Here is a 230,686-nt window from a genome sequence, read left to right as displayed (position 1 = left end):
TCTCGGCTGTCATCAGTTATGTGCAAGACGACCGGATGGTCGTAATATTACCCTCTCCTAACGCACTTACGGAAATACAAAAGGCTGGCGAAATCGGCGTCCAGCTTTATTTCGACGAGACCAGTTACAAGACGATGTTCAACGCCTTGTCTACCGTCATCCAAGCGAAAGGGAACCGGTTAGCTTATCTGCGGGACGTCCTGTTAGGCAAAACACCCGCCGGCCGGCGCACACTTTTCCCCATGCGTTTTCCCTGGCTGAACCTGTCGCAGGAAGAGGCGGTCAATCATGTATTGGCGGCAAAGGATGTGTCTATCGTGCACGGTCCTCCCGGAACCGGCAAAACGACCACCTTGGTTGAAGCGATCTATGAGACTTTACACCGGGAAAACCAGGTAATGGTCTGTGCCCAAAGCAATACAGCCGTCGACTGGATATCCGAAAAACTGGTCGATCGCGGCATCCATGTCCTGCGCATCGGTAACCCGACACGCGTAAACGACAAGATGCTTTCTTTTACTTATGAACGACGTTTCGAATCGCATCCCGACTATGCCGAACTATGGGGAATCCGCAAGGCAATCCGCGAGATACAATCCAATCTCCGTAGAAAGAGCCACAGTGAGAAGGAAACAGGACGCAACCGTCTCTCCCGCCTCCGTTTCCGGGCAACGGAACTGGAAGTAAAGATCGACACGGAACTGTTCGACGAGGCGCGTGTCGTAGCCTGCACGCTGGTCGGATCGGCGAACCGGGTGTTGACCAACCGTAACTTCACGACTCTCTTTATCGACGAGGCCGCCCAGGCACTTGAAGCCGCCTGCTGGATTGCGATCGGCAAAGCGGACCGGGTCATCTTAGCGGGCGACCATCACCAGCTCCCTCCTACCATCAAATGTATAGAAGCGGCACGCGGCGGCTTGGACCACACCTTGATGCAAAAAATAACCGACCGGAAGCCTGAAACTGTCTCACTTCTGAAAACGCAGTACCGGATGAACGAAAGCATCATGCGCTTTCCTTCTCGCTGGTTCTACCGGGATGAGCTGCAATCCGCACCGGAAGTCAAGCATCGCGGCATCTTGGAATTCGACACCCCTGTCGTCTGGCTCGACACAGCGGATTGCCATTTCGAAGAAGACCAACTCACCGACAGCATGAGCCGTATCAATAAAGACGAAGCGACCTTGCTTGTCTCGACCTTGCAGAAATATATCGAAAAGATCGGCAAGGAACGGGTATTAGACGAAAGCATTGACTTCGGCCTGATTTCGCCTTACAAATCGCAGGTTCAGTATATCCGCGGACTGGTCAAGCGCAATGTTTTCTTCAAACCTTTCCGCCGTCTGATAACCGTCCACACGGTAGATGGCTTCCAAGGGCAGGAGCGAGATGTGATCATGATCAGCCTCGTACGCGCCAACGACAAAGGCCGGATCGGTTTCCTCGGCGACCTGCGCCGCATGAACGTCGCCATCACCCGTGCCCGTATGAAATTGATGATTTTAGGAGACGCACCGACACTGACACGACATGCTTTCTACAAAGAATTATACGAATATATCCGGGAGAACGGACAGGTGGTCAGCACTTTCAATAGCCCGTGATGGTTATTTTCGCAACATCTTGGCCTTCTGTATGGGCATATCTATATAGTGTTTTTGGCTCTTCATCAATTTAGTGGCATCCCAATGTCGCCCTACCCTCTTATTGTCACATTCGTAAAAAAGCCATTAGTCCAAATCGAAACTACTACCGCATCTATTTCGATTTTATACCCCGTTTAATTCAAATTACACGCAAGGGTAATATTTTTTAACAAACTACTAATTTTATAAACTACAGAAAATGAATTGACTATGCAAAATCGCCTTTTTTAGGGGGATATTGTATTTTGTGTAAAGCGCATCTCGACAAAACCTCTCTTCGAGAGCAACCGCATCAAAATTCAGTAGGAAGGTTATTTTTAGCACAGTTGTCCTTTCTGTTAAGCGAGCGGAAGCAAAAATTCCGTATATTTGTATCATTAACAAAAAATACAGAGAGGCCATGAAGTATAAATTATTAGTTCTCGACGTAGACGGGACGCTGCTCAACAACCAGAAAGAGATCAGCCCCCGTACCCTGGCTGCCCTTCTGAAGGTACAGCAAATGGGGGTACATATTGTATTGGCATCAGGAAGACCGACTAATGGAGTCATGCCCATCGCTGAAAAGCTGGAACTGAATCATTATGGAGGTTACATCCTTTCTTACAACGGCGGTCAGATCATCAACGTGCAGACCGGCGAACTATTATTCGAGAAACGTATCGATCCGGAATGGATTCCCTATTTCGTACAAAAAGCGAAGAAAAACGACTTTGCCATCTTCACCTATCACAAAGATTTCATCCTGACGGATAAACCGGACAATAAGTATGTCATCCAAGAAGCCAACCTCAACAAGATGCAGGTAGTCGGTGTCGATAACTTCGCCGAAGCCGTCGATTTCTCACCCTGCAAATGTATGCTGGCAAGTGACGACGAAGAGGCGCTCGTCGGCCTGGAAAATCATTGGAAGAAACGCCTCGACGGTGTGCTGGATGCATTCCGGTCGGAACCTTATTTCTTAGAAGTCGTTCCCCAGTTCATTGACAAAGGAAACACATTGGGCGTGCTGATGACCAAACTGTCCGTTTTGCCGGAAGAGGTGATCGCAATCGGCGACGGTGTCTGCGACGTGACCATGTTGCAACTTGCCGGTGTAGGGATCGCAATGGGAAATGCAGAGGATTCGGTTAAGGCCTGTGTGGACAAAACGACACTCACCAACGAGGAAGAAGGTGTGGCCGTGGCTGTCGAACGGGCAATCCTGGCCGAAATACGTCCGACGGAAGTTCCGCTCGACCAACTGAATATGCGTGCCAGACACGCCCTGATGGGAAACCTCGGCATCCAGTATACCTATGCATCCGAAGATCGTGTAGAAGCAACCATGCCGGTAGACGAACGTACCCGCCAGCCATTCGGTATCCTGCATGGCGGAGCGACACTCGCACTGGCCGAAACTGTTGCCGGGTTAGGCTCGATGATCCTGGCCAAGCCGGACGAAATCGTGGTCGGCATGCAGGTCAGCGGCAACCACATGTCATCCGCCCATGAAGGAGATACCGTTCGCGCCGTCGGAACCATCATTCACAAAGGACGCTCTTCACACGTTTGGAATGTCGATGTATTCACATCCACTGATAAATTGGTATCTTCCATCCGTGTAGTCAACAGTATATTAAAAAAGAAATGACACCAGACGAATTAAGGATTTGTAACGTAGTCGACACATTGATCAAAAAGAACCGGAGTTTTGCACTCTGGCGAATACCGGGAGAATCACCCCGTTTCGCCATGCAGACCTCCGGTTCTGCACGTCTTCTCTATCATATCGAGGAACTGGACGAACAGAGTGGTTTCGTCATTGCTCCCTTCCATGTAAGTAAGCAGCATCCGATCGTACTGATCCGGCCGGACATCCAAGAACTTCCGTCCGACGAGGAAATAAAAGTTTCATGCCTATGGAACAAAAGTTCCATGCCTACGGAACAAGAGTTCCATCATAGTGAAACTCTCGTTTCCTACCCGGAAAACCCGAAGGAAGATTACAACCGCCGTTTCAATACCTTCATCGAACCGCTGCATCGAAAGCAGTTCGAGAAACTCGTGCTGTCACGCAGCCAGACAATTCCGGCAGGCAAAACAGACTTCTCCCCTGCCGCCGCTTTCCACAAGGCAATCGAGCGGTACAAATATTCGTATGTTTATCTCTACCATACACCCGAGACAGGCACATGGCTCGGGTGTACGCCCGAAATTATCCTCTCCGGCGAGAAAGGAGAATGGCATACAGTCGCCCTTGCCGGCACCCAACCGCTCCAAAACGGGGAACTCCCGACAGAATGGGACGACAAAAACAGGGAAGAGCAGGAATATGTGGCCTTCTACATCCGCAAGCAGTTGCAAGCATTAGGCATCAAGCCGACAGAAACCCCGCCGGCTCCGGTACGCGCCGGTGAACTGTCTCATCTGAAAAGCGACTTCAGCTTTCCCCTGCCCGATAATAAAAAACTCGGCGAACTGCTGAAACGGCTGCATCCTACGCCTGCCGTCTGCGGGCTGCCCAAAGAAGAGACGTACCGTTTTATCCGGGAAAACGAAGGCTACGACCGGAGTTATTATTCAGGTTTTATCGGCTGGCTGGCCCCCGAAGAGAAGAGCGACCTATATGTAAACTTACGCTGCATGAACATCTTGCCCGGATCATTTGTTTTATATGCAGGCGGAGGCATTCTTGCTTCTTCGGAAACAGAAAGTGAATGGCTTGAAACGGAAGCAAAAATGCAAACGATGAAACGACTTGTTTCAATTGACAATTGAGAATTGACAATTCATAAATTTATAAAGAATATAATCGATGATAGCAAAAAAACTAACTGACCTCATAGGCAATACCCCGTTGTTAGAGTTCTCAAACTTTAACGCAAGCAAAGGACTGAAAGCGAAAGTAATCGGAAAGCTGGAATATTTCAATCCGGCAGGTAGCGTAAAAGACCGCATTGCATTGGCAATGATTGAAGATGCGGAAGAAAAAGGCTTGCTGAAACCGGGGGCAACAATCATAGAACCGACCAGCGGTAACACCGGCGTAGGGTTGGCTTTCGTCTCGGCCGCCAAAGGTTATAAATTGGTACTGACAATGCCCGAAACGATGAGCCAGGAACGTCGTAACCTGCTGAAAGCATTAGGGGCCAATCTGGTCCTCACACCCGGAGCAGAAGGGATGAAAGGCGCCATCGCCAAAGCGGAAGCATTACGTGACGAAACACCCGGCTCCATCATCCTGCAACAGTTTGAAAACCCGGCAAACCCGGCCCGGCATGCTACAACCACCGCACAGGAAATCTGGCGCGACACAGACGGCAAAGTCGATATCTTCGTCGCAGGAGTCGGAACAGGCGGTACGGTAAGCGGCGTTGGCAAAGGACTGAAAGCGCACAATCCGGATGTCAAAATCGTAGCTGTGGAGCCTGCCGACTCGGCTGTGCTCTCCGGCGGCAAACCCGGACCGCATAAGATACAGGGGATCGGCGCAGGCTTTATCCCTAAAACCTACGACAGCTCGGTAGTGGATGAAATCATCCAGGTAGAAGGAGACGACGCCATCCGCACATCACGCGAACTGGCACAAAAGGAAGGCTTGTTGGTCGGCATTTCTTCCGGTGCAGCCGTATATGCCGCCCTGCAACTGGCCCGGCTCCCGGAGAACGAAGGAAAAACGATTGTGGCACTATTGCCGGATACGGGAGAGAGGTATTTGTCTACGGTGTTGTATGCGTTCGAGGAATATCCGTTATAAAAGAGAAGAGAAAGAGATAAAAATATCCCTGTAGGAGGTGTATCAAAACTATCCCGTTCCCGCGCTTGACGCGGGAACGCATTAAACCCGACCTTATAAAGATCTGATTGATAAGGTCTTTTTTTTGCGGCCCCGCATCAAGTGCGGGGACAAGGGGATTTTGACACACCCTCCAAATATCATCTTATTGGAGACCAATAGGCAGAGCAGAGCCCTGCCCCTACGAAACGACAATTGTTTTATTCCTTATAATCCTTCCGATAAGAGCAAGAAGTCTCCGTCGGGAAGTCTTTCGGAACTTTCTGAGTCACTTTTCCGGTTGCCGCCCATTCGGCTCCGCGAAGCAAAAGCACCTGGAAGCCCGTACACTGCATTGCTATATTATCTTCCGGAGTAGCACCGGCATGTCCGAGCATCGTATGGAAGATGCGGGCATTCCCGTAATCGACAGTAAAGATTAGCGGTTCTTCACGACCGGAACCGTTTGTTTCCTTATCCGAATAGGCCGTGTACAAAATATCCCGGATATTGCCCGGTCCCCGCATACGGTCGTAAAGTTCATCTTTGGCATGACGCCATTTCAAGGGCAGGCCTTTCACGATAGGATGCACTTTGTCACGTCCGTTCAATACATATTCGTGCTGGCGTCCATGCGAACCGCCGACACCCGCCGAACTGTCCTTGACCAGCTTGCCGTCCTGCCAGTACACATAAGGGCCGGAATTCTCGTTACGTCCTTCCCAACCTCCCAAGGCACAGATTTTATTAAACTCCGGCCATTTGGAGAAAGCATTGTCGGCCGCATGATAGATGACAACACCACCGCCGTTCTGCACATATTCCAGGAAACGGCGGTTCGTCTCTTCCGGCCACGAATCTCCGTTATAATCCAGCACTACCAACTGGTAAGGGCTGAAGTCGAGCACAAAGCCGGACATGTCCTTACCCTGTTCGGGAGAGACGGCAAAGTCCACATCAAAACGGCCGGAATTTTCCAGGATTTGTTTCAACACAACATGGCTCACCTGCCAGTTATGATTGTTTTGTCCTGTGATCAGTAATGTTTTAATCGGCTTACGCGCCGAAACCGTACAGGCTAACAAGAGAGAAAAGACAACAAAAAGCAGCTTTCCAAAATGTAAATGTCTCATGGTATTTTATGGTTTAAAGATTTGTTTAAGGCAAATGTACTAAATCAATATGAAATATGTACTTTTGTGGCCTTAAGAAAAAATACATCCATGATGAAATATTTATCCCGAATACTATTGATAACATTCGTATTTGTTTTTTCAGCCACTTATAGCCATGCCGATAGCTGGCGTGACAAGACTGAACTGCTCATCTATTCTCCACGCTATTTCGGTCCGAACGCTTTCCCGATCCCGGAAATGAGGGACGGACAGGTGAGCGAACGGTACGAGGTGGAAGTACGGGGCGAATACCATTATTATACGGGTGACAAGACCTGGGACATCGTGGGGCGTGCCCTCCTGCCGTTCTTCAGGGGGCGCGCGGGAATCGAAGTGAACTGGTGCTTCAAGGAAAAATATAAGATGACGCCGGAAACGCGTGACGAACGCTTTGCCGTGGAGACGGAAAGCCCAATCAAATATAACGGTGATATCGTTATCAGTTCTTTTTTCCAAGTCCTGAAAAGCGAAAAATGGGTAGATGCGACCATCAGCGCCAATATCAAAACAGCCAGTGGAGGCCGCCTGTGCGACGCCCGTTTTACAGATGCCGCATCCTACTGGTTCGACGTAAACGTGGGCCGGAACCTGTGGAAAAGCACCGACGGAAAAGCCTCGATCCGTATGCAGGTGCTCGCCGGATTCTATTGCTGGATGACGAACGACATGGTGCATCGCCAGAACGACGCCATCTCTTACGGAGTCGGGTTCACCGGTAAATACAGAGGCTTCACGCTCGCCACCAACCTGGCCGGGTTCTACGGATACGAGAACAATGGCGACCGCCCCATACACTGGCGCAACAACCTCAGATACGAGATCAAGAAAAACATCATCTCCTTCCGATATACACACGGAATGAAGGACAACCTGTACGAGACTTATTCGTTAGGATATATCCGGTGCTTTTGAGAATCGGGAATTAAAAATTGAGAATTGAAAGTTAAACCAACGGCCTTCGCTCCCTGTTTAAGGGGAGATGAAGATTAATCGGATAGTAAAGCTGAAACTGGTAGATGCCAGACTCTATTTCGTGAGTCTGATCGTTGGGCTGCTGACCGGATTGGTGGCGGTTCCTTACCACTATCTGCTGCAACTATTCTTCAATATGCGGAAGAACTTCTTCCAGTCCTCGCCTCCCTGGTATTATCATATTGTCTTATTCCTTGCCCTATGGGGAGTCCTCTGCTCCGTCGCCTGGATGGTCAGGCGGTGGCCTTACATCGGAGGTGGAGGCATTTCGCAGACACGGGGTGCGATCAACGGACGCATCGAGTATGCACATTCCTTTCGTCAACTACTGGCCAAATTCGCGGGCGGTGTCCTGACGCTCAGCAGCGGCCTCTCGATGGGACGCGAAGGACCTTCTGTGCAAATGGGTTCTTACATAGGCGACCTGGTCAGCAAATGGGGACATATCCTGAGCGGCGAACGTAAGCAGCTCCTTGCCGCAGGCGCAGGTGCTGGACTGGCAGCCGCCTTTGCCGCTCCCCTTGCTGCCGCTACTCTGGTGATCGAATCGATCGAACGCTTCGATGCTCCGAAAACGGCTATCACGACGATCCTGGCCGGTGTCGTCGCCGGAGCAATCGCCAGTACGATTTTCCCGATCAACCCGTATCACGACATACAGGCCATCGTACCCGACCTATCGATGGGACTGCACATCAAACTGTATATCCTATTTGCCGTCATCGTATCGGTTTTCGGCAAATTCTATTCCCTGCTGATGCTATATGCCAAACGGATGTTTCCTGCGATCCGGCAACCCGAATATATCAAGCTGTTAGGTCTTTTGGTCATGGCATACGTCATTTCACTGACGATCACCGACCTGACCGGCGGAGGCGAACAGTTCCTGATGCAGCAGGCGGAAGGCGGGAGCAACAATATCTATTGGATAGCAGGAATGATGTTCCTGCACATGGTGTTTACCGTTTTCTCCTTCTCCTCCGGATTGCCGGGAGGGAGCTTTATCCCGACCTTGGTGACAGGCGGACTGATCGGTAAACTCTATGCCCTCATTCTGGTGCAGCACGGGATCATCGGGATGGAAAACGTGAGTTATGTTATGCTGATCGGGATGGGCGCCTTCCTGATCGCTGTCGTGCGCACTCCTATCACAGCTATTATCCTGATTACGGAGATCACGGGGCATTTCGAGGTATTCTATCCTTCCATCGTCGTAGGTGGACTCACATATTATTTCACGGAACTATTGGAAATTAAGCCGTTCAACGTAATGTTCTATGAAGAGATGATCAACAAACCGATATTCCGGGAGCAGAAACGGCTGACTCTGGATGTGGAGGTGATGGCCGGAGCCTATTTCGACAGGAAAGAGGTCGATACGCTCGAACTTCCCAATCATTGTGTAATCATGAATATCCACCGCGATCGCAAAAACATCTCCCCCACCGGACAAACCATCCTGCCCGGTGACCAGCTCACTATCGAACTGGATGCTCAAGATATAGAAAAACTGTACGAGCCGCTGGTGAGCATGGCCAACATCTACTAAAATATCCCGGCCAGCAACTTTAAACATCCTTTCGGCCACCTCAATTTATTGGGTGTAAAAACCCTAACAATTTCTTAGGGGAATTATAATCCGGAATTATCAGGTTTTTATGCGAAAGGGACTTCATTTTTTCATACTTTTGTCAGGATAACAAACGCCATATTCTGCCATGAAAGTAATTATCTGTTGTATCTCCTTCCTGCTTCTATCCATATGCCCTTCGCTTCTGGCGATGGAAGGTACGGGAGTCGCACTGAAAGTCAGCCTGTCCGGAAAAATATACAAACGTTTCTCTTTCGTTCTGGAAGAAGATATCCGTCCACGCGACGACTTCAGGGAAGCCGGATGGTTCCTTACCACAGGAGAGATCAACTATCGCATTTTGCCGAACTTACGGGCGGGAGCCGGTTATATGTCGTTAGTCCGCTACAAGGCATCGGAGGAAGTGCGCAACCGGTATTACCTGTACGCCTCCGGTTCTCACCGGTTCGGGGCATTTAAAATTGCGATCCGGGAGCGCTTTCAGAGCACGTACAGGAAAAATTGCCTGCATCCGACCAACTACCTCCGCAGCATGCTCACCCTCTCCTACCGGATCGCTTCTTCAAGATTTGAACCTTTCATCTATGTAGAGCCTTTTAACAACGTAGGCTACAACGGGAAGATGCGTGCCGACAAAATCCGCTATTCCGCTGGCTGCGATTACCGGATGGATACCAAAAATTACATCCAACTCTACTACCGCTACCATACTTTCAACGTATACGACCCGATCAACTACCGCCACGGCATCGGTCTGACCTATTCACACCGGTTCTGATTCAGGAAGGTGTGACACGGGTATGATAGAGTGATAGAGAAACGGCGATTCTCTTTCTGCCGTTTTTTAAGGTTGCGCTTTGGCCTCCTCTGTCAAAAATATCACTATCTTTGCCCCCGGAATACCAAAAATGTTCCTTTACATTATTCACCGAGTGCTTGATAAACCTCGTTAAAAACAAGAAATATGCAGAAGACATCTACTGTAACCGTACCGTTCATGCTATTAGGCATCCTGTTCAATATCTGCTTGGTAGCTTCAAACCTGTTAGAAACCAAAGTCATCCAGGTATTCGGCATCACAGCGACTGCCGGACTGATCGTTTTCCCGATCTCTTATATCATCAATGACTGTATCGCCGAAGTATGGGGATTCAAGAAAGCACGCCTGATTATCTGGAGCGGGTTCGCTTCGAATTTCCTTGTAATCGGATTTGCGCAATTGGCGGTACTGTTGCCTGCCGCCCCATTCTGGGAAGGCGAAGAAGGCTTCAACTTCGTGTTCGGGATGGCGCCGCGCATCGCTATAGCGAGCCTGATGGCCTTTCTTGTCGGTTCGTTCCTGAATGCTTATGTGATGAGTAAGATGAAGATTGCTTCGGCCGGAAAGAATTTCTCTTTACGAGCCATCGTCTCCACATTAGTCGGCGAGAGTGCCGATTCGATGATCTTTTTCCCGATCGCTTTCGCCGGACTAATACCGGTAGGCGAACTCTTCATCATGATCGGGACACAAGCGGTTCTGAAATCTCTCTATGAAGTAATAATCCTTCCTGTCACCATCCGTGTGGTAAACTACATCAAGAAGGTGGACGGGAATGATGTGTATGATGTTGGGACATCATACAATATACTAAACGTGAGAGATTTATAAATCACAATAGATGTGAAATCATAATTCATGATTCATAAATCCAAACAAATGTGACCAGTCCTCACGGGGCTGAGGTGTATAGGTATGGAATCCAAGTGATTCCGCCGTACGGCAATTAGGGATAGCATCGTCTATGAAAAGAGTTTCTTCCGGACGGATATTGGCGTCTTGCAGGACGTATTCGAAAATTTCAGCATCGGGTTTCAACAGATGGAGGCGATAGGAAAGATAAATATGATTGAAAAAGTCGGAAGCATGGTGGCCTTTATAGGAGAAACAGGTCTTTTCCGACCAGTCCCAATGAATCTCGTTCGTATTGCTGAGCAGCATCGTATTATAACGTTTCCGGAGGTCGAGCAAAAGATCCAGTTTATAGTCCGGAACATCATCGAGCATGGCGATCCAGGCGGCATCAATCTGCTCGTCCGTCAAAGGCTGTTTGGTCAGATGACGGATACCGTCGCGGAACTCGGCTACCGTGATGGAACCCAACTCGATCTTCATGAACAGATCCTTATGCTGGTAATTATTGACAATCTGCTCGCGTATATTCGCGACCCCCAGACTCTCGAATGCCTCGATACATCGATTACGGGTGAGATTGATAATCACGCCGCCAAAATCTATAACCAAATTTTTTATGCCTTCCATGACATTCTTTTAATTAAAAATTGACAATTGATAATTGACAATTTTGATTCTAACTATTTACTACCAACGACGGCGGCGACGTCTGTGATGCCGTTGCCGCTGTTTATATTGACGTATCCTGCGATACACCAGCCAGACAAATAACACTCCGAACACGGCAAAGATCAGCAAGACGATTCCAGTATTCAAGTTATCCCCTTTCACACGGCTCCACATCTCCAGAACCAGTTCTGTCCGATCACCGAAATCGCGGATCATGGCGCAACGCTCTACCACCTTGCGGTCGGGATATTGTACCGGATTGATCCGGATACTATCCGCACCGGGACCGAAAAAATAACTCAGGTCGGAAACCTTTTCGATTGTCGAATCGATTTTAGCTTCCATGATTTCAGGAGTCGCAATGGCACTGACATAACCGATAGCGTCCATATTTCGCAAAGCGACGTCCGGACGACAAAGATAATCAATAAAATAACTGGCTGCCTTTACATTACGGGCATATTTAGGGATCGCCCAGCCGTCGTACCAGATATTGCTGCCTTCTCGGGGCACTTCATAATCCAGCTCCACACCGACAGCCTCCGCCTCATCCATCGCCCAGACCGCATCTCCGCTCCAGGTAAAGTTGAGCCAAGCCTTGCCTTTCGTCATCATCTCCTTGCCGAAGTCGGCTTCCCAACCGGCAATGTTGGGTTTCATCTTTTTCAGAAGTTCTTCGGCTATGGCGATCGCTTCGGGAGAATTGTCGTTCATCAGTTGCTCGACCGTCACAGTCCCATCTTCCAGTTCATTCGCATGGGCGTAAATAATGGCCGTACCGTAGGAGTCACGATAGCTGTCTTTCATCAATATCTTGTTTCTGAACTTCGGGTCCCAAAGACACTCCCAGCTTTCGACCTCTTTCTTCTCCACGAATTGCCTGTTATACAAAATTCCTGCCGTTCCCCACATATAAGGGACGACATAGTCGGTCGTCTTCCGTCCCGGCTGGCTTAGCTTGTTCAGTTGCCCGCGGATATAAGGAGAGACATTATCCAGATAATCCGGTGTCTTTCCGAAATTGCGATCTATCGGGACAAGAAGGTTTTTCTTCAACATCCGTTCGATGATATATTCGGACGGACAGATCAGGTCAAAATCTTCATGCCCGCGTTCGATCTTGGTAAGCATGATCTCATTGATATCGAACACCTGGTAGATGATCCGGATATCTTCGCCGGTCTGCTCCTTGTACCAGGCGGGAAATTCGGCCAAGACATCCTCGTCGATATAGTCTGCCCAATTGTAGACTTTCAGAATATGGCTGCGCTCCTCATCCGTACGATTGCATGAAGACATAAAAGTCAAAAGAGAGAGGCAACTTGCTATTATTGTAATCAGTTTATTCATTTCCTGCTTTTCTCCATTAGCTTTTGGACTTCTCCGCCCGTTTATTAATCACAATCAAAAGGACAAGTACCGTCACAAAGATGATAGTCGACAGCGGACGCAACTCCGGTGTCAGTCCCCCTTTGCGGGCATCCGCATAAATAAAGGTCGATAGGGTTTCCAGTCCCTCGTTGCCGATCGTAAAGATGGTAACGGCAAAGTCGTCGATCGAAAGCGTAAAAGCCAGTATAAAGCCGCTGATCATGCCCGGACGAATCTCCGGCAGAATCACCTTGCGCAACGCCTGGAAAGGAGTCGCCCCCAAATCGAGCGCCGCCTCATAGACATTCTGGTTCATCTTTTTCAGGCGTGGCATAACACTCAGCACCACATAAGGCGTACAAAACGTGATATGCGCCAACACAACCGTCGTGAATCCCTGAGAGACACCAAAACTCACGAACAGCAGGAAAAGAGAGACACCCGTAATAATATCTGCATTCATCATCGGGATCGCATTCGCAAAGTTCATCACCTGGCGGGTCCGCGACCGCAGGTTGAAAATACCGATAGCAGCAATACTGCCCAACAGCGTGGAGACGGTCGCCGCAATCATCGCAATGGCGAACGTATTCCATAACGCGCTCACCAACGAACGCTGCACACCTCCTGTAAACAGCGAACTATACAGTTTGGTTGAAAATCCCGTCCAGTTACCCAAGACCTTCGCTTCGGTAAACGAGAAAATCATAATAATCAGAATCGGGGAATACAGCAGCGCCAGCAGCAACCACAGATATCCTTTTGCCATCCATTTCGTCATCATATCACACCTCCCCCTTCGTTTGAAGCGTTGTCTTCATCGTTCGTAAAGAGGATGGTAACGCCGATCAGCAACAACATAATCAGAGAAAGCGCCGCACCATAATTCCACATGCCATTATAAATATTTTCCTGCACGGTCGTACCGAACAGTTTGATGTTATTCATCGTCAGCAACTCGGCAATGGCAAACGTGGAAACCGTCGGCATGAAAACCATGACGATCCCGCTCATTACGCCGGGCATCGAAAGAGGCAGGATCGTCTTCATAAAGACCTGAAACGGATTGGCTCCTAAATCTTGGGCTGCCTCGATCAGGCTACGGTCCATCTTTTGCAACGTATTATAAATCGGATAGATCATGAACGGAAGGAAGTTATACACCATACCGAAAACCAACGCCCCCTCTCCCAACGGCAGATTCAGAAAATCGAACAAGGCCACCGTAGCCAGCGTACGGATCAGGATATTCACCCACATCGGCAAGATGAATAGCACGACCATCGTCCGGGAGGTATTGAAACGCTCCTGACTCAAAATATAAGCAGCCGGATAGCCCAGGATGAGACAGGCAAGCGTCGTGATAATCGCAATCCCGATCGAATAGATAAACGTGTTCATCGCTTCGGGATGCACCATGAACTTACGGAAATTAGCAAAAGTGAAGGCTCCGTCGGCATCTGTAAACGCATATAATACGATCAGCAACAAAGGCATTACGACAAAAACAGCCAAAAACAGGGCATAAGGAATCATCCAGTTCTTACGCCGCATAAAAAAAGCTGAAATCTTACTTATCACTTCCTTCCTTTTTAGTTGATTGAACAATCCGTATATTTTCGGGAGCGATCGTGATTCCGACCCGGTCGCCGTCGTCCCAGACATCATTGGTGTCGACAAAGATATCTTCGTCCCAGTCGGTAAACACTGTCAAATGATAATGGTTGCCTTTGTAGAGGATAAATTTCACTTCACCGGTCAGGCGGCCGTCTTCCTCGTTGTCTTCCAGGATGACGCGGTCAAAGTCTACTTCGACCTGCACCGGTGTTTCCGGCTCAATGCCGGATACCTCTCGGCATTCGAACGTACAGCCTAAAAATTCCACATGCGTGGTATCGACCATCTTTCCTTCGAACGTATTGCAGATACGTTCCTTCTTCATCACATGGATATCGAAGGGCTTAACCAGCAGACCGACTTCCTGTCCGGCATCGAAGCAATGGTAGTCCTGCACCATAAATTCATAGCCTTCCGGCGTCTGCACCATCATTTCGTAGTGAACCCCCTTGAAAATGGAAGAGGTAACCGTCCCGGTCAGCATGGCGGCTTCAGACGGCTCAAAAATATAAATGTCTTCCGGACGGAGCACAACATCCACCGGGGTTTGTTCTCCGAAACCTTCGTCCACGCATTCGAACTCATGTCCGGCAAAGGATACTGATTTATCTTTGATCATCAACCCGTTCAGGATGTTGCTTTCGCCGATGAAGTCGGCGACAAACGAGTTGATCGGTTCGTTGTAGATGTCGATAGGCGTCCCGATCTGTTGAATTTTCCCTTCGCTCATCACGACGATCGTGTCGCTCAGGGTAAGTGCTTCCTCCTGATCATGGGTGACATAAATAAAGGTTATTCCGAGAGACTTATGCATCTCTTTCAACTCCATCTGCATATCCTTGCGCATCTTGAGGTCGAGGGCAGCCAGCGGTTCATCCAATAAAAGCACTTCCGGTTCGTTCACAATAGCCCTGGCAATCGCAACACGTTGCTGCTGTCCGCCTGAAAGGGAATCCACATCACGATATTCGTAATCGGTCATTCCTACCATCTTGAGAGCCTGCTTCACCTTTTTCTCGATTACGGCAGCCGGAAGTTTTTTCAGCTTCAAACCGAAAGCGATGTTATTGAAAACATTCAAATGAGGGAAAAGAGCGTATTTCTGAAATACGGTATTGACCGGACGTTTATGAGGGGGTGTTTGCGTAATTTCTTTTCCCGCAATGGTTATTATACCCTCAGAAGCAGTCTGGAATCCGGCAATCAGACGTAACAATGTCGTCTTTCCGCAACCGGACGGCCCCAGAATGGTTACAAACTCGCCCTTACGGACAGACAAATTCACATCATTCAATACGGCCTTGTCTCCAAAGAATTTAGACACATGCTCCACACCGATGATGCAGTCAGATTTTTGCATAGACAGATTCCCCTTTACCAATACTGATTAAACATATTTCTGCTTCTTCACGTAAAAAGCGGCACAAAGGTAATAATTAATTGATAATTGAGAGTTGAAAATTGAAAATTACGGTAGAGTCTTACTTCTCGGCAATACCAGATTCAGAACAACCCCCAACAGAGCCGAGAGCCCGATACCGGCCATCGTGAAGCCACCGAATTCGATAGCGGCGCCACCAATCCCGAAAGTCAGGATCAATGAAACGATGATCAGGTTGCGGGTATCGCCCAGATTGGTCCGGTTCTGGATCAGGCTGTTGATACCGACAGCAGCAATCGTTCCGAACAACAACAGCATGATACCTCCCAATACGGCAGCGGGAATCGATTTAAGCAACGCACTGACCTTTCCGAACACGGAAAACACAATACCGCTTACGGCAGCAATGCGGATAACGGCCGGGTCCGTAATCTTCGTCAGCGAAATAGCTCCTGTCACCTCCGAATAGGTCGTGACGGGAGGACCACCGATCAATCCGGCAACGATACATGCCAGACCGTCTCCCAACATAGTGCGGTGAAGCCCCGGATCCTTTACGAAGTCCTTGCCCGTCACCTCATTGATAGCATACACATCACCTATATGTTCGATTACCGGAGCAATCGTCACCGGAATCATAAAAATAACCGCTTCCCACGACAATGAAGGCTTCACAAATTGAGGGAATGCCAACCAGGGAGCTTCTATCACCGGCTTGAAGTCAATCAAGCCGAACAGGCTAGCAGTCAAATACCCGACAATAATTCCACAGAAGATAGGGATCAATCTCAACATTCCCCGTCCCAACATAGAGGCGAGGATAGCGGTAAGCAGAGCTACCAGTGCCAACGGCCAGTTTTCCTTTGCCATATTCACACCTGAACCTGCCAGCGAGAGACCGATCAGGATAATAACCGGTCCGATCACCACCGGCGGAAAAAGCCGTTTGATAAAACCGATCCCCCTCCACCGGACCAACAAACTCATTAATCCATAAACGGTGCCCACGGCCACCAAGCCGGACATCGTACCGGGCAACCCGTACAATTCCGTCGCCTTTATGATAGGCGCCACAAAAGCAAAACTGCTTCCCAGAAAAATAGGGACTTTCCCTCTCGTTACCAGATGAAAGATCAACGTGCCGATACCCGCCGTAAAAAGAGCGGTAGAAGGATCAAGGCCAACCAGCAGAGGAACGAGAACAGTCGCACCAAACGCTACAAACAGGAACTGAACGCCTACTACCGTTTTCTGGATAGGATTCAAGGGTTTCATATTATCCATTCGTTTCTTAATTTACTTTTTGCAAATATAGCACAATCTACACATCTGGCAATTCAATTGTAGAGCAACCATACCAAATTCATTTTTTAGTAATACGATCTTATGAGCTACATAATATAAGGAATAATATTTCCCCGCTATAAGAAAATTTATATACATAGGCATAAAAACATCGGAGTGCCTATTAATTCTATAATCAGTGCCAGTGATTATAAAATCAGTGCCAGCAATTATATAATCACAACCACTGATTATAAAATTACTGGCACCGATTACAGAATTAGTAGGCACTTAAGAAAGATTATTCGGGACGAAAATTTTTTTTCTCTCCATAGAAATAAGGAATTGCTGCTGGATTTAGTGTGATTATCCTAATTCAATTGTAGACAAGCACGATAAAAAAATGTCACTACCTACCCGTGAAAACAAAAAATGATAAATTTACTTTCATTAAAAACTATCCGTCAAAAATCTTCTCAAGAAGGATGGATATAAACTTGCCGAAGGGAAGGCCAAGAAGTCGATAAAACGAATTCAGGATTAAATGCCCAGTCCTATTGCAAACAGAAAACGCGCGCCGTCCTCGGAACCGAAACAGGAATATTGTGTCGTCACCTTATTGATGATCGTCAGCCAGAAGCCTCCGCCGTAAGAGGTATGCCACTTATGGGAATGTTCGCCGGGGAACCAGACACGTCCGTAGTCGAAACCGGTAAACAGCCCATATTTGAGTGGCGTGAACGGATTCTTGATTTTTCCCATGTCCAGACGAAAGTCGGTATGCTGATAAAAAGACTGTTTCCCGATAAAGCGGTTATCCCTGAATCCCCGCAACGTGATGCCAGCTGCCTGATAAAAGTCGTATTCATTGCTATACAACAGCTTCGCTTCCGCCCCTGTTTCGATTGAAAAGCGGTCCGAACAGCGGAATGTAGCGGAAATATCCAGCTTCGAGTACGGGAAATTGCGTCCCGCCTCCTTCAGGTTCATTTTCCAACCGGACGAAGCCTCGATTTCCAGCTCCGGGATAAAGGCGGACGGGGTCATCTTGACCTGCCAGTTAGCCTCTACCCCGGCGAACAGGTTCATCCCGAACACAGGGTGATTGCCCGGAAGTACCTGATTGATATATCGGCCTTCGGTATGTTTTGCCTTATACATTTCGAACGAAGCAGATAATGTCAATTGCTGGCTCTTTTTCATTTCCATACGGAAAGACGGAATCACCGAATACTGTCGAAGAGTGACACGATTATATGCTTTATCTTCGTCTTTAAAACCTTCCGAATTATTTCCATAGCCGAAGAAGTTGAAGAAATTACGGGGTGAAGCGATAAAGGCATCCAAATTGAAACTTTTCCGTTCATCATAAAAAGGGAATGTTCCCTGATACATAAACCCGCGCAGATAGTTATATCCGATACGATGCCGAAATGTAAAAGGGGATTGTTTGAAGCCGTACATCGTATAGGTAAAGAAAGCACCCAAACTAAAGCCGACATCCGAATCATAGAAACCCCATGGAGTGAAGTCCGACTCCTTATATTTTACTTTTTCGTAGTCATAATTATGAATGGCCGGATTATCTGAAATGATTTTGCGGACACCGGCAATGTCTTTCAGCCGCTTCCGGTCGGACTCGTATGCGTAAATACGAACCTTACGGGCCTTATCCACTTTGTAGGTGTTATTTCCCGGACCGGAAATCAGGTAGACGGGCAACTCTCGATGCGCCTTTCCTATGACTTCATATTCATCGTCCCCGCCCAGGCCATACAGCCAAATCTCCTCCGTGCTGTCGGCAGAATATTTCTTTCGGAAGGAAGGAACGGGACTTCCTTTCGGGTAGATACGAACCAGCAGACTGTCGTGGCCGGAACGTTCAAGTATGATCCGGTCGTCTCCTTCCGTTCCGGTCAGGACAGGTGTACGCTGCAATTTTTTATAATAACGGCGTGCCATATACGGGAGACTGTCTCGACGGATGAGCAGTTTCTTTTTTATGGCCTCCGTCTCGGCTCCCTGTATCTCCGGAGGAAGAGCCCCAAATGCCTCATTGATGACCGAATCGGACAGATTCTTTTGGAGAGCGAGGGCCTGTGTCCTCCATACCGACTCGTCCACGCCACTTACCAACGCCATATCGAGCGTATAGCCAAGCGTGTTTATCTCACCGATATCCTTCGGATGGTTGCTGTAGTTCGTAATAAAACCGAGTCCTAATACTTTCAGCATACGCTTGAAAAGAAAACCGTCGACTTTGGTAAAAGCATGGCTGCGATCGATAACGATCGGATTGAACAGAATGCTGTCGGCAGTATGGATCGCCTGCCAGTTCCAGTTTTCGGGGATTTTGTTCCAATCTCCGATCAACATATCATAGAGACGCTCGGCGATATACCCTTCCGAATTCACTTGATGGGATTTGTCCTGCCGGATCTGGTCGAGTAAAGCACCGGTAGAAAGTATATTTTTCCAAGTGGCGGTATCAGGTACATCCCGGAGGCTGACCAATCTATTGCGAATGCCGGTTCCGTCGGCAATCGTGTCTCCCTCCTCCCCACCTTGCATGAAATAGATACGAGAATTATTGAAGTTCAAGCCTGCCGATTTTGCCATCCGGTCGACCGCAAGAAAGGTATAAGGATTGATAATGGTATAAGCATCCCCGATAAATTCATCAAGATAGGTTCCTTTAAAATCATTTTTATTATACATCTCACGGAAGAACTTGGATTCGAGAAAACTGGTCGAACCTCCCAGCGGTTTGAGCATATACAAGCGATTCCGCCGGTTAGAGAGAACCAAAGCGTGAAAGTCCACCGCCTGCTCCATGATCTCCATACCACCCTGGAGCGCTTGTAACGTAACAGCATCGGCTGTGACCGGAGTCGAATAGAGTTCCCGGTAATGCACGCCCCACAGTTTATTATACAGACCACTTTTATTCTTCATATCCTGGGGATAGATCGAATGTCTCACAGTGTCCTGCCCCATCGCGTCCGCACCTGTACAGAAAAGGAATGGCAGGACAAACAGCAGACAAGCAAGCATATTCCTGTAATACCGACGTATTTGCTCGAATTTTCTCATTATGAAAATAACATTTAAGCAGAATCAGTTGTTTACTTTATAAAAACGAATAGAAATGGATTTATTAAAAGCTCTTCAATGGCGGTACGCCGTCAAAAAATTCGACCCGTCGAAAGAGGTGGATCAGCAATTAGTGGATAAAATCATAGAGGCCGCCTGGCTGGCCCCCACATCATCGGGTTTACAACCGTTCCAGATCATCGACATTACCAATCATGATTTAAAGAATAAAATCGTCCCTATCGCATTCGACCAACTTCAGGTGGCGGAATGTTCGCACTTGTTAGTATTTGCTGCATGGGATAATTACACAGCCAAACGAATCGATCATATCTATCATTACATCTCGTCCGAGAGGGGACAGAAACCGGATCGCTACAAACCCTACACCGACCGGCTGAAAGATGCTTACCTGAACCGTCCGGCAGAAGAAAATTTCGAACACGCGGCACGGCAGTCTTACATCGCCTTTTCTTTCGCCATGATGATGGCAGCCGAACTGGGAGTAGACAGCACTCCGATGGAAGGATTCGACAATGAAGCTCTGGATGACCTGTTGAACCTACGTGAATTGAAATTGCGTAGCGTTACGATGTTGCCTCTCGGTTATCGGGATGCCGAAAACGATTGGCTGGTAGACTTAAAGAAGGTTCGCCATCCGAAGAAGGAATTCCTGATCGAAATAAAATAATCGAAAAAGATAAACCGCCTGCAACAGCAGTGACAGAGGTAATGATCTGAAAAACAAAAAGGCGGTGTGCAAAACAGCCTTGTTCCTTCACTGGACACGGGAACAAGTACATTTCGACACACTGCCTTTTTGATTCGGTTCCAGAGAAAACGTCGACTTACCCTGGGACTTTTCACCTGTTTAATAGTACATTTCAGGAATCGAAATATTCAACTCTGCATGTAGCACGCCGCTTTTTTCAAACAGGCGAACTTTATTTTCCTTTACTAACCATCCTAAAGCCAAACAAACCAAAGACTCATGATAGTGAGTCATTTCCCCAATCCTCTTCACTGACAAAATTTTTCTTTCTGATAACAAAGACCAGATCTGACCAGCCTCTGAAACAACATCATTCTTAGTCATAGCATCTCACTTATTTGTTATAATATTATTCCTCACCACTTTTCCAGAAAGCCAAATTATTCTTTCGCTTTGAATTGTGAACACTTCCACCCTCCGAATAGTTTAGCAAAACAGCGTCAATCAACATTAAAATGAAAGAAAAAGGATTAACACCTCACAATTGGTCAACTTCTTTAAAACAAAGCCCTCATTAAATATGTTTTTAATCAAGCAGAACATCAACAAAATAAATACACGACGGTATAATATATGCAAAAGTACCCTGAATGGAAACGACTTGTAATGAAAAAAATTAATATTGGATAAAAAGCTAAGGATATGGACAAAATTCATGAATATTCAAATGGTGAACTCACCATTATCTGGCAACCAAATATCTGCCAACATGCAGGAATCTGCGTCAAGATATTGCCGAAGGTATACACCCCCAAAGAACGTCCCTGGATCAAAATAGAAAATGCGACCACTGCGGAATTGATCGACCAGATCGGTAAATGTCCTTCAGGGGCACTGACTTACAGGATGGAGAAAAAGAAAGAGGAGTAAAATTACTCCTCCAACATTCCTTCCAAATAACGGTCGGGAGCCAACCCTATACTCTGGAGAAAGCCCGCCAGAGCACTATATGTCAAACTGTTCTCCGCCAAGTCTGTCAAGGCAATCCGACGAAGACATTCGAACGGGATCACATAATCCACGTAGGGAACCAGATTCCTCCCCATAAAATCATATCCGGCTTTTATCGGATCACAAAATTGTACAAGCTGCCATTCCTGTTCGGAAGCCCAACGAGGTTCCCGCACTTCCAGACAGGCATTACAAAGCATCGAGAAGAAACGTGAATCCCGCTTGAATCCGGTATGCTCTTCATCGTAAAAAAATTTGTCATACTCCTGCCTCATATGCGAAACAAACACGCTCAAATTCTCATCCTCATCGTATTTGCAACGAAGCAAGTATTTTTCCTCCGACAAACTATACTCACCCAGCGCCCCGTAATCGAAAGTCAACCGCAAGCAGGAAGCCTTCTTTTCCTTCACCCCGGAAGGGATTTCCGGGTTCTGGTAAAGGGAAAGAGCGTACATCTCCATTTCCGGCCCGATAAGCATCCGCCGGTTCTCCCGGAAAAAGGGAATATGTTGTTTACTAAACTCTTGTTTGATTCCATTTTGCTCTTCATGCAACACAATCGAACGGCGAAGTAGGGATAAACCGTATCCGATTACTTCGTCCGACTTGGCATACAGCAAATTAGGGACACGCAAAACAAATGTTCCCGGCGTCTTCGACTCTTTGCATCCGTGAACAAAGGATTCTATTGAAACATAGGAATATAAATCCATTTTTTATGATTTTTTTGGACGTCAAATATACAATTTATATTAGAGATTATCTACCTTTGTTAAAACTTTTATAAACTACATAAAACCAATAGAACAAAATGAAACGTCGTGATTTCCTTAAGACCAGTGTTGTAGCAGGTGCAGCCTTATCTCTGAACTTTGAAGGATTACAGGCTGCTCTCTCTTCGAATACAGTAGCAGTAGAGCAGGCCCCCGATCTGGTAGCAGTAATGGGTGGTGAACCGGAAGTCATGCTCGACAAGGCGTTAGAAGCACTTGGCGGCATCGGCAAATATATCAAGAAAGGACAAAAAGTCGTTATCAAACCCAATATCGGATGGGATCGTACGCCGGAACTGGCCGGTAACACGAATCCGAAATTGGTAAAAGCCCTCGTAAAGAAATGTTTCGAAGCAGGGGCCGAAAAAGTGACAGTATTCGACCATACGTGCGACAACTGGCAGAAATGCTATGAGACAAGCGGTATAGCTGCCGCCGTAAAGGAAGCGGGCGGTATCATCATGCCGGGTAACGACGAGAAATATTTTAAAGAAGTAGCCATTCCCGGCGGTGTAACGCTGAAAAAGACCAAGATACACGAGTCGCTGATCGAAGCAGATGCCTGGATCAATGTTCCCATCCTGAAAAACCACGGGGGAGCCAAATTGTCATGTGCAATGAAAAATATGATGGGGATCGTTTGGGATCGTCGCTTCTTCCACCAGAACGACTTGCAACAATGCATTGCCGATATCTGTACCTGGCAGAAGAAACCGGTACTGAACATCGTAGACGCCTACCGTATGATGCATCAGAACGGTCCGCAGGGAAAAAGTGCAGCCGATGTGGCTACATTGAAATCGATGATCGTTTCTCCTAATATCGTCGCCGTCGATACGGCCGCCCTCGCTTTGTTCAACCAGGTAAAGAAGTTGGACATGGCTGCCGTCGGACATCTGAGCAAAGGTGAAGCACTCAAATTAGGCTCTACCGATCTGAAAAAAATAAACATCAAACGTATTAAGATCTGATGAAGAAACGGAATTACCTAAAAGGATTGAGAGTTTTCCTCGCAATCCTCTTTTTTGTACCCATACTTTTGTTCTTCGTAGACTTTTCGGGAGTTTTACCGGATAGTGTACACCGCTTGTTGCATCTGCAACTGATGCCGGCCTTGTTAGGCGGAATGATCGGCCTGATCGTGTTCCAGTTCCTGCTGGCACTGGTATTCGGACGTATTTATTGTTCCACGATATGTCCGGCAGGCGTATTCCAGGATATCATCAACCGCCTGTTTTGCATCGGCAAGAAAAAAAAGAAAGGAAGCCGCCGTTTTATGTATCACAAACCGATGAACTGGTTTCGCTACGTGCTGTTGGCAATTACGATGCTCATGGCTGTTTTCGGTTTTAGCGGGTTGTGCTTGCTTCTGGACCCATACAGCAATTTCGGACGCATTGCTGCAAGCCTGTTTCGTCCGGTCGTGATGTGGGGGAACAACCTACTCGCCGATCTATTGATGAAAGTAGACAACTACTCGTTGTTCCATGTGACAATCAGCACTGTGACGGTTTCCGGTCTGATCGCGGCAACCATTGCATTGCTTGTTTTCATTGTCATGACTATTTTCCGCGGACGACTGTTCTGTAATACGATCTGCCCTGTCGGAGCTTTACTGAGCCTTTTCTCACGCTACTCGTTTTTCCGCATAACCTTCGATAAGGAAGCCTGTACACATTGCGGGAATTGCGAACATACTTGTAAGGCGGAAGCGATTGACAGCAAAAATCTGACAGTCGATACATCTCGTTGCGTAGATTGTTTCAATTGTGTCTCTTCCTGTTCCAAAGGCGGCTTGCAGTATCGCTTGCAATTGCCGACCGCATCGCATTCCGGCCAATCGAAAGCTACGAACAGCCGCCGTACATTCCTGGCCACAAGCGCAACCGTTGCCGCCTCTCTGCCGATCGCCTCAGCGATAGCCGGAGGAGGAAAAGGGAAAATGAACAGAAAAGGCAGAAAAAAATGGCCTCCCCTCACGCCTCCGGGTTCTATCAGCCTGGAACGTTTCAAAGATAAATGTACGGGATGCCAGATATGTGTCGTCCGCTGTCCGAGTCAGGTTTTGCGCCCGACAGGATTGGAATATGGTTTGGATTATATGTTAAAGCCGCGTTTGGCCTATATCAGCAGTTATTGCAATTACGAATGTACGGTCTGCTCCGACGTATGTCCCACCGGCGCGATCAAACCTCTGACTGTCGAAGAGAAGACGACGACACAGGTCGGTATTGCCACTTTCTTCAAAGGCCGTTGTGTTGTTAATACAGAAGAGAAAGACTGTGGTGCCTGTGCAGAGCACTGCCCGACCCAGGCCGTACACATGGTTCCCTACAAAGGGACACTTACGATCCCGCAGATCAACCCCGACCTCTGTATCGGATGCGGCGGATGCGAATCGATCTGCCCGGTACGTCCGATGCGTGCCATCATCGTCAAATCGAACGTTGAACACAAATTCGTCGAGAAGCCAAAAGAAGAGGAAGTCAAAGAAGTCGAGGTAGACGATTTCGGTTTTTGATTAACGATATATAACCGACTATATTATGAGGCCTTATTTGTGAAAGTAAGGCCTTTTCTTTATCTTTGCAGCCATGAAATTCGAATTACAACATAACGATACAAAATCAAATGCAAGGGCGGGTCTGATTACCACTGATCATGGAGTAATTGAAACGCCTATTTTTATGCCCGTCGGCACGCAGGGTACGGTTAAAGGTGTCCACATGACCGAGTTGGAGGAAGATATCAACGCACAAATCATTTTAGGAAACACCTACCATTTGTATCTCCGTCCCGGACTGGAAATATTGGAACAGGCAGGCGGCTTGCACAAATTCAATACATGGAACCGGCCGATCCTGACGGATAGCGGTGGTTTCCAAGTTTTTTCCCTTTCCGAAAACCGTAAGTTGCATGAAGAAGGTGCCATGTTCCGCTCACATATCGACGGCTCCAAACATCTGTTTACCCCGGAAAAGGTCATGGATATCCAGCGGATCATCGGAGCAGATATCATTATGGCCTTCGATGAATGTTGTCCGGGCGATGCCGATTACGAATACGCGAAAAAATCCCTCGGTCTGACGGAACGTTGGCTGGACCGTTGTTTTGAACGTTTCAATTCTACAGAGCCAAAATACGGTTATCAGCAAAGCCTTTTCCCGATTGTACAAGGTTGTGTTTATCCGGAACTGCGCCGAAAGGCTGCCGAGAATGTAGCGAAAAAAGGTGCTGACGGCAATGCGATCGGTGGCCTGGCTGTTGGTGAACCGACCGAAAAAATGTATGAGATGATCGAAGTAGTCAACGAAATCCTGCCGAAAGACAAGCCTCGCTACCTGATGGGAGTCGGTACACCGATCAACATTTTAGAGGGAATCGAACGAGGGATCGATATGTTCGACTGCATTATGCCGACACGCAACGGGCGCAACGGACAGATATTTACCCGTTTCGGCACGATCAATATGCGCAATAAGAAATGGGAGAACGACTTCTCTCCTATTGATCCGGACGCTCATTCGGCTATCGATACGCGCTACAGCAAGGCGTATTTGCACCATCTGATCAAAGTGAACGAGATGTTAGGACTTCAACTGGCATCAATCCATAACCTTGCGTTCTACCTGTGGCTCGTAAAAGAGGCACGCAAACATATTATTGCCGGCGATTTCACGACCTGGAAAAGTGAAATGGTCCGTCAGTTATCAAACCGGTTATAAGCAAACTGTCACATGAAATTCAAACTGAAACGGATAGACTGGTATATCATCAAGCAATTCTTAGGTACTTATATCTTTGCGATTGCCCTGATTATCGCTATCTCGGTCGTCTTCGATATAAATGAGAAGATCGACAAGTTCCTGAGTCCGGACGTGCCGTTGAAAGCGATCGTCTTTGACTATTACATGAACTTCATCCCGTATTTCGCGAATCTGTTCAGTCCGTTGTTTACTTTCATTGCTGTTATCTTCTTTACCTCGAAGTTAGCAGACAACTCGGAAGTGATCGCAATGCTGGCAAGCGGGATGAGTTTCCGGCGACTGATGTTGCCCTATGCGATTTCGGCAGGGATCATTGCACTCAGTACATTTGCGCTGAACGCTTATATCATTCCGCCTGCCAACGCCACGCGTATCGATTTCCAAAACAAATATATCAAGAATAAGAAGGTAGACTATGTCCGTTCCGCCCAATTGGAGATCGAGCCGGGCGTAATTGCCTATTTCGACCGCTACGATGCGCGTTCCGGGATGGGATACCGCTTCTCTTTGGAACACTTCGAGGACAAGAAGATGATTTCACGTCTCACGGCCAACTCCATCAAATATGATTCGCTCTACAACTGGACCCTGATTGACTACATGATCCGCGACTTCGACGGGATGCGCGAGCATATCACTGAAGGGAGCCGCCTGGACACCACATTGACAATCGTCCCTTCGGACTTCCTGATCTCTGTCAACGACTGCGAGACGATGACTTCGCCAGAGTTGTCCACGTATATCGACCGCCAGAAGAAACGAGGGATCGGCAATATCCAAACGTTCCAGATCGAATATCACAAACGTTTTGCCGCCATCATGGCCGCTTTCATCCTGACCTCCATCGGAGCCTCGCTCTCTTCCCGCAAAATCAAAGGCGGTATGGGATTAAACATCGGTATCGGACTGGCCCTAAGCTTCTCCTACATCCTCTTCACCACCGTCACATCGACCTTCGCCATCAACGGCAACCTCAGCCCCGCTATGGCCGCCTGGATCCCTAATATTTTATATACGTTTATCGCGATTTACTTATACCGAAAGGCTCCGAGGTAAGAGAATTGGCAAGTTGTTAAAGTAGTTTTATTATGTATATTTGTACTATATAGAAAGGGCTATATCAATAATTACTTTTTCCCATTCTTTGATCAGGGACAAGAAAATTTTGATATAGCCCTTTTAATAAGTAGTCGTTTAGAAACTAATATTTTATCGATTTCTAATTACTGTTTTTCCAGATTTAGACCAGCATTAAATTCTGTTGTCGTTTTTATAAGTTCGGGAAGTTGTGCAAAAATTGCTTTTACCATATCCTGCTGGGCTGTTGGAACTTGTGTTATTATCAGTTCGGCTATGCCTTCAGAAGATAATATGTTTAACAATGGCAAAATCAAATCCTTATCAGCATATACAGCGGCAGCTCCATTTTTCACCTCACAATTTAAAGGAATTCCTTTCGAAAGCAAAGAGGCAAACTGCAAAAGAACCGAAGTATCTGATGCTTTAGTCTTATTCGCAGCAATAGTCGCAAGAATCATATCTATATTCAACTGCAAAAATAACTTACTGTCTTTGATATAGTACTGGGCCAGATTTGCAGGAGAAACAGTATTCTCACCTTCTTTACCTGTAGAAGAATAACTTGCAACAATATTTCCATCTTCTTGAAATGTAATCGTATGGAGATACTTCGCTAACATCGGAGGCAGAACTAAATTGCCCAATAAAGCAGCAGCATCTTTCGTAGGCCACGGTTCATCTATTACACCGGGAATTGTGATACCAGAAGATGTAGATATCCAAGAAAGAATAATAGGTGACTTACCTGTTGCCATATCCTGCTTTGCCAAGTTCCAAGTTCCCAACAAATCATTTTTAGGCATCGTAACGTTGACGGACAAGGTCATGAAGGTGGAATCGACTGTGCCGGCGTACTTCATTTCGCGACCGTTATTGGAGTTTGTACCTTCGAATGTGTATTTATTTCCCTCCTGAGTCAGATCGACATTAAACATAGTTGTTACTTCCCCCGGAACAACACCCGGAGCTAATGCCACCATTTGCTCAGTCTTTGAAGGCAGCAAGTCCTTGATGATACTCGGATCGAAGACACCTTCCATCTTAATCGTTCCGGTTTTGCCATCTTCGGTCGCAAATGTGATCGCTTTGCCTAAAAGCGGGCTGTCTCCATATTTGAGAGAAAGCTTTTCGGCACTGTAAATTTGTGTACCCTTCAACAGCACTGCTCCTTCCGGCTCATTTTTTCCGTTGTTATCATCACTACAGGCGATGAAGAAACTCAACGCACACAACATCGTAAACACAAATAATAGATTTTTCTTCATAATCTTCTATTTAAATTATACATAAAAACGAGGCGAAGGTACAGAATAGAGATGTGAGAAACAAAGTAAAAAAGTTAACGCCGGTTATTTCCGAAAAAACAACCGGCGTCACTTTATTCAAAAATATTTCTGATCAAAACCTTAATCAACGAGCGAACTTCACAGATTGGCTGACACCATTTTCTGTTACAACAATTACATAAATGCCTTTTGCCAAAGAAGAAGTAGAGATGTAAGCATTGTCACCCGAAACAGTTCCGTTAGCGATTGTTGCACCACTCATATTAACAATACGATAGGTAGCTTTTCCGCTATTGTCGATATAGATACCACCCTCTACCGGTGTTACTTTTACGGTATTAATCGTGATATCGTCATTGCTTGTCACGATACCTGCGATATTGGAAGTGAAATATGCACTACCCATAGTTACATCTCCTTGCATAATCTCAATCTTGATCACCTTACTACCAGCAAGGTCCGCCGTAGCTTTCAGATTCATTTCCGTATCTATAACAACATCTGTATCTTCTTGTTTATATGATTTGATATTGATGTCGGCGATAGCGTTTGTCCCGGAAATAGATGGAGTCACTTCGATATCCATTACTGGAACCTCTATATCGTTATTATCTCTTACACCATCACCATTCGAATCTATCGACTTAGTAATAGACATCGTATAAATAGAAGCTTCGCCAGTTGTCGCTAATTCTGATACAACACGTTCTATCACTGTTTGTGCAGCAGTTTTAACATCTGCTACTGTACTCTTTGAATCACTCATGCGAATGATGAAAGCACCATTATACTTCAATTGCTCCCAGTTTCCTTCGATAGCAGTATGGTCTTCGATAGCAACAGTCATACCAGAAGCTGCTTGTTCTTGAATGAAGGTGTATTTGCTCCATCTGTTCGCCTGTGCATTTTCATAAGAAGTAACGTTGATATAATTAACGGGGATAGTCTTATTTAAATCCAAAGCAACAACAGCGTCTCCCATAGGAAGTTCTTTTGCTTCACCTGATTCAGGAATGCCATAAAGGCTCATGGGAAGTTCGCCTGTAAAAATACCGGACAAATTCACTGTTATCTTGTAATCCAATTGTGGCAACTCTGGTAATTGGAGCATACCTTTAACTAATCCCCAAATACTATGCATTCCCTCTTGAATATCTACAGTCGCTTCTAATAATGATGTTGCCGGGTTTTGCACAAAAGAGAAATTTAATAAAGGTTCGGCTCCTTTTCCTAACAAAGAGATGGCCATGTCCATACCAAAAGGAACCAATTGTCCGTCTTCTCCCGTCACTTCAATCGTAATCTCAGCCACTTCACCCATTCTGGAAGAAATAACCTGAATTTTTCCAGGTACATCAATTGTCAAAGGACGTCCCAACAACATATCACCGACCATCGGAATTGTCCTTGTCGTATAATCTTCAAAATCGACCTTAATATCTCCAGTTAAGAGGCCTATTCCCGTATTAATCGCTTTCATATTTATTACAATGCTATCCGGTTTCACGCTATAAGGCGTCGGAGAATCAGCACGAAAACCACTCTGAGTATTCAACACAGGCAAGCTCTGTATAAAGTCTTTTGTCAACTGCGGCTGTGCCCATCCTAAGATATCGAGACCTGTTTGCTCTTTAATCTGCTCGAATACGACTGGCAATACTTCTTTTTGAATTTCTGTTTTCTGAGCTTCGCTCAACTGCACCGTCTGTGCAGAGGTAGTAAAGGAAGACGCTACAAGACATAACGCCATACTAATCGATGTAAAAACTTTTTTCATAAATCTATATTTTTAGAACATAAAACATTTTTGTTTTATAATGATCGCAAAACTAACTAATAGCCTCGACTTATGCAAGACAAATAAGTTAACACCGGTTATTCAAAATTGGATAACTGGTGTTATCTTAAAAACAGACAACTCTATCTAAAAAAACAGCTTACTATTCTACTCAATAATGTCGATTAGGGCCATCCTATCTTGATGATCTCTAACCAACTCGTTTTTGATGCCGAGGTTATATGCCACGACGATCGTCTTCGTTGAGATGAAAACGGTCAATTTCTCATTTATTATTTTGGGCCTTAGCAAAAAACAGAAAATATAGAGTGCCTTTTTGCTCCTATCCGTTCCTCCTATTCGCCAAACAAGCCGTCATGGAAATTGTTAAAACCGACAATATCCCCCTAAAAAACAGCTTATTTAAAGAGTACTGACAATCAACATTATAGTATGTATAAGATTATTAAAAAATATTACCCTTGCGGGAAAATTCATTTTCGTGCCTATGAAAACCGATTTTCATGGGTATGTGTTTCGAAATAGACCAATAGGGATTTTAGTCAATTATTACAATAACAATAAAATGCAGGGGCATATGTCGTCATACATTTGAAGAGGGAAAAAGCCTGTTTTCGATATAGTTCTTTTTGTTATCCCATAAACTATAGAAGATTTTATGTACTTTTGCCTCAGAATATAAAAAACTTAAATAATTCAATTAAATCAACATGAAACGCTTAATGGCTAATCGTAAACAGAAAAAAGCGATCCTGATCGCTCTTGCTGCGCCATTGATGTTTTCCCCTGCCCCTTTAATGGCTGCGACCGGAACCTCCGAGCCTGTAGTTGCTATCGCCCAGCAGGCGCAAACGATCGTCAGTGTGCAGCGGATCAACCCGACTACGGTCGACGTTGTATTTTCCAACAATCAGCGGATGACATTCGATTTCTACGGAGATAATATTTTCCGTATGTTCCAAGACACAAACGGCGGTATTCTTCGTGATCCGGAGGCTAAACCGGAGGCCCGGATTCTGGTGGACAATCCTCGCCGTCCAGTTTCCCAACTGGACATACAGGACGAAAACGGGCAAGTGACCATCACGACCGGAAAAGTCAAACTCCAGTTGGACAAATCAACAGCTTTATTGAAAGTTACTAATCTTGCCACAAACACAGTCGCTTTCGAGGAGACTCGACCTGTAGCTTACGAAAAAGGGAAAACAATCCTGACGTTGAAAGAAAATCCTGATGAATATTTTTATGGCGGCGGCGTACAGAACGGTCGCTTCTCCCATAAAGGGAAAGCCATAGCCATCGAAAACCAAAACAGTTGGACAGACGGTGGGGTAGCCTCACCGACACCCTATTATTGGTCCACAAACGGATATGGCTTTATGTGGTATACTTTCAAACAGGGGAAATATGATTTCGGCGCTGCAGAAAAGGGAACGGTAAAACTATCTCACGATACAGATTATCTGGATGCTTTCTACATGGTCAACGACGGCCCTGTCGCCCTGTTGAACGATTTCTACCAGCTGACCGGTAATCCGGTGCTGCTGCCCAAGTTCGGATTCTACCAGGGACATCTGAACGCTTACAACCGCGACTATTGGGTAGAAGACGAAAAGGGTATCCTTTTTGAAGATGGCAAACGCTACAAGGAAAGCCAGAAAGATAATGGCGGTATCAAAGAATCGCTAAACGGAGAAAAGAACAACTACCAGTTCTCCGCCCGCGCTGTGATCGACCGTTACAAGAACCATGATATGCCGTTAGGCTGGTTGTTACCGAACGACGGCTACGGAGCCGGCTACGGGCAGGCCGAAACATTGGACGGCAACATCCAAAACTTAAAAAACCTCACTGAATACGCTCATAAAAACGGTGTCGAGATCGGCCTTTGGACACAATCCGACCTGCATCCGAAAGACAGTATCAGCGCCTTGTTGCAGCGTGACATCGTAAAGGAGGTGCGTGATGCCGGTGTACGGGTTCTGAAAACAGACGTGGCATGGGTCGGCTGGGGCTACTCGTTCGGCCTGAATGGTGTGGCTGACGTCGGACATATCATGCCGTATTACGGAAACGACGCACGTCCATTCATTATCTCTCTCGACGGCTGGGCTGGAACGCAACGTTATGCCGGTATCTGGTCGGGTGACCAAACGGGTGGACAATGGGAATATATCCGTTTCCATATCCCGACTTATATCGGTTCGGGACTTTCCGGACAACCGAACATCACATCCGACATGGACGGTATCTTCGGTGGCAAGAATTTGGCAATGAATACCCGCGATTTCCAGTGGAAGACCTGGACACCGATGGAGCTGAACATGGACGGCTGGGGATCAAATGAAAAATATCCGCATGCTTTGGGCGAACCGGCCACTTCCATCAACCGCTGGTATCTGAAGATGAAATCCTGTCTGATGCCGTATGCCTATAGCATCGCCCGTGAAGCGGTAGACGGAAAACCGATGATCCGTGCCATGTTTCTCGAAGATCCAAACCCGTACACGCATGGTAAGGCTACGCAATATCAGTTCATGTACGGTCCGTACTTCCTCGTCGCTCCGATCTATCAGGAGACGCAAATGGATGACAAGGGGAACGACATCCGCGACGGTATCTACCTGCCTGAAGGCGAATGGTTCGACTATTTCACCGGCGAGAAATACACGGGCGGCTGTGTGGTCAACAACTTCGCTTCTCCGCTTTGGAAACTTCCTGTATTCGTGAAAGCCGGTGCGATCATCCCGATGACGAACCCGAATAATAATGTAGCGGAAATCGATAAGAGTCTGCGTATATATGAACTTTACCCATCCGGATATAGTGAGTTCATCGAATATGACGATGACGGCAGAACGCAAGCGTATCTGAACGGAGCAGGCACATGGACAAAAATCGAGATGGAAAACGATCAGCCCTCCGTATACGTCCAGATTGGCAATAAAACAGTCGTCAACACAAACAGGAAAAACAAACCAGGAAAAATCTCAATCACCATCCATCCGACAACAGGCGATTTCGATGGCTTCGTGAAGGAGAAGGCAACCGAATTGCGCATCAATCTCTCGGAAATGCCGAAGAAGATCACCGCCAAAGTCGGTTCTTCCAAAGTGAAACTGGTAGCCGCCCGTTCGATGGACGAATACCTGAACGGCACAAACGTCTATTTCTACGATGCTACCCCGAACCTGAACAAATTCGCCACCAAAGGAAGCGAATTCGAAAAGGTAACGATCACCAAGAACCCGCAACTGTTGGTCAAACTGGCTCCGACAGATATCATCATGAACGAAACGGTCGTCACCATCGACGGATACCAATTCGATATGCCTGATACCCACCGCATTTCTACCGGATCGCTGACTGCTCCGGTTGCACAGGTGACAGACGGAAACACAGAAGCTTACACCTTAAAACCGACTTGGGATAAAGTTTCCGGCGCCGACTTCTACGAAATAGAATTTAACGGCATGCTCTATACACAGATCAAGAACACCGAACTGCTGTTCGACAACCTCTCAGCCGAAACAGACTATTCGTTCAAAATCCGTTCCGTCAACAAGGACGGTCATTCAGACTGGTCTACTTTCTCCGTCAAGACAAAATCCAACCCGCTCGAATTCGCCATCAAAGGTATCCGCGGAGAAGTGACAGCCGAAGAACAGGAAGGCTTTGAAATCTTCCGGCTGTTCGACTTTGCTGAATTGGGCGATATGTTCCATACGAAATACCGTAAGAACGCAATGCCGTTCGACATGATCATCGACTTACGCACCATCAACCAACTGGATAAGTTCCATTATCTGTCCCGCCAAGATGGAGGCAACGGTACGATCCTCGCCGGCAACGTGGCCTACAGCATGGATAAGGAAAACTGGACGGCAGTCGACTCGTTCCGCTGGGAACGCAATGGTGACGTGAAAATATTCACTTTCAAGAACCAGCCGAAAGCCCGCTACATCAAGTTGCATATTACGGAAGGTGTCGGAAACTACGCTTCCGGCCGCGAATTGTATGTATTCAAGGTTCCGGGAACGGAAAGCTATCTGCCGGGTGACATCAACAACGACAAGAAAATCGATGCAAACGACCTGACCTCGTACATGAACTATACGGGTCTGCGTCGCGGCGACAGCGATTTCGATTATGTCAGTGCAGGTGATATCAACCAGAACGGTCTGATCGATGCTTACGACATATCGGTTGTGACAACCCAATTGGAGGATGGCATCGAGAATCCGGGTACGGATCGTGTAGCCGGAACGCTCTCTCTATCCACACCGAAACAAACATACAACGCCGGAGAAACAGTCGAAATCACCGTTAAAGGTGATAGTATCAAAGCAGTCAACGCTTTGAGTTTCGCATTGCCTTACGATCAGCAGGACTATGATTTTGCAGGTATCGAACCGGCCAACCTCGGTGCGATGGAGAACCTGACATACGACCGCCTACACACCAGCGGCCAAAAGGCGCTCTATCCTACATTCGTCAATCTCGGAGACAAAAAGGCGCTCGAAGGCTCTGAAGATCTCTTCACCATCAAGCTGAAAGCGAAACGCAAAGTCAAATTCAATTTGAAAGCAGTCGACGGCATCCTGGTTGACAAGAACCTGAATATGCAGAAGTTCTGAACAAAGAATTTTTGAAATAAACAAAAGCAGAAAGGCTTCGCCCCGGAACTATCCGGTAGGCGAAGCCTTTTTCATTAAGATTATGAATGTTTTCTGCCTCACAGATGTTATCTTTGCAAAAAAAGCGATCAAACCATCGCATGACAAAGCAAACAAACACATTATGTACTCAGATAAGAAAAACATCCTGCAGCTCGTAGCCCTGCTCATCGAGCATAACGTCAAGAAAATCGTTTTGTGTCCCGGTAGCCGCAATTCCCCTATCGTACATACGATTGCCAACCACCCGTTCTTCTCCTGTTATCCGGTAACAGACGAACGGAGTGCGGCTTTCTTCGCGATCGGACTGGCATTACATGGCGGTAGCCCGGCTGCTGTCTGCTGCACATCGGGCAGTGCATTGCTTAATATTCATCCTGCCGTATCGGAAGCTTTCTATCAGCAAGTGCCATTGGTCGTCATCTCGGCAGACCGTCCCGGAGCCTGGATCGGGCAGATGGACGGACAGACGCTTCCACAACCCGGCGTATTCGGGCAGCTTGTCAAAAAATCCGTCAACCTGCCGGAGATACATACTGACGAAGACGAATGGCATTGCAACCGTCTTATCAACGAAGCTCTGCTCGAACTGAACCATCATGGGAAAGGACCGGTACATATCAATGTGCCGATCTCGGAACCGTTGTTCCGCTTCACCACAGAGGAATTGCCCAAGGTGCGCGTCATCACCCGCTACCAAGGATTAAATATCTACGACCGTGAATATACCGGACTGATCGAACGGCTGAACAACTACAACCGTCGCATGATCGTTGCCGGTCAGATGAGCCTGATCTATCTTTTTGAAAAGAAATATTCAAAACTGCTATACAAGCATTTCGCCTGGCTTACCGAACATACGGGAAACAAGACCGTTCCCGGCATCCCGGTAAAGAATTTCGATGCCGCCCTTTACGCCCTGCCGGAAGAAAAGTTAGAGAAAATGGTTCCTGACCTGCTGATCACTTACGGCGGACATATCGTGTCGAAACGTCTCAAACAATTTCTCCGCAAGCATCCGCCCCGCGAACACTGGCATGTTTCACTTGATGGAGAAATAACGGATCTTTACGGTTCCTTGACAACCGTTATCGAGATGGACCCGTTCGAATTCCTTGAAAAGATCGCTTATCTGCTGGAAAACCGGACAACGGAATTTCCACGCATTTGGGAGAATAACACCCGCGACTTGCCGCAACCGGAATTCGGCTATTCGGAAATGGCAGCCATCGGAGCTTTGGTCAAATCGCTCCCAACACCTGCGGCTTTGCATTTAGGTAACAGTTCGGCCGTACGTTACGCCCAGTTATACACACTCCCCGAAGATGTCGAAGTCTGCTGCAACCGGGGGACGAGCGGTATAGAAGGATCGCTTTCGACTGCCATCGGTTACTCCGTTTGTTCGGACAAACTGAATTTTGTGGTAATCGGCGACCTGAGTTTCTTTTATGACATGAACGCACTTTGGAACACCAATTTTGGTTGTAATCTGCGCATCCTTCTGCTCAATAACGGAGGCGGTGAAATATTTCAAGCACTCCCCGGACTGAAAATGGAAGATAAGACACAGCGTTTCGTGACAGCCACACACAAAACGTCCGCCAGAGGATGGGCCGAAGAACGGGGATTCTCCTACCTTCCCGTCCATAACGACGAAGAACTGACGGATGCGATGGCTGTTTTCACCCAATCCGCTCCTCATAACCAGCCAATGCTGATGGAAGTATTCACGAATGCGGCTGAAGATGTACGGCAACTCAAAGAGTATTACCACCGACTAAAAAACAACTCATAATTCATAACTTATAATTCATCTTATGGAAACAAAAAGAGAATGGACAACCATCAAAGAATATGAAGAAATCCTGTTCGATTTCTACAACGGGATTGCCCGCATCACCATCAACCGCGAACGCTATCGCAACGCTTTCACACCGACGACTACGACGGAAATGAGCGATGCTCTCTATATCTGCCGCGAACGTCCAGATATCAATGTCGTCGTGCTGACAGGAGCCGGAGACACGGCTTTCTGTGCCGGAGGAGACATGAACGTGAAAGGTCATGGCGGTTACATCGGCAAAGATGGTGTAGCGCGGTTAAATGTACTCGATGTACAAAAGCAAATCCGTTCTATTCCCAAGCCGGTGATTGCTGCCGTAAACGGTTTTGCGATCGGGGGCGGACATGTGTTGCATGTGGTCTGTGATCTGACGATTGCTTCTGAAAATGCGATATTCGGACAGACAGGTCCTCGAGTGGGAAGTTTCGACGCTGGGTTCGGTTCATCCTATTTAGCTCGTATCGTCGGCCAGAAGAAAGCGCGTGAGATTTGGTTCCTCTGCCGCAAGTACAATGCGCAGGAGGCACTCAACATGGGCCTCGTGAACAAGGTCGTACCTTTGGATCAACTTGAAGACGAATATGTCGGATGGGCCGAGGAAATGATGTTGCTCAGTCCGCTCGCCCTCCGCATGATCAAGGCCGGCCTAAACGCCGAACTGGACGGTCAGGCCGGCATCCAGGAACTGGCAGGCGACGCCACCATGCTCTACTATATGACCGACGAAGCTCAGGAAGGCGGTAAAGCTTTCCTCGAAAAACGCCGTCCCCGTTTCGAAGATTATCCAAAATTTCCTTAAAACGAGACACATGATCCACATAGACATTTGTTCCAAAGAGTTGTTATTCAAGAAGCCAGCCACAACTTCGCGCGGGACATACACAAAACGGAAAAGCTGGTTCATCACCCTTTCTTCGGATGACAGACCTGGTCATAAGGGGATAGGCGAATGCGCCCCGCTCCCCTATCTGAGTTGCGACGATTTGCCCATATCGCAATATGAAAAGGTACTGAACAAAGCTTGCCAAAACTTTGTCCGTACAGGCCAGATCGACACGGATAGCCTGTGCAACTATCCTTCCATCTTGTTTGGGCTGGAAACAGCCATTCTACACTTTGAAAAGAATCGTTTCTCCTTCTTCGACACTCCCTTTTCGCGTGGCGAAGCAGGCATCCCGATCAATGGACTGATCTGGATGGACACTTACGAGAATATGTTGAAGCAGGTGGAAGAGAAGATCGAAACCGGCTTCCGTTGCATCAAGCTAAAAATTGGGGCAATCGACTTCGAGAAGGAATTGGAGATCCTGCGCTTCATCCGTAAACATTTTTCTTCCAAAGAAATTGAACTACGTGTCGATGCCAATGGTGCCTTTTCGCCTAAGGAAGCCATGACGAAACTGGACCGTCTGGCCGAACTGGACCTACACTCGATCGAACAGCCGATCCGCGCCGGACAATGGGAAGAGATGGCCCGCCTGACCGCCTCCTCCCCGATTCCCATCGCCCTCGACGAGGAGCTGATCGGCCACAACACACCGGAAAAGAAAAACAAACTACTCTTCCTCCTCCGGCCGCAATACATTGTCTTGAAGCCATCCCTTCACGGAGGCATATACGGCTGTAGCGAATGGATCACGGAAGCGCAAAACTGGAAGACTGGCTGGTGGATCACGTCGGCTTTGGAATCGAACATTGGCCTGAATGCCATCGCCCAATGGTGCGCAACGCTGGACAATCCGCTCGCGCAAGGATTAGGAACCGGCGGCCTCTTCACCAATAACATAGATATGCCATTGTCAGTTGACAATGGACAATTAGTAATTGACGATGGACAATGGACAATTGATAATTAAGAGACATCCCGATAATTGCCAATTATCAACTATCAATTGTCAGTTATCGGAATTTATTTCCGACTGGAAGTCTCCCTCTCCTTATTTGGAGGTACAGACTTCCGGCTCGACCGGTGTGCCCAAACGAATCACAGTCCGCAAGGAGCAAATGGTAAACAGCGCCCGCCTCACCTGCGATTATTTAGGTTTACGACAAAGAGATAAAGCTCTCCTTTGTATGCCACTCCGGTACATTGCCGGAAAGATGATGGTCGTCCGCTCACTTGTGGCAGGGTTGGATCTGATCGTGCGTGAACCTTCCGGACATCCGATGGCAGATATCGACATGCCGCTCCGGTTCGCCGCCATGATCCCGTTACAAGTGTACAACACATTACAAGTACCGGAAGAACGGGAACGTCTTTGCCAAACCGAGATACTGATTATCGGCGGCGGCTCCATCGACCGTGAACTGGAAGCCCAGATACAAGAATTGCCTATCTGCGCCTACTCCACCTACGGAATGACGGAAACACTTTCGCATATTGCTCTTCGAAGGTTGAACGGACCGGAAGCCTCTTCTTATTACACACCTTTCCCGTCTGTCAAACTATCACTCTCGGCAGACGGCACACTGGTAATAGACGCTCCTCTCGTCGCCGATGAAACGCTCGTCACGAACGATGTCGCCGAACTGCTCCCGGACGGTCGTTTCCGCATCTTGGGAAGGAAAGACAACATCATCAACAGCGGAGGCATCAAGATACAGGCAGAGACCGTGGAGGAAGCCTTACGTCCCGTTATTTCTGCTAACTTTGCCATAACATCCGTTCCTGACCCGAAGTTCGGAGAAGCAATGGTTTTATTGATCACCGCAGGGAACGACCACTTCCTTGGCCAGGTAACAGCCTTTTCCCTTACTGGAAAACAGTCTATCTCCTTACCGGAGAACAGCCTCCTTTCCGAATGGGAAGAAAAGATATTTGAAATATTACCCAAATACCAGCGCCCGAAGCACATCCTTCCAATCGAAGCCATTCCCCTCACCGGTAGCGGGAAGATCGATCGGGCGGCATGCCGGAAACTGGCAAAGCAATTGACAATGGACAATTGATAATTGACAATTAAAATAAATGTTATATGAAGTATTTATCTATTCTCGCATCCGCCCTTCTCACCACGGCGTCCGCCTATGGACAAAGCGGGGAAAGTTGCCGGATGGCACCCGACCCGACTTTGCAGAAGCCGGAATTATATGCAGGTTACGACTGCGTGAACCTGCTTGACAGTACCGCTGTGACCGTGCAGCCTACCGGCTCCGGCTCATTCACTGTCTGCAAGATCGTCAAAGTCATGAACACACGCGGAGCAGTCGCCAATCGCATCCTTAAATACGATTACGACCCGCTGACAGCACATGCAGAATTCCATCGTGTGACCATCTACAAAGCCAACGGCGACGTGATCAACCTCGACATCACCAAGCAGCAGGATTATGCCGCTCCCGCCCGCGCCATCTATTGGGGAGCACGGCAGATCATGATGGAAGTAGGCCGTCTCGATCCGGGAGATATCATCGACTACCAAATCAACAAGAAGGGTTTCACCTACGCCCTGCTGGCTTCCGGTACAGGTGACGATGAATCCCGTTTCATCCCGCCTATGCGCGGACAATTCTATGACATCGTTCCTTTCTGGGCGACTGAACCGACCGTCCGCAAGGTATATAAGGTAAATATCCCGATGGAGAAAGAGATGCAGTTCCAGTTCTATCAGGGAGAATGTACCTCCTCCATGCGTTACGAGGATGGACAGAAAGCCTATACATTCGTCAGTACGGACATCATGCCGACTCAGCGCGAGCCGAACATGGTCGACCTGTTCGACGCCGCACCTAAACTGATGATGTCGTCCACACCACGCTGGCAGGACAAATCCCTTTGGTTCAATAAAGTGAACGAAGACTACGGCAGTTTCGACGCTATCCCGGAAGCCCAAAAGAAAGTGGATGAACTGATCAAAGGCAAAAAGACAGAAATGGAAAAGATAGCCGTTCTCACTCATTGGGTAGCCGACAATATCCGCTACTCCGGTATTTCAATGGGTAAAGGTGAAGGCTACACGCTGCATAACCTGAAAATGAATTACACGGACCGTTGCGGTGTTTGTAAAGATATTGCCGGTACCTTGGTCGCTTTCCTGCGTATGGCAGGCTTCGAAGCCTATCCGGCTATGACAATGGCCGGCAGCCGGGTGGAAAGCATCCCGGCCGACCACTTCAACCACTGTGTCGCCGTCGTGAAACTTTCCAACGGGACCTATATGCCGCTCGATCCGACCTGGGTTCCTTTCTGCCGCGAATTGTGGAGCAGTGCCGAACAGCAGCAAAACTACTTGCCGGGGGTTCCCGAAGGTTCCGACCTCTGCCTCACACCGGTTTCCGCACCGGAAAACCATTACGTCCGTATCAAAGCCGACAATAAGCTGGATGCCAAAGGCACGCTGACCGGACAGTTCACGATTACAGCCGAAGGGCAGTCAGACAGCAATATCCGTCGCATCTTCACCACCGGATGGCAGTCTCAATGGCAGTCCGCACTGGAAAGCCAACTCCTGGCCGTTTCGCCTAAGGCACGCCTTATCAGCGTGGATTATGGCAAAAACCCGAAGAATTACCAGGCAGCACCGATCAAAATGACATTCCGTTATGAAATACCCGGCTATGCCCTTCCAGGAGAAAGAGAAATGTTGTTCAAGCCATTGGTAATGAATAATCTCTACAACCAGGTAAAAAGCTATCTGCGCATCAACACCGACCTCGAAGAACGCCGGTATGGGTTCAAGGATGCCTGCTCGCGTCTGGTCGAACTGGACGAAACGATTCAACTCCCCGCAGGCTATAAGTTAGTGGGTGACGAAAAAGAAGACAATGTGCAAAGTTCTGCCGCCGACTTCGAAGGTTCCCTCCGCCAAGACGGTAACAAAGTGATGCTGCACCAAAAGTTAGCATTAAAGAAACGCGTGTACGAAGCAGGCGACTGGAATGGGTTCCGCAACGCCGTGAACGCACATAAGTCATTCGGGGATTATATCATCATCAAACAATAGCCTCTCATCATTCATAAATCATCAATCAAATGATACAGAACAAACATAAACTCGCCTTCCTCCTTTGCCTGCTGCTGATGGCTACGACAGCCTTCGGAGCATCGGAAGCCGAATATAAAAAACTGGCAAAGACCTGGACGCTCAATGCCGACGGCAGCCAGGAATTCCGTTATAACATGGAACTGACGCTTTTCACTCATACGGCCATGAACGGCACCTACGGAGAAAGCTTCATCGTTTACAATCCGCAATATCAGGAACTGAAGATCAACTCGTCTTACACCCGGCAGAAAGACGGCACGATCATCAAAACACCTGACAACGCTTTCGTGGAAGTTCTTCCCCGCAATGCGGCTGATGCTCCTGCCTACAACCACCTGAAAGAAATGGTTGTCGTCCATACGGGCCTGGAATTGGGAGCGACTATCTATCTCGACTATACTGTCACTTCCAAACCGGGTTATCTGCCGGAGGTTGACATTTTCGAAGAGCTACTCCAATCCTCTCCCGTCAAGGAATACACCCTGACGATTGTGACGCCCGAAACCAAAGAACTTGCCTACACATTGGCGAACAATCCGACAAAAGCGTCAGTCAAACAAGCTGATGGCACTTGTACGACAAGCTGGACATTGCGCAACCTGCCGGCTTCTTCCCGCGCTCCGTTCGTCTCTGTCCGGAATGGCGACGTTCCTTTTCTCGCCGCTACGACTTACGCATCCGAAGGGGAGGCATTGGCCACCCTGTTCAAACAGTTCAATCCGTCCGGTGATCCTCAACTCACAACTCTGGCAGAAAGCCTGACCGAAGGAAAAGACAAGGACGAGGACAAACTGAAAGCGATCCTCGAATACACAACCCTCCATATCGGGGGCAGTATGTTGACATTGGATCAGACCGGCTACCGCCTCCGCCCTGCCGATGCAGTCATAAACACTGCTTACGGAACTGAAGCTGAAAAAGCCAACTTGCTCGCGGGTCTGTTGGATGGAGCAGGCTTCAAAGCCGAACCGATGGTAACTTACCAGGCTCATGCAGACAAGGGGTTGGCACTGAAAGCAGTCGACCAGCTGTTCGTCTCCTGTATGGTGAACGGTGAATTGTACTTATTCTCCACTTATTCCACCCGTCGTCCGCAAACGGGAAACTTCGACCGGACTCCGCTTTTCAGCCTGCAAACGGGAAAACCTGTAGCCGTTGCCGTTCCACAGGATTACCGGATCAAGAGCGACATCACTGTCAGTTTCAAAGAAGGAAAGGTGACGACATTCACTAAAGAATCGGTCGGTAAAGCATTGATGCCTTATTTCAAGATAGGTAACGGCGAAAACAATCAAGTTGTTCCTTTGAAAGTGGAAAACGGGTATGCAACGATCTCACTTCCGGATGCAGAATACGGCTTCTCCCATCTGCCTTATGGCTACCTGAACAGCAAGCGGAAAGAAAACCTGCTGATTCCGCGTCCTGTCAGCGAAGTTTACACATACACGATCGAATGTCCTGAAAATATGGAACTGCGCACACCGAGAATGTACAAGGCGATCAGCAATACTGCCGGTAAACTATCTATCATTGTCAAAAAGGAAGGACGCACGGCAACCGTCACCCGCAGCCTGGAATTGAGTAAACAACTCTATACTCCTGCTGAATACAAGGATTTGCGCCAACTTTTGACTGAATGGAGTGACGTAAATGGAAAGACGCTGTTGTTTTCGGTACAGTAAAAAAATGGTTTATCCGGCATATAATAATGGTAACCCGTAGGGGCGGGGTTCTACTCCGCCCGATTGAGGGCGACATTACCCGATTGGGGGCGATGTTACCCGATTAAATGCACCAATGGGCAGAGCAGAGCCCTGCCCCTACGGAACGACATACCGATCAAATCATCATCCATATCGTTAATTAATCATCTAAATAACTCAAATATGAAACTACTAAATCTAACTGCTGCCCTCCTTGTAGGAGGTGCCCTGCAAGCACAAAATCCCCTGCCGGCCATCCATCCGCAGCCGCAGGAAGTCACATTGTCGACTAACTGGTTGAAAGCGCCTCATGGTTTTACCCTCTCCGGCATACAGCATCCGGATGAAGATGCCATGAGACTGATCAAAGAAACCTTATCCGTCACGAGTCATTCGGAAGCTCTGCCGCTTACGATCAAACAGATCGACAGCAAGGACTCTGAACTGAAACGTTCGGGTGCCTACCAGCTCACCATCGATCCCAAAGGAATCGAGATTGCCGTTTCCGACAGTCGCGGTCTCTTCTATGCAGCACAGACACTGCAACAATTGGCCCAAACCGACGGGCAAGGTAATACGACGCTGCCACTCGGTGTCATCAAAGACTATCCCGATGTCGCCTATCGTGGAACTGTTGAAGGTTTTTACGGCGATCCCTGGAGCCACGCCGACCGCATCGAGCAACTTCGTTTTTATGGCAAAATGAAGATGAACACCTATATCTACGGGCCGAAAGACGATCCCTACCACAGCTCCCCTAACTGGCGCAAGCCTTATCCGGAAAAGGAAGCGGCACAAATCAAAGATCTGGTAGAGGAAGCCGCTGCCAACAAGGTGGACTTCGTCTGGGCAATCCATCCGGGCCTGGACATCAAATGGACGGATGAAGACCGGATGAATGTGTTGAACAAGTTCGGTATGATGTACGATTTAGGGGTCCGCTCCTTTGCGGTCTTCTTCGACGATATATCCGGTGAAGGGGCTAAAGCGGACAAACAAGCCGACCTGCTCAACTTCCTGCAAAAGGAGTTTATTGAGAAAAAAGAAGGTGTCAGCCCCTTGATCATGTGTCCGACCGAATATAACCGGGCTTGGGCAGGAAGCGACTACTTAGATGTGCTGGGCAAAACACTCGACCCGGCAATCCATGTGATGTGGACCGGCAACAGCGTGATCCACGATATCACACTCGAAGGGCAGGAATGGGTAAACAAGCGCATCCAGCGCCCGTCGTATGTTTGGTGGAATTTCCCTGTAAGCGACTACTGTCGTGACCATCTGCTGATGGGGCCGTCTTACGGGCTCGATCCAAATGCTATACATGCCATGTCGGGATTCGTGGCCAACCCGATGGAACGGGCGGAAGCCTCCAAAGTAGCTCTCTACGGAGTCGCCGATTATGCCTGGAACATGAAAGCCTATCATCCCGAAAGCGACTTCGCCGAAGCCTGCCGTTACGTTCTACCGGAAGCACCTGAAGCCTTCCAGACATTCTGCGAGAACAACTGCGATCCGGGACCAAACGGCCACCGTTACCGCCGCGACGAATCCGTCCGTAACGCCGGTTATGCCGGAGCCTTCCTCTTAGACTTCCGCCAGCACCGCTATAATGCAGATGCAGCCGACCAGATGAACCGATTGTTCGCCGAAATCGCTGCCGCTCCGGCTGCCATCGAAACAAGCCGAAACAAGGCGCTGATAGACGAAATCAAACCGTGGCTGATGCAGTTCCACTTGTTAGGAAAAGCCGGACAAGCTGCTATCCGGACAGCTGAAGCCGGACAAGGACAGGATCGTGCCGCCACCTGGCAATCGTATCTGTCGCTCACCTCATTGCTCGACAGTATGCGCACGATCGACCGGACTTACAATCAAAATCCGTACCAGAAAGGGGTGAAAGTCGGTTCACGCGTCCTGACCCCGTTCGTACAGGAGATACATTCAGGGATCGGAAGCAACCTGCTGTTCTCAGACCAGTCAGATGCCACCACTACCCGGATGAGCAAGGCTTCTATCCTGACGGATATCGAACAATTGAAATATCAACCGTTGAAGGAAGGTAAAGACCAGATCGGATATAACCGCCTGAACGAGGTACTGCGTATCGAACCGGGACAATCCTTCGGCCTCACTTGGGAACTGCAAAAGGAGGCTACCTCTTTCAATTTCAGCCTGCCGAAGAGCGAAAACAGCGGACGGGTATTCGAATGGTCCGCCGACGGTAAACAATGGACGGCTATTGCTGACATCCCCGCCGACCAAGCCCACTTCAAACTGGAAAAGATCGCCCCTGAAGCACGTTATATCCGTATGCGGAACGCTACGGACAAGCAGATGCAAATCTACCTGTACGAATTTGCCATAACAACGAAAGAAAATACCTCTATCGATCCTGTCCGCCTGATGTATGACAAGAACCTGGAATCTGTCAATACATTGACCGCAGGTTCACGTATTACGGTTGATAAAGGAAAGGGCAATTCACTTGAACTATTTCTATCCGGCTCTCCTTGCAGCCAAGTTGTAGTGGAAGGTATACCATTAAAAGGAAAAGCAAAACAAGTGCTCTATTCCGGCCCGGCAAATTACATCAAGCTGAAAAAGGAAGTATTAGAAAACATAAAGACCCTGGAACTGTATAACGCAGGACAAACAGAAATCCGCATCCACGAGGTCAACTAACAACTAACAATGGACAATTGACAATTGACAATTAGCTCTCAAAACATTTAATTGTCAATTGTCAATTGTCCATTCTCATTTAGTCCATCGGATACCGCACGCCCCATTCTTCCCGGAGATCATCCAACATCTGCATGATATGCAAAGTTTCCGTATGTGGCATATAAGGCGTCTCAATCTTTCCCTCGCGGATCGCATCGATGGAAGCCTGCACCTGATACTCGAAGCCCGTTATCTGCGGCGGACAGGTATAGCGAGCCACTTCTTCATGATTAATCGAATAAACGATTGCCTGCTGTGGGTTGTTGATATTGTCAACGATGATGTATCCTTTATCTCCCGAAATAACTCCTTGCCTGTCGTTCGCACAAAAAGCAGTCATTTGTAAAACAGCCATCCGATGGTTCCGGTACACAAAAGTAATGCTGCTCTGCAAATCCACTCCCGTCTCCCCTTTCACGCAGGCTGAAGTAATACCTGTAATCTCCAAGCCGAAAAGCATCCTCGCAAAATTGATCGGATAAACTCCGATATCCAGCAAAGCACCGCCACAAAGCTCCGGCCGGGCGATGCGCTCCTTCTCGGCAATCGGATAGCCGATATTGGCAGTCAGCATCATCACGCGTCCGATCGTCCCTCCGTCAACCAATTCGCGGAGCGTCTCGGAGAAAGGCATATAACGTGTCCAAATCGCCTCGGTCAGGAAAACCTGTTTCTCTTTTGACAAACGTATCAACGCTTCCGCCTGCCCGGCATTGGCAGTGAATGCTTTTTCACATAAGACCGGCTTCCCCTTTTCGAGACACATCTGCGCCTGCTCAAAATGGTGGGAATGCGGGGTGGCGATATAAATCAGCTGCACTTCGGGATCACCCGCCAATTCCTCATAGGACCCGTAAGCCCGTGTAAAACCCCATTCACGGGCAAACCCTTCGGCATTTTCCAAGTTACGGGAGGCGACTGCATACGATTCGACTCCTTCCATATCGCGCAACGTATGCGCCATTTTACGGGCGATATGCCCGGCTCCTATAATTCCGACTTTAAAACGTTCCATTAGCTGTCATTTTTTATCGGGTAAATATACAATAAAATTCCATGCCCATGAAACTTTTACCTCACAAGCATGGAATTCAAAAGCGATCGGCAACCCTTTCCTACTCCATAATCACCACCACCGGATTATCCTCCTCACTGACTTTCTTCAAGGCGGCCACTTCGGCCGGAATACCGGTTTTACCGGCATGTTCTTCAAACCAGGCAACCACCTCATCCGCCGGAAGTATGTCCGCATACTCCCCTTCGGGTGAAACAAACAACGGTTGCAACGGCAGGAAGCCGTTCCGGTCATCTATGATTTTTTCTTTGAAAGGAGAGACCTTAACTATCCCGTCTGCTTTCCGGTAAAGTGCGTTATAGGTCAGGTGCTTTTCCTCGTCATATACATTCGTTATGAAACGGAATAAGATGATATCTTTACTTTCTAAAAAAGAAGCCGGATAAATCGCATCCTTCTTTTCTTCAAAACGCTCATCGAAGGGCCATTCATAAGCACCCAAATCCAACAAACGTACAGGTTGTAGCTCCATCTTGGGAGATACCCGATAAATCGTATCGTTATACGGCCGTTTGAAATACAATTCCTTGCCTCCATGCCAGAAATTGATGTTCCCGTAAGGCATAAGCGAGCATTTACCGTTCTTCCGTTTAAGGACCATGACATTGCAAGTACCTCCTTTCCGGACCGAAAGCAATGCGATTTCATCCGCCTCGACTTCCTTATTCCCCATACCCAAAGGCAAGACCTGTTCATAGATCGGTTCATCTCCCTTGAAAGCGATCAAACGGGCAGGCTGTTTGTCTGTCTCCGAATAATAGCTGACGTTGACTTCCGCATCCAAATAATCGTATGCCGCAAAAGTCGGAAACTCTCCCGGTCGGATCGAGGGCCGCCACGTATGGTTCAAGCGACCATCCGCCTGGTAGACATGCCAATCTTTTTTCCAACCGGGGAAATAGAAGAGTTTGTTGTGAGGATTCTGCCATCCTCCACGCAAAGACTGGCATTCGCCGGGACCTTGTCCCACACGCCCGACCGAACGGATAAAACGGCCCGTCTGCTTATCAAATAAATGACACAGGTTCATTTCGGAGATCACCACGATATAGTCACCTAAAATCTGAGCCAAGGCCCCTCGTCCTACCAAACAGTTGTTTGTAGTCTCCAACGGCACGTAGCGTACTTTCTTAAAACAATCGGAAACTTTCAAACCTTTCTGCTTCTCTAAAGCAGCTTCCAAAGGGATCACTTCCAGATCCCCCTTTTTTTTCACTCCGCTTCCGCAAAGAGTAAGAAGCAGGCATAACGAAGCCGCCCAAAGATAAATTTGTGTTTTCATCACCATTTTCAATATCATTCACATTATACTCCTACTCCATGATAGCCACTACCGGATTATCCTCCTCACCGACCTTCTTCAAGGCGACCACCTCAGACGGGATATCCATTTTACCGGCGTTATCTTCGAACCAGGATACGACTTCTTCCGAAGGGAGAATGGCGGCAAATTCGCCGGAGGAAGAGACAGATATGGGTTGTAAAGGAAGAAAGCCGTTCATATCATCGGTTATCCGTTCATCGAAAAGACAGACTTTGACAGTTCCGTCCGCCTTCCGGTAGAGGGCATTATACGTCTTCTGCTTGTCGTTATAAACATTTGTCATAAAGCGGAAAAAGATAACATCTTTGTTTTCCATGAACTTTGTCGGGTAGATAGCGTCTTTCTTATCCTCGAAACGCTCGTTGTAGGCCCAACCATAGGCACCTAAATCCAGTACACGCACAGGCTGTAGTCCCTCCACTGCTGATATCTGATAAATCGTATCATTGTAAGAATGGTGGAAATAAAGTTCCTTATCTATATTCCAAAAATAAGTATTTCCAAGCGAATAAATAGCCGATCGGCCATCTTTGCCTTTTATCAGAACAACACCCGATCCCCCATCTTTCAATACCGATATCATGGCAATATCATTAACACCTGCTACCCCGTTTTCCTCTGATTGCCCCATCAGCAACGAGTCCACACGGATGATCTCATTCCCCCGGAACAAAGCAACCCGCGCCGGTAAACTATCGGATGCCGAATAATAGCCAGCTATGACCTCCGCATCCAAATAAGTGAATGCCGATATATTCGGGAATGCTCCACTTACGATCGGCAGTGTCCAAATCCGATCAAATCTACCATCTGCACCATACATGACAAAACTACCCTTCCATCCGGCAAAGCTCAACTTGCCGGTATACGGATTCTGCCATCCCCCATGAACTGTCGAACACCCCTCAGGATCTTCACCCACATGCCCGACCGTACGGACGAAACGTCCTGTCTCTTTGTCGAACAACTGACAATTACGTCCCGATACCACCACAAGCCAATCATTTAAGATCGTCACCGAGGCACCTTTATCCACCAGGCAACTATCCGTCGTTTCCAATGCGACATAACGTATTTTCTTAAAACAATCGGAAGTCTTCAACTCCGTCTGATTGTCGAAAGCAGCTCCCAGAGGGATCACTTCAAGTTTTGCCACCTTCGTTCCACCTCCACTGCAAGCGGCAAGAAAAAGACATGCCGACATTGCAAACTGATACACACAATTCTTCATTTCCTTCTTTATTTTATTTGGACACTCGCTTTGTCGTGATCAGGATCACACCTCCAGCCGCCTTGCTTCCATATATATCTTCGGCTCTCTCGTCTTTCAGGATACTCATCGATTCGATTTTGTTGGCATCAATTTTATCCAGAGTCCCCGTATATTCGACACCGTCAAGTATAACAAGCGGGTCCGGTTTAGCATATTCAACACCTTTGGCAGGGCGCATGTTCGATTTAAGTTCCAAAGGACGCAAGAGAGGCTTATCTTTTTTTAGTATGTCAAAGACCTTTCCATCCTGCTGTTTCATCGATCCGTAGCCGATAACGACTGCCTCCTCGCGAGGCTCCCGGTTGACCGCCATCTCGATTTCGGGCTTATCTTTGCGCATCTGCTTTTTATCTTCGAGAACTTCGTTACGGGCTTCGACAGCGTCCCGACGGACTTGCTGGGTATCTTCTCTGGCTTCGACAGCATCCGCTTTCATATCAACGACACTTTGCTTCGCCTCTTCTTTCATTGCTTTTGTCTTTTGCTTCATCTCCTTGGAACCCTGTTTCATTTGTACAGATTCCTGTTCCGTCGGTTCGGCGTCCTGTTTCAGCTTTTCGACAGCTTTTTGTTTCTTTGCCTGCGATACTTTTTTGTTCTGTTGTGATGTGAAGACTTCAACAAGCTCCACATCGGAAACCTTTTCCAACCGCCGGGATATTTCAGGATGGGCGAATGCGGCAACGGTAACGGCTGCAAGCGGAAGCACATAAAGAAACTTCAAGCGAGCCCAAGGATTCGATTTTTGTTTTAACATCATAGTAATCCGTTTTTTAAGTTTACTGTGGTTGAAGCTGTTGGCCATAGAGGTAAAACGCTGTGCTCCGACCGCCTTCTTTATTAATAATAACTGATAATGCTTTGCATCCACACCATGTGCGATCACACTCTCGTCCGCCTCATATTCATGCACGTTCTGCAATTCCTGTTTCAGCAGCCAGGCAGCGGGATTGAACCAATGCAGGACGGCACAACATCCGGCAAGCCACATATCCAATGAATGGCAAGCTCTGATATGCGCCTGTTCATGCGCCAGGATTTCAGCTCCGCTCTCTTCCATATCGATACGGGAGATAACAATATATTTCATCCAGCTAAAAGGAGGAATCGTCCGGTCGGTGACGACAAGCCTCGTCCCGTCCTCCAATACGGCCCGCTCACCCGAACGGATCAGACGCACGATCTGGCAGAGGGAATAGAGGAACCGCCCTGCAAAAAAGAGACATCCGCCGGCATAGACGACAAACAAGGCCGCCAACCAAAACGGGAAGCTACCCTCTTCCTCCACAGGAGCTCCGGCCATTTGCAATAACCGTTCGAAATCCGACACCGTACCTTGTACAGTGGCCGGTTCATCGGTAACCAGTCGTATAAAAGGAATTGCGATCGAAAAGACGATCACGCTGAGAAGCGCCATCCGGTTGAAACGGTGGAATGTATCCCGGCTCAAAAGCAGGCGATAAAACAGATAGAACACCGCCAGACAGCAGGTAGATTTCATTATGAAGACTAAAAATGTTCCCACGTTGAATATAAAATTAAAAATGAAAGAATGAAAAAATGAAAAAATTCGCCCTTAATTGTCAATTGTCAATTTTCCACTGTCAATCGATTCAATCAGTTCTTTCAGTTCCTCCACCGAAATCTCCTCCTCCTTCACCAGTGAAGAGATAACACCGAGGTAGGAATTGTTGAAATACTTGGCAATGACGTTTTTCAACGTTCCCCGGCTATAGTCGGCTTCCGTCACCGCGGCATAATATTGGTAGGTATTGCCAAACGTATGATGTGCCAAAAAACCTTTATCCTCCAATCCGCGTACGATCGTAGAAAGGGTATTGAAATGTGGCCTCGGCTCGTCGTAAAATTCGAGCAGTTGCTTAACGAACAAAGGGCCTTTCGTCCAGAAATACCCCATGATTTCTTCTTCTCTTGCAGTCAGTCGTTTCATGATATTTTGTTTGTTCGGGACAAATGTAACTAAAAAAAATAGTTTTCCAACTATTCTAATTAGTTTATAAACTATTTTTTTTAGTGAGATGGGAGATGTAAAAAGTAAAAACCTCATCCGAACTTCGGACGGAACTTCAAGAACTCTAAAAACGCCGCCCGAACTCCGGATCACATTTCAAAAACTCCAAAAGTCCGATCCGGACTTCTGAAAAAGTTCCGAAAGTCTTTGAGACGTCGGGCAAGGCTACACTTTTCATCACGCAACTCAACCAGCTGATCGATGAAACACGCACCGCCTACAACCAGCGCAAAAGTATCGCCGCATCCAATAAGGACAAAGGACAGGGCGGCAATGACGAACGTCCGGGTGAACTTTAATCCCTCACCTCCCTTCCTCGTCAGATAATCCATACAAGCACGGATCGACACAGCTTACAACCATCCACCTATGTCGATCCGTGCTTATTTTCACCCTCTCTACAAGTCTCCGAAGAAACATTTCATGATAAGAATTATTAAAATATTTATTGATAACATTTTTTAATAGGCCCTGAACATTCCTCTTTTTCCAATCTGTCTACCCCCATTCCCATCTCATCACCCATCCTCGGAATAACATCAGAGAGCATTCCCATCTCATCCTATTACAAATCTAAAGGATCGAAAAATAAAATCGTAATTCTCTATAATAATCAAGCAAAACTTTTACAAAGAAAAACATCTTGCCTCCACCACGCTCCCTTTCCCTTCTGTCGCAATCGCCACCACACACCTCCCCTCATTCGTGGAGCTTTTTAAGTTAAGAAACGGACTGTTTCGCATTTCCTTCCGGCTCCCGGAGTCGTAAACAAACTAAAACGATTCTTGGTTATTGAATGCAAAATCGTATCTTTCAGTCACAAATCCCGAACATCTCGTTGAAAAAGTGGTCAGGTATGGAGGTAAAACCAATTCATCAGAGTAGGAATCTAGACATTATTATTGCTATAGGGAATTGGAAATTACAAATTCACGCCCTTATTAAATTCTCAAAACCTGTGAAGAAATAGGAGCTTTTTTAATGAAATGAATCGGGTTTTTCATAGATGTTTCCTATCTTTGTCGTGATAATTGAACCTTGAAGCGTCAAGGAAACATTATTTTATGATTTATATAAAAAGCGTTTTGGTTTATCCTTAAGTAGAAATCTAGACAATTTCAAGCCATAGAAGGGTTATAAACAAAAATGCTCATGTTTCGATTATATACCCAATGTATATAGCATAAGGGCGTGAGCAAACTGTTGTATAGTACTGCATGGCGGGTTGTCTAGAACCTCTACTTAAGTCCGAACAACAGTCCTCACGCTTTTTTATTTTATAATACGCCCGATTTCGGAGGACAACCGGACAATTTAACAAAAATGCCTATGAATTAATAAGACAATATTTTTTCCACAATAAGCGATTTTAGTATTATCCCTAAGTAGAAATCTAGACAATTTCAAGCCATCCGGGAGAAGTAGCTAAACAATCAGTTCCTTACGTTTTATCGTATCTGTAAAGCGTGGGCTATGTTTATACTCATCAGGATTAGCGATAGTATTAAAGACAACAGTCCCGCGCTTTTTCATCTTAGACAAATCCGCCCGGGGACAGGGTACGGAAAGAAAAACAATAACGATAAAACAAACTATTATATGACTACAAAAAGAGCTCTAATCAAGGAATTGGCACAACGGATGGAATGTACGGACGTTGCCGCGAAGAAATTTCTGAATTCATACATCGAACTAATAACCGAAAAACTTTCAGAAGGTGAAGGGGTGAGCATTCATTATTTTGGCAAACTGGTTCCCCATTACCAGACAGAGCGTCCGGGACGTAACCTCCGTACAGGCGAAGAATGTAAGATACGCGCCCGCACATCAGTAAAATTCAAGGCCAGTGAAATCCTGATTCAAAAGTTGAATACCGGGAAGTAAAATATATAAAGGGGCTGCTTCGACACAGCCCCTTTTCGTATCATCGTTTCGGGATATCCACCGATGTTTCCTGTTCACCCAGCAAGTTGCGGGAGAAATAGTCGACCATACGCCAATAGAAATATTCGTCCATGTCACCGAAGCCATGGCGTTGTTGCGGCAAAAGCAGCATATCGAAGCGTTTTCCGGCCCGGATCAGGGCGTCTGCTACACGCAACGTATTACCCGGATGGACATTGTTGTCGATGTCACCGTGTACGAGCATCAAGTGACCTTTCAGCCTTCCTGCGATCTCTTCGTTCGTCTTAATGTTGTAGACGAAAGTCGTATCCCCCTTTTCGCTGACCACTTCCTTCACACCATGATGCGTCTCGCTCCACCAACGGTTATAGATGCGGTTATCATGGTTTCCGGCACACGAGACGGCAGCCTTGAAGAAATCAGGATATTGCAGAATGGCAGCCGTAGACATGAAGCCGCCACCTGAATGACCATGAATACCGACACGGTTGATGTCGATGAACGGATAGCGGTTGGCCAATTGCTCGATAGCCGCCTTCTGGTCCGCCAAACCGTAATCGCGCAAGTTGCCATAGCCGAAGTTATGATACCATTTCGAACGGCTCGGATGTCCGCCCCGGTTCCCGACCGTGATCACGACAAAACCGGCCTGTGCCAGACGATCCGTGCGCACACTCATACGGCTGAACGGATAAACGGTAGCTTCGACCTGGGGCCCCGGATATACATAATCGATGATCGGATACAGAGCTGTTGAATCGAAATTGAACGGTTTATACATCACACCATAGAGATCGGTCACACCATCCGCTGCCTTCACCTTGAAAGGTTCGGGGAACTGGTAACCGGCAGCCAGCAACCCAGAGAAGTCACTCTCTTCGAGCGTCATCAGCTTCCGGCCGTTACTATCCATCAAATCCGTACGCGGGATAGTATTCACACGCGAATAATTATTAACTACAAAGGCTGCATTGTCATCCATGCTGACCGTGTGGAAATAGTCGCCCGGAGTGACCTGTTGCAAGCCGCTTCCATCGAGGCCCACACGATACAGGTGTTCGTAGTAGGGATTCTCATCCTTATCTTTCCCATTAGCCAGGAAGTAAACGACACGTTTGGCTTCGTCCACTTTCACGATCTGGTCTACATGCCAAGGGCCACGGGTGATGCGGTTCTTCAGGTTACCCTCGCCGTCATAGAGATATAGGTGCGCCCAACCGTCTCGTTCGCTCCACTGGATCAGTTCCTTACCATCACCTATGGTTGCCAATGGGCGGACTTCCTGGTACGTATTCATACGTTCTTCGATGATCGGACGAATCGAATCTTGTCCGATCGTATACGAACAGATGTCGATGCGATGCAGGTCACGACTCGAACGGGTGACAAAGAAACGGTTATTGTCGCCCAACCAGACACTTGCCACCTCTTTCCGGTCACGATCTTTCTGCCTCCACGGCTTACGTGCCAGGCGCAACGTCTGGTCTTTGAATGCGGACGTGCGGATTTCTTTATGGCTATTGTCGTTCATGTCGAACAGGAACAGGTGTTCGACGGGTGCTTCTTTCTCACCGGGCATCTGGTATTTATAGGTTTCCAGCGTCGGACGGGGCGAAGCCATAGAGTTGATAACCCAGAGATCTTTCACGGCACGCTCGTCCGTGGCCGTTACGGCAAAATAACGGGAATCGGGTGACCAGACGATCCCCCAGACAGCTTTCCGCTTGCCGTTGCAAAGCGTGTCAGTATTCAGCAAGCTATAGGGCTGACCGAAACCGAAGTCTTTCACACCGAAAGTAGTGAGTTGTATGTCCGTAACCGTACTATCCTTGTCGTCTTTTTTCAGCTTCTCATAATCCTCGCGGGACATCCGGTAGAGGTTCAGGTCTTTTGCATACACGACCGTTTTTCCGTCGGGCGAGAAAGAGGCCCAATCCGGATATTCCGTCTCTTTCTTTTTATCCTGAAGCCAGGTCAGTTTACGCGTGGGATAGTCGTAGGAGAAAAAGAATATCTCTTTCTTCGGACCTTTATCCTTATCGGTACTGTCTTTTTTAGCATCTTGCGAAGAGGTGATCTGGAAAGTAAAAGTGCGTCCGTCCTCTCCTGCTTCGAGCTTCTGGATGGGTAATTGCTGAGCGGTGAACGGGTCTTTGACGATCTCGGTTATCTGTGCGGCAATATCGTCGAGGTCGAAAAGCGAACGTTTCGTCTTCGCCACCGGATCGACGACATACCAGGCTTTACCGTTGCTGGTCTTATATTCGTACCAAAAATTATTGCCCTTCTGGAACCAATGCGGATCAACGGATGTAGAGAAAAGCATCGTGTTCAGTTTCTCCTTCGTGAAACGTTCGGCTTGGACGTATCCAGATAGCCGCTCCGTCTCCTGTCCCTGAGCCTCCGTACCGCAGAACATCCCGGCACAGAGCATCACCAAGAGTAGTTGTTTTTTCATTTGACGTTGTTTTTTTATATAAGTTAGTATTCGTAGTAGATAAATGCTTATTTATCGATGTGTAATAAAATAATGGTATCCCGTAGGGGCGGGGTTCTACTCCGCCCAATGAGAATAACGTCCTTTTTTGCCTGAATCCAATGGGCAGAGCAAAGCCCTGCCCCTACAAACGACAATTATTTTGTATAACCATACCATTCATGTTTCACACCGGTAAATCACAATTTAACATTGAAGATCAAACAAATAAAAAGGCTGCATATAAAGTATAGACATTATATACAGCCTCCTTCGTTTGTTTTTATTCGATTATACCGGAAGAGTTCCACCGATCAGGATAACAACCAGCAAAGCCAAGATTGCATACAATTCGGGGAATACGGCCATCACCATAGTAGCACCGAACACATTGTGACCGGCTCCAACACCTGCGATACCATTTGCACAAACTTCTGCCTGACGGATAGCGGAAAACAGACCGGCAAATCCTAATACCAAGCCGGCACCGAATACAGCCGTCGCATTCAACATCGTGATGCTATCCACTAAAAATTTCTGCATCATGAAGTAACCTACGAATCCATACAATCCCTGAGAAGAAGGCAACGCACTCAACGCGATGTAAGTACCCAATGCATCGGGATTTTTCTTCATCGCTCCAACAACAGCGTTACCGCAGATTGTTACACCATAACTACTGCCGATAAAGGTTAGACCTGTCATCAACGCAATACCCAGATAAGCTAATAAAATTGGTTCCATAATGAAAATTGTTTTTAATTTATTCTTTTGTTATTATTTAATTTTTCTTTGAAGGGAAACGCTTCCCCTTTTGTTTTTTATACTTTTTTGAACGGCTTGTATTCTTTTCCGCCGCCTTCGAACTCTGCATTCTTATAATATTCCACGAAAATAAGACGCAACGGATGAACCAGCGAACTGATCGTACAGAGACCGATATTGATTGCATGACCGACCAGTAGGATCAGCAACATACAAACCGCACGCAGGACGACATTCATCCCCTCCGTCATATCGACGGCCAACGAGTTGAACACCCCTCCCAAAATCGCCCCGGTCAGACCGATCGCGAACAGACGAATGTAAGAAAGCGTATCTCCCAACAAGCCCGAAGCCATATTATAAGTATTCCAAAGTCCTGTGCCGAAGTTCAGGAAGATGTTCTTTCCCGGAGAATTGTAGAGAAAAGCCACCAACAAACCGGCCGCAGCAACACCTAAGAATACGTTCTTCACTGTGTCAGACAATTGTACGTTCAACATCGGCAGGCCAAACGCGCAACACAGAGCGATAATGATAAAAACCCAAGCAAACGGGGCGATACCATACTTCGTTCCTTTCTGCGACATGATCTTTAAAGCGGCAACAGCCTTTCCGAATACGATCTGTACCAAACCGATGACGATAGAGAATGTCATCAGGTTATCACTATTCACAAAGTAATCCTTAACCGAGGCAAATGCCGGTACATCGACCAGAGCGATACCGAAAAACGATCCCGTACAAGTCCCGACAACCAACGCTGCCAGACCGAGATACTGGAACAAGCTCAGATAAGGTTTGAAATCAGCTCCAACCTTACGTTTCATAATCGCGCAAGCAATAATCACCAGTAAGCCATAGCCACCATCTCCGAAACAAAGCCCGAAGAAAAGCATAAAGAAGGGGGCGAAAAACGGCGTCGGATCAAACTCAGCATAGTTCGGCAAGGAGAACATCTTGGTGATCGGTTCGTACAACCGGCTGAACTTATTATTTTTCAGCTTGATCGGCACCCGGTCCCCATCCTGTATATCCAACTCCTGGAAATAGTAGCCGTCTTTTTCAAGAGCAGCCTCCATAGCCAGAGCCTCTTCCGTCGGAACGAAACCTTCCAGCAACATCAACTTATCACCGGCCTCTCGATCCGTCTGCATCAGCGTATTGGAGAGATTGAATTCGTTTTGGATATTCTTTTCCAACTCGACCAATGTATTGTATTGCCCAGCCGCATACTCCTTCAACTGATTGTTCAATGCCTTGATATTATCCAGTAATTGCTCCATCGCAAGATGAAGTTTCGCCAATCCCCGATCGGGCATTTTCGGACGTTCGGCATCGATATCGATTGGTGTTCCTACCTTAGTGACCGTCACAAAATAGGTAACCGACTGAAAATTATTGACCAAAAAAGCATTGTACTCTTCTCCCCATTTGGGTTCGTACTTGGAAGTCGGACAACTAAAGAAGGTCACGTCGAAACCCGCCTTTTTCAACCGCCGGATATTTGCATAGCTAAACTCTCCCCAGATATCCATATAAGCGATATCCTTCTCCAACGAGGCTTTCTCTGCCTGCAACAGGACCTGCTTTTCTTGCATCTCTTCGAGCTTGCCTACCAGTTTCAATCCTTCGGCTTTCGTCAGTTCACGTGCCGGAGCAAGGGTCACCCCTTTCGTCTGGGAATTCAAGCTCTTACAATAGCGAATCGCCGTACTTACCTGTTTCCGTTCGGTCAACAAAGCCTGTAGTTCCGCATTATCCAGAATCGAGTTCGTTTCCTTCACATGCACAACACCCAATTCGCGGAGAGTCGTGAGGAATGCATCATATTCTCTATGATATACCATAAAGGCATATTTGCTCATCTTTACTATCATACTTCAGCCTCCTCTTTTTCTTCTTTCGCTTTACGCTTTTCCTGATTAGCCCGCATGATCTTTTGTGATGACTTGGAGAGACTTTCCTCGTCTTCCATGAATCGTTTCACTTTGCGGATCGCATCTTTATAACCCGGAATCTGTACCTTCTCAAAAAGATTCACTTTCTGAGTGGTTTTCTTCCGCGCATGCTCCAACAACTCCAGCTTCATACCCGAAAACTCGGCTTCAATACCGGTACGTGCCAACTTCTTCAATAACTCGATACCGTCAGTAAACCAAGCAGGGGCATTGAACAGGCTGTAACGGCCGATCTCGAATTCGATCTCGTCCAACACAGGAACCACCACGCCGGCTATCTTTTTGGTGGAAAGAGAAACATCCCGTACCGCAATCAATTCGGGATTGAACTCATTCCACAAAGCCATCATGTTTTCATAACTCTGTATTTCCTGTTCAAGCTGAAGTTCCAATTTCGTCACTTCATCTTTGGTCCGCTTCACTTCGATACGCAGGGCGCTTTCTTTGCTTTTGATCGTCGGCAGAGAACGCTCACGCATCTTCAGCTGCTTTTCCAATTGCTGAAGAGAGGTTTTATTATATTGAAACTTAATCGCCATTTTCTATACATTTATGATTTATGATTTATAATTTATGAGTCGATGATAAATCATAAATTATAAATCATAAATCTTTTATTTCTTCCAATATTTATCCACCAACGCCTGCTTGATATTCACCTCGGCAGGTTCGAAATACTCGCCGAACAAGTTCCATGCCACATCGAGCATTTCGGTCGTATCGAGATTGACGTCGATAGCCAATAGCTTTTCGGAATAATCCTTTGCAAAAGCCAGCGTACGGTTGTCGTAGTCCGTCAAGTCGAAACCGTTCTCCATCTTTGTCTTCGCATTGGCGGCATCGGCATACAGACGGACGGCGGCATTCATCACCTGCGGATGGTCTTCGCGTGTCTTCTTTCCGGTCACCAGCTGTTTCAGACGGGACAGGCTTCGGAACGGGTCGACGATTACTTTACCGACATCGCTATCCTTACGCAAGTACAACTGCCCTTCGGTGATATACCCCGTATTGTCAGGCACGGCATGCGTGATGTCGCCACCGGACAAAGTCGTCACGGCAATAATCGTGATCGAACCTCCGGCAGGGAACTGGACGGCTTTCTCGTAAATCTTAGCCAAATCAGAATACAGGGAACCCGGCATAGAATCCTTCGACGGAATCTGATCCATACGGTTGGACACGATTGCCAAAGCATCCGCATAGTTAGTCATGTCGGTGAGCAACACCAATACTTTTTCATTCTTCTGCACAGCAAAATATTCGGCCGCACATAAGGCCATATCGGGGATCAGGATACGTTCGACAGAGGGGTCTTCCGTCGTATTGATAAAGCTGACAATACGATCCAGCGCACCGGCATTGCTAAACGTGTTCTTGAAGAACAGGTAGTCATCATTCGTCATCCCCATACCGCCCAGGATAATCTTGTCGGACTGAGCACGCAAGGCAACCATCGCCATTACCTGATTGAACGGCTGGTCGGGGTCGGCAAAAAAGGGAATCTTCTGTCCGGTTACCAACGTATTGTTCAAGTCAATACCGGCAATACCCGTAGCGATCAACTCGGAAGGTTGCTGACGACGAACCGGGTTCACAGACGGACCACCGATTTCGACATCTTTACCTTCGGGAACGGGACCGCCATCGATCGGATCACCATACGCATTGAAGAAACGGCCGGCCAATTGGTCGCCCACTTTCAGGGAAGGAGCCTTTCCCATGAATACGACTTCGGCATTCGTACGGATACCTTCCGTACCGGAAAAGACCTGCAAAGTCACTTCGTCGCCGATGATCTTTACCACCTGAGCCAGCTTGCCATCGACAGAGGCCAGCTCGTCATACCCTACTCCCGTTGCTTTCAGCGAACAGGTCGCCTTTGTGATCTGGGTAATCTTTGTATATATCTTTTGAAAAGCCTTCATAAAACTTCGTTTTAAATTAATAATTAATAATTAACAATTAAATATTTCTCCAATCATCAATTACTAATTGTCATTTGTCATATTGTCACACGTCACGGTCATTTGCCCGATTGTCCATCGATCAACGCATCAAGTTGCTCATTAAACTTCTTGAACTGTTCGCTCTCATATTCGGAATAGTTCATTTGCTTGAAGATGTTGATCATCTTCTTAAAATATTCCATTACTTCGAGGAAAGTGTCGAATTTGAACTCGGTATGGCAAATTTTTACCACCTTGTCCAACATGAACTCCTGACGTGCGAGAGGAGTTACCGCATCGATCGCATCGAACGCATCCTGTTGAAGGATCACGAAGTCGATCAATTCCGATTTCCAGAAAATCACGTGATATTCCACTGGTACACCGTCGTCACCGAGGATATTGATCTGTTCGGAAATTTCCTTACCGCGCAACATACGGGTCTTGATCTCGTTCACCTTGTCGATCCAAGTCGGAGAGATATGCCCCGCAATATATTCCTGAAATTCGGGATATTCCAGATATTTGGAGTAACTATCGATCGGGTTCACCGCCGGATAACGTTTACGGTCGGCACGCTCCTGCTCCAATGCGTAGAAACAACGGGCCACCTTCTTCGTATTTTCCGTCACAGGCTCTTTCAGGTTACCACCGGCAGGCGATACCGTACCGATGAAGGTAACAGAACCCGTTTCACCATTATTCAAATGTACATAGCCGGCACGTGCATAGAAATTAGCCACGATTGCGGACAAGTCCATCGGGAACGCATCCGGTCCGGGAAGTTCCTCCAGACGGTTGGACATTTCACGCAAGGCCTGTGCCCAACGGGAAGTAGAGTCGGCCATCAAAAGCACCTTCAACCCCATGCTCCTATAGTACTCGGCAATTGTCATGGCCGTATATACGGATGCTTCACGGGCAGCTACAGGCATGTTAGACGTATTGGCGATAATGATGGTACGCTCCATTAATTTACGGCCCGTATGCGGGTCGACCAACTCCGGAAACTCGGTAAAGATTTCCACCACCTCGTTTGCACGTTCACCACAGGCGGCAATGATCACGATATCGGCCTCCGCCTGCTTAGAGATAGCGTGCTGAAGCACGGTCTTTCCTGTTCCGAACGGTCCGGGAATAAATCCTGTACCCCCTTCTACGATCGGATTCACCGTATCAATTGTACGGACACCCGTTTCGAGCAACTTATAAGGGCGTGGTTTCTCTTTATAACAGGTGATGGCACGTTTTACCGGCCAGCGTTGTATCATCGTCACCTCCACTTCTTTACCGGCTTCGTCCGTCAAGACGGCTATCACCTCATTGATGGTATATTGTCCTGCTTCTTTCAGGCTCTTGATCGTATATTCTCCCTTGAAGGTAAAGGGGACCATGATTTTGTGAGGCTGGAAGTTTTCGTCCACTTCACCCAGCCAGTCACCGCCGGCCACCTTGTCACCCACTTTGGCAAGAGGCTTGAAATCCCACAATTTATCATTGTCCAACGGGAAAGTATATTCTCCACGTCTGAGGAAAACGCCTTCCATCTTGTCAAGGTCGTTCTGCAAACCATCGTAGTTGCGTGACAACATACCCGGTCCCAACGTTACCTCCAACATGTGTCCTTCAAACTCGGCTTCGTCACCCACCCGCATACCGCGAGTGCTCTCAAATACCTGTACAAAAGCATTCTTACCTATTACCTTAATAACTTCCGCCATCAGCTTCACGCCTCCTACGGAAATGTAACAGATTTCATTTTGGGAAACCGGTCCATCCACCTCTACGGTAACAAGGTTGGAAACGATCCCTTTTACAATTCCTTTCGTAGCCATAGCTTTTTTTTTATTCTTTAATTCTTTACTTTTTTAATTTCGCTTTGAATTCATTCAAAGTGATCCTGCTGCCTTTCTTCATCGCCCCGACGATCTCACGGAAAGTCTTTTCACCGGTCACCTTATCCAATGTCACCCAGCGTTCGATCATTTCCAGTTTTAGCAGATAAGCGAATATACTCTCTATGTCGAAAGGCTTAAAGAATGTATGCTCTTCGAGCCATTCCCACTTCAAAAGATCCACTTTCTTCTCACGAGCCATCAAATCCGTTTCTTCAGCAATACGCCCGAGATCGGGCAAATAATCCACCGTATCTCCCAACCCGAAATCACGGGCGTTGGATGTACGAAGCGCCTGAGCTACCTCATTATCCCCGACGATATACCCGGCTTTATCGAGACCATGTTTACGACAAGTGATAGCGGTCAGCATATTGTTGATATTTAAGTTCAGGGAGAACCAATCGCTAACGAATTTATTCGGATTTTTCATGGCATATGCATAATAGAGCGTGGCCAAGCGGTCTTCCCACGGAATTTCCTGTTTGTTCTCTTTACCTTCGTTTTCAAGATAAAGTTTGAAAAAATCCTTGAAATAAGGAGGTATCCGGTCATTCTTGGGTGGCTTTTCTTCTTCTTTCAACGCTTTGTACAGAGCATTGAATTCATCATACGTTATATATCCCCGGGGGTCCGGATCACGATCCGGTTGTTTGACATGAGCAATCAGGTTCTTATTGTCGAATTTGAGAAAGAACAGATCGATCAGCTTCTTATCGGCTTTCGTCAGTATGCCGTCCAATTCCTGTCTGAATTCACTGATGGAATAGGTCAGCTTGCTATCATCAAGCGCGATATTGGGGAGTCCTGCGATTAAGCAATAATACTTACCCATATCAGAACAGCATTTCTACCAACCCGGGACGAAGGAATTCTTTGAAGAAACTGACAAACTCGTCTTCTCCGAAACTTACTTTATACGAGCCGTCAGCCGGAGCAATCGTGAAAGAAGCATCATGGCCACTTACTTTTTCAATCTTCACACCTCCATCCAAAAGGCTTTTGGCATTGGCTTCAAAATATTTGGTGAGAGCATCGGCATCGGCTGTCCGGATTGTAATCGCTTCCTTCTTCGCCCATTCCTTTGCCATTTCTAAAATCACTTTCTGCATAAATGCTGTATCAGAAACGATCGCTTTCACATTGGAGGAAGTAATTTTTCCCGTGATGAGGTTTACCACTTCGCTCTTCAGCGCTTCTACAGATTGGGTAGCAAACAATTTCAACTCGGCTTCCGTATTCTTTTTCAACTCAGCGGCTTGCTTTTCAGCCTGTGCCACAATACGTTTTGCTTCCGCTTCTGCTTCAGTCAAGATAGCCTGTTTCTGAGCATTTGCATCGGCAATGATTCGCCCTGCTTCTTCGTTACCTTTCTCTACACCTTCTTTGTAGATCTTGTCGGTCAGTTCCTGAATCTTTGTATCCATTTCTATATATTTTTTAAGTTGTTCCCTGTTGAGGCGGTTCGCGAACCGTCCGTACTTAACGCCTACAAAGTTATTCTTTTCTTTGAATTAGCATCCAGTCTATCCTAAAAATTTACGATTATACGATTTTTTATCTAGTCATTCCCGACTATCAAAATGTCACTGCACCTCCATGTAAATTGGATTAATACCCCATATATTTGGAATTAGTATGGCGGGTAATATTTTTTAACATTTCAAATCTACTGAAAACAGTCTTTTTTTCTGCCGAAATGACAATTCGCATTCTATCTTTGCGTCACATTTTTTTTGTCATTCATAGTAAATCATACATATATGTTTTCCATCGAAAAAGCAACCCTCGCAGACTGTCCCCTGATCCGGACTTTGGCATCCCATATCTGGGAACCGACCTATGGTTCCATCCTCTCCCGCGAACAGCTCGACTATATGTTCGAGATGATGTACAGCCATGAGAGCCTTCAAAAACAGATGAACGAACTTCATCACCAGTTCTTCATCATCTATGCCGACGGTGTCCCCTCCGGCTATCTGTCCATCGAAACCGTAGAAAAGGATGTATATGAATTCCAAAAAATATATTCTTTGCCTTCCCTGCATGGTTCGGGAATCGGGCGTTTTATCATCGAACAGGGAATAGCTTACCTGAAAACGATCCACCCGGGCCCTTTCACGATAGAGTTGAACGTAAACCGCCACAACCCGGCCGTAGGTTTCTACAAGCATATGGGGTTCCATGAATATGCAACCCGTGATTTCCACATCGGGAGTGGCTATTACATGAACGATTACATCATGAGAATGGAGGTAAAGGAATGAACGTACGCCTAAAACCGATCATGTTTGTCGGCACTTGTTCGGATGCCGGCAAAAGCGTTATCAATGCGGCTTTCTGCCGTATATTCAAACAAGACGGATATCATCCGGCACCGTTCAAAGCGCAAAACATGTCGCTCAACTCCTACTCTACTCCCGAAGGTGGAGAAATGGGACGTGCACAGGTGGTACAGGCCGAAGCTTGCGGGATCGCTCCACACACGGATATGAACCCGGTGTTACTGAAACCGACAAATGATAAAAGTTCCCAAGTCGTCTTGAACGGCCGGCCGGTCGGAAACATGTCGGCACGGGATTATTTCGGTATGCAAAACCGGAAAGAGGAATTATTCGAAGAAGCGGTCGAAGCTTTCCACCGCTTGGAAAGCCGCTATAGCCCGATCGTCCTGGAAGGAGCCGGCAGCATTTCCGAACTGAACCTGCGCGACCGGGACATCACCAATATGCGGATGGCTGAGCGGGCCGGAGCGGCTACCTTTTTGGTTGCCGACATAGACCGGGGTGGTGTTTTCGGGTCTGTCTACGGAACAATTGCCCTTCTGAAACCGGAAGAACGAGCTTTGATGAAAGGGATCATTATCAATAAATTCAGGGGAGATGCTTCTCTTTTTGACGACGGCAGGAAGATTATCGAGGACTTGACCGGCGTACCGGTAGTAGGTGTGATCCCCTGGTTTCGCGATATCAAGATCGAAGAAGAAGATTCGGTAGCTCTTGATATGAAACGCAATACTTACCGGGACGGAAAGATCAACGTAGCGATTATCCTGTTAAAACGGATGTCTAATTTCACCGACTTCGACGTGTTGGACATGGACCCCCGTTTCAATGCTTATTATACGAACAACATCGACGAGATAGAAAAGGCGGATATCATCCTGCTCCCCGGCTCCAAAAATACCCTTTCAGATCTTCAAAGCCTGCGGGCGAGCGGTATAGCCGAAACGATTATCCGTGCCCACAAAAACGGGAAAAAGGTCATCGGCATCTGTGGAGGGTATCAGATGATGGGAGCACGCCTCGAAGATCCGGAAGCGATCGAGGGAAACCTGCGTGCCGTTCCCGGACTGGGTCTGCTACCGCAATGCACGATCATCGAACCGGAAAAAATAACTCGTCAAAGTACTTTCGCCTTTCGACCTGGGCTATGCAAGGACGGTTCCTGTAAGGGCTACGAGATACACATGGGGCGGACAGCTCTGCTTGGCGACGTTCCCGAAAGTCCGGTAGCCATCCTCGACGACGGACGGACAGACGGTTATTATCTGGATAACACATGCTGGGGTAGCTACATGCACGGAATACTGGATAACCCGGAAGTCCTGGAAAATCTGGCCGAAGGATTTGATAAAGAAACAGCAGATATCCCCTTCGACTATTCCGCATTCAAAGAAGAACAATACGATAAATTGGCAACTTTAGTCAGGGAACATATCGATATGGAATATGTCTATCGACAATTGACCCCTATTTCAGCCGGTCCACTCTGGCGACATCGTCCAGTTTAACACAGACAGTAGCCCCCAATTGTTCAAGGTAAAGAACCAGATGGTTCTTTTTGATTTTCTTCACTTTTCCGGAAACATGTTTCATAGCCCCGCAAAGGATTTCAACCTCTTCGCCGGGGCATAAAGCATGTTCGGATGCTTGGTCGAGAAATTCTTGGATGGCGTCGATCTCTTTTTGGCGAACAACAGCCGGTTTTCCATTATAATAGACGATACGGGCCACGCCATACACTCGGATCAGATTTCTTAACTCCGGATCGGTACACCGCACGAACAGATAAGAGTTAAATAATGGCAACTCCACGATCTTGACACGGTCAGACCAAACCCTGGGTGTACGATGAAGCGGAAGCCAGCACTCGATTCCAAGTGCATCAATCCGGTCCCTCACCTGTTTTTCCGCCCTGGGAGCGGTATATAATACATACCAACTTGTCTTATCGGCGTTTCTCTTAAGTTCTTTTTTCTCCATAACGTACACAAATATACGACTATTTTTCATACATGGAATGGTCGGTACCCAATAAACCTTTATCCATTCCTAAACAAGTCGGATTAATATTTTTATTTTTCTTGAATATCAATAATTATCTCTACATTTGCAAAATAGAATTTTGCACCTCATATAATTTCACCTATGGACAAATATGCACACTATTCAAGGGAAGACCTTATATCTGAAATTGAACGGCTAAAGAAGGAACAGGTTGAGAATGATTCCATCTCCAATTCAAACAAGATGATGGTCAATATGATTGTCTTACGCAGAACAATATCGGATGTCCTTTCCCTTTTACTTAGCACTAACGACGAAGTCGTCATAGACAAAGCGTTGTTGCATATCCTACATTTCTTCGATGTAGAACGTGTGTATATCGGCATCTTCGACGAGCAAAGTTCCATCGTCGATTTTACCCATGAAGTGACCTCCGAAGGTATTATCTCGATGCGGGAAGATCTGTTAAGACAGTTATCGAAAGACGATATCCCCTGGTGGATAGACCAGATCAAAGCAGGGAAAGACATTATCATCTATGATACGGCAAAAATGCCTCCGGTTGCGGCAGCCGAGCAACATCTGCTGGAACTTCAAGACGTCCTCTCACTCCTGGCCCTCCCAGTTTCGAGCGAAGGAAAAGTGTACGGGTTTATCGGTTTGGACTCCGTCAAGAAGTATTCAAACTGGAATGCCCTTGATATCGAAAATCTACGGGTATTGGCCGATATCGTATCCATAGCGATCGAACGGGAACATGCCCAGCACATCATGGAACATTCTGCAAATCTGATGCTTAAAAGCGAAGCTAAATTCCGCATTATTTTCGAAAAGCTTTCTTTGGGAGTCGAACTATATGATATTGACGGAACTTTACTCGATCTGAATGATGCCGATTTGGAAATATTCGGTACGACACGTGAAAGTGCAATCGGCGTCAATATGTTTCAAAATCCGAATATCCCGGAATGGGTTAATCATAAACTAAAAAACGGAGAAGACGTCACTTTCACATTAGACTATAGTTTCCATTCCATCAAAGACACCCAATATTATGCAACTGTCATCAATGATGGAGAAAAACACCTGCAAGTAACGGGTATTACATTAAAAGATTGGCAAAATAAAATATTCGGGTACCTGTATATTGTTTTAGACGATACGGAGAATTATCGGAAAGCTGAAGAGAAACGGGAAAGGGACAATGAACTGATCCGCGTAAAAGAAGCAGACAAACTAAAATCCGCTTTCTTGGCAAACATGAGCCATGAAATCCGTACACCTTTAAATGCAATCGTCGGCTTTTCTGATATAGTAGCCGAAACTCCGGACGAAGACGAGAAAAAGGAATACTTGGAAATCATCCATAAAAATAATGATTTATTACTCCATCTGATAGATGATATTCTGGACTTCTCAAAGATAGAATCCGGCACGCTTGATTATCACATTACCGAAACGAATATCAAAGAGATTTGCGGAGAAGTATTCCTGGCAAGCTCTCTCAAGATGAAACCGGGTGTAAAGTTAGTATTCGACAAGGAGTTACCTTCCATCCGACTGCAAACAGATCCTCAACGAGTCATGCAAGTCATATCGAACTTCGTAAATAATGCAATCAAATTCACGGAGAAAGGAAGTATTACGATCTCCTATAAACAAGAAAGGAATTACTTGCGCGTAAGCGTACAGGACACCGGAATCGGTATTTCTGAAGATGACCGTAAACGCATATTCGAACGCTTCATCAAAATAAACGAGTTTAAACAAGGGACCGGTCTGGGACTGACAATCAGCAGGACCATCATCGAGAGCTTGAACGGGACAATCGGAGTCGACTCTGTAAAAGGTTCCGGTTCTACTTTCTGGTTCACACTACCACTCGAATAAAAAGAGGGTGTGTCGATACTATCCTGTTCCCGCGCTTGACGCGGGATCGCATTAAAACCAGCCCTATAAAAGTCTGATTGATAAATTTTTCCTCTTATGTCCCCGCACTTGGTGCGGGGACAAGGAGATTTTGACACACCTTCTTTTTATTACTTCTGCATCGGGCCAACCGATGGTGGTGGATTTCCAATCCCCCATTCCTTATTTGCTTTCGGCCCCATTTTCAGAGATAGGACACCGCCTGCTGTGATCCGGCTATGATCGAACCAGGGTCCGCTCAACTCTTCGCCGTTCAACGTAACCGATTGCACGTATTTATTATCATGGGAAGCCCCATCTGCCACAATCTCGAACACGTTACCATTACCGAGATCGATCTTCACATCCGAAAAGACCGGACTACCGATATTATAAGTCGGAGATCCCGGTGTCACCGGATAAAATCCCATCATACTAAACACCACAAAAGCAGACATGCCACCACCGTCTTCATCACCCGGAACTCCCATCAAGTCGTTACGGAACCATTGGTCAAGCAGAACACGGATGCGTTTCTGCGTCTTCCAAGGTTGCCCGGCATAATTATACAGATACGGGATATGCAGGCTCGGTTCATTTGCCATCGAGAACATACCGACATTACCGGTGTGATCCGGCAGGAATGAATAGAATTGCCATTTGGACATTCCTAAAGGAGTGTCGAACATCGAATCGAGGGCAGCCGTAAAGACTTCATTTCCCCCGATAAGCGAAACCAGGTCGCCGATGTTGTGTTGTACATCCCAACGATAAATATAGCCGTTGTTTTCATCATAATAATCACGAGCACCCAAACCACCGGAATACCGGTAATCCACACCTTCTATAAATTTACCGTCCTTATCCTTCGGATGGAAGAAACGAGTTTCCGGATGAAAGAGGTTCCGGTAGTTATAAGATCGGGCAAGGAAATATTCCGCATCCTCTTTTTTACCCAGTTCGGCTGCGATCTGAGAAAGACACCATTCATCATAAGCCGTTCCTAAAGTAACGGCCACCGGCTGACGTTTTTCCCACGGGGAAACGTTGGCCACCGTTTCTTTTTCACCCGGTTTCAAAGCCGGGATATAACCATGCTCCTTATAAAATTCATCCAGCCATCCGGAAGGAGCCGCCGACCAGGGAATCAAAGTTTTCTCCTCTATACCTTTACGGGCTGCTTCATACGCTTTTTCAAGATCGAAACCGCGAACCCCTTTTCGCCATGCATCGATAACGGTGGCAACGGCATGGTTGGAATTCATACGGCGGGAATCACCAGTCACTTCAGGGAATGTAGGCATCCAGTTCGTTCCCATCTGCTGGGCCATCAAAAGATATGAATTGATAATATCTGTTTCACGTTCTTTATCGATTAGGATACGAAGCGGATGGGTGGCACGATAAGTATCCCAAATCCAGTCATCGGTATAGAACGAATGACCACCGTCTTCATGTATCTTGCCGTCGAAAGCACTATAGTATTTACCGTCTTCGCTCAGATTCACCGGACGTTCATAACAACGATACAGGGAAGTATAGAAAACGGTCTTGTCGTTTTCACTTCCTCCGCTTACCTGTATCTTGCCCAAAGCATTGTTCCATTCGTTTCGTCCGATCTCAGCAATTACATTTACATTATATGAGTCGATTTCACGCTCCAGATTTTTCCGAGCTTGCTCCGTACTGATAAAAGAGATACCATAACGAACTCCGATCTCTTTCTGACCGGAAAAAGCCAATGCCAGAGCGGCATCCTTCCCTTCTACGAACGATTCACCATACTTCACGGTTCCACCGGCCAAGACACCAGATTTCTCCGGTGCCTTGTCTGTTTCAGCATATAAATAGACCTTCGTTTTCTTATCTACATATTGAAAACCACTTACCGTATTTCCATCACATTTCAACTCTCCATTCCGGCTATTGAACACCAGATAAGCCGGTTCTTCTTTCTCGAATGTAAGGTTATAAACCGCACTTTGGTGAGAGGGAGCGTAATCGACCTCGATATTCGCATCGTCCAAATATACCTGATATCGGTACGGGACAATCTTTTCCCGATCGTAACTATACTGAATGACTGGTTTCAGGCCTGCTTCATCGCCCTGGTAAGGACTCAGGTTGAAAGCAGAACTACCCCGATGGCTTGTCACGATGAGAGGTAATCCTCCTAACCGGTCGCCCGTGAAATCTCCACGTTCAGGATAAACACGCAACATACTATTCGGCAGATGGACGGTCGGATAGGTCGGCACCAACAGATGGCTGATGTTCCCCATATAGGGATTAACATATTCTACCGGTTCTTTCGGTAAATTAGCAGCTATCAACTGCTTGCCTTTGACATAATACCTGTTGATCATCATCGCGATAGCAATTCCGATAACGACACCCAATAGAAATTTTCCTGTTTTCTTTAGTATCTCCATCATTTATTTCTTTTGTTTTTCATTGATTGAAAATGAATATGGGAAATCTTCCGGATTCACTCCTCTGTCCATGTTCGGCTTGTCTCCCATCTTGATATTCAGGACACCACCTTTCAAGAGTTCGAAATGTTCCAGATAGTTTTTCGTATAATCCTTTCCGTTAAAGGACATAGACTCGATATAGATATTCTTGTCACTGTTCTCCGGTGCATTAATAACCAGGCTCTTTCCATTCTCAAAATGCAGAGTGGCTTTCTTAAACAAAGGTGCGCCCAATACATATTGTGTTGTTCCCGGAGCAACCGGATAGAAGCCGAGAGCGGAAAAGACATACCAGGCAGAAGTCTGTCCGTTATCTTCATCACCACAATAACCATCCGGGGTCGGAGTGTACATACGGTCCATTACCTGGCGTAGCCAATATTGGGCTTTCCAAGGCTCACCGGCATAATTGTACAGATAAATCATATGCTGGATCGGCTGGTTGCCATGTGCATAGTTTCCCATATTCATAATCTGCATTTCACGGATCTCATGGATCACCTGTCCGTAATAGCTATCATCAAATACAGGAGGAACGGCAAATACGGAATCCAACATCGTGATGAATTCTTTACGTCCACCCATCAAATCGATCAATCCCTGCGGATCGTGGAATACCGACCATGTATAATGCCAGCTATTTCCTTCCGTGAAAGCATCTCCCCATTTCAACGGCGAGAAAGGAGCCATAAACTTGCCGTCCTTATTCTTTCCACGCATCAATTTGGTCTCTTTATCAAACAAATTTTTATAGTTCATTGCACGTTTGGCATACAGATCCAGTTCCTTTTTAGGACGTCCCAAGTCTTTTGCAATCTGGTAGATGCACCAGTCATTATAAGCATATTCCAACGTACGGGCGGCATTCTCGTTAATCTTTACATCATAAGGCACATATCCCAGTTTATTGTAATAGTCATGCCCAAGGCGGCCGGTAGAAGAAACCGTCGGATGTACGTTTTCTGTTCCGTGGATCAAACCTCTGTACAAAGTTTCGAGATCATCCACCTTTATACCCTTGATGTAAGCATCCACTAAAACCGAAGCGGAGTTGTTGCCCACCATACAACCACGGTGTCCGGGACTTGCCCATTCTGGGAAGAAGCCACTTTCCTTATAAGCATTAATCAAACCCTCCTGCATTTCTTTCGACATGGTTGGATACATCAGGTTCAAGAACGGGAACAGACTACGGAACGTATCCCAAAAACCGGTATCCGTAAACATATAACCTGGTAACACTTCTCCATTGTAAGGACTATAATGTACGATTTTCCCTGACGCGTCTATCTCATAAAACTTACGGGGGAACAGAAGCGAACGATACATACAGGAATAGAACGTCCGATACTGGTCCAGCGTACCACCTTCCACTTCGATCTTACTCAGCTCCTTATTCCAAATGTCTTTGCCTTTTTGTACCAGTGTGTCAAAATTATCAGCACCTAACTCTTTCAGATTGAGCGAAGCTTGTTCGAAGCTGATAAACGAAGAGGCTACCTTCGCATGTACAATCTCACCTTTCGCCGTCTTGAAACCGATAACGGCACCGACATGGTCGGATTGCTGCTCACGAATACCTTCCTTCAATGTTGCATCGGCAAAAGTTGCTTCATAAGTGAAGGGCTTGTCAAATTCGATGACGAAATAGTTTTTGAAATTGTCCGGTACACCGCCGCTGTTTTTGGTCGTATAACCGATAATTTTGTTTTCTTCAGGGATCACTTTGATATAGGAACCTTTGTCAAACGCATCCACTACGACATAAGAATGTTCATTTTCCGGGAAAGTAAAACGAAACATGGCGGCACGATCTGTCGGTGTCAACTCGGTCTTCACATCATGTTCCGCCAGATAGACTTCGTAGTAATACGGTTTTGCGATCTCACTTTTGTGAGAGAACCAGCTGGCACGTTTATCCTGGTCAAATTCAGGAGCGCCGACAACCGGCATGATCGCAAACTGCCCGTAATCATTGATCCAAGGGCTTGGCTGATGAGTTTGTTTAAAACCGCGTATTTTATTGGCGGTATAGGTATATCCCCATCCGTCCCCCATCTTACCGGTTTGCGGTGTCCAGAAATTCATACCCCAAGGACGTGCTATAGCCGGATAGGTGTTACCGGTCGATAGCTCAAACGACGATTGCGTCCCCATTAAAGGATTAACATACTCTACCGGATCAAAAGCACCGTCTGACGCAACGGCAGGCCTCCCCAAACAGGTTAGCATAGCAATAAGGGCAAAAGCCCATATACTTTTTTTCTTCATTTTTATTTATACAATTAATATTCTACTTACAAAGATAAGTCAAACAACCCCTTAAGTAAAAGCAAGTAATGTGGATTTTTCTCAAAAATCAATAAAAAAGGAGGTTGCCCGTGACGAACAACCTCCCTTCTGATCAAGACTGCTTTTTAATGGGTTCTGATCTTAACTCAATACCTCATTATACAATCGGTTCCATTCGGTTATCTATCGTAACCCGGATTTTGTTCCAATGCCGGATTTCTCTGAATCTCGTTGTGAGAGATCGGCCACAATAAATGCTTCTCTTCGAAGGTAGCTCCCCACGGATTAGTCGCCCCGATTACATTTCTATAAGTAACTTTACCTCTATTAGCTTCAGATGTTTGCGGATATTGGCGTGTACGCTGGATATCCGACCAAATCTTGTTCTCAAAGATGAACTCACGGAGGCGTTCCGTCCATACTTCATGGATAAAGTCTTCTTTGGACAAGCCAGCCAGACTAGCTACAATAGCAGCACGGTCCATCTTTGTATAAGCTCGTGCACGAACATCAGCCAAATAGCCAATTGCTTCAGATGTAACCCCTTCACTTTCTGCTATTGCCTCTGCTGCAATCAGCAAGATTTCAGGATAACGGTAGATAGGAAGGTCTTTTCCATTCTTGCCTGTGCTCAATAAGGCTTCTTCATTATACCAAACATAAGGGCTGGCATCAAACGTCTGTGTGATTTCCTTACCATCTTTTATATAAGTATAAGAAGTATGGAAATATTGTTTTTCCTGAACACGCAAGTCATTTTCCGGATCATAAATATTATACAGTTCTTTTGTCGGAGTATAAGTTCTCAACAAAATAGAATATTGAAAAATTCCCCAACCTTCAGCGCCCAACGGGAAACTAAATCCCGGTTGCGGATTATTACCGGAAATATTCGCATCATATTCTCTTGAGAAAATATACTCATTAGAATCATCAAGAGTACGAATCTGGTTATAAGCACTATTTGCTTCCGTATCCTGATTTTCAATCATTGCATGACGATGACTATTAATCACATTACGGGCAGCCTTTGCAGCATCTGCATAATGATTTTCCTGAATAGGATAACCACTCAAAGTCAAATAAACATCTGCCAACATTGTTTCGGCAACCCATTTTGTCACACGGAAGCCATTCTGAGTATAAGCAGCATCATTCAAAACGGCAGAAGCGTCTTGCAAATCCTGAATAATTTGTGCATATACTTCTCTTGAAGCCGTACGCGATACAAACATATCTTCCAAGCTTTCATACGGTTCAAGAATTAAAGGAACATCTCCAAAGAATTTCACCAAATGGAAATAGTTCATGGCACGAAACAACTTGGCCTGTCCCATCAGATTCTCTCTCTCTGCCTCTTCCAATCCGGGAGTTGTCGGAATATACTTGATAGCCGTATTTGCATTCGAAATCCCGACATAACAATCATCCCACAATTTTTCGATTGGACCGGACAAATTTTGCGAAGTATAGGAAAGAGACTGGCAATAACGTACCATTTCTTCCTGTGCCTTCTTCTCATTATCGAAGAAACCAGACATATACCCACCATACATCATCTTACTTCCGGCATAGGCATCAGCATCGTAGAACTGAGGAACACCAGAACGATATAGTTTATTAACAGCGGCACGTGCATGATCCGGTTGTGTAAAATACTGACTTGAGGAGATTTCCGATTTCGGATTTTCTTCAAGAAAATCACTACAAGCGGTTGTACCTCCGAGAATACTCATGCAAGTTAATGCAATATATATTTTTTTCATATCAACTGTTCTCCTTATTTATTAAAATGAAACATTCACACCTAATGTATACGTTCTGGGTTTCGGATACTGGAAGAACATAATATTCTGTCCCCATTGGTCAGTGTTCCATGACGTACCTTCCGGATCGTATCCCTTAAAGTCTTTTGAAGTAATACAGAATGCATTGTTTACACTGAAATAAGCACGAAGGCTACCCAGATGCAGCGCTTTCAGCACTGAAGGTTCGAATGTGTAACCTAACTGAATCAAGTTGGCACGCAGATAAGAACCATTTGCCACCCAATGAGAGTCCGGCTGTGAATTTTGGCTATAAAGAGCCGGAATCATCGTATTCGTGTTTGCCGGAGTCCATCCTTCAGAAAGGACAGAGGACAAAGCATTGGCAATTCCGAAACGGTCCTCAGTCGAATGCAAGAACTGCTGGTAAACATCGACTCCCAATACAAACTGCAAATCTACGGTCAGGTCGAAGTTCTTATAACGGAAATTATTAATAAAACTACCTGTTACATCAGGCAAACCCTTACCTAAAATCTCTCTGTCTTTAGAACGTTTAGGTTGTCCTACACCGGCACCGGCAGCTTTCGCTTCTTCAGCTTCATCTTCCCCCCAAATGCCTTCGCGCTTGTATCCCCAAAAAGAGCCTAAAGATTCGCCTTTACGAAGGATTACCAGATTTCCGGAAATAAACCAGGGACCGGTGAGAATATCTTCGTCATTCTCGCCTAATTTCTTGATCTCATTTTTATTATAGTTGAAATTCAAGGTAGAGCTCCATCCAAAGTCTTTAGTGTCGATATTAACTGTATTTACCATGAAGTCAAGCCCCTGGTTCGCGACCTTACCAATATTATCCATTACAGAGGTAAAACCGGTTGTATGAGGAACCGGACGCTCCAACAACAAATCAGTCGTCAATTTATAATAATAAGAAATATCAAAATTCAAACGATTACGGAACAGGTTCAGATTAAAACCAATATCGAACTGGTTTGTCTTTTCCCATTTCAGATCCGGATTGGCCAGACGAGCAGTATTACTTACGGGAACACGACCTCCATTCAACAGGTCATTCCCTGAAGAGATAGTTGCCAATGATTTATAAATACCAATCTCGGTATTACCTGTCACACCAAAGCTGGTATGAAGCTTCAACTGGTCAACAACAGTTGCATTCTTCATGAAATCTTCATTCGATATCAACCACCCCAAACCGACAGAAGGGAAAAACGCATATTTATTATTATCACCGAAACGAGAAGAACCATCGACACGCCCTGTTACAGTAGCCATATACTTGTCATTGTAAGAATATGAACCACGAAGGAAATAAGAATTCATCGCCCATGAAGAATATGCAGACGTAGGAGCAGACGGGATAGTACCGGCACCCATATTATCGGTTCCGAAGAAATCATCTGCAAATCCTTCTGTTTTAGACTCATTCCAACGTTCCGTACGTTGTTGCCATGACAAACCGGCCATTGCATTCAAACGATGCTTTTCCCATGTCTTATTGTAAGTCAAATACGTTTCTTCCTGCCAGTACAAAGTATTTATATTCTTGATACGTGCGCTACCATTCGGATAAGACAGATTAATAAGATCTTTTGGAGAATAATCGCTTTCCTTATTATTATGGGCATCCAAACCGATCTGTGTTTTCAAATCCAACCCCGGAAGAATATGGAATGTCAAGGCTGCATTACCAAACATCTGTGTTCTGTAACGCATACGTTTCTGAGTTTTCAACACATGTACAGGATTGGCCATACCTTCCAGACCCCAACCATCCGTTCCGGTTGTGGAATTTGACCATGAACCGTCAGGGAATTGAACGGGTAACCAAGGAACCATTTCAATCATTGAACGACGAGGCATCTGATGTCCACCTGTTTCTTCCGCTTCATTTCCCCATGTATGGTTTACCAACAAATTGACCGAAGTAGACAACCAACTCATAGGATCTGCATCATAAGCCATTTTCGCATTGATACGTTTCATATAAGAGTTAAGCATAATACCCTGCTGGTCTGTATAGTTCAGGAACGCACCCATTGAAGATTTCTTTCCACCTTGCTGAATATTCAACTGATGATTATGTGAAAAAGCCGTACGAGTAGCTTCTCTCTGCCAATCCGTATTATAGATAGGCGTTCCGTCTGCATTGAAAAGATCACGGTTGGATAAATTCATCGGCTTATTTTCGCCTGCATACTTCATCCAATTGTCCGATGCAATTTTATAAGCATCCATCCATTCGTTTGCATCCAACAGATCCATATATTTAGACATTGTACCGACACTAACAGATCCACTATAGCTGACCTGTACGCCTTCTTCCTTACTACCGCGTTTTGTTGTTACCATGATAACACCATTAGCACCACGCGCCCCATAAATAGCCGCGGAAGAAGCATCTTTCAACACTTCGATACGTTCGATATCATTCGGGTTGACAAACTTAAAGTCTTCCATAACAACACCATCCACCACATACAACGGATCTGTTGAAGAGTTAATAGTGCTCATACCACGAATAATCACACGGCTTGAACCACCCGGCTGACCTGAGTTTGAAAAGATATTTACACCGGCAGCTTTACCCTTCAATCCGTCCAAAGCACTGAAAGATTGCTGTTTCAACATCTCATCCGCTTTTGTTACAGAGATGGAGCCTGTTACATCGGATTTACGTTGCACACCATACCCAACGACTACAACTTCCTCCAATGCTTGCGAATCTTCTGTCAGCATAACGTTAAATGTTGTCTGATTTCCAACCGGAAGCTCTTTTGTCAGATAACCGATAAAGGACACCTGCAGGACTGCTCCTTCCGGAACGTTAGTAATTGTAAAGTTACCGTCCATATCTGTCATTGTACCGTTCGTAGTACCTTTAATAATGACATTGGCACCGGCAACCGGACCAAATTCATCGTTGACAACTCCAGAGATCGTTTTACCCTCCTGGGCTACTACCGGATTTGCATTCTTTGTCAAAACGATATAATCGTTTTCAAAAGCATACTTTACATTCGAATCACCGAATGCTTCACTTAAATACTGAGCGACTGTTTTATTTCCTGACTTAACGGAAATGGCATCGTTCGTATTCACTTCATTTTTACTATAGACAAACAGGTAATCCGTTTGTTTCTCTACCTGATCGATAAACTCACCGATCGTTAAATTCTTTCCACTGATATTGACTCTTGCATTTTGCGAACTTGTTTTGGCTGCAAATGAAGAGAATACGCAAAGGAAAAGAAGGAAGGCTGAAATTCTCATGACATTTAGAAATTTCGGTTCTTTTTTCATAACTTTGCTTCGTTTACTTGTTAATACTTAATTTGTTGGAATTTTGTGTTAGCTTTCGGACCGGTAGGTGCGGGAACACCTATCGGTCTTTTTATATTTTCTTCTCTCTAAATCATAGGCGACGGCATTAAATTAAAGATTAAACATGTTTTTCTTATTTCCATATCCGTTTAGCGAATAGTAATACAATTGTTTTCCTCATCCTTTACAAACGAGAAATAATACACTTTCTGCAAGGTTTGAAGTACGCTCTCCACCCCGTCACGCTGACGGAACTTACCACTGAATCTATATTGATCCAGTTTCTTGTTCTTTTGTATGATTGTTATATCATAATATAGCTCAAGTTTTTTAATGATATAGCTGAAAGGCACATCGTCAAAAGCATAAATACCTTCTTTCCACAACAGGAAATCAGAATTATCGAAATAACTTTTTACAAGTTTTCCATCTGACAGGAATACACATTCATGCGGTGTAATATCCAGAGCATCTGCATCGCTTTCACCCTGGTAAACTTTCACAGAACCTTCAACCAAAGATGTGTTGAATTCCTCATGTCCCTTATAAGCAAAGACATTGAACTTTGTACCCAACACCTTGATGTTTGCTTTTTCCGTTGAGATGACAAAAGGAACTTTTCCATTCTGTTTCACTTCAAAGAAAGCCTCTCCGTCCAATTCTACTTTCCGTTCATTTTTTCCGAAATGATTGGGGTAGCGTAAAGTCGAACGGGCATTCAACCAAACGGTTGTCCCATCGTGCAACTTCAAAAGCGCACGTTGTCCGGAAGGGGTGGAAAATTCTTCATATGCGATTGCTGGCTCTTCAACCGTAGGTTGCTCTGTCCGGTTGGTAATCATCCAGGTAGAAAAGACGGCGACACAAACGGTTGCCGCATATCCCAAGATATGCTTATATGGAATTACAAATGATTTCTCTTTACGGGCTTGCTTAAATTCAAGAAGCTTGCCCACGGCAACAGATTCGTCCTCTCCTGCCGGAATCCACGAGGTCAAAGCACGAAGATTCTGAACAGATAAGAACTCTTTTTTCAATTCTGCATCTGTTTCCATAGCGGTAAATAACAGCTTTTTCTCTTTAGCAGTTATTTCCCCATAAAAATATTTTGTTATCAGTTCATACATTTCTCATGCTTTTGTAAGGAAGAGCGATTATCTTTTCATTTACCACTAAAAGACAATCGTAAATAAATATTATTTAACACTAATAAGGAATAGCAACAGGGGCAAGTAGTCCTTGAGTTCAATACGAAGTTTTCTTAAGGCTATGGACATCTGGTTCTCCACCGTATTCATCGAGATATCTAATTCATCGGCAATTTCCCGATATTTCATTCCTTCTATACGGCTTTTTAAAAATATTTCACGACAACGTTCAGGCAGTTTATCGATAGCGTTGGCTATCACTTTCTCTATATCTTCTTCAGATGTAAAAGTATAGTTCAATTGTTCAAGGGCCAATAACTTAAAGGTCAGTTCCTGCTTGTATTCCTCCGCCACCACTTTATGACGAAGATAATCAAGGCTCCGGTTTTTCACAAGCGAAAAAAGATAGGAAACCAGGCTAATTTGTATATCCAGCACTTCCCGCTTCTCCCATAAAAGAAGAAACACATCCTGGACAACATTCTCAGCATCTTCCTCAAACAACACATATTCCCTGGCAAAACGGAGCATACGGGAATAGTATGTGACATAAATTCTGTCAAAATTATTCTGTATGCTACCTTCGATAGAAATAGGTTTGCTCATTCACTTATATATCTTTACACTCTCTTTAAATAACTAAGTTCTGTAAGAACTCCAGAATTTCATCGCACAACAAAGATATAAAAGATTTATTCATGATACGAAATTTTCAAACAAATAATCCATTTACCAACGTTTTGATCGTAATATATTACAAAACAAATTATTAATATGATTACGATTAATAACCCGTAACTGTGCTTTCTTTCACTATAATCATTATCAGCATCCATATACATAGTCAGGGAATTAGCTTATATCCTTTATTCGGGAAAGCGGAGATGCTACCTTTTTATTGAGAGATTTAAAAACCTTTTTATTTTCAACAGGTTCAACTAAATATACCGAGTTCTTACAGAACTATGGCACTGTATCAAAACAAAACGCAGGGAGGTACACAGCGTTGCATGCAGGAAGAAAAAATTTCATACTGATGGAGGAATAGTTTCATAGGCATGAAACAAAAGTTTCCCGCAAGTGAAACAAAAGTTTCATGGGCATGAAACAAGAGTTTCACTTACGGGAAACAACCGGGATAAGAGAGGGAATCGTCCGGTAGAATATAGTCCCTCCTCTTTTTTATAGTTTGAACTTATACAGTTGCGCCATCACCTTCTGGTATTCGTTCTGCAACTGCATGTGATTCTGCATACTCTGATAAAGCGTGGTGACATCCACAAAATATTCGATCATCGAGATTTGCCCTGCTTGGATCGCCTTGTTCAACAGCACCAGGTTGTTCTGGCTTTTCAGCACTTCGCTATACTCGTCGATGGAAGTCTTCAAGGCCACTGACTGGTTATAGAGTTGGAGCAATTCGTTCTCTACCGCCGTCGTCGTGCTTTCCAGCTGTAAATCGGTGTAAAGGCTCTGTGCTTTCGCCTGCTTCACGTTGTTGCGATTAGAGAAAAGAGGAATGCTGATACCGACCAAAAAGCCATTGAAACGTTCGCCACCTGAAGATGGATTCATACGGTAACCCAACTCGAACGAAGGCAATCCCATCGTCTTATTGACACTGATTTGTCTCGATGATACGGCCTTTGCACTTTGCAAAGACAACAGACGCCGATCATTTCCCAAGATTTCCTGACGCAAGTCGGCAAATGAGAGTGGAAGTTCCACAGCCTCATAAGCCGTATCGGTCAGTTGAACAGCAATCCCTCCATTCAGCATTTCCAATTCCCGCTGCTTATTCACACGGGCCGCTTCGTTCATGCGTGCCTCGTTACGGACGTTCAAGAGTTCGAGTTCAATCTTGTTCGTTTCCAAAATATTGGCATCACCCTGTTCCAGGCGTTGCTGATAGAGTACAGCAAGCTGTTCGGCGCTTTTCCGACGGATATCCAGCAGGTTCTTTTGCTGGTTCAGAAAGATCAAATCCAGACAGGCCTCTTTGGCTTGCAACAAAATCTGCTGGCGTACTTCTTCGCCCTGTCGATCGTAGTTTTCGCCCTTCTGCTTGGAAAGCTTGTTCCGTTGCATATAGAGAGACGGGAAGTCAAACGATTGCGAAGCGACTAATTCACCGGTGAATCCCATCCCCTCTTTGTTCCCATACAGATGAGAATAGGTAACGGTAGGATCAGGCAGGTTGTTGTCCAGTTTTGCTTCCAACTTTTGTGCCGTCACCATCTGACGGTTTGCCTGCAATTCCTTGTTATTGGTTTCTACGCTCCGGAGCACTTCCTCGATGGAAGTTTGCGCCCCGGCCACCAATGCGGAAGAAAGCAATGCTATTGTTAATATGAATCGTTTCATTCTTTATCTTCTTTATTCATTAATAAATAAACAATCGGGATGATGAAGCCGTTCAAGAAAGTGGATGTCAACAAACCACCCAGGATAACGGTAGCCATCGGGCTTTGTATCTCATTGCCGGGCAGATCGCCGTTCAGCGCAAGCGGGATCAATGCGAGAGCCGAACTGAGCGCCGTCATCAGGATAGGATTCAAACGATCCATAGAACCTTGCAAGACAGCTTGCTTCAGCGGCACATTCTCTACGGTCCGGAGATGTGTATAGTGGCTGATCAGTAACATACCGTTACGAGTGGCAATACCAAACAGGGAAATGAAACCGATAATAGCCGGAATACTCACCTCGCCAGAAGTCAGCTTCAAGATAAACACACCCCCGATCAGCGCCAACGGCAAGTTCAACAGTACAACACCACTCTCTTTTGCATCCTTAAACTCATTATAGAGCAACAGGAAGATCACCAACAGAGACATCAACGAAGTAAGCAGTAATGTACGGCTGGCGGCCTGTTCACTTTCAAACTGTCCTCCATATTCAATATGATAGCCTTCGGGCAACTGGATGGAAGCATCCACCTTCTGCTGTATCTCATTAACGATACTGCGGAGGTCACGCTCGGAGACATTACCACTGATCACAATCTTACGCTGCACATTCTCACGGTTGATGGTGTTCGGGCCTGTCACGGAACGGATTTCAGCAACATAGCTCAACGGGACTTTCTTGCCGCCTGCATCAATCATCAGATTACGGATATCCTCCATTGTAGTACGGCTTTCGTCTGAAGTCTTTACCGTCAAGTCAAATGTCTTGCCATCGTCATACACCTGGCTGACAGCTTCGCCACCCAACATGACATTGACATACTCCTCAAACTCCGGCAATGTGATGCCATATTGTGCCATCAACTCGCGCTTCGGCGTAATGGTTAGCTGCGGACGCTCGATCTGCTGCTCCACTTTCAAGTCCACCAGACCGGGGATTCCTTGGATGGCTTCCTTGATCTGGTTACCGACCGTAAACATCAGGTTCAGATCCGTACCAAATAGTTTGATTGCGATATTTGCCTCCGTACCGGAAAGCATGGCATCGATACGGTGAGAAATCGGTTGTCCTATTTCGATATTGGCGCCACTGATGGTAGATAGTTTCTTACGGACATCATTCATAACGGCATCTCGGCTACGGTCTTTCAAGACAAATGGAGCTTCGATTTCCGACACATTTACACCTAAAGCATGTTCGTCAAGTTCGGCACGTCCGGTCTTTCGGGCAACTGTCTGGATTTCGGGAACCTGCATCAGCAGTTCCTCTGCCCGTCGTCCCATCTCGTCCGATTCTTCAAGAGAGATACCCGGAAGAGAACTTACGTTGATCGTAAACGAACCTTCGTTGAACGGCGGCAGGAAGCTGCGCCCTAACGTAAAGAATGTTCCCAATGCGATAAGAAACAAACCAATCGTGCATCCTAACACTATCTTCTTATGTATTAATGCACCATTCAAGGCCCTGCCATATAATTCTTTTAGCTTGCGGGCCACCCAAGCCTCCTTCTCTACTTTCTTGTCCGTAGACTTCCGGTTCAGCAGATAGCTACACAACACCGGAGTCAGCGTCAACGCAACAACCGTAGAGGCAAACAGCGCAACAATAAAGGCGATCCCCAGTGGCACCAGCATACGTCCTTCCATCCCATGCAGGAAGAAAAGGGGCACAAAACTGACCACGATAATGAGTGTCGAATTCAAGATCGGCATACGCACTTCACGAGAAGCATCGAACACGACTTCCAGAATGGAACGCTGCTGATCAGGTGGCAACAAACGATTCTCTCGTATGCGTTTATACACATTCTCCACATCGACAATCGCATCATCAACCAACGAACCGATAGCAATCGCCATCCCTCCCAAACTCATGGTATTGATGGTCAATCCCATATAATGCAACGCCAGTATGGAAACTAACAAGGAAAGAGGTAAGGCAACCAGCGAAATCACCGTCGTACGGACATTCATCAGGAACAGGAACAGGACAATAACAACGAAAAAGCTGCCTTCGAACAAACTATTCTTTACATTATTAATAGAACTGTCGATAAAACGGCTCTGACGGAATATGTCGGTCGAAACATGCACATCGGCAGGCAGATTCTTCTGCAAGTCCGCCATAATCGCATCTAACTTTTCCGTCAAATCGATCGTGCTGGTATTGGGCTGTTTGGTAACCGTAATCAACACGGCAGGTTTCGCCCGTTCGGAAGCAGTTCCAAGCTTCGGACTCTTGCTACCGATCTTCACAGTTGCTATATTTTCCAACAAGACGGGGAAATCTCCGACAGTCTTAACGACTCCCTTTCCGATCTCCTCAGCATTCGCAGTAGAAAGGACACCCCGGATGATGTATTCGTTATCATATTCATAAAGGACACCTCCATTGGCATTCCGGTTCATGTTACGGGTAACGGTCAGTACTTCGCCCAGACTGACACCATAATGTTTCATGCGGGCAGGATCGAGCAATATCTGGTATTCCTTGATATCGCCACCGATCACAGCAACTTGCGCCACCCCTCCTGTCGATAGCAATCGGGGACGGATGGTCCAGTCAGCAATCGTACGCAAGTCCATTTGGGTAGTTGAGGTAGTTCGCGAATCGTCCCTACTCTCACTTGCCTCATCGACCGTCAGCCCGATAATCATCATTTCCCCTAAGATGGAAGACTGCGGTCCCAGCGTCGGTTTCCCGACATTCTCCGGCAGACTCTCACTGACTACAGCCAACTTTTCGGAAACGATCTGGCGAGCCCGGTAAATATCCGTTCCCCAATCGAATTCAACCCACACAACAGAAAAACCCGTCGTAGAAGACGAACGGACACGGCGCACATCCATCGCACCATTCACAGCCGTTTCTACCGGAAAAGTGACCAAACGCTCCACCTCTTCGGGAGCCATACCGTTCGCCTCTGTCATAATGACAACGGTCGGCGCATTCAAATCCGGAAACACATCCACATCCGTATGGAAAGCGGTATATGTCCCGGCAATCATCAGCAGCAGGGAACAGATCAGTACAACTAATCTGTTATGCAGCGAGTAATATATTATCTTATTCAGCATAATCTTTTTTTAATTGACAATTGATAATTGACAATTGACAATTAAAGGACACGACAACCAATTGTCAATAGTCCATTGTCAATTGTCAACTCATTAATGGTTATGTGTATGTGCAGGAATTGCATTAGAAGCAGAAGCCAGCTTAATCTGGTAAGCACCGACCGTCACCACTTCGTCGCCAGCTTTCAAGCCACTCAATATCTGAACTTCGGAGCCGTTGTCGGCACCTAATGTCACAGGAACCTTTTTATAGGCTTCTTCATGCACGCGGACAAAGACAGAATAAACACCCTGCTCCTCGATAAGGGCGGAAACAGGGACACTGATTACATTCTGCATCGGAGCAGTAAGCAGATAAATCTCGACAAATGAGCCGGGAATAATAGCCCCTTTGTTATCAAACTCGAATGTAACCGGGACATAAAAAGAGTTAGTATCGGAGGCCTTGCCATAAGAAAGCAGACGTCCATGCAGATCGGATAGTTTATAAGTCACGTTATCGTATGGTGTACGGAAATTAGCGGACTGTACGGAAGGCAAATAGTTGTAATATTTCTCTGAAACCTCCGCACGCAACACCAAGCGGTTATTCTGCGAGATCGTGGCCAAAGGCTGGCCTACCGTCACATAATCGCCCTCTTTCACTTGCAAGTTTTTCAGATAACCATTCATTGGAGAAACGACCGACACACCGTTAGCGGTCTGTTTTCCTGCCACCGCTTCCCAAGCCACCTTCGCATTCTCGTAATTCAGACGCGCCTGTTCAAAATCCTTGGCAGAGACGATCTTATCCCCTACCAGAGTTTCCATACGTTCATATACTTTCTTTGCATTCTCGTATGCATATTTAGCCTTAGCCGCCACATTACCGTCAGACAAACTGCTCGAAGCAAGACTCAAAATAGCCTGTCCCTTGCGAACCGCCGTTCCATCGACAAACGACAGGTTGCCGAATGTCACCACACCAGGAACCGTAGCTACCACAGTAGACTCCTCTCCCTGCGCAGCCATCACCCGCCCGCTTGTTTTGATCACATCGGTAAAAGCACCCGGCCCAACCTTAGACGTCTGCAGTCCGACCGCTTCCGCCAATGCTTTCTTAAACGAGATTTCACCGGCATGTCCTTCTCCGGCCTCTTCATGTTCATGATCATGTCCCTCATGTTCATGGTCATGCCCTTCGTGATCGTGGTCATGTCCTTCCTCGTGTTCATGGGCCTCATGTTCATGGGCCTCATGTTCATGCTCTCCATGTGTCGCAGTATTGCCATTGCAACCTGCCAGGATGTAGGCGAAAACCACCCACATTAAATATACCTTTTTCATTATGATTTATGAATTTTGATTTATGATTTGTGAATAAAAGAAAGTCAGTTTATGGTTTATAATTTATGGCTTATCATCAACACATAAATTATAAATCATAAATCAAATTCATACGGAGGCGCACGAAGCCCTGATGCAGAAACAATCCACGTATCATGCAAGGACTCGATGTAGTAAGCCCGGTCATTCTCGAACAAGAGCTTATAAAAGACCGGAGCAGGAGGATTTATATAATCAAACAGGACAAGCAAAGGGAAAAGAAACTGGTTCACGTTTCCATCCGTCACATGAGAGAAAATGGAAGTGTAGAGTGCGATATTATGCCCGCTGCATCCGCAATCATGTGACTCAGGACTCCCATGCCCACCATGAGCAGCCTCGGCTGACAGTGATTTATAGCATGGCAACCCATTACTATGATGATGGTGCGGTACAACTACCGACATAAGCATCACGATACTAACAAGCAGCATCACATATTGATATATTTTCTTTTTAACTCTCATACTTCCGACTACAAAAATAAGAAGTTTTTCATTATTACGCAATTATGCCTCCTAAATTAAATGTATTCACACTCAAAACAAACCTCCGGCCCATTTTTATTTCGTTTTTTGAAACAAAACTCCTTTTTATTGCGTTTATATAAAAGGTGCTATTTTATAATTAAAGAAGGGAGAAATAAGAAAATGATTACAGAAGTTCTCAATAATAATCTGATTGAGGCGATGAGAATCAGAATACCCGACGGTACAAACCTGGCAAACGTACTAATGGATATTTTATATATTGGAAAAGAGGCGGTCTACCGTAGATTAAGGGGGGAAGTTCCCTTCACATTGGCCGAAGTGGCAGCTATATCAAAAAGCCTGGGTGTTTCATTAGACCAGATTATCGGAATCAGCTCTGCAAACACAGCAATGTTCAATCTGAATTTTCTACACTATTCGGAGCCATTACAGACCTATTCATCCATGATCCGGCGCTATGCTGAGATTTTAGAAACGATGTCCGGCGATCCGAAATCAGTGCTCAGTACGGCCTCCAATATGTTGCCGCAGGCTTTTTACCTGAAATACGACTATCTGTCACGTTTCCGTCTGTTCAAATGGATGTATCAACATAAACAAGTCAACTGTGTCCAGAAATTCTCGGAACTGCAACTGACACAAGAACTGATAGACGCACAAAAGGCGTTCGTTAAAGCCAATCAGGATTTCCGTACGACTAATTATATATGGGATCAGATGATTATCATACATTTGGTGAACGACATCAAATATTTCCGGGATATCAATCTTGTCACGGAAGAGGAAGTGGAGAAACTGAAAGAAGAACTTATTCTTCTTCTGAACGAACTTGAAGAAGTCGCCACGATAGGAATGTTTCCGAAAACCCGCAACAGCGTCAATGTCTATATCTCGAATATCGATTTCGAAGCGACATACAGCTATGCGGGAACAGAGAACCTGGAGATCGGCATGATCCGAATTTATTCAATCAACTCGATCACTTCCCTGGATAAAGCATTTTGTAAAAGCCAGAAAGACTGGATCAAATCTCTCAAAAGATTTTCAACCAATATATCGGTTAGCGGTGAAATACAACGCATCCAGTTCTTCAACACCCAAAGGGAGCATATAAAGGAGCTTTAAGATCTTTTCCGGCAGGGAAGAAAGCTGTGTCAATATAAACTGACCTACGAACTGACATAAATTAGGCATGGATATAAACCAATACAATCCATGCCTAAAAAATCGTGATGAAGATATTCTGACATCTCCTTGTTATTAGGGAATAAACCTTTATTTGTCCAGTTTGGCACAAATAAGTTCAGCCGCTTTCTTACCGCTCATCAGCATACCGCCAAAGATCGGCCCCATGCGGAAACTACCACTCACCCCATTGGCAGCCATACCTGAAACGAACAGTCCCGGATAGATTTCCTTCGTATTTTCTACGGTTGTAGACTCACCCAGCTCGACATTCAACGAACGTTCGCCGATCACACCCCCAGTCGGAGTATTCAGCTTGATATCGTTCTTGCGAGCCACCACGCGCGCGATCTCACAGTCATGGCCGGTTCCTTCCAAGACAGCCTTAGACATAATCGTCAGCGGGTCTACATGCATCCCCTCGCGGATAACCGGAGCCCAGTTCACAACTACACCGGCTACGGCATCGTTATGGAACACCACGTCTTCTACGGAATAGCAGTTGAAAATAGTCGCACCGGCTTTCGTCGCACTATAGATCAAAGCCGAGGTTGTGTGCACGGAATCCATGATATAAGTACCATTTCCGGCATCCTTATAACTTACACCCAACTCACGTACGATCGGCATAGCCTCTTCCTGAACCACGATATCGTTGAACATCATGGCGCCGCCCCACATACCTCCACCAGGAGCCAGCTTACGGTCGAACAAAGCCACCTTTTTTCCGGCCTTAGCCAGATAATAAGCGGCAACGATACCAGAAGGACCGCCACCGACAATAGCGACATCAATAGACAAATTACTCTTTAACTTCGCAAAGTAAGAGTCGATAATTCCTGTTGAAACAATCTGTTCCATTACAAAATAATAATTAGAGTTCAAACATCGGGAAGCACATAGAGGTAACGCTTCCCTTTATTTAGTAATTCTACCTTTTCCCTTCACGGCGTTATCCGGCAGGTTCAATGGGTATAATCTCAGCCTGTATAGTAAGGCACCCCTATGATAAGTCGGTTGCAAAGATAATAAATTATCCGAAATGCGGCGGACGCTTGTTCATTTTCCGTTCCACAAAATTCTTCATGAAAGCAACCGTCTCGTCTACTCCCAACACGGAGACATCTATCGAAAAGTTGTAGGTGGATGCAACTCCCCATTCCTTATTCGTGTAATAGTTATAATAAGCAGCACGCGACTTGTCGGTCTTCAGCATCAATTCCTCCGCCTGCTCGACCGTCAGGTCCTGGCTTTCGATGATCCGTTGAATACGGTTTTCCTTGTTGTTATGAATAAAGAAACTCAAGCAGTCGGGATTATCACGAAGGATATAGTCGGCACACCGTCCGACAATCACGCAAGAACCTTTTTCCGCCAGATTACGGATCGTATCGCTCTGATACAGAAACAAACGGTCGTTAGACAACACATCGGCATACGGTGGAAACAACCCCATATACGAATAGCCCATTGTAAAGGCATACGCCAAACCGCTGGAAGCCCTCTCATCCGCTTTCTCGAAAAACTCCTCGCTCAGTCCGCTTTCTTTCGCGGCAAGCGCCATCAGCTCCTTGTCATAATAGCCAATGCCCAGTTCTTTTGCCAGCTTCTGTCCTACCTCACGACCACCGCTGCCGAACTGCCGGCCGATGGTCAATATGATTTTATTATCCATGTCTATCTATCTTTTTGGTATCAAGACAAAGGTAAATAAAATTTATTTAGAATGAAACTTCCTGAACTGGTTTATCAAGACGAGGGCCGTAACAATCGTAGCTGTCGTGTCGGCGATCGGGATGCTGATCCATACTCCAAGTGTTCCAAGCCATCGGGGAAGGATCAGCAAGCAGGGAACAAGAAACAGCATCTGCCGGGTGAGCGAGAGGAAGATGGCCTTCTTCGACATCCCGATAGAAAGGAAAAAGTTTGTCGCCACCATCTGGAAACCGACAATCGGAAAGACTGCAAAGACGATATGCAAACCATACACTGCCGCCTCGATCAGTTCCGGATCGGTCGTAAACATGCGGACAATCATAGACGGGAACAACTGACAGAGCAAGAACCCTGTTGTCGCCACCCCTATCGCCCACTTCATCGTCAGCTTCGTCACCTCCGTCACACGCGAATACTGGCGGGCACCGAAGTTATAGCCGGCAATCGGTTGCATTCCTTGGTTGAATCCCATGATGATCATGATAAAGAGGAATACCACCCGATTCACGATCCCGTATGCCCCAATCGCCATATCGCCCCCGTGTTCTTTCAGCCCCCGATTGATCAGGATCACGATCAGGCAAGCGCAGAGGTTCATCAGGAAAGGCGACATCCCGATATAAAGAATCCCCTTCACGATCTCTCTTTTCAGCCTGTAAATGCCTTTCTTGAAATGCAACAACTCCTTCGGGCGGGAAAAATGGATCAACTGTCCGGCCAACGAAATGACCTGAGAGATGACGGTAGCCCATGCCGATCCTTTGATTCCCCAACCGAAGCCGAAGATAAAGAGCGGATTCAGCACACAGTTGATCACCACTGACGCCAGCGTCGCATACATCGCTAATTTCGGAAAACCGGAAGAACGCAACACCGCATTCAGTCCGAGATACATATGAGTAATCACATTTCCCATCAGGATCACATTCATATAGTCGCGGGCATACGAAATCGTGTTCTCGCTCGCCCCGAAGAAATAGAGGATCGGGTCGAGCAACAACATAAACACCAACGTAAACGCAAGCCCCAAGACTACGTTCAGCACCAGTACGTTTCCGAGTACCTTGTTCGCCCCTTCATAATCTTTCTGTCCCAACTTCACGGACACCAACGTCGAAGCCCCCACCCCGACCAGCGAACCGAAAGCAGCCGCAAGGTTCATTAACGGGAAAGTCAAAGCCAGGCCCGAGATTGCCAATGGTCCTACCCCGTGTCCGATAAATATACTGTCCGCCATATTATAAAGAGAAGAGGCGGTCATGGCGATAATGGCCGGTATGGCGTACTGTGTCAACAACTTGCTGATATGCTCGGTTCCAAGCACTAAAGGAGAATTTTGTTTACTCATGTTGCAAAGGTACGGAGAATCCGAAAAAAAGGTTACTTTTGTTTTCTTATAAAGTATAAAAAATGGCGGAAAATTTAATCATCAACGGTGGGAACAAGCGGGAACTGTATGAGACGCTGCTCCCTCAATTACAATCGCTGACAGCGGGAGAAACAGACATCATCGCCAATATGGCGAATGTCGCCGCTGCCTTGAAACAAACATTCGATTTTTTCTGGGTAGGCTTTTATATCGTGAAAGAAGAGATGCTCGTGCTCGCCCCTTTCCAGGGTCCTCTTGCCTGTACGCGTATCCGGTACGGGAAAGGCGTATGCGGGACAGCCTGGAAAGAAGCACGGACAATCATCGTCCCGGATGTGGAGCAGTTTCCGGGGCATATCGCCTGTAGCTCCGCCTCGCGGTCGGAAATTGTCGTACCGGTGATCAGAGATGGAAAAGTGGTTGCCGTACTGGATATCGACAGCGACAAGCTGAGCGAGTTTGACAAGATGGATGCGGAATATCTGGAACAGCTCTGTGCCTTTTTGCCCATGTAACAGATCGAGGATATGATCACGAAACCTCACTTTTTGTTTCACAAGGTAATGACGCCCAAAATAAGGACCCTTTACCATAGGTAGATTCGAAACCGACTTTACCTCCCATTGCCTCGGCGATAGCTTTGCAGATCGACAATCCGAGGCCGGTCCCTTGGGCAAATTCGTCCAATTTCTCGAATCGATGAAAAACCCTGTTTTTCTTTTCATCAAGGATACCGATACCACTATCTTTGACATAAAAATAAATGCCACTTTTCGTTGCATCATATCCCATTTCAATCGTACCCTTAACAGTATATTTAATTGCATTGATCATATAGTTTGTCAGGATTTGCGCCACACGATTCTTGTCCAAGCAAACCAAACATTTGTCATACCGGTTCACGATAACCAAATTCACATCCGGATTCGTAATACGTTGTTTCATCGATACGGCAAGCTCGTCAAAATAACCCGACAAGTCAAAATCCTCATACTTCAATTTTACGCTTCCAGATTCGATTTTGGACAAATCGAGGATATCACTGATTAGCTTCAAAAGCAATTCATTGTTATTGTTGATAATCCGGGTATATTCTTCTTTTTCATCCGGATCATTTGTTTCGACAAGCAGATTCGAGAATCCTACGATAGCGTTTAAGGGCGTACGGATCTCATGGCTCATATTAGCAAGGAAAACCGATTTTAACCGATCCGACTCCTCTGCATGCTTGAGTTCTTTGATCATGCGTTCCTTGTCTGTTATATCATCTATGCGAATGACGAAGCCATCAATTTCACCGGTATTTCTAAACACAGGGGTGGCAAATAACTCAACCATCCTGTTTTCTTCGAGAAAAATCCTCATCTGCTCCACTCTATGCGATACGGCAGCCCGTTGTATCACGCAATTTTCGCAAGGAGACCGGCGATTATAAGTACTTTTATAGCAAAGCTCTCCCTGCCTATAAGCTCCATTTGGAAAAGCGGTCGAACACTTCACCATATTTTCCCATTGAACGACATAGTCGGGGGTAATATAAGCCAGTCCTGAGTTTATATTATTAAGTATCAGCTCCGCCTTTTGATTGCTTTCTTTCAGCTCTTCCTCGGCACGTGTCTTTTCAGTCACGTCCTCCATGACAAACGTATAGCTGCCAATCCGGCCATTCGGATCGATAATCGGCTTTCCGTTACATTCGACCCAAACATCATCATTATTTTTATTCGTACTGTAATATTTCGTTTGTGCTATTGTTTTGAAATTGTAAGGAAACCGGACACTGATCGGTTTTTTACTGTATACAGCATTTTTCACACAATCAGGAACATTCGGGTTATCATATATAGAAGGCTTTTTCCTGATAGCACCCTCAATATCGGATATCCCGAATATAGCAGCATCCGTATCATTCAAAAAAGAAATCGTACCGTCGTTATCATAAAGTTCTATTCCTACAGGCAGTGAATTCATAATTGTCAGCATCTGATTGTAAAGGTTCTCGTACTTAAACTGAATAGCCCCGTAATCCTGCGAAATAACCAGATAACCGATTATCTCTTTTTGCTTGTTACGAATGATGGAGATTGTTCCATCAATATGATCTATGCCTTTTTTGACCGTCTTGAAATAGTCAGTTGTTTTTACTTTATCGAAGTCATATTCCAGAGAGAAATGAACATCCTGACCGGCTTTGATATCATCTATTATTTTATCTGAGAAATTTGGATTTTCAAACAGGCTGATTCCAAGTGCCTCATTTAAATCGACAACCCCCATAATTTCCATTTCGGCCTTATTTGCATCGATTAGCAAACCATTCCTGTCATAGAGTTCAAGACCTATGGGCAAATATTCTTTAACGACATCAGAGAATAATATTAGTTTATCATCCAGTTTCAGCCTCGATTTAGGGAATGTTTGAATTCTTGCCATAATTGCATTTTTAAGATTGGATATTATCAATTGTATCTTGTCACCTGTTTGAGGGTGTGCCGAATAAGGTATTCATGGGACGCAGACAACGCAGACGAGCGCAGATTAACGCAGATATTATTAATTATCAGCAAAATAAATCTGCGTCCGTCTGTGTGTTCTGCGTCATCTGCGTCCAGTGATATCAAATTGACACACCCTTTTCAAACCACTTGTTTGTCTCTCCGTATAGCTACAAGGGCATTTATACTTGCCTGTTTGCTATCTCGTATGCCAACAAGGTTATTTCTGATAAAGCCATACTTGCAAAATCGCTATAGGGGATTATCAAAATGACGAATTAAAACGTTCGTTTTTTTTAGTCATTTTTTTTACTATTAAAATTTGGATTTCTCGTTATTTTTTACGCACACCAAAACATAGCTAAAATATTGATTTTCAAAATATTTTATTTTTAAAATCTCTTGATTATCAAAACATATATTCTACCTTTGCAAATGACTAAAAAAAACGAACGTTTTAATTCGTCATTTTACATTTCAGTATAGGCCTTGTATTTCAAATTCCACAAAAGCATATCCCTATATACACCATAACTTTTCTTAACATTATACTTTCCTCTCCTGATGCGGGTTTCAGAAATCCTTTTTTAGTTATTTTCATGATTTTGCTAAAAACAAGGCAAAAAAATAGCCGGACGGTACGCTGAAGCGTCAGCATTCCCCGTCCGGCCATCGATAAATAAGATCACTCGACCGTCACCATCTCCCCCTCCGTATTCGCCCGGACGAGATGGTCATACATCGCCTCGCAATAGACCGGAGGCAAGTAGAAACGACCAGGATAAACGGCGCAGAGGTTGATGCGGACCGTCACCTGTTTTCCGGCAGGCAGATAGTCGATATAGCTGTAAGCACGATCGTCGCGAATATCCTGGTAGTTGACACCTGCCGCCCGGTTATCTGCCGTACCGCCTGTAAGGAAGCGCGTGTTCAATATCTCCCATCCGGCCGGAAAAACCTCCGTCAGCACCAAATGGCTATAACCACGAGGAGACGGATTTGCGATAGTCACCACAGCCGTGAAGTTCGTACCCTGCTGCAAAGTGGAGGCATTCACCGGATGACCGTCATGATCCATATAGCTGACGGCAAGCGTCAGACCATTCGCATAGGCTTTCTCTTTGCCCTCGGCCGGGATACCTTCGGTCACAAGGCGGGCGAACAGAGTGGATTTGCCGGTGTTCTTCAACTCCAAGGAGACGGAAGAGGCTGCCTTGTCAAGCAAAGTCTCCGTCCAGATATTCCGGGTGGTGGAAACCTTCTCCGTCTTGCCACCCAAAGTATAAGAAAAATCCATAGAACCAGACACCTTGTATTTTTTCATATAATCAGAAAGGGCCACCAGGCTGAATGCCGTGGATTGCGTGCTCAGCCAATCGTCGGATGCGAGCGTCTTAGAGATTTCATTTGCCAAGAGAGCCGCTTCCTTACCGCCATCGAGCAGACAGAGCGTCATCAGGCGGATTGAGTTGTCGCGCAGGTCGCTACCGAACGTCCGGTCATATTCAGAATAAGCCGTTGTCAGAACTGTCGTCTTTGCAACCAGCTCCTTCGATACATCCGGGCGACCGACCAAAGCATAACCGGCTGCCAGCAGATAGCGGCTCATAGGTGCAAGTGCCTTACTCTCTTTCAATCGGTTCATGGCGCCTACCTCGGCAGTTTGGCCCAAAGCGAGGACGAACAAACGGTATGCCTGCGTCATTTCTTCGGATTCAGCCCAATAGGAGGTTTCCGGTTTCCAGTTACGGGCAATGCGGCTCAAGTCGTTCAACACATCTCGTTTCATACCTTCGGGCACAAGGTAACCTTTCTTCTCCGCTTCCAGCAAGAAATGAGTAGCGTAGACAGTGCCCCAGGCATTGCTGCTCGTTCCACCGGGCCAGTAAGAGAAAGAGCCGTCTACTGTCTGGTAGGAACGCAGGCGGCGGATTACTTCTTTCACAGCCCTTTCAGTCAATTGTTCTTGTTCGAGGGTCAACGAGGCGAACCCGCTCAAGTACAGTTGTGGGAATGCCTTCGAGGTGATCTGTTCGACACATCCGTGCGGGTAGCCTAACAGGTAGGACAACCGCGTGGAGAGATTGACAGGTTGGACATCCGACATTTCGAGCATAAGGGAGTTCGTACCCTCCACGCCGGGAAGGCCGACTGTCCCTTTCCAGCTCTTTCCGGCTTCGAGCGTCACAGGCGTCACCTTGACTTGCGGACGGCGCACGGAGCGGATTTCGATATCGGTTTCATATACGGACTTCTCACCACCGCTAATAGCCGTGATCCTTACATGTCCGGCTCCGGGGGTATCTTTCACGCGGATGCGGAACTGCGCCGATTTGTCACCGACCGCTTCGAAATGCAGCGTACGGCTTGCCTCGCCGACTATCTCCATGTTACCGGAGCAGGCGATCGTGACCTGCACGTCTCCAACTCCTTTTTCGGTAGCAAAGACGGTAGCGGGAACCACCATCTCCTCTCCTATGCCGATAACGCGCGGGAGTGTACCGAGCAGCATGACGGGCTTGCGCACGAGCACGCTCTTCTCCGTGTTACCGTAAGCCTCCCCGTTTCCGGCGACGACCATGACGCGGACACGTCCGTTATAGTTCGGCATCTTATAGGTATGCTGCCGTTTTTCTCCTTTTTTCAGCAGGAACGGGCCGGCAAATTGTACAACCGGCTTGAAGCGGTTCACGATCGCTTTCGGACCTTTATTCAAAGCGTCGTCGCCACCGATGCTGAACAGTTGCTCGATGCGGCCGCCATACGCGCCGACCACATAATTGTACAAATCCCAGGTATTGACACCCAATGCTTCGCGGGCGTTAAACGCCTGCCAGGGATCGGGCGTACGGAAGCGGGTCAGGTCAAGCAACCCTTCGTCGACAATCGCCAGCGTGTAGGCCATCTCACGACCGTTCTTCTCGGAAACCGTCACGTGGTAAGGTGCTTCCGGCTTGATCTCGTCCGCCATACGGACAACCGGAGCCAAATGGCTTTCGGGAGAAGTCACCGTGAAGGGGACGACACCGTACATACGGATTGGCAAGTCGTTCTTCGTGACACCATGCGGTTGCAAGAGTGTTATATAAAGGTACGCGTTTGGCTGCATATCCGGAGTGACGTCGAGCTTGACCGTAGTCTGCCTGTCGTTGCACATGTGCTCAGTGGTCGAAAGGACACGTGTTCCGTTCTCAATGCTGATGATCGCGCGGCTTCCCTTGACAGAGGGGAAGGTAACGACGATCTGTTCGCCTGGCGCGTACGTGTCCTTGTCGGTCTTGAAGGTTAGCATATTGGCGGAGGGAGAACCGTCAGCATCGCGTCTGCCTTCACTGTAAGGCCAGTCGAAATAGTTCATCACACCGGTAGAGTGTTTGCTCTCTTTGTCTTTCACCGAGATAAAATAGGTTCCCCAATCGGCATCGGCATATTTCAAGTTGAAGGAGGCCGTGCCATTCGTGCCAGTACGGATGGTGAAGGTTTTCACCGGCTTGTTATACGAATTGGAGACATAGTTAGCCAGATTGCCGTTGTCCGAGCTCCACCACCAGTACCAATGGACTTTATAGACTCTCACTTCGAGTTCAGTATTGGCTACCGCCTGCCCGAGATAGTCGACGGAAGCTACTTCATATTTATATTCGGTTCCGGTCTTCAGCGGTTCCCCATCTTGCTGGGGCGACTTGATGCCGGCATAGCGGCGGTAGGGTGAATAGGACGCCCGATTGGCGTCAATGCTGAAATCGCCGGATTCCTCATACACACGGGTGACAAAACTCGCCAACAACATGCCGGGAGCCGAAGCACCGATCTCGAAACGGGCTTTGATGATGGCGTTGCCCGCTGCATCGGTCGTACCGGAAATCACTTTGCTTTCTTCGCTGTTGAAAATTTTCGAAGGATCATCGAAATAGAATTTCTTATAGCCGGAAAAGGTGGTCGGGGTCGAGATAAAGGTTCCCTGGATGTCGTATTTCAGATTACGGGCAGTCGCTCCTTGTAGCCATTCCACGTGCATAGCAGCATCAAGCGGTTCGCCCCGGAGCAATTTTTTTGGGGGCATCGTAAGGGATATCTTCAAGCGGTTCGGTTTGATCGTTTCGATACGGAGACGCTTCGTAAAGGTGACGCCGCCTACATTCACGTTGACATTCCACGCGCCTGTCGGTGCGTCGGGTTCGGTCGGCATATCGAAAACATAAAGTCCTGCTTCACCTTTTGTCTGTGTCTTGCGCAGGTAGAGCTGGCCGAGCGGATTGTAAAGTTCCATGATGACCGGATGATTGGCTGGGAGCATCCGGCTGCGGTCGTTCAACATAAAGCCGAGATGCAGCGTGTCGCCTGGACGCCATACACCGCGGTCGCCGTAGATGAAGCCCTTGATGCCTTTCTGCACGACTTCTCCGGAGACATCGAAGGAACTCAGCGAAAGGGCGGAACCGTCGTCTACACGAAGATACGAGCGTTGCTGTCCGAGGGAAGCAGTCAGATAGAACGGCTTGCCGTTTTTCAGCGAGAAACGCACCTGTCCTTTGTCGTCCGTCATGCCGGAGGCTAATTCCTGACGCTGGTAGTTGTAGGCAACGACTTCGACGCCTTTCTCCGGATGGGTGCTCAGAATGTTATGTACAAGGACAGTCATATCGTTATCTTCGCCGGCCATCGCCAACAGACCGAGATTGGTGGCGAGGACATTCTTGCCGACGGTCGTGTTATAATAATAGCTGTTGGAACAGGGGTCGCCACGTTTGCTGTAATCGTAGTCGGACCAGTCGAAGTCGCCGTTATAGTAGTAATAACCGCCTCCATCGAAACGGCTGCTTTCTTCCTTGAACTTGATCTCATCATCGGCAAGTAGTTGTTCTTTACTTTTCTTGACGAGGTCTTCGCAGGGATAGACAGACAAATCCCGGTTGAACGACAGTTCCACCCGGTAGATGGCACCGGGTTCGGGGTCGATCAGTTCTTTCAAGTCGATCGCGTAGGTATTCCAGCGGCTGAGCTCCTGGGTGGCATCTTCATCGAGGAAGATCGTTTTACGCGCGATCAGGCGACCGACACGCATCAGGTCACTCGTTCCTTCGAGATCATTCACCTGAAGGAATTGTCCGATGTTCTGTTCGAATATCTTGATGACACGCACTACTACGCCGCGCAAGTAGACGGCTTGAAAAGGAACGGTCAGTTGTGTGGACTGCGGGATGATCACTCCGTTGCCGATAAAACGGACTTCCGGCTTCTCATCACTGACTACGATCTGGCGGACGATACTTTCTTTCAGGTTCAGCCCGTTTTTGCTTCTGATGTTCTGACTCAGATGAACATTAAGGGCACCTTTGCTACCTGCATCGGGATAAAGGCGGAGCTTATTGCCCTCGACATTGACGGTCTCCGATTTGTTACCGTCGATCCAGGCAAGTCCCTGCATGTTTTGTGCCGCATCGAGTAGTTTCGTAAAGGTGACTTCGACGTAACGTTCCGGCTCTGCGACATATTCGACTTCGTACACGGCAAAATCATTCAGTTCAGGAATGTCGACGGATAGCAGTTCCTCTTCCGGCACTTTCAGCTTGTTCGGAGCGACAGATAGTTTGAAGGCACGTGCCGCGTCCGTCCCGGCCTGTATGTTCGGGATGAAGACTTCGTGCCTCTTTCCATCGGGACTATGCTGCCAGGTGGCATCCGCCTTTTCAGAGAAACGGACAAGCGACTCTACGGTTTCGGGCATCTCCTTGTCCGGCGTGAACACCGAGCAGACGATGTCATAACCGTTTTCATTCTTCCGGTTGATATCGACGGATTGCAGGTTGGCCCGCAGCAACAGAGGTTGTGTCGAGAATCTGAATGTAAAATACTTGTCTTTCCGTTCCGTATCGAACCACTCTGAAAGGTCTGCCTTTACCTCGTAACGGGTGTCGCGCTCGAAACTTTTAGTCGGCTTGAATACAATCGTCCGATTGTTCTCGAATGCCCACTCGCCAGCCGTCTCGGGTTTGATCCGAACTAAGTCGTGGAGCTGTTCAGGCTTCATCCTGTCAGCTGCTATTTCCTGGTTGAAAATCAAATATACGGGTGTATATCTTGAAATCGTACCGGAGGTAAACGCCTCCACATAGGGACTGAAAGGGAGCTCTTCGGACTCACCTTTTCCTTCACATCCGCAGACTAAAAGCGAAAGACAGCAGACGCAGAGATAATATAAATATTTCACCATATTTCCAGCATTTAATATTACAACTTCAACAAACAGACTATCTGCAAATATAAACATTTCCATACACATATATGATTACGGCTCTTGCTTTTAAAACCATGTTTTGCCGAAAATATCATTTGGTTATCCTTTTTACCATACTCATATCTTTTTGCTATGTTAAAAAATATTACCCGCTATAGTAATTTCAAATAAATGCACTACTAATCCGATTTTGACGGGATGGCAGTGACATTTTGATAATGGGCAAACGCCCTTAAAAACGGATGAAGTGTATATCATTATTGCTATTTTTTACCAAATGGTAATTTCCAGCCGGACTTAAAGGACTACTTTTGCAAACCGAAATAAAAAGTAATTTGAGTTATGCAAAGAGATCGTATTGATTTTGGTAGTATGAACATTCCGGTTCTATTCCGCAAAATCTTTTTCCCGACGTTACTGGGAATGGTTTGTATGGCGTGTATCACGATTGCCGACGGTATATTCGTGGGGCGTGGCGTGGGAAGCGACGCGTTGGCCGCCGTCAATATCGTCGCCCCGATCTTTATGGTGACGACAGGGATCGGGCTGCTCTTCGGGGTGGGATCGTCGGTCGTGGCTTCCGTCCACCTGTCGCAAAGAAAAGTGAAGGCGGCCAACATTAATATTACACAAGCGTTGCTGGTGTCCCTCTTGTTGATGGCTGCAGGAATATCCTTGGTAATGTTGTTCAACAAACAGACGGCCTATATGCTGGGGAGTTCCGATCAGTTGCTACCACTTGTGCTGGAGTATATGAACTGGATCGTGCCATTCTCTATCTTTAGCATGCTGGCCAACATCGGGATGTTCATGATCCGGTTGGATGGCTCACCGAAATTCGCGATGCTGTGCAACGTTGTTCCGGCTCTGATAAACGTCGTGCTCGACTATGTTTTCGTTTTCCCGATGCAGATGGGACTGACCGGGGCAGCACTGGCAACTGCGTTAGCAGAGGTAGCAGGCGGCTTGATGGTGTTGGTCTACCTGTTCGGCTTTTCCAAGACGTTACATTTATACAAGTTGAAGATGAGTATGAAAAGCCTTCGCCTGACCTGTCGGAACACAGGGTATATGATCCAGTTGGGAGCCTCGGCGATGCTGGGCGAACTGGCGATCGCCTGCATGATGCTGGTCGGCAACTATGCTTTTATCCGGATGCTGAAAGAGGATGGCGTAGCAGCATACAGTGTAGCCTGCTATTGCCTGCCAATCGTGTTCATGATCGCGAACGCAATCGCCCAGTCGGCACAGCCGATCATCAGCTACAATTATGGCACGGGAGATGCTGCACGAGTACATGAGACGTTCCGGCTTTCGTTGAAAACGGCTTTTATCTCCGGGCTGACAGCTTTTGCCGTGATGTATGTGTTCTGTCCTTATATCGTAGCGATGTTCCTGGAACCCGGCTGTCCGGCTTACGGGATTGCAACAAAGGGAATCCCCTACTTCGCTTCCGGGTTTATCTGTTTTGCTTTGAATATTGCATGGATCGGGTACTACCAGAGTATCGAATTAGCACGGAAAGCGATGCTTTTCATGCTGCTGAGAGGAATCATCCTGATGAGCATATGTTTCCTCGCTCTTCCTCATTTGTTGGGAGAAAAGGGGCTATGGCTGGCTGTTCCGTGTGCCGAACTGATCATCTTTATCGCACTGACGATAGATTACCAATACCGGCACAAGATATGCAGAGTGGTGGAATAAGGCAGTTATCCTTTGGCATTCCGCATCACCCGCTCTATCGCATCGTCCATCTGAGCGATGGACTCCAGACCGAGTGTCATGCAATGCAGATTGCTTTCGGTGACGGCAAAACGGATGGAACGTTCACGTTCTGCATCAGAAACGTGTTTGCCTTCACCGAAAATTTTCATTCCGATAAGCCCTTTACCTTTTTTGCGGGCCTTACCTAAAAGTTCGTTTACAGCTTCAGTCGTGCCATCCATATGGCTTTGGAACGGATTCAGACGAGCAAGGATAACGTCGCACCACGGGTTGTCGACAGCCTCGACCATCGCATCCCAGTTATGACAGGAGACGCCGACAGCTTTCACAATACCGTCCTGCTTGGCCTTTGCCAGACCGTCCATATAAAACTTACGGGTTTCCGCCCAGTCGCCTTTCGTCATGCAGTGCAACAGAAGGATATCAAAATAGTCTGTACCAGCTTCCTGGCGGAAACGGTCAAGTGTTTTGCTGACCGGCTCACGTTTTTCCGACCCTTCTTCGTACGTCCACATCTTCGTCATCAGGGTGAGTTTCTCGCGGGGCAACTCTTTCAGGGCTTTTCCGACAAATGGCTGCGAACCGTACATATCGGCCATGTCGAAGAAACGAATACCGCGTTCATAACCGTGACGGGCCATCTTCACAAAGTTATCCAGTCCGAGCCGGGTCTGGTTGGACTGGTAATTCCAGCCTTTCGTCCCGGTTCCCATAGCTATACGGGAGACTTTCAATCCGGTCTTTCCCAGTTTCACCCTGTCAACCGATATATCCGAAGGAACGGCCATCCGTATATTGGCAAGTCCCGTGTGAGCTAAAGATAAACCGGCTACTCCGGCAACTCCTGTTTGAATAAATTTGCGTCTGTCCATCTCTATACTTTTTTAGGTAATACTTTTTTTAATATCAAGTAGCCGCACAAACCGGAAATAAACGAACCGGCAAATACGCCCAACTTTGCCTGATTCAACAGCTCTGCTCCAATATCGGGCATCCCGGCGAAAGACAAGTTCGCGATAAAGAGGGCTACCGTGAACCCGATACCGCCCAACATCGACACCCCGAAAAGGTTCCGTTTGCTCACCCCTTCCGGCATCGTTGCAAGACGCAAACGGACAAAAACATAAGTGAACAGGAATATGCCCAGCGACTTTCCGACAAACAGGCCGAGGAATACCGCCAACGGGATTCCCGGTAACGCACCGATCCCGATATCTCCGAAAGTAACACCTGCGTTAACAAAGGCGAAAAGGGGCAGGATCAGATAATTGACTAACGGATGGAGCTTGTCGGCTATACTTTGCAACGGACTGATCGTTTTGTCCGCTAACGAATGGATATTGTTGAGTACCTGAATCTGTGTCGGCGAAAGAACCGCCGCCTTCCGGGAATGACGCACTTCGGTGTAATCCAACATATTCAGATAGCCGGTCATTTCACAAGTGAAATCATCCAGCTTGACAACCGGACGGGCCGGAACGGTGAATGCAACCAGTACGCCCGCTATTGTCGGATGAATACCTGATTCAAGAAACAGCATCCACACGAAGAAACCTATTATATAATAGAAAGCAATGTTATTCACTCTCATCCTTCCCCCCACATATAGCAAGGCCAGCAGGACGAGTGAAACCAGAAGCGGCTCGAACGCAATCTCACCACTATAAAACAAAGCGATAATAATGATACCGCCGATATCGTCAACCACCGCCAATGCCGTCAGGAAGATACGCATACTGAGCGGAACCCGTTTCCCCAACAGCCCTAAAACAGCCAGTGCAAAGGCGATATCGGTCGCCATCGGAATAGCCACACCTCGCACTTCGGGTGCCGAATGACAAACCAGAAAATAAAACAATACCGGAACGATCATCCCGCCGCAGGCCGCAATAATCGGAAGCAGCGCTTTCCGTACCGAGCTCAACTCCCCGATCAGAATTTCCTGCTTAATCTCCAATCCGATCACAAAAAAGAAAACCGCCATCAAAGCATCATTCACAAAGGCCAACATTGGCATCGCTTCTCCATGATGCATAAACGGTGTGAAATTGCCTATCTTCAAATCAATCGGATGCGACAGGATATTGTGGTAAGACTCCGCCCAGGGCGAATTGGCGAATAACATGGCAAGAATCGTAGCCATGAACAATAAGATACTCGCGTTCGGTTTCTGCATAGCGAAACGACGCAACGGTTTAAGGATAACGTTGATGGTTCTATCCATATGGTATTTAAATATTTATGGGAAGCGGCGTGCAAACCGCTTCCCTCTGAGTTTTTCCTAACAACTGTCCGCCTATTTGCCAGCTTGCTCCAGCTCATAAGCGCTGCGGGTCAGTTTTTCAACCCACACGACAAATATACCAGTTAAAATTAAATTAAACACTATGGTGAGCACGGAAATCATAAGCGCAGGACCTCCTAAATTGTAGCCAAGCGCAATAAAGATAATCCCGGCCCCTACTTCACCGCGTGTAAACATGCCGATCGACAGTGCCAGGCGTTCGCGCTTCCGCCTTTCCCGGTAGAAAAACAGAGGGAACAGTTTCCCGATATTGGACAGGAACGAAACAATCACGACATGCAGGATGATCACCGGCCAGGACATCATCGGCTGTGCTCCGGTTATCGTTGTCGCCTCTGCAGACTGCGCGGCGAAGTCCACTCCGAAAAAGACCGGCATGCTGACTCCTACCAAGAACATAAAGAGGAATGAGACAGCCGTCGCCACATTGTGCTCAACCTTCGTATCAATATGCTTATGTCGCATCACCATACCTAATACAAACGCAGGTAACAGGACCTCGATATGAATGCTGGCATCTTCGCCATAGAAATACTTAGACACCAAATAAACAGCCTGCGTGATTCCACAGGTAAGGACAGCATAGAAAAGAATCGCCTTCCAGTCCTGCCTCATATCATAACTTCCCATCTTTCTCCATCCGATGATCAATAGGCCCATCACAATCAGAATGATAACGCCCAACTGCCAGCGCAAGCCTACCATCATAATCTGCAAAGGAATCATCAACAGAATCGTATCGAGGTCGTCGAAGATTGCCAATACCTGCACTTTCTTGTATACCCAGGAAGATTTCAACCCTGCCGCCGCCAACATTGTAAACAGTATACCGGCTGAAGTCGGGGCTGCAAACCGGCTCAACAAAAGGTTTTCTTTCCAAGCTTCTCCACTGTTCCAGTAAATATCGGGAAGCAACACGAACATATAATATAACGCCACGAAGATCCAGGGGAAAGCAGCCGTCGCCATTGCAATAAAATAATCTTCGGTATAGGACCGCCAACGGCTTTTATCCATTTCGAACTCCCGCCCCACATTTATCATGATAAAGGCCAGGCAGACATACAACAGGGTATTGGAGATCGTCTTCACCGACGAATACCCCTCACCTACCATCGCAGGCAGGAATTGAGATACAACCAATCCCAACATCAGAAAAAAAGAAAATAAAAGAATCTTCTTCATTATTTACAAATTGTTTTTGTTTAGAATTATAATAATATAACAACTTACTTAAAATTCGGTTCTGGGAATATAGGCACTTTCCACCTTTAATAACCGCGCTTTCAAACGTTCGGCCTCTCCTTTGCGGATACGAAGAGTCATTTCACAATCCATTTCAAACTTTTGGGAGACGATCACTGGATTCTCTTCCTTGACAATACGCATGATTCCGTTCAGATAAGGGTATTCGAACGCAATGGTGATATCTTCATCAACAGTGCGCTCTTCTATCTCGGCAGCAGCTATTGCTTCGGCGGCGGCTGTCCGGTAGGCAACAATCAAGCCGCTCGTCCCCAATTCGATTCCGCCGAAATAGCGGATCACGACGATCAGGATATCTGTCAACCCGTTCGAGTTGATCTGTCCCAGAATCGGTTTTCCGGCAGTAGAGGAAGGCTCGCCGTCATCGTTCGCACGAAAAGTTAGGCGTTCGGGACCTAACATATAGGCCCAGCAGACATGGCGGGCATCATAATACTGTTTACGATATTTGTCCAGTTGCTCTTTCACCTCTTCCACCGTACGCACCGGGATCGCATACGAGATAAAGCGGCTGCGCTTCTCCGTATAGTACCCTTCAGCTACCTGCTTAATGGTCTTGTAACTGTCGTCCGCCATCTTTTAATCCGGTATATGAGTTTCCTGTTCTTCCCGGAAAGCCCGGAAATCTTTCATTATCTCTTCTATCTCCTCAATAAAATAAGGATCTTTCACGTGCTTCTTCACCTCCTCATAATAGGTTTCGATGGCCTTCAACGCACACAAATCCTGTCCGCGCAGCAAGAAGTAAGGTTCTTCCTTCTCCACGCATTGTTTAATCATCTGAATAGGATTCTTCATTTCTTATCGCTTTTTAATTCGTCTTTCAAAAATGGAGCCGTATAGCTCTTCGTTTTCACTTTTACCATTTCTTCAGGAGTTCCAGTGAAAAGAACCTGCCCACCGTTACGTCCGCCTTCAGGCCCCATGTCGATCAGATAGTCGGCACATTTGATGACATCGAGGTTATGTTCGATAACGATGATCGTATTGCCCTTATCCACCAGTTTGTTCAGGACACCCAACAAGACCCGTATATCTTCGAAATGAAGACCGGTCGTCGGTTCGTCCAATACATAAAGCGTCTTGCCTGTATCTTTCTTTGCCAGTTCGGTCGCCAATTTGACACGCTGGCTCTCACCACCGGAAAGAGTCGTGGAAGGTTGCCCCAACTTGATATAGCCCAGGCCTACATCCTGCAATACCTTCACTTTCGACAGGATCGACGGGATATTCTCGAAAAACTCCACAGCCATATTGATTGTCATATCCAGAATGTCCGCAATGGATTTCCCGCGAAAACGGACTTCCAATGTTTCCCGATTGTACCGCTTGCCATGACATTCTTCACAGGGGACTAGCACATCCGGCAGGAAATTCATCTCAATCGTCTTGTATCCGTTCCCCTTGCACGTCTCGCAACGTCCACCGGAAACATTGAACGAGAAACGTCCGGGTTTGTAGCCACGCACTTTCGACTCAGGCAGATCCACAAATAGATTACGGATATCCGAAAAGACCCCGGTATAAGTAGCCGGATTACTTCTCGGCGAACGCCCGATCGGGGACTGGTCTACATTGACTATCTTATCGACATTGTCTATCCCCTCGATCGACTTGTAAGGCAACGGATCTTCCAAGGAGCGATAGAAATGCTGGCTGAGAATCGGTTGCAGGGTCCGGTTGATCAAAGAAGACTTTCCACTGCCGGATACCCCCGTGACACAGATCAACGTACCCAACGGGAACGTGACATCCACATTCCGCAGATTATTCCCGCTCGCCCCTCTTATCGTGATGAACTGTCCGTTTCCTTTCCGCCGCTCTTTCGGGACGGCAATCTCCGTCTTCCCATTCAGGTAGGCTGAAGTAAGTGTGTCAGCTTTCAACATCTCTCCGGGAGTTCCGGCAAAAACAACTTCTCCTCCTAAACGACCAGCCTTCGGCCCCATATCGACCACATAGTCCGCATTCAACATCATGTCTTTGTCGTGCTCGACCACGACAACAGAGTTACCCGTATCGCGCAACTCTTTCAACGAGTTGATCAAACGAACGTTATCCCGCTGGTGCAACCCTATACTCGGTTCATCCAAGATATAAAGTACATTGACCAGCTGGCTACCGATCTGGGTCGCCAAACGGATGCGTTGACTCTCGCCCCCCGATAACGTCGCCGAAGCACGGTTCAACGCGAGATAGTCCAATCCGACATCTAACAGGAATTTCAGACGTGAACGGATCTCCTTCAAGATTTCGACAGCAATCTGCCTCTGCTTAGGATTCAACTGCTCCTCGACACCCTCCAACCACTCATACAATTCAGAGATATCCATTGCCGAAAGTTCGGCAATATTCTTTCCGGCTATCTTATAATGCAGCGCTTCCTTGTTCAACCGCTGCCCGTTACACTCCGGGCAGGTAGTCATCCGTATAAACTGTCCCGCCCATTTCTGTGCGGAAGCAGAAGCCTCGCTCTCCTGCTGCATCAGGATATATTTGGCAACACCTTCATACGACAGGAAATAATTGGAAGTGCCCAACGAATCGTTTTTAATTTGCAAACGTTCGTCAGTCCCGTTCATGATCTCATCGACCGCTTCTTCCGGGATATCTTTGATAGGGGTCTTCAACGTTACGCCATATTTCTCGCAAATAGCTTCGATCTGCCAAAATATCAGGGAGTTTTTATATTTTCCCAACGCCACAATCCCACCGCTGTAAATGCTGAGCGAGGTATCGGGGACGATTTTGTTCATGTCCAACAAATTGACCTGTCCCAATCCTTTACATTTCGGGCAAGCACCCTGCGGAGAGTTGAACGAGAAATTATGGGGAGCCGGTTCGCTGTAAGACAAACCCGTCACCGGATCCATCAGCCGACGGCTGAAATGGCGCACTTCGTCCGTCTCGGCATCCAGCACGAGTACCAGGCCGTCACCCTGCTTCATAGCGACACGCAGGCTTTCTTTCAAACGACGTTCGTCCGATTCCGAAACGATCAGTTTATCGACCACAACCTCGATACTGTGCATCTTATACCGGTCGAGCTTCATGCCATGAAAGATCTCCTTCATCTCACCATCCACCCGGACATTCAGATAGCCTTTTTTCCGCATCTGTTCGAAAAGTTCTTTATAATGTCCCTTACGGTTACGGACAAGCGGAGCGAGCAAGTAGGTCTTCTTCCCCTTATACTGGTTCATAATCAGTTCCAGCGTCTGCTCCTCGGTGTATTTCACCATCTTCTCGCCACTCAAATACGAATAAGCCTCTCCCGCCCTTGCATAAAGCAGACGGAAAAAGTCATAAACCTCGGTAGTCGTCCCCACTGTAGATCTCGGATTCTTGTTTGTTGTTTTCTGCTCGATCGAGATAACAGGGCTCAGGCCAGTGATCTTATCCACATCCGGCCGTTCCATATTTCCCAAGAAGTTACGCGCATAAGCGGAGAACGTCTCCACATAACGGCGTTGCCCTTCCGCAAAAATCGTATCAAAAGCCAAAGACGATTTACCACTACCGCTCATACCGGTAATTACGGAGAGCTTGTTACGAGGTATGTCGACATCTATATTCTTCAAATTATGGACACGCGCGCCTAAAACGGAAATACGGCCGCCTTCCAATGCATTCTTATCCTTCATCGTTTTTCAGTTTTCTTATTTCACCACCCAGGCCGGATTATGCACATAGGTGTTAGGCGTTTTATAATACATATCAGATTCTTTCGGGATCCGGATCGTATATGTTTTTCCTGCCGTCAGCAATTTACGATCTCGCAACCAGGGATTGAAACGTTTCAGATCGGCATAAGTGATACCATTCTTTTTGGCGAAACCGGACAAATCCTGAATATCCGTCGAGACGGCAACACTCTCGCATGCGATCGGTTTATACAGATCCTGCGCTCTTAGCACGAACCCATATTTATAAGGAGCTTCAAATATCTGCTTGATAGCCATGATACGATAGACATAGCGGGTTGTTTCCTCCACCAGCCAGAGGTCGAACGAACTGTCTGCATCCTGCTTGACAAGCTCTCCCGAAATACGTCCCATACCGGCATTATAGGAAGACGCGACCATCGCCCAGTCTCCATATTTTTCATAAGCCGCTTTCAGATAACGACAGGCTGCTTCGGTCGCCTTTGTCACATCGCAACGTTCGTCAACCGTAGGTGTTATCGTCAACCCGTACTGCCGGGCCGTTCCTTCCAACAACTGCCAAGTTCCTACAGCCCGTGCAGGCGATGAGACACGCGGATCGAGATGGCTCTCGATCACCGCCAGATACTTGAAATCGTCCGGAATACCGTTAGCCTTCAGAATCGGTTCGATGATCGGGAAACAGCGGTTTGCGCGCTTAATCAGCAGCATGGTAGTAGAATGGAAATAGGTAAAGCTACTCAATTCCCGGTCAAAACCTTCATGCATATTATAACGCGTCAAATCGATATCTTTTCCGCAAAAAGAGACGGAAGAAGGAATATCAGGCGACATGGTCACCGATGAAACGACCGGACGTTGTTCTTTCACTTTTTCCGAATCACTCGAACCAATGGAGAGGCAGGCGGTCAGGCACACAGCACTTCCCACCACAAAACCGGCTATACTATTACTGTTCAATAATTTCATCATCAATCTTCTTGGGTCTAAGAATATTTATAGAACCTTTTTTATTATATTTAATACCATCCGATCCCACTGCATCTATCACATAAAAATAGACACCGGGAGCAACATATTTTCCTCCTTTTTTGCCATCCCACCCTTCAGCCGGGTTAGTAGAATGGTACATCTGTACCCCCCACCGGTTGAATATCCAGCACTTATAGGTCACAAGCGATTTGTAGGCGACACGAAACTCATCATTGATACCGGGTGTCGTACCGGGCGAAAAAGCGTTCGGGATCTGAAGTTCCGATTCAGCAATCTTGATTTCAATAGAATTGGAGACCGCCTCGCATTCTCCCGTCGCGTTGCTGACAGTGGCAACCGCCGTATAATCACCTTTCTCCGTAAACGTATAATCGATCTCCTCATCCCTATATTCCACCAGCGGATTCTCAGCTCCGTTTTCCTGGTCGCTCCTATATATCTTCCAGGTATACAGCGTCGCTACCGGATCATTGGCATACGCCCGAAAAGTGACCGTTGCCGGAGCGGAAATATATTCCCCGTCTCCCGCTGTCATATTCTCCGCATTATCCATCATAAACGTCGTATCGACATGCACCTCTACGGCCACCGCCTGGTAGGTATCCGAGGTGATCGATTTCTCCACTCCAAAATGTTTTGCAAACTGATCACCGGAAAGAGTGACTTCCGTATCGCACAACGGAATTGTATTGTTATCGCTTATCTTTACCGAATATGGTCCTTCCGTCAATACTCTTTGCACGTTCTTAGGCGAAAAATACTTGTTGTCTTCAGACCACTCCAATGTTTGATACGCAACATCGAACTCCCGCTTCACCGTCATCCGGCTTCCCGACGGGGTATAATAATACATAACCGGGACAGCAGGAGAACCTTCCAGCCAAAAGCCGTCACAATTCCCTTTGACTGTAATACGCTCGACATTAAAAGCGTATTTACTATAATCGATAATCCACACATACCAACCATTCAAGCCGGAAGCCGGGTCCTCCACATAATATCCGGCATCCTCCTCTATATTCCGGATAACGGATGTCGCCCCGTTCTGTTCACATGAAACGGGCTCCCGGTCCAAGGCCTTTTGCTTATATCGATACCATTGATGATTGGCTGACGAGGATGTATAGCTAATCTCCACATTCTCCATTCCATACACCAGATAAATCCGTATACGATTCCCTGGATTTTCCAACAAATAAGGGGTTCCACTTCCTCCTGTAACCGTATATTGCTGTGCCTGAATGGCCAACACCACAAACAAGAAACAAATCAATCCTCCCAGTTTCCTAATTTCCGTTCTTAGCATATACATAACCTAATTAGCTTACAAAATTACTATTTTATACGGATTTATACGGAGATAAATGCCTTTTTATTGTATTAGGTAGAGTCAACAAGCAAGTGCAATTATAGTCATAAAAATGAAATTCATCCAAAAATCGTCATTATTAAAAGAAAAATCAATAAAGATTTGCAAACTTTAAAATAATCGTTTACATTTGTGCATATCAAAACCCTAACTATGAAAAGAAACCGAAACCTTGACAGCAAAAACAAAAAGAATTATTGACCAAAGCCAGGCTATGATTAGTAAGGCTTTTTGTACGGGTGGTATTTATACCACCCGTTTTTGTTGCTCCCATTTCTCGAAAAAATACTCTTTGGGGCTTCTGAAGCCCAGCTTTTCCCGAGGCCTACAGTTGATCTTCTTCTGTATCTCCATGACGAAACGGTCGCTCACCGTATTAAAATCAGTGCCTTTTGGGATGTACTGCCTAACCAGCTTATTGGCATTCTCTATAGCCCCTTTTTGCCAAGAGCAATAACTGTCCGTAAAATAGACGGTAGCTCTTAACTTTTTCTCTATGAGTTCATGGCAGGCAAACTCGCCGCCATTATCCGTCGTTATGGTCCTAACGCCTTTGCCCCTATAAGGGAACAGAAGACGGTTCACCACTCTCGGCAGGGAAGCTGCCTTCTTGCCATCGGGCAGCTTTTCCATCAGCAATAAGTTGCTTGACCTCTCGGTTAAGGTAAGGATCGCCCCTTTGCCCCCCTTGCCAACGATAAGATCCATCTCCCAGTCGCCGAAGCGGGTGTCATCCGCTTCCAAAGGGCGTTCGCGGATACTCGTGCGGTTGGGGATGTTCGTGACTTTTGTAGGACAAAGACGGGATATATGCCGACGATACTTCATCTTGTGACGACAATGGGAAGCAAGCTCACCACTAAAGTCCGCACGTATACGTCTATAGAGGGTCTCATGGGAGATCTTATACCCTTTCCTCTTCAAATAACCGGATATTTGCATGGGAGACCAATCTTCTTCTACCAACAAACGCAACGCCTCTTTTTCTATGGCGCTAGGAATTTTACGATTGCCGGGGAGACGTTCACGCCGTTCGCGCGACATCTCATCCGCAAGGCTATAACTATAAACACGATGACTTTTATTGCGTCTGAGCTCACGACTTACCGTACTGGCCGACACTCCTATTTGAAGAGCTATCGCTTTTTGGGTCTTACCTTCTTTTAGTCCCAAAGATATTGCATATCTTTGCTCACGGGTTAATTGTTTATACTTCATAACAATACAAAAATAATTAATCCTAAGGAGACTTCGGTCTCCTTTTTTATTGTATTGCTAATTGATTCTACGCTCTCAGGGGCTATGCACCCCTGCCGCTGGGGCAAACCCGCAGTGGTTTTTTCATGGGAAACACACTGCGAAGTTGCACTTCTAAGTTGAATTTGCATTTTTATTGTATTATCCGGACTTCAATCCTTCAAAAACCATTGCTTTTATACCATACAATATCCACAGTTGTCACACACTAGCCTCTTCTACAATTTCAGAAGAATGATTCACGCATAAATAATAGCCTAAAAGGGAAAAATTACAGGCTATAGGCTATTCATCAAAAGCCTATAGCCTATTTGGGAAAAGGTACTAGGCTTTTTGGAAGAAAGTACCTATCTGTTTGAAAAGGGATGCCTACCCATTTGGATAGCGACAGGTATCCATTTTAAAACATATATGCTTTGATTCCAAAACACCTATGTTTCGCATTCAAAACATATATGTTTTAAACAAGGGATAAATATCCGGCAACCCCTTCCGCACACCGTTCACCATCAATAGCGGCAGAAACGATTCCGCCTGCATAGCCGGCACCTTCGCCGCAAGGGAAAAGGCCTTTCAAGGTTATATGCTGGTAGCTTTCCTTGTCGCGCAAGATACGGACGGGAGAAGAGGTACGGGTTTCCACCCCGATCATTACTGCGTCGTTGGTCAGGAAGCCTTTGGAGACTTTACCGAAATGGCGGAAGCCCTCGCGCAAGCGACCGGTGACGAACTCCGGCATCCAGAAATGCAGCGGAGATGCCAGCAGGCCGGGCGTATAAGAGGATTCGGGGAGATCGAAAGAGTTTTTCTTATTCACGAAATCAACCATTCGTTGTGCAGGGGCGGTTTGCTTCATCCCACCGTTCAGCCAGCAAAGTTCTTCCAAACGTTCTTGGAAAGCCATCAACGCTAATGGAGAATCCGACTCTACCCTCTCTCCATTATTCATTATTAATTCTTCATTATTCATTAGCGAAGTATAGTCTTCCGGACGTACCTCCACCACCATGCCGGAGTTCGACCAGCGGGAACCACGATTGGAAGGAGACATTCCGTTGACCACTACCTGCCGAGGACCGCTTGCTGCCGGGACAACGAATCCACCGGGACACATGCAAAAAGAATAGACTCCACGCCCGCCGGACTGCGCCACAAAGCTATATTCGGCTGCCGGCAGATAGTTGCCTCTGCCTTCCTTGCGATGATATTGTATCTGGTCGATCAACATCTGCGGATGTTCCAGCCGGACACCGACAGCAATGCCTTTGGCCTCGATCGGGATTTGCCGGTCATGGAGGTAGCGATACACGTCGCGGGCGGAATGGCCCGTTGCCAGAATGACCGGCCCTAAAAAACTTTCGCCCGTATTCGTTTCAACCCCTATGACTTCCTCCCCTCGGATAACCAAGGCGTCCATTCGTGTCTCGAAACGAACTTCCCCGCCACAACGGATGATCTGCTCGCGGATATTCTCGATCACACGCGGTAACTTATCCGTACCGATATGCGGATGGGCATCAGCCAAGATCGAGGTACTCGCCCCGAACTGGCAGAAAACATTCAGAATCTTATCGACCGAACCCCGCTTCTTACTGCGAGTGTAAAGCTTGCCATCAGAATAGGCCCCGGCTCCCCCTTCTCCGAAGCTGTAGTTGGATTCTTCGTCCACTTTATGCTCGCGACTGATCAAGGCGATATCCTTTTTACGTTCGCGCACGTTCTTCCCGCGTTCGATCACGACCGGACGCAGGCCAAGCTCTATCAGGCGAAGGGCGGCAAACAAACCACCCGGTCCCGCTCCTACCACCACGACAGGTTTCCCGGCCGACACGTCTTTATATTCCACCGACCGGAATTCCGGTTCATCCGGCACCTCATCAATAAAAGCACGCAGCTTGACATTCACAAAGATAGTCCGCTGACGTGCATCGATGGAACGCTTCAGCACACGGACAGCGTGAATGTGCGGGACAGATGTTCCCGTTTCACGGGCTACCACCTGCTTCAACGACTGTTCGCTGACTGCCTCTTCGGGCAGTATACGAAGTTGTAATTCTTGTATCATCGTTATTTCTTTAAATTCAAATAAAAAATCAAACCGGCCTGCGCCCTGTATCCGCTCCAGTCCACTTTAAAATCCGAATATCGGCTCTTAAGGTTCTGCTTTACGGCATCCCATTCATAAGCAATGTTCACATTCAGCGCGACGTGACGGCACAGACCGAACTTGATACCGAAAGCAGGCTCCACAAAGAAATTCTTGCTGGAAAAATGACCTTCCTGCAGATATCCGGCTGTGGGAACGGATTCGATAAACAGACGATTTGCCTCGTGCACTTTGTTCAGCACGACACCCGCCGAAAACTGTATGTACGGTTCGAATGTAAAGATACTAATTTCTTCCTTAACCAAACGGAAACGGTAAAAGGCTCCGAACTTATATCCTTTGTTGCGCAACTCGAAGTTGCAAGAACCGGAATAATCCGTTATCCCTTTCTTACCTGCCGTATTCATATAGTTGAAAAGAACTCCCGCATGATGGCGGCTCCATTCAAGCCCGACACGGGTTTCCTGTGTCACATAACCGGGGAAATTATCCGTAACCTGCGCATTGCTTACGGGAAGTTCCATCCTATTCAAAAAATCCTCCATATCGGACATCTGGTACGAGCCATGCCCGATATTATATTCGACTGTCAGCGACTGAGCCTGCCCAAGACGACCGAAGAAGAACAGCAGGGCTATAAACAACAATACCTTTTTCATCTCTTCGGGTAGTTTTCAAGGTTAAACGTATAATTAGCATTCTCATATCCCCAATTATCGACGGGAGAGAAACGCAACTCAACCATGCCTGCTTCCTGTCCGGCAAGAGAAAACTCCGTCATGCCATCCGTCACCTTTTCCGCCACAACTTCACCTCCGTAGACGACATCGACTGCCGAACGGTAAGGATACGTCCAAGACAGACGTACGCGGTTCTTTGTCCTATATTCTACCTGAACCTGCGGTTTGGCCTGCTCCAAGTCAAGCGATCCGAGCGAACGGGGACGGTCGGCTTCCGCTTTGAAATAGAGATAGACCTTGTATGTTCCTTTCTCACCGGCATATCGTTTATCGGCATATGAATGAATATCAAAATCCGACCTTCTCGTAGTATAGATATAATTAGCCCCCTTCTTCAGCGTAGTAAACTCAATCCGGTAATGATCGAACCCGTCACGAAACGCCTCATCCACCTCCCAAGAGATTTCAATCAGTCCTTCTTCATTCACCCGATACAGCAAAGGAAGTTCCGTCTCGGTACGCGCATTTACCTTGAGAGGCCAACTGCGCTTTTCCACATAATGTTCAATCCCGACCTGCCCGGCAACCGTCCCGCTGTTCATACGGGCAATAATCTCGCACGACAATTCATAAGAACCATTCGGTATCAGGTCTACATCCAACCGGAAATCACACTGTGTCCCATTGCTTTCCCAGACCATTTCACCCAAGCGGATGATCTGTTTCTCAATTTCGAATCCGGGCAACGGATCGATCTGGCAAACAGCATCACCACTGTTTTCCACCACAAAGGTTCCGTTTTCCACATCATGGATAAACGGGCCATAGAAGTCCACACTCATCGCGACCGAATCGACCTGCCGCTTTTCAAAATCCATAAAATTCTCCCCTAACTGGTACTCGCAGCTTATAAACAGGAAGAAAATACTCACAAATAGATAAACAACACTTTTATTCATATACATATAAACTTATCCGAACAATTGCCGGAAAGCCTCTTCTACCTTGCGCACTTGCACAATTTGCATCTTGCACTTGGACGTGTCGAAGCCTTTCAGGTTATTGTGCGGGATGATAATGCGCGAGAAACCTAATTTTTCCGCTTCCAGGATACGCTGCTCGATGCGGTTCACCGGACGGATCTCGCCCGAAAGTCCCACCTCGCCGCACATACAGATACCCGGTTCGATTGAAATGTCGAGACTGGAAGAAAGAACCGCACTGATCACCGCCAAGTCGATCGCCGGATCGTTCACCTTTAGTCCGCCGGCAATATTCAAAAAGACATCTTTCTGTATCAACTTGAACCCAGCACGCTTTTCGAGTACCGCGAGCAACATATTCATACGTCTGAGATCAAACCCCGTCGCGCTGCGCTGTGGGGTCCCGTAAACGGCCGAACTCACCAGCGCCTGCGTCTCGATCAGGAAAGGACGGATCCCTTCGATCGCCGCCGCAATAGCCACTCCGCTCAGCCCTTCGTGATTCTGCGTCAATAGCAGTTCGGAAGGGTTACTGACTTCTCGAAGCCCGTCTTGGCGCATCTCGTAGATGCCTAATTCAGCCGTACTTCCGAAACGGTTCTTGATGCTCCTGAGTATCCGGTACATATAATGCTGGTCACCCTCGAACTGAAGGACAGTGTCAACGATATGTTCAAGAACCTTCGGCCCGGCAATGCTTCCTTCCTTATTGATATGGCCGATCAGGAGGACGGGCGTGCCACTCTCTTTCGCATATTTCAGGATGGCAGCACTACACTCACGTACCTGCGATACACTTCCGGGAGAAGATTCGACCACCTCCGTATAAATCGTTTGTATCGAGTCGATAATCAGGAGATCAGGTTGAACGTTACGGGTCTGGACAAATATCTGTTCAAGATTGGTTTCGCAGAGGATGAAGCAATCCGGGTTCTCATGCATGATGCGGTCGGCACGAAGTTTCAACTGGCGGCTGCTCTCTTCACCGGAGACATAAAGCGTGCGGAGTCCCTTCAGTCCCAAGACGGTTTGCAGGACAAGAGTAGACTTACCGATTCCCGGTTCGCCGCCGATCAGGACCAGTGATCCTTTCACCAGGCCACCACCGAGGACGCGGTTCAACTCCTGATCACCAAGGTCGATGCGCGTTTCTTCTTCGGAAGTGATGTCCCGAAGCAGTACAGGACGCACAGGACCGGCTCCATCAGGACGGATAAATCCCGTTCCGACACGCTTTCCGGCCGGTTCTTTTGCCACGATCTCCTCGACATACGTGTTCCACTCCCCACAAGAAGGACATTTCCCGATCCATTTCGGAGAATCAGCCCCACAGTTGGAGCAGACATATACTGTTTTTGCTTTTGCCATACCTCTACAACCTTTGTTTTATCACCCGAAAAGATCGAGTGTCAACTGCTTTTTCTCCGCCTCTAACTTACGCAGGTGGCGTTTTCCTTGCGGCGTAACGATTTCCATCTTATCGAAACGGGTACGGATCACAGTTTCGACCGTATAGCTAATATTGACCACTTCACCCAATTCGCTCATCTTCCGCTGTATCTCCAGCACGCAATCAATACACATACCGCTCTTGAAGACAATCTTTTCATCGAACATATCTTTCTTAAAGTCTTCATCGCACATATAGAAGTCGATCGTTTCGCCTCCTTTGTTGTAGATGCCTTTCCAACGGTAACGAGCGTCTTTCAGCACAGGCGAGATGATTTCTATCGTCGCCTTGTTGTCTTTGACCGAAGGCAGCTCGTCGGAACGGAGGATGTAATAGTCGAATTGTTCGCATTTGACCTCCAACGATCCCGAACGGCTACGGTTGTTTTCGTTCAGTTCGCGCAAGGTGAACTTCGTCACCTTCGGATAGCCACGCACAGCTTCGTAAAAATTCGATTTGCATTTGCAGACGCGAGGCGAGGCGCTCAGCAACTCCACCAATTCGCGCGTAACGGTTATGCCAGGCGATTTTTTCCTAAGATTCGTACGCAATAAGGCTATTTCGCGCTGCATCTTTTCCTCGTCGGCCGCCGAACGATCCTGGGCCGGCTGCCCGCCGACCAAAAGGGACGGACGTGCCCACACTTGCATAAATAAGTTGAGAAGGACGGAAATCAAACGGCTGTTCTCACCTGCCACCGACCAGATTTCGCGGAATCCCTCCTGCTGAGCAAAAGACTCGCAATAAACCGTCATCTTGATATCCAGCATGTCTGCCAACGTCCGGACAAGCGAGAGTACCTCTTTTTCCGAACGGTGTTTGATCATGGCATCCATGTAGTTGGACTTGTCACTGAAGTAGTATCGCAGTTCGAGTTTGTTATCAAACTTTATCATGACTTACTCTGTTTTTGGTTTTCGATCAAAGAACGGATTTTTCGACGACGCGCTCACCGGGATCGCCATCACGCACTTACAATCGCCCAACATCCCCAAACGCTGTGCAGCCAGACCGGCGCTAAACATCACGCGCGTATCCAGACGCAAATCCGAAGCCGTGGCACAAGCTGAACCGATCGCAATACCCAAGTCCACCGAATTGATCGCACAAGGAACGGCTTCCGGCTTCTCCACGCAAGTCGGGAATCCACAGTGAGCGCAATTCAAGCCCTGCACCTGCTGACGCGTACCAACAATCATGATGGCTTCAGCCTGAAGGATATTGTCGGCATCACGCAGAAAGAATTTCAAACCGGTTTCGCCGGACATGATAACTAATTCTTCGGAAAGGTGTTTGATATCTTCATCCGTCACCATCGCCACTTCAATAATATCGATGCCTTTCCCTTTCGGAGCTGTCCGGGCGGCTGTCATCATCTGACGAACAGCCTGTAACACATGCTCGTGTCGTATTTCTCTTTCGTTCTGTATCATTTTAATATTGGTTTAGCACGAACAAAGATAATAATTACTCGTTTTATAGTTCAAGATTTGTCATCTTTTCTGTAACATCAAATGGATAGTCGGGGTATTCGTAAATACTGAAACGAAGTTCAGTCACCCCCTCGAAATAATTCCAAATACTGATATACTCCCGCACATCTTCACCCATATCCTGTAACTGGCGCAGGTAGGCGGCGACGGACTTGTTCTCAACGATGTAGACTTCTCCCATCCGATCGATAATCGGGCTGTGACGGCGTCCAGTGTCGTGGTCGAATTTCAGGATACGCTTCCCCTCAGGCGTCAAACCGACCGTCCGAAAAGTCATGCTTTTGCCGATGGCAGGAAGATTCAACACACTACGGTCGGTGGCAGCAAAAAGAAGATGGTTCTCTTTTAAAAAACCGGACAATTTCTTTCCTAAGGGTCGCTCATAGCGGATCAGCCGATACAGTTCCTTCTGCTTCTCTTTGGGGATAAGGCCGAAAATTTTCTCTTCTTGCTGTTTCTGTAAAGAACGGCTATTGGGAGTGAACACGGCATAGTTCTCGTGAAAACCCTTAACCGAAAAAGTGTAATAGCACACCACCCCCATCGCATTCAACGTCTGACGAAGTTTTGCCGCATGCCCACGCCGAGAAGCGGCAACGGTGTAGACCATCTGGTTGGTGATGATCCAACCGGCGGAGAGAATCGCCTCGATCGCCTTTTTTGCTTCCGGCGTGACCTCCAACGGGGATTGAAAATGTGTCTGGATAATAAACTGCGTAACACCGACACGTGAGGCTTTATCTTTGAAACTCCTCAAGATGTCGACTAGTTCGTCCGTGATTCTGAGAGGCAAGTAGGCAAGCAGGCGAGACCCCAAGCGGACCCGTTGTAACTCAGCGTACTTCTCCCCTTTGGGACGACTCTCGTTAGCTTTTCGTTTTCGGACCGCCATCTTATAGACGGCATCAAGTATGTTACAGAGCGTCGCGTTCTGACTCATCAACGCGTCACCTCCAGTAATCAAGATATCCCTGAGCTGCGCATCCTCTTCAAAATAGCGCATCAACCGACGCAGTTTCTTATCCCATGCCTCCTTTGGTTTCAAGGATTCGAAATCAAAATTCAAACGCTCGCTTTGGAAATCATACATCCGCTGGCAGGAAGCACACAGCCCGCCACAGGCACGCCCCATCGAATCGGGGATTAAGATCGCCACTTCCGGATAACGACGGTGTATGTTGTGTCCTTCCGGCAACAACCACCCTGCGGCATTTGGCTGTCCGGACACGACAATATCTTCTTTCTCCCACGCCTTGATCCGGCCGTATGTATCGACCAGCTCTTCCGAATAAAGGATATAAGAGCGGATGGTTGCATCGTCATATCCGCTTGTATTCGTGTTCAGCAGGGAAAGGTAATAAGGAGTCACAAAAAACGGCATGCCTTTCTTACGGGCACGTGCCAACAGGTCCATCGTTCCAGCCGACAGGGAACCGCCAAGAAAATAGTTCAGTTCCGTCGGGCTTTTGAAAGCCATCGCAAGATGGAAACGGCCAGTATTCCACCATTCCTGCACTTTGACGTATTTCTCGGCATAGCTCATCTCTTCCGTAAACTGGAACCGAGAGGTCGGGGCATGACACCGTTCGATCTTACATATCAACCCAGCAATGATTCGCTCTTTGTTGGAGTGACGGATCGCCATCACCTCCTCGTCCAGTCCGGTCGGCCAACGGTTCATCTGCCGTTTGACAAGCGAACGGTCCGGAACGATTTCCTCCGGCTTCTCCAGCAATTCGAATTGCCGGTACAGGTCGATAAAGAAGTCCGGCGAAACATCTTCCTCCAGCTTCCCGGCCAAGAACTGCCACAGGCAGGTAATCGTCCGTACTGGTATCTCCTCACCTGTCGAAAGCTCGGAGACCATCATACCGTCATGTTCGATCAACAGAAAAATACGCTTCGCCACGACATTTCCCATATTGCTCCCACCAACCGTCCTGTCAATACGGGAAGAAACAAAAGAGCGCAAGGCTTCTTTAAAAAGCGCTGCGCTCTCACTTTCTTCCGCCATCGTTACCAGTTGGGGAAAATCTTTTTTAAATGCTTTTGTCAATTGCGAAATGTCATACGAAAGTAATCTTCTTTTAATCATAAGCAAATATTTTTTAGGAAGGATTATTGAATGTTATTTTGAAGTCATCTGTCTACAAATATAACATTTTTCTCCCACCATCAAAAGCATGTTACTTATAAAACATCTTATAAGTCTTGCAAATCACAACAAAATGACAAAACAAGAAACCTATTCTCCATCTTTCTGCTACTTCCGCTTCATCTTCACTTCATACAGGTCGTGCCGGCGATCTTTCAAATTGCGGACACTTCCGTACGTGTGCAACTCATTCAGCAAATCGAGGTCCACATCCGACACCAGGATCATTTCCGTATTCGGAGTCGCCTCAGCTCTTTTACCGTCTGTCGGAAAAGCAAAATCGCACGGAGTGAAAACACCTGACTGTGCATACTGAATATCCATATTATGGACGCGGGGCAAGTTGCCGACACTACCTGCTATGACGACAAAGCATTCGTTTTCGATCGCACGTGCCTGCGCACAAACACGGACACGCGAATAGGCGTTCTGCGTATCGGTAAGGAAGGGCACAAACAGAATCTGCATCCCCTGGTCCGCCATGATACGCGACAGTTCTGGAAATTCGACATCGTAGCAGATCAGGACACCGATCTTGGCACAGTCCGTTTCGAAAGTCTGCACCATCTTACCGCCGGAAAGTCCCCAGCTCTTCGCTTCATCGGGCGTGATATGCACTTTCTCGTACGTCTCATAACTACCGTCGCGGCGACAGAGAAAACCGACGTTATACAACCCGTCGTCTTTGATCAACGGCATGCTCCCGGTAATGATATTGATGTTGTAGCTGATCGCCAAGTTGATGAAACGATTCAGCATCTCGTCCGTGTATTTCGCCAGCTCACGAATCGCTTCCGACTCGCTCATGTGATTGAACTTAGCCATCAAAGGGGCATTGAAGTATTCGGGGAAAAGTATAAAATCGCTCTTATAATCAGACACGGCATCCACGAAAAATTCCACCTGTTCGAACACGTCATCGAGCCCCTTGTAAGGCCGCATCTGCCACTGGACAAGGCCGACGCGAACAGTCGTCTTGGTCGAAACTATTTCCGGAGTCGGCTGATAATAAATGTTGTCCCATTGCAACAGAGTCGCATAATGTTTGGATTCCTCATCGTTCGGCAAATAATTCGTCATCACTTTACGAACATGGAAATCATTCGATATTTGAAAAGTCAGCACCGGATCATAAATTTCTCTTTTACGGACCTTATCAATATATTCCTTCGGGCGCATCGTATCCGCATATTTATGATAATTCGGGATACGTCCGCCGAACATAATCGCTTTCAAATTCAGGCTTTCACACAATTCCTTCCGATAATCATACATACGCCGTGCCAAACGCAGGCCCCGGTAATCGGGATGGATAAAGACCTCTATTCCATACAGGATATTGCCTTTTGGATTATGCGTATTAAAGGTTTCGTTTCCAGTAACAAAGGCGTAAGTATGGTCGTTCTTTACCTTGTCGTAATCGACGATGATAGACAAGGCGCACCCCACGATCTTATCATCCACGACCGTAACCACCTGCCCTTCCGGGAAAATAGTGATTAACTTCTTGATTTGCTCACGTGTCCAAAACACATCCGAGCCGTCTGAATAAACTCTTGTAAAAGATTGAGATAATTGTCGGTAGTCCGCCATCTGCAAAGTGCGGACCTCTACTTTGTTAATCTTAGGAGCATGTTCCATTTCTCATTTCAGTTTTTAAGAACGATGCAAAAGTATAAAAAGTTTCATCTGGATGAAACAAAAATTCCATGATAGCCAAAAAGACGGATGCAAACCTTCTACATCCGTCTTTTCGTCTAAAAGCTTTAGCAACCACCGCCCAACGCCCGGTAGAGAAGGATCTTTTTCCGGCAAAGGTCGGTGATGATGTCGATACGTTCCAACTCGCTATCCAGATAACGTTCGTTGGCGGAGAGCACTTCGAGGAAGCCGACATAGTTCAACTTGAAAAGCTCATTGGCATTGGTGACCGAACGTTGGTGGGCTACGGTTTCCACCTCTTTCAGGCGTACACGCTCCACTTGGTTCAAGCCGGCACAATACAAATCCAATACTTCCGTATAAGCTTTCAAGGCCGTTTCATGATATTGCGACAAGGCAATCCGTTGCGAAGCACGCGCCTCCTCCCACATCGAACGAATCTGGTTCCGCTGGAAAATAGGCGCAGTAATCCCTGCTGCCAGGTCGTAGACCAGCGAAGCAGGTGCAGTAAACCATTTGCCCACGTCAAAGCTATTGAAGCCGCCTCCCGCACCCAGCACCAACGAAGGGTAGAAAGCCGCTTTAGCCGCCATCACATCCGCCTTTGAAGCCAACAATTCCATCTCGGCGGCCCGCACGTCAGGACGCAAGGTCAGCATATTCGCCGGAACACCGTCTGAAAGCGGAAAAGGGATCTGACGCAGTTCTTCAAAACTCATACGCCTGATTTCAAACGGAAAGACACCTAACAGACAGGCTATCGCACGCTCTTTCTCCCCGATCAGTTGGTCATTTTCCAACAGTTTGCTTTCTATCAGTAGCATACGGGCATGAAACTGGTCGACAGCCAACTGCGTCTCAGCTCCCTCCTTCTTCAACTGGCGAGTCAACTCGTACGAACGTTTGGAACTGATATGGGCCTCTTCCAACACATCCCGGCGCTTATCCAAACCGATCAGTTCATAATAGTGGACAGCTAATTCGGAAATCAGGACCGACTGCGCAAAACGGGTTGCCTCGACCGAAGCCATCCAGCGGGCTGCAGCCGCCTGTTTCTTACGTGTCAGCTTCCCCCATATATCCGCTTCCCACTGGAAATTCAGAAAAAGTCCGAAATCGCGGTAAGGGTCCGGGATATGTTTGTCTTTCGACAGGGAAGGAACATTAGTCTCGCTGTTCCCCACGCCGTCCATTGTATATTCACCGAAACGGTTGACCGAAGCCCCGATACCGAGACCAACCTCCGGCAACAGTAAGCCTTTTGCCCGTTGCAGGTTGGCCCGGCTCATCGTCACCCGTTCCATGCTTTGCTTGAACGAATGGTTATTCTTCAAAGCGACCTCCACGTATCCCTGCAAGATGGAATCCTGGAAAAACACATTCCACTCCAACGGCTTTACAAATGCAGTGTCATAGGTATGCCCATCTCCTTCCGGCAGTGCGGCACGTTCCCCGTCCGGAGAAAGCTGCGGAGCCTTGCAAGCAGTAAGGCCGATCGCGGCACACAGGCAAGCTGCAGCGATTATCTTAATACTCATATTCTTCTTCATTTGCTTTTTGTTTCTTTTCCTTTAAGTAAGTTGCCAACGATTCAAATATCACATAAAGCCCCGGTATCAGGAAGATCCCCACGAACGTACCGATCAGCATACCTCCAGCCGCTGCCGTCCCGATGGAGCGATTGCCCAAAGCACCAGCGCCACTGGCTATCGCCAACGGGATCAAACCGCTAATGAAGGCAAAAGAGGTCATCAGGATCGGACGCAAGCGGCTGGTAGCCCCCTGGATGGCCGCTCCCATAATACTGACACCTTCTTTGCGGCACTGGTTCGCCACCTCGATAATCAGGATCGCATTCTTGCCCAAGAGACCGATCAGCATCACTAATGCCACTTGGGCATAAATATTATTTTCCAGTCCCACCGCATACAGCAAAAGGAATGATCCGAACACACCCGCCGGAAGTGAGAGGATAACCGGAAGCGGCAGCAAAAGGCTTTCATACTGGGCCGCCAGAAGAAGATAGACGAAGACCAGACAGATCGCGAAAATAACCAAGGATTGTCCACCGGATTCTTTCTCTTCGCGGGCAACACCGGACCATTCTATATCGTAGCCGCGCGGCAACACTTCGGCAGCAATCTCCTCTACGGCTTCCAAGGCTTCACCCGAGCTGACTCCCGGTGCCTGTTCACCGGTAATCATGGCCGAAGTAAACAGGTTGTAACGGGTAATCTGGCTCGGACCGTATACGCGTTCCATTGTCATGAAGTTGGAATACGGAACCATATTTCCCTCTTTATTTTTAGCATACAAGCCGAACAGATCCTCCGGATTCATACGATATTCGGGAGCAGCCTGCAACATTACCTTGTACATTTGCCCGAAACGGACGAAGTTGGAAGAATAGAAACTCCCGACGTATGATTGCAAAGTTTCCATCGACTCGTTCACATCGATTCCTAATTTTGCCGCTTTGGCCAGATCGACCCGCAGCAGATATTGCGGGAAGTTCGGATTGAAACCGGATGTGACACCCGACAGACGGGGATCGGCATTCAGTTTGGCCACAAACGATTTGGCCACCTCGTCCAATTCGGCAAATGTCCCAGCAGTCTTATCCTGCAAACGAAGTTCGAAACCGCTGGCATTACCGAAACCGGGAACCGTCGGCGGGAGGAAGAACTGGATATCCGCATCCTTGATATGCGACACACGGTCGGCATAGACGCGCATCAGCTCTTCAGCTGTCTGTTCACGTTCATTCCAAGGTTTCAGGTTGATCATCCCCATGCCGAAGCTGGCTCCTTCCGTCTCCGTCATTAAACTATAGCCTGCCAATGTGGAAACTGTTTCCACTTCTTCCAATGGCAACAAGGCGGCCTGCACTTTGCTCAAAGCAGCCTCCGAACGTTCGAGGGTCGCTCCGGGAGGTGCATCGACGTTCACATAAATCATTCCCTGATCTTCATTGGGAATAAAGCCCGAAGGCAGCACAAACGTCATACCCCATGTTGCCAGGCAGAAAACAATCAACGTCGCATACGTCAGGAAACGTCTGTTCAGGAACAAACGCAGATTGATCTTATAACGGCGTTCCAGATGATCGTAGCGCTTATTGAATCCGTCGAAGAAACGCGCCAACAAACTTTTCTTCACCTTTTTGTCACGCGAGACAGGCTTCAGCATCAAGGCGCAGAGTGCAGGAGACAGCGTCAGGGCATTCACACCCGAAATGACAATCGCCACCGCCAGCGTCAATGAGAACTGACGGTAGAAAATACCGACCGTACCAGACATAAAGCCTACCGGGACGAATACGGCAGACATCACCAGGGTAATGGCAATAATCGCCCCACCGATCTCACGGATGGCAGCTTCGGTGGCTTTTGCCGGTGGAAGTTTCTCGTTGTGCATCTTCACATGCACCGCCTCCACCACAACAATGGCATTATCAACCACGATACCGATTGCCAGTACCAGCGCGAACAACGTCAGCATATTGATGGAGAAGCCCAACATCTGCATGAAGAAGAAAGTCCCGACAAGCGAAACAGGAACGGCTATCGCCGGAATCAACGTCGAACGGAAATCCTGCAGGAACAAATATACCACGATAAACACCAGCAAAAAGGCTTCCAACAGCGTCCGGAGCACAACCGAAATCGAAGCGTCCAGAAATCGCGAAACATCATACGATATATTATAATCCATTCCGGGAGCAAAACTGCTTTCCTTGATTTCCTCCATCTTGGCTTTGATATTCTGGATCACCTCTCGAGCATTCGAACCCGGACGCTGCTTGATCATGATAGAGGCCGAGGGCTTGCCGTCGGTCATGGAAATCATATTATAATCTTCCGAGTCGAATTCGATCGTCGCCACATCCTTCAACCGGAGGACCGAACCATCCGGTAACGCCTTCAACACGATCTCCCCATATTCTTCGGGAGTGCTGAACTTCCCGCTATATTGCAATACATACTGTAACTGCTGCGGAATCTTATCCGAACTGATACCGGTCTTACCCGGAGCCGCTTCGATGTTTTGCGAACGGATAGCGGCTGTCACCTCCTGCGGCGACATATTATAGGCTGCCAGTCGGTTAGGGTTCAGCCACACACGCATCGCATAATCGCGGCTCCCCATAATCTCGACAAAACCGACACCGTCGATTCGCTTCAGCTCACGCAGGATATTGATATCGGCGAAATTGTACACGAACTTCTCGGTATGCGAACTGTCCGTACTCATGATGTTCAGATACATCAACATACTGTTTACCTCTTTCTCGGTAATCACACCGGCACGGATCACTTCTTCGGGAAGTTCGTCGAGGACTGTCGTCACACGGTTTTGCACATTCACGGAAGCGACATCCGGATCGGTTCCTACTTTGAAATAGATCGTCGTCAGCGACATACCGTCGTTCGTACAAACGGTCGTCATATAGGTCATTCCAGGCACACCATTGATAGCACGTTCCAAGGGAGTCGCCACAGTTTTAGCCATCACATCGGCATTGGCTCCCGTATAACGGGCCGTCACCGTAACGGAAGGCGGAACAATATCGGGAAACTGGGTAATCGGCAAAGAGGTAATAGCCAACAAACCCAGAAAAACAATCACAACAGAAATGACACCAGACAGAATCGGGCGTCTGATGAATATCTCAAACATACGGCTTACTTATTATTTTCGACTTCATCAGACAATTCCAATTGTTTACGGACCGTTTCAGTATCCACAATTTCAGGCGTAATAACCATTCCGTCACTCACTTGCTGAACTCCTTCATAAACGATCAGTGTATTGTCAGGCAGGTCTTTCGTTACATAATAGGCACCATGACGGGAGAGTGGTTCGAAACTGCGAACACTCACTTTGCCTTCTTCATCAACGGTATACACGTAAGTAAAATCCTGAATCTCGAATGTCGAACGTTGCGGGACCAATATCACGTCTTCCATTTCTGTCAGCATACGGATTTTACCCGAAACACCATGTCGCAACAGGCGGTCCGGATTGGCAAAACGCGCACGAAAAGCAATGGAACCCGTACCACGTTCAAAATCACCTTCTACGGTTTCGACCGTTCCTTTGTACGGATAGGTTGTCTGATCCGACAGGATCAATTCCAGGTTATTATACTCCGGTTGCTCCACTCCGCTCAACTGCGTACGTTTATATTCGAGATATTCTTTCTCGTTAATCTTGAAATAGGCAAACATTTCCGAAACATCCGTCAGGGAGGTCAACAAGCTGGACGGCGTGACCAAGCTACCGACCTTAAACGGTATGCGGTCCACATATCCTTCAAAAGGAGACGTGATGGTCGTATATGAATAATTCGTTTCCGCACGAAGCAAACGCGATTTAGCCTGCTGTACCCGCAAACGGGCGACATCGGCTTCCGCCAATGCCTGTTCCAAGCGGATCGGCGAAATGATGTCCTTTTCCACCAAGCGCTTTACACGGTCCGCTTCGACTTCCGCCATTTTCAACTCGGCCTGCACCTGCTTATAGTTGGCCTGCGCTTCTTTAACCTCCTCATACAGTTCGGCAGAGGAAAGCTTGAACAAGACCTGTCCCTTCTTCACGTGCTCTCCTTCGTCAACCAGGACATCTTCAACGAACCCTTCCACTTTCGGTTTGATTTCCACAAACTGGACAGCCTGCACATCGGCTACATACGATTGGGCCACTTCAATACTCGTAGCTGCCAGCTTCACCACCAGCGTATTGTTTTTACTTCCGGATTTTTTTTCATGGCTCCGGTTACAAGAGGTAAAAAAGCTGGCTATTAAAAATAAAAAAGGTAAATAGTTAAAAAATAATCTTCTCGTCATAAATCGTTTCTGATTAGTTTATTTTTAGGTTATAATTATACATATGATAAAGCGTGCAATATCAGGGATACGACAAAACATCCCGCATACCGGCACAACATACCCATACACGCTCTGAAAAATAAAAAGAATCGGATAAGACCTAAATCAGATAGGAACAAAACCAGACAAAACTCTGGGTTTTATGAAGTTGATAAAATATAGGTAAGAACGTACATTGCTGTAATTCAAGAGAATGAATCAACTCATGCACATTTATTATAGTCAGCCAATCGGCTATAAAGTCTGCTACAAACAGTTGGATTTGAATCTGTTCCTGCCGGACAGTACGCAAGGAGGCATTATCGTCGAAATCAAGTACATCATGCACTTCATTCTCCACCACCTCGATAGAAGAACTTGGAAAACCTTCCAGAAAGAAATCACTGCCAACCGAATAAAACGGCATAAAGACCAACATGATCATCAAAATCACACGCTGGTAAAACTTTATCTTTTTATCCACAGTAGTTACTAACATTCCTTCCCTAAAAAACTTTTTGCAAAGATAAAGAATCTATATCTTATTTCAAAATACCGTTAATTAATCCCATAAAGAAAAAGTCCCGACGATAATAAATCATCGGGACTTTGCGGAGAAAGCGGGATTCGAACCCGCGAAACCCTTTAGGGGTTTACACGCTTTCCAGGCGTGCCTCTTCAACCACTCGAGCATCTCTCCTTTTCGGTTGAATTATGTATATCAAGAAGCAACCAGCCTCCATAAAACGTAAAAAGCAGCTTTTGCTGCTTTCTGCGGAGAAAGAGGCTCTCGAACCTATACATTCAAGAAATATCATAAAAATGCAAATTATTGATAATCAAATATTGTTTGAAGTGCATAGTAAATCCAAATCTTTCTGAATATCTTTTGCTATTCCAAATATTGGGTGTATATTGGGGTGTAGAATTTCAAACGCACCCAATTATGAATATCAAACGAAACATCATTTTTGCATTGGAAAGCCGGAAAAAGAACGGTGTGCCAATCGTGGAGAATGTCCCCATCCGTATGCGTGTCATATACGCAAGCCAGCGCATTGAGTTTACAACGGGTTACCGCATTGATGTAGCCAAGTGGGATGCTGACAAGCAGCGAGTGAAGAACGGGTGTACCAACAAATTAAAGCAAAGTGCATCTGAAATCAATGCCGATCTGCTGAAATACTATACCGAAATTCAAAACGTATTCAAAGAATTTGAGGTACAGGAAGCCATGCCCACTACCCAACAATTAAAGGACGCATTCAACCTGCGAATGAAAGATACAAGTGAAGACCAGGAAGACGTAAAGATAAGTTTTTGGGAGATATTCGATGAATTTGTAAAAGAATGCGGCAATCAGAATAACTGGACTGAATCCACATACGAAAAGTTTGCAGCCGTAAAAAATCACCTTAAAAACTTCAAGGAAGATTTAACCTTTGAATATTTCAATGAGTTCGGACTGAACGAATATGTCAATTTCCTGCGTGACAAGAAAGATATGAGAAACAGTACCATCGGTAAACAAATGGGATTCCTCAAATGGTTCTTGCGATGGAGCTTCAAGAAAGACTATCACCAGAATATAGCATACGATACGTTCAAACCGAAATTGAAAACCACCCCCAAGAAAGTAATCTTTCTGACATGGGAAGAGTTGAACAGACTGAAAGACTATCAGATACCCAAGGACAAGCAGTATCTGGAACGTGTCCGGGATGTTTTCCTGTTCTGTTGCTTTACCAGTCTGCGTTATTCAGATGTTCGTAACCTAAAGAGAAGTGATGTCAAGTCCGACCATATAGAAGTCACCACCGTTAAAACGGCAGACAGTCTGAGTATTGAGCTGAACAAGTACAGTAAAGCCATACTTGAAAAATACAAGGACATCCATTTTGAAAACCACATGGCATTGCCTGTTATCAGCAATCAGAAAATGAATGATTATCTGAAAGAACTGGGAGAACTGGCAGAAATTAACGAACCTATACGTGAAACCTACTACAAAGGAAATGAACGTATAGATGAAGTTACACCGAAATACGCATTGCTCAGCACGCATGCAGGAAGAAGGACATTCATCTGTAATGCGCTGGCTCTAGGTATTCCTGCACAGGTTGTAATGAAATGGACAGGGCACAGTGATTACAAAGCCATGAAACCTTACATTGATATAGCCGATGATATTAAGGCTAATGCAATGAACAAGTTTAACCAACTATAAAAGTATCAGTCAGTTTCATAGATTATCATTTATTAAAGTTATCTTTGTCAGACAAGACTTATTAATATGGAAAGTGACAATAATCATAATATAGACAAAAGGAATTTTGACGCTTTTGTCCATGCTGTCGGTTCGGAAATAGAACAGGCGCAAGTCCGTCTCATTACAGCTGCCAATGCCCAGATGTTGTTCCATTATTGGAAGATGGGTAACTATATCCTGTATCAGCAGAACTTATATGGCTGGGGAGGAAAAATTATCAATAAATTGGCTCAGGCTATCCGCTTCAACTATCCTGAGAAGAAAGGATATTCTGTCAGAAATTTATCCTATATGTGTCAGTTTGCAAAGGCTTATCCTTTAAGTGTATTGAGGAAACTCATAGAAACGGATACAAAGTCCACTATCACAAGTGTACAGAATATTACAGAATCAGTCCAGGAGTTAAACAATACTGTATTTACGCAAGAGCCTCTTGCGCAAATACAACCGGCAGACAATAAGGAAACTACAATTATGCAAGAACCTCTTGCACAAATTCCGGATGTTACCGGAACAATATCCAGAATTTGCCAAATAGCAATTGAAGATATGGAAAGAATATTCCTATCATCACCTGTTGCAAGGATAAATTGGGCAAGCCATGTGGTCATACTCAATAATCCGCTTCTATTGGGTGTAAGATACTGGTACATGAAACAATCGGTAGAAATGGGCTGGAGCAGTAATGTGTTGAAAATGCAGATTGAAAGCAATCTGTATGACAGACAAATCAAGAGTAACAAGGTAAACAACTTCACTGCCACACTTCCGGCACCTCAAAGCGATCTTGCCAATTATCTGTTAAAAGACCCGTATATCTTTGACTTGGCAGGAGCAAAGGAAAAGGCTGACGAAAGGGATATAGAAGAACAGTTGGTAAAGCATGTAACCCGTTACTTGCTGGAAATGGGTAACGGCTTTGCTTTTGTTGCCAGACAAAAACATTTCCAGATTGGGGACAGTGACTTTTTCGCCGACCTGATCCTATATAATATCAAGCTCCACGCCTATGTTGTCGTGGAATTGAAAGCAACGCCATTCAAACCGGAATATGCAGGGCAGTTAAATTTCTATATCAATGTTGTAGATGATAAACTGAGGGGAGAAAATGATAACAAGACCATCGGTCTTTTGCTGTGCAGGGGTAAGGATGAGGTCGTGGCACAATATGCCTTGGCTGGATATGACCAGCCGATAGGTATCAGCGACTATCAATTGAGCAAGGCAGTACCCGAAAATCTGAAATCTGCTCTACCGAGTATAGAAGAAGTGGAAGAAGAACTGACCTTATTCCTTGACAAGGACAAGAACCCATAATATAAAGTATATGGCAGGAAAGATACAGACGATGATTCCCCAATATGGAGAACTCAACAGAATATACAGAGACTATATAGATAATTACGCTTTTTCTTTTGACAGGCAGAAATTCATATCGGATTTCTATCAGGAGTATAATGACATGAAATCCTTTGAAGCCGCTATCCTTGAACTGGTGCTTGACAAGCAAAAAGAGCAATACACCTTGATACTCAACAGCCTGAAAACTGAAATAGAAAAGAGCATACAGGCTTATGAGATACGCCCGTTAAGTGACAGAGCCATAGAACATGCTTGCTATCAGCACATGGAAAGGTATTCTCAGGAAATTGAAGCCCAGCTGGATGTTACAAGAAGTCTGAGCAAGCCGCTGAATGAAGCCAACAACAGGTATGATTCCATTGGTTACAGGGAGCATACAGCCGAAGAGGAAAAACAGGCAGAGAAAGAATATGAACGCTGCAAGGCTGAATATGACAGGGAAAAAGCCAAACTGAACAAACTCTATGATCAGCAAAAGGCTGCAAGAACAGAGGCATTCCAATACATGAAGAACTGTTGTGCGGACATATACCGTCAAAGCTGCCTTTTTCTGGATATATTGAAGAAATACATTCCTGACGGAAAGCAAGAGAATAAATCAAGCGAGCCAATCAGTCAGCAGGAAACGACAGAAGAACAACAGGAATATTTCAGCATGAAATTACTTTCGCTCATTCATGAGGTGTGCATAGGAGAACAGTTCGAAGAAATTTCCGCACTGGATTTCTATGCCAATATGAATCTTCACCCCTGCAACTGTAAGCTGAAAATAAAACCGAGAGAGAAAATACGTGTATGCTATCTGATATTCCTGATGAGCGAGAAACTCTCCAAACAGGACAGGGACAAATGGAAAGACAGAATACTGAAACTGCTGGATATTGACGACAGCTACTACAAATCCAAGTACAAGGAGCCTGTTTCAGATTTCCCCAGTGACAGCAACCAAAATTTCGCCAAGGAAATGGAACATATATTCAGATAATCCGTGATATATCCTGATACTTTACGAAAGTTCCACTTTTACCACTCAAATTAATTTTTGAGTGGTATTTTTATTTTCTGATATTCAATAAGATACAACGAAATTCAGATTATATCATCCCCATCCTTACCACCCGTATCCATATCTAATTTTGCATCGTTCGAGAACAGAAATAACAGCCAGTGCGCAGGGCTGATTGTTTAACGACTAATTAGATTGGACTATGACAAATATCCAAGAATTATTATCCAAACCCGTCTGGCAGATGACAGGCGAAGAGTTCATCATGTTAAGCAGGCACGCATCCGGTCAGCCGGAAGCGCAGCCGCAGCCCGTAACGGACACAGGCAGGAAGTATGTGTACGGAATACTCGGCATAGCCAAGCTGTTCGGGTGCAGCCTGCCTACCGCCAACCGCATAAAGAAAAGCGGAAAGATAGACAAGGCGATTACCCAGATAGGGCGCAAGATTATCGTAGATGCGGAATTGGCTCTTGAGCTTGCCGGGAAGAAAACAGGAGGACGGAAATAATGGGAGGTATGCTTATGGACTATATGAAAGAAATAAAGGAGATTTCGGCAGAACAGGCAATAATCCTTTGGCAAGCTTCACGCCTGAGCCTGTCGAAAATCTACGAGAAAGCACCTGAGATTCTAAAAGTGCAAGGTTCGGTCATTGGTACACTGGGCAATTTCAGTGCATCCATCGGCAAAGCCAAGAGTAAAAAGACTTTCAATGTATCGGCTATCGTAGCCGCCGCATTGAAAAACGGTACGGTACTGCGGTATGTGGCAGAACTTCCGGAAGATAAAAGGAAGATTCTTTATGTGGACACAGAACAAAGCCATTATCACTGTCTGAAAGTCATGAAACGTATTTTACGGCTGGCCGGTCTTCCTGATGACAGGGACAATGAACATCTGGAGTTTCTCGCTTTGAGGAAATACACGCCCGAGCAGCGCATCAGGATTGTCGAACAGGCTATCTATAATACACCGGACATAGGGCTTGTAATCATAGACGGCATCCGTGATATGGTATATGACATCAACAGTCCGGGAGAATCGACACGCATCATATCCAAACTGATGCAGTGGACGGATGACAGGCAGATACACATCCATACGATACTCCACCAGAACAAAGGCGATGAAAACGCAAGAGGGCATATCGGTACGGAGCTGAACAACAAGGCGGAAACCGTTCTGCTGGTGGAAAAGGACAAGAGCAACGGGGATATAAGCAATGTTTCAGCCATGCACATCCGTGCAATGGATTTCGAGCCTTTCGCTTTCCGTATCAACGACAATGCATTGCCTGAACTCATAGAGGGGTACAGACCCGAAGCGAAGAAACCGGGAAGACCGGAAGAGGAAAAGTTCGACCCTTACAGGCATATTACCGAACAACAGCACCGCATAGCACTGGAAGCGGCTTTCGGGCTAAAAGAGGAATACGGCTACAAGGATCTGGAAACCGCCTTAGTCAAGGCATATATGTCGGTAGGTGTAAAACTGAACCATCAAAAGGCGGTATCACTTATCATCATGCTCCGGAACAAACGGATGATAGTACAGGAGAACGGCAGGAAATACACGTTCAAGCCGGACTTTCACTATTAGACCGTCTAACTTGTAATCACTTCACTTTATTCGGCAGGTCTATATATTAAGGATAAAGCGAAGCGGTTGCAGAGAATGTAAAACCGCTTCACTTTATTACCGTATTCTATATATACGAAAATAAAGTGAAGTGATTATACAGACCGTACTTCATAAAAAGGTACGGGCGAAAAGAGAAATAAATATTCCAACCATTATTCAAACACTCATCTTATTATGGATATACAAACAGCAAAACAAATCAGGATAGCGGATTTTCTGTACAGTTTGGGACATTCTCCCGTCAAGCAGCAAGGTATCAACCTGTGGTATAAATCCCCGTTACGGGAAGAGACAGAGCCCTCGTTCAAAGTGAATATCGAGCGCAACCAATGGTATGATTTTGCAATTGGTAAAGGTGGAAATATCATTGCACTGGCACAGGAACTTTACTGTTCCGACTATGTACCTTATCTTCTACAGAAAATCGAGGAACAGACACCACACATACATCCCGTGTCTTTCTCTTTTGGCAAGCAGTCATTTTCCGAACCGAGTTTTCAGGAGTTGGACATTGTACAGTTGACTTCTCCTGCCCTGCTTGCCTATCTACAGGAAAGAGGGATAAACACGGCACTGGCGAAAAGAGAATGTAAAGAAGCCCGTTTCACCCACAACGGCAAACGGTATTTCGCCATAGCCTTTCCAAACATATCTGGAGGTTATGAAATCCGCAACCGATATTTCAAGGGATGTATCGCACCAAAAGAAATATCCCATATCAGACAGTCAGGAAAGCCAAGGAGTGCATGTTACGTTTTTGAGGGATTTATGGACTACCTTTCCTTTCTTACCCTGCGGCTTGAAAGCTGTCCGCAATACCCCGATTTCGACAGGCAGGATTACATGGTGCTGAACTCTGTCACCAATGTTTCCAAGGCACTCTACCCATTGGGAAGTTATGAGCGCATCCACTGCTTTCTTGACAATGACCGTGCAGGAATGGAAGCCTTGCAGCAAATCCGCAAGGAATACGACAGCACCCGGCATATACGGGACGCTTCCCAAATCTACTGCGGATGCAAAGACCTGAACGAGTATTTGCAGAAGCGCATGGCTGATGGAAAAGAACAAATGCAATCCGTCAGAAAGAGAAATGACACGCTATCCAAGAAACCGAAAGGCTTCCGGTTATAGCCCACTATAACTACACGCTTCGCTTACGTAGTTGTGGGCTCTCCCGAGGGGATTAGGGCTTTACCCTAAGAACCCACTCAGGGCGTTTCTCCCCTGAGAACCCCGAGCAAAGAGTGACCCTCTCTTTGCAATCTCCGCTTATGGGTTACACCCCTAAGAACCCTGTGCGGCTATGAGCGGACATCAGCTAACAACTTTAGTCAGACAACCAGAATCAAAATTTAAGAATATGGCAACAAAATCAAGCATACATATCAAGCCCTGCAGAGTCACATCAAGTGGGGCTCATAACCGGAGAACTGCCGAGTACATGCGCAATATCGGCAAGTCTCAAATCTACATCGTGCCCGAACTGACTGCCGGTAACGAGCAGTGGATAAACCCGGGCTTCGGTAATCCCGATCTGCAGGCGCACTATGACTACATCAAGCGGATGGTCAAGGAAAAGACAGGCCGTGCGATGCAGGAGAAGGAGCGTGAACGCAAAGGCAAGAACGGGAAAATTACCAAGGTGGCTGGATGCTCGCCAATCCGTGAGGGCGTGTTGCTCATCAGACCGGACACGACACTGGCAGATGTTCGCAAGTTTGGCGAGGAGTGCCGGAGACGCTGGGGCATCACTCCCCTCCAGATCTTCCTGCACAAGGACGAGGGACATTGGCTTAGCGGTCAGCCGGAAGCGGAAGACAGGGAGAGTTTCAAAGTCGGCGAAAGATGGTTCAAACCGAATTACCATGCCCATATCGTTTTTGACTGGATGAACCATGACACAGGCAAGAGCCACAAACTCAATGATGAGGATATGACCGAAATGCAGAATCTGGCGTCCGATATACTCCTGATGGAGCGTGGGCAGTCAAAGGCTGTTACAGGCAAGGAACATCTGGAACGTAACGACTTTATCATTGGGAAGCAGAAGGAGGAAATGAAGCGGCTTGATGCCACGAGGCAATACCGGGAACATCAGCTGGAAATGGCGAACAAAAAGATGCAGGAAACGGAAAGCATTACCAACGCCCTTATCGAAAAGGCAAATGAAAAGGAACGGCAGAGTGAAGACCTTGACAGGGCTATCAGCGAGAAACGCTCCAGACTGAACAAGGAAAAAGGAAGCGAGCTTCTGAACGCTGCTGTCGGCTGGGCTACCGGAAAATCGAAAGCCCTGAAAAATGAAATAGAGGATTTGCGCTGTGAGATTTCCACGCACGAGGAAACTATCGAGCAGTTGCAGGACAGAATCCAGACCATACAGAACGACTACAGCCGTGAGCTGATGCAACTGGAGGCCAAACACCGATCCGAACTGAATCGCAAGGAAACGGAACATGCACAGGAAACCACAAGGCTTAGAAACTGGATTGCATGGCAAGGCCATATCATCGGCTGTCTCAGTTTCCTGCTGCTCAAAACGAGCGACATCTTCCGTAAGGCGGTACACAGTATCATCCGTTTCGCCCGTGATTATTACAAGCCTCGTTTTGATACGGAACAGGTATCTGACATCAAGAACGCCCTTAACCTGTTCGGAGATGACAGACAATCACATCAGGCGGCAGGGGATTTCCTATACTTCACAGCCAGACAAAAGGGTGAATTTGACAACCGGGAGCAAATCAAAGCCAGACGGGAGGTTGACAATGTGGTGAAAGGAAATTATGATCAACAGCAGAAAAGAGGATTTTCGATGAGAAGGTAATTAATTTTTGAATAGAAGAAAAAACGAGACTGTAAACTAAAGTGTGTCAAGTAAAGGGAAAAGAAATTATTAAGTTTACAGACACACTTTAGTTTACAGTCTCCAGCAACTGGCTATCCTGTTCCCGGACAGGTTTAGGATCTTGGCCTGCCAACCTCTTTTGTTTGGGGTTCTTTGACGATATTGATAACTTAGCGGAGCCGTTTTGGGATATTGGTGGTCCCCCAACGACTCCGAAATATAACTTGACACAGTTTAGTTTACACTACAAAAAAAACGGCATATCCATATCTGTACTACAAGGTTTTCTCAGACCCTCTAATACAAATCGTAGATTGAAGTATTAGGCTTGAGCTACAATATTTATCTATTAATTATCAATATTACAGCAAAATGTAAGTATAATTTAATACTATAAATTCCCATCTATGTCATCAGAGAACTAGTCGCCTCCATAAAAAATCCTTTTTTGTTTCTTTTCCCCTCTTATTACTTTGTAAAGAAAGACACAGGAAGCGGATTTATGAGAAGTACAGGGATTGATTTCTATATTGCCCAGTAATTAATAAACAGAAAAAGCCTCCGGCGGGGTAACTTGCGGGGCTTCGTGCGTCTGCACATTAAAAAATACATAAAATTTATATCTGGGGGTTGGTTGATAAAAAACATATCGTATATTTGCGATATAAAACAATGAAAATATTATGGCATTCAGTAAAGCTGAAGAATTTGAGGAAAAAGATATTTTGGCAGCCCGTTTTGCAAAAGCTCTGAGCCACCCGGCACGAATAGCAATCGTAAGGTTGTTGGCTAACCACAATGCCTGTTGTTATTGTGGGGACTTGACAACGGAACTGCCAATCGCACAGTCTACCATATCACAGCATTTGAAGGTGCTGAAAGATGTAGGTCTGATAGATGGTGAGATAGCTCCACCGAAGGTTTGCTATCGTATTAACCGTGAAAACCTGCTTTTGGCAAAGAAACTGTTTTCAGAACTCTTATGATTTGATTAAGAGTTTTTTATTGACATAATGTATCGTATTTTTACGATATAAAATTAAAAATATGGAACAGACATCGGCAAAAAGAGAAAAAAGAAAATCACTATTGAGAATAGCAATCCCTATCATATTATCATCCTGTCTTCAGATTTCATACGATATTACAGATATGTTCTGGGTCGGGAAATTGGGAAGCGGAGAAGTTGCGGCTGTCGGAACGGCCGGATTTTATATCAAATTGGGTTGGTCTTTGATAAGCGTGATAACCATCGGTACTATGGTATCGGTATCACACAGTATAGGGGCTGAAAAGAAGGACAGGATACGGCACTTCATATCATGCGGAATACGCAGTACATTCATGTTGGGGATATTCTATGCCCTGTTCATCTTTATGCTGGCGGAACCTCTTATATCCCTTTTCAATATCGAAAGACCGGAAGTAAACACAATGGCTCAGAACTATCTGAGGATAAGCAGTATCACTGTTCTTATCATGTTTATGAACCTTCTGTTTACCGCCATTATAGACGCACACGGAAAGACACAGTTCTCGTTCAGGGCGGTACTTTACGGGAATATCGTCAATATCATTCTTGACCCTCTGTTCATATTTTATTTCGGACTGGGAGTGGAAGGTGCGGCATGGGCTACGGCACTTTCACAGGGATGTGCCATGATGTATGCGATATATCTTCTCAGACACAGGCTTGAACTCACATTGAGTATAAAAGCGGTACCCCGCAAGTTTCTCAGGAAAATACTTGGAATAGGCACAGCACCTGCCATGCAGCGTATTCTGTTCTCGCTTATCGGCATAGCCATCGGGCGTATCGTAAGTATATGGGGAACAGATGCAATAGCCGCACAGAAACTGGGGCTTCAGATAGAGTCGCTTTCGTTTCTTCTTATGAACGGTCTGATGCAGGCAACCTCCATACTTATAGGGCAATATTACGGGGAGAGGAATACGGATATGATAAGGAAGTGCTATCGTACAAGCATCAGGCTTGGATACTGTATTTCCATACCTGCCACATTCATATTTTTAGCTTTCCCGGAAATCCTACTGTCGTTTTTCGTGAAGGAGGCTGCCACCATAGAAATAGGCAGTGCCTATCTGCGTATAGTCGGCTTCTCACAGTTGTTTGCCACACTCGAAATTCTTACTGCGGGAGCTTATACCGGACAGGGGCTTACCAAATATCCGGCAACCGTGAGTATCGTGTTCACCACAATGAGGATACCTCTTGCCCTTCTGCTTGGCAAAAGTATGGGAATGGGAATAGATGGTGTCTGGTGGAGCATATCGCTTACCAGCGTGATAAAGGGCATTGTACTTTATCTGTTATATAGAAAAAGGGAAAAGGAATTTAAAGAATCAAACATACAATATAGCAATATATGAATACACAGAATTTTTGCTTTGTACTTAAACAGAACAGCCATCTGCTTAGAGAGGGGTGTTTCGGACTTGAAAAGGAAAATGTCAGGGTCAATCAGGACGGTACGCTTGCCCTGACTCCACACCCGGCAGTATTTGGCGACAAGGGGAAACACCCTTATATAACCACCGACTTTTCGGAGAGTCAGGTGGAAATGATAACTCCGCCGCTGCCAAGTGTGGGAGAGGCTTTGGGATTTATGGAAACACTGCACGATGTGGTGACGGAGAATATCGGCGATGAGCTTCTCTGGCCTCAGAGCCTTCCGCCTGTATTGAAGGAGAATCAGGAGATACCCATTGCACATTATTCGGGAGAGTTCAAGGACAAGGAGTATTACCGTCAGAAACTTGCCGGAACCTACGGAAAGGAAAGGCAGCTTATTTCGGGAATACACTTCAATTTCTCTTTCTCGGAAAAACTGATGGACATTCTGCTGAAAAGCGGTGTGTGCGGCAACTCTATGGAGGAGGTCAGGGAAACGGTATATTTCCGTGTGGTGAGGAACTTTCTCAAATACCGCTGGCTTTTTATCTGGCTATATGGTGAATCTCCGCTTGCGGAAGAAACCCTGAATGTGATTTCGCTTAAAACGGGAGAAAAGCAGCCTATGAAGTGTGGGGTAAGCCTCAGTCTGAGGACAAGTCCGTTAGGGTATCGTAACCGTGAGGAGTTCTTCATTGATTATTCCTCACTTGAAGCCTATAATATGTCTATTGACAAACTGATAAGGGAAAACCGTATTGACGGACCTCACGAGCTTTATCTTCCGGTTCGTATCAAGTTTCTGGAAAAGGATAATGGTTCTCCTTCTTACATTGAGGTACGAATTGTGGATCTTGACCCGTTTACAAAATCGGGGGTATGTGCAAGTGCCATTTATTTTTCTCACCTTCTGCTTGTCTATTCTCTGCTGAAGGAGGAGAAGGGAAGTCTTACGGAGGAAGAACTGCAAAGGGCTACCCGTATTCAGGATATGGCTTCATGCTATGGAAGAGACGAAAAGAAGGAGTTGAAATGCTGCTCGATCACTGTACAGCAGAAAGCTACTTCTATTTTAGAAGATATGGAGAGGATTCTTTCAGAATATGGGGTGCTTGACAATGAAACCTACCATCAGGAGATGCAGCATAATCTGTACCTTGTACAGAATCCTGAGAAGCGTATAGGCATGGTACTGTATGAGAACATAAACAGAGTGGGGTTTGTACCGTTCCATCTGGAGAAGGCAAGACAGTATAGGGAAGCCACCATAAGCGGAGGTTACAGATTTCATGGACTGGAGGATATGGAAATGTCCACACAACTTCTGCTGAAGGCTGCAATACTTAAAGGGGTAGGTTTTGAAATACTTGACCGTAAGGAAAACTTCATACGTCTGTTTGACGGTAAAAAGGAAGAATATGTGATGCAGGCAACCAAGACCTCTCTGGACTCATACGTGTCTGTACTGATGATGGAAAATAAGGTGGTAACGAAGAAGGTGCTGGAACGTGCCGGAATAAGCGTTCCGGGCGGTTATGAATACACGTCACCAGAGGCAGGTATGGCAGACTACCGTATGTATGCAGGGAAACCTGTGGTAATCAAGCCTAAGTCCACCAATTTCGGATTGGGTATAACCATACTGAAGCACAACTATGATGAAACGGATTTCAAGGGAGCCTTACAGATAGCCTTTGAGCATGACAACACGTTGCTTATAGAGAAGTTCATACCGGGAAGGGAATTCAGGATATTCATCATCAATGATGAAGTGGTAGGTATCCTTCACCGTGTTCCGGCAAACGTGACGGGTGACGGTGTTCTGAATATCGGACAACTGATAGACAGGAAGAATGAAGATCCGCTCAGAGGTAAAGGATATCGCACCCCTTTGGAGAAAATAAGAAAGGGGCGTGAGGAGGAAATGTTTCTAAAGCAGCAGGGAATGGATTTCAATACTGTTCCTAAAGAGGGGGAAGTGGTCTATCTTCGTGAAAACTCCAATATCAGTACGGGAGGAGATAGCATAGATTTTACAGACGATATAGACGATTCGTACAAGGCTATTGCAGTGGAAGCTGCCAAAGCTCTGAACGTGAAGATTACCGGACTGGATATGATGATACAGGATATTCATGCTCCAGCCACACCGGATAACTATGCGATCATTGAAATGAACTTCAATCCTGCCATACATATACACTGTTATCCGTTCAAGGGCAAGAACAGACACCTGAACCATAAGATGATCAGGGCTTTGGGATTTTAAAGACAATGCAGACAATAAAAAGGATATGACCTATCCTTTTTATTATAAGTTCAATCAACGTATATTTACGATTAGTTGCTTTTGTTATCCAATCTACTGATTTTTTATTGTGAAATAACAATTTCTATAAAACGCTGTTATCATAAAAATGAATCTTGAATACAGCCGGGCATCGGAGTTCTGATTATTCGATGAACATTAAAGATTATGTTTCTTAGCCCGTATTATAATAACGACAGGTCTTTCTCTATCATTTCCAAAACATGCCTCATAGAATCCGTCTATAATGAATCCATGTCTGAAGCATATTTCAAAAATATCCTGTAAAGAGCGATGATAGTAACATTGCTTTTGAGGTTGTCCTTCAATGGCTTCTCCATAATAGTTATGTTTTGTCATATATTTATTTGTCAATGTTACAAAGCATGGATGCTGCGTAGAAAACACAAAATATCCATTCTCAGCAAGCAATTTGTTTACACAACGGAACAGATTGTCTATATCTGAAATATCCATTATAGCCATATTGGACACAGCCTTTGTAAAAGGCTTGTTTCTTTTTAAGGACATCATATCCTCATATTTGGTTACATCAGCTACGCAGAATTCTATCCTGTCATTGAAACGGGCTTGTCTCTTCCGGGCTAACTCAACCATTCTTTGTGAATAATCAAATGCCAAAACATCTATACCCTGTTCAGCCAAATATCCTGAATAATTTCCATTACCACAAGCGATATCCAATATATAATCCCCTTGTGTGGCTTTTAACAATTCATTTACTATTGGGCGAACAGTCAATCTCTGAAACTCATTCGAGTTCTCACCCATAGACTCATCCCAGAAGTCCGCATTGGCTTCCCAAGCTTTTAAACTATCCTCGTGTGAGGATGTGTTATCAAAGCAACTTTCAAGTATTGAATACAATTCACAGGGCTTACCCGTTGATTTGTGATTGATATTGATTAATATTTTCAACGGAACTTCCTTTTGATTGCCGATGCATGATAAATCAACATTTTCTATTACATGGCAGCCATTAGCTTCACAAATCTTGTCAAATTCTATATGTCTCTTTCCTTTCTCCGCTATACCATGAGAGTCAATGATAATAAAAAGCGGTTTCTTACTTAAAATTGTATGTAAGGAAACTTTACAAAGAGTGGTGTCTTTATTGAAATATTCCTCTGTCCCATATCGGTTATGTTCCAAATTCCCGGTATGTAATATTAAAGCCTTATTTTTCAACGAGCCGATATGTGCCATACTATCCATTGATGGCATACCAGCCGTACAATCTATAACAATCCCTTTAATTTGATACTCTTCTTTTTCTGGAACAGTAGTATAACAATCCAAATGAGTGCCGATATGTCCCCTCGCCCCAATACTGTCAGCTTGTGCGTTGACCCACTGGATTAGAGGAGAATCAACTTCCAATTTTATATGTAATTGTTGCATATTATGTTCGTTTTGTATAGTATTTTTGTCAATTTCAACGATTTGATTAGGAGCAAAAATACGGAAAAGTATGCAAACAAGAATTCATATCTATTGGAAAGATATTGTTTTTAATTTATTTTGTTTACTTTGCAATCAAAAAATAAAGAATCACACTTATGGATATCGCAAGTGTAATATAAAGATTTGAAGAAATAGGTGTGTGTTCCACAATAGACGGAGTGTGTCATTTGTTTTAGAAATTAACAGCAAAAACAGTATATATATGGATGCAATTCAATTATTAAAAAACAGAAGAAGTGTTCGGAAATACAAAGATCAGATTGTTCCGAGAGAACTTATTGAGGAGATTGTCAAATTAAGTCAGTTCGCACCTTCATGGTCAAATTATCAGGTAGCAAGATACAACATCATAGACAATAGGTCTCTGATTGAAGAGATAGCCAACAATTGTGTTCAAGGGTTTGTGTACAATGCAAAAACATTAACCAGAGCCAATGGCGTGGTTGTGTTAAGTTATGTAACCGGTAAAAGCGGATCACTGAAAGATAAGGTTAAACCAGAAGATGTAGTGTCAGACAACAGTGGCGCATGGGAATGTTTTGACGCAGGCATTGCTTGCCTTCAATTCTGCCTTTCTGCATATGCCAAAGGAGTTGCCACGTGTGTTTTAGGAGTAATCAACAACGATGCTATTGCCCAAAAAATAGGACTCCCTGAGAATGAAAAGGTCGCTGCACTGATTGTTTATGGTTACGAGGCTGGAGAACATCATGAAGCTCCTGTAAGGAAGGATATAAATGAAATTCTACGTTTTGTCGAATAAATATATTCATATTATGTTTTGCCTCCAGTCTTTTAACAACTGGAGGCTTTCTTCATTATAATTTCTGGGCTATATAGAAACCGTAACTATAATAATTCTTGTACTTTTTATAGAAGTCGGCTTCCTGTATGTCTCTTTCAACAATCATCTCTGCGGTTTCGTTATTACCAAATTTGTCCATAAAGGCCTTATGGCTGTTTAAGAGAGGATTGTAATAATTATCAAGCCAGCAGTCATCTGAAAGAATAAAGTGTCCGAGTACCTTGTATCCGGCTTCTTCCAGAACTCTGATTTTTCCTGCTATTGTATCCATTTCGGCATATTCTCCGGTCCAGAAGTCTTCCAGTCCTTTCGGGCGACAGTTTGTTGTCCATGACAACTCTGAAACAGCCAGTATACCTCCCGGTTTGAGAAACTCTTTCCAATAGTTGATGCCGTTCTTGAATCCGATATTGTAAACCGCTCCTTCCGACCAGATGATGTCAAGCTCCTCCTTTTCAAAAGGCAGCTTGTCCATAGATGCAGACAGTGTCTTAATATTTGCTGTTGTATTCTCCTTTGCGCTGTTCTCTTTCAGTTTTTCAAGAAACTCTTCAAACAGATCCACGGCAATGATATCACCTTTCAGCGTTTTCGCCAAGGACATAGTTTGCGCACCTGTTCCACATCCAATATCAGCTATCCTGTAAGACTTTTCTCTATCTATCTTAGCCAGTGTAATCGCTAGGTTTGTGGACTCGTCGTACCTGGCCTTGTCTCTTGTTGTTACGATGCAAATGCATCATCAATTCAAATTCGTCCATACAAATAAATTAAGTTATTGGTCTAATCCAGGTTTTTACTATACATTCTTAACATATTGGACTCGTTTTCTTCTTGAACCATACATAAAAAACTCCAATCATATTTTTCGTAAAAATCAGTATGTTCTGTCACCAAATATAATCTGTTTATTCCCAATAATTTCATATCATCACATACTTGCTTTAGCATATATCCGGCGACACCTTGTCTGCGATATTTTTCGTCTACATATAAAGCACAAATATTGGGAGTTAAATCCTTACGGTTATGAAAATCATTTTCAATTACACCTATACCCCCAATAATACTATTATCATTTTCTAACATTATATACCATTGTGGTATACTTGTTTCTTTTAGTAGACTCTCATTCATGCTTTTCAAATACTCCTCTTGGGGGATATCCCATTTAGCCTGAAACCAAGAAGCAGCATCTTGTATATATTCTTTATGTTCCCGTATTTTTTTAAAAACCATACTTTTAATTTTTATTATAATTGTTCGTTGATATTTTTTGAGGATATTTCGTCTGTATCAAGGTGGTTATCACGAAATATCCAATAAAAGGGATGTTACCGGATCCCAATTTCGTCCGAATTGCATTTTTGGGTGTGAAAAAGGGTGTAAATCTTGCAAATGCTTGATTTACACCCTTTATTGCGGAGAGAGAGGGATTCGAACCCCCGGAACCTCTCAGTTCAACGGTTTTCAAGACCGCCGCAATCGACCACTCTGCCATCTCTCCTTGTCTCTAAGACGGGTGCAAAAGTAGACAGTTTATTTGAATTATGCAAGTTTTTCGTTTTATTTATTTTCACTTTTTTCATGTTTTATCCCTCCATTTCTGATTCTCAGACACATAAAAATATCCGATCCCTATGCTATGCACAGGAACCGGATATAAATATGTATAGAGAAATTAAAACACTCTTTTTAGAAAAAAGGCATCTGTCTATTTCGTTTGCAGACTGCTTGAATGCAAGGCCATATGGACCTTCTCCTGCTCAGCTCTGATTGACCCGGCAGCCAGAATAATAGTTATGATCAAACCGATACAAGCCACTATAGCGATTACTTCCGTACTTTTGCGGGAAAGATACTTCCCTATGTTCTTTTCCATGCGTATTACTTTTTTATGAATAATCTGCTGATCTGAAATGTGTGATTCAAAATTAAGAAGAAAAGGAAGGCTTAGGGAGACGGTGAATAAATAAGTGGATAGGCAAAACGTTCAAACATCTATTTAACAACAAGATACACACCTATTATATTACTAAAAAAGTGGATCAAATATAAAAGGATTAATGAATTTTCCGGACTAAATTCTCGAAATCATCCCTGGAAACGCATGCCTTGTTCTTTACTTTTGCCCGGTAATTATAGATAGTATTCACCGAATAGCGAAGGAATTCGGCTATCTGAGAACTGTCGTTTATCCCCAAACGGATCAACGCAAAAATACGAAGTTCCGTATTCAGCAACTCGTCCCTTTTCAATACCACCTGTTCGTCTTCAAGCAAAAGTGAATTAAATTGTGTCACAAAATTCGGGAATAGATGGAGAAATGCAGTATCAAAATTCTTATAAAGTGCATTCAGCTCCGCCTCCAAGCCCTTTGACGATCGGGTAACTTTAACCAGTTCCCCGATCTGTCCGGAAGAAACCATCTTATAAACCATACGACGATAACCGTCGAGTTTATCGATATAAGAAGAACACAGACTCATGAAACGCCCGATATATTCCTCCTTGATCCGGTTGGATTCAGACAGTTCGAGGTTGGCAGACTGCAAACGATCGTTCATCTGATGCAATTCGCCGTTCAGCACCTTCAACTGCTCGTTTGTCTCCTGCAAATGATTGCGGGCCTCCGCCAGTCGCTTCATCTGCCGGTATATATAAACGATGGCAGAGATCAATAACAAGGTAAGTACACTAATCAGCGTCAGATATGTGACCAGTATCCGGTTCTTTCCTTCTATCGTAGCCTGATAGTTCTTATCGATCAACGAAAGGATATCCGCACTCTGCCAACTTCTTGAGCGGGCACGAAACCGGTTCGTCTCATCCCAAGAAAAACGGATATAATGATAAGCACGCTCGATATCGCCATCTTTAAGCAATAAATCAGCCAACATCCACAAGGAAGCATGATCTGTGATAGCCGACTGAATATCAGACAAAGACGAAAGGGCCAAATAATATTTTTCTTTTTCCCGATCCTTTTTTTGGCGGTAGATCATCGCACGCTGATAAGAAGTAAGTGCATATTCAGGAGTTCCGAACGGAATTTTTGCCAAACGTGTATCATTGATCCGAAGGGCTTCATCAGTATGTCCGTCAGCCCGCAAAGCCAGTTCCTGCAACTCAACCCGCTTGCTGGCATCTTCCGGCAACATCATCGCTAAAGAATCCCGATAGACGAGAGATTTATCTTCATAACGGCGTATACTTTGAGGATCACGGGAATTACCGGAGATCTCCCTGTATACCTGTTCTTTACAGGCGTAATAATCACGGGTAAGAGAAGCTGGCAAAGTTTCACGGCGGACTTCCTCCAATACATCAACCGCTTCTTGATACATGCCAGTTGCAGCATGCAGGGAGGCTAACAGCAATTTACTTTTGTACTCTCGCTCCTGATCACGCAAATTACAGGCGATCCTGATATTTTTGGTCAGATAGAGGACAGCCGAATCGCACATATAAGATTTATATTCCCGATAAATGCTATCGTTGAGCTGATAAGCAGCAATAGAGTTCGGAGCTATCTTGGTTGCCTTTCCTTTCAATTCACGGATCCGGGCTTCTCTCCTGTCTTTATAAATCTCATGCTGGAGAATCGTTTGATCCAAATTGATTAATAAAGAGTCGAGGTTACTTTCCGCAAAAACCATATTTGCAGTAAAAAACAAAAACAGAATTATCCTGTACCTCTTTCCCATTTCGACTCCAGCTTGTTTCCGGCAGACAAATGTAAAACAAAAAAGCTTTCCTCCGGACGAATAGCCGGGGAAAAGCTCTTAAATACATAAAAACAATCTGATATCATGTGGTAACATGTGCTTGTTTCAGCTTCTTCTTCGATAAGAAATTATGCGCCATCATTGGAAAAAGCTCCAGAAGCAAGAGTTCTTTTTCGTTTTCAGCCAATTGGACACCAACGTCTTCTATTACAGGATTTTCCTGCATTTCATAATCGGAAGGATCATAGGGGACCTCATCCCGCGAACCCGTAATCTTCAAACGAAATTCCGGATCAATCGGAACCGGCGTCTTTCCATACTCGCCTTTTACCAAAGCGACGAATTGATTGGACGGATTACTGTACATCGGACGTCCTTTTTGTTGATCCAACGCGCACGATACGGCTTGAGCCCCGATGATCTGGCTTGTCGGCGTTACCAAAGGCGGCAAACCTGCATCCATGCGCACCTGGGGGATCAACGACATTGCTTTTTCCAGCAAGTCCAACTGTCCCAATTGCTTCAACTGAGCTACCATATTCGTATACATTCCTCCCGGTATCTGTGCCTTCTTCACCAGTTCATTCGGTTCGGGGAAACCAAAATATTCTTCTATAGCACGGCAGAAGATAAGCAAATCTTCCTCTTTGTCTTTCCGGGCTGCGTCGATTGCATCGTTAAAAAAACGGTCGATCTCAGTCGGTATTCTGTCTGTCAAAGGGTTAAACGGCTTAGGTAGTTGTTTTGCCATATCGAAAACAGACAACTCTTTGCGGATATCCAACAGATGAGCATTGATTTTCGCGATTGCCTCCATATTGATATCCAGCTCGATCCCCATTTTCTTACAAAACACATACACCAGTTCGATTGCCGGAGCAGCCGTTCCACCGGCGAAATACCAGATATTGGTATCGACAACATCCACCCCGTTGACAATAGCGGCCAAAACCGAGGCCAAACCATATCCAGGCGTACAATGAGTATGAAAATCTACCGGAACTTTGAGATGTTTTTTAAACAAACGCACTATTTCGGCACTTCTTCCCGGTGGAATCAGGCCGCTCATGTCCTTAATCGTGATCATATCGGCTCCCAAAGCCTCCATTTGAAGCGCTTTATCCAAGAAGTATTCATTTGTAAAAACAGGCTTATGCAACGGATGTCCGTGTAAAGCTGCGACAATTCTTTCAACAGCCGAATGGTACGGATCGATCGTGTAACAGACGGCACAATCAGCCATTCCTCCGAAGCGTTTTACATATTTGACTGTCGATTTTATATTCTCCACATCATTCAGCGCATCAAATATGCGCATGATATCCAATCCCGATTCTATTGAATTGTGGCAAAAGCCTTTAATAATCTTATCGGGATAAGGATTGTAACCAAACAGGTTACGCCCGCGTGAAAGGGCCGTCAACTTAGAGGTATTCCCTACCGAAGCTTTTATTTTCTCCAACCGCTCCCAGGGATCTTCTCCCAAATATCGCATGATAGAATCGGGCACGGCACCACCCCATATTTCCATCGCATAAAAACCTGCTTCTCTATAAAAAGGAAGCACTTTGTCTATCTGTTTTTGTGACATTCGCGTCGCAAAAGCAGATTGCTGACCATCCCGGAGAGTCAGATCCCGAATCAAAAGTTTTCGTATCATACCTAATAATTTGTTTAGACCGTTTCAGACTTAAATCTATCTTTATAACAAAAATTAAACTGTTTTGATTGGAATTACCTGGTTAAGAATAGCAAATGTTTATAAAAACAGGCTTTCCGACTTATCATTTTGACATTCCACACCTGATTTTGGTATCAAAACAGCCACATCAAAATTCGACATAAACCTTAGAAACTGTTTTGATTTTTTACAAACAGTCTACTTTGTTATTTTGCCGTTGTTTTCGCCTATATTTTGAGTGTCTTTTTGACCATATTTGCCTCTCTTCTTCGTCAGATAGTCCGCTATCTTCCTCATCAGAGCGACATCTGATCCAAAATACATCTCAAATCATGAGGCGAAAAAATAAAAAACAGTCTCTTATTGTCATTCCCTGCTTATTGTATAAATTTCTAAAATACCTATTGGTCCAAATCGAAACAGTAGCACATGAAATTTGATTTTCTACCCCATATTTTTCATTTTTCCCTTGCGAGTAATATTTTTTAACAAACTTAAGATCACGTAAACCATTAAATAGCAGAACAGTATAAACTCCCCTGCTTTTAGGGCAGTTATTGTACAGTTTTATCCATCAAAAAAAACCGATTCGCCTCTAAGCAAGAGCGAATCATTTACACAATAGCAATTTTAGTTGCCTTGATTTAGAATAATAAAATAAAAACTATCTTTGAGGATTCATTACAATAAATTCAAAAAACAAATGGCAACCTCAAATATATCCGACACATTTCGAAAAGCAGAAAAGACAGATATCGAGCGAATCTGGCAAATCATCGGTCAGGCAAAAGCCCAGATGCAACGCCTTGGAAGTCAACAATGGGATGAAAGCTATCCAGCTATCGAGCATATCCATCAGGACATACAGGACGGAAACGGATACGTCATTTGCCGGGAAGACCGGGTTGTTGCATACGGAGTCATTTCATTCGACGGAGAACCTGTCTATAAAGAGATAGAGGGCAAATGGTCAAACGACCTGCCTTATGTCATCGTCCACCGTCTTGCCATTGCCGACGAGATGAAACGGCAGGGCATGGCAAAGCAATTTATGTTGCAAGCCGAGGAGGTGAGCCGTAAGAAAGGTGTCTACAATTTCCGTGTGGACACGAAATATGACAATACTTATATGTTACGTCTGATCGACACATTAGGTTTCCGATATTGCGGCGAAGTGTATTACCGGAATAACAGTGCAAGAAAAGCATTCGAAAAGACGATTCGTCCCCACTCCCATCCCATCGGTATTTCCGGTTATACAATCCGGGAAGCGACTTTAATGGATGCAGTCCCAATCTTTGAAGCGATCGATAAGGACCGGGAAGATCTGAGTATTTGGCTACCTTTTGTCGACAGCCTTAAAAGTGCTGTGGATGAAGAAAGGTTCCTGCAATCCGTATTGGCTGTTCCATACGAGCAACGCGATCCTGTTTACATTTTGGAACAAGGGGAAACTATTTGTGGACTGGCAGGTTTCCATTTCTCCGATGCACCCAACCATCGTACCGAAATAGGTTACTGGCTACTTCCCGCCTACCGGGGAAAAGGAATTATTACGCACGCAGTCCGTTATCTTTGCCAATGGGCTGTCTGTAAACGGAACATAAACCGCATCCAAATCCGGTGTGCTGTCGAAAACCATCCAAGTAACGCCATACCGAAACGTTTAGGATTCACATTGGAGGGAACAGAGCGGGATGGCGAACTGTTGGTTTCTGGTGAATATGTAGATACTAATGTATATAGTATATTAAAAAAAGAAGTCGAATCATGGAACAGGAAATCCAACTAAACGAGCACAACAAAGCCGAATATCCACCCATACATACGGCTGGTTTCAACCCTTCTTTAAACGATGTCATCATCTATCAAACAGAAGACGGGGAAATCAAAATGGATGTCAAAATGGAAAAAGAAACGGTTTGGTTGACACAAGCGCAGATGAGTGAATTGTTCCAAAAAGACAGGACAGTCATTGGTCGACATATCAATAACATATATAAAGAGGGAGAACTATATAGAGATACCACATGTGCAAAATTTGCACACATGGGTTCAGAAGGTGATCAAAAATATGAAACTTTACTGTATAATCTCGATGTTATCATATCGGTAGGCTATCGGGTAAAATCCAAGCGCGGCACCCAATTCCGTATCTGGGCCAACAAAATACTAAAAGACTATCTTATTAAAGGATATGCCATCAACCAAAAGATACAATTAGAACATTATCAAGAGTTGAAAGACATCGTCCGTATCCTCGGCAATACACTCAAAAACCAGGAACAACTAACATCCGAACAGTCTAAAGGCCTATTGGCTGTTGTAACCGATTATGTCTATGCCCTTGACACTTTAGACAAATACGATTATCAGCAACTCACAATCGAAGAGACGACAAAAGGAGATAGATTTCATGCCACCTATGAAAATGCAATGGAAGCTATTCGAAGCCTAAAAGGTAAATTCGGGGAAAGCGAACTGTTTGCACATGAAAAAGATCAGTCATTCAAAAGTTCGATTTCAACCATTTACCAGACATTCGATGGTGTAGAACTTTATCCCAGTATTGAAGAGAAGGCAGCTATGCTACTTTATCTGGTAACAAAGAATCATTCTTTCAGCGATGGTAATAAACGAATTGCAGCTATGCTATTCCTCTGGTTTATGGAAAAAAACGGTCTTCTCTATCATACGAATGGAGAAAAACGGATCGCTGATAATACATTAGTAGCCCTCACTCTAATGATTGCTGAAAGTCGTACGAATGAAAAAGACATTATGGTAAAAGTAGTAGTAAATTTAATCAACCAGAATAATTAATATGGAACAGGAAATCCAATTAAACGAGCACAACAAAGCCGAATATCCTCCTATGCATACGGCAGAACATATCTTGAATCAGACGATGGTCCGTATGTTCGGTTGCCCGCGTTCGAAGAATGCACATATAGAAAGGAAAAAGAGTAAATGTGACTACGAGTTGCCGGAAGAACCGACAGCCGAAATAATGGCAGAGGTGGAACGCCGGGTAAATGAGGTGATCGACCGGCATTTGCCTGTTACAATCGAATTTGTACCGAAAGCGGAAGCCAAGGAGATCGTCGATCTTAGCAAGTTGCCGGAAGACGCAAGCAACACACTGCGTATTGTCCGCATCGGAGATTATGACGTTTGCGCGTGTATCGGAGCGCATGTCAATAACACTTCTGAAATCGGACATTTCAAAATGTTGACATACGATTATACCGACGGCCGGCTACGCTTGCGTTTCAAATTAACAGAATGATAAATAAAGTGCCAATATGCCAATAAATCAACGTGCCAATAGATGGAAAACTCCTACTGATTGACACATTGATTTATTAGCATATTATTCACCTTGACCGTACTTCTTTCCTCATAAAAGAGACATACGACAATGCAAAACATACAACTGTCGCAGCAATCAATCCAGTCAGTTGCGGCCAAACAACCAAAAGACTCTGGCCTAAAGGCAACGGACTTGGAATCGCACCATGCACCTGCTCCATTGTCAACGGTCCCAGACTCCGCACGGAAGGCATTAACAATGTCATCGTCGCTTCATTAAACAACTCACTCGGTGCAAAACGCAGTAAATTCAGCATAAACCGTTGGTAAGCGATCACCTGATAGTCAGAAGCCCAAGCCGAAGGACTCAATGCCTTTCCGACAAGGTTGATAATCATATTATAAAAAACGCTGAAAAACAACCAAATCGCCACACAAGCCAATGCCGATGTTGCCGCCTGTTTAAAACGGATCGAAAAGAATATCGACAAGTTCAACCAGAATGCCACATAAAAAAGACTTACGACCAGAAAGAAGATAACACGCATAAACTCTTCTGCCGTAGGCGGGATTCCGATCGCAATCAGCCCGAATCCCATGACCAGAAATCCCAGCATGAACAACATGATGCCGATTACAGTCAGAGCCGCCACAAACTTTGCATTAATCAAATAATCCCGGTGAATCGGCTGAGACAAGATACGGCTCAACGTTCCTTTGTTCTGTTCCGAATTAATAGCATCGAATCCCAGTGAAATTCCTAACAATGGTCCCAGAAAACTAATAAATACTGCAAAAGAAGGCAACGTTCCGTCCGAAACCGTAAACAGTTTCAGAAAAAGAAAAGCTCCATCAGGATCATTCGGCTTTATCGCTTCACGGATATTTGTCAGAGCCGTATACAACGACCCCATACAAGTCAGTGCAATGATAACGATCAGGATAATAAAACGCCAACTTCTCACATAATCGGAGATTTCCTTATTGACAATAACCCAGAAAGGATGATTCGTATTACTCATGGCTACGTCCTCCCCCGAAATATTGATTATAGATATCATCAAGCCCATGCTCGGTCTTATGCAAATCTGTCAGTTCAATCTCCGCCAACAGCTTTCCTCCTCCAAACAATCCCACCCGATCGCAAACTTGCTGGACCTGGTTCAAATGATGGGAAGAAAACAAGACAGTCAATCCCTCTTCCCGGCTCAATTGCCGGATCAAATCCATAAATTCCTGCACTCCTGCCGGATCTATCCCCGAAGTCGGTTCATCCAAAATGATTACTTCAGGACTTTTGATCAGCACATCAGCCAATCCAAGACGTTGGCGCATTCCCTTGGAATATTTACCGGCCTTCTTATCCGCTTCCTTCAATAACCCTACCCGGTCAAGCAACCGCTCCGCTTTCACACGTGCTTCTTTCTTCCGAATGCCATTGAGGGCAGCAGTATAGATAAGATTCTCAATCCCCGTCATATCCTCGTAGAACCCCACATCCTCCGGCAAATATCCGACCTTACGCTTTACATCTATCGGATGAGTAGTGGAATCGATATTACATACTTTTACAGAGCCGGTCGTCGGTTCGGTCAAGCCCAGCATCATGAGTATGGTCGTTGATTTACCCGCCCCATTCGGCCCCAACAATCCGAATATCTCACCTTTACGAATCTGCAAGTTCAGGTCGTTCACGGCAGTAAAGTTTCCATACTTTTTCGTCAAACCGGTAAGTTCGATCACATACTGGCACATGACTTACCTCCTTCCATATTTACGGAACAGATAATACACGCCGCCCAGCACGAGCACAATAATCAAAATTCCCAACCAACCGTAAATCATGGGAGTATGGACGGATATGCGGAACTCCGCAGTCGTATTGACTTCAGGTGTTTTGGCCGTCATCTTCGTCACATAATCACCAGGAAGAGCTTTTCCGGATGCTTTTATAGTCGCAGTAACATTCGTCGTGCTACCAGCCGTCAGTTTGTCTATTTTAGAAGGTTCAAAGGTTACTTCCCAGTCAACCGGCTTAGTGGCTGTCAACTGGACATCCTTCAGTTCGGCAGACCCATTGTTGCGTACGACCAAATCAATACGTTTCATATCTCCTGCCGTAATTTCAGCACTCAACAATCCTCTCGGAGTCGTCAGTTCGATATCATAAGAACCAGTGATAACTACCTCCAACTCGATATCGGCAGAGGTCGAACTGGTTGTCGCATGGACCGGGATCTTATAAGTGCCTGCCTGCACATTAGCCGCCGGATTGATATCGATGCTGATATTTTCCGTCGCATTGGCTTCCACTTGTGCGGAAGTAGCCTGCTTGCCCGCCACCCGGAAAGTGACGTTCCATCCTCTCGGAGCGTCTGCCATCAACGCATATAGTTGCTGGTCGGCAGTCTGGTTCTTCAACGTCGCGTTGAAATTGAAGGTCGATTTCGAATTGCCCTGCATATTGGGCTGCTTTGTCATAAATTCAGTTTGATAAGTTCCTTGTTCAGAGACAGTTACAGTCAACGGCAATTCCGCAACACCCGGAGCGGACAGCGTAAAATGGTACGTTCCTTTATTCACCTTAAACGGGACATCCACTTTGAAAGTAAAATTCTTCTTCTCACCCGGCAGAACGGATATCTGGTCAACCGTCCAACCTCCGGCTTTCATCTCATACTTCCATCCTCGCGGCATTCCTGAGACGGAAATAGAAGCATTTCTCACTTCGTCACAATTATTAATGACGTCAACACTGTAATTGATAGACTCTCCCGGCGGAACCGCAATCTTAGTGTAGGGAGTATACAACATCACACATTCACCGGCGCCATATGCGCGTGTACTCATCGGAAATAATACAAGTACGAGTACAAGTAATAGATTAAGATGATTCGTTCGCATTACTATAAAAAATTTTAGTACAAAATTGTTTATCAATAGCTGGCGACAAATATAAAAGTCTTCTTTATTACTGTCTATTAAAAGTATTAAAAAAAAATTACTACAATAACCCCCGTTCCCCGTTTCCTCACATGTTTTGATCGAAGCGTAAGGAAGTTTTGCATTCAAGCCAATAATTATAGAATATGAAACAACGAAATAAAATATTTTTGTGTAAGTTTGCGTCCGCTAAGCGTGATATTTTAATACAGAACTTAAATATAAGAGTTATGCAATCAATTGACAATTTCAATTTTGCCGGCAAAAAGGCATTTGTAAGAGTTGACTTCAACGTTCCTTTGGACGAAAACTTCAACATCACAGACGACACTCGTATCCGTGCCGCTCTTCCTACTCTGAAAAAGATTTTGGCAGACGGTGGTAGTGTAATCATCGGTTCTCACCTGGGACGTCCGAAAGGCGTTACTGACAAATATTCACTGAAACACATCCTGAAACACGTTTCCGAATTGCTGGGTGTTGATGTTCAGTTCGCTAACGACTGTATCGGTGAAGAAGCCGGCGCTAAGGCTGCCGCTTTGCAACCAGGCGAAGCATTGTTGCTTGAAAACCTTCGTTTTTATGCTGAAGAAGAAGGCAAGCCGAGAGGTTTGGCTGAAGATGCAACAGACGAAGAAAAGAAAGCTGCCAAGAAAGCTGTTAAAGAAAGTCAGAAAGAATTTACAAAGAGATTGGCATCTTATGCTGACTGCTATGTAAATGACGCATTCGGTACAGCTCACCGTGCTCACGCTTCTACGGCATTGATCGCTGATTATTTCGATGCTGACCACAAAATGTTCGGCTACCTGATGGAAAAAGAAGTAAAAGCGGTTGAAAAGGTATTGAACGACATCACTCGTCCGTTTACAGCAATCATGGGTGGTTCCAAGGTTTCTTCCAAGATCGAAATCATCGAAAACCTGTTGAACAAGGTAGACAACCTGATCATCACCGGCGGTATGACTTATACTTTCACAAAAGCTATGGGTGGTAAGATCGGTAAATCAATCTGCGAAGATGACAAGCTGGATCTGGCTCTCGACCTGATGAAAAAAGCAAAAGAAAAAGGTGTAAATCTGGTATTGGCTGTTGACGCTAAGATCGCTGACGATTTCAGCAACGACGCCAAGACTGCTTATGCCAACGTCAACGAAATTCCTGACGGATGGGAAGGTCTTGACATCGGTCCGAAGACTATTGCTCTTTATGCTGAAGTTATCAAGAACTCCAAAACGATCCTGTGGAACGGTCCTACAGGCGTATTTGAATTCGAGAACTTCACAGATGGTTCTCGCGCAGTTGGCGAAGCTATCGTTGAAGCAACCAAGAACGGCGCTTTCTCATTAGTGGGTGGTGGCGATTCAGTTGCTTGTGTTAACAAGTTCGGTCTGGCAAACGGCGTTTCTTACGTGTCTACAGGTGGTGGCGCCCTGCTGGAAGCCATCGAAGGTAAAGTTCTTCCGGGTATTGCAGCTGTTAAGGGCGAAGCATACAAATAAGAATAATCCTTATTCATAATAAAAGGCCGCTTCTTTCGAGGAGTGGCCTTTTTCATTGCTTTTTATCAAATATGACGCATTGAATTGCATGAATTGTCAATTGTCAATTGTCAATTATCAATTCAATTTTGTACCTTTGCACGTCATATTTGGAATCAATAGAAAAAAACATAAGAATTATAAGGAAATGGCAAAAGAGCTGAAAGAACTGACTCCGAGAAGTGTGAACTACTCGCAGTGGTACCAGGATCTGGTAATCAAAGCGGATCTGGCAGAGAATTCTGCAGTACGCGGCTGTATGGTGATCAAGCCTTACGGATATGCAATTTGGGAAAAGATGCAACGTATCCTCGACGATATGTTCAAGGAAACAGGCCACGTAAATGCTTACTTCCCTTTGCTGATCCCGAAATCATTCCTGAGCAAGGAAGCCGAACATGTAGAAGGCTTCGCCAAAGAATGTGCCGTTGTAACACATTATCGTCTGAAAACAAACCATGACGGTACAGGTGTCGTGGTCGACCCGGCCGCCAAGCTGGAAGAAGAGCTAATCATCCGTCCGACTTCCGAGACAATTATCTGGAACACTTATCGCAACTGGATTCAGTCTTACCGCGACCTGCCTATCCTTTGTAATCAGTGGGCGAACGTGATGCGTTGGGAAATGCGTACACGCCTCTTCCTCCGTACCGCAGAATTCCTGTGGCAGGAAGGACATACTGCCCACGCGACACGTGAAGAAGCCGAAATCGAAGCAAAGAAGATGCAAGGTGTATATGCTGACTTTGCAGAAAACTATATGGCGATGCCGGTCGTCAAAGGTGTCAAGTCTGCAAGCGAACGTTTCGCCGGAGCATTGGATACCTATACGATCGAAGCGATGATGCAAGACGGAAAAGCACTGCAAGCCGGTACGTCTCACTTCTTAGGACAGAACTTCGGTAAGGCATTCGACGTTACCTTTATCGACAAAAACGGAAAGAACGAATACGCCTGGGCTACTTCATGGGGAGTTTCAACCCGTCTGATCGGAGCCCTGATCATGTCCCATTCCGACGATAACGGCCTGGTATTGCCTCCTCACCTCGCTCCTATCCAAGTGGTAATCATCCCGATCTACCGCAGCGCAGAGCAGTTGGCGCAGATCAGCGAAAAGGTAAACGGCATCGTTGCCAAGCTGAAAGCGTTGGGTATCTCCGTAAAATTCGACGACGCCGACAACAAGAAGCCGGGATGGAAGTTCGCCGAATACGAACTGAAAGGCGTTCCCGTACGTTTAGCTATGGGAGGACGCGATTTGGAGAACAACACGATAGAAGTGATGCGTCGCGATACACTGGAAAAAGAAACTGTGACTTGCGACAACATCGAAACATACGTCCAGAACCTGCTGGAAGAAATCCAAAAGAACATCTTCCAGAAAGCACTCGATCATCGTACGGAAAAGACAATTACAGTCGATACCTACGACGAGTTCAAGGAAAAGATCGAAGAAGGTTACTTCATCATGGCTCATTGGGACGGAACTACCGAAACGGAAGAGCAGGTGAAGAACGAGACGAAAGCTACAATCCGCTGCATTCCACTGGACGGTGACAAGACTCCTGGCAAGTGTATGGTGACCGGCAAACCTTCTGCACAGCGCGTATTGTTCGCACGGGCATATTAAATCGTCCCTTACATACGGAAGAAATTAAAGTTCCATAGGCACGAAACTCTTGTTCCATGCTTATGGAATTTTTGTTTCATGCCGATGGAACTTTTGTTTCCCGCCTATAAAATTTTATTTACCTTTGGGGAAACTAATCGGAGACTAGTTATGGATTTAATTCTTCCTACCAATCAAAATACTTCAGTTCCTGTTACGCTTGATACAAAAGTGCTGGTCGTAATCGGGGCAAACGGGGCCGGTAAAAGCTCCTTCGGCAGAAACTTGCACCAACGCTACACCGGACAAAGCGTATGGATATCCGGAATGCACTCCCTCTTCCTTAGCAGCGAAGAAAGCAAGGCTCCGGCGGACGGCAACGAGCTGGCCAGACTCCAATCCATGATTGCAGAACGACTTTTCATGCCGCGTATGTCAGAATACGAAAAATTGATCCTGCATTTGCAAACGGAAGAATTCGAAGCTGCCGTCCAGTATAAAGAAGAAAGCAAACTGGCCCCCGATCTATTGCCGCCGGTCACCAAGATAGACCGTATCCAGACGATTTGGGAGAAGATGTTCCCGCATAACCGGCTGGTACGCAAATCGGGTTTTATAGAGCTGGCCTCCACCAGTATCGACGGAGATTCCTATACGGCCGGCAGGATGAGCGACGGCGAAAAGCTGGTATTCTATCTGATAGGAGCCGTACTCTGTGCTCCTGAAAATGCATTATTAATCATTGAAGAGCCGGAAGTCCTGCTCCACGACTCCATCAAAAATCCTTTGTGGGACGAGATAGAAGCCATGCGGCCGGATTGTACCTATGTGTATCTGACGCACGACATCGACTTCGCCGCCTCCCGCGATAACAGCAAACGCCTCTGGATACGTTCTTACAATGGGGATGCCCGGATATGGGACTACGAACTGATCGAAAGTAACGACAGTTTCCCGGAAGAGGTCTATATGGAAATATTAGGCAGCCGCAAACCGATCCTGTTTATCGAAGGGACCGACTCCAACAGCATAGACAGCCGCCTCTATCCGCTTATCTTTCCCGACTACAAAGTGAAACCGATGGGAGGTTGCCAGAAAGTAATCGAAACAACAAAGGCATTCGCCCAGTTGAAAGATTTCCATACGCTGGACTCGAAAGGGATCGTCGATCGTGACCGTCGTACGGAAGGAGAAATCGCTTACCTGCGCGAACAACATATCTACGTGCCCAACGTGGCCGAAGTAGAAAACCTGCTGATGCTGGAGCCGGTCATCAAGACTGTTGCCGCCCGCCTGATGAAAGATCCGGAACAGGTCTTCAACCAGGTCAAAGAAAACGTCATCAAGCTTTTCCTAAAAGATCTCGAAAGCCAGGTTTTGCTTCATGCCCGCCATCGCGTACAGAAAAAGTTGGAAACAGCCCTGAACCGGAAGATGAGCACGGTGGACGAACTGACCGAGCATGTAGAAAGCATCCGCGACACCGTACATGTAGATGAAATCTATACGGGGATCAAGGAGAAATTCATCCAGTTTGCCGAAACCGGAGATTACAAAAATATCCTTCGCGTCTACAATCAGAAAGGGATGCTGCCTCAATCCCAGCTTTGCAAATACTGTGGGATCAGTAATAAAGAGAGTTATTTAAACCTCGTCCTCTCCATTCTGAAAGAGAATAAAGAAGATGCGAATGTCATCCGGACTTCCATCAAAGAATGTTTAGGAACATAAAAAAGTTTCCCGAAAAGAACAAAAAGTCCGTAAAAAGTCGTTCTTTTGTAGTTCAGAAAAATTTATTCAACGGGGCGGAAGCTCCTTACCGATTTAAACTATGCGCACACCTACTCTTCAATATCTTTATCTGCAAAAGCCGGTAACGATGATTATCGTCATTTGTATAATCGCCGTCCTTCCCTGGATCGGGCTGGGAGATTTTTCGACCAAGGGAGAACCTCGCGAAGCGGCGGTTGCCGTTTCCATGCTCGAAACCGGCAACTGGATTTTGCCACAGGTCTATGCAAACGAATTTGCTTATAAGCCGCCGTTGGCGCATTGGCTGATGGCAGTCGCTTCCCTACCTCAGGGATATGTTTCAGAGTTCACCTCCCGCCTGCCGTCTGCGCTGGCTTTTATCATACTGATCGGTTTCACGCTGGTTTTCTTTGGCAAGCGGTTGCGGTTCCAGCAGGCATTCATCGCCACGCTATTGCTCATCACCTGTATCGAGATACATCGGGCGGCTATGACCACGCGTGTGGATATGCTACTGACAACCTTTATAGTGATCGGGCTTTATCAGCTATACAGGTGGGAAGACAAACTGGAGCTAAAAGGAGTGCCGATCGCCATTCCGGCCTTATTGGGATGTGCCGTACTGACAAAAGGACCGGTGGGTATTATCCTGCCGTTATTTGTTTTCGGGGTCTATTTGCTGATGCTTCGTAAATACTCCTATTTAGTGATATTCAAAACACTTCTTTATGCTGGTATTTCTTCGATATTCCTACCTCTATTGTGGTATGTCGCTGCCTGGAAACAAGGAGGTGATGCGTTCCTGAATGTGGTGTTAGCAGAGAATTTCGGTCGTTTCTTCCACCTCAGCACGCCTGATATCCATTACAATTTAGGGCATGAAAACGGAGTCTGGTACAATTTCATGACACTGGCTGCGGGATTTGTTCCCTGGACGATCTTCTTCTTTTTCTCTTTATTCGGATTAAAATTGCACAAATCGGAAAAGTCGGTGAAAGAGATACTGGCTGACACTTGGAATAATATTCGATCGATGGAAAAAGAGAAACTGTTCAGCTTAGTTGCACTGGTTTGTATCATTTTCTTCTATTCGATACCTTCCAGCAAACGAAGCGTATACCTGATGCCGGCATATCCGTTTATTGCCATTTTCTTGGCTCAATATACATTATATATTACGGAATACCGAACGAAGGTAACCCGAGTATTTGCCGCTTTCATGGCCTCCATTACTGCCGTCGTCGTGATTGCCGTCGGCCTGACGATGGCCGGAGCAATCGATCCTGTCAAGATTGCGAGTCAGTACACAAGCCGCCAATCGACACTGGAAATGGTCGAGTTGGTATCGAATATGTTCGCATATCCCTGCGGACTGACAATTTGTATACTGATAGTCCTTTTGGCAATTCTGGCGACTGTCTATTATCAGATGTTCAAGAAGATCAACATCAAGATCCTGTATGCGACAATCGCATTGGCTTTTGCCATTAACTTACTGATCGACGGGGTTGTCATGCGCGGTATACGCCAAGGAAGTTCCGCCCGTCCGTTTGCCGAGCAGGTTCAGAAAGAATATCCGTTGGACGACATGAATATGTATGTAATGAATGATCTGAAGACATACGCAAATCTTTATGGGCTGAATTTCTATCTGGGCAACAAGTTCCATAATTTCGGGCAGGAACAGCCAGTAAGCGGCTTCTTTTTCTGTACCGTGAAAGACTTGGAAACAGTACAAAAAAATTATGGAGATAAGTACACATTCAGTCTACTTACCTCCACAAAGAATGTTATTGCCGACGTACGTCAAAGAATCGTACTGTGCAGCTTCTTACGGAACGAATAATCAATATTTAAAGACTTTGCCACCGGCAAGCACTTCCTGTCTTGCTTCATCGAATGTCGCTTTTTCTCCTGTCCGAAGAGAAGCCGTACACATGATGTTGGCAATGGAATGATTATAGCCGGCATCTACCGGAGCATTCGGTTGCTTGCGGCTTTTCACGCATTCCATCCAATTACGCATATGCAGGTTTGTCATAGGGTCAGCTCCTGTATTGGAACCCGTTTCCACCTTGATGGAAGGCAATTCGAATTCTTCCAACAGGTTCGGTTGCATTCCCATTTCATCCGCGAAACGTTTAGTCAGGCCACCTTCCGATGTCACTTTATTTGTATCCAGGTTCAACGTACCGCCATTGGAAAAGTACAATTCTTTTGTTCCGCCTGCCGAGTTATGCATACGGGAAGAATATACGACCTGGAAATTCTCGCCTGCTTTTCCATAATCAAACACCGCCGTCATCGTATCATAACTGCGGCGTCCGTCATTCCATTGATAGATTCCGCCATTGGCTGCGACACTATTCGGATGGTTGCAACCAGTAAACCAGTGTACCGTATCGATCTGATGTGACATCCACTGGCCGGGAATGCCGGAAGAATACGGCCAGAACAGGCGATATTCCAAATACTTACGCGGGTCCCATTCTTCGTACGGGCGATTTAGCAGGAAGCGCTTCCAATCAGTATCCTTCTCAAAACATTGTGCGACCAAAGCCGGACGACGCCAGCGTCCGGGCTGGTTAACGTTCCAGCACATTTCCACCATCGTGATCTTGCCGAACTTACCGGAGCGGATAAAGTCGTTGGCAGCATGATAGTTTGGAGCCGAGCGGCGTTGGGAACCAATCTGCACGATCTTTCCACTTTCCAACACAGCTTTGCGGGCGGCACGGGCATCTTCCATCGTTTCTGCAAAAGGTTTCTCTACATAGGCATCGCATCCAGCTTTAACTGCTTCGATACAGTGCAAAGCGTGCTGAAAATCGGATGTGGCAACGATCACAGCATCACACATTTTTGCGTCATACAGTTCTTCGTTGTTACGGAATGCTTTTACTTTCTTTCCATATTTCTCCTGGAAGAAAGCAACACCTTCTTCTCTACGCCGTTTCCAGATGTCGGAAATAGCGACGATTTCAAAGCCTAACTCATCGGCACAAGCCATAAAAGCAGGAATCAAAGAATGGCGGGCACGGTCTGAAAAACCGACAATACTCACACGAATCTTCTCGTTTGCGCCCATTATGTTAGCGTAACTCTCTGTACTGAACCCCAGTCCGCCAATAGTCAGACCGGCTGCACCTAAGGCGCTGTGTTTAAGGAAATCTCTACGTGTTGTCATGGTTCCTATTTTTTAGTTAACTATTTGAGTTCTCTTATCTTGATATTCCGGAAAGAAACTTCGTCCCAGTGATCCTGCAAAAGGATATGACCTTTTTCAGCAGTACCGAAAGGTCCGAATTCGGCATATTCCTTCTTCGCGAATTTACTTCCCTTCACGACTTCCAGGAATGCATCCGAAGCCCAATCATACTCAACGGTCTTAAAGCCGTTCATCCAATGTTCGACATGCTTGTTAGGGAATACTTTGATAACCCCCTTATTCCACTGTCCGACACCATTGAAGCGTTTATTTTTCGCAGGGATAATATCGTACAAGCTGGAAACTGTACGGCTACCAGGATAAGTCGTGTACAGTTTGGCATCCGGATGCTGCTTGTCATCCAGAACCTGGTATTCCGGACCGATCACAAAACCTTTATTCTTCTTGCTTTCCTGAATCAGATATTTCATACCGCTATTTGCCCCTTCCGTCAACTTGAACTCAAAGCTCAGTTCGAAGGCACCAAACTCATCGACAGTCAGGATATCACCACCTCTTTTGCCTTCCGGACCGCCATTCTTCATAACAGTCAGTTCACCATTTTCGATCTTCCATCCGTTTTCGGGGAATGTTTCCTGTCCGGCACCTCTCCATCCGTTAGAAGTCTTACCATCAAACAACAGTTTCCAACCAGCCTCTTTTTCTGCTTCTGTCAGCGTATTCGGAATACAGTTCACTTCCGGGGCCAACGGGCCTTGCATACGCTCTGCCTCCAGATTTTCCGTCTTAATACGGATATTACGCCACCAGATTTCCTTGCCGACATTCTCCGTTTTTCCGAAAATGCCATGTACCTGGAAAGCAATAAAACCTTCCGGTGTCATATCATCCACTACATTCGAAGTGTTCACGCCATTCAGCCAGATGCGGATACTGTTGCCGATAGCTTCAATCCGATACTTGTTCCAATCATCTTTCTTATAGGCGGCTCGTCCGGCTTCGTTATTCGTCAAAGGAGCCAACCAACCACGTCGCGCTTCATCATAAAGCCCACCACTCCAAGCACGGTCGGACGGGTCGATCTCGCACTGATAGCCATGCACACGTCCATTGTTGTAATCCGGCTTACTTTCGCTTCGAAACTGCACCCCGGAATTCAAGTCTGGATGACATTTCACTTCAAACTCCAGAATAAAATCACCATACGTTTGTTCTGTCGCCATAAAGCTATTCGGTTCTTTATCCACAGTCTGGCCGACCATACATCCATTCTCTACACGATAGGGAGCCTTACCGTTCAACTGCTTGAAGCCAGTAAAATCCTTACCATTAAACAATTGCTGCCATCCGTCGTTAGGTTGGCAGGCACCACACAGCAAAGTCAGAGACAAAGCTGCTAATTTCAAATACGCTTTCATTTGCTTTCTGATACTATAATTAGTTAGACAATTAATTTCCTTTAGTTAACAAACATGTGTACGTGCACAAAGATATAAGTTTTTGCACTACCATAGCATTAAATCTCAAAAAAGTTAGAACAACTACACTAAAATAGCTCTTTACAAGCCGTCTATTTCCCGTTCTCCCTGCTACTATTCTAAAATCAGTGCCAGTGATTATAAAATCAGTGTCGGCGATTATATAATCACTGCCGCCGATCATATAATCACTGACAGTGATTTAAGAATAATATGGCAGTAAGGCCATTTTTTATTACGCAATAAAAAAATAAAGTCAATAAGATTTACAAATTTATTTTCCTGTATCCCAATAAGAAGTATATTTGCAGACAAATGACCTTATTATAAACGAATTGATTTTTATGGAACAACAGTTTATGAAGACTGCCTTTTTTGATTTCGACGGTGTGGTTGTAGACACAGAACCTATTTACGATATTTACTGGAATGAAGCGGGAGAACGCTATCAGACGGGAATCCCCAATTTCGCATCCCATATCAAAGGGACGACATTACCTTATATATTGGATAAGTATTTCTCCGACCGGTCTGAAGAATTTAAAGAAATGGTAACCCGCGAATCAATGGATTTCGAACAGAAAATGCCTTTTCCACCGGTTCCGGGTGCAATGGAGTTTATCCACCTTTTGAAGGGTAAAGGGGTAAAAGTCGGTTTGGTCACCAGTTCCGACAATGCCAAATTGGAACGGGCTTTCCGCCTTTTGAAACTCGACAATCTGTTCGATACGGTTGTGAGCGCTGACCGGATTACAAAAGGGAAACCGGACCCGATGTGTTATCAGCTTGCCGCCTCCGATCTGCATGTATCACCTGCCGACTGCTTGGTATTTGAAGATTCTTTTGCCGGAATACAAGCCGGGACCAATGCGGGTATGCGGGTTATCGGACTTAGCACGACCAATTCCGAAGAGTCTTTGAAGGACAAGGTATATCAGGTCATACCCGATTTCCAAAACATTACGTTCGAAGAATATCAGAAATGGTAGAACGGGAACAGAAAATGTATCGTCCTTTTAGAAAATAAAAAAGGGGATGTGTTACCACTCCCCTTTTTTATATAGACAAAAGCTCGGTTACTTAGAAATTGTATCCAACGCGGACAGCTAATGCTGCGGCATCCAAATCCTTTATTATATTATATTTAGCTTCCAACCCGACAGATATCCGATCCGTCGCATACACTTCACCGCCCAAGCCAATATTAGCACCGAAACGAGTTTCATTAACACTAAAATTACCTACGCTGGCTTTCCAAAACGAAAGGCTCAACCCGGCCAACGGGTAAAAGCCGAACATCTCACTCAATTTAAACACATAATGAGCATTCATATCGATCGCCCATGCATTCAGACCATCATTCTTTACAAAATGAGTAATAGACGGGGTCAAACGAAACGCATCCGTTACACAATAACGATAATCGATGCCGATAGTAGCATTGCCGATATCATTAAAATTATAACCTAAGTTGAAACCAAACGAGGATTGACCTTGCTGCGTCTGTGCATACGCACCTATACTGAACAGCGTCAGCATCAACATAACAATTAATTTTTTCATACTTTTCTTATTTAGTACAACAATATCTATCGCCAAATATAGTATTTTTTCCTATAAAGGCCTATTATTTTACTTTTAATTTATCACCTGCGCTCTTTACAATGCTACGATAATAGTCTTCGTCATAGCCAGGGAAATCCGGATATTCAGACAATCCGTAACCATTCTGTTTGAATTGTCCGTTTTCTTCCTTCTTCACGTTACCGTCCATATATTTGACTAACAGATATTCTCCTAATTTCTTCCAACGGGCCGTTGCCTGGTCGGCAGTCGTAGAACTGAACCAGGTCAGGAACTTGACCGCTTCCGCCGGATTCTTGGCATACAGTTCTGATGCTGCCTTATCGATAGCCGGGATTGTCTGTTGATATCCGTTCTCCAACTCCTGTTGAACTGAGCGGATATCTTGAATCATATAGTTATATTTGCCATACGCCATATTAGCCACCCAGTTATGAATCCAAAAAGCGGATGTCCAGGAAAAATTCATCATATCACCGTTTCCGACACGATAACATTCGGGAGAAGCTGTCACCGAACAATAGATCGGCGTAAAGACAGCCATATCCGCATCATCCACACCAAACCAAAGGATACCACCGACAGCATCCGGCAGCCAGTTACGCATCTGAGGAACAATCACAAAACCGGTCTGCTGCGTAGCAATCGCACGCTCGTTCGTATATTCCTGGCCGTCCACTTCGAAAGTCATCGGACGCCAACGATACGGAACCTTGTAAGGACCGGCACCAGCATCCTTCGTCATATCTAAATCCGTGCCTTCGAAATGGTCGCGCATACCGTTCTGAACATCCTGAACAGACAACAAACGATTAGGTTTGACATACAAAGGCATCGGCTTCTTCGTCACATCCCCCTTGATCAAATCTGTATATTGATCCATCGATTTATCATATTTGCGAAAGAAAGACCACACACGGGCTTCACAACCACGCAGAGCACTGAAATCATACGGACAATAGGCTTTCTGGAAACTAAAATCCTTATCCTTGCCGCTGAAATATCCCTTTTCACGAGCAAAAGAGACAACATCCGGTGAATAGATGCAGTTCTCCTTATCATCAAACGGGATCTGCTGGATACGAGATTGGTTGGCATGAGCCGAAATACAATCGTCCGGAATGCGAATAGCAACCCAGACAGCTCCTTTATTACCCGGACCTTTACCGATCATTTCCATCACCCAAGCTTCGTTCTTATCGGCAATAGAAAACGTTTCCCCACTGCTATAGTAGCCATAATCCTTCACCAGGTCAGTCATAATCCGGATAGCTTCCCGCGCCGTCTTGGAACGTTGCAAAGTGACATAAATCAGACTACCGTAATCCATGATACCGGTCGTGTCGACCAGTTCGGAACGGCCCCCGAAAGTGCTTTCCGTAATCGCAACCTGATGTTCATTCATATTGCCGACCACAGAATAGGTCTGCTCAACCTGCGGGATCTGTCCTAACGGTTTATGGGTGTCCCACTCGATGATATCCAGCATCGCCCCTTTCGGCCAAGTCGCAGCCGGCCAGCGATACAGTTCACCATATAACGTATGCGAATCTGCCGCATAGCTGATCATAACGGAGCCGTCAACCGAAGCTTTCTTTCCTACCAGCAGTCCTGTGCATGCAAAGGCTTCCACTGCGGAAAGCGTAATGGCACAGGCTGCCATCAAAATCCATGTTCTTCTCATATAAATAAAATTTATGCAAATAATAACATATATACACCGGCACCGCAGCAATAGCCGATCAATGCCAGAATTGAAAATCTTTTAGTATAATACATAAAATCGATCTTTTCCAATCCCATTACCGTTACACCGGTTGCAGAACCGATAATCAGAATACTACCGCCAGTAACGGCACAGTAGGCAAGGAATGTCCAAAAACCTCCATCCGATACGAAGAACTGGGCATAAGGAGCCAGATTGGCCGCATCCGGCACAATCGGATACATACCCATCGTTGCCGCAACCAAAGCCACGTTGTCCACACAGGAAGACAAAACACCGATCACGAAACTGATCAGATAAGGTTCATGCACATGCTTATCCAGAAAAGCAGACATCAAACCCAGCTGGCCGGAAGTTTCCAACGCCCCTACCGCCATCAGGATACCCAAAAAGAAAAATATCGTCGCCAGGTCGATATTCGGAAGTAATTGGGAAATACGCAACTTATTGGATTCGTGCATATGCAGTTTGCTATACATGATATCTGTATAGAACCACAGGATCACCAAACCCAGCAAAACACCTAAGAAGGGCGGCAGATTCGTCAACATCTGAAAGACCGGAACCAATGCCAGCGAAAGGACACCGATCACAAAGATCACCCGGCGCGAATGATTCGGAATTTCCGGTGTATATTCGTCTGCCATTTCTTCCTCGCTCATCACACGCAAAGTTGCATCTTTCTTGAAGAGCCAGAAATTGGCAATCGTCAGCGGTACAAGCAAGTTTACCAATGCCGGAAGGAACACATGCGAAATCTGGTGCATAGCTGTGACATTCTTGCCCACCCAAAGCAAAATAGTCGTCACGTCGCCAATCGGAGACCAGGAACCACCCGCATTAGCCGCAATAATCACCATACAGGCATACTTCAAACGATCTGTCCGATCCGGAACCAATTTCCGCAACACGGCCATAATGACGATAGCAGCAGCTAAGTTATCCAATAAAGCGGAAAAGAAAAAAGCGGCAAAACTTATATACCACAATAATTTTCTTTTATTGGCGGTACGGATATATCCGGTAACAGCCCGGAAACCACCATGCTTATCCACGATATCGACAATCAGCATGGAACACATGACAAAGAAAAGCGTTTCAGCTACATTCCCTAAATGATAAACAATCGAACGGTTTGTAATAAATGTAATAAACTGATCTTTCAGAGGGGCATTTGCCATTTCCGGATTTTGGATCAAGAACTCCTGAAACAAAGGACTGGAGCGTTCGACAAAAATGTCATAGGCGTCAAACATCAATATCATCCATAGTGATATTGCCATAAACAGAGCTATCGCAGCTTTATTTATCTTTATCTTATCTTCCAACGCAATTGCAAGAATCCCTAAGACAAAGATGACAGGCATTAAAATAAACATAACACAATATATTTAAATTTGTTATCAAATAACAAAAGATTAGGTTTTTTTACCCTAAACTCTTGCATGTTTAAAAAAAACACTATACATTTGGGCTTTCATAGTTAAGGTTTTGGTTAAATAGAAAGGAGTGATCTGAGAAGACCGCTCCTTTCGCTTTTATATAGAATACAGATATTCAATTTCTTCTGCCCAAATAGACTCGTCCGGCGTTTCCAGAATTAAAGGAATGTTATCAAACCGGGGATCATCCATCAACATCTTAAATGTAGTCAATCCCATCACTCCTTTCCCAATACTGTCATGTCGATCCACACGGGTAGCCAGATCTTTTTTGGAATCGTTTATATGCATGCCACGCAAATAAGAAAAACCGATTACTTCGTCAAAATGACGGAATGTCTCCGTAAAACCTTCAACAGTCTTGATATCATAGCCTGCTGCCAGTGTATGGGCAGTATCTATACAAACTCCGACACGGGATTTATCTTCTACTTTATCGATAATATAAGCAAGTTGCTCGAAGGTATATCCCAGATTGGTTCCCTGTCCGGCAGTATTTTCCAGTACGGCACATACACCCGAAGTCTGGTCCAACGCCCAATTGATCGAATCGGCTATGCGCGTCAGACAGTCCTCCACATCCATCTGATTCAGATGGCTTCCGGGATGGAAATTCAAACGGTCCAGTCCCAATTGCTCACAACGTTGCATCTCATCCAAGAAAGCATCCCGCGATTTCTGTAAACCTTCTGCTTCCGGATGTCCCAGATTGATCAGATAACTATCGTGCGGAAGAATATGCTCTGCCGCATAACCAAATTCCTCACAACGTTCTTTGAAAAGGGAAATATTCTTTTTTGTCAGCGGAGAAGATTTCCATTGACGCTGATTACGGGTAAACAAGGCAAACGCCTTCGCCCCAATCGCATTCGCATTCACCGGAGCATTCTCAACTCCACCTGATGCCGACACATGTGCTCCAATATACTTCATTTGTTATTTATGTTTTATTGTTTATTCACCTTCTGCTTTGCATCCCGCAAAATGAAATTTTTCCGTAGCCTGTTCCTGTGTAACTATAAAATAGACCAAGTCAGCACGCGTACATAACTCATCTTGTGAATTATAGATTTCCGTTTCGATAAAGATTGCATTTCGTTTACGGTCTTTGATACGTCCCCGAATTGTCAACCTGGGTTCACGGGTAGAAAGACTTTTCAGAAAGCGGGCATCCAGGCGTGAAGTCATTCCCGAAGTCTGTAACTTCCTAAGCACCACCCAACCGGCCAATTCGTCCATCAATGTTGTTAGGATTCCGCCATGCAACGTATTTAACCAACCCTGATAATGAGCTTCCGGCTCCCAATAAGCCACAATATCATCACCATCCTCATAAAACTCCATATGAAGTCCCATCGGGTTACTCGGAGCACAGCCAAAACACATATACCCATCCAATCCCTCCCAGGGATTAATAATCTTTTTCATATTTGATAATTATTTGCCACAGCCCTATTAATCTACAAAGGTAACAAAAAAAGCAGAAATAAGGTTTATTAAAATAGAGCCGCAACAAAGCAGTAGATAAAATAGCCACAAACCGACACTTTCACCACCACACTGAACAGAAAACCAACAAAAGCCCCTACCCCGGCTTTAAAGGCTTCGACAGACTTCTTTCCCCCAAGCAACTCGCCGATTACAGCTCCTGCAAACGGACCGATCAGCACGCCCCAGGGAGGAAAAACGAAAAGACCGGCAATCGTTCCGATCACACATCCCCAATTCCCCCATTTACCGCCTCCACTGTATTTTGTACCCAACATAGGCGTCACATAATCCAGCACCTGGACAATAATGACCAGCAAAGCCCATAAAATCAAATGTGTAGTACTGAAATGGATTTTGTCCGTAAAGTGTAAAAGCAACAAGCCTGCATAAGAAACAGGCGGACCGGGCAATACAGGCAAGAAACAACCTGCCAGCCCGGTCAGCAAACAAAGTATCCCCAGAATAATAAGAAGGATATCCATATAGTTATATTTTAGCTGTATGAGTATTCGTATGCAATAATACGAAAAAACATGAAAACAGTAAAATATAAATCCGAAGAAATGGGAAATAAAAAAGAACTAAACCGAATCCATCTTTAATGATTACAAACTTTTGTCACATCAACCGTAAAACCGTCGTTCAAAGGCATAAATTTACCTTTTTGTTTAAGAAACTCGATCAACGCATCCACATTCATATTCTCAGCCGAACAAGCATAAAAAAGCTGATCTTTTCCAAACTTCTCTACGATAGCTTCTTTCAAAGAGGCTTCCGTATAACTGTTTCCTTCCATCATATGAAGGACTTCATGAGCATGTAACTGTTCCATAAGATAATTAAAATGATTTTGGACAAAAATACACGATATATACATCTTGAATTGTAACATATGTGACAAGACAATGAGAATTACATCTTTTTTTATCCTTTTATCATGGTAAGTAACATCTTGAACCGTTCAACGGCAAACACGGCATGAGGTGCATTAACAGGAAAAACAATGCTTTCCCCTTTTCCAACGGTAAACTTATTTCCGTTTACAGTAATTTCTGCCGTTCCCTCCAAAATCTGAACCAACGCATCAAACGGGGCTGTATGTTCACTTAACCCCTCTCCCTTGTCAAAAGAGAATAAAGTGATATTACCGGCAGCACTTTTAATCAATTGCCTACTAATGACTCCTCCCTCCGAATAATCGATCAGGGACTTCAAATCCAACACAATTCCTTTTTCAAAAGACTTTTCCATATTAAAAACATTTATATATACATATAATTGTTGTGGAGGAGTATTTGTTCAAAAAACGCCCGTGTACTTGATCCTCTTCAAATACACGGGCAATCATTTTTCAGAGTAAATCGGAAGCTAATTCGGACAATTGGCTACGCTCTCCCTTGATCAGATTGATGTGGGCAAACAATTCTTGCCCTTTCATTTTATCAACCATATAAGCAAGACCATTGCTCTGTGCATCCAGATAAGGAGAGTCGATCTGCTGGATATCCCCTGTAAATACCATTTTCGTTCCTTCGCCCGCACGGGTGATAATCGTTTTAATCTCATGCGGAGTCAGATTCTGCGCCTCATCGATAATACAAAACGTTTCCGAAAGACTTCGACCGCGGATGAAGGCTAATGCTTCAATCACAAGTTGTCCGTTCTTTTGCAAATCATCTATCTTACGGGCGTCCGATCCACCGGGTGCAAACTGCCCCTTAATCACATTCAAATTATCAAACAAGGGCTGCATATAAGGAGCCACCTTCTGCTTCTCATCGCCAGGCAAGAATCCTAAATCCTTATTTGCTAAAGCAACGATAGGACGTGCCAGCAGAATCTGTTTATAAACATTCGCCTGTTTCAATGCAGATGCCAAAGCCAACAAGGTTTTACCGGTTCCGGCCTTTCCCGTCAGCCCGATAAGTTTTACATCCGGATCATTCAGCACTTCAAAAGCAAAACTCTGTTCCGCATTACGGGGCTGAATACCATAGTTACTGCCTTTTTCCACTTTCTTGAATTTATTGGTGAACGGATTATAACGGGCCAGGACAGAATTACGTACACTCTTTAAAATAAAACATTCGTTCGGCTCCAGTTTCGACTTTATATCGAACAGATTGGCATCGATGCCGTCAGGCGAAGCATACATCTTATCGATCAGATCCGGATCTATATTTTCATAAGTATCTTGCGCACGTTCGAAAATATCCACATTAATAACCTTATCGGTTATATAATCTTCCACTTCGATACCCAATGAACGCGCTTTCATACGCAGGTTCACATCCTTCGTCACCAGAATGGTTTTCACCTTCCGGTCTTTTTCCGCCTCTGCAACCGACAACGTACAGGACAAAATACGATGGTCCGCGGTCTTTTCCGGGAACGACTGATAAATCTTTTCCTGATATTTGTCACCGGTTACCACGTGCAAAGTACCTTTACCCGGCCCAAGCGAGGCCCCTTTTAAAAAGAGATCATTACTGGTTAACGTGTCCAACTCGCGCACAAACTCGCGGGCGTTGTAGTTAATCTGGTCGCTCCCCTTTTTAAACTTATCCAACTCTTCCAACACGACGATCGGAAGATAAATATCATTCTCCTGAAAGTTCTCAATACACTTGTAATCGTGCAATATGACATTCGTGTCAAGCACAAAATTTTTCTTTGCTCCCATGATCTTTCGATTTAATGATTATGCCTCTAAGATAGAAATATTTCCGAGACATTATCCTCCGATAACCAAGAATATATCAAATAAACCAATTAATTCAACTTTTTTACAAAAGCAGGAGATTACACTATATTTTATTTATGTATTTTTGTAGATAGAATGTCAAAATTAAATCCATGAAAAAGTACAAACTCATCACATGCATGTTGCTGTTTGCCGGATACTTGTCGGCACAGAACAATTTATCAGCATTACTTCCGATGCCGAACCAAGTCAAACAAATCGATAGTAAGAAAGATTTTATCATAAGTGATAAAACAACCATACAAACGAATCTGCCGGAGGAAGCCTTTTGCATTGCAGAACTAAAAAATATCCTACAGGAAAGAACAGGGAAAACACCAACCCTATCCTCTTACGGCTCAAGCAATTCCTCCATTCACCTCATGGTGGATCCATCAATCAAAGGGGATGAGCATTACCTATTATCCGTATCCGAGGAAACCGTTACCATAAAAGGAGCAACACAAGGTGCCATCCTATACGGACTTATGACTTTAGATCAGATCCTGTTAGGAGATGTATGCCGGACTTTATCGGGAAAGATCGCGCCAGTCGAAATCGACGATCAACCCCGTTTCGGCTACCGTTCATTGATGTTAGACCCGGCACGTCATTTCCTGCCGCCCGAAGATGTGAAGTTCTATATCGATCAGATGGTACGATATAAATATAATGTATTGCAACTACACCTGACAGATGACCAAGGCTGGCGTATCGAAATAAAGAAACATCCCCGGCTGACCGAAAAAGGAGAATTTTATACACAGGAAGAATTAAAGGATTTAGTACATTATGCGGCCGAACGGAATGTTCAGATCATCCCGGAACTGGATATTCCCGGGCATACGGTAGCCGTACTGGATGCTTATCCCGAATTAGGTTGCAGCCATACCGACACCATACCCAAGATTGTCGGCGAAACCGTCAATCTTATGCTTTGTGCCAATAACGACAAAGTCTATTCCTTATATAAGGATATCTTGACAGAAGTAGCCTCCATCTTCCCCGCTCCCTATATCCATTTGGGAGGAGATGAAGCGATCATCGAGACGAATTGGGGTAAATGTGAACACTGCCAATCACTTATGAAGCAGTTGGGTTATACGAAACCAACCGAGTTGATGAACTACTTCTTCGGCAAAATCCTACCGGTCGTGCGTGAAAATGGTAAAAAACCAATGTTATGGTGCGAACTGGACAATATCCGTATGCCGGCACACGAATACCTGTTCGACTATCCGAAAGACGCAGTCTTGATAACCTGGCGTTACGGCCTGACACCGTTATGCATGGAACTAACTGCACGTCACGGAAATACGCTGATTATGGCACCAGGAGAATACACGTATCTCGATTATCCGCAATATAAGAACGATTTTCCTGAGTTCAACAACTGGGGAATGCCGGTCACTACGCTGGAAACCGCTTACCAGTTCGATCCGGGCTACGGTCTGCCTGCCAGCCAACAAGCTCATATCGCAGGTGTCAACGGAACATTGTGGGCAGAAGCGATGCCGGACATCAACCGCGTCACCTATATGACGTACCCCCGCGGCCTGGCACTTGCCGAAGCCGGATGGACACAGATGGAACATCGCGATTGGGAATCATTCAAGAAACGCATATACCCGAACCTGTCGGAACTGATGAAACGTGGCGTTTCCGTCCGAGTACCTTTCGAGATCGTCCGTTATCCACAAAAGAGATAAAAGAGTAAGGAACAGATTCCTGCTTCCGGAACAAAATTCTTCATTCAAGCGGATAATTTCTGAAATCGACTCAACAAACAAATGGTTATCTTTGAAAACTTAATGAATATTCCTTACTTTTACAACCGGATTTTAAGAAACCGGTACTAACGAATACATTAAAATTAAACACATAACAAATTTATGAAAAAGATTTTCAGCTTATTGTTAGCGGCCTCCGCGTTTGCGTGCACGCAGGAGAAAGTGGTCGAGATAACCATCAGCAATCCGTCTGCCACAGACCGCACGAACGAAATCACCGAAATCACATCTGACGCCGTTGCCAAACTGAAGGGTGAGACATTCGTCATTTCAGACAATACGGGCTCACAAGTTCCCTATCAGGTAACGTATGACAACAAGATCATCTTCCCGGTTTCCGTCAAAGGTGGCGAAAACGTGACCTATAAGATCACTCCGGGAACACCTGAAGCCTTCAAAACAATTGCCTGTGGTAAACAATATCCCGAACGTGTGGACGATGTTGCCTGGGAAAACGATCGCATCGCCTTCCGCACCTACGGTCCGGCCCTGCAAGCTACCGGCGAGAAAGCTTATGGTTGCGACATTTGGGTAAAATGTGTATCCGAACCGATCGTCGACATGCGTTACAAAACCGAACTGGATCCGGAAACAAGAGCTAAGATCTCAGAACTGCGTAAGACCGATCCAAAAGCAGCACAGCAATTAGCCGAATCAGTTTCCTATCATATCGATCATGGTAACGGATTAGATTATTATAAGGTAGGCCCGACATTAGGAGCCGGCACTTCCGCCCTATTGGCAAACGACTCTATTGTCTATCCGTATTGCTACAAAGACTATCAGATTTTAGACAACGGTCCGCTGCGTTTCACCGTAAAGCTGGTTTACCATCCTCTGACCGTGAAAGGCAATGACAATGTAATCGAAACCCGCGTGATCTCTCTCGACGCAGGTTCCCAGATGAACAAATACACAATCACTTACGACAACCTGACCGAAGCGACTCCGGTTGTGACCGGTATCGTTTTGCATGAGCCGAGCGAAGACTACCAGGCCGATGCTGCAAAAGGCTACATTGCCTATGCCGATCCTGCCGATCCTGTAAACGGACAAATTTATGTAGCGGCCGTATTCCCGGAAAAGGTCAACGAAGCTAAAGCCGTCATATTCTCTGACAAAGAAAAGGCTGAACGCGGTGCAGACGGCCATGTTTTAGCTTACAGTACCTATAGCCCTGGTAACAGCTATACATATTATAGTGGTGCCGGTTGGAGCAAATGGGGGTTTGAAAACTCCGGCAAATGGTTCGAGTATGTACAGAAATTCGCACAAAATCTGAAAGAGCCGTTGACTGTAACAATAAAATAAATCCGAGTCAAATATCGGATGACACAGAAAAGAGGGTGTGTCGAAACTATCCTGTTCCCGCGCCCCGCGCGGGATCGCATTAAAACCGGCCCTATAAAAATCTGATTGATAAGGTCTGTTCTTTTGCGGCCCCGCATCAAGTGCGGGGACAAGGAGATTTCGACACACCCTCTAATTTGTATCCCGAAAAAATCTTGTTTTTTTATCCCCTTATTGTCATATTCATAAAAAAACCATTGGTCCAAATCGAAACTACTACCGCATCTATTTTGATTTTCTACCCTATGTAATTCAATTTGCCCGCAAGGGTAATATTTTTTAACAAACACATATTTTTAATACACATTTAAGTATCAATTAATTAGACCAGAAATCACATTTCAAGGAGGATATTGTTTTTTTCGCAAAATCAGATTTGCATTCTGTTGTCAGGCCACCCCACCTTTCTACAATAAAAAGGCTATGCTGCAACTGCCCTGCCTCTGCGCCAAGCGTGAGAACAGGACAGTTGCGACATAGCCTCTTTCACCAAATAAAGTCTTATTTCCTATTTCAAGCCACGATTATGCAATAGTGGATCGATACTTGGTTCCTTGCCTCGGAAGTTTTTGTACATGGCCATGCCTTCGTCAATGCCGCCCGGCGACAAAACGTATGTACGGAACTTGGCGGCCACTTCGGAATTGAAGATATCCCCTGTTTCTTTGAACGCCTCGAAAGCATCGCAATCCAACACTTCCGCCCAGATATAGCTGTAATAGCCGGCCGTATAGCCACCTTCCATCGTATGGCCGAAATAGGTCGAACGATAGCGAGGCGGAATCTGGCGGATTAAACCACGGTCTCCCATCACTTTTGCTTCGAACGATTCGGCATCAAAACCGGCAGGAACTTCCTTCAATACATGATAATCCATATCCAATAGAGAAGCCGCCACATATTCGGTTGTTGCAAAACCTTGCCCATATTTGCCACTCTTCACTATTTTATCGACAATAGTCTGCGGGATCACTTCGCCTGTTTCATGATGCTTGGCATAAACTTTCAAGACTTCCGGTTCAAACACCCAATGCTCCATTACCTGTGAAGGAAGTTCCACGAAATCGCGAGGAACACCAGCCACTCCATTATAATGGACATCGGCAAAAAGTCCGTTTAAAACATGTCCGAATTCATGGAAAACAGTTTCAGCCTCGTCGGCACTCAACAAAGCAGGCTGTCCATCTGCCGGTTTGCTGAAGTTGAATACAGTCGTCACTACCGGAGCGACACGCTTACCATCCTTATACGTCTGGTCACGATAACCGCCGCACCATGCACCACCGCTCTTTCCCGGACGGGTAAAGAAGTCCATATAAAGTATACCTAAGGATGTACCGTCCTTATCCTTACATTCGAAAACCTGGGCATCCGGATCGGGAAGCGGCATGTTCTGCAACGGAGTAAAAGTGATGCCGTATAGTTTGTTCGCCACATAGAAAGCACCTTCCCGGACATTGTTAAGTTCCAAATACGGGCGAACTTCGTTTTCGTCTAAGTCAAACTTCGCTTTCTTAGCCTTTTCGAAATAATAACGCCAATCCCAAGCTTCCGCTTCGAAATTACCGCCTTCTTTCTTTATCTCGGCATTGATATCCGCCAATTCTTCCTTCGCTTTTACAAGAGCGGGAGTCCAGATCTTGTTCAACAAATCATATACATTCTTTTCATCCTTCGCCATGTTTTCTTCCAACACGTATGTGGCAAAGTCTTCATAACCCAACAATTTAGCTTTATCCAAACGGGCGGTAACCAACTTCTTGATCACGTCCTTATTGTCATTTGCATTGTTATTATTACCGCGACAAACATAGGCATTATAGATTTTCTCACGCAAGGCACGATTGTCGGCATATTGCAGGAAGGGCATCACACTCGGATTATGCAATGTGAAAATCCACTTTCCATCCATTCCGGCCTCTTTAGCCGTAACAGCAGCTGCAGCAATCAATGTTTCGGGCAAGCCGGACAGGTCTTCTTTCTTATCGACCACGAGCTGGAAAGCATTAGTCTCTTTCAACGAATTCTGCCCGAAAGTCAGTTCTAACATAGAGATCTGTTCGTTCAGTCTACGAAGTTCCTCCTGTTTGCCGGCATCTAAGTTGGCACCACCCCGCACAAATCCTTTATAAGTTTCTTCAAGCAGTTTCTTCTGTTCCTTGTCTAGGTTCAACTTTGCTTGATTCTCATATACAGACTTCACCCGGGCAAAAAGTTTCGGATTCAGGCTGATATCGTCACTATGTTTGGAGAGCAACGGTGAAAGTTCCTGTTCAAGAGCCTGGATCTCGTCGTTCGTGTTGACACTCGCCTGACCGCTGAAAGCATAAGCCACCTTCATGAGCAATTCCCCACTACGGTCCAGTGCTACAATCGTATTCTCAAAAGTAGCTTCGTCGGGATTGTTTACGATCGCCTCTACTTCTGCTGTTTGTTCCTCCATTCCTTTCAGGAAAGCAGGTTTGTAATGTTCTACTTTGATTTGTTCAAAAGGAGGAACACCGAACGGTGTCGTGTACTCGGTAAAGAATGGATTCATACCGGAAGTGTCAGCCCCGTCGCTCTTCTTTGATGAGTTACATGCCCCCAAAATAACTGCAAGTCCGGCAGCCATAAGTGTTTTGTTCATATTTGTAATTATTAATTTGTTTAGGATACAAAGGTAACTAAAGACAATCCCATTTCCAATAATTGTCATTATCTTTGATCTAATCTAAAATCACAATAAACAAAGATGAATATGAATAGAATTTGTCAACTTTTCGGTATTCAATACCCGATTATACAAGGCGGAATGGTTTGGTGCAGCGGTTGGCGGCTTGCCTCGGCAGTCAGTAATGCAGGCGGTCTCGGCCTGATCGGCGCCGGTTCCATGCACCCTGAAGTTTTACGCGAACATATCCGGAAATGCCAGGTAGCCACCGACAAACCTTTTGGTGTGAACGTCCCTTTAATGTATCCGGAAATCGATGCTCTGATGAATCTATTGGTGGAAGAAGGTGTGAAGATTGTTTTCACCTCAGCCGGCAATCCTAAAACTTGGACGGGTTTCCTAAAAGGACACGGGATAAAAGTCGCCCACGTCGTCAGTAGCTCCAAATTTGCCGTCAAATGTGAACAAGCCGGTGTCGACGCCATCGTTGCCGAAGGTTTTGAAGCCGGCGGGCATAACGGGCGAGAAGAGACAACGACTCTTTGCCTGATACCTGCCGTACGCCGTGCCACAACTCTCCCATTGATGGCTGCCGGCGGTATCGGGACCGGTAGCGCTATGCTGGCAACTTTCGCTCTCGGGGCCGAAGGGGTTCAGATCGGTACTCGCTTCGCCCTGACAGAAGAAAGTTCCGCACATGAAAACTTCAAACAATTGTGTCTCAACCTGAACGAAGGCGACACGAAGCTCTTGTTGAAGAAACTTTCCCCCACCCGTTTGGTGAAAGGCGAATTCACTACGGCTGTCGAAGAAGCTGAAGCCCGTGGGGCTTCCGTCGAGGAAATGAAAGAACTGTTAGGAAAAGGCCGTGCCAAGAAAGGTATTTTCGAAGGAAATCTTCAGGAAGGCGAGCTGGAAATCGGACAAGTCGCATCCTTATTTCGTGAAACGCAGACCGTGACCGAAGTCATGAAAGAAATCATCGAAGACTTCCGCAAAGGAACGGAAAAGATACAACAGGCGTTATAGGTGGTCAGGACACAAAAGTTTTTTTAGTTTTATGAATTAAGGGTGTGCCAAATATCGGTATTCATGGGACGCAGACAACGCAGACGAGCGCAGATATTATTAATTATCAAAAAAAAATAAATCTGCGTTTGTCTGTGTATTCTGCGTTATCTGCGTCCAGAAATATCAAATTGACACACTCTCATATTCATTTAGTTCATTCGGTAACTATCTATTCAAGTACCAGTACCTCGTTGTCTTTATAGCTTTCATAGCTGGAGACAATTACCTTTTCACCCGCTTCAAGGCCATCGATGACTTCGTAATATTGCGGGTTCTGGCGACCGATCTTGATCTTGCGGCGATATGCTTTCTTGCCGTCCTTGTCAAGAACGAATATCCAACTGCCACCTGTGCTCTGGAAGAAGGTTCCGCGCGGGATGATGATGCTTTCTGTCGGCTGTCCGAGTTCTAGGTTAATGTAATAGGTCTGTCCACTGCGGATATTATCCGGACGTTCGCCGGTGAAGACGAAATCCGTACGGAACTTACCGTCTCGCACTTCCGGATAGACTTTGCGTACGTTCAATTCAAAGTCCGATCCCTGACGTTCGAATGTTGCGGACAATCCCTTTTTCACGCGGTCGATATAATGTTCGTCGATCAGAGCCTCGATCTTATAATCCGACAAGTCGTTGATCTGCCCGATTTTCTGTCCGGCCGAAACGTTCTGGCCTAATACGACATCCAACAGTCCCAATTCACCGTCGATCTGCGAGCGGACATTCAAATGTTCCTTACGTTCGTGAACCAAAGCAATATTTTTACGCATATTGGACAAACTGGTTTCCATTTCGTCCATCTGGATTGTACGGGAGATCGAATCCTGACGCAAGCGTTCTACAACCAAGTCATATTTTTTACTTGCCAACTCAAAATCCTCTTTTGCTTTCAAAAATTCTTCCTTTGCAATCAAGTTTTCCTCATACAACTTTTTCTGCTGGTTATAGGCACGGCGGTAGCGCGTCATGTCGACATCCAGCTGTGCTTTTTCCAACTGATTGTTCAATTTGTCCTGCTCCATCGTCACCTGTGTATTACGAAGAAAATTTTGCTTTTCCGCCAACTGTGCCTCGGCATCCAAGATCTGCAGGTCGAGATTTGAATTGGAAAGACGGATGATCACATCCCCTTTCTTCACCTGTGCCCCTTCTTCCACTACTTTTTCCTGCACGATACCGCCTTCTTCCGGGCTGAGCTGCACAACCGTAATAGGCTGTACCTGGCCGTTCACACGGACGAAATCGTTAAACTGCTCTTTCGTTACATTCCCAATATTGACACCGCGGGCATCCACTTTCAATGTCGAAGCGTGGTCACCGAAAACGATCCATCCCACCAAAACCAAGAAAAAAGCGCCACCTGCTACATAAGGAATATGCTTCTTTTGAAGACCTTTCTTTTTTTCTAACTGTATATCCATGATTGTATGTTTTTTATTTCTTCAACTTTAATTTTCAACTATCAATTTTCAACTATCAACGGTTGCCCTTTATAATAATCAACCTGTCGGCATTTCATTGTGTACAGCAAACGCCTCTGTAAAAGATCAGCCTTTGAGTTCAACAAAGTCGTCGCATTTGTCTGCACATCGAGCGGACTCATCAGTCCTTCCTCAAATTTGCGTAAAGTTACCTGATAAGCCAAAGCATCGGCCTTTACTTTCTTCTCCATCTGAATCGTTTCTTTAGCATAGCCCTCCCGATCAAGAACAGCTTGCTCGACATCTTTCTGCAACTGACGAAGCGTTTCGGTCTGCTTTTCGTATGCGATCCGGACATTGTTACGAGCACGGCGCATATTGGTAATCCGAGACAGACCGTCAAACAAAGGAAAACTAAAACTAAAATAAATATATTCTCCACGATTATTTTTAAACTGGTTTTTAAAAGCAACGGGAGCGTTTTCCGCTTTCAGGTTTTCAAAATAGCTGGTAGTGATACCGGCTTCGACGGAAAGAGACGGAAGCAACTTTCCTTTTGTTATCAAGTAATTCATTTTACTGGCTTTCAATTGAAAATCAGCCTGCAAAGCAGTCGGATTGTTTGCCATAGCATAATCCTGAATGGCACTGACAGATTCCTCAGCCAATATATCCCGTACGGGAGGCACAACGGTATCGACATCAAGAGCCAAATCCGACGGATAGTTCATCGCGTTTTTCAGGGTCATCATCGCCGTATTATAAAGGTTCTGCTGATGCGTCAGATTGTAATCGTCACCGGCTACCTGCGATTCGATCTGGGCAACGTCTGCCTTTCCTTTCAACCCCAATTCTTCCTGGCGACGCGTTTTGTATAAAAGACGCTGGCTGTCTTCCAATTTTTCGGAACACATCTTCACCAGTCCTTGATAGTAGACAACCGTAATAAACGCATCCATAATATTGATTGCCAAATCATCTTTCTGCTTCTGCAAATCATTTCTCCCCATGTGGCGGTTCACATTTGCCAGCCGCCATTGGTTAATCAATTGCCCACCTCTGAAAAGCGGCAAAGAAGCGTATGCACCATACCCGTTGTTAAAAGTGGAAGTGTTTACGTAAGTATTCGTTTCCGGGTCTACAGAACGTCCGAACCGATACTGCGCATCCACTTGCGTACTGATTGAAGGCAAAAAGGAAGCGATGGCAGACTGCTGCTCGGCCTTGTATGTATTATTGGTATAAAGCTGCTGCTTTACCTTCGGACTGTTCTCCACCGCATAGCGCATGCAATCGTCCAAACTCCATATTTTGTCCTGTGCCATTACCGAGGCTACCAAGGCAAAAGAAAGTGCTGTTGTTAATATGATCTTTTTCATTGCTATATTATTTTCTACCTGATAAAATACAAAGAGCGTGCCAAAATAGATAAAACAATAATATACAACAAGTTAGTATAATATCATTTGGCAACAGATGTCAAAAAATTGGACAGTGGTGTAAAATAATTAGACAATGCGAAGACACTATCCGTAAAACATATCCTCTTCCCACCGACCAGGATTATGGTGGATATAACAGGAGATTCGGTCGTAGTCATCATAATTCCGGATGATGTGCTCATAATAATTCCGTTGCCACAAACGATGTCCTTTGGGATAGTGCCAATGCCTATTATAATGTTTGGTAGACAACGATTTGAACGCACAAACAACATCTCCCACCGTAGGGGCAGGGCTCTGCTCTGCCCTCTTGTCTATTTCCCGGAGATCTCCTATCCGGGCAGAGCAGAGCCCTGCCCCTACGAGTTCGATAATGGCATGAAAATGATTAGGCATAATCGTGTATTCATGCAAAACCACAGGAAAACGTTGTTCTATGCTTAACCATTCTTGTTGAACAAGTTCTCCGATATCATTTATTTCCATGATACCTTCCATAATATTTCCAAGTAGCTGTTTTCTGTCTTGTACACATACCGTCACGAAATATAATCCTTTGCAAGAATAATCATACCCTTTTAGCCGAATAGAGTGTCTATCATATTTTTTCATAGTCTATCTGTTTAAATTAACGATAAACAAAGATACAACTCTCATCAGAATCACAAAATTTCTTTTAAATTATCAGTTACTCCAACAGAACAAATTATCTTTGCAACAGACATACAAGAAAAACAAATGACAAAACAAGGCACCATACTGGTAGTAGACGATAACAAAGGGATTCTCACCGCAGTACAGATGCTATTAGGCACTTGCTTCGAGAAGGTGATTACGATCTCTACTCCCAACAAGATAAAAGCCACACTGCACGATGAAAATATAGATGTGGTCCTATTAGATATGAATTTCAGTGCCGGCATCAATACCGGCAACGAGGGGTTATTCTGGCTTTCGGAAATAAAAAAGGAAGATGCCTCGATACAGGTCGTTCTTTTTACGGCCTATGCAGACATCGACCTTGCCGTACGGGGAATCAAGGAAGGAGCGACCGATTTCGTGGTCAAGCCCTGGGATAACGCCAAGCTGCTGGAAACACTGAAAACGGCCTATACGATCCGGACGGCAAACCGTAAAGGCATTTCGATCGCCACAGGCAAACTCGTCGTTTCCAAGGAAAGCGGAATGTTCTGGGGGGAAAGTAACGCTATGCAGCAACTTCGTTCCCTGATCGAAAAAGTAGCCCGGACGGATGCCAACATCTTGGTGACCGGAGAGAACGGGACAGGTAAGGAAATGCTTGCCCGCGAGATCCATATGCTTTCCAACCGAAAAAAAGAGACTTTGGTTCCGGTCGATATGGGAGCTATTACGGAAACTCTTTTCGAAAGCGAATTGTTCGGACATGTCAAAGGGGCATTTACCGATGCTCGGGCAGACCGTCCGGGGAAATTCGAGGTGGCCGACAACGGCACGCTGTTCCTTGACGAGATAGGGAACCTCTCCTATCATCTGCAAGCGAAGTTACTGACTGCCTTGCAACGCCGCAGCATTGTCCGCGTGGGAAGCAATACGCCTATCCCGGTCAACATCCGCCTGATTTGCGCTACCAACCGCGATTTACAAGAAATGGTGCAGAAAGGGGATTTCCGCGAGGATTTACTCTATCGCATCAATACGATCCATGTGGAGATACCGCCGCTCAGGGAACGGCCGGAAGACATCGTACCCCTTACCGAAATATTCCTTTCCAAATATGCCAAGATATATGGGAAAGCTGCCATGCGTCTCAGCCCGGATGCCAAAGAGAAACTAAAAGCGCAACCTTGGTTCGGAAATATCCGGGAGCTCGAACACACGATCGAAAAAGCCGTTATTATTGCCGAAGGAAGTGTGTTGGACGGCAACGATTTCGATTTTCCACGGGCAAAAAAGGAGCCGGTGGCAAAAGAGGCGACAACTCTGGAAGAGATGGAATATAATATGATTAAAAACGCAATGGACAAGTACAGCGGAAATTTGTCGCTCGTCGCAAGCCAATTGGGTATTTCCCGCCAGACTTTATACAATAAGATCAAACGATACGAACTATAATGCTGTTGAAAGGACTTTACCATAATTTCCATCTCCGTATTGCCGTTTTCGTACTCCTGACGATAGCCGGTACCTATTTAGCTCTCCGCCAAGAATGGGTGTGGTTTGTACCGGTCCTGTCCATATGGGCTTTCCTCCTCCGGCTAATCCTGTTGTCCGACAAGCGAAACGCTCAAAAGGTGGCTTTCATGTTCGATGCGATAGACAACAGCGACTACGCTTTCCGGTATGCGACGCGTGGACGCTCGTCGAACGACAAACTGGTCAGTGAATCGCTTAACCGCATCACACAAATTCTTTTCCAGGCCAAAGCGGATGCCGCCCAGAAAGAAAAATACTACGAGCTGATTATGAATTGCGTCAATACCGGCATTATCGTACTCGATGACAACGGCGTGATTTATCAGACGAATAACGAAGCTCTGCGTTTGCTTGGACTGGCTGTCTTTACAAATGTGCAACAGCTTGCCCGTATAGACGAGAACCTGAAAGCCGTCATACAAAACATTCAGCCTGGCGACAAGCACCAGATATCCTTTGCCAACGAGCGCGGCAACGTTCATCTGTCCATCCGCGTTTCGGAGATGACGCTACAGGACAAGCATGTACGCATTTTAGCAATCAATGATATTAACAGTGAGCTGGACGATAAGGAGATCGATTCATGGATCCGCCTGACACGCGTCTTGACGCATGAGATCATGAATTCGGTCACTCCTATCACCTCTCTAAGCGACACGCTTCTCTCTTTGCACCAAAATGCGGATGACGAGATACGCAACGGGCTGGAAGTAATCAGTACAACAGGGAAAAGCCTGATTTCTTTCGTGGAGTCATACCGTAAATTCACACATATCCCGACGCCGGAGCCCACTCTTTTCTATGTCCAGAAGTTTGCAGAACGCATGGTAAAGTTGGCTCGCCATCACACTGATTTTCCCAATATCACGATCAATGTCAGTGTAGAGCCTTCCGACCTGATCGTCTATGCAGACGAGAATTTGATCTCGCAAGTCGTCCTGAATCTGCTGAAAAACGCCATGCAGGCAATCGGTTGCGGACAAGCAGATGGTCTGATCGAGGTAAAAGCCTACTGCAACGAAGAAGAAGCTGTCCTGATCGAGGTCAGCAATAACGGGCCTGTTATCCCGCAAGAAGAGGCCGAACACATTTTCGTTCCATTCTTTACCACTAAAGAGGGTGGCAGCGGTATCGGGCTTTCCATCTCCCGCCAGATCATGCGCCTTTCGGGAGGTAGCATCGCTCTGAAGAGTGCGCCGGCCGCCAAACGGACGACATTTGTACTGACATTCCCTTAGAAGGAAAACAGATCAGCCGATAAAAATTATCAATTATCATAAACATTCCTATCGGCAAATATTTTATATTTTTGGACGATAAAACGATGATTTATCCGTACGCAATAAAATAATGGTGTCCCGTAGGGGCGGGGTTCTACTCCGCCCAATGAGAACAACGTCCGCCTTGCCGGATCCAATGGGCAGAGCAGAGCCCTGCCCCTACGGAACGACAATCATTCCGTTACAATAACAATATAAAACTATCAATATGAATCTATTAGACAAACTCAAAATCAACCACCGTCCGAGTGCCGGCGCTCTGGACCTGTTAAAGTATATCGGGCCGGGATTACTTGTTACCGTAGGCTTTATCGATCCGGGGAACTGGGCGACCAATCTGGCTGCCGGCTCCGAATTCGGTTATGCCCTGCTTTGGGTCGTCACCTTTTCTTCCATCATGCTGATCATCATCCAGCATAACGTCGCCCATTTGGGAATCGTGACCGGACTTTGCCTTTCGGAGGCAACCAACAAATATATGCCACGTATGCTGAGCCGCCCCATCCTGATCTCTGCCATGCTGGCCAGTGTTTCGACCTCGCTTGCCGAGGTACTGGGAGGTGCCATTGCCCTCAGGATGCTGTTTGGAATGCCGATCAAAGTTGGTGCCGTCATCGTGACGGTAGTCTGCCTCGGAATGTTGCTGACCAATACATACAGTAAGATAGAACGCTGGATCATCATGTTCGTTTCGATCATCGGCCTTTCCTTCCTCTATGAGCTGGCATTGGTAGACGTACAATGGGGAACTGCCATCGAAGGATGGATAAAACCGACTTTCCCGGAAAATTCCATGCTGATCATCATGAGTGTACTCGGAGCCGTTGTCATGCCCCACAATCTGTTTCTTCACTCGGAAGTCATACAGAGCCGCGAATGGAACCTCGAAGACGAATCGGTGATCAAAAAGCAATTGAAATATGAATTCTACGATACACTGTTATCTATGGTTATCGGCTGGGCGATCAACTCGGCCATGATTATACTGGCAGCAGCCACCTTCTTCAAACAGAATATTGCGGTAGACGAATTGGACCAGGCACAACAGCTATTAGTCCCGCTGGTCGGAAACAACGCAGGTGTCATATTTGCCGGAGCACTCCTGCTGGCCGGTATTTCCTCCACGATCACTTCCGGGATTGCCGGAGCATCTATCTTTGCCGGATTCTACGGTGAAGCGTACAACCACAAAGACCTTCACTCCAAATTAGGGGTCTTGTTGTCATTCATCCCTGCTTTGCTCATTATTTTTGTCGTAGGCGATCCGTTCAAAGGCCTAATTTACTCGCAAATGTTGCTGAGCATACAGTTGCCGATCACCGTTTTCACACAAGTTTACCTGACATCCAGCAAAAAAGTGATGGGCAAATTTGTGAATTCACGATCCACAACGATCATTTTAGTCACTTTAGGAGCACTTGTAACCTTCTTAAACGTTGCGCTTCTGATAAGCCTGATTTAATACAATAACCCCAACCCTAACCTAAAGACAGCGAGGGGGAGGGGGCAAAATCCCCTTGTCCCCGCGCTTGACGCGGAGCCGCAGAAGAGCAAGCCTTATCAATCAGATGTTTATATGACTGGCTTTAGTGCGATCCCGCGTCAAGCGCGGGAACAGGATAGTTCTGACACACTCCCATGTTGTATCTTATCTGCATCCAACGCTTGTCTTTCCGCATCCAATCTCATTTTTATGCTCATATAATCCAAAATCCATGCAAGTGTAATTACCGTTTCATGCAAGTGCATTCAGATATCAATACAGACAAAAACTAGTGCTTTTTCAACCATCAAAAACAACAATAAGTCAAATAATAAATTTCTCCAAAACCCAGGTTTTGTCGGAAAAAACTCCCCAAAAACGGCATTTAAGTACACAAAGAAAAGAAAAGGAAAGTAAAGAAAAGAAAAGTAAATCTCTCTCACTTCGTTCGAAAAGAGAAATGCGTGCGAAAGCTCTTCCCTTCTGAAAAAACAGGATAAAAGAAAAGTTGCAAAACAGTTGCATTCCGGCCTTTATTTCACTATCTTTGCAAACTTTGAATAGACAAATTAACTACAAAGATGAGCGATATCAAGACAAACGAACCGGAAGAAAGCAAAAAGAGCTTGAACTTCATTGAAGCAATGGTGGAAAAAGATTTGGCGGAAGGCAAAAATAAGAGACGAGTACAAACCCGTTTCCCACCCGAACCCAACGGATACCTGCATATCGGACATGCCAAAGCCATCTGCCTGGATTTCGGCATTGCACAAAAATATGGAGGTGTTTGCAACCTGCGCTTCGACGATACCAATCCGGTAAAAGAAGATTTGGAATATGTGGACGCCATCAAAGAAGATATCGAATGGCTGGGTTACCACTGGGATAATATATATTACGCTTCCGACTACTTCCAGCAACTCTGGGATTTCGCAATCCAATTGATCAAGGAAGGAAAAGCATACATCGACGAGCAGACCTCCGAACAGATCGCTTCCCAGAAAGGGACGCCGACACAGCCGGGCACAAACAGCCCCTATCGTGACCGCCCGATCGAAGAAAATCTGGAATTGTTCCACAAAATGAACAGCGGCGAGTTGGAAGAAGGTTCGATGGTGTTGCGTGCCAAGATCGACATGGCAAACCCGAATATGCACTTCCGCGACCCAATCATCTACCGCATCGTCAAGACTCCGCACCACCGCACGGGTGACAAGTGGAAAGCCTACCCGATGTATGACTTTGCACATGGGCAGAGCGACTTCTTCGAAGGTGTCACTCATTCGCTGTGCACACTTGAGTTTGTCGTACATCGTCCGTTATACGATCTGTTTATCGACTGGCTGAAAGAGGGCAAGGATCTCGACGATAACCGTCCACGCCAGACAGAGTTCAACAAACTGAATCTGAGTTACACGCTGATGAGCAAACGTAATCTGCTGATCCTCGTAAAAGAAGGTCTTGTACACGACTGGGACGATCCCCGTATGCCGACCATCTGCGGTTTCCGTCGTCGCGGTTATTCACCGGAAGCGATCCATAAGTTCGTCGACAAGATCGGCTATACCACTTATGATGCCCTGAACGAATTTGCACTGCTGGAAAGTGCCGTCCGCGAAGACCTCAATATCCGCGCAACCCGTGTATCGGCCGTGTTGAACCCGGTTAAACTCATTATCACCAATTATCCAGAAGGGCAGGTGGAAGAGATGGAGGCGATCAACAATCCGGAAGATCTGTCGGCCGGCAGCCATACGATCGAATTCAGCCGCGAGCTGTGGATCGAACGGGAAGACTTTATGGAAGATGCTCCGAAGAAGTTCTTCCGCATGACCCCCGGCCAGGAAGTTCGCTTGAAAAACGCCTATATCGTAAAATGCACAGGCTGCAAGAAAGACGAGAACGGTGAGATCACGGAAATCTATTGCGAATATGATCCGAATACCAAGAGCGGAATGCCGGATAGCAACCGGAAAGTAAAAGGTACGCTCCATTGGTTGAGCTGTGCACACTGTCTGCCGGCTGAAGTACGCTTGTACGACCGCCTGTGGAAAGTGGAGAACCCGCGCGACGAAATGGCGGCTATCCGCGAAGCTAAGAACTGCTCGCCTTTAGATGCCATGAAAGAGATCATCAACCCGGACTCCTTGAAAGTGTTGACAAATTGTTATGTCGAAAAGTTCCTGGCTGATGCCAAACCGCTCGACTACCTGCAGTTCCAACGTATCGGCTATTTCAATGTAGATAAAGATTCTACAGCCGGTAAATTAGTCTTCAACCGCACCGTATCCTTGAAAGATACCTGGAGCAAGGTGAAAGATAAATAACAGGGCCGATATGAAAAAAAAAGATATTTCACGCCTGTTACAACGCTATCTGGTCGGTCATCAGGAGGGTAAGGATGCTTATTTTGATGCCGATGAAGTCGATGAGCTGTTGGACAGTTTTGAAGAATCTGATGATTATACTTACTATGATGAAGTCCTGGCCTTAGGGCTACGGCTTCATCCCGGTAATCCCGATTTGCAGATCAGGCAATGCAAGTCGTATGTCTACAACGAAGACTATGACAGTGCACTCGTACTGATCGAATCAATAGCTGAAACCGACAATCAGGATCTCGACATGCTGCGTCTCGAATGTTACGTCATGCAGGACTCATACGACAAAGTCATCGGGCATGTAGAAAAACTTATCGCCGACAAATGCGAGTATTTAGAAACGCTATTCGAATATATCGCACCGATTTTGGGGGATGTGGAGATGACGAAGGAAGCACACGACTTCATTAATCGTGGTCTTATGCTTTTCCCGGACAACCTGATCCTGAAAGACGAGCTTTGCTATAATTTGGAAATAGAGGGCGATATTAAAAAAGCAATCGAGGTTTGCAACGAACTGATCGACAAGAACCCCTACTCCAACGACTACTGGTTCACTTTGGGCCGTCTCTACTCCATCAGCGGAGACTATGAGAAAGCGATCGAAGCATTCGACTTTGCTCTAACATGCGACGACTCGGATGAAGAGCTGAAGATACTGAAGGCTTATTGCCTGTACATGAACGAAAATTACGAGAAAGCGATCGAGGTATATAATGATATTGCAACGACCGATGAGACCCGCATTCGCATCACTCCCCTGCTTGCCGAATGTTATGTCAAGCTGGAGAACTACGAAAAAGCTTATGTCTTGCTGAAAGAGCAATTAAAGCAGAACAACCAGCTGGAAGACTCAAGCACTTATATCAATTATATCCGATGTTGTGTCGAAACAGGACGTGACGAAGAAGCCTCCGATGTCCTGATGCAAGCGTCCAAACTATTCCCGAAGAATATCCGCATCCTTTCCTTGCTGGCCCTTACATACCTGGAAAACGGAGACGAACACAAGGCTATGGAAGCGACTGAACGCCTTTTCACTGCCCTCGACCAAGTGGAAGACAAGCAGCAGGAAGACTTCGAGAGCTTATATCGCGCCGGACAATATCTGTTTATGAAAGGAGATATCGACAAGGCCTTGCAATACTATAAGAAGGTGTTGGAAGCCAATCCGGAAATGCCTTATATGCATCTCCATATGGCAATGGCATATCTGGCAAAAGGAGATATGAAACATTTCAGCGAACATTACAGGCAGACTTCTCCCGAAGAATTGCTCAATTATCTGAAAAATGCCGGGCTCAGTTATGAAGGGATAGTCGAGCGTATCGGTAGCAAACATATTCCACCGGAAGATCTGGTGAAAGAATTTCTCAAGAATAAGGATAACAATAATTAAACATGGAAAGAAATCTAAAAGACTACGGCCTCTTAGTTCTAAAAGGCATGGGTATGGGTGCGGCAGACGTCGTGCCGGGCGTATCAGGCGGAACCATCGCCTTCATTGTCGGAATTTATGAAGAGTTGCTCGACTCGATCAAAAGTATTAACGGAGCCAGCCTCAAACTGCTCTTTACCGGAAAAATCGCAGCATTCTGGAAAGCGATCAATGCCAACTTCTTGCTATCCATCGTTGCAGGGATCGGGATCAGTATATTCTCGTTGGCGAAAGTCATCACCTGGCTATTGACCGACCACCCGATCCTGGTCTGGTCCTTCTTCTTCGGATTAGTACTGGCTTCCACCTGGTTCGTTTCCAAAGATATCAAGAAATGGGATTGGAAAACAATTCTAAGTTATATTATCGGGATCGTTATTGCATTCTACATAACGGTTGCAACACCAGCCGAGACGCCTTCCAACCTGTTCTTTATTTTCCTTTGCGGGGCGATAGCCATCTGTGCCATGATCCTGCCGGGTATATCGGGTAGTTTTATCCTGGTACTGTTAGGCAAGTATTTTTATATCATGGAGGCGGTAAAGACATTCAATATCCCCGTGATGTTAGTGTTTATTTGCGGTGCTGTAATCGGTATCACCAGTTTCTCCCGTGTGCTTTCGTTCGCTCTTCGCCGGTTTCATGACATTACGATCTCCGTATTAGCCGGTTTTATGCTCGGTTCGCTGAACAAGGTTTGGCCTTGGAAGGAAACGATCGAGACGTATACGGACAGTCATGGCGTTGTAAAACCTTTAGTCGAAGCTAACATCATGCCGAATCAACTTGTTTGGGAAGCTGCCGGCCTGATGATTCTAGGCTACGCTATCGTTTACTTCCTGGAAAAGCTCTCTATGAAGACATCGAAATAATAAATTACAACAGAAAAAGGGAGGGTGTGTCAAATTGATATTACCGGACGCAGATTTATTTTGTTGATAATTATATCTGCGTTAATCTGCGCTCGTCTGCGTCATCCGCGTCCCATGAATACCGATATTTGACACACTCTCCTTTTTATCCCCACTCCATCCTATCTTGTCATAAGGTCGTGTATACAAACGCCTCTACCGCATGGGAAAGGATATAGGCAGCAGGCGTAGGATGGGTTGCCGAATAACCTTTTTTCAGTTCTTCGAGCATCTCTTTCTTTCCTGTCCCTAAAACAGGAACCAGCAACGGCGAATCATTCAGGATCAGCGGACCGGTCATCGTGATGCGGTACTGGCGGGATTCGGGATGCTGAGAGACAGCATAATTACGGCTGTCCGTCAACAACGGCAAAGTATCCGGGAAGATGGATGCAGTATGCGCATCACCTCCGATCCCCAGGATGATGCAATCGAAATAGGGCAATTGTCCATGCCGAGGCAGATACTCCTTCACGACACGCGAATAACGCATCGCTTCCGTACCAGGTTCCACTTCACCATGAATGCGGTGCACATGATTGGCGGGTATATGCAGCGGCTTGAACAAAAGCTCGTTTGCATGTCCATAATTGCTGTCCGGGTCAGTTGGCGGAACACATCGTTCATCCACCCAAAAGAAACGGATCGCATCCCAATCGATCTTGTCTTTATATTCATCTACCCAAAGAGTGAACATCTTCTGTGCCGTCCCTCCTCCCGACAAAGCGAGGTTGAAAGGTAGGCCGTCATCTTTCCGGTCCATATACCGGACAAGCTCCCCGGTCATTGCCCGGAGAGCCTCTTTATCGTCTTTAAAATTCTCTATCATCATAATCATCTATTTTATATCATTGACAACTTTGGCAAGGGCACTCCTTCGGTATCATCCCCAACTTGGCCTTTTCGAGCGGACCGTCCTCACCGGGGGCATAGAAAAACAGGTCCTTCGCCCCCTCTTCTTTCCAGTGATGGAGGATCGGATCGATCAGTCGCCAGCTTGCCTCCAAAGCGTCGCTACGAGCATACAAAGTCGAATCACCTAACATAGCATCGAGCAACAGGCGCTCATAAGCATCAGGCAGATAGTTCTTCGAAAGCGAATCATAGCGGAAATCCATCCCCACCTGCTTCACCGTGAAACCGGCTCCCGGCATCTTCAGACCGAACTTCAGCGTGATGCTCTCGTCCGGCTGGATACGGATAATCAGTTTGTTACAGGAACCGCCCGAACATTGTCCGGCAAAAAGCTGGTGAGGAGTGGATTTGAAGTTCACCACAATCTCCGAACTCTTTTCCGGTAATTTCTTTCCTGTAAAGATATAGAACGGGACATCGCTCCAACGCCAGTTATCGATAAACATTTTCATAGCGACATACGTCTCCGTAGTGGAGTCAGGCGCCACATTCTTCTCCTCCCGATAGCCGTCGTACTGGCCACGCACAATCAGGTTGTCCATATCATGCGTCTTATACGGGCGCAAAGCGCGGAACACCTTCACAATCTCGTCACGGATCGGCTCCGGATCGAACACCGAAGGCGACTCCATCGCCGTAAATGCCATCAGTTGCATCAAATGGTTCTGAATCATGTCGCGCAAGGCTCCCGCTCCGTCATAATATTTTCCGCGATTCTCCACGCCAAGTGTTTCCGAAGCACTGATTTCAATCGAATCGATATAATTACGGTTCCACAACGGTTCGAATATGCCGTTGGAGAAACGGAGCACCAAGATGTTCTGTACCGTCTCTTTTCCTAAATAATGGTCGATACGGTAAATTTCCTTTTCATCGAAGATATGAATGAGATGCTTGTTCAGCCGTTCGGCCGATTCGAGGCTCGTTCCGAAAGGCTTCTCCACGATCACACGACGCCAGCCATCCTCGCTTCCGGCAACATTCATCCCGTTTTCTTTCAGGCAGGTCGGAATCAGTTCATACATCACCGGCGGGGTAGCAAGATAATAAATGATCTTGTCCGGCAACTGCTGCTCTTGCTGTAACTGATGGATACGATCTTTCAGTTTATGGTATTCGGCGGAATTGGTCGAATCGAACGCAAGGTAAAAGACACGGCGGAGGAAACTGTCCAGTTCGGCTTCGTCCACCTCTTTCTTTTTTAGGGATTCCCGGATATGCACCTTTTCGAAAGCACGGTATTCATCATCGGAATATTCCGTACGGGCTGCTCCCAAAATGCAGAAGCGCTCCGGCAATAATCTCCGAACATGCAGTTCATAGAGCGAGGGCAAGAGCTTCCGCCCTGTCAAGTCACCGGAAGCTCCGAATATAACTAATAATTGATTGCTTGCTGTTTTCATTTGCTTTTTTTTAATTTAATGATGTCGGAATCCGTAGGGGCGGGGTTCTACTCCGCCCAATGGAAAATAACGTCACCTTATCAGATACCGATGGGCAGAGCAGAGCCCTGCCCCTACAAATATACGATGTTGATAAATCAGACGCTATACGTGCCCGAAATTGTATTACCTCCCTCTCCGGTCCAATTGGTGTGAAAGAAATGACCACGTTCGCGATCGGTACGTTCGTAAGTATGGGCCCCGAAATAGTCTCGTTGTGCCTGAATCATATTCGCAGCCGAATGCAGCGTACGCAACCCGTCGAAATAGCTTAGGGCCGAACTCATGGCAGGCAAGGCAACACCGCTCAGCGCCCCTTCGGCGACAATTCGGCGCCAGGCGGGAAGAGCATCCTGTATCTTACTGCGGAAAAAGTCATCGAAGAGCAGGTTTTCCAAGTCCGGGTCCTTCCGGTACGCATCTGTGATCTTTTGCAGGAAGACGGAACGGATGATACATCCCTTACGCCAGATACGGGCAATCGTCCCATAATCCAAATCCCAGCCATAATGCTCGGAAGCACGACGAAGCAAGGAGAATCCCTGTGCATAAGAAACCAGCTTAGCTGCGTATAGTGCCTGACGAACGTCTTCAATTGAAAGTTGAAAGTTGAAAGTTGAAAGTTGAGCATCGTCTGATAACTTTCCACTTTCCACTTTCAACTTTCCACTATAAAGTCTTGCCGCCTTCACCCGTTCGGAATACAAGGCCGAAAGCAAGCGGGCGTAAACCGCTTCCGTAATCAACGTCAGCGGATCATTCTCGTCCATAGCTGCAATCGCACTCCATTTGCCGGTTCCCTTTTGTCCGGCGACATCCAATATTTTGTCAAGCAACGGTTTTCCGTCTTCGTCACGGAAACGCAGGATATTGGCGGTTATCTCGATCAGGAAACTATCCAATTCCCCTCCGTTCCACTCATCAAAGACGACGGCCATCGCATCGTTGTCCAACCCTTTCCGGTTTTTCAACAGCGAATAGGCTTCGGAAATAAGCTGCATATCGCCATATTCTATGCCGTTGTGCACCATCTTCACAAAATGGCCTGCTCCCCCCGCTCCGATCCATTCGCAACAAGGCGAACCGTCGTCCAGCTTGGCGGAAATCCCCTGCAAGATGTCTTTCACCAGCGGCCAAGCTTCCACCGAACCTCCGGGCATCACGGACGGGCCATGCAAGGCTCCCTCCTCTCCTCCCGAAATTCCGGTTCCAACGAAATAGATCCCTTTTTCCTCCAATTCCTTCACACGACGTTCCGTGTCGTGGAAGTCAGAATTGCCTCCGTCGATAATCACATCGCCCGGCGAAAGGAAAGGGAGTAGTTGCGAGATTAGCTCGTCTACAGGATGCCCTGCCTTGACCATCATCATGATGATATGAGGACTTTTTACTGAATCGACCAATTGTTCGATCGAATGCGTTCCGATAAAATGTTTGCCTTTGCCCCGGCCATTGACAAAACGGTCGACAACTCCCTCTTCGCCGGGTACACTCCGGTTATATACGGCAACTGTGAAACCCTTACTTTCCATATTGAGTGCCAGGTTCTCGCCCATCACGGCAAGCCCGATCAATCCTATATCTGCTTTCATATTTTATTTGTTTTATTTTATGTTGAATAAATCATTCAGAGACTCACTCATAGAAGGGTGAGTGAAAATATTGTCACGAAGGAGGACATAATCATTATCCGTACGCATCGCCAACGACACGAGGTTGATGATTTCACTCGACTCGGCACAGAACAGCGTAGCTCCCAATATCTGGTTCGTGTCGGCATCCACGACCGTCTTCAATAATCCTTCCGGCTGTCCGATCGTACGGGTTCTCGGCATCGAGGCTGCCATGACTTTGGAAACTTTTATGTTACGTCCTGTCCGGAGTGCCTGCTCTTCATTCAGACCGACATGTGACAGGGGCGGATCGATGAACACCGAATAGGCAACCGCCTCCCGGTCACCGGTGTTGCGTTTGCCGTCTCCAAAAAGCTCATCACGTATGATACGGTAGTCATCCAACGAAAGATATGTGAACTGCAAACCGCCACGCACATCCCCGATCGCCCATATGTTATCCGCACTCGTATGCAAGCGGTCGTCCACCTCGATTGCCCCACGCTCCGTTAATTTCACGCCGGCAGCTTGCAAGTTCAGCCCTTCGGTGTTCGGGCGGCGTCCGGTAGCCAGCAGGATCGCATCGGCATCGATCTGTTCCGTATCGCCTGTCAGAGCATCCCGGTAGACGACGGTAGCTTTGCCGGCATCGTGCCCGATCTCCTGCACAACGGCATTCAGGCGGATCGAAATGCCCTTCTTTTCCAAAACAGTCTTGACGGCATCGGCGATATCACGGTCTTCACGAGGAATAAACTTGTCGCCTCCCTCTAAAACCGTCACATCCGATCCGAAATTGGCAAAAATAGATGCAAACTCAAGTCCGATATAACCACCTCCCACGATCGCCAGACGACGGGGCAGCCGGTCCAGTTCCATGATCGAAGTGCTGGTGTAGACGAAAGGGTTGCCTTCGATCCCTTTTATGTTGGGAACGATGGTGGAGGCACCGGTATTGATGAATATTTTACCAGCTTGCAGTACGATCGTCTCACGATCGGTTTTCACTTCCACTTCCGTTGGGGAAAGAAACGAGGCAACACCGGTATAAACAGTTACCGTCTCTTTGCTGTCGAGATTCTCAAAATTCTTCTGACGCAAAGCAGCCGTGATCTTCCTTTTTTCCTCGATTGCCTTGTGGAACGCATCGGCATATTGCTCGAATGTCGTGAAGTGGGAATACTGCGCCACTTTGGAAAGGTGCACCAATGTCTTAGTCGGAATGCATCCGATATTAATACATGTCCCGCCGTACATTTCTTTCGAACGTTCCACTACGGCGACAGTCCATCCGCGGCTGCCTAAATCAGCAGCCAGCGTCTTTCCGCCTTTACCAAAACCAATGATGATTGCATCATACTTTTTCATCTTTTGTTTTTCCTCCTTTTTATTTTCTACTTAAGGAACATTTCCTTTAACCTAATTGTTCCCAATAAGCCTCTATTTATCGTTTTGTTTTTTCTATGATACAAAAATACACAGCCTTTAGATTTCAGAGGATAGTGATTTTGCCCTAAGATTTGGCAATATTCCCTGTTCTGTCCTTATAAACCGTTTTCCTTTTCAGGGACATGAAAAAACTGCGTCAAAAAGTACAACCGGGAATCCGTCATTTCTCGTAAACTTTAGATACATTTGAATTCACAAATCATCTGAAGTATTATAAGACGGATAAAATGAATAAAATAGTAATAGCCATCGACTCTTTTAAAGGCTGCCTGACCTCGGAAGAAGCCGGGATTGCGGTAATGAAAGGAATCAAAACGATCTTCCCCGATTGCGAAATCTTGCTGTTTCCGATCGCCGACGGAGGCGAAGGAATGTTAGACGTACTCGTCTCCGCGACACAAGGGAAATATCGAACCCTGCCGGCACACGGACCTTTGATGGAACTTATTCAGACCCAGTACGGTATTTCGGGAGACGGGCAGACAGCCCTGATCGAGATGGCAGCCATCAGCGGTTTACCTTTAGTTCCCGAAGAAAAAAGGAATCCGATGCTGACGACTACTTACGGGACGGGGGAACTGATTCTCGATGCCCTCGAACAAGGTTGCCGCCGCTTTATCGTGGGCATAGGCGGCAGTGCCACCAACGATGCAGGATTAGGGATGCTGCAAGCTTTAGGATTCCGTTTTCTGGACAAGCGGGGAAATCTGTTGGGAACAGGCGGCAAGATCATGTCGCAGGTAGCCTCCATTGATACATCTGCCGTACATCCGGCTTTAAAGGAAACTCGCTTCACAATTGCCTGCGATGTACACAATCCCTTCTGCGGGTCTGATGGAGCTGCTTATATCTTTGCTCCGCAAAAGGGAGCCGATGCCAGGATGGTCAAAGAACTGGAAGCCGGTATGCAGGCGCTTTCACAGGTTATCCGGTCGGCCACAGGCAAAGACATTTCGAATATCCCCGGAGCCGGAGCAGCCGGAGGAATGGGCGGAGGTTTCCTCGCGTTCCTAAATGCCGAGTTGAAACCGGGTATCCGTCTGATGCTTGACGCACTGGACTTCGGTAAGAAAATAAAGGGGGCCGACCTGATCTTTACCGGTGAAGGACGGGCCGATCGGCAAACGGCAATGGGGAAAGTGCCTTCCGGTATCCTGGAAGAGGCCCGGAAACAGAATATTCCTGTCATCGTACTTGCAGGAAGTATAGAAGATGCGGATCAGATGAACCGGGCCGGCTTTCAGGGGGTATTCTCAATCACCCCCGGTCCAGTCTCCTTAGAGAACGCTATGAAGCCGGAGTTTGCCAAAGAAAATATCCGTAGACTGGTGACTCAGATTTGTTCGGTAATCCATCCGTTCAGAAATTCTTTTTCTCGTCGATAATATATTCCGGACGTGCTTTGATCTCGTCAAACAAGATGCCGACATACTGGCCCAACACACCGACCGTCAACAATTGGACACCTCCAAAGAAAATAACGGAGGTCATGATAGAGGTCCAGCCTGTTTCTGCATTACTAAAGCCGTATATCTTACCTAAGGTGAACCAGACGGCCAGTATGATACCGACCAATACGGCTATAAAACCCAAGCTTGTCGCCAGGCGCAACGGCTTCTTGGAGAAATAAAGCATGGCGGTGGTAGCAAACTTCCACATCTTGCTGAACGGGTATTTTGTCTCTCCGGCGATGCGTGCCTCCCGTTCATAATAAAAAGGAACCTGTTTGAATCCAACCCAACTGATCAGTCCGCGAATATATTTTCCCCGCTCCTGAAAACGGTCGAACTGATCCATCACCTTCCGGTCTATCAGGCGGAAATCACCTGTATCTAACGGGAAATTCACATCACTCATATAGTTCAGCATACGGTAAAAAGCTTTCGCTGTCACTTTTTTGAAAAGCCCTTCCCCTTCGCGGGACTTACGGACGCAATAAACCACGTTCGCCTGTTCTTTTTCCTGCAATTCAAGAATGGAAGGGATGAGTTCGGGAGGATCCTGCATATCGGCATCCAGGATGACAGCCAAGTCGGCATCACAATTATTGATACCTGCCGTAACAGCCGGCTGATGTCCGAAGTTACGGGAGAAATGGATCACCTTCACCTGCGGATCGGAAGACGCGATCTCGTCCAACATCAGACGCGTCCGGTCCCTACTGCCGTCGTTGATATAGATAATTTCCGTTAAAACAGGGAGCTTCTGCAACGCCTCCCGTGTACGCCGGTATGATTCGGCAATAACTAACTCCTCGTTATAACAAGGGACTATGACCGCAAGTTTCTTCATCTGCATTTAAGCCTTAAACGTATAAAACTTATTCATGATAAAATTAATCACCGTGTAAAAAGCCATTGCTATCAATTGGTTATAATAAGGATCGATCGATAGGAGTGGATTCAGGACATACACTAAAAGCCCCAATTGTAACAAATAGCACACCCCGAACACGACTCCGAAACGAGCGGCACTGCCGATCCATCCAGCCGAACTCCGGAATGTCCATTGCTTATTCCATATAAAACTATTCAATACGCCTGCTATATAACCGACCATGTTCGAAACGACATCCGAACATCCGAACAACTTCATCATGATCCAGATGACAACGGCGGTTATCACCGTATTACTCACTCCCACTATACCATATTTAATGGCTTGCTTGACTGTTTCCTCCATTCTTTTTTATAATCTCTTCCACTTCCTCGGCCGACAGCTCCTTCACGTTCGTTATCGTGAAGACCTGCGAAAGAAAGTTCCCATACTGGTTACATTCGTTGATCACCTTATCCAGCGTTTGCTTGATATCTGTCCGGACCGGGATCAGGAAAACCAGTTCCATATGTTTTTCACCTATTGTCAACCGCTCGATTTCACAATCCGCATTTTCCAGAGAGTAAGGAAATTCACGTTCGATCACTTTCTTCTGATACTCCAGGAACGGTTTCAGTTCATTCGCCAGGATCAGCACATAAAAGCGCAACTTTTCCCCTCTTCCTCCCAAGCCGGTAGAGATGTAAATCTGCTTCTCGTCCGACAACTCGGATTCCAGAGCGATACGGCTTTCCATCAAAGCCATATATGCCCAATCCGCCACATCCGGGTCCGGAGCTTGGGCATATTCTTCCAGTATCCGGTATGCTTTTACCTGCCGTGAGGTAGCAAGCATAGACAATACATACTTCTTATGTTCCGTAGTCGATTCGGGATCGTCCAGACTATCCTCGAAAACCGAAAAATCCATTTTCGAAATATCCGGCTTATCCTGATCTTTCCTGATCTTTTCCGAATATTTAAAATACTCCATCTGCCGTTCTACGGGTACACGCTGTTCTAATATATGGAAATGTCCGTCAATCTTACTAAAAGAGTCCCGGAACTTCTTGAAAATATCATTATCCTCTTTCATAAAGCCTGCTTTTTAGTTTTGTACATATCCAATAAACAAGAAACTAAGACAAATGTAAGGCTTTTTCGCGATAAATAACTTATAGCTGGGATAAAACACATCAAAATTATTGTAACTCCACCCGGAACCACTCTTGTTTTAGACTCTGGCGTCATGCTCCGGCATAAATAAGGAAGCCCAACCCGATCACAAACAGGACAAACATTCCGGCATTCAGGTAATCCGAAGAACGTGGAGCTCCTCTGAATTCATGCCATATTAAAATCCCCCAAAGTGCCGATACAAGCGTCGCCCCCTGTCCCAAACCGTACGAAATGGCAGCCCCGGCTTTCTCCGAAGCGATCATGCTGAAAGACTGACCGATGCACCAGATAACACCTCCCAACATACCCACCAAATGCGTTTTGGCATTCCCTTTGAAATAACCGGAGATAGAAACAGGCCCACCTTCCACCGGACGCTTCATGGCAATCGTATTAAACAGGAAATTACTAATAAACACGCCTAAAGAGAAAATAAACACAGCGGTATAAGGTGTCAGCTTACCCGGTGAGGGCTCTGCAAAATTGCCCAAATCCATCGAAGCCGCAACAAAACGGTAGAAGAAAGCCATGATCACACCTGCTGCGATAGAAATGAAGATACCCTTACCCGATACTTTCTTCGATCCGACCAACGCTTTCTTATACGCGAACCCGTTCAACAGGATGGCAACCGTGATCAGGGCTACGCCGATAAAGATGTACAAAGGTTCTCCTTTAGCCGCTCCGAAATAGTTAACCAATACGCCCAATACCAACGCCAGCCCGATCCCGACCGGAAAAGCCACCGACATGCCGCAAATCGCAATAGCTGCCGACAGCAAGATATTGGCAGCATTAAAGACAATGCCACCCACGAAAGCACTCCCTAAAGATCCCATATCGGCTTGTGCCAAATTAAATAGAAACCCTTGTCCCTCAGAGCCGAAACTACCCAGTGTAAAAGCGGAAAAAATGGAAAAGAGCAACACGCCGATCACATAATCCCAATAAAAAAACTCATACCGCCAAGTCCTCGAGACCAGCTTTTGTGTATTTCCCCACGATCCCCAGCAGAGCATCGTGACAACACAAAACAGGATCGCTAATGAATAATCTTGTACTATAAACATAACTTTCTTATTTTGAGACAGGTTGATGCATCATATAATTTTCAATCAGAACAACCATTTCCGCCGCCGGTACTTTCTCGATCAAGCGAAGGTCTCTGCCTTTCCCGTCCGGTGTCCAGCTATTGGCTCCTTCATCATTCACGACACGGAATGTCCCGCGCTCTACATTATAATAGGGTTCATACCCCTTGACGGCCACCAGCACAGCCGTAAGGTCCCAGCTCATCCGGCCGTCCGGATCACCTTCGGCAAAACAAAGCAAATAGGCGTCTTTCACCGGGCTGCCCTTCACATCCATCTGCACCAGCTTCTTTCCGGTAAAGATCACATTCCCGATTTCGAAACCACTGAATATGATTTCTGTAGGCCATTGCTCCGCCACTACACGGGATGCCGGAGTATCGCAATAGACATTAAATTCTTTCCCTTCAGGAAACAAACCGGCCATCGAGACCACGCGTTTCACCTTCTTAGCAACTAAATCACGGCCGGAAAGCGGACTATACTCGTCACCACCGGAAAGCAAAAGGTCCTTTAGATTGGTGAAAAAGCCGATCGTACAGACCACAACGCTGCTATCCGGCTGCGTACTTAAAATCCGGCGATAGACCTTCACTGCATCCGGAGCATCCGAGGTTTTTGCCGTTTCATGTGGATAACGATCCGGAAGCTCTTCGGTCCACTTCGTCTTATGCCAAGTGGTCAGCGAAGCACCTCCTTCGCTTTTCGGAGCACCGACAGGGATATCCGGCCGTTTGAAATAGGTGTTCAGCACTTCTATGCAGGGTACGACATGCTCGTCCTTATTGGACGAAACAGTCGCTAAAATATTCACTTGCCCGCTATCTGCCAACGCATGCATCAGAGCCATCGCACCTACATCGTCATAATCCGGCCCCAAGTCCGTATCCAGTATCAGATTGACAGGTTGCACCATTGTTTCTTCCGGAGCAGTAGCAGCCGGTTTTCCAGAACAGGCCGCCAGCAAAGCAGCCAAACAGATAAAAAGAATTGATTTCTTCATGTTATTAAATTTATAAATGTCACATATTGTTCATCGGCAGCACACACATAACCTTTAAGCACGATTAGCAATAAGATAAGATTTATATCAACCAAAAATATCCACTTCGTTCCTATAAGGAGCAGACGACTGCGCCCCAACACGTGTCACCGAAATAGCCGAAGCCTTGCAAGCGAACCGGGCGGCTTCTTTCAAGCTTCGCCCTTCGGACAAGGCGACAGTCAGAGCACCATTGAACACATCGCCGGCAGCAGTCGTATCGACAGCTTCCACTTTCAGGGCAGGAACCATCTCGGCCTTTCCGTTGCTATAAATAAGTGCACCTTTCGATCCCAGCGTAATAATGACATGCTGCACTCCCATTCCCGAAAGGGCACGGGCGGCTTCACCAGCCGATGATTCATCTGTGATCTTCACGCCGGTAATCATTTCCGCTTCCGTTTCGTTCGGCGTGATCAAATATAAATGACGGAGCAGATCCGCCGGTAACGGATGTGCCGGAGCTGGATTCAAAATCACTTTCTTCCCTTTTTGCCAAGCGATATCAGCGACAAAACATACGGTTTCCATCGGAACCTCCAGTTGCATCAAGACCAGATCGGCTCGCTCGATAGCCTCCTCCGCCTTCTCCAGGTCAGACGGCAGAAGGTTGGCATTCGCACCCGAAGCGACGACAATGCAATTTTCCGCTTTTTCGTCCACTGTGATCAAGGCTACGCCGGAAGGGTTCCCGGAATCCGAAAAGACATAAGAGGTATTAATGCCCTCCTCCTCAAAAAGTTGCTGTGATTGATGACCAAAAATATCGCTTCCGGTCTTGCATATAAAAGTGACGGGACCTCCCAGACGTGCTATCGCCACAGCCTGGTTTGCCCCTTTTCCTCCGGGATTCATAAAGAATGTTCCACCCAAAATCGTTTCACCCGGACGAGGCAGATGAGCGGCCTTTATAACCATATCGGTATTGCTGCTACCGACCACCAGGATTTGTCGCTTGGATGTTTGTGTTGTGTCCATGTTCTATTTCGTATTAAATTATGAAGCGTTACAAATATAATACATATATCACTTCTTTTTTCCACATAATTCTTTGGGAAAGATAAACCCAAATCTTACTTTTGTAAAAAGTATACACAGACATATAACTTACAGACAAGCAGATAAGTTTATGAAACAGGCCACAAAGCTCAACCAGATCATCCTATTGATTCAGTCGCTTTCCAAAGCGGAAAAACGATATATCCGTCTCTATACCAACCTGCAAAACGGGGATAAACATTATATGGTTTTATACGACCTGGCCTGTGAAGATTTCTCCGCCGAACAAATACACAAGAAGTTTTGCAGCGAAGTGAACGAAAAAAGCTTTGAGATGGCGGCCAAACATCTTTATCGGGTACTGTTGGATTGCCTTGTCCTATTGCGGGAAAAACAGGACATACAGACGACAATTTTCAATTATATCACAAAAGCCGGCATCCTTTTCGAACGGGAGCTTTTCAACAATGCATTTGTCGAATTGGAAAAAGCAAAGAAGCTGGCCACTACATATGAAAACGACCCGCTGCTCCTCCTGATCTATCGTACGGAATTGAAATATCTGAGCACGCTCGGCTTCGAAGGCATCAGCGAGAAAGAGCTGGTCGGCAAGCAAATGCAAATCAACGACGTGATGAAATATGCCCGCAACACGAACCTCCACCTGCAACTATACGATATTTTGAAACACCGCATCATCTATAAAGGGTACGCCCGTTCGAACAAGCAAAAAGAGAATCTGAACGATCTTGTTTTAAGCGAACTGAACCTGATCGCCAACCATTCCTACCAGGGATTCGAGGCACACAAACTTCACCTGTTGTTCCAGGCTACCTATTACCTGAATGCTGGAAACTATAAATCGGCAATCCGTTTCTACCAGGAACTGATCGCGCTTTTCGAAACGAACCGCCATCTGATCCTCAACCCGCCGATCTACTACCTAAGTGCTATAGAGGGGGTACTGAACAGCCTGCATGTTGCCGGATTATATCGGGAAATGCCTTTTTTCTTATCCAAACTGAAAGAAATCGGCACAGGCAACCACCCTACAGAGTTCCTGATGGAAGTACAAGGACACTCCTACCTGTATGAACTTTCGGGATTGCTCAACACCGGACAATTTGAAGCGGCAACGCATCTTGCCGAAGCCCATACCGACTTTTTATCAAAGAAAGCATCCATGACCAGACCGGAAACCCAGCTAAAGCTGGCTCTCTATTCTTCCATCCTTCATCTTTGCCTGGGAGAACCGTCAAAAGCTCGCAAGAGTATGAAAAAGATACTCGGCTCCGACAAATCCTTCCATACATTGCCGTCCTACAAAACAGCCCGCCTCGTCAACCTCCTGATCCAAGCGGAACTGGGGAACTATGACTTTTTTGCAAACGAAGTAAGCTCCATCAAGCGGACAATCAGCTACGAGAAGCAGATGTATATCACCGAAAAACTACTTTTCCGCTTCCTGATGGCCCACCCCTTGCCCATCTATAGAAAAGATCGGGAAAAGTTGTGGGCACAATACCAAAAGGATATCACACGTATCCGACAGGACAAATATGAAAAACAGCTTCTCAAGACCTTTGATTTCACAGCTTGGATTGAGAGCAAACTAACAAACATCCCCTTCCGGGAGATTTTGTATTCTGAATGATCCGGTTATACACGGATCTTATGTCCGCTTAACGCATAATAGAAAATCATCAGATATGCAGGGAAACAGATCCAGTAGGCCTGCTGCAAATCACCAAATTCATCGGCCAGCCAGCCGAACAGTAACGGGAAGATGGCACCGCCCACAATAGCCATTACCAACAAGGAAGAACCGGTTTTGGTGAATTTTCCCAAATCCTTCATTGCCAATGGCCACAGAGCCGGCCACATCAGAGAATTGGCAAGACCTAACAGCGCGACAAACCAGATAGAAACATGTACAGGAAGGAATACGACCAACAAAGAGCTGGCCACACCGATAATCGCACAGATAAACATCGCTTTCTCCTGTGAAATATATTTCGGGATGAAAAATACGCCGACCAGATACCCAGCCACCATACCGATCACCGTATACGAAGTGTAGACCTGCGGGTCCGCCAGTCCGATCGATTTGGCATAATCCACGATACTTGCCATCGCGAGTGTCTCTACGCCGACATAACAGAGCAACGATACCAGCCCCAACAATAGGTGCGGGAACTGCCAGATGCTCGTCTTATTGGAGGCATAAGCGGAGGCAGCCGACTCCGTATCGTTTTCATCCTCTCCTTCCGCTTTTACTTCCGGCAGCGGGACAAATGCAACTAGAATTCCCAAAACGACAAAAATACCGGAAATGAAATAGAACGGCATCTTGATATCTTCCAGTTTCACGTCGCTCAGGTTCAGGAATACGCCAAGGAAAATCGGAGCGATCGCCCAAGCAGCCTTATTGGCAATCCCCATCATACTCATACGGGTGGCAGCACTTTCCAACGGGCCCAGAATCGTAATATAAGGATTCACAGCTGCCTGCAACATCGTATTACCGATACCGCTTATGAAAGAGGCAAGCAGGAACATGGAAAAACTCTTATTTTCGGCAGATGGAATAAACAAATACAATCCGACGGCAAAAAACAGAAAAGACAGGATCATCGTCTTCTTATATCCGATCGCCTTGATAATAAGTCCGCAAGGATAACCGAAAATAACAAAAGTGGAGAAAGTCGCTGCCAAAACCAGGTATGATTCAGCAGTAGTCAGATCCAATGCAGTACGCAGGAACGGAATAATCAATCCGTTAATACCTAAGGCGAAGCCAATCATAAAGAAAAGTACGCCAATAACAACCAAAGGGAATAGATACCCTTTTGAAGCAGAGTTTGTGTTTTCCATGTTTATTTGTTTTTACGTTTATAAAAGATTTTCGACAAATGTACAGATATTTTCCCAATAGCCGGTGTCAGAAGGTTCATTATTTCTAAACCGGACACAGATTTTGCTGACGATGTAAACGAATAGGTTAGTGTATATCAGCAAAAACAGTAATCCGGGGCATAATATCGGTAATTTATCTACAAAAAGAAAAAGAATACATACCGACCTTTGCAAAAAATTCAATGCAATAAATTCAAAAATATGCCGGCCAATACCATTTTTAGTGGCATACCGGCCCAATCAATACGGAAGATATGAAAAAAATAATAACATGGGCATTGTTGATAGCTGGAGCCACGACAATGGAGGCTGGAAACAGGATAATTGAAGAGAATATAATTCAAACTGATAAAAAGAATATAGTAATGGAAAACTTAGAATTGACAAAAGAATGGGATAAGATTTTCCCGAAGAGCGATAAAGTGAATCACAGTAAGGTAACGTTTCGCAACCGCTATGGCATCACGCTTGCCGCCGATATGTACAGACCAAAGAATGTAAATGGGAAAATGGCGGCTATCGCGGTATCCGGCCCATTCGGAGCTGTGAAAGAACAAGCGGCAGGCCTCTACGCACAGACAATGGCCGAACTCGGTTTCCTGACCATCGCCTTCGATCCCTCCTACACCGGAGAGAGTGGTGGAACACCCCGCTATGTAGCCTCTCCCGATATTAACACCGAGGACTTTTGCGCAGCTGTGGATTACCTCTCTACCTGCGATGATGTCGATCCCGAACGCATTGGTATCATCGGTATTTGCGGATGGGGAGGTATGGCGCTCAACGCTGCCGCGATCGACACCCGCATCAAGGCCACAGTCACTTCCACGATGTACGATATGAGCCGGGTAAATGCAAACGGCTATTTCGACTCCATGAATGCCGACCAGCGTCATGAACTTCGCCGCCAGCTCAACGAACAACGTACGGCAGACGCGAAAAGCGGCTCATACGCACTCGCCGGTGGAGTGATCGACCCACTGCCCGATGATGCTCCCTGGTTTGTAAAAGACTATCACGACTATTATAAGACCAGCCGTGGTTATCACAAACGCTCACTCAACTCCAACGGAGGATGGAACAAGACATCGGCTCTTTCATTCATCAACATGCCCCTACTCGCTTACAGTGACGAAATCCGCAGTGCCGTACTCGTGATACATGGTGAGAAAGCCCATTCCCGCTATTTCAGCGAAGACGCATTCAAAAAACTGACGGGTGACAACAAAGAGTTACTGATCATCCCCGGTGCCAGCCATGTCGACCTTTACGACAACCTATCGGCAATCCCGTTTGACAAAATCGAACATTTTTTTCTTGAATATTTGAAATAATAAAATAGGCAATCACGTCACAGCATGAACTCTTAGTTTGCGATATATACTGTCATACTATCATAGTTTCGACATATCCATTGAATATCAATAAATACAGGAATGATAGCAGCAAATTTAACTATCATTCCACTATCATGATTTGTCTGTTTCCTTTGGGTTGATCCGGAAAGTAGCGGACAAATTTAGCACAAAGCAGGTAGAAATTTCCATCAAGCCCCCGTTCAAGCTCAATTCCGCCCCCCATCTATACGGCTCCCGGACCCGGATGTCGAAGGTAGCGAGGCCCGGATGTCAAAAGGGAAAAGCAGGTAGTTGCTTAATAATAAGCTATATACTTTGGTAAAAAATATGCTTGATGTTATGATAGTATGATAGTAGAAAAAACAACTGTCATACCATCTATCATTCTATATATCCATTGATTTTTAATGGATTGATAACAGAGTATGATAGTATGACAGTTGTTTTTCCAATGATAGCTTTCAATTAGCGAACGCTTATCTTGCTTTTCTCCGTACAGCTTTCACTTTCCGCACATACGATATAAAATCCGGCAGGCAACGAGAACTGATGCACCGTCGTGCTCAGATGATCGAATATGGAGACCATCTTACCGGAAAGATCATACACACGCACGCTCTTCAACAGGTCTCCCGCCGTAGAGGCCACTACCACCTGTCCCGGCATCGGCGTATAGACGCGTATCTGGCTTTCCACCTGGATGCTACGTGAAACATTCAGGAAATAACGGCCATGCGTAGCCCCCGGCACCGTCACTTCCGCATTGCGCGAATCGACCAAAATATCTTCATTCTTCAAGGCGTCGTAGAGGTAGAGAGAGTCGCCGAAGTGTTCGAGGCCGGCAAAGCGCAACGTTACATCCGACTCATCTTCACTATAAACGCCCAACGGGATATTAGCCATTTCGGGGATTACATTGATACAGGTGGCTTGCGTACCGGCGATCGAGTAAACAATCGGGGTTGCCGGATGATTGACATTCAGCAATATAGCCACATCTTCCTCCTTTTTATATCCGACCTCGGCTTTTTCTCTTTGAATCAGCGAGAGGGAACTTTTACGTCCAGAGCGTTCAGCCTCAATATATAGAGAAGGCACAACGCTTAAGGGAACGGACTTTGTCATTGCCTCTTCTTCTGAAGAAATATTGTCGGCAAGCATCATGTCTGTGGAATATTTCAAACCTTCTATTGCAACAACTTTCGTTACAGGCTCTTCACGAAACACAAAGAAACCTTGCATTGGAGCCACACAACCAGCCGTTGCCTCTTGCATATTTGAAAGAATACCTTCTTCAGAGACACGAGTCACAACAGTTTCTCCTTTTTCATTCAAGAGCCAATAAGTTGATCCTAAATTATTCTCTTTTAAGAATACTTCCATATTCAAGTAAGTCATAAAGGGATTACCTGCCAAGAAATATTTATTGGCATCTGTTTGATTTTCCAAATTAACTGTAATAGTTTTTTCATCCTTACCTAAACTCAGCTGGCCATAGTTATCACCTCTTGTAATACTCTGAGTATTCGGCTTCTCTGGAGTAGATTCACCATTTGAATAATAATCGTATGAAGTATCACCCTTTGGCAGTCGGACTAACGAAGTAGTTCCATTATCCGGTAAATTCTCTACATGAACAGAGAAACCGGAACCTGGGGTATAAAATACCTCGGCATCATTATATTCCGTACTCCAATTAGCAGATATATACGAATCATGAGTATCCGGATCTGGGTTTTGTCCTTCATTCCGGAAATACAAAACAGCCGTATTGTCCCACTTCCGCTGATAATAGGCCGGAGCGAAACGGTTGTTCTTATTCGGGTCAAACACGATCGGAGCAAAAGCATCTGTTACCTGTCGTCCACTATCGGTTTTGGGCGAATACATATCGCCGGCTACTACACCTTTAAGCGGTGAAGAAAGCAGATACCACTGGTCTTTTTCCATTTCAAACTCTACGCGGGCCGTGTCGTAGGTCAGGTATTGCTGGCTCATCAAGGTAGCGTTGGGTTTGAAGTAAATCTCATCGCAGGTGTTGGCATAGAAGCGTTTTGCAATGAGGTCGTCACGGTCAACCATCAAATCGAGCTCGATATTGTCGGTTGCTGAATTTCCTTCTTCCTCCAAATCTTTTATTGTAAAAGGAGTAACATCTTCTTCCCATTTTGTATCCAGCAAAATCGGGTTCTTTCCTTCCTGCGGAATCATCACTTTTGTGAATGCCATAGGGGAGAAAGATTCTGTATGAGTTCCGTTAGGATCTTCTTCTTTTTTATATAACTCTTCAAAAGTTGCTCGTCTCCAGTTTGCATCATTATTCCAGTTGCGGCTATCTTCCGATCCTGCCCAAGTCACATATTCCGGAACAATCTTGATCTTGAAATTGATAAAACCATCGCAAAATTCTTGCAGATAGTTGTTCTCCACATCGTATTCATGGAATCGTACCTGCAATTCGTATTCGAAACCTTCGCGGAAGGTTAGACCATGCAAACGACTATCCTGATCATTTGTGAAATCGATAAATCGGAGGGTCAACAATTCTTCCTCCCGTTCATCTTTATACGCAACAATAGATTCCAAAACTGCTACTTGTCCAGCGTTCTTCCATTCCGGGTCAGTAGATTCACCGGTAAATATGATATCGTAAAAATCTTTACCCACTTCTCGGGCGAAACCTAAATGGTCTACTTTTTTAAGCTCTTCCTCTTCTTTCGGAGAAAATACGACCTTGCGAATAGGAATTGTCAGTTCCTCTTCTCGACTGTTTTCAATATCCTTCAATCCCAAACGTATGGCCGGTTGGAAACCCTCTTCGTAATCAATCTCATCAAGTCCCAACCAGGCTTCCGGAACATTTTCGTTCACCTTGATTGTGAAATCTTCAGGTTCTGTACAGATAACATAGCTATATGTACTTCCATATTCGATTGCCCGTCTGTTGGGGATGGCAACTATATCTCTTCTGGTATCTGTTACGCTGAAATAAAAGCCGTTTTCGTCGAGATATAATAAACTGTCATTACATAGTTTTAACAGATAATCTTTATACTCAAAGTCTATCATATCTTTTAAATCAGCAACCGTTCCTCTGAAGTCTTTACTTTCACCACACTGTTCATGGAAAGCATCCAATGCTGCCTCCAAAGAGACAGAAGTACCGGTAAGATCAGTATACGTTTTATCCTTCATGGTTCCCACATACCAATCTATCGGAACATCCTTTCCGGTTAAAGAGTCTTCTTTCCCCTGATAGTTAAACTTCAATTTGGCGGACAGATTCACAGAACTGAATGAACAAATAAAGGCATCATCAATCTCGGTTTCAGTATCAACGAAAATAGAAAGACCGTTGTAGGAAACTTTGAAATCGGCAACAGGGAAACATTCGTCCATTCGAACGAGTCCATTATTCAGATAAAAGTCTTCATCTTTAAACAGACCGACATGATATTGCGTACCTTCTTCCAGTTTGTCATTCTCGTGATCGATCTCACTTTCCGTACCTTCACCATCCGCTTGTGTTTGCTCGGGGGCATCTACCGTTTTCGTAACATGGGCCAGCGAGATCACTCCCCGACTCTTGTCCGCAACCGTTTGCCAAGATAACTGGATAGGGGTCATACCTAAACTGGTGAAAAAATATTTAGATAGCTCGATAAACTTTTCGTGTTTAATAATCGTCGCTGTATCTATAGGATTACTATTATATAAATCATCTATTATGTCAAGTTCCTTTGCTTTTTCTGCTAACTCCGCTGGTGTTAAAACAGTATTCGGTTTATCTGTTTTGCTATACCTTTCATACAAACCCTTATAATCCAGAATAGCCTTAAGTTTTCTTCTTCTACTCTCTTCATAGAGATGCGTATCAATCAGATCCGAGTCATTTATATTATTCCATGCATTATAATAATCTTTCTTTGTCGAAACGACTACACGTCCATGCGAAGCGCGATCGCCATTATTGTTATAATCCAAAAACAACCAATGGACGCTATCTGCACGCGCATTGAATTTATACTCATCTGTGAACGAATAATACACATTAAACTCATGATCTCTCAGCCCCAGATGCAAAAGCTGCTTCATCCAGGAATCCTGATCAGGGTCTACCTTTGTTTCGTCGGAACTTTCAGCCGTCTTTCCATAAACACCTAATATGTGTTCATATCCGGTACGCACCACGAGATCATTCTCATCACAAGCCTCCTCACGTTCCACATACAGCTCCGGATTCATTTTGTAAACCCGTATATCGTCGACCGCGAAGTCCGCACCATTCGAATGGCGGCAGTTGTTGGCTATTTCCAGCAGGTAAGAGTTATAAGTGGCCTCCCCCGGTTTGATCGTGAAATAGAAATATACTTGTTGCCATTCGGCCTCTAAAGGATTACTTTCTGTTGCAGATTGGCTAACAGTAGCCGTATCAGGCACTTGCCTGGCTGTTCCTGTATAGAATTTATTCAGAATAGTCTCTTCTCTCTCTTCATTTTCTTTTTCTGTTATTCCTTTAAAGGTAAACCCAAGATCAGCAGCGATAGAACCTTCTGACTTTGACTGCAAATTACAAACCCAAGCCGTAACCAAAAGACGGGTTCCCTGGCATAACGCACCACTATCCACTGGCAATTTTACAATTACCCCGGGTATTTCTGTCGCATCCACATACATGAAGAAACCCATTTCCGACTCATTCCCTGAATGAATTTTATTATGTTCATAATGACGATCGTGAACCTTGACAAAATAATCACCACCCTCCTTACCATTCTTAGTTGCTTGAGCGAACCAATCAAAATACTTTGCATTTTTATCAGACACTCCTTGAACATTCAATGTCTTAAACAGCGCATATTCTCCACGATAAACGCCTCTTGCACCGCTGGCTCTACCCACTCCTTCTACTCCTGGCACACCATCATAAGCAAAAGACGCACTTACCGCATATTCTGATGCATCAGGAAGCAATGTGCTGGAGCGATAATTTTTTTCAGCATCACCTTTAAGGCCTATGAGTGGGGTATAGTCCACCTCCCCATTAGGAGGTGCATCAAATGTAATGGAATTCAAGAGTACATAATCTCTTTCTATTACACTTTGATACCTCGCTTTATAATTGTTATCCAGAGGACTTTCAGCAGCAGCCTTTAACTCCCGTTCTGTCTTGAAATCAGCAAAAGGCTCCAAATAAACTGTTAGAAGTGAGACCGGATACCATTTGTCAACATCAGTATACTCATCTTTTTTACGACCGACTTCCGCCGTTATATAAAATTGCTTTTGCTGAAGTGTTCCTTTAGCAGTTGCAGCATCTTTCCCCAAACCCTGGCAAAAGAAAATATTAGGCCATTCTACGGTACCGCCACCAGTCACATCGCCCCAACCCTTTTTCCATTGCATTAACTCGGTAACAAACGTGCCGTCCGGTCCAAGAAACTCCGCAGGATTGCCCGAAGCGTCATATACTTTCCACAGCACAGCATTGGCACAAGCCTGATAATCGACATCACCATTAAACGTTCCACCCGGAATATAATAATTATATAATGGCTCTACTAAACGGAAACTCGTATTACTTCCATTCTCATTATATGGAGTATGTATTTCAAATTGTTCAAAAAAACCGGCTTTATTCAACAGCTCTGTATCTGTTGAACTACTACTCTGCCGACGCTCCTCCAAAGCCTTTTGCAGCCTATCAGAGCTATTCTCTGCATGTTTAATGATATATTTATGGCGTATGGTTACTTGAGAAGGGGGGAACAACGTTATATTGCCCTCTGCGTCTGTTACCTCTTTCGCTCCCAGCATACTGCTTGCATCCCAATATAAGGTTACTTCTTCATCTTTCTCCATCCTTTCATCCGCTGTATAGTAGATATAACACAAACTTACTGGCATAGGAGTAGTACCATTTGATGCCTTTGTTTTATAAAAAGCAACTCCATTATGATAGTACTGAAAACCACCATCAGCAAAATCTATATGATTCTTATACCACAGATAGTCCTTCTCTGGAGAATGCCAAGCAATATATCCACTGATACCTTCAAGTGAATTAGCTTGCTGATATATCTTGATTTTTTCACCCGGCAACGCGTATAAAGTATCAACTTTCTCATGGCGGATATTGTTTTCATCTATGATTACCAAAGACTTATCCAACGGTTTTTGATAGATAGTATACGTATACTTTTTTACATTTGCCATCTTGGATATATCCAAAATAGAGGCTGCTTGTTGTATATTGTCCCCCACCTTTAAAAGACCTTTACCATAATAAAGGTCACAAACAGTTGTATCAGGGTCAGTGCCCACTGTAGAACCTACTTTAAAAGAAATATTCAATGTATCCTTTGTCGTGGTTCGGTACCAGACTGCTATTTTTTTACCATCCTTGGTTTTATATTCCCTTGGAGCTCCATTTCCCCCAGCTGTAGTTAAACCTTCAAAGCTTATATTATCATCAATCACAAGACACGCATAGTCATAATTTCCCAACTTGTCGTCTTTAGTATTTTCAAACGGATTTATGTTCAAGGAAAACTTTCCTGTTACTGTTGTGTCTTTACTGGATTCTGCCACCTCACTTTCTGGATACATTACATTTACTTTACTTAAATCATTCCAATACTGTCTTGGATGTTTCAACACTCGTGTATCCTCAACTACAACTTTATATCGTGTTACTTCTGATGGTTTATAGAAAAATCCTCCGGTTTGGCCAACCACAACATTACCATTGTTATCGGGGTTCGCATATACACACTTATAATTATCTTTCGTACTTACTTCTAATATAAACGTATCCGGCCCAAGTATATTTGTAGCAGTATAAGTATTTTTGTTCTTTGTTAAATCAACATAAGTATCTACATAATACCAAATACAATAATCATGATCTTGATATGGACGCATCTGTGTATTCACTGTATCATTACTATATGTAGATGATACAATCCTACCAATCGAGTCAGACCTATTAGCACTTTCCCTATATACACAATAATAGGTATACGCAGAGTCCGGTATCTGAGACAAGTCTAAGTCACAGCTCTGTTGTTCTCCTATTTCAACAGTATCTATGATGAGTGGCTCACCACTAACAACTTTAAAGGGCTCCGGTTCTTCAACTACCACATTTAATGAACCATTACCTTTCCCCCAAAAACGCCAATACGCATTAGGATGTTTATGCGGTGGCTGCACCTCCTCTTCCCCCGCCTTCGTCAACTTCTTCCATCCATCAAAAACATCACCGCCTTGCGTCGCAGCAGTAATCAGCGAAGCGGCGAGGATACAGATTCCGATTATATAATTGATTCGTTTCATATATGTGCGTATAAATTCATGTTATTAATTTCCTGTGTTTTCCCGTTCACGTACAAGGTAGATTGTGTAGCTTAGGGTACGGTCTAACAGTTTGATTTTCAGGGACAGGATGGCTGTTCCGTAAGCGTTTGTGATCGTCGTTGTGATAGTGCCTGTGCCATCGCCAACGGACTCGAGTGTGAGGTCCGGTTGGCCATCGCTATCTTTGGCGATCAGGCCGTTCGGATCGTCCACCAACGTGAGGTCATAATCCTTCTCGGTCAGCCCCTCAACCAACTTTCCTGTCACATCCCGCAAATTGAAAAACAGCTCTGTCTTGCCGGCATATTCCAGTGTGCAGGTGAAATCGTCTGCTACACCTGCTTGCATATAGTCGGGATAGCCGGCAATCGGGGCACGGCTGTTGCCGACGGCCAGTTCAAAGGTGTAGTCGCTAATGGTGATCGGGATGATCATGTGGTCGTTACGGCGGATATAGGTGTGGTTGGGCAAAGAGATCGGTTTCGTAACCTTCTCATCGTCCATCGTCATTAATAATGATATTTGGAAACGAGTTGAGGGTGTCTGCTCCCGTGTTGTTGCCAGGTCGGTTTCGTTGACATAATAAATATGGCCGGAACTTTTTGGATAAGTAGGTGTGCTTCCTTCCATTTTTTTCGGTGCTGCATCTAACGTTATAGTTTCGCCGTTCAACACGATAGGTTGTACAATCTCCCCATACGAACCCGAAGGAAGGAAAGGTGCATAGTCTCGTTTATCTTGGGCTTTATAATTACCGACACCATCCTTTTCCATTTCAGTTTCCATCGCCGGGAAAAACTTATGCGGCATCAGATAGACGTTACCATTCTGGAATCCGTCCATCTTGATTTCTTCGATTACGACTTCACCTTCATATTTGTTCGTGAACTCGAATTCTATTTTTGCAAACATTCGGTATAGGTCCAATTTCACATATCCTCTCTCTTTCGCAGATACTTCTGTGGAATCCATCAATGCACTCATCGGGATATGGTGTGTTCCATCCACCAAAAGCGGATTCGTCTCCTTCCCGGCGAAAAAACTGACTGCTTGTGTTGTTTGATCATTGGACAGGATTCCGTATGCCGAGGCTCCTTCTGTTAATTTAAGAATATCGGTTATGATAGGATCACTTTCTATCCGCTTTAAATTGGCAAAAGCAAAAACATATTTTTTGCCTTCCTCTACTTCGATATCATCGACCGAAACTTTGTCAACAGATTGCGCTGTTCCGCTAACGGCTGCTTCCACTTGGTTGGTTGCGGCATCGACGACATAGATGTAATAATCGTAGATCCCTTCAAGCTCTTTTGTCGGTGTATAATCATCATCCGCTTTCGTCGCAATATCCCGGCTGTTCAGCTCGATGCTGAGTTTGGGAGTGGCGGGGAGTTCCGGTTCCGGCGTGTTGCCTCCTTCCTCTTTGGAGCAGGAGGCGCACACGGCCGAAAGGAGTAATATATGAATTAATAAATAGTATGTCTTCATAGGTCTGACCTTATATAGGGGGTTATAAATCTGTATCGTTGTTGCGGATCACCCAGTCGTTGACTTCTACGCCGATGCACATATAGATGTAGTCGGGCGTCGGGTCGGGATCAGGGTCGGGATCAGGATCAGGATCGGGATCTGGGTCAGGATCTGGATCTGGATCAGGATCAGGATCTGGGTCGGGATCAGGACATTCCGGGCAATCCTGCCGTGCGAGGAAAAGCACCAAGGCATACTGGTCCTGACGGTCGAGGAACTCCTGGTCGCTCATGTCCGAATGTTCGAGCATCTTCGTAAGGGCCAGATAGGCATTCAGGTTGACGTTCAGGACCGGGGCTTTCTGTTTTTTGTAGGTGACCAGCAGACGATAGTTTTCGTCTGCCATCAGGCGCATGGTGTTGAGTTCGGCGAGGGCCACTTTCTGCGAGGGCAGGCCGTCGTAGGACGAGACGGCGCCGACTTCCACGTTTTCGCGGAGGTAAGGCAGGTAGGTGATGCTGTCGTCGTCCATCAGTTGGTTCTTATGGTGCATGTGGCCGTTGTCTGCCGTGATGGAGAAATCAAAGTCGTCGACATTCAGGCTTTCGCCGTTCGCGTCCTGGAGGATCAGACGAACTTTGTTTGTATTTTTTGCCAAGTTGACGATTTTTTCGCCGGTCTGGTCTTTTTCGATGGTCAAAGTGTCGAGGGCATGCCAAAGGCCGCACAGCTCGTTCGGGTTGTTGCGGTTTTCGTCACATTGCGTGCGTACGCAGAGATCCTCGAGGGTCGAGGTGCCGGGGTGCATCTCGCTGCACCGGTTGCAGTCGTCGCAAAGCCCTGCCCAGGTGACGAGCTGGTAGGTGCCGGGATCGAGCGGCAGGTCGATCCGGTTGCGTTTCAGTTCTTCCCCTTCTATCTGCCGTTTTTGCAGGAAAACGCCTGACTGGTCGAAAATAAACAGCGTGGCATGTTCCACCTCTTTCTGGAAGGCGTCCGCAAACTTCATATTATAGTCGTAGACGAAGCGAAGGTGGTAATCGCAAGGGGGCAGATCGTCGTCATACATATAATCACATGAAGTGGCCAACAACAAGCACTGCACACCAAGGCATACAGATAGTTTATGGAAAAAACTGTTCATATTATTCTTTGTTTTAAAATCTGTTTTTCATTTTAAAAGGAAAAGAGCGGGTGTGTCAAAATCCCTTTGTCCCCGCGCCCCTCGCGGGGCCGCAAAAAAAGCAAGCTTTATCAATCAGATGGTTATATGACTGGCTTTAATGCGATCCCGCGTCAAGCGCGGGAACAGGATAGTTTTGACACACTCTCATCTTTTGTTAATTATTAGAGTTCGATGTCTTCGTTGTAGCGGAGTACCCAGTCTTCAACATAAAGATCTACCTCCAAATATAATTCAACATCCTCATCTGGAGTATCAGGATCCAACTCTGTAATACCAAAGCCATTCAAGCTTTTTACTGACAACTTATAGATATTATTGCGGACAATACCGAATTCCATAATGCCCATAGCATACGAAACCATATTATTAGAGTGTCTGATCCAATAAGGGTAATAACAATCTACAGCCGTAACAGTTCCTTGTTTAATATCATAAAGATTATTCAAGTTCTCTTCAGATGATAACTTATCATCCTTATAAGTTTGCCAAGAAATGTAAGCCTGTACCTCGTCCCAGTTGATCGTGGTTGCATCTGCAATCTTTTTTAACTCTGCATACTTTTCATCCAAATACTTTCTATAGCCTAAATCCGTAGAAGCAAAATATCCCTTATAAGTTTCCAATTCAGCCAAAGAGTTAATTTCAGCTACAGCCTTTACACCGGCCTCTCCAGCAAAGTCCCAACCGGTCGCAGTTTTATCTACAGCGTCACCTTCCAGTTCTCCACCCATTGGTTTTTGAACAAAAAGTTGTTGAATGGATTCAAGATCTTTATAAGGCATTCCTTTATACATATATACAAGATCGTCCTCCTTCAAGTCCTCAGTTGACCAAGCTATTTTTTCAACATACGCCTCTTCATGTGATGTTGTAGCGAATTTTCTCTCGTAAGCCTTTAAGATTGTAGCAGTACCTTTGAAAACAACACCTGTTGAATAACCATTTTTCTGTGCTTCAGCAATTGTTGTATTTTCATTTACATACATAGCACGTTCATAAGTAGTCTCATCAGTCAAAGTATAAACATTACCTGTACTGAAATATTCCCCCCAGTAGGCAGCCAAAGTAGGATACGTTTTCGTATCACGAGCAAAAACAGGATTTTTATAAATTATAGATCTAGCTTCCAAATTCATGCTTACAGAACCATCAGCTTCAATTGTCTTCTTCTTGAAATCATAGTCTAACACATAATTTTTCTGTACCCCTGCAATAGGCATTTCATCACCTAACCATTCAATCATATTAGTATTTACGCCAGCAGATACTCTCTTAAAGTCATAAACATTTCCCTTAAACTGATTTACAACTGCCATTTCTGTTAATTGTACAGATGCTATTTGGTTTTTCTTATCCGTATTTCCATCCTTATCTTTTGCATAAATCGGATAGACATTAGCCTCTTTCTGTTCATTAACAAGTGTAGCCTTAAAGTCAATTCGTGCAGAAAGACGTTCCACTGTTACAGACAACCTTGCCGGAGATTCTTTGCTATTATTATATTGGTCGAAAGTGACATAACTTTCGCCAGATGAAGACATGACAAAAGATCCTTTTTCGCCGTTGCTGTTAGTCTTACCCTCTGCGATAACAGCATCTTGTAAGTCTTTAACAGTACTTGTTCCTTCTGTAATCTTTGCATAAAAAGCATTTTGATCTCCATCAGCCAAGTTAGTAATAGCAAGAACCGCATATCTCGGAGTATTTTTTTTATCAATTTCATCTTTTATAACGCTATAGTACTTCTCCGAGATCAAAATAGGTTCTATCGTTTTGACATAATTGGTTGTTGCCGCAGTTTCTTCCGGATGCGTCAATTCGTCTTCACCAATAAACAGTTTTCCAACAATTTTAGCCCCTGCATCCTGAATACCCTTAGTCCGTTCTACAAAAAACAGAGCTACATTCTCTACATAGTTTTCCGCATACGTACCAGCTTCGTTACCGTCACCTTCTTCACCACCTGTAGGATTATCACTGGCTTTAGTTTCCGGTGTATCCAAGGAAAAGTAGAGATAGTACTCTCCTTTAGCCTGCTCAGTTCCTTCCTCCGGTCCCCCCTTTTGGGTCTCCAGATCGTCACTACACCCTACCAGCGTCAATGCTGCTGCGAGTGTCCATAAGTAATTTTTTACTTTCATACTCTAAAAGTGTTTTTAATGATTAATAATTAAAGAGCCAGAATCAAAATAGATTTAGTTTAACTCTTCCCTTTTTTGTTTTACTTGTTGTTGGTTATAAATTGCCTGTTCCTTGACCGAAGGTTCGTTTTCGAGCGCACGGAAAATGGTTTCGGCATCATCGAGGTTTCCTTCCAAAAGCAGGGCGACAGCCTCGGCCAGACGTTTCTGGGGAGAATCCGGGGCTTTGGCCAGGTAACGACGTGCCTGGTCGATACGGCCCAATTGCAACGCCGTGTTGGCGGCGTTCAGGTTCGACACCGGATCGTCCGGGAACATACGGACAGCTATTTCGAACACTTCGCAGAAGGCGTCACTGCCCGGTTCGTAGGTCTGCGCCACCTGGAACATTTCGTTCAGGCTCAACTGCTTCGGGTCGCTATAAAGCAACTCTTTCGCCTCGTCGGCCGTGAAGTTGCGAATCTTATATTGCACCACATAGTCCGAATGGCGCAAAGCCGGATAGACCGTTTGCAGTATATATCTGTAAGGAGCACCGCCCGCCACCTGTCTCAGCTTCCATTCCTTTTTGTCCAGATCCTTTGGTTCGTCGGCACGGACGACAGCGAGCAGTTCGTCTTTCGCTTCGACATCGATCGTCTGGAGGCGTTTTTCAAGGCCCGCCCAATCTTCCGGCTCGAAATCGATCATCATCTTCGCACTGCCGAAGTCATACAGCCCCTGCACGTAGCCCGACAAAGCCTTTGCACGGTGTTCCGCCAAATAGGCGTTGTTGGCATAACTGCCTTCGGGAGAGGCATACCCCTTGATGCTGACTTCCGTAATCGTGGCATATTTGTCGTTGCGCACCGATTCGATCGTCTCACGGATCTTTTTCAGTTCCAACGGATTGTTGCGATATTCAGGATAGATCTCGATCTTGTTCACCGGGAAGTCCAGATAGGCGCTCCCCTCTTTGGCACGCACTTTGACCGCCTCGGCTTCGGGGGTGATATAGGCCATGAGAGGGGCCAAAACGAACGGTTCGCCGATGTTGATCGGGAACAGGCTCGCCTCGCCGTTGCCGATCGCTTCCCAGCCGCAGCCGCACGTATCGATCGCCATCACCAATTCGGATTTCTTCATCCAGTCGCGAAACTCCACACGGGCGTGATAGTCCATGCGCTGCTCCGTCCCGTTCTTGCGATAGACCTCGAACTCATTGTTTTCCATCCGGTCGCGATCCATCCGTTCATAAAGGATATGGCGTGCACGGCCGTTTACGATCAATGGTGGAAGTACCGCCAGGCTGTCGCCGCGACGAACAGTTGGGAGATACTGAATGGAGCGGTCTGAAGCGACTTTCAGCGAACTCAAGTCCACCGTCATGTCTACTACCAGCCAGGAATCGGCGCGTTCCACCATTTTTCTTTCTATGACCAAGCGGTTATTTCCCGTTTCCTGTGCGGAAAGCAGAAAACAAGCTCCTAAAAAAAGACCAGTTGTCGTTAGTATGCGTTTCATAAGGGAGTTCGTTTAGAATAAATACATGATACTGATGGCGGCCTGCGTCGAACCGAAATAATGTTTGTGCCCGCTTTCGATCTTGGACCCGCAGTTGGCACAGGGATATTTGTCGTAATCCAGATAGAGGTATCCCACACCGACAGTCGCTTCCAGATTCCAATGTTTCGACAGCAGCCACTGGTATCCGTAGCTGACGCCGACACCCGTCCCCCAGCCTTGCGAACGCTCGTTTTCCACTCCGAGCAACTTCACGTCCGACACGTTGTACAGCAAATATGGGATATGCAAACCGAGAAAATGTTTATGAAAACTTTCACAGAACCAATAGCGCAGTTCCGGATGCAGACGCAAGTGTTTCAATGAACGTCCGTAACTGCCGTCATCCTTTTTTCCATCGAAAGGGTTCAACCCGGCTTCCAGTTCCAACGTCCATTTTTTAGCCAGCCGCACTTCTACTCCGGCATTGAATGTTGCCGTTCCCCAATAAGGAATATTGGTTTTGACACCTACGACGGCTCCTTTATCTTCGATCCGGTGCTGCTCCTGGGCGTTCAAGGCAAATGTGGTACAAATCAAAACCACAAACAAAACAAGTCTGTTTATTTTCATTGGATATATCGATTATATTATATTTATGCTTTGTCGCTTTCCATATCGTCCGCCTGCCGGTTCAGCAGGTCAACCAGATGCTTCCCCGGGACGAATTTGACCGAGTTTCGTGGCTGGAAAATCATAGGTTCTCCGGTTTTCGGATTCCGCACGGGCCGACTGGCCTGATGCCATAACCGGAAACTTCCGAAGTTTTGAATAACGACTCTTTCTTCTTCCAAAAGACTGTCTGCAATAACGTCGGCCAACGTATTAATCACACTGCAAACCAGATCATGTGGCATATTGAGTCGATCAGATATAATTTCAACCAAGCTATGTTTATTCATTGATTACTATTATTTTATGGTTCATTCTGTATATTATAGCCCGTGTACTTTGTTTATCAACTTATTTGCGAAATAAGATTCGGCTATGTTTTTTTGACAAATTATCCTTAATAATCATAGATTTTGAAGTAAAATAACCAATACAAAAAGTATAATTACAACATACAGGCTTAATTAAGGCTTGATTATAGAGGATACAAAAAGTATATATAAACAGTAAAATCTGTTAAAAATATAGATGCTTCAGGAGGGTTACATTCAGAAATAAGTTTTTTAGATAATTATTGTTTTTCAAAGATAAAAACACACAATAAGTCCCCATTTGGTCTTTTATATTTCGTAAAAAAACCATCTGTAACGAGATAAAATGTTTGTTTTAATAAAATTAATCTTCTTCCTTTGTATTAGAAAACCAAAAGTTCGTTTTATTTATGGTAATCCCATTTAATAAACGCTTTATTTTTCAGGTATTTGTGGTATAATCGCACTTATTTCGCAAATAAGTGACATTGCTTGCCTGTCAACAACGTTTCCAGTCCTCCTGTCACCACCTGATTAGCTTTGTTCAATACCGAAACATCCAATTGAGCCAAATAGATCCGGGTTGTTTTTTCCGACGTATGCCCCATCGCCTGGCTGATTACGGCTATCGGGATATTGCAACGTAAGGCTTCCGATGCCCAGGTATGGCGCATGACATAAGACGTGAGTTTTGCCGGGACATTCAACAGCTCGCCTATCTTTTTCAAAGATCTGTTGTGACCGGCCAACAATAATTTATACCCTTGGTAATCGGTCCCGTCCGTCAGTACCGGAAAGATATAAGGTCCTTCGTTTTGATATTTTTCCATCAAGAGTTGCATGCCGGTCGTCATTTTTATCCTGATTTGGACACCGGTCTTATGACGATTATAAATGATCTCATCTCCACTTATATTTTCCTTTTTCAAATGGACAATATCCACAAAAGGCATTCCGTAGGCCATAAAACCGAACAAAGAAAGATCGGCAGCCAATTCCAACTTCCTGTCTTTTTTTAAATCCACGGCCGCTATCTGCTTGATGATATCGACCGAGACTGCCCGTTTGGCCGTTACTTCACGTTTCAGTTTCAGTTCACCGAAAGGATGATCTTTCACCTTAACCAACTGGCTCCGTAAAGCCGCATTGAATATGGCCCTCAAACTGCTCAAATAACTGTTGATCGTGTTCGTCTTCAACCGGAGGCATTGCAGATAATTAGTAAAATCCATGATCAGAGTCGAATTCAAATCCGATAGCCTACATTTTTCCTTTCCGCAGAAATTCCGAAAATGATAACCGGCTGCCTGATACAGATCGGCAGTGCTGTCTTTCCCGAGAAGACGTTTATCATGTGCACGTTCATTTATATAATCTCCAAATACACGAGTTCCATTCCTCTCTTTTTTGCTCAATCGATAATATTTTTCCATATTTCTTCCTTATATATATTTGTAATACAACAGATAATCCTTGAAACCGGTTCATAACCACTCTTAGGATAAAGCCGGACGACAATCAGGAAAAATCAGAAATAAATGACAATATCCCCCTCATTTGCCAATAATATATCTATACTACTGGCTACTACCACATTACAAAAAAGAGCTGTTTCTTAAAAAATATTACTACCGCGGGTAATTTTATCTACATGGGGTACAAAATCGAATTAGACGCAATGGTATTTTCGATTTGGACCAATGGGGATTTTGGGAAATATACAATAAGAGGGTTCTGACACATTTACATTTGCAGTATTAAATATCCTAATAAAAATATAAGTGTATATTTGAAAAGAAGAGTTGCTGAAAACTAACTTTGACACTAGGCTCTAATGGCTATAGACTGAATCAGACTACAACTCTCTTAATCGGAAAACCTAACCAGTTAGAATTGTAGGCTCATGTCCAACAGACATAATAAATTATTAATTTTCAATTAATTACATATTAAATTCATTGAAATCCTAGATAATACAATCGCTACCTCCTCTTTTGGAGAGGAAACGAAGTACACACTCTTCCATGCTCGGGTTGAAATAAATCTGAATAACATCAGGCAGCAATATCGAGATGCCTTCGTGTACAGCACTATTTGCAGAGGGAATGTTGCGAACGCTTATTGGAGTCATAAGTTTAGAGGTTGGCTCATTTGACTTATGATACTTCTTATGCCAATAATGATAGGTAAAAGTTGGTATTAATACTTACTTAAGATACTCTTTCATACTCAAACCACTGTCTTATCACTTTTGTTACAACTTTAAGAATTTCAATTCGGTCATAATACCAAGCATGTTATAGTTATTGTTCAATGCAAGTGCAAAATAACAGCTATAACTCAATTGCTACAATATGTATTTTAATGGATGCTTACAATAGTTATAAAAGAAGAGAAAGAAAAGAGTTTTTTCATCTTTTTTTCGTTCACATTATTATTCCAATATTTTCTGATCACGGAGAAAATCAGCTATGCGGTCAAGCCATGTGTAACTTCCGGTATCCGGTGAAGCCTGACGCTGAAAACAATGACTACGCAAAGCAAGCGTATGCAATTCTGACTGTATCCCCATTGCTCTCATTTTTTCCCAAACTTTAACCGAATTCATGCTGGCCCATCCATCGGCATCGCCATGAATAAAAAGCATTGGAGCAGTATTAATATCAAAGCTAAATTCAGGCACAAGGATGGCACTGTCGTCATTACCACGGGTGGAGTTATGGTCTTCACTACCATCGGTGAGCGCATAGGCGGGGTAAATTCCAATTCCCCATTGTACATTACATGGTAATCGGTCGATGGCATCATTAGGCCAATATGAATTATGCAACGAAGATGTGACACCCATTAAAGTTAAATGCCCACCGGCCGAACTGCCCATAATACCAATCTTGCTGGGATCAAGACCATATTTCTCAGCTTGTGACCGCACAAGACGGATGGTTCGTTGTAAGTCTTCCCAAGCTGTGATATGCTTATGTAAACCTTTGGGGCGTGGAGTACGATATCGAAGCGTTACTACTGTCATACCTAAATCGTTGAGATAACGACGTGCAGGAGCCACTTCGAAATCATTAGGATTATTACCTTCATAACCACCGCCACTGTAAATTATCTGAATAGCCTTTGTTTTTTGTTTTTTAGGAAAATGCCATTCTATATAGGGTGTCAATTGATGGTTTTGAGTATTTGGCATTTGACCTTTAACCCATACATCTTGACGTATCACTTCTCGGCGAGAATTATCACTGGCATATCGATCCATAATTCTTTCCTCCGGTTTTAATATTCCTGTGACACCTAGCTGCGTTAAGAACTCAATGCCACGTTCCAAACCGAATGCGCCATGTCCGCGATTGGGATAAAGATGCAACTCTGAGGGTATATTCATACTTCTAAGTTTACGATATATGAGAGTACTTCCATTGGGGGAATAAATGTCAGTACCGCCATGATGAAGGCTCATCGGACATGTATTGGCATCAAACTTAAAACATGATGATAGTTTCACGTCCAAACCATACCCCTGAAGCCATGCAGGAGTACCGGTTTCTCCATCGGTGGTAACATATGCCGGAGCATTTACAATGGCATAATTGATGTTACACGGCAAGGAGTCGAGTGCGTCGATGGGAGTATAAGCCGGAATCGTTGAACTTGTAGCCAACATCAAAGCAAGATGTGATCCTGCCGACATTGATACCGTACCGATCTTGTTGGGATCATATCCGCGTTTTTTAGCTTGGCTACGTACTAAACGCACTGCACGTTGCCCGTCTTCCCAAGCACTTTGATATATGGGTAAACCCTCGGGACGGGGAGTGCGATAAACGAAATTGACACATTGAAAACCCTGTTTAGTAAATGTTTCACGCCACAGATTAATGAGGTCTACATCGCAACAGCTCATATAGCTGCCACCGGAAATCAAGATCATACATCCACCGTTGGCTACCTCTTTCGGAGGCGTATCATACCATTCTAAATAAGCTCCTCTATGGTCATTAGCCTTGAATCCGGCTTTATTGGTTTCGTTTGTCATGGCGGCTATTTGGTGCGGTTGTGCATCGGGCATTTTGTTCTTAGCCCACACTGCTTGACGTTGCCAAGCATTAGCATGTATAGTAATGCACAGACTAATTAAAAATAATAATTTTTTCATGAAAACAAAAAATTAAAAAGTTAACATATAATTTATGAGACAAATTTACCTAT

At 45.7% G+C, this 230,686-nt stretch carries 165 protein-coding genes, 2 tRNA genes and 1 pseudogene (1 of these 168 only partly in view); 60 read left to right on the top strand and 108 right to left on the bottom strand.

The genetic code is table 11. The annotated features are described in order from the left end of the window. The 4 genes from NQ564_RS04920 to cysK all read left to right on the top strand — a co-directional run. A protein-coding gene (locus NQ564_RS04920) for an AAA domain-containing protein (protein ID WP_039848154.1) crosses the window boundary here: on the top strand, window positions 1-1,607 show its 3' portion. The gene continues 307 nt to the left of window position 1, outside the view; only the last 1,607 of its 1,914 coding nucleotides appear in the window; its start codon lies off the left edge, out of view; its stop codon occupies window positions 1,605-1,607. Between the two features lie 442 nt (window positions 1,608-2,049). Beyond that, on the top strand, window positions 2,050-3,282 hold the full coding sequence (locus NQ564_RS04915) for a Cof-type HAD-IIB family hydrolase (protein ID WP_008148604.1): 1,233 nt from the start codon (window positions 2,050-2,052) through the stop codon (window positions 3,280-3,282). Further along, window positions 3,279-4,409, top strand: coding sequence for an isochorismate synthase (locus tag NQ564_RS04910; RefSeq protein WP_008148603.1), 1,131 nt, complete (start codon window positions 3,279-3,281; stop codon window positions 4,407-4,409). The genes NQ564_RS04915 and NQ564_RS04910 overlap by 4 nt, the downstream gene beginning before the upstream one ends. Before the next feature lie 37 nt (window positions 4,410-4,446). Then, complete coding sequence (gene cysK, locus NQ564_RS04905; RefSeq protein WP_008148601.1) at window positions 4,447-5,388, top strand: cysteine synthase A; 942 nt, start codon at window positions 4,447-4,449, stop codon at window positions 5,386-5,388. 239 nt (window positions 5,389-5,627) lie between these two features. On the opposite strand, the gene NQ564_RS04900 is transcribed toward cysK, so the two are convergent. Further along, the gene (locus NQ564_RS04900; protein ID WP_008148599.1) at window positions 5,628-6,539 is read right to left on the bottom strand and encodes a ThuA domain-containing protein; all 912 of its coding nucleotides are present in this window, start codon (window positions 6,537-6,539) and stop codon (window positions 5,628-5,630) included. Window positions 6,540-6,632: 93 nt separating this feature from the next. On the opposite strand from NQ564_RS04900, the gene NQ564_RS04895 reads away from it, so the two are divergent. The 4 genes from NQ564_RS04895 (at window position 6,633) to NQ564_RS04880 (ending at window position 10,795) form a co-directional block, all read left to right on the top strand. Continuing rightward, entirely contained in the window at window positions 6,633-7,493 is an 861-nt protein-coding gene (locus tag NQ564_RS04895; protein WP_008158112.1) for a hypothetical protein, read from the top strand. 67 nt (window positions 7,494-7,560) lie between these two features. Then, a complete protein-coding gene (locus NQ564_RS04890; protein ID WP_008148595.1) occupies window positions 7,561-9,102 on the top strand; it encodes a ClC family H(+)/Cl(-) exchange transporter in 1,542 nt (513 codons plus the stop codon). A 169-nt stretch (window positions 9,103-9,271) separates the two neighbouring features. Then, a complete protein-coding gene (locus NQ564_RS04885; protein ID WP_008158116.1) occupies window positions 9,272-9,922 on the top strand; it encodes a DUF2490 domain-containing protein in 651 nt (216 codons plus the stop codon). Window positions 9,923-10,108: 186 nt separating this feature from the next. Next, a complete protein-coding gene (locus NQ564_RS04880; RefSeq protein WP_008148590.1) occupies window positions 10,109-10,795 on the top strand; it encodes a queuosine precursor transporter in 687 nt (228 codons plus the stop codon). 18 nt (window positions 10,796-10,813) lie between these two features. On the opposite strand, the gene NQ564_RS04875 is transcribed toward NQ564_RS04880, so the two are convergent. From NQ564_RS04875 to NQ564_RS04845, 7 genes are all read right to left on the bottom strand, one after another. After that, window positions 10,814-11,446 carry an HAD family hydrolase gene (locus tag NQ564_RS04875; RefSeq protein ID WP_008148588.1) on the bottom strand — a complete coding sequence of 211 codons (633 nt, stop codon included), beginning with the start codon at window positions 11,444-11,446 and terminating at the stop codon, window positions 10,814-10,816. Window positions 11,447-11,506: 60 nt separating this feature from the next. Continuing rightward, window positions 11,507-12,838 (bottom strand): ABC transporter substrate-binding protein, encoded by a 1,332-nt coding sequence (locus tag NQ564_RS04870; protein WP_008148587.1) that lies wholly within the window; start codon window positions 12,836-12,838, stop codon window positions 11,507-11,509. A gap of 16 nt (window positions 12,839-12,854) precedes the next feature. Continuing rightward, the gene (locus tag NQ564_RS04865; protein ID WP_008148585.1) at window positions 12,855-13,643 is read right to left on the bottom strand and encodes an ABC transporter permease; all 789 of its coding nucleotides are present in this window, start codon (window positions 13,641-13,643) and stop codon (window positions 12,855-12,857) included. Continuing rightward, a complete protein-coding gene (locus NQ564_RS04860) occupies window positions 13,640-14,413 on the bottom strand; it encodes an ABC transporter permease (RefSeq protein WP_039848153.1) in 774 nt (257 codons plus the stop codon). The genes NQ564_RS04865 and NQ564_RS04860 overlap by 4 nt, the downstream gene beginning before the upstream one ends. Before the next feature lie 16 nt (window positions 14,414-14,429). Next, the gene (gene potA, locus NQ564_RS04855) at window positions 14,430-15,836 is read right to left on the bottom strand and encodes a polyamine ABC transporter ATP-binding protein (RefSeq protein WP_008148581.1); all 1,407 of its coding nucleotides are present in this window, start codon (window positions 15,834-15,836) and stop codon (window positions 14,430-14,432) included. Between the two features lie 108 nt (window positions 15,837-15,944). Continuing rightward, window positions 15,945-17,141 carry a uracil-xanthine permease family protein gene (locus NQ564_RS04850; RefSeq protein WP_008158120.1) on the bottom strand — a complete coding sequence of 399 codons (1,197 nt, stop codon included), beginning with the start codon at window positions 17,139-17,141 and terminating at the stop codon, window positions 15,945-15,947. Window positions 17,142-17,681: 540 nt separating this feature from the next. After that, entirely contained in the window at window positions 17,682-20,234 is a 2,553-nt protein-coding gene (locus NQ564_RS04845) for a hypothetical protein (RefSeq protein WP_129649849.1), read from the bottom strand. Window positions 20,235-20,289: 55 nt separating this feature from the next. On the opposite strand from NQ564_RS04845, the gene NQ564_RS04840 reads away from it, so the two are divergent. Then, on the top strand, window positions 20,290-20,925 hold the full coding sequence (locus NQ564_RS04840; RefSeq protein WP_008148576.1) for an NAD(P)H-dependent oxidoreductase: 636 nt from the start codon (window positions 20,290-20,292) through the stop codon (window positions 20,923-20,925). Between the two features lie 180 nt (window positions 20,926-21,105). Here NQ564_RS04840 and NQ564_RS04835 read toward each other — a convergent pair whose 3' ends face one another. Continuing rightward, a complete protein-coding gene (locus tag NQ564_RS04835; RefSeq protein WP_008148574.1) occupies window positions 21,106-21,330 on the bottom strand; it encodes a winged helix-turn-helix domain-containing protein in 225 nt (74 codons plus the stop codon). Between the two features lie 318 nt (window positions 21,331-21,648). On the opposite strand from NQ564_RS04835, the gene NQ564_RS04830 reads away from it, so the two are divergent. Beyond that, window positions 21,649-21,876: a (4Fe-4S)-binding protein gene (locus tag NQ564_RS04830; protein ID WP_008148571.1), complete on the top strand. Its 228-nt coding sequence runs from the start codon at window positions 21,649-21,651 to the stop codon at window positions 21,874-21,876. Window positions 21,877-21,878: 2 nt separating this feature from the next. Here NQ564_RS04830 and NQ564_RS04825 read toward each other — a convergent pair whose 3' ends face one another. Beyond that, on the bottom strand, window positions 21,879-22,673 hold the full coding sequence (locus NQ564_RS04825; RefSeq protein WP_008148570.1) for a hypothetical protein: 795 nt from the start codon (window positions 22,671-22,673) through the stop codon (window positions 21,879-21,881). Window positions 22,674-22,771: 98 nt separating this feature from the next. On the opposite strand from NQ564_RS04825, the gene NQ564_RS04820 reads away from it, so the two are divergent. From NQ564_RS04820 to NQ564_RS04805, 4 genes are all read left to right on the top strand, one after another. After that, window positions 22,772-23,704, top strand: coding sequence for a DUF362 domain-containing protein (locus NQ564_RS04820; RefSeq protein ID WP_008148569.1), 933 nt, complete (start codon window positions 22,772-22,774; stop codon window positions 23,702-23,704). After that, complete coding sequence (locus tag NQ564_RS04815; RefSeq protein WP_008148568.1) at window positions 23,704-25,254, top strand: 4Fe-4S binding protein; 1,551 nt, start codon at window positions 23,704-23,706, stop codon at window positions 25,252-25,254. Before NQ564_RS04820 ends, NQ564_RS04815 begins: the two co-directional genes overlap by 1 nt. A 73-nt stretch (window positions 25,255-25,327) precedes the next feature. Then, the gene (gene tgt / locus NQ564_RS04810) at window positions 25,328-26,458 is read left to right on the top strand and encodes a tRNA guanosine(34) transglycosylase Tgt (protein ID WP_036608401.1); all 1,131 of its coding nucleotides are present in this window, start codon (window positions 25,328-25,330) and stop codon (window positions 26,456-26,458) included. A gap of 12 nt (window positions 26,459-26,470) precedes the next feature. Beyond that, complete coding sequence (locus tag NQ564_RS04805; RefSeq protein ID WP_008148566.1) at window positions 26,471-27,556, top strand: LptF/LptG family permease; 1,086 nt, start codon at window positions 26,471-26,473, stop codon at window positions 27,554-27,556. Window positions 27,557-27,723: 167 nt separating this feature from the next. Here the strand turns inward: NQ564_RS04805 and NQ564_RS04800 are convergent, their stop codons facing one another. After that, the gene (locus tag NQ564_RS04800; protein ID WP_129649847.1) at window positions 27,724-28,845 is read right to left on the bottom strand and encodes a DUF4925 domain-containing protein; all 1,122 of its coding nucleotides are present in this window, start codon (window positions 28,843-28,845) and stop codon (window positions 27,724-27,726) included. Window positions 28,846-28,990: 145 nt separating this feature from the next. Next, window positions 28,991-30,643, bottom strand: coding sequence for a T9SS type A sorting domain-containing protein (locus NQ564_RS04795; protein ID WP_008148564.1), 1,653 nt, complete (start codon window positions 30,641-30,643; stop codon window positions 28,991-28,993). Window positions 30,644-31,374: 731 nt separating this feature from the next. Here NQ564_RS04795 and NQ564_RS04790 point away from each other — a divergent pair. The 8 genes from NQ564_RS04790 (at window position 31,375) to NQ564_RS04755 (ending at window position 46,553) form a co-directional block, all read left to right on the top strand. Beyond that, window positions 31,375-35,301, top strand: coding sequence for a TIM-barrel domain-containing protein (locus NQ564_RS04790; protein WP_008148562.1), 3,927 nt, complete (start codon window positions 31,375-31,377; stop codon window positions 35,299-35,301). A gap of 163 nt (window positions 35,302-35,464) precedes the next feature. Then, the gene (menD, locus tag NQ564_RS04785) at window positions 35,465-37,135 is read left to right on the top strand and encodes a 2-succinyl-5-enolpyruvyl-6-hydroxy-3-cyclohexene-1-carboxylic-acid synthase (RefSeq protein ID WP_129649845.1); all 1,671 of its coding nucleotides are present in this window, start codon (window positions 35,465-35,467) and stop codon (window positions 37,133-37,135) included. A gap of 22 nt (window positions 37,136-37,157) precedes the next feature. Next, a complete protein-coding gene (menB, locus tag NQ564_RS04780) occupies window positions 37,158-37,982 on the top strand; it encodes a 1,4-dihydroxy-2-naphthoyl-CoA synthase (RefSeq protein ID WP_129649843.1) in 825 nt (274 codons plus the stop codon). 10 nt (window positions 37,983-37,992) lie between these two features. Beyond that, a complete protein-coding gene (locus tag NQ564_RS04775) occupies window positions 37,993-39,039 on the top strand; it encodes an o-succinylbenzoate synthase (RefSeq protein ID WP_008148558.1) in 1,047 nt (348 codons plus the stop codon). Beyond that, window positions 39,014-40,132 carry an AMP-binding protein gene (locus NQ564_RS04770; protein ID WP_129649841.1) on the top strand — a complete coding sequence of 373 codons (1,119 nt, stop codon included), beginning with the start codon at window positions 39,014-39,016 and terminating at the stop codon, window positions 40,130-40,132. Before NQ564_RS04775 ends, NQ564_RS04770 begins: the two co-directional genes overlap by 26 nt. A 26-nt stretch (window positions 40,133-40,158) precedes the next feature. Further along, a complete protein-coding gene (locus tag NQ564_RS04765; protein ID WP_129649839.1) occupies window positions 40,159-42,126 on the top strand; it encodes a DUF3857 domain-containing protein in 1,968 nt (655 codons plus the stop codon). A gap of 29 nt (window positions 42,127-42,155) precedes the next feature. After that, window positions 42,156-43,850: a DUF3857 domain-containing protein gene (locus tag NQ564_RS04760; RefSeq protein WP_129649837.1), complete on the top strand. Its 1,695-nt coding sequence runs from the start codon at window positions 42,156-42,158 to the stop codon at window positions 43,848-43,850. 204 nt (window positions 43,851-44,054) lie between these two features. After that, window positions 44,055-46,553: a beta-N-acetylglucosaminidase domain-containing protein gene (locus NQ564_RS04755; protein WP_008148551.1), complete on the top strand. Its 2,499-nt coding sequence runs from the start codon at window positions 44,055-44,057 to the stop codon at window positions 46,551-46,553. A gap of 79 nt (window positions 46,554-46,632) precedes the next feature. Here the strand turns inward: NQ564_RS04755 and NQ564_RS04750 are convergent, their stop codons facing one another. The 5 genes from NQ564_RS04750 to NQ564_RS04730 form a co-directional block, all read right to left on the bottom strand. After that, window positions 46,633-47,610: a Gfo/Idh/MocA family protein gene (locus tag NQ564_RS04750; RefSeq protein ID WP_008148550.1), complete on the bottom strand. Its 978-nt coding sequence runs from the start codon at window positions 47,608-47,610 to the stop codon at window positions 46,633-46,635. A gap of 100 nt (window positions 47,611-47,710) precedes the next feature. Further along, the gene (locus NQ564_RS04745) at window positions 47,711-48,952 is read right to left on the bottom strand and encodes a DUF4934 domain-containing protein (RefSeq protein WP_039848151.1); all 1,242 of its coding nucleotides are present in this window, start codon (window positions 48,950-48,952) and stop codon (window positions 47,711-47,713) included. A 31-nt stretch (window positions 48,953-48,983) separates the two neighbouring features. Beyond that, window positions 48,984-50,225, bottom strand: a complete 1,242-nt coding sequence (locus NQ564_RS04740) for a DUF4934 domain-containing protein (protein WP_008148546.1) — start codon at window positions 50,223-50,225, stop codon at window positions 48,984-48,986. 13 nt (window positions 50,226-50,238) lie between these two features. After that, a complete protein-coding gene (locus NQ564_RS04735; RefSeq protein ID WP_039848144.1) occupies window positions 50,239-51,792 on the bottom strand; it encodes a M56 family metallopeptidase in 1,554 nt (517 codons plus the stop codon). Window positions 51,793-51,843: 51 nt separating this feature from the next. Then, complete coding sequence (locus tag NQ564_RS04730; protein ID WP_039848143.1) at window positions 51,844-52,218, bottom strand: BlaI/MecI/CopY family transcriptional regulator; 375 nt, start codon at window positions 52,216-52,218, stop codon at window positions 51,844-51,846. A 1,680-nt stretch (window positions 52,219-53,898) separates the two neighbouring features. Between NQ564_RS04730 and NQ564_RS04725 the strand changes: the two genes are divergently transcribed. Further along, window positions 53,899-54,183, top strand: a complete 285-nt coding sequence (locus NQ564_RS04725; protein WP_036608543.1) for an HU family DNA-binding protein — start codon at window positions 53,899-53,901, stop codon at window positions 54,181-54,183. A 40-nt stretch (window positions 54,184-54,223) separates the two neighbouring features. Here the strand turns inward: NQ564_RS04725 and NQ564_RS04720 are convergent, their stop codons facing one another. The 8 genes from NQ564_RS04720 to NQ564_RS04685 all read right to left on the bottom strand — a co-directional run bounded on the left by NQ564_RS04720 (window position 54,224) and on the right by NQ564_RS04685 (window position 64,674). After that, window positions 54,224-56,662 carry a S9 family peptidase gene (locus NQ564_RS04720; RefSeq protein ID WP_129649835.1) on the bottom strand — a complete coding sequence of 813 codons (2,439 nt, stop codon included), beginning with the start codon at window positions 56,660-56,662 and terminating at the stop codon, window positions 54,224-54,226. A 309-nt stretch (window positions 56,663-56,971) separates the two neighbouring features. Continuing rightward, window positions 56,972-57,424 carry a hypothetical protein gene (locus NQ564_RS04715; RefSeq protein WP_008148532.1) on the bottom strand — a complete coding sequence of 151 codons (453 nt, stop codon included), beginning with the start codon at window positions 57,422-57,424 and terminating at the stop codon, window positions 56,972-56,974. 77 nt (window positions 57,425-57,501) lie between these two features. Next, window positions 57,502-59,322, bottom strand: coding sequence for a V-type ATP synthase subunit I (locus NQ564_RS04710; RefSeq protein WP_008148531.1), 1,821 nt, complete (start codon window positions 59,320-59,322; stop codon window positions 57,502-57,504). Next, entirely contained in the window at window positions 59,319-59,942 is a 624-nt protein-coding gene (locus NQ564_RS04705) for a V-type ATP synthase subunit D (RefSeq protein ID WP_005638772.1), read from the bottom strand. The genes NQ564_RS04710 and NQ564_RS04705 overlap by 4 nt, the downstream gene beginning before the upstream one ends. A 75-nt stretch (window positions 59,943-60,017) precedes the next feature. Beyond that, window positions 60,018-61,331, bottom strand: a complete 1,314-nt coding sequence (locus NQ564_RS04700; protein WP_008148530.1) for a V-type ATP synthase subunit B — start codon at window positions 61,329-61,331, stop codon at window positions 60,018-60,020. A gap of 98 nt (window positions 61,332-61,429) precedes the next feature. Continuing rightward, window positions 61,430-63,187, bottom strand: coding sequence for a V-type ATP synthase subunit A (locus NQ564_RS04695; protein ID WP_008158161.1), 1,758 nt, complete (start codon window positions 63,185-63,187; stop codon window positions 61,430-61,432). Window positions 63,188-63,212: 25 nt separating this feature from the next. Further along, complete coding sequence (locus tag NQ564_RS04690; protein ID WP_008148527.1) at window positions 63,213-64,082, bottom strand: DUF2764 domain-containing protein; 870 nt, start codon at window positions 64,080-64,082, stop codon at window positions 63,213-63,215. A gap of 1 nt (window position 64,083) precedes the next feature. Next, complete coding sequence (locus NQ564_RS04685; RefSeq protein WP_008148526.1) at window positions 64,084-64,674, bottom strand: hypothetical protein; 591 nt, start codon at window positions 64,672-64,674, stop codon at window positions 64,084-64,086. 336 nt (window positions 64,675-65,010) lie between these two features. Between NQ564_RS04685 and NQ564_RS04680 the strand changes: the two genes are divergently transcribed. Both NQ564_RS04680 and NQ564_RS04675 read left to right on the top strand, forming a co-directional pair. Beyond that, window positions 65,011-65,514 carry a GNAT family N-acetyltransferase gene (locus tag NQ564_RS04680; protein ID WP_008148525.1) on the top strand — a complete coding sequence of 168 codons (504 nt, stop codon included), beginning with the start codon at window positions 65,011-65,013 and terminating at the stop codon, window positions 65,512-65,514. Further along, window positions 65,511-67,040, top strand: a complete 1,530-nt coding sequence (locus NQ564_RS04675; protein WP_008148524.1) for a cobyric acid synthase — start codon at window positions 65,511-65,513, stop codon at window positions 67,038-67,040. Before NQ564_RS04680 ends, NQ564_RS04675 begins: the two co-directional genes overlap by 4 nt. Here the strand turns inward: NQ564_RS04675 and NQ564_RS04670 are convergent. Further along, window positions 67,000-67,542, bottom strand: coding sequence for a UpxY family transcription antiterminator (locus NQ564_RS04670; RefSeq protein ID WP_008148523.1), 543 nt, complete (start codon window positions 67,540-67,542; stop codon window positions 67,000-67,002). The two genes, NQ564_RS04675 and NQ564_RS04670, sit on opposite strands and share 41 nt — an antisense overlap. A 135-nt stretch (window positions 67,543-67,677) precedes the next feature. Here NQ564_RS04670 and NQ564_RS04665 point away from each other — a divergent pair, with 135 nt between their 5' ends. After that, entirely contained in the window at window positions 67,678-69,426 is a 1,749-nt protein-coding gene (locus tag NQ564_RS04665) for a GAF domain-containing sensor histidine kinase (protein WP_008148522.1), read from the top strand. 149 nt (window positions 69,427-69,575) lie between these two features. Here NQ564_RS04665 and NQ564_RS04660 read toward each other — a convergent pair whose 3' ends face one another. The 10 genes from NQ564_RS04660 to NQ564_RS04615 form a co-directional block, all read right to left on the bottom strand. After that, entirely contained in the window at window positions 69,576-71,813 is a 2,238-nt protein-coding gene (locus tag NQ564_RS04660) for a GH92 family glycosyl hydrolase (protein ID WP_394358205.1), read from the bottom strand. 66 nt (window positions 71,814-71,879) lie between these two features. Then, on the bottom strand, window positions 71,880-74,189 hold the full coding sequence (locus tag NQ564_RS04655; RefSeq protein WP_008148520.1) for a GH92 family glycosyl hydrolase: 2,310 nt from the start codon (window positions 74,187-74,189) through the stop codon (window positions 71,880-71,882). 200 nt (window positions 74,190-74,389) lie between these two features. After that, entirely contained in the window at window positions 74,390-75,976 is a 1,587-nt protein-coding gene (locus tag NQ564_RS04650) for a RagB/SusD family nutrient uptake outer membrane protein (RefSeq protein ID WP_008148519.1), read from the bottom strand. A gap of 21 nt (window positions 75,977-75,997) precedes the next feature. Further along, window positions 75,998-79,300: a TonB-dependent receptor gene (locus NQ564_RS04645; protein ID WP_008158174.1), complete on the bottom strand. Its 3,303-nt coding sequence runs from the start codon at window positions 79,298-79,300 to the stop codon at window positions 75,998-76,000. A gap of 170 nt (window positions 79,301-79,470) precedes the next feature. Continuing rightward, a complete protein-coding gene (locus NQ564_RS04640; RefSeq protein WP_008148517.1) occupies window positions 79,471-80,448 on the bottom strand; it encodes a FecR family protein in 978 nt (325 codons plus the stop codon). Window positions 80,449-80,517: 69 nt separating this feature from the next. Continuing rightward, window positions 80,518-81,075 (bottom strand): RNA polymerase sigma-70 factor, encoded by a 558-nt coding sequence (locus tag NQ564_RS04635; protein ID WP_008158176.1) that lies wholly within the window; start codon window positions 81,073-81,075, stop codon window positions 80,518-80,520. Window positions 81,076-81,651: 576 nt separating this feature from the next. Then, window positions 81,652-82,833: a TolC family protein gene (locus NQ564_RS04630; protein ID WP_008148511.1), complete on the bottom strand. Its 1,182-nt coding sequence runs from the start codon at window positions 82,831-82,833 to the stop codon at window positions 81,652-81,654. Then, a complete protein-coding gene (locus NQ564_RS04625) occupies window positions 82,830-85,955 on the bottom strand; it encodes an efflux RND transporter permease subunit (protein ID WP_008148509.1) in 3,126 nt (1,041 codons plus the stop codon). Before NQ564_RS04625 ends, NQ564_RS04630 begins: the two co-directional genes overlap by 4 nt. 93 nt (window positions 85,956-86,048) lie before the next feature. After that, entirely contained in the window at window positions 86,049-87,281 is a 1,233-nt protein-coding gene (locus NQ564_RS04620) for an efflux RND transporter periplasmic adaptor subunit (protein ID WP_008148507.1), read from the bottom strand. Window positions 87,282-87,376: 95 nt separating this feature from the next. Continuing rightward, entirely contained in the window at window positions 87,377-87,754 is a 378-nt protein-coding gene (locus NQ564_RS04615) for a DUF6769 family protein (RefSeq protein ID WP_227963250.1), read from the bottom strand. 216 nt (window positions 87,755-87,970) lie between these two features. Between NQ564_RS04615 and NQ564_RS04610 the strand changes: the two genes are divergently transcribed. Next, window positions 87,971-88,936 (top strand): helix-turn-helix domain-containing protein, encoded by a 966-nt coding sequence (locus NQ564_RS04610; RefSeq protein WP_039848142.1) that lies wholly within the window; start codon window positions 87,971-87,973, stop codon window positions 88,934-88,936. Window positions 88,937-89,086: 150 nt separating this feature from the next. Here NQ564_RS04610 and NQ564_RS04605 read toward each other — a convergent pair whose 3' ends face one another. From NQ564_RS04605 to NQ564_RS04595, 3 genes are all read right to left on the bottom strand, one after another. Next, on the bottom strand, window positions 89,087-89,857 hold the full coding sequence (locus NQ564_RS04605; RefSeq protein ID WP_005644098.1) for a sulfide-dependent adenosine diphosphate thiazole synthase: 771 nt from the start codon (window positions 89,855-89,857) through the stop codon (window positions 89,087-89,089). A gap of 172 nt (window positions 89,858-90,029) precedes the next feature. Then, entirely contained in the window at window positions 90,030-90,671 is a 642-nt protein-coding gene (locus NQ564_RS04600; RefSeq protein WP_008148496.1) for a cytidylate kinase-like family protein, read from the bottom strand. A gap of 42 nt (window positions 90,672-90,713) precedes the next feature. After that, the gene (locus NQ564_RS04595) at window positions 90,714-92,060 is read right to left on the bottom strand and encodes an MATE family efflux transporter (protein ID WP_008148494.1); all 1,347 of its coding nucleotides are present in this window, start codon (window positions 92,058-92,060) and stop codon (window positions 90,714-90,716) included. A gap of 62 nt (window positions 92,061-92,122) precedes the next feature. Here NQ564_RS04595 and NQ564_RS04590 point away from each other — a divergent pair, with 62 nt between their 5' ends. Next, window positions 92,123-92,596 carry a GAF domain-containing protein gene (locus tag NQ564_RS04590; RefSeq protein WP_008148493.1) on the top strand — a complete coding sequence of 158 codons (474 nt, stop codon included), beginning with the start codon at window positions 92,123-92,125 and terminating at the stop codon, window positions 92,594-92,596. A 28-nt stretch (window positions 92,597-92,624) separates the two neighbouring features. On the opposite strand, the pseudogene NQ564_RS19310 reads toward NQ564_RS04590, so the two are convergent. Further along, window positions 92,625-94,514: pseudogene (locus tag NQ564_RS19310) on the bottom strand (PAS domain-containing sensor histidine kinase); the annotation flags it as partial. A gap of 747 nt (window positions 94,515-95,261) precedes the next feature. Next, window positions 95,262-100,790, bottom strand: coding sequence for an alpha-2-macroglobulin family protein (locus tag NQ564_RS04575; protein WP_039848141.1), 5,529 nt, complete (start codon window positions 100,788-100,790; stop codon window positions 95,262-95,264). Between the two features lie 366 nt (window positions 100,791-101,156). On the opposite strand from NQ564_RS04575, the gene NQ564_RS04570 reads away from it, so the two are divergent. Continuing rightward, window positions 101,157-102,518, top strand: a complete 1,362-nt coding sequence (locus tag NQ564_RS04570) for an MATE family efflux transporter (protein ID WP_008148484.1) — start codon at window positions 101,157-101,159, stop codon at window positions 102,516-102,518. Window positions 102,519-102,523: 5 nt separating this feature from the next. On the opposite strand, the gene NQ564_RS04565 is transcribed toward NQ564_RS04570, so the two are convergent. The 22 genes from NQ564_RS04565 to NQ564_RS04460 form a co-directional block, all read right to left on the bottom strand. Next, window positions 102,524-103,411, bottom strand: a complete 888-nt coding sequence (locus NQ564_RS04565; RefSeq protein WP_008148482.1) for an aldo/keto reductase — start codon at window positions 103,409-103,411, stop codon at window positions 102,524-102,526. 2 nt (window positions 103,412-103,413) lie between these two features. Further along, window positions 103,414-104,763: a Na+/H+ antiporter NhaA gene (gene nhaA / locus NQ564_RS04560; RefSeq protein WP_008148480.1), complete on the bottom strand. Its 1,350-nt coding sequence runs from the start codon at window positions 104,761-104,763 to the stop codon at window positions 103,414-103,416. Between the two features lie 72 nt (window positions 104,764-104,835). Beyond that, window positions 104,836-106,029 (bottom strand): cation:proton antiporter, encoded by a 1,194-nt coding sequence (locus tag NQ564_RS04555; protein ID WP_008158194.1) that lies wholly within the window; start codon window positions 106,027-106,029, stop codon window positions 104,836-104,838. Between the two features lie 48 nt (window positions 106,030-106,077). Continuing rightward, the gene (locus NQ564_RS04550) at window positions 106,078-106,686 is read right to left on the bottom strand and encodes an IMPACT family protein (RefSeq protein ID WP_008148477.1); all 609 of its coding nucleotides are present in this window, start codon (window positions 106,684-106,686) and stop codon (window positions 106,078-106,080) included. A 3-nt stretch (window positions 106,687-106,689) separates the two neighbouring features. Next, on the bottom strand, window positions 106,690-106,908 hold the full coding sequence (locus NQ564_RS04545) for a hypothetical protein (protein WP_008148475.1): 219 nt from the start codon (window positions 106,906-106,908) through the stop codon (window positions 106,690-106,692). Beyond that, entirely contained in the window at window positions 106,905-109,754 is a 2,850-nt protein-coding gene (gene uvrA, locus NQ564_RS04540) for an excinuclease ABC subunit UvrA (RefSeq protein WP_008148473.1), read from the bottom strand. The genes NQ564_RS04545 and uvrA overlap by 4 nt, the downstream gene beginning before the upstream one ends. 15 nt (window positions 109,755-109,769) lie before the next feature. After that, window positions 109,770-110,747, bottom strand: coding sequence for a lytic transglycosylase domain-containing protein (locus tag NQ564_RS04535; RefSeq protein ID WP_008148471.1), 978 nt, complete (start codon window positions 110,745-110,747; stop codon window positions 109,770-109,772). Continuing rightward, window positions 110,725-112,080 (bottom strand): T9SS type B sorting domain-containing protein, encoded by a 1,356-nt coding sequence (locus NQ564_RS04530; RefSeq protein WP_008148469.1) that lies wholly within the window; start codon window positions 112,078-112,080, stop codon window positions 110,725-110,727. Before NQ564_RS04530 ends, NQ564_RS04535 begins: the two co-directional genes overlap by 23 nt. A 303-nt stretch (window positions 112,081-112,383) precedes the next feature. After that, the gene (locus tag NQ564_RS04525) at window positions 112,384-113,355 is read right to left on the bottom strand and encodes an IS30 family transposase (RefSeq protein ID WP_227963160.1); all 972 of its coding nucleotides are present in this window, start codon (window positions 113,353-113,355) and stop codon (window positions 112,384-112,386) included. Window positions 113,356-113,854: 499 nt separating this feature from the next. After that, window positions 113,855-115,459 carry an NAD(P)/FAD-dependent oxidoreductase gene (locus tag NQ564_RS04520; RefSeq protein WP_021862305.1) on the bottom strand — a complete coding sequence of 535 codons (1,605 nt, stop codon included), beginning with the start codon at window positions 115,457-115,459 and terminating at the stop codon, window positions 113,855-113,857. A gap of 2 nt (window positions 115,460-115,461) precedes the next feature. Beyond that, window positions 115,462-116,160, bottom strand: a complete 699-nt coding sequence (locus tag NQ564_RS04515; protein WP_008148463.1) for a hypothetical protein — start codon at window positions 116,158-116,160, stop codon at window positions 115,462-115,464. Further along, window positions 116,157-117,140, bottom strand: coding sequence for a hypothetical protein (locus tag NQ564_RS04510; protein ID WP_021862304.1), 984 nt, complete (start codon window positions 117,138-117,140; stop codon window positions 116,157-116,159). The genes NQ564_RS04515 and NQ564_RS04510 overlap by 4 nt, the downstream gene beginning before the upstream one ends. A 12-nt stretch (window positions 117,141-117,152) precedes the next feature. Beyond that, entirely contained in the window at window positions 117,153-118,532 is a 1,380-nt protein-coding gene (gene radA, locus NQ564_RS04505; RefSeq protein WP_008148458.1) for a DNA repair protein RadA, read from the bottom strand. Between the two features lie 21 nt (window positions 118,533-118,553). Further along, entirely contained in the window at window positions 118,554-119,510 is a 957-nt protein-coding gene (locus NQ564_RS04500) for a hypothetical protein (protein ID WP_008148457.1), read from the bottom strand. A gap of 3 nt (window positions 119,511-119,513) precedes the next feature. Continuing rightward, window positions 119,514-120,047 carry a ferredoxin domain-containing protein gene (locus NQ564_RS04495; RefSeq protein WP_008148455.1) on the bottom strand — a complete coding sequence of 178 codons (534 nt, stop codon included), beginning with the start codon at window positions 120,045-120,047 and terminating at the stop codon, window positions 119,514-119,516. Between the two features lie 43 nt (window positions 120,048-120,090). Further along, window positions 120,091-122,202 carry a KamA family radical SAM protein gene (locus tag NQ564_RS04490; protein ID WP_008148453.1) on the bottom strand — a complete coding sequence of 704 codons (2,112 nt, stop codon included), beginning with the start codon at window positions 122,200-122,202 and terminating at the stop codon, window positions 120,091-120,093. Between the two features lie 168 nt (window positions 122,203-122,370). Next, the gene (locus NQ564_RS04485; protein WP_008148451.1) at window positions 122,371-123,903 is read right to left on the bottom strand and encodes a carbon-nitrogen hydrolase family protein; all 1,533 of its coding nucleotides are present in this window, start codon (window positions 123,901-123,903) and stop codon (window positions 122,371-122,373) included. A 125-nt stretch (window positions 123,904-124,028) separates the two neighbouring features. Beyond that, window positions 124,029-125,474: a TolC family protein gene (locus NQ564_RS04480; protein ID WP_008148450.1), complete on the bottom strand. Its 1,446-nt coding sequence runs from the start codon at window positions 125,472-125,474 to the stop codon at window positions 124,029-124,031. Next, complete coding sequence (locus tag NQ564_RS04475; RefSeq protein ID WP_008148448.1) at window positions 125,452-128,604, bottom strand: efflux RND transporter permease subunit; 3,153 nt, start codon at window positions 128,602-128,604, stop codon at window positions 125,452-125,454. The genes NQ564_RS04480 and NQ564_RS04475 overlap by 23 nt, the downstream gene beginning before the upstream one ends. Window positions 128,605-128,609: 5 nt before the next feature. Further along, a complete protein-coding gene (locus tag NQ564_RS04470; protein ID WP_008148446.1) occupies window positions 128,610-129,773 on the bottom strand; it encodes an efflux RND transporter periplasmic adaptor subunit in 1,164 nt (387 codons plus the stop codon). Window positions 129,774-129,915: 142 nt separating this feature from the next. Then, on the bottom strand, window positions 129,916-130,293 hold the full coding sequence (locus NQ564_RS04465; RefSeq protein ID WP_008148444.1) for a hypothetical protein: 378 nt from the start codon (window positions 130,291-130,293) through the stop codon (window positions 129,916-129,918). 113 nt (window positions 130,294-130,406) lie between these two features. After that, window positions 130,407-130,494: transfer RNA gene (locus NQ564_RS04460), tRNA-Ser, on the bottom strand. 246 nt (window positions 130,495-130,740) lie between these two features. Between NQ564_RS04460 and NQ564_RS04455 the strand changes: the two genes are divergently transcribed. The 10 genes from NQ564_RS04455 (at window position 130,741) to gshAB (ending at window position 143,608) form a co-directional block, all read left to right on the top strand. After that, window positions 130,741-132,021, top strand: a complete 1,281-nt coding sequence (locus NQ564_RS04455; protein WP_008145900.1) for a site-specific integrase — start codon at window positions 130,741-130,743, stop codon at window positions 132,019-132,021. A 66-nt stretch (window positions 132,022-132,087) separates the two neighbouring features. Further along, entirely contained in the window at window positions 132,088-133,380 is a 1,293-nt protein-coding gene (locus tag NQ564_RS04450) for a PDDEXK nuclease domain-containing protein (RefSeq protein WP_008145898.1), read from the top strand. 10 nt (window positions 133,381-133,390) lie between these two features. Beyond that, window positions 133,391-134,410: a hypothetical protein gene (locus NQ564_RS04445; protein WP_008145896.1), complete on the top strand. Its 1,020-nt coding sequence runs from the start codon at window positions 133,391-133,393 to the stop codon at window positions 134,408-134,410. 223 nt (window positions 134,411-134,633) lie between these two features. Next, on the top strand, window positions 134,634-134,942 hold the full coding sequence (locus NQ564_RS04440; RefSeq protein WP_008145895.1) for a DUF3853 family protein: 309 nt from the start codon (window positions 134,634-134,636) through the stop codon (window positions 134,940-134,942). A 14-nt stretch (window positions 134,943-134,956) separates the two neighbouring features. After that, on the top strand, window positions 134,957-136,033 hold the full coding sequence (locus NQ564_RS04435) for an AAA family ATPase (RefSeq protein WP_032596724.1): 1,077 nt from the start codon (window positions 134,957-134,959) through the stop codon (window positions 136,031-136,033). A gap of 216 nt (window positions 136,034-136,249) precedes the next feature. Then, the gene (locus NQ564_RS04430; protein ID WP_044299534.1) at window positions 136,250-137,209 is read left to right on the top strand and encodes a toprim domain-containing protein; all 960 of its coding nucleotides are present in this window, start codon (window positions 136,250-136,252) and stop codon (window positions 137,207-137,209) included. Window positions 137,210-137,438: 229 nt separating this feature from the next. After that, on the top strand, window positions 137,439-138,905 hold the full coding sequence (locus NQ564_RS04425; RefSeq protein WP_172681587.1) for a mobilization protein: 1,467 nt from the start codon (window positions 137,439-137,441) through the stop codon (window positions 138,903-138,905). A gap of 704 nt (window positions 138,906-139,609) precedes the next feature. Next, window positions 139,610-139,912 (top strand): ArsR/SmtB family transcription factor, encoded by a 303-nt coding sequence (locus NQ564_RS04420; RefSeq protein ID WP_004326342.1) that lies wholly within the window; start codon window positions 139,610-139,612, stop codon window positions 139,910-139,912. A 61-nt stretch (window positions 139,913-139,973) separates the two neighbouring features. Beyond that, window positions 139,974-141,317, top strand: a complete 1,344-nt coding sequence (locus tag NQ564_RS04415) for an MATE family efflux transporter (protein WP_055299612.1) — start codon at window positions 139,974-139,976, stop codon at window positions 141,315-141,317. Next, complete coding sequence (gene gshAB, locus NQ564_RS04410; protein WP_032596720.1) at window positions 141,314-143,608, top strand: bifunctional glutamate--cysteine ligase GshA/glutathione synthetase GshB; 2,295 nt, start codon at window positions 141,314-141,316, stop codon at window positions 143,606-143,608. The genes NQ564_RS04415 and gshAB overlap by 4 nt, the downstream gene beginning before the upstream one ends. 198 nt (window positions 143,609-143,806) lie before the next feature. Here the strand turns inward: gshAB and NQ564_RS19445 are convergent, their stop codons facing one another. Then, window positions 143,807-145,069, bottom strand: a complete 1,263-nt coding sequence (locus tag NQ564_RS19445) for a class I SAM-dependent methyltransferase (RefSeq protein WP_008147829.1) — start codon at window positions 145,067-145,069, stop codon at window positions 143,807-143,809. Between the two features lie 265 nt (window positions 145,070-145,334). On the opposite strand from NQ564_RS19445, the gene NQ564_RS04400 reads away from it, so the two are divergent. Then, entirely contained in the window at window positions 145,335-145,895 is a 561-nt protein-coding gene (locus NQ564_RS04400) for a nitroreductase family protein (RefSeq protein WP_008147828.1), read from the top strand. A gap of 55 nt (window positions 145,896-145,950) precedes the next feature. Here the strand turns inward: NQ564_RS04400 and NQ564_RS04395 are convergent, their stop codons facing one another. The 6 genes from NQ564_RS04395 to NQ564_RS04370 form a co-directional block, all read right to left on the bottom strand. Beyond that, complete coding sequence (locus NQ564_RS04395) at window positions 145,951-146,541, bottom strand: class I SAM-dependent methyltransferase (protein ID WP_008147827.1); 591 nt, start codon at window positions 146,539-146,541, stop codon at window positions 145,951-145,953. Window positions 146,542-146,720: 179 nt separating this feature from the next. Then, on the bottom strand, window positions 146,721-147,176 hold the full coding sequence (locus tag NQ564_RS04390; RefSeq protein ID WP_042971852.1) for a GNAT family N-acetyltransferase: 456 nt from the start codon (window positions 147,174-147,176) through the stop codon (window positions 146,721-146,723). 183 nt (window positions 147,177-147,359) lie between these two features. Further along, window positions 147,360-147,444, bottom strand: a tRNA-Ser gene (locus tag NQ564_RS04385). A 207-nt stretch (window positions 147,445-147,651) separates the two neighbouring features. Then, complete coding sequence (locus NQ564_RS04380) at window positions 147,652-147,819, bottom strand: hypothetical protein (protein WP_008147824.1); 168 nt, start codon at window positions 147,817-147,819, stop codon at window positions 147,652-147,654. Window positions 147,820-148,000: 181 nt separating this feature from the next. Continuing rightward, window positions 148,001-149,644, bottom strand: coding sequence for a DUF6377 domain-containing protein (locus NQ564_RS04375; protein ID WP_008147823.1), 1,644 nt, complete (start codon window positions 149,642-149,644; stop codon window positions 148,001-148,003). Between the two features lie 103 nt (window positions 149,645-149,747). Further along, a complete protein-coding gene (locus NQ564_RS04370) occupies window positions 149,748-151,325 on the bottom strand; it encodes a carboxylase (protein WP_087375678.1) in 1,578 nt (525 codons plus the stop codon). Between the two features lie 724 nt (window positions 151,326-152,049). Here NQ564_RS04370 and NQ564_RS04365 point away from each other — a divergent pair. The 3 genes from NQ564_RS04365 (at window position 152,050) to NQ564_RS04355 (ending at window position 154,635) form a co-directional block, all read left to right on the top strand. Continuing rightward, a complete protein-coding gene (locus tag NQ564_RS04365; RefSeq protein ID WP_008147819.1) occupies window positions 152,050-153,138 on the top strand; it encodes a GNAT family N-acetyltransferase in 1,089 nt (362 codons plus the stop codon). Between the two features lie 101 nt (window positions 153,139-153,239). Continuing rightward, window positions 153,240-154,169 (top strand): Fic family protein, encoded by a 930-nt coding sequence (rhuM, locus tag NQ564_RS04360; protein ID WP_050771034.1) that lies wholly within the window; start codon window positions 153,240-153,242, stop codon window positions 154,167-154,169. A gap of 1 nt (window position 154,170) precedes the next feature. Then, window positions 154,171-154,635, top strand: coding sequence for an alanyl-tRNA editing protein (locus tag NQ564_RS04355; RefSeq protein WP_008147816.1), 465 nt, complete (start codon window positions 154,171-154,173; stop codon window positions 154,633-154,635). Between the two features lie 88 nt (window positions 154,636-154,723). Here NQ564_RS04355 and NQ564_RS04350 read toward each other — a convergent pair whose 3' ends face one another. Genes NQ564_RS04350 through NQ564_RS04340 form a run of 3 tightly spaced genes read right to left on the bottom strand, consistent with a single transcriptional unit; the run spans window position 154,724 to window position 157,562 of the window. Beyond that, window positions 154,724-155,680 carry an ABC transporter permease gene (locus NQ564_RS04350; RefSeq protein WP_008147814.1) on the bottom strand — a complete coding sequence of 319 codons (957 nt, stop codon included), beginning with the start codon at window positions 155,678-155,680 and terminating at the stop codon, window positions 154,724-154,726. Next, a complete protein-coding gene (locus tag NQ564_RS04345) occupies window positions 155,673-156,413 on the bottom strand; it encodes an ABC transporter ATP-binding protein (protein ID WP_008147812.1) in 741 nt (246 codons plus the stop codon). Before NQ564_RS04345 ends, NQ564_RS04350 begins: the two co-directional genes overlap by 8 nt. A 3-nt stretch (window positions 156,414-156,416) precedes the next feature. Further along, entirely contained in the window at window positions 156,417-157,562 is a 1,146-nt protein-coding gene (locus NQ564_RS04340) for a COG1470 family protein (protein ID WP_021862448.1), read from the bottom strand. 269 nt (window positions 157,563-157,831) lie between these two features. Here NQ564_RS04340 and NQ564_RS04335 point away from each other — a divergent pair, with 269 nt between their 5' ends. The 4 genes from NQ564_RS04335 to NQ564_RS04320 all read left to right on the top strand — a co-directional run bounded on the left by NQ564_RS04335 (window position 157,832) and on the right by NQ564_RS04320 (window position 164,349). Next, complete coding sequence (locus NQ564_RS04335; protein WP_039848072.1) at window positions 157,832-159,103, top strand: phosphoglycerate kinase; 1,272 nt, start codon at window positions 157,832-157,834, stop codon at window positions 159,101-159,103. A gap of 187 nt (window positions 159,104-159,290) precedes the next feature. Then, on the top strand, window positions 159,291-160,772 hold the full coding sequence (gene proS, locus NQ564_RS04330; protein ID WP_039848092.1) for a proline--tRNA ligase: 1,482 nt from the start codon (window positions 159,291-159,293) through the stop codon (window positions 160,770-160,772). A 150-nt stretch (window positions 160,773-160,922) separates the two neighbouring features. Further along, window positions 160,923-162,482 carry a DUF4435 domain-containing protein gene (locus NQ564_RS04325; protein ID WP_039848071.1) on the top strand — a complete coding sequence of 520 codons (1,560 nt, stop codon included), beginning with the start codon at window positions 160,923-160,925 and terminating at the stop codon, window positions 162,480-162,482. A 100-nt stretch (window positions 162,483-162,582) separates the two neighbouring features. Continuing rightward, window positions 162,583-164,349: an ArnT family glycosyltransferase gene (locus tag NQ564_RS04320; protein ID WP_008158264.1), complete on the top strand. Its 1,767-nt coding sequence runs from the start codon at window positions 162,583-162,585 to the stop codon at window positions 164,347-164,349. On the opposite strand, the gene NQ564_RS04315 is transcribed toward NQ564_RS04320, so the two are convergent. Beyond that, the gene (locus NQ564_RS04315) at window positions 164,350-165,690 is read right to left on the bottom strand and encodes a Gfo/Idh/MocA family oxidoreductase (protein ID WP_008147799.1); all 1,341 of its coding nucleotides are present in this window, start codon (window positions 165,688-165,690) and stop codon (window positions 164,350-164,352) included. It lies immediately after the preceding gene. Window positions 165,691-165,710: 20 nt separating this feature from the next. Then, a complete protein-coding gene (locus NQ564_RS04310) occupies window positions 165,711-167,090 on the bottom strand; it encodes a 3-keto-disaccharide hydrolase (protein ID WP_008147796.1) in 1,380 nt (459 codons plus the stop codon). A gap of 404 nt (window positions 167,091-167,494) precedes the next feature. On the opposite strand from NQ564_RS04310, the gene NQ564_RS04305 reads away from it, so the two are divergent. Continuing rightward, the gene (locus NQ564_RS04305; RefSeq protein WP_021862444.1) at window positions 167,495-168,139 is read left to right on the top strand and encodes an HAD family hydrolase; all 645 of its coding nucleotides are present in this window, start codon (window positions 167,495-167,497) and stop codon (window positions 168,137-168,139) included. A gap of 91 nt (window positions 168,140-168,230) precedes the next feature. Here the strand turns inward: NQ564_RS04305 and NQ564_RS04300 are convergent, their stop codons facing one another. The 9 genes from NQ564_RS04300 to NQ564_RS04260 all read right to left on the bottom strand — a co-directional run bounded on the left by NQ564_RS04300 (window position 168,231) and on the right by NQ564_RS04260 (window position 176,076). Further along, window positions 168,231-168,713, bottom strand: a complete 483-nt coding sequence (locus NQ564_RS04300) for a porin family protein (RefSeq protein WP_039848070.1) — start codon at window positions 168,711-168,713, stop codon at window positions 168,231-168,233. Window positions 168,714-168,777: 64 nt separating this feature from the next. After that, the gene (locus NQ564_RS04295; protein ID WP_008158268.1) at window positions 168,778-170,418 is read right to left on the bottom strand and encodes a dipeptidase; all 1,641 of its coding nucleotides are present in this window, start codon (window positions 170,416-170,418) and stop codon (window positions 168,778-168,780) included. Between the two features lie 11 nt (window positions 170,419-170,429). Continuing rightward, window positions 170,430-171,839: a sodium:proton antiporter NhaD gene (gene nhaD / locus NQ564_RS04290; RefSeq protein WP_008147788.1), complete on the bottom strand. Its 1,410-nt coding sequence runs from the start codon at window positions 171,837-171,839 to the stop codon at window positions 170,430-170,432. Window positions 171,840-171,998: 159 nt separating this feature from the next. Then, window positions 171,999-172,835 carry a deoxyribonuclease IV gene (gene nfo / locus NQ564_RS04285; protein WP_008147786.1) on the bottom strand — a complete coding sequence of 279 codons (837 nt, stop codon included), beginning with the start codon at window positions 172,833-172,835 and terminating at the stop codon, window positions 171,999-172,001. Window positions 172,836-172,856: 21 nt separating this feature from the next. Then, complete coding sequence (locus NQ564_RS04280) at window positions 172,857-173,330, bottom strand: PaaI family thioesterase (RefSeq protein WP_008147783.1); 474 nt, start codon at window positions 173,328-173,330, stop codon at window positions 172,857-172,859. A 68-nt stretch (window positions 173,331-173,398) separates the two neighbouring features. Beyond that, window positions 173,399-173,875, bottom strand: a complete 477-nt coding sequence (locus NQ564_RS04275; protein ID WP_008147782.1) for a DUF456 domain-containing protein — start codon at window positions 173,873-173,875, stop codon at window positions 173,399-173,401. A 116-nt stretch (window positions 173,876-173,991) separates the two neighbouring features. Continuing rightward, window positions 173,992-174,225, bottom strand: a complete 234-nt coding sequence (locus NQ564_RS04270) for a YecH family metal-binding protein (RefSeq protein ID WP_008158271.1) — start codon at window positions 174,223-174,225, stop codon at window positions 173,992-173,994. 92 nt (window positions 174,226-174,317) lie between these two features. Next, entirely contained in the window at window positions 174,318-174,644 is a 327-nt protein-coding gene (locus tag NQ564_RS04265) for a cupin domain-containing protein (RefSeq protein ID WP_008147778.1), read from the bottom strand. A gap of 100 nt (window positions 174,645-174,744) precedes the next feature. Beyond that, complete coding sequence (locus NQ564_RS04260; RefSeq protein ID WP_008147777.1) at window positions 174,745-176,076, bottom strand: PhoH family protein; 1,332 nt, start codon at window positions 176,074-176,076, stop codon at window positions 174,745-174,747. Window positions 176,077-176,249: 173 nt separating this feature from the next. On the opposite strand from NQ564_RS04260, the gene NQ564_RS04255 reads away from it, so the two are divergent. Both NQ564_RS04255 and NQ564_RS04250 read left to right on the top strand, forming a co-directional pair. Next, window positions 176,250-177,845: a beta-N-acetylhexosaminidase gene (locus NQ564_RS04255; RefSeq protein ID WP_008147775.1), complete on the top strand. Its 1,596-nt coding sequence runs from the start codon at window positions 176,250-176,252 to the stop codon at window positions 177,843-177,845. Between the two features lie 183 nt (window positions 177,846-178,028). Then, window positions 178,029-179,237, top strand: a complete 1,209-nt coding sequence (locus NQ564_RS04250; RefSeq protein WP_008147774.1) for a DUF4861 domain-containing protein — start codon at window positions 178,029-178,031, stop codon at window positions 179,235-179,237. 547 nt (window positions 179,238-179,784) lie between these two features. On the opposite strand, the gene NQ564_RS04245 is transcribed toward NQ564_RS04250, so the two are convergent. After that, window positions 179,785-181,905 carry a M3 family metallopeptidase gene (locus NQ564_RS04245; RefSeq protein ID WP_129649821.1) on the bottom strand — a complete coding sequence of 707 codons (2,121 nt, stop codon included), beginning with the start codon at window positions 181,903-181,905 and terminating at the stop codon, window positions 179,785-179,787. Window positions 181,906-182,016: 111 nt separating this feature from the next. Between NQ564_RS04245 and NQ564_RS04240 the strand changes: the two genes are divergently transcribed. Beyond that, a complete protein-coding gene (locus NQ564_RS04240; protein WP_021862949.1) occupies window positions 182,017-182,958 on the top strand; it encodes an NAD(P)H-dependent flavin oxidoreductase in 942 nt (313 codons plus the stop codon). A gap of 211 nt (window positions 182,959-183,169) precedes the next feature. Here NQ564_RS04240 and NQ564_RS04235 read toward each other — a convergent pair whose 3' ends face one another. The 3 genes from NQ564_RS04235 to NQ564_RS04225 form a co-directional block, all read right to left on the bottom strand. Beyond that, window positions 183,170-184,420, bottom strand: coding sequence for an efflux RND transporter periplasmic adaptor subunit (locus tag NQ564_RS04235; protein ID WP_008158279.1), 1,251 nt, complete (start codon window positions 184,418-184,420; stop codon window positions 183,170-183,172). A gap of 41 nt (window positions 184,421-184,461) precedes the next feature. After that, window positions 184,462-185,799, bottom strand: coding sequence for a TolC family protein (locus NQ564_RS04230; protein WP_008147768.1), 1,338 nt, complete (start codon window positions 185,797-185,799; stop codon window positions 184,462-184,464). A 147-nt stretch (window positions 185,800-185,946) separates the two neighbouring features. After that, window positions 185,947-186,474 (bottom strand): transposase, encoded by a 528-nt coding sequence (locus tag NQ564_RS04225; protein ID WP_008158281.1) that lies wholly within the window; start codon window positions 186,472-186,474, stop codon window positions 185,947-185,949. Between the two features lie 126 nt (window positions 186,475-186,600). On the opposite strand from NQ564_RS04225, the gene NQ564_RS04220 reads away from it, so the two are divergent. The 6 genes from NQ564_RS04220 (at window position 186,601) to NQ564_RS04195 (ending at window position 195,491) form a co-directional block, all read left to right on the top strand. After that, on the top strand, window positions 186,601-187,956 hold the full coding sequence (locus NQ564_RS04220; protein ID WP_008147760.1) for a sigma-54-dependent transcriptional regulator: 1,356 nt from the start codon (window positions 186,601-186,603) through the stop codon (window positions 187,954-187,956). Then, window positions 187,956-189,275, top strand: a complete 1,320-nt coding sequence (locus tag NQ564_RS04215; protein WP_008147758.1) for a sensor histidine kinase — start codon at window positions 187,956-187,958, stop codon at window positions 189,273-189,275. Before NQ564_RS04220 ends, NQ564_RS04215 begins: the two co-directional genes overlap by 1 nt. Before the next feature lie 250 nt (window positions 189,276-189,525). Beyond that, window positions 189,526-190,779: an Nramp family divalent metal transporter gene (locus NQ564_RS04210; protein ID WP_008147754.1), complete on the top strand. Its 1,254-nt coding sequence runs from the start codon at window positions 189,526-189,528 to the stop codon at window positions 190,777-190,779. A gap of 602 nt (window positions 190,780-191,381) precedes the next feature. Then, entirely contained in the window at window positions 191,382-193,127 is a 1,746-nt protein-coding gene (locus NQ564_RS04205; protein WP_129649819.1) for a glutamine--tRNA ligase/YqeY domain fusion protein, read from the top strand. A gap of 10 nt (window positions 193,128-193,137) precedes the next feature. After that, complete coding sequence (locus tag NQ564_RS04200; RefSeq protein ID WP_008147741.1) at window positions 193,138-194,580, top strand: tetratricopeptide repeat protein; 1,443 nt, start codon at window positions 193,138-193,140, stop codon at window positions 194,578-194,580. 2 nt (window positions 194,581-194,582) lie between these two features. Further along, window positions 194,583-195,491, top strand: coding sequence for a DUF368 domain-containing protein (locus tag NQ564_RS04195; protein WP_008147740.1), 909 nt, complete (start codon window positions 194,583-194,585; stop codon window positions 195,489-195,491). Between the two features lie 169 nt (window positions 195,492-195,660). Here the strand turns inward: NQ564_RS04195 and pgl are convergent, their stop codons facing one another. The 4 genes from pgl to NQ564_RS04175 all read right to left on the bottom strand — a co-directional run bounded on the left by pgl (window position 195,661) and on the right by NQ564_RS04175 (window position 200,868). Next, a complete protein-coding gene (pgl, locus tag NQ564_RS04190) occupies window positions 195,661-196,362 on the bottom strand; it encodes a 6-phosphogluconolactonase (RefSeq protein ID WP_021862744.1) in 702 nt (233 codons plus the stop codon). Between the two features lie 16 nt (window positions 196,363-196,378). Further along, complete coding sequence (zwf, locus tag NQ564_RS04185; protein WP_021862743.1) at window positions 196,379-197,848, bottom strand: glucose-6-phosphate dehydrogenase; 1,470 nt, start codon at window positions 197,846-197,848, stop codon at window positions 196,379-196,381. Between the two features lie 137 nt (window positions 197,849-197,985). Further along, window positions 197,986-199,479 carry a decarboxylating NADP(+)-dependent phosphogluconate dehydrogenase gene (gnd, locus tag NQ564_RS04180; protein WP_021862741.1) on the bottom strand — a complete coding sequence of 498 codons (1,494 nt, stop codon included), beginning with the start codon at window positions 199,477-199,479 and terminating at the stop codon, window positions 197,986-197,988. Between the two features lie 12 nt (window positions 199,480-199,491). After that, window positions 199,492-200,868: an FAD-dependent oxidoreductase gene (locus tag NQ564_RS04175; RefSeq protein ID WP_008147736.1), complete on the bottom strand. Its 1,377-nt coding sequence runs from the start codon at window positions 200,866-200,868 to the stop codon at window positions 199,492-199,494. A gap of 308 nt (window positions 200,869-201,176) precedes the next feature. Here NQ564_RS04175 and NQ564_RS04170 point away from each other — a divergent pair, with 308 nt between their 5' ends. Continuing rightward, on the top strand, window positions 201,177-202,334 hold the full coding sequence (locus NQ564_RS04170) for a glycerate kinase family protein (RefSeq protein ID WP_008147735.1): 1,158 nt from the start codon (window positions 201,177-201,179) through the stop codon (window positions 202,332-202,334). Here the strand turns inward: NQ564_RS04170 and NQ564_RS04165 are convergent. The 6 genes from NQ564_RS04165 to rbsK all read right to left on the bottom strand — a co-directional run bounded on the left by NQ564_RS04165 (window position 202,309) and on the right by rbsK (window position 207,555). Beyond that, the gene (locus NQ564_RS04165) at window positions 202,309-203,241 is read right to left on the bottom strand and encodes a glycosyltransferase family 2 protein (RefSeq protein ID WP_039848088.1); all 933 of its coding nucleotides are present in this window, start codon (window positions 203,239-203,241) and stop codon (window positions 202,309-202,311) included. The genes NQ564_RS04170 and NQ564_RS04165 overlap by 26 nt on opposite strands. Before the next feature lie 6 nt (window positions 203,242-203,247). Further along, window positions 203,248-203,631: a GtrA family protein gene (locus tag NQ564_RS04160; protein WP_008147730.1), complete on the bottom strand. Its 384-nt coding sequence runs from the start codon at window positions 203,629-203,631 to the stop codon at window positions 203,248-203,250. Next, the gene (locus NQ564_RS04155; protein ID WP_008147728.1) at window positions 203,603-204,361 is read right to left on the bottom strand and encodes a hypothetical protein; all 759 of its coding nucleotides are present in this window, start codon (window positions 204,359-204,361) and stop codon (window positions 203,603-203,605) included. The genes NQ564_RS04160 and NQ564_RS04155 overlap by 29 nt, the downstream gene beginning before the upstream one ends. Window positions 204,362-204,512: 151 nt before the next feature. Next, on the bottom strand, window positions 204,513-205,514 hold the full coding sequence (locus tag NQ564_RS04150; RefSeq protein ID WP_008147725.1) for a GRP family sugar transporter: 1,002 nt from the start codon (window positions 205,512-205,514) through the stop codon (window positions 204,513-204,515). Window positions 205,515-205,521: 7 nt separating this feature from the next. Next, entirely contained in the window at window positions 205,522-206,538 is a 1,017-nt protein-coding gene (locus tag NQ564_RS04145; protein ID WP_008147724.1) for a nucleoside hydrolase, read from the bottom strand. An 87-nt stretch (window positions 206,539-206,625) separates the two neighbouring features. Next, a complete protein-coding gene (gene rbsK, locus NQ564_RS04140) occupies window positions 206,626-207,555 on the bottom strand; it encodes a ribokinase (protein ID WP_008147723.1) in 930 nt (309 codons plus the stop codon). Window positions 207,556-207,706: 151 nt separating this feature from the next. On the opposite strand from rbsK, the gene NQ564_RS04135 reads away from it, so the two are divergent. Further along, window positions 207,707-209,230: a hypothetical protein gene (locus NQ564_RS04135; protein ID WP_008147722.1), complete on the top strand. Its 1,524-nt coding sequence runs from the start codon at window positions 207,707-207,709 to the stop codon at window positions 209,228-209,230. A 5-nt stretch (window positions 209,231-209,235) separates the two neighbouring features. Here NQ564_RS04135 and gluP read toward each other — a convergent pair whose 3' ends face one another. After that, window positions 209,236-210,450, bottom strand: coding sequence for a glucose/galactose MFS transporter (gluP, locus tag NQ564_RS04130; RefSeq protein WP_008147721.1), 1,215 nt, complete (start codon window positions 210,448-210,450; stop codon window positions 209,236-209,238). Window positions 210,451-210,857: 407 nt separating this feature from the next. Here gluP and NQ564_RS04125 point away from each other — a divergent pair, with 407 nt between their 5' ends. After that, window positions 210,858-211,826, top strand: a complete 969-nt coding sequence (locus NQ564_RS04125) for an alpha/beta hydrolase (protein WP_227963220.1) — start codon at window positions 210,858-210,860, stop codon at window positions 211,824-211,826. A gap of 489 nt (window positions 211,827-212,315) precedes the next feature. Here the strand turns inward: NQ564_RS04125 and NQ564_RS04120 are convergent, their stop codons facing one another. The 9 genes from NQ564_RS04120 to NQ564_RS04080 all read right to left on the bottom strand — a co-directional run bounded on the left by NQ564_RS04120 (window position 212,316) and on the right by NQ564_RS04080 (window position 230,633). Further along, entirely contained in the window at window positions 212,316-219,188 is a 6,873-nt protein-coding gene (locus NQ564_RS04120; protein ID WP_008147711.1) for a T9SS type A sorting domain-containing protein, read from the bottom strand. Window positions 219,189-219,212: 24 nt separating this feature from the next. Beyond that, on the bottom strand, window positions 219,213-220,697 hold the full coding sequence (locus NQ564_RS04115; RefSeq protein WP_087375485.1) for a hypothetical protein: 1,485 nt from the start codon (window positions 220,695-220,697) through the stop codon (window positions 219,213-219,215). 22 nt (window positions 220,698-220,719) lie between these two features. Beyond that, a complete protein-coding gene (locus NQ564_RS04110) occupies window positions 220,720-221,823 on the bottom strand; it encodes a FimB/Mfa2 family fimbrial subunit (protein WP_039848066.1) in 1,104 nt (367 codons plus the stop codon). A 203-nt stretch (window positions 221,824-222,026) separates the two neighbouring features. Beyond that, window positions 222,027-224,006 (bottom strand): fimbria major subunit, encoded by a 1,980-nt coding sequence (locus tag NQ564_RS04105; protein WP_008147704.1) that lies wholly within the window; start codon window positions 224,004-224,006, stop codon window positions 222,027-222,029. 54 nt (window positions 224,007-224,060) lie between these two features. Beyond that, on the bottom strand, window positions 224,061-225,509 hold the full coding sequence (locus NQ564_RS04100) for a DUF3868 domain-containing protein (protein WP_008147703.1): 1,449 nt from the start codon (window positions 225,507-225,509) through the stop codon (window positions 224,061-224,063). Between the two features lie 12 nt (window positions 225,510-225,521). After that, entirely contained in the window at window positions 225,522-226,121 is a 600-nt protein-coding gene (locus tag NQ564_RS04095) for a DUF3575 domain-containing protein (RefSeq protein ID WP_008147702.1), read from the bottom strand. A gap of 23 nt (window positions 226,122-226,144) precedes the next feature. Beyond that, window positions 226,145-226,450, bottom strand: coding sequence for an HU family DNA-binding protein (locus NQ564_RS04090; RefSeq protein ID WP_008147701.1), 306 nt, complete (start codon window positions 226,448-226,450; stop codon window positions 226,145-226,147). A 488-nt stretch (window positions 226,451-226,938) separates the two neighbouring features. Continuing rightward, complete coding sequence (locus NQ564_RS04085) at window positions 226,939-227,904, bottom strand: tyrosine-type recombinase/integrase (RefSeq protein ID WP_008147700.1); 966 nt, start codon at window positions 227,902-227,904, stop codon at window positions 226,939-226,941. 1,001 nt (window positions 227,905-228,905) lie between these two features. Then, window positions 228,906-230,633 carry an alpha/beta hydrolase gene (locus NQ564_RS04080; protein WP_008147699.1) on the bottom strand — a complete coding sequence of 576 codons (1,728 nt, stop codon included), beginning with the start codon at window positions 230,631-230,633 and terminating at the stop codon, window positions 228,906-228,908. Between the last annotated feature and the right edge of the window lie 53 nt (window positions 230,634-230,686).

Source organism: Parabacteroides johnsonii DSM 18315, from assembly GCF_025151045.1.
Taxonomy (GTDB): Bacteria; Bacteroidota; Bacteroidia; order Bacteroidales; family Tannerellaceae; genus Parabacteroides; species Parabacteroides johnsonii.
The sequence above is the reverse complement of the archived record's forward strand: the minus strand, read 5'-3'. Positions and strand labels throughout refer to the sequence as shown.

What these genes read in the sequence shown, in the direction of transcription:
- NQ564_RS04230 (WP_008147768.1), bottom strand. Translation starts at nt 185,799, where the DNA reads ATGAAAAAGATCATATTAACAACAGCACTTTCTTTTGCCTTGGTAGCC.
- NQ564_RS04120 (WP_008147711.1), bottom strand. Translation starts at nt 219,188, where the DNA reads ATGAAACGAATCAATTATATAATCGGAATCTGTATCCTCGCCGCTTCG.
- NQ564_RS04395 (WP_008147827.1), bottom strand. Translation starts at nt 146,541, where the DNA reads ATGTCCTTGGCGAAAACGCTGAAAGGTGATATCATTGCCGTGGATCTG.
- NQ564_RS04790 (WP_008148562.1), top strand. Translation starts at nt 31,375, where the DNA reads ATGAAACGCTTAATGGCTAATCGTAAACAGAAAAAAGCGATCCTGATC.
- NQ564_RS04850 (WP_008158120.1), bottom strand. Translation starts at nt 17,141, where the DNA reads ATGGATAATATGAAACCCTTGAATCCTATCCAGAAAACGGTAGTAGGC.
- NQ564_RS04105 (WP_008147704.1), bottom strand. Translation starts at nt 224,006, where the DNA reads ATGAAAGTAAAAAATTACTTATGGACACTCGCAGCAGCATTGACGCTG.
- NQ564_RS04430 (WP_044299534.1), top strand. Translation starts at nt 136,250, where the DNA reads ATGGATATACAAACAGCAAAACAAATCAGGATAGCGGATTTTCTGTAC.
- NQ564_RS04800 (WP_129649847.1), bottom strand. Translation starts at nt 28,845, where the DNA reads ATGAAGAAAAATCTATTATTTGTGTTTACGATGTTGTGTGCGTTGAGT.
- NQ564_RS04710 (WP_008148531.1), bottom strand. Translation starts at nt 59,322, where the DNA reads ATGATAGTAAAGATGAGCAAATATGCCTTTATGGTATATCATAGAGAA.
- NQ564_RS04665 (WP_008148522.1), top strand. Translation starts at nt 67,678, where the DNA reads ATGGACAAATATGCACACTATTCAAGGGAAGACCTTATATCTGAAATT.
- NQ564_RS04310 (WP_008147796.1), bottom strand. Translation starts at nt 167,090, where the DNA reads ATGAAAGCGTATTTGAAATTAGCAGCTTTGTCTCTGACTTTGCTGTGT.
- NQ564_RS04615 (WP_227963250.1), bottom strand. Translation starts at nt 87,754, where the DNA reads ATGCTGCTTGTTAGTATCGTGATGCTTATGTCGGTAGTTGTACCGCAC.
- NQ564_RS04860 (WP_039848153.1), bottom strand. Translation starts at nt 14,413, where the DNA reads ATGCGGCGTAAGAACTGGATGATTCCTTATGCCCTGTTTTTGGCTGTT.
- nfo (WP_008147786.1), bottom strand. Translation starts at nt 172,835, where the DNA reads ATGAAGTATATTGGAGCACATGTGTCGGCATCAGGTGGAGTTGAGAAT.
- NQ564_RS04325 (WP_039848071.1), top strand. Translation starts at nt 160,923, where the DNA reads ATGGATTTAATTCTTCCTACCAATCAAAATACTTCAGTTCCTGTTACG.
- NQ564_RS04890 (WP_008148595.1), top strand. Translation starts at nt 7,561, where the DNA reads ATGAAGATTAATCGGATAGTAAAGCTGAAACTGGTAGATGCCAGACTC.
- NQ564_RS04465 (WP_008148444.1), bottom strand. Translation starts at nt 130,293, where the DNA reads ATGTTAGTAACTACTGTGGATAAAAAGATAAAGTTTTACCAGCGTGTG.
- NQ564_RS04370 (WP_087375678.1), bottom strand. Translation starts at nt 151,325, where the DNA reads ATGATACGAAAACTTTTGATTCGGGATCTGACTCTCCGGGATGGTCAG.
- NQ564_RS04765 (WP_129649839.1), top strand. Translation starts at nt 40,159, where the DNA reads ATGAAGTATTTATCTATTCTCGCATCCGCCCTTCTCACCACGGCGTCC.
- NQ564_RS04315 (WP_008147799.1), bottom strand. Translation starts at nt 165,690, where the DNA reads ATGACAACACGTAGAGATTTCCTTAAACACAGCGCCTTAGGTGCAGCC.
- NQ564_RS04215 (WP_008147758.1), top strand. Translation starts at nt 187,956, where the DNA reads ATGCTGTTGAAAGGACTTTACCATAATTTCCATCTCCGTATTGCCGTT.
- NQ564_RS04400 (WP_008147828.1), top strand. Translation starts at nt 145,335, where the DNA reads ATGGATGCAATTCAATTATTAAAAAACAGAAGAAGTGTTCGGAAATAC.
- NQ564_RS04500 (WP_008148457.1), bottom strand. Translation starts at nt 119,510, where the DNA reads ATGATAAAGTTTGATAACAAACTCGAACTGCGATACTACTTCAGTGAC.
- NQ564_RS04300 (WP_039848070.1), bottom strand. Translation starts at nt 168,713, where the DNA reads ATGAAAAAATTAATTGTTATGTTGATGCTGACGCTGTTCAGTATAGGT.
- NQ564_RS04510 (WP_021862304.1), bottom strand. Translation starts at nt 117,140, where the DNA reads ATGAATAAAAGTGTTGTTTATCTATTTGTGAGTATTTTCTTCCTGTTT.
- NQ564_RS04165 (WP_039848088.1), bottom strand. Translation starts at nt 203,241, where the DNA reads ATGAAGAAACTTGCGGTCATAGTCCCTTGTTATAACGAGGAGTTAGTT.
- NQ564_RS04520 (WP_021862305.1), bottom strand. Translation starts at nt 115,459, where the DNA reads ATGATACAAGAATTACAACTTCGTATACTGCCCGAAGAGGCAGTCAGC.
- NQ564_RS04815 (WP_008148568.1), top strand. Translation starts at nt 23,704, where the DNA reads ATGAAGAAACGGAATTACCTAAAAGGATTGAGAGTTTTCCTCGCAATC.
- NQ564_RS04210 (WP_008147754.1), top strand. Translation starts at nt 189,526, where the DNA reads ATGAATCTATTAGACAAACTCAAAATCAACCACCGTCCGAGTGCCGGC.
- NQ564_RS04700 (WP_008148530.1), bottom strand. Translation starts at nt 61,331, where the DNA reads ATGAAGGCTTTTCAAAAGATATATACAAAGATTACCCAGATCACAAAG.
- NQ564_RS04635 (WP_008158176.1), bottom strand. Translation starts at nt 81,075, where the DNA reads ATGAGCAAACCTATTTCTATCGAAGGTAGCATACAGAATAATTTTGAC.
- NQ564_RS04455 (WP_008145900.1), top strand. Translation starts at nt 130,741, where the DNA reads ATGAATATCAAACGAAACATCATTTTTGCATTGGAAAGCCGGAAAAAG.
- NQ564_RS04515 (WP_008148463.1), bottom strand. Translation starts at nt 116,160, where the DNA reads ATGAAAAAGGTATTGTTGTTTATAGCCCTGCTGTTCTTCTTCGGTCGT.
- NQ564_RS04725 (WP_036608543.1), top strand. Translation starts at nt 53,899, where the DNA reads ATGACTACAAAAAGAGCTCTAATCAAGGAATTGGCACAACGGATGGAA.
- NQ564_RS04475 (WP_008148448.1), bottom strand. Translation starts at nt 128,604, where the DNA reads ATGTTTGAGATATTCATCAGACGCCCGATTCTGTCTGGTGTCATTTCT.
- NQ564_RS04830 (WP_008148571.1), top strand. Translation starts at nt 21,649, where the DNA reads ATGGACAAAATTCATGAATATTCAAATGGTGAACTCACCATTATCTGG.
- NQ564_RS04245 (WP_129649821.1), bottom strand. Translation starts at nt 181,905, where the DNA reads ATGAACAAAACACTTATGGCTGCCGGACTTGCAGTTATTTTGGGGGCA.
- NQ564_RS04110 (WP_039848066.1), bottom strand. Translation starts at nt 221,823, where the DNA reads ATGAACAGTTTTTTCCATAAACTATCTGTATGCCTTGGTGTGCAGTGC.
- NQ564_RS04795 (WP_008148564.1), bottom strand. Translation starts at nt 30,643, where the DNA reads ATGAAAAAAGTTTTTACATCGATTAGTATGGCGTTATGTCTTGTAGCG.
- NQ564_RS04880 (WP_008148590.1), top strand. Translation starts at nt 10,109, where the DNA reads ATGCAGAAGACATCTACTGTAACCGTACCGTTCATGCTATTAGGCATC.
- NQ564_RS04080 (WP_008147699.1), bottom strand. Translation starts at nt 230,633, where the DNA reads ATGAAAAAATTATTATTTTTAATTAGTCTGTGCATTACTATACATGCT.
- NQ564_RS04145 (WP_008147724.1), bottom strand. Translation starts at nt 206,538, where the DNA reads ATGAAGAAATCAATTCTTTTTATCTGTTTGGCTGCTTTGCTGGCGGCC.
- NQ564_RS04670 (WP_008148523.1), bottom strand. Translation starts at nt 67,542, where the DNA reads ATGAAAAATAGTCGTATATTTGTGTACGTTATGGAGAAAAAAGAACTT.
- NQ564_RS04630 (WP_008148511.1), bottom strand. Translation starts at nt 82,833, where the DNA reads ATGAAACGATTCATATTAACAATAGCATTGCTTTCTTCCGCATTGGTG.
- menD (WP_129649845.1), top strand. Translation starts at nt 35,465, where the DNA reads ATGTACTCAGATAAGAAAAACATCCTGCAGCTCGTAGCCCTGCTCATC.
- NQ564_RS04135 (WP_008147722.1), top strand. Translation starts at nt 207,707, where the DNA reads ATGAAACAGGCCACAAAGCTCAACCAGATCATCCTATTGATTCAGTCG.
- NQ564_RS04495 (WP_008148455.1), bottom strand. Translation starts at nt 120,047, where the DNA reads ATGATACAGAACGAAAGAGAAATACGACACGAGCATGTGTTACAGGCT.
- NQ564_RS04085 (WP_008147700.1), bottom strand. Translation starts at nt 227,904, where the DNA reads ATGGAAAAATATTATCGATTGAGCAAAAAAGAGAGGAATGGAACTCGT.
- NQ564_RS04235 (WP_008158279.1), bottom strand. Translation starts at nt 184,420, where the DNA reads ATGGATATACAGTTAGAAAAAAAGAAAGGTCTTCAAAAGAAGCATATT.
- NQ564_RS04280 (WP_008147783.1), bottom strand. Translation starts at nt 173,330, where the DNA reads ATGAAAAAGATTATTAATCCCTGGGAGGGATTGGATGGGTATATGTGT.
- NQ564_RS04390 (WP_042971852.1), bottom strand. Translation starts at nt 147,176, where the DNA reads ATGGTTTTTAAAAAAATACGGGAACATAAAGAATATATACAAGATGCT.
- NQ564_RS04250 (WP_008147774.1), top strand. Translation starts at nt 178,029, where the DNA reads ATGAAAAAGATTTTCAGCTTATTGTTAGCGGCCTCCGCGTTTGCGTGC.
- NQ564_RS04825 (WP_008148570.1), bottom strand. Translation starts at nt 22,673, where the DNA reads ATGGATTTATATTCCTATGTTTCAATAGAATCCTTTGTTCACGGATGC.
- NQ564_RS04365 (WP_008147819.1), top strand. Translation starts at nt 152,050, where the DNA reads ATGGCAACCTCAAATATATCCGACACATTTCGAAAAGCAGAAAAGACA.
- NQ564_RS04750 (WP_008148550.1), bottom strand. Translation starts at nt 47,610, where the DNA reads ATGGAACGTTTTAAAGTCGGAATTATAGGAGCCGGGCATATCGCCCGT.
- nhaD (WP_008147788.1), bottom strand. Translation starts at nt 171,839, where the DNA reads ATGTTTATTTTAATGCCTGTCATCTTTGTCTTAGGGATTCTTGCAATT.
- cysK (WP_008148601.1), top strand. Translation starts at nt 4,447, where the DNA reads ATGATAGCAAAAAAACTAACTGACCTCATAGGCAATACCCCGTTGTTA.
- NQ564_RS04225 (WP_008158281.1), bottom strand. Translation starts at nt 186,474, where the DNA reads ATGAAAAAATATGATAGACACTCTATTCGGCTAAAAGGGTATGATTAT.
- NQ564_RS04175 (WP_008147736.1), bottom strand. Translation starts at nt 200,868, where the DNA reads ATGAAAAAGTATGATGCAATCATCATTGGTTTTGGTAAAGGCGGAAAG.
- NQ564_RS04350 (WP_008147814.1), bottom strand. Translation starts at nt 155,680, where the DNA reads ATGAGTAATACGAATCATCCTTTCTGGGTTATTGTCAATAAGGAAATC.
- NQ564_RS04470 (WP_008148446.1), bottom strand. Translation starts at nt 129,773, where the DNA reads ATGACGAGAAGATTATTTTTTAACTATTTACCTTTTTTATTTTTAATA.
- NQ564_RS04490 (WP_008148453.1), bottom strand. Translation starts at nt 122,202, where the DNA reads ATGATTAAAAGAAGATTACTTTCGTATGACATTTCGCAATTGACAAAA.
- NQ564_RS04575 (WP_039848141.1), bottom strand. Translation starts at nt 100,790, where the DNA reads ATGGTGAAATATTTATATTATCTCTGCGTCTGCTGTCTTTCGCTTTTA.
- NQ564_RS04125 (WP_227963220.1), top strand. Translation starts at nt 210,858, where the DNA reads ATGGAAAACTTAGAATTGACAAAAGAATGGGATAAGATTTTCCCGAAG.
- proS (WP_039848092.1), top strand. Translation starts at nt 159,291, where the DNA reads ATGGCAAAAGAGCTGAAAGAACTGACTCCGAGAAGTGTGAACTACTCG.
- NQ564_RS04875 (WP_008148588.1), bottom strand. Translation starts at nt 11,446, where the DNA reads ATGGAAGGCATAAAAAATTTGGTTATAGATTTTGGCGGCGTGATTATC.
- NQ564_RS04450 (WP_008145898.1), top strand. Translation starts at nt 132,088, where the DNA reads ATGGAAAGTGACAATAATCATAATATAGACAAAAGGAATTTTGACGCT.
- NQ564_RS04685 (WP_008148526.1), bottom strand. Translation starts at nt 64,674, where the DNA reads ATGGATACAAAGATTCAGGAACTGACCGACAAGATCTACAAAGAAGGT.
- NQ564_RS04775 (WP_008148558.1), top strand. Translation starts at nt 37,993, where the DNA reads ATGATCCACATAGACATTTGTTCCAAAGAGTTGTTATTCAAGAAGCCA.
- NQ564_RS04590 (WP_008148493.1), top strand. Translation starts at nt 92,123, where the DNA reads ATGGCGGAAAATTTAATCATCAACGGTGGGAACAAGCGGGAACTGTAT.
- NQ564_RS04440 (WP_008145895.1), top strand. Translation starts at nt 134,634, where the DNA reads ATGACAAATATCCAAGAATTATTATCCAAACCCGTCTGGCAGATGACA.
- NQ564_RS04425 (WP_172681587.1), top strand. Translation starts at nt 137,439, where the DNA reads ATGGCAACAAAATCAAGCATACATATCAAGCCCTGCAGAGTCACATCA.
- NQ564_RS04335 (WP_039848072.1), top strand. Translation starts at nt 157,832, where the DNA reads ATGCAATCAATTGACAATTTCAATTTTGCCGGCAAAAAGGCATTTGTA.
- NQ564_RS04695 (WP_008158161.1), bottom strand. Translation starts at nt 63,187, where the DNA reads ATGGCTACGAAAGGAATTGTAAAAGGGATCGTTTCCAACCTTGTTACC.
- NQ564_RS04220 (WP_008147760.1), top strand. Translation starts at nt 186,601, where the DNA reads ATGACAAAACAAGGCACCATACTGGTAGTAGACGATAACAAAGGGATT.
- radA (WP_008148458.1), bottom strand. Translation starts at nt 118,532, where the DNA reads ATGGCAAAAGCAAAAACAGTATATGTCTGCTCCAACTGTGGGGCTGAT.
- NQ564_RS04115 (WP_087375485.1), bottom strand. Translation starts at nt 220,697, where the DNA reads ATGAAGACATACTATTTATTAATTCATATATTACTCCTTTCGGCCGTG.
- NQ564_RS04650 (WP_008148519.1), bottom strand. Translation starts at nt 75,976, where the DNA reads ATGAAAAAAATATATATTGCATTAACTTGCATGAGTATTCTCGGAGGT.
- NQ564_RS04910 (WP_008148603.1), top strand. Translation starts at nt 3,279, where the DNA reads ATGACACCAGACGAATTAAGGATTTGTAACGTAGTCGACACATTGATC.
- NQ564_RS04745 (WP_039848151.1), bottom strand. Translation starts at nt 48,952, where the DNA reads ATGAAAACACAAATTTATCTTTGGGCGGCTTCGTTATGCCTGCTTCTT.
- NQ564_RS19445 (WP_008147829.1), bottom strand. Translation starts at nt 145,069, where the DNA reads ATGCAACAATTACATATAAAATTGGAAGTTGATTCTCCTCTAATCCAG.
- NQ564_RS04895 (WP_008158112.1), top strand. Translation starts at nt 6,633, where the DNA reads ATGAAATATTTATCCCGAATACTATTGATAACATTCGTATTTGTTTTT.
- NQ564_RS04355 (WP_008147816.1), top strand. Translation starts at nt 154,171, where the DNA reads ATGGAACAGGAAATCCAATTAAACGAGCACAACAAAGCCGAATATCCT.
- NQ564_RS04770 (WP_129649841.1), top strand. Translation starts at nt 39,014, where the DNA reads ATGGACAATGGACAATTGATAATTAAGAGACATCCCGATAATTGCCAA.
- NQ564_RS04720 (WP_129649835.1), bottom strand. Translation starts at nt 56,662, where the DNA reads ATGAAAAAACAACTACTCTTGGTGATGCTCTGTGCCGGGATGTTCTGC.
- NQ564_RS04640 (WP_008148517.1), bottom strand. Translation starts at nt 80,448, where the DNA reads ATGTATGAACTGATAACAAAATATTTTTATGGGGAAATAACTGCTAAA.
- NQ564_RS04600 (WP_008148496.1), bottom strand. Translation starts at nt 90,671, where the DNA reads ATGGATAATAAAATCATATTGACCATCGGCCGGCAGTTCGGCAGCGGT.
- rbsK (WP_008147723.1), bottom strand. Translation starts at nt 207,555, where the DNA reads ATGGACACAACACAAACATCCAAGCGACAAATCCTGGTGGTCGGTAGC.
- NQ564_RS04240 (WP_021862949.1), top strand. Translation starts at nt 182,017, where the DNA reads ATGAATAGAATTTGTCAACTTTTCGGTATTCAATACCCGATTATACAA.
- NQ564_RS04170 (WP_008147735.1), top strand. Translation starts at nt 201,177, where the DNA reads ATGAATAAAATAGTAATAGCCATCGACTCTTTTAAAGGCTGCCTGACC.
- NQ564_RS04255 (WP_008147775.1), top strand. Translation starts at nt 176,250, where the DNA reads ATGAAAAAGTACAAACTCATCACATGCATGTTGCTGTTTGCCGGATAC.
- NQ564_RS04755 (WP_008148551.1), top strand. Translation starts at nt 44,055, where the DNA reads ATGAAACTACTAAATCTAACTGCTGCCCTCCTTGTAGGAGGTGCCCTG.
- rhuM (WP_050771034.1), top strand. Translation starts at nt 153,240, where the DNA reads ATGGATGTCAAAATGGAAAAAGAAACGGTTTGGTTGACACAAGCGCAG.
- NQ564_RS04730 (WP_039848143.1), bottom strand. Translation starts at nt 52,218, where the DNA reads ATGAAACGACTGACTGCAAGAGAAGAAGAAATCATGGGGTATTTCTGG.
- NQ564_RS04100 (WP_008147703.1), bottom strand. Translation starts at nt 225,509, where the DNA reads ATGAAACGCATACTAACGACAACTGGTCTTTTTTTAGGAGCTTGTTTT.
- NQ564_RS04610 (WP_039848142.1), top strand. Translation starts at nt 87,971, where the DNA reads ATGATTACAGAAGTTCTCAATAATAATCTGATTGAGGCGATGAGAATC.
- NQ564_RS04090 (WP_008147701.1), bottom strand. Translation starts at nt 226,450, where the DNA reads ATGAATAAACATAGCTTGGTTGAAATTATATCTGATCGACTCAATATG.
- NQ564_RS04320 (WP_008158264.1), top strand. Translation starts at nt 162,583, where the DNA reads ATGCGCACACCTACTCTTCAATATCTTTATCTGCAAAAGCCGGTAACG.
- gnd (WP_021862741.1), bottom strand. Translation starts at nt 199,479, where the DNA reads ATGAAAGCAGATATAGGATTGATCGGGCTTGCCGTGATGGGCGAGAAC.
- gluP (WP_008147721.1), bottom strand. Translation starts at nt 210,450, where the DNA reads ATGGAAAACACAAACTCTGCTTCAAAAGGGTATCTATTCCCTTTGGTT.
- NQ564_RS04740 (WP_008148546.1), bottom strand. Translation starts at nt 50,225, where the DNA reads ATGAAGAATTGTGTGTATCAGTTTGCAATGTCGGCATGTCTTTTTCTT.
- nhaA (WP_008148480.1), bottom strand. Translation starts at nt 104,763, where the DNA reads ATGGATAGAACCATCAACGTTATCCTTAAACCGTTGCGTCGTTTCGCT.
- NQ564_RS04820 (WP_008148569.1), top strand. Translation starts at nt 22,772, where the DNA reads ATGAAACGTCGTGATTTCCTTAAGACCAGTGTTGTAGCAGGTGCAGCC.
- NQ564_RS04675 (WP_008148524.1), top strand. Translation starts at nt 65,511, where the DNA reads ATGAACGTACGCCTAAAACCGATCATGTTTGTCGGCACTTGTTCGGAT.
- NQ564_RS04150 (WP_008147725.1), bottom strand. Translation starts at nt 205,514, where the DNA reads ATGTTTATAGTACAAGATTATTCATTAGCGATCCTGTTTTGTGTTGTC.
- NQ564_RS04645 (WP_008158174.1), bottom strand. Translation starts at nt 79,300, where the DNA reads ATGAAAAAAGAACCGAAATTTCTAAATGTCATGAGAATTTCAGCCTTC.
- NQ564_RS04870 (WP_008148587.1), bottom strand. Translation starts at nt 12,838, where the DNA reads ATGAATAAACTGATTACAATAATAGCAAGTTGCCTCTCTCTTTTGACT.
- NQ564_RS04260 (WP_008147777.1), bottom strand. Translation starts at nt 176,076, where the DNA reads ATGGGAGCAAAGAAAAATTTTGTGCTTGACACGAATGTCATATTGCAC.
- tgt (WP_036608401.1), top strand. Translation starts at nt 25,328, where the DNA reads ATGAAATTCGAATTACAACATAACGATACAAAATCAAATGCAAGGGCG.
- NQ564_RS04160 (WP_008147730.1), bottom strand. Translation starts at nt 203,631, where the DNA reads ATGGAGGAAACAGTCAAGCAAGCCATTAAATATGGTATAGTGGGAGTG.
- NQ564_RS04625 (WP_008148509.1), bottom strand. Translation starts at nt 85,955, where the DNA reads ATGCTGAATAAGATAATATATTACTCGCTGCATAACAGATTAGTTGTA.
- NQ564_RS04655 (WP_008148520.1), bottom strand. Translation starts at nt 74,189, where the DNA reads ATGAAGAAAAAAAGTATATGGGCTTTTGCCCTTATTGCTATGCTAACC.
- NQ564_RS04605 (WP_005644098.1), bottom strand. Translation starts at nt 89,857, where the DNA reads ATGGAACAGATTGTTTCAACAGGAATTATCGACTCTTACTTTGCGAAG.
- NQ564_RS04480 (WP_008148450.1), bottom strand. Translation starts at nt 125,474, where the DNA reads ATGAAGAAGAATATGAGTATTAAGATAATCGCTGCAGCTTGCCTGTGT.
- NQ564_RS04680 (WP_008148525.1), top strand. Translation starts at nt 65,011, where the DNA reads ATGTTTTCCATCGAAAAAGCAACCCTCGCAGACTGTCCCCTGATCCGG.
- NQ564_RS04715 (WP_008148532.1), bottom strand. Translation starts at nt 57,424, where the DNA reads ATGGAACCAATTTTATTAGCTTATCTGGGTATTGCGTTGATGACAGGT.
- NQ564_RS04530 (WP_008148469.1), bottom strand. Translation starts at nt 112,080, where the DNA reads ATGTATATGCTAAGAACGGAAATTAGGAAACTGGGAGGATTGATTTGT.
- NQ564_RS04550 (WP_008148477.1), bottom strand. Translation starts at nt 106,686, where the DNA reads ATGGCGGACGACAGTTACAAGACCATTAAGCAGGTAGCTGAAGGGTAC.
- NQ564_RS04900 (WP_008148599.1), bottom strand. Translation starts at nt 6,539, where the DNA reads ATGAGACATTTACATTTTGGAAAGCTGCTTTTTGTTGTCTTTTCTCTC.
- NQ564_RS04420 (WP_004326342.1), top strand. Translation starts at nt 139,610, where the DNA reads ATGGCATTCAGTAAAGCTGAAGAATTTGAGGAAAAAGATATTTTGGCA.
- pgl (WP_021862744.1), bottom strand. Translation starts at nt 196,362, where the DNA reads ATGATGATAGAGAATTTTAAAGACGATAAAGAGGCTCTCCGGGCAATG.
- NQ564_RS04415 (WP_055299612.1), top strand. Translation starts at nt 139,974, where the DNA reads ATGGAACAGACATCGGCAAAAAGAGAAAAAAGAAAATCACTATTGAGA.
- NQ564_RS04835 (WP_008148574.1), bottom strand. Translation starts at nt 21,330, where the DNA reads ATGACTAAGAATGATGTTGTTTCAGAGGCTGGTCAGATCTGGTCTTTG.
- NQ564_RS04095 (WP_008147702.1), bottom strand. Translation starts at nt 226,121, where the DNA reads ATGAAAATAAACAGACTTGTTTTGTTTGTGGTTTTGATTTGTACCACA.
- NQ564_RS04555 (WP_008158194.1), bottom strand. Translation starts at nt 106,029, where the DNA reads ATGAAGAAGATTCTTTTATTTTCTTTTTTTCTGATGTTGGGATTGGTT.
- NQ564_RS04805 (WP_008148566.1), top strand. Translation starts at nt 26,471, where the DNA reads ATGAAATTCAAACTGAAACGGATAGACTGGTATATCATCAAGCAATTC.
- menB (WP_129649843.1), top strand. Translation starts at nt 37,158, where the DNA reads ATGGAAACAAAAAGAGAATGGACAACCATCAAAGAATATGAAGAAATC.
- uvrA (WP_008148473.1), bottom strand. Translation starts at nt 109,754, where the DNA reads ATGAAGGATAAGAATGCATTGGAAGGCGGCCGTATTTCCGTTTTAGGC.
- zwf (WP_021862743.1), bottom strand. Translation starts at nt 197,848, where the DNA reads ATGAAAACAGCAAGCAATCAATTATTAGTTATATTCGGAGCTTCCGGT.
- NQ564_RS04270 (WP_008158271.1), bottom strand. Translation starts at nt 174,225, where the DNA reads ATGGAACAGTTACATGCTCATGAAGTCCTTCATATGATGGAAGGAAAC.
- NQ564_RS04435 (WP_032596724.1), top strand. Translation starts at nt 134,957, where the DNA reads ATGGACTATATGAAAGAAATAAAGGAGATTTCGGCAGAACAGGCAATA.
- NQ564_RS04620 (WP_008148507.1), bottom strand. Translation starts at nt 87,281, where the DNA reads ATGAAAAAGGTATATTTAATGTGGGTGGTTTTCGCCTACATCCTGGCA.
- NQ564_RS04690 (WP_008148527.1), bottom strand. Translation starts at nt 64,082, where the DNA reads ATGGGTAAGTATTATTGCTTAATCGCAGGACTCCCCAATATCGCGCTT.
- NQ564_RS04840 (WP_008148576.1), top strand. Translation starts at nt 20,290, where the DNA reads ATGGATTTATTAAAAGCTCTTCAATGGCGGTACGCCGTCAAAAAATTC.
- NQ564_RS04565 (WP_008148482.1), bottom strand. Translation starts at nt 103,411, where the DNA reads ATGGACAGACGCAAATTTATTCAAACAGGAGTTGCCGGAGTAGCCGGT.
- NQ564_RS04865 (WP_008148585.1), bottom strand. Translation starts at nt 13,643, where the DNA reads ATGATGACGAAATGGATGGCAAAAGGATATCTGTGGTTGCTGCTGGCG.
- NQ564_RS04595 (WP_008148494.1), bottom strand. Translation starts at nt 92,060, where the DNA reads ATGAGTAAACAAAATTCTCCTTTAGTGCTTGGAACCGAGCATATCAGC.
- NQ564_RS04485 (WP_008148451.1), bottom strand. Translation starts at nt 123,903, where the DNA reads ATGGAACATGCTCCTAAGATTAACAAAGTAGAGGTCCGCACTTTGCAG.
- NQ564_RS04535 (WP_008148471.1), bottom strand. Translation starts at nt 110,747, where the DNA reads ATGATGAAATTATTGAACAGTAATAGTATAGCCGGTTTTGTGGTGGGA.
- NQ564_RS04275 (WP_008147782.1), bottom strand. Translation starts at nt 173,875, where the DNA reads ATGGATATCCTTCTTATTATTCTGGGGATACTTTGTTTGCTGACCGGG.
- NQ564_RS04340 (WP_021862448.1), bottom strand. Translation starts at nt 157,562, where the DNA reads ATGCGAACGAATCATCTTAATCTATTACTTGTACTCGTACTTGTATTA.
- NQ564_RS04885 (WP_008158116.1), top strand. Translation starts at nt 9,272, where the DNA reads ATGAAAGTAATTATCTGTTGTATCTCCTTCCTGCTTCTATCCATATGC.
- NQ564_RS04155 (WP_008147728.1), bottom strand. Translation starts at nt 204,361, where the DNA reads ATGAAAGAGGATAATGATATTTTCAAGAAGTTCCGGGACTCTTTTAGT.
- NQ564_RS04345 (WP_008147812.1), bottom strand. Translation starts at nt 156,413, where the DNA reads ATGTGCCAGTATGTGATCGAACTTACCGGTTTGACGAAAAAGTATGGA.
- NQ564_RS04200 (WP_008147741.1), top strand. Translation starts at nt 193,138, where the DNA reads ATGAAAAAAAAAGATATTTCACGCCTGTTACAACGCTATCTGGTCGGT.
- NQ564_RS04660 (WP_394358205.1), bottom strand. Translation starts at nt 71,813, where the DNA reads ATGATGATCAACAGGTATTATGTCAAAGGCAAGCAGTTGATAGCTGCT.
- NQ564_RS04195 (WP_008147740.1), top strand. Translation starts at nt 194,583, where the DNA reads ATGGAAAGAAATCTAAAAGACTACGGCCTCTTAGTTCTAAAAGGCATG.
- NQ564_RS04915 (WP_008148604.1), top strand. Translation starts at nt 2,050, where the DNA reads ATGAAGTATAAATTATTAGTTCTCGACGTAGACGGGACGCTGCTCAAC.
- NQ564_RS04445 (WP_008145896.1), top strand. Translation starts at nt 133,391, where the DNA reads ATGGCAGGAAAGATACAGACGATGATTCCCCAATATGGAGAACTCAAC.
- NQ564_RS04705 (WP_005638772.1), bottom strand. Translation starts at nt 59,942, where the DNA reads ATGGCGATTAAGTTTCAATATAATAAAACCTCTCTTCAGCAATTGGAA.
- potA (WP_008148581.1), bottom strand. Translation starts at nt 15,836, where the DNA reads ATGCAAAAATCTGACTGCATCATCGGTGTGGAGCATGTGTCTAAATTC.
- NQ564_RS04380 (WP_008147824.1), bottom strand. Translation starts at nt 147,819, where the DNA reads ATGGAAAAGAACATAGGGAAGTATCTTTCCCGCAAAAGTACGGAAGTA.
- NQ564_RS04525 (WP_227963160.1), bottom strand. Translation starts at nt 113,355, where the DNA reads ATGAAGTATAAACAATTAACCCGTGAGCAAAGATATGCAATATCTTTG.
- NQ564_RS04845 (WP_129649849.1), bottom strand. Translation starts at nt 20,234, where the DNA reads ATGAGAAAATTCGAGCAAATACGTCGGTATTACAGGAATATGCTTGCT.
- NQ564_RS04265 (WP_008147778.1), bottom strand. Translation starts at nt 174,644, where the DNA reads ATGGAAAAGTCTTTTGAAAAAGGAATTGTGTTGGATTTGAAGTCCCTG.
- NQ564_RS04295 (WP_008158268.1), bottom strand. Translation starts at nt 170,418, where the DNA reads ATGAGAAGAACATGGATTTTGATGGCAGCCTGTGCCATTACGCTTTCC.
- gshAB (WP_032596720.1), top strand. Translation starts at nt 141,314, where the DNA reads ATGAATACACAGAATTTTTGCTTTGTACTTAAACAGAACAGCCATCTG.
- NQ564_RS04545 (WP_008148475.1), bottom strand. Translation starts at nt 106,908, where the DNA reads ATGAAGAATCCTATTCAGATGATTAAACAATGCGTGGAGAAGGAAGAA.
- NQ564_RS04375 (WP_008147823.1), bottom strand. Translation starts at nt 149,644, where the DNA reads ATGGGAAAGAGGTACAGGATAATTCTGTTTTTGTTTTTTACTGCAAAT.
- NQ564_RS04570 (WP_008148484.1), top strand. Translation starts at nt 101,157, where the DNA reads ATGCAAAGAGATCGTATTGATTTTGGTAGTATGAACATTCCGGTTCTA.
- NQ564_RS04760 (WP_129649837.1), top strand. Translation starts at nt 42,156, where the DNA reads ATGATACAGAACAAACATAAACTCGCCTTCCTCCTTTGCCTGCTGCTG.
- NQ564_RS04305 (WP_021862444.1), top strand. Translation starts at nt 167,495, where the DNA reads ATGGAACAACAGTTTATGAAGACTGCCTTTTTTGATTTCGACGGTGTG.
- NQ564_RS04205 (WP_129649819.1), top strand. Translation starts at nt 191,382, where the DNA reads ATGAGCGATATCAAGACAAACGAACCGGAAGAAAGCAAAAAGAGCTTG.